Source organism: Flavobacterium sp. 1 (assembly GCF_002797935.1).
GTDB lineage: Bacteria > Bacteroidota > Bacteroidia > Flavobacteriales > Flavobacteriaceae > Flavobacterium.
Window position 1 is genome coordinate 4,210,006 of the sequence record NZ_PGER01000001.1, and the last position, 230,686, is coordinate 4,440,691.

Here is a 230,686-nt window from a genome sequence, read left to right on the forward strand (position 1 = left end):
TGGTTCATCCGCAAACAGAGGAATATTATGGAAACGTAAATACCATTGGACCAAGAGGAGTGTATGATGAAGCCAAGCGTTTTCAAGAATCGATTACCATGGCATACCATACTTTTCATGGTGTAGAAACTAGAATCGTTAGAATTTTTAACACGTATGGACCTAGAATGCGTCTGAATGACGGGCGTGTTATTCCCGCTTTTATAGGGCAGGCGATTCGAGGTGAGGATTTGACTATTTTTGGCGACGGAATGCAAACCCGTTCTTTTTGCTATGTAGATGATCAAGTGGAGGGAATTTTCAGATTATTACATTCGGATTATGTGTATCCTGTAAATATTGGAAATCCAGATGAAATTACAATCAAGGATTTTGCAGAAGAGATTATCAAATTGACTGGCACAAGCCAAAAAGTGGTTTATCATCCATTACCGATAAATGATCCTTTACAGCGCCAGCCGGATACAACCAAAGCAAAAGAATTATTAGGCTGGGAAGCTAAAGTAAATCGTGCCGAAGGAATGAAAATTACTTATGATTATTTCAAATCCTTATCCAAGGAAGAACTATCCAAGGAAGAACATAAGGATTTCTCTAAGTATATTAACTAGTGAAAGCCACCACCGGAATATATTCGGGTTATATTAGACCCTTTTCACGCATAATAGATTTGATTATTATCATTTTTTTTACTGCGTACTTTTCTGGTATGCCTGTTTTTCAAGATTATTATGCTTTTTTCATCAGCTGTGCTTGGTTTGTCATTGCGGCTAATTTAGGTTTCTACGAAGTCTATCGTTATACCAAAGTGATTGCAATTTTGAATTGTACTTTAAAGCAAGCTGCTATTTATACTGTTTGTTGTTTTGCCATCGCCTATTTTTATCACGAAAGATATAGTCTGATAGCGATATTACTTTTTACATCAGTATCGATAATAGTGATACTTGGATTTAAATTGTTTATTTATTTCTTTCTCCGAAAATTCAGAATTTTATTTGGCGGAAATTCCAGAAGAGTAGTTCTTATAGGAAAGCACGGAAGCGTAAAGCCTTTGAAATGTTTTTTCGAAGAAAATCCAGATTATGGATACAAATTGGTTGAGGCCTTTGATTTGAATTACCAAAAGACGGATTATTTCAAGACAATTTTTTCTTTTATTTTAGACAATAATATTGACGAAATTTACTGTTCTATGCATGATTTGTCCAGTAAACAAGTTGAAGAGTGCATTTTATTTGCTGACAATAATTTGAAAACACTTAAATTTATTCCTAGCAAAAAGCAATTACTGTCTTTAAATACTGTTTTTGAATATTATGATTATATTCCAGTAATTTCACAACGGAAAATTTCTCTTGATGATTCCCTTCACAAGGGAATCAAACGTGTTTTTGATATTGTTTTTTCATTAATAATCATATTAGGCATACTGTCGTGGTTAATTCCTATTTTGGGAATTATTATAAAACTTGATTCCAAAGGGCCGTTGTTTTTTGCGCAAAAAAGAAATGGTTTGAATAATAAGGAATTCATCTGTTTTAAATTTAGATCAATGGGAATAAATGAATTGGCACATGTTGACCAAGCGTCTAAAAACGACACTAGAATTACCAGAGTTGGTAAATTTATCCGCAAAACAAGTATTGATGAATTACCGCAATTTTTTAATGTTTTATTTGGAAATATGTCGGTAGTGGGGCCAAGACCGCATATGGTAAAACACACCAATATGTATGCAGAGCGGATAGATAAATTTATGGTGCGTCATTTAATAAAACCAGGTATAACAGGTTTGGCTCAGACTAAAGGTTTTCGAGGAGAAATTGAAACAGACAAAGACATTATCAATAGAGTGAGATATGATATTTTTTATATTGAAAAATGGTCTATATTGCTGGATCTTAAAATCATTTTCAATACTGTTTATAATGCTTTAAAAGGAGATCAAAAAGCTTATTAAAATGGAAACATCTTTAGTATCTATAATTACTCCTTCCTTTAATTCTGATAAATTCATTGCCGAAACTATTCAATCGGTACAAAATCAAACCTATCAAAATTGGGAAATGATTATTGTTGATGATTGTTCAATAGATACGACTATATCCATTATTGAACAATATGTTATAAATGACAACAGAATTCGTTTTTTTCAATTGGAAAAGAATTCAGGAGCAGGAATTGCCAGGGAGATGGCTTTGTCAAAAGCAATTGGAGATTATATTTCTTTTTTGGACGCAGATGATCTCTGGAAACCACTAAAACTCGAAAAACAGCTTCAATTTTTAAAAGAAAATAAAACACCTTTCACATTCTCTTTCTATGAATGTATTGATGAGGTTGGGAATTCGCTAAATAAAAGGGTAGAAGCGCCAAGAAATCTCTCGTATCGTCAATTGTTTTTTTGCAATTATGTTGGGAATCTTACAGGGATTTATGAGGTGAATTATTTTGGAAAAATAGCTATTTCATCTACTAGAAAGCGCCAAGATTGGATGGTATGGCTTACTATTTTAAAAAAAATAAGAAAGGCAAAACCCGTTCCTGAAAGTTTGGCTTTTTACCGCATTCGGAATAATTCATTATCGGCTTCCAAAGTTGATTTAGTGAAACATAATTTTGCGGTTTATAGAACGTTTCATGGTTTTAACTATGTCAGTTCCATGTTTATTATGATTGGATTTTTATTTACCCAATTGCTTATAAAACCGCGTTATATAAAGAAAATTTAGTTTAGAATTATTTTTTATATCCAATTTTGACTCTGTCATTTTTGTTCTCTTTTTTCTCGGTCAGTTCATCTAGGTAAGAGAAGACCAATTCGATATTCTTATCATGGTTTTTCAATTTTTTTTGAATCTGAAGAATATGATTTTAATTTCTGTTGTATCCAAAAGCATTTGCCTCACTTTTGTAAAAATGCGCATGATTTGGATATTCGTTTGAATGGCTTTGTCGCTTTTTAGAACACTTGACAACATTAAAACGCCATGTTCTGTGAATGCCATAGGTAAATGACGCAAACCCATCTTATCAGAATTGGAGATCACAAATTGTGACCTCCAATTTTCAAATTCTGATTTATTAAGTTCAAACATAAAGTCTTCTGGAAATCTTGATGTATTTCTTTTAACGGCTTGTTTTAAAACCCTAGTTTCGATCCCATAAAGTAAAGCTAAATCACGATCGAGCATAACTTTTTGGTTGCGAATAAAGTATATTTTGTTAGAAATAGTTTCTTCTGAAAGGAAAGATTCGTCGTTCATTTTTTTTGATTTTAACGACTAATATACGATTTTATTTACATTATAAAAGAGAAGTAAATTGCTTTAATTTTCCGCGATTGGTTCTTTCCAAGACTTTTTTCCGATTAAAAGTAAAGTTCAAATTAGGTTCTAAATACAAAGCGACAGCTTGATTTATTTTTTCTATTTGTTCTTCATTTAATTCAGAATCACTAACATATTCAACTTCAAAGTGGTCTATTTTGGTTTGTTTGATAATAAATTCTTTTACGTTTCCATCGTCTTCGATGATGCTTTTGGTTACATAATAAAAGGTGAGTCCAGGAGATTTTTTCCCGCTGGGCAAAATTGCCACATCATTTGTTCTGCCGATTAGTTTTTTAAGAATGGGTTTTTTCAAAGTGCTTTTTTCGTCCAAAATTCCAATGTCGCCAATGTCGTATCGGATAAACGGATGCGCTTTGTTGAAAAGGGAAGTAATGACAATTCTGCCCGAAGTTCCGTTTGGCACCGCCTGATTATTATCGTCCAAAATCTCTACAAACAACGTTTCCGAATTAACCTGCCATTGGTCGCCTGGATTTTGAAAAGCGATTAAATCCAATTCCGAAGCTCCATATTCATTGACTATCGGAATGCCAAATTGCTTTTCCAATAACTGTTTGTCTTCTTCAAAAAGCATTTCGGAGGTGACCATGCATACTTTTAACGTTGGACAGATTGCTGCTAAAACAATATTTTTTTTCTGTAAAAATTTGGCAAACAAAACTATCGATGAGGTATAGCCATTGATATAATCGAATTTTTTGGTTTTAAAGTCTTTCAAAAAAACTTCCAAAACTTCATCGGATAAATTGAATATCGAGAAACGATATCTATGACTCAAAAAATCCTTAAACCGTTCTTTTTTGTTTCCAATAAAATCCAGAGGAATTCCATAAAACCGAGCTTGGTAGGACGAATTGAAATCAATTCCGTACCAGCCAAAACGATATATATTGGATGCCCAAGTCAAGGCATGGCAAAATTTATCTTTAGCAAACACAAAAGGATGTCCGCTGGAACCAGATGTTTTATTAAGATATACGGATTTTTCACTATAACCCAAAGAAAGCCTTTCTGATAATGGTTTCTGTAGATTAGTTTTATTCAAAATAGGTAAATCAGACCAATTTTTAAAAGAATCTATTTGTGCTAATTCTTTATAAAAAGGATTGTTGTTTAAATGAAAGTTGACAATTTCTGTTTTTTTCTGTTCAATAAAATCACCAAAATTTTCTTCAGGAATGGCAATAATTTTTTGCAATTCAGTTTTGGCTTCCTTCATGGGGAAACCGTTTATTTGAAGTGTTAAGTCGAATATTTTGAACATCAGCAGGAATAAAATTTATTCAAAAATAATATTTAGCTACCACTATTAAGGATTAAACGGTAACTTTTTGGGATATAATTATTTTTTACGTTCAAAACGAATTATTTTTGCACCACAACTTTTATAAAACAACACCATGAATATTTTACTATTAGGATCTGGAGGAAGAGAACATGCTTTTGCGTGGAAAATGATTCAAAGTCCGCTTTGTGACACCCTTTTTGTAGCACCAGGAAATGCGGGTACTGCTCAAATTGCCAAAAACATTGACATCAGCGCCACTGATTTCGAAGCTATAAAAGCATTGGTTATCAAAGAAAATATAGAAATGGTAGTTGTAGGTCCAGAAGATCCTTTGGTAAAAGGGATTTATGATTTTTTCTTAAATGACGAAGATTTAAAAGAGATTCCAGTAATTGGTCCTTCAAAATTAGGTGCAACATTAGAAGGAAGTAAAGAGTTTGCCAAAGAATTTTTGATAAAACACAGAATTCCGACAGCGGCTTACGATAGTTTCACTGCTGAAACTGTTGAAAAAGGATGTAAGTTTCTAGAAACTTTACAGCCTCCTTATGTATTAAAAGCAGATGGTTTGGCCGCAGGAAAAGGCGTTTTGATTATTCAGGATTTGGCAGAAGCTCAGGCTGAGTTGAGAAACATGTTAGTTGGTCAAAAATTTGGCGCAGCAAGTTCCAAAGTAGTTATCGAAGAATTTCTTGACGGAATTGAATTAAGCTGTTTTGTGTTGACTGATGGTAAAAGCTACAAAATTTTGCCGACGGCCAAAGATTATAAACGTATTGGCGAAGGAGATACAGGTTTGAACACAGGCGGAATGGGAGCGGTTTCTCCAGTTCCTTATGTTGACGCTGTTTTGATGGAAAAAATTGAAACTCGTATTGTAAAACCTACCATTGAAGGTTTTCAAAAGGATGGAATTGCATACAAAGGTTTTGTCTTTATTGGGCTAATCAATGTTAATAATGAGCCAATTGTTATTGAATACAACGTGAGAATGGGAGACCCGGAAACTGAAGTGGTTGTTCCAAGATTAAAATCTGACTTAGTCGAATTATTTTTGGCTGTGGCCAATGAAAAACTAGACGAATTCAATCTGGAAGTGGATGAAAGAAGCGCGACGACAGTTATGATTGTTTCTGGCGGCTATCCTGAAGATTTTGAAAAAGGAAAAGTAATCACGGGACTTGAAAAAGTTACAGATTCTATCGTTTTTCATGCAGGAACAAAATTGGACAACGGTTATGTGGTAAGCAACGGGGGAAGAGTAATGGCTATTACTTCGTATGGTGATAACTTTCAGGAAGCTTTGAATAAATCATACAAAAATGTAGACCAGATACATTTTGACAAAATGAATTTTAGAAAAGATATTGGATTCGATTTAATCTAAAAATAAAAAAACACGAATTGAACTTATTATAATGTTCAATTCGTGTTTTAATTTTTATTTGGATTGATTATTTTTCGTCGCCCAAAAAAGAATGTGCTGTTGTATCTTGATACTCTTCACCATTTTCTTTGTGTAATTTTAATTGTTTAATCCAATAAACAATAGCAACTGCACAAATAATCATAAAGATCCAGTTGATAGTATTGGCACCAAACCAAGATTTAAGTTCTAATGAACGTAAAAAGTCTAAAGGAGCGAATAAAATGTTTACAAATAAATATTGTATTCCTTCAAAAAATGATGTCATAATGTATCTCTTTAATTTTTTATTATTTTATTTTCGGAATTTTGAACATCAAAAAACAGAATTCGTTTGAATCTTTTTTAATCTTGCCCAATTCCTTTTTAAACAAGTATTATATTTACAGTCACAAAAGTATAAAATATCCTTATGATAACAAGTGTTTTTAGAAAATCTACACCATTTAATTTTTCTTTGGTTGTTATTTTAATGCTGGTTTTCTTTTTTCTATATCAGATCCAAGATTCAGCTTGGACAAATTCTACTATTCTTATTCTTCAAAAAAGCGGTTTATTTCTGATTTTATTTGCAACGGTTTTTCTGAATAGTTTTATTTCCAAAAAAAACGGATTGAGCAGGGACAGTACTTACACAGCTTTTTTTACTTTTTTACTCCTAATTTTTTTCCCAGACTTATTCAACAATCCCAATTTAATTATATCCAATTTTTTTGTCCTGTTAGCCATTAGAAGACTTGTTTCTTTGCAGACTCTTAAAGAATCCAAAGAGAAACTTTTTGATGCCTCATTATGGATTTTTATGGCAGCTTTATTTCAGTTTTGGAGTATTTTATATATTCTTTTGGTATTTATATCGGTTATATTTCATGTTTCCAGAGATTATAGAAATTGGGTTATTCCATTTATTGCTCTTTTTGCAGTATCTATTTTGTTTGTTGCCTGCTCTTTAATTTTTGATATCCACAGTATTGCATTTTTAAAAGAAAGCAGTAAAATTGATTTAAGCCTTGATTATTTTACCAATAATTATCAAAACGCAACTTTTTCGATATACATTACGGTGGCATTATTTTTTGTAATCTCAACGTTTTCTACCTTGTCGAGCAGACCTCTGGTGTTGCTTTCTTCGTATAAAAAAATCATCGCTTCGTTTTTTATCGGAATCTTAGTTTTCGTTTTATCTGCCAATAAAAGCAATGAAACATTAGTATTTACTTTTGCACCATTGGCGATAATGGCAACAACTCACATCGAAATATCGCAGCCTAAACTAAAAGAAGAAATTGTGATATTTGTGCTTTTAGCATGCAGTTTATTTGCCTTTTTTTCGCAGTTATAATTTAGTGCCATAAGCCAAATCTCCAGCATCTCCAAGCCCTGGAACAATATAGCTTTTATCATTAAGTTTCTCATCAAGAGATGCAATCCAAAGATGGCAGGTATCGGGTAAATTTTGTTCCAGATACGCAACGCCTTCTGGAGCAGCAATAATTACTGCGATATGAATTTCTTTCGGAGTTCCTCTTTCCATTAGTTTATTAAAAACCGAAACTATAGATTGCCCTGTGGCTAGCATTGGGTCAACCAGCAGAATATTTTTCCCGTTAATGTCAGCAATAGCTTCATATTCAACACGAATATCAAAGTAATCATCATTATTAGGGTGATGTCTGTAAGCCGAAATAAAACCATTTTCTGCATTATCAAAATAGTTCAGGAATCCCTGATGCAAAGTCAACCCTGCCCTTAATATAGAACATACAACTAATCGATCTGCGATTTCAGTCGTTTTTTTAATGCCAAGAGGAGTTGTAATTTCAATTGTTTTGTAATGCAGAGACTGACTTAGTTCATACGCCATAATCTCGCCAATACGCTCAACATTTCTGCGAAAGCGCATACTGTCTTTTTGAATATCGATATTCCGAATTTGGCTTAAAAAGTGATTCAGTACACTATTTTTTTTCGATAAATAATGAATTTCCATGGATTTGCTATTATGAATTTAATTTGCAGCGTTTTTTTATACTATCAAAAGTATAAAAAGTATCTTTGTGTTTCTAAAATCATAAGATATGTTTTCAAAATTAGCTTATTCAGTATTTGAGCAAAGTATAAAAGATTATCATCAATTTGATAATGTGGACCAACCTATAAACAATCCTTTTCCAAAAGATAAATTTGAGCATTTGTTGTATTTGAAAAATTGGATTGACACCGTACAATGGCACTTTGAAGACATTATTCGTGACCCGAATATTGATCCTGTAGCTGCTTTGACGCTGAAAAGAAGAATCGATGCTTCTAATCAGGAACGTACTGATATGGTAGAATATATTGACAGCTATTTTCTTCAAAAATACAGCCATGTTGCGGTAAAGAACGATGCAAAAATCAATTCCGAAAGTCCAGCTTGGGCATTTGACCGATTGTCTATTTTAGCCTTAAAAATTTATCACATGAATGAAGAAGCCACTCGTGCCGAAGCTTCACAGGATCATAGAGATAAATGTCAGGCCAAATTGAACATTCTTTTGGAACAAAGAAGTGATTTGTCTGCAGCAATCGAAGATTTATTGACAGATATCGAAAATGGAGACAAATTCATGAAAGTGTACAAACAAATGAAAATGTACAACGATGATGAATTGAACCCAGTTTTGTATCAGAATAAAAAATAAGTAATATCATCTTAAACCATTAAGAGATTAAGAAAATTAAGAAAAACTTAATGAGCTTTAATTTCTTAATGGTTTTTATACAATTATTAATTGTCAAAAAAAACACAACATATAGCTGTTATAAGACTCTCTGCAATGGGAGATGTCGCTATTACAGTTCCTGTTTTGCGCGCTTTCGCGAATCAGTATCCCGAGGTAAAAATCACGGTGGTTTCCAGACCTTTTTTCAAACCTTTTTTTGACGGAATTCCCAATCTTTCTTTTTTTGCTTTTGATGAAAAAGAAAGACACAAAGGATTCTTTGGATTGTTGCGTTTGTTTCAAGATTTAAAAGCACTGCAGATTGATGCCTTTGCCGATTTGCACAATGTTTTGCGTTCTAAAGTAGTTCGGACACTTTTCATTTTGAGCGGAAAAAAAACTGCATCTGTTGATAAAGGAAGAGAAGAGAAAAAAGCCTTAATCCGTCCCGAAAATAAAATCTTCAAACCGTTGGCCACGATGTTTGAAAGACATGCCAAAGTGTTTCAAGAGCTTGGGTTTTCAGTGAATTTAGCTAATCCAATATTTCCTAAAAAAGCAATTTTAGATCAGGAAATAATTGATATAATTGGAAATAACAATCAAAAATTAATTGGAATAGCGCCTTTTGCTCAATACGATTCCAAAGTTTATCCTCTGGATTTAATGCAGGAGGTCATCAATCAATTAGCTTCAACTAAAAGTCAAAAAATCCTGCTTTTTGGTGGAGGGAAAAAAGAAATTCAGCTTTTAAATTCACTTTCAAAACACAAAGAAAATGTGATTGTGGCTGCTGGAAAAATTAAGTTTCCTCAGGAACTGCAGCTTATCAGCAATCTGGATGTGATGCTTTCTATGGATTCAGGGAATGCTCATATTGCTGCGATGCTGGGAGTGAAAGTAATCACGCTTTGGGGAGCTACACATCCGTATGCTGGTTTTTCTCCTTTTAATCAACCCTTGGAAAATGCTTTGGTTTCCGATAGAAATTTGTATCCAAAATTACCAACTTCCGTTTACGGGAATAAAAAAGTGGAAAGCTATGAAGATGCAATGCGAACGATTACTGTGGAGAAAGTAGTGTCCAGTGTTCAGTCTAAGTTTTCAGTTTCAACAAATGTAAATTAGACTAAAGCCAAATCTTTTCGTCCTCACAACGTTTTAAAATATATCTTTTTAGATTGGATATGGTTTCTTGGTAATCGGGAGCTTCAAAACCAAAACGGTCGTGCTCCATTTGTTCTTTTTCGATAGCATTACAGCCTTTAATGACTTCTTTAATCATATCTAGCATTGCCAATTCCTTATTGTTGGTTTTCTGAAATTTAAATTCTACGATTTCATCCTGTAACTGCTCACAATAGTCCAAAAGCTGCATTACCTCTGGTTCGTCAAGCAGGGAAGGGGTTTTTTTGAAAATTTCTCGAATGGATTTCATAAAATAAAAAATGTAATATATCGGTTTTAACTTAAAGCAGCTCGAGCCGGAAATAGCAACACAAAAAAAAGCAGTCTGAACTGCTTTTTATTTCATTTTTTTGGCTCGTTTTTATTGACGTAAGTAGAGTTTAGGCTACTAAATCATATTTTCCTTTTAAATCAAAATGCGAATAGCCAATTATTTTCTTTTTTATTCTGTCTACTACAATTACGACAAAACGGTTTTCTTTCCCAGAAGATAAAAAAATGTGTTCAAATTCTCCTGTTGAACTGCGGTAAACTTTATGTACGAGTTCGTAATCTTTAATTTTTTTAGATATGATTTTGGCCGATTTTAATTTACTTACATATGGCCAAATATTAAAATAAGGCATTTCTGCTATTGCTATTTCTTCCAATTTAGCAATCATTGTTGAGTTGTACTTTTTTTCCGAAAGCAATTTAGGTCCTTTTCGGTTTCTCATTATTTTAATTATAATAAGTAAGCAGAAAAAAGCAGTTATTATAAAAAGCGAAAAAAAATGTAGATGGATGTGGTGATGGATTGTCATGGTATCTAGTTTTTATTAAAGATGTTTCAGCTTCAATTTGGTAAATTAGATATTTATCACATATGCCTATCCAAAATTAAGGATGTAGAGATTATTCTAATTTATTTTACTAATATAATAAAAATGCATCACTTTTAAAAGAAAAAAAACTTCCCTTTTCAGAGAAGTTTTTAGATATCATTAATACAGTTTAAACTATTTAAACATCATCATAATCTACACGAATAGTCGGTGTGGTGGGGTGTGCTTGACATGTTAGAATTAAGCCTTCTTCAATTTCGCTGTCGGTAAGGATAGAATTTTTCTTCATTAATGCCGCTCCTGAAGTTACACGAGCCAAACAACTGCTGCAGATTCCTCCTTGACAGGAATAGGGCGCATCGATTCCTTGCTTAAGGGATGCTTCAAGAATGGTTTGTTTTTGTGACATTTCGAAAGTTGTCTCATCATCATCGACCAAAACGGTGATTTTAGAATGTCCAACTAAGGCTTCTTGAATGGTATTTTCATGTGATGAGGTCTTAAAAAGCTCAAATTTTATAGCCGAATCTCTCACATTTTTTTCTTTCAAAACACCCGAAACGGTATTGATCATATCTTCGGGTCCGCACAAATAGAATTTTTCAAAATCCAATGTGGCGTGTTTATTGTTTAAGACAAAATTTACCACGGATTTGTCAATTCTGCCGAACAAAGCATTTTCGACATTGACTTGACTATATACATAATGAATAAACAAGCGTCCTACATATTGCAATTGTAAATCGTGCAATTCTTGATGAAAAATAGTTTGTTCCAGTGTTTTGTTTCCATAAACCAAGACAAATGAACTTTTAGGTTCGCTTTTCAAAACCGATTTTATGATGGATAAAACAGGGGTAATTCCGCTGCCGGCTACAAAAGCAATATAATTTTTTTGGCGGTCAATTTCGGGTTCAAAAATAAATTTTCCTTCTGGTTTTCCTACTTCAAGCACATCACCAGCTTTTAATTTGCTGTTAGCAAATTGTGAAAAAGCACCATCTTTTACGGCTTTCACAGCAATCCGTAATTCTCCGCTTTCAGGAGCTGAGCAGATGGAATAGGCACGGCGGATTTCGGCATTATCCAATGTCAGACGTAAATTTATGTACTGACCAGCAATAAAAGTATAATTGGGTTTTAATTCTTCAGGGACATTAAAAAGTATCGAAACGGCATCTTTAGTTTCGCGTTTTACTTCTTTTACAATTAATTTAAGAAAATTTGGCATGAGACTGTTTTTTTGCAAAAGTAATAAAACTATTTAGGATTGAAAGAATTTGATATTATTCAAGATACTTTTCATTATTTTCTGTAACGTTTCCCTACTATAAACTACTTACTTACAAAACCAAACAAAAAACCATGATTGCAAAATTTATTTATCTGGAGTGGAAATCTTTTACGAGATCTGCTTCTTTCGCTTCGAATTTGGCATTGAAAATTCTAATGGGTTTTCTAGTTCTTTATTTTACTGCTCTTTTTTTAGCATTGGGCGTAGGAGCTTTTTATATTCTTAGAGAAATGAAACTGGATCCATTGGTTACCGTAAACAAGTTCCTGATCTATTATTTTGTAATGGATTTGATTGTCCGTCTTTTGCTGCAGGCAATACCGGTAATGAATATCCGTCCATTACTGATCATGCCTTTTAAGCGGCAAACAATTGTGCATTTCTCTTTAGGGAAAACAGCACTTTCTTTTTTTAATTTGGTTCACGCCTTTTTCTTTCTTCCTTTTTCTGCGGTTTTAATTTATGAGGGTTTCGATGTGCTTAGTGTGCTGTTATGGCTTACAGCTCTTTATTCCATTGTATTTGTCAATAATTTCCTAAATATTTTATTGAATAACAAGGACAGCTTATTGGGAATTTTTATTGCGGTAACAGCAGTATTGGCAGGCTGTCAATATTATAAACTCTTTGATATTACGGTTTATGTTTACCCGTTTTTTGAAGCCTTATTCCATACCAAATGGGCTTTTGCAATTCCAGTTTTGGTTTTGTCCGGACTTTACTATTGGACTTATAATTATCTAAAAGGAGATTTGTATTTGGATGCGGGATTATCTGTCAAAAACGATATTGCCAAAACGGAGAATCTTACTTGGTTAAACCAATTTGGAACTTTAGGAACATTCTTGAAAAATGATATTAAATTAATCAAAAGGAATAAGCGCTCCAAAACTACAGTTGGTATGAGTGTGATGTTTTTGTTTTATGGATTAATATTTTTTAACAGTCATTCGAATCAGCCTCCTGTGATGCAGATTTTTGCAGGAATATTTGTTTCGGGAGGGTTTTTATTCACATTTGGGCAGTTTGTTCCAAGTTGGGACAGTTCGTATTATCAGCTGATGATGACACAAAATATTCCATATAGGGGCTATTTGAATTCAAAATGGTGGCTAATTGTTATTGGTACAGTTATTTCGACCATTTTGGCTTCCTTTTATTTGTATTTTGGATGGTATATATATCTAACAATTGTGGCGGGAGCTATTTATAATATTGGCGTGAATTCACACTTAGTATTATTAGGCGGTGCTTTTACTAAAACACCAATTGATTTATCGATGACAAAAGGGGCTTTTGGAGACAAAAAATCATTTAATGTAAACACGATGCTGCTTTCATTGCCTAAATTACTTTTGCCTGTGTTTTTATATTGGCTGGGATCTTATATAATGAGTCCGAAACTAGGATTGGCTTTTGTTGCTCTTGCAGGTGTGTTAGGATTTATGTTTAGAAACACCGTTTTTTCGTTAATTGAAAAAATTTATAAAAAGGAGAAATACAAGACCATTGAAGCTTACAAGCAAAAAAGTTAATTTAACATATTGACCGAATCAACAAATCAACGATTAAACTTTATAAAATGATACAAGTAAATAACCTTTCCAAAGAATATAACGGAACTACCGTATTGAATATAGAATCATTAGAAATTCCAAAGGGGCAAAGCTTTGGTTTAGTGGGTAATAACGGAGCTGGAAAAACCACTTTTTTTAGTTTATTATTGGACTTAATTCATCCTACGACAGGAAGTATTTTAAACAACGGAATTCAGGTGAACGCAAGTGAGGGATGGAAACCTTTTACCGCTTCTTTTCTGGATGAAAGTTTTTTGATAGGGTATTTAACTCCTGAGGAATACTTCTATTTCATTGGAGATTTGAGAGGACAAAACAAAGCCGATGTTGATGCTTTATTGGTTCAGCATGAAGAATTTTTTAATGGCGAAATTCTAAAAAATAAAAAGTATTTACGTGATTTATCCAAAGGAAACCAAAAGAAGGTTGGAATTATCGCTACTTTAATAGGAAATCCCGAAGTCATTATTTTGGATGAGCCTTTTGCTAATTTGGATCCGACGACTGTAAACCGATTGAAAAAAATTATCAAAGAATTAGCAGGTAATCCAAATGTTACCGTATTGGTTTCCAGCCATGATTTGCTTCATACTGTTGAAGTTTGTGATAGAATTGTGGCGTTGAATAAAGGCGAATTGGTAAAAGATATGTATACATCCAAAGAAACCCTTCAAGAATTGGAATTGTTTTTTGCGGTTTAAATTTATATATTTCAAAAAGAAACGTATTTTTACAAGTCATTATACTAAAATACTTTTTAGAAAGTTTAATGATTTAAACGTTTTCCCTTGAACAGTAATATATCGAAATACATTTTAGCTTTAATTTTTATATCTTTCTTGATAGCCTGTTCTACCAAGAAGGATACTTTTTTGGCTAGAAATTCCCATGCTTTGAGTACGAAACTTAATATATTGTACAATGGGCAAATTGCTTTAGACAAAGGTGTTAAAGGAATAAATGACAACACCGCCGAAAATTTCTGGAAATGGCTGCCAGTCGAGAAAATGCAGATTAGGGATGATTTGCCGGCAGATGGGAAATCCAAAAATGCCGATTTTGAACTTGCTGAAGCAAAAGCTACAAAAGCCATTCAAAAACATTCGATGAATATTGGCGGGCACGAAAAAAATTATCAAATAGACGAGGCTTATTTATTGCTTGGAAAATCAAGATATTATGATCAGCGGTTTATTCCGGCATTAGACGCATTTAATTACATTCTTTATAAATATCCCAACAGCAGTAATATTTACGATGCCAAAATTTGGCGTGAAAAAACAAATGTCCGTTTAGGAAATGAAGCTGTAGCAATCAAGAACACTTCAAGGCTTATTAAGGATAATGAGTTAAGCAAACAGGAATTTGCTAATGCCAATGCTATTTTAGCCAGTGCTTTTTTGAATTTAGAAGAAAAAGACAGTGCTGTTGTAAAGCTAAAATTGGCTAATGAATATACCAAAATACACGAAGAAAAAGAACGTTATTCTTTTTTATTGGGGCAGATGTATGAAGAAGCAGGCAAAAAAGACAGCGCCATTTATTTCTATCAGACGGTTATCGACATGAATAGAAAGGCTGAAAGAAAATTTGTGATTCAAGCTTACGCCAAAAAAGCACAACTCTCCGATTATAAAGATGCCGACTACGATTTATTTGTCAAAAAATCTAAAAAGATTATGAAAGACAGAGAAAACAGACCGTACTTGGATGTGATTTATCATAGTATCGGAATCTTTTATGAGCATCATAATGAAAAAGATATGGCATTGGATTTTTATAATGCTTCTTTGGAAACCAAGTCTCCAGATGCTTATTTGAACGCTTCCAATTATAGAAATATCGGGAACTTATATTTTAAACACACTGAATATCTCAGCGCAGCCAAAAGCTATGACAAATGTTTGGAATTATTGGATCCTAAAACCAGAGAGTTTCTTCAGATTTCAAAAATCAGAAAAAATCTGGACGAAGCTATTATTAATGAAACAATCGCCAGCCGTAATGACAGTATTATTTATGTCGCTAATTTGAAAGAGCCTGAACAGGTTGTTTACTATGAGAACTATATTCAAAAATTAAAAAACAGTGACGAACTTAAAAAGCTGCTTGAAGAGAAACAAAAAAAGATAGAAAAAAATATTTTGTTAAATGGAGCAATGAGCAGTCCTGATGCTGCAATTACTAATCCAAACGGGCAATCACTAAATCCTCCTGTAGATATCCCAAAAGCTCCAAGTTCAATTGCCAATACATTCTATTTTTACAATCCCAACACAGTAGCTTATGGAAAATTAGAGTTCAGGAAAATTTGGGGAAACAGGATTCAAAACACTTATTGGAGATTTGCATCAGGAACAAATTCGGGAGCAAATTCAACAGCCAATGTTACAGGGGCAATTACTGATACCGCGCCAAATGATAAATTGGCAGCCCCTATAGCTGTGAATGAGAAATACACAACTGATTATTATCTGAAACAATTGCCAAAGTCGCAAAAAGCGATTGACAGTATCAGTAAAGAAAGAAACGCAGTTTATTATGAATTAGGAGTTATTTATAAAGAGAAATTCAAAGAATACGATTTGGCTTCCAATAGACTGGAACAGTTGCTATTGTACAAACCTGAAGAAAAATTAATTCTTCCTGCGAAATACAATTTGTATAAAATCTATGAAATCACCAATCCAGCAAAAGCAGAAGCGATTAAAAAGGAAATAATAAGTCAATATCCCAATTCTAGATATGCACAAATTATTTCAAATTCAAGCGAAGGGTCTGATATAGGAACTCCAGAGGGTGAGTATGATAATTTATACCGACAGTTTAAGCAAGAATATTTTACATTAGTTTTGCAGCGGGTTGATGGTTTAATCAGCAATTTTGCAGGTGAAGCCATTGTACCCAAATTTGAACTGCTAAAGGCAAATACTATTGGTAAGTTATATGGATTGACCGCTTATAAAAAAGCAATACAATATGTTGCTGATAATTATTCAAACAATGAAGAAGGAAAAGAAGCTATAGAAATTCTTAAAACCCAAATCCCGCTTTTGGAACAAATGAAATTTAGTACTGCAGATTCTAAAAACTGGAAAGTCGTTTTTAAAATTGACAAGAATGATACTAAAACTGAAACAGCTATTGAAAGCAAGGTGATTTTGTTTTTTGCCAATGAAAATGTAGAGAAGTTAAAATACACTTGTGATCCGTACACAGAAAAAGAAAGTTTTATTTCAATACAAGGCATACATTCAGAATCCTATGCCCAATTTGTTGCAGCACTTTTTGCAGAGAACGAGAAATACAAAATCAGCCAGCCAGGAATTATCATTTCAAATGAAAATTATAAAATAATCCAAATCAAGAAAAATTTCGAAGAATATCTTTCGTTAAAAAAACTGTAATTATGTTTGATAAAAAACCAAAATCGTACACAGAACTTTTAGGAAAGACTAATAGAATAGTTGAAGGAACAACCATACACGGAGATATTATTTCACCAGCCGATTTCAGGCTTGATGGTGAACTAATAGGAAATTTTACATCCAGCGGGAAATTGGTAATTGGTCCTGCAGGAATTGTCAAAGGCGATATCATTTGTAATACGGCAGACATAGAAGGAAAATTTGAAGGAAAAATTCAGATTGAGGATACTTTAAATATTAAAGAATCGGCCAATATTTTAGGAGAAGTTATTATTGGTAAATTATCTGTAGAGCCGGGTGCAATTTTCAATGCATCATGTGTTATGTTATCTAACAAAACTAAAGGGACAAAAAGTGGCGACGAATAACGATCCCAAAAAAAACAACTATAACAAATGGTTGGCCTTAATTAACATCCCGATACAAATGGGAGTTATTATTTTTTTATTTTCCTATTTAGGAAATTGGCTGGATGAGAATCACCCCAGCCCAAAAGTATATTATGTAAAAATAATGGCAATGGTCGGTGTTATTTTGGCTCTGTATAATGTTATCCGGCAAGTAAACGAAATCAGCAAAAATCAATAAAATCAAAAATATATAATGAACCTTAAAAAATTGTATCCATTTCTAGCTTTAATGGGTGTTGCATTCCTGCTATATGGAATTCATAAAATGGTTTTCTATGTTTTAAATATTAAACAAGAATCTTTTCATTATTCTTTGGAAATGCTTTATTTGTTTTTCTTTGTTTTATCAGCAATTATTTTCAAGATTTTATTAATAATAAAAGAAAGAAGCTTTGACAATGTCGGAATGTCTTTTCTTTTAGCAACTAGTGTAAAAATGATCTTTTGTTATTTGGTTTTAAGACCGTTATTACAGAAATCGCTTCCGGACTACCCCACCGAAAGAATAAATTTTTTTTTACTGTTTATTGTCTTTTTAACAATTGAGACCCTTTTTACTATACGGTTAGTAAACGAAAAGCAATAATCAATATCTTAAGTTGATCAAATTCTCAAAAAAATACTTTTATATGCTTTTGGGTATTAATAAAAAATGTACCTTTGCGCAAATTTTAGAATCGTTAAAAAATAAGATATTTAAGAGATATGGTGATTTCCAACAAAGCACTTAGATTTATTATAACAACTTACGTTATATGTCTTCCTTTTATTAGTTTTGCAAACCCTGAGTCAGCTACTGCAAATGCTGAAAATGTTGAGGTTCATGAAGGAGTAAAGTCAGCTCATGCAGAACCAACGGATGTAAAAACTGAAATTAAAGAGTTTATCAATCATCACCTTTTAGACGCTCACGATTTTAATTTCAATGCTAATAAGGAAACTGGAGAACATTATGGTTTTTCTTTGCCAATAATCCTATGGGATAAAGAGAGTGGATTACAAGTGTTTTCTTCTTCTGAATTTCACCACGGACCAGCAGAAGGTGTAGCGGCACATAATGGAAATTTTTACAAATTACATCACGAAAAAATTTATAAAACTGATGCTTCAGGAGAACTAACAGAAGAGCATGGTCACCCAACAAATGTTAGACCTTTAGATTTATCTATTACTAAAAGTGTATTTGGAATTTTATTAGTAGCAACAGTAATGTTTTTAGTATTTGCTGGTTTAGCAAAATCCTATGCTAAAAACGGTGGAATTTCTTCTGGAGTTGGTCGTTTCTTTGAGCCACTTGTTCTTTATGTGAGGGATGAAATTGCTATTCCAAACATTGGAGAAAAGCACTATAAAAAATATATGAGTTATTTGTTGACTATATTTTTCTTTATTCTCTTTTTGAATATATTAGGATTAGCTCCATTTGGATTCAATGTAACAGGGAATATTACAATTACTTTGTCTCTAGCAGTATTAACTTATTTGATTACCACTTTTACAGCTAACAAAAATTATTGGTCACATATGCTTTGGATGCCAGGAGTTCCAGTAATCTTAAGACCAGTATTGGCATTAATCGAATTATTAGGAACAATTATTAAACCGTTTTCATTAATGATTCGTTTGTATGCAAATATGATGGCGGGTCACGTAGTATTGATGAGTATTATTGGTTTAATGTTTATTTTTAAAAGCTGGTTAGGAAGTTCTTTATCATTTGTATTGGCATTTGCACTTTCTATTTTAGAAATATTAGTAGCTTTTTTACAAGCTTATATTTTCACCATGTTATCATCATTATATTTTGGAGCTGGTAACGAAGAGCATCATCACGAAGAAGCTCATCATTAAAATGTTGAATAGATAATTTGTTAAACCGTTTCAGTTTCAACGATTCAAAAAATTATCTATTCGACAACAAACAAAGAATGTTTAATTTTTAATTATATATATTATGCAAATTCCAGAAATTGTTGGAGCAGGATTAATTGTAATCGGAGCAGGTTTAGGTATTGGTAGAATTGGTGGTTCAGCAATGGACGCTATTGCTCGTCAGCCAGAAGCTTCAGGAAAAATCCAAACAGCTATGATTATCGCAGCTGCTCTTATTGAAGGTATTGGTTTCGCAGCTTTATTCGCGAAATAAAAACTAAAGACAATGGTTGCAACGGTTGGTTGCAACTATTGTTTTAAATTAAAACATTAAAATTAAATAATAGGTATAAAATGGATAAGTTAATAAATGATTTCTCGTTTGGTTTGTTTATTTGGCAAGTATTAATATTTGTTGGGTTAATTTTTTTATTGAAAAAATTCGCTTGGAAACCAATTCTTGATGCTGTAAATGATAGAGAAGAAGGAATTAAAAATGCATTACTTTCGGCAGCTAACGCTAAAATTGAAATGCAAAATTTACAAGCAGATAACCAGCGTATTTTACAAGAAGCAAGATTAGAGCGTGACAACATGCTTAAAGAAGCTCGTGAAATGAAAGATAAAATGGTTGACGATGCAAAAACTGAAGCTCAGGCTCAAGGTCAAAAAATGATCGATCAGGCTAAAGCTGCAATTGAAAGCGAGAAAAATGCAGCTATGGCTGAATTGAAATTACATGTTTCTACATTGTCTCTTAGCATTGCTGAAAAAATATTAAAAGAAGAATTGTCTAACAAAGAAGCTCAAACTAAATTGGTTGAGAAATTGTTAGGTGACGTAAAATTGAACTAATCATGGCAAGTACTAGAGCAGCAATTCGTTATGCAACGGCAATTTTAGATTTATCCGATTCAAAAGGAGTAACTGAAATTGTAAATAATGACATGAAATCTATTGCTTCGACGATAAAAGGTAATGAGGAGCTGAGTACATTTATTCAAAACCCAACCATTAAAGTAGAAGTGAAAGAGAAAGCACTTTTAGAAGTTTTTGCTATTGCGGATAATGTAACCAAAGGTTTGCTTCATTTGTTATTTGAAAACAAAAGATTCGAAATCCTAGATGTTATAGCTACAGAGTATAGCAGATTATTTGATATCAAGAATAATGTTGAAGTGGCCAAAGTAACAACTGCTGTTGCTATGGATGCAGCGCTTGAAGCTAAAGTTTTGGCTAAAATAGCAACACTTTCTGATAAAAAAATTACAATTGAAAATATAGTGGATCCTGCAATCATTGGAGGATTTATTTTAAGAATAGGCGACCAGCAGTATAATGCTTCTGTTGCCAACAGATTACAAGTATTAAAAAGAGAGTTAAGTAATTAGTTTTATTACACATTTAAGTGTCTAAATTATAAAAATTAAGATGGCGGAAATTAAACCTGCTGAAATATCAGCAATATTAAGAAAGCAAGTAGAAGGTTTTGAATCTGGTGCTACGCTAGAGGAAGTAGGGACAGTGCTTCAAGTTGGAGATGGTATTGCTCTTATTTATGGGCTTTCAAATGTTCAATACGGTGAGTTAGTTGAATTTGAAAACGGATTAGAGGCAATCGTTTTGAACCTTGAACAAGACAATGTTGGGGTGGTGCTTTTAGGACCTTCAACAGGAATCAAAGAAGGATCAACTGCAAAAAGAACACAACGTATTGCTTCTCTTAAAACTGGAGAAGGAATGGTAGGACGTGTAGTTAACACTCTTGGTTTTCCAATTGATGGAAAAGGACCAATCGGTGGTGAATTATTCGAAATGCCTTTGGAAAGAAAAGCTCCTGGAGTTATCTTCCGTCAACCAGTAACTGAGCCTTTGCAAACAGGAGTAAAAGCGGTTGATGCTATGATTCCAGTTGGCCGTGGACAACGTGAGCTTGTTATTGGTGACCGTCAAACAGGAAAATCTACTGTTTGTATTGATACCATCTTAAATCAAAAAGAATTTTATGATGCAGGAAAACCTGTATTTTGTATCTATGTGGCGATTGGTCAAAAAGCTTCTACTGTTGCAGGAATTGCAAAAACATTAGAAGAAAAAGGAGCAATGGCTTATACAGTGATCGTAGCAGCAAATGCTTCTGATCCAGCTCCAATGCAAGTTTATGCTCCTTTCGCAGGTGCTGCTATTGGAGAATATTTTAGAGATTCTGGTCGTCCAGCTTTAATTGTTTATGATGATTTATCTAAACAAGCTGTTGCTTACCGTGAGGTTTCTCTTTTATTAAGAAGACCACCGGGACGTGAAGCATATCCTGGAGACGTTTTCTACTTACACTCTCGTTTATTAGAGCGTGCTTGTAAAGTGATTGCTGATGATGGAATTGCAAAAGACATGAACGATTTACCAGATTCATTAAAAGGAATTGTAAAAGGTGGAGGTTCATTGACTGCATTGCCAATTATCGAAACACAAGCGGGTGACGTATCAGCATATATCCCAACAAACGTAATTTCGATTACAGATGGTCAGATTTTCTTGGATGGAGATTTGTTTAACTCTGGGGTTCGTCCAGCGATTAACGTAGGTATTTCTGTATCTCGTGTTGGAGGTAATGCTCAAATTAAATCAATGAAAAAAGTATCAGGTACATTAAAACTTGATCAAGCACAATTCCGTGAATTGGAAGCGTTTGCTAAATTCGGTTCTGATCTTGATGCTGTGACTTTGAACGTAATTGAAAAAGGAAAAAGAAACGTTGAAATCTTGAAACAAGGTTTGAATGATCCTTTTACAGTTGAAGACCAAGTTGCGATTATCTATGCTGGATCTAAAAATTTATTGAGAAATGTTCCTGTGAACAAAGTGAAAGAATTTGAGAAAGATTTCTTAGAATTCCTGAACAACAAACACAGAGCTACTCTTGATGCTTTGAAAGCAGGAAAATTAACAGATGAAATTACAGATGTACTTGAAACTGTTGCAAAAGAAATTTCAGCGAAATATAACTAAAAAGTACTAAGTAATGAGTATTAAGTATTAAGATTTTCTTGGTACTTAATACTTGATGCTTAAATCTTAATACTTACAAAACAATGGCAAATTTAAAGGAAATCCGTAATAGAATTACTTCCATTTCATCTACGATGCAAATTACATCGGCAATGAAAATGGTTTCTGCAGCAAAGCTAAAGAAAGCACAAGATGCGATCACGGCAATGCGCCCTTATGCCGAAAAATTAACGGAATTATTACAAAATCTTTCCGCTTCACTTGATGGTGATGTTGGAGGAGAATTTACTACACAGCGTGAAGTAAAGAAAGTTTTAATTGTTGCTATTACTTCTAACAGAGGTTTGTGTGGCGCTTTTAACACGAATGTAATTAAGGAAGCTAAAAACCGTTCTGAATATTATACAGGTAAACAAGTTGATATTTTTGCTATCGGTAAAAAAGGAAACGACATTTTATCTAAAACATCAAAAGTAGTTGATAATCAAAGTTCAATTTTTGATCATTTAACTTTTGACAATGTTGCTGTCATTGCAGAAACATTAACTCAGAAATTTGTTTCAGGCGAATACGATAGAATAGAATTGGTTTATAATCAGTTTAAAAATGCCGCTACTCAAATTGTACAAACAGAACAATTTTTGCCATTAGCACCTATTCAATCTGATAAACCAGTTTCAACAGGAGATTACATTTTTGAACCTGCTAAAGATGAAATCGTATTGACCTTGATTCCTAAAGCATTGAAAACGCAATTGTACAAAGGAATCCGTGATTCATTTGCTTCAGAACACGGGGCGCGTATGACTGCGATGCATAAAGCAACTGACAATGCAACAGATTTGAGAGACCAATTAAAATTGACTTACAACAAAGCGCGTCAAGCGGCTATTACAAACGAAATCCTTGAGATCGTTGGTGGAGCGGAAGCTTTGAAAGGATAATTTATAAAATGCATAAAAGTGAAAAAAGAGCCTATTGGCTCTTTTTTTGTGCTTGTTTTTAAAGGAACAAATAGCTTTATAATCCTTCTGCTCTATGTTTAAGGGTGAATCTTAGCTTTTCCCTGAGCTTGTTTTTTTAAGGGAACAATTAGCTTTATCAACCCTATGCTCTGTTTTTTTTTAAAGGCGAAACTTAGCTTTGCCCGTGCTCTGTTTTGTGGGGACCGTAGCTTTATGAAAACCCCTGTGCTCTGTTTTTTATGGGTGAAACTTAGCTTTGCCCATGCTCTGTTTTGTGGGGACAGATTAGCTTTATAAACCCCTTACTTAATTTTATTATACAAATATCATTCATTAAATGGATTCGTGCAATACCCACTTTTAGTGATATTTAAGTGAAATTTATTCGCTTTTTGAATAATTTTAGATAAATTTCGTACAATTATTTTACTGAGTTTAATTTATCCTGTTAACTATTGTTTTATTTTTGTTACTCTATTTTAAATTCTGCTCAATTGAAAATCGTCGAACTCACTACCGTTCCCGAAATGCTCGCTCAAATCAATGTGATGAGGCATTTGTATCCTAGCCTTAGTCTGGAAAAATATGAATCCTATTTACAGGAAATGACATTTCATAATTACAAGCAAGCCGCAGTTTTTGAAAACGAGGTTTGTGTTGGATTAACAGGTTTTTGGACTGCTATCAAACTTTGGACAGGGAAGTATATTGAGATTGACAATTTTATTGTGCACTCTGATTACAGATCCAAAGGAATTGGCAAATTGATGACTGATTATATTGATGCTAAAGCCAGTCCGAAGGTTGCAATGCTATTGTTTTGGATGCTTTCACAGGTAATTTTACCGCACACCGTTTTTATTATAATCAAGGATTTGAACCAAGGGGATTTCATTTTGTAAAAATGCTAAATGAAGAAGGATTGACCTAAAAGAGAATCACATTTAAACTTTATTCAACCGCAAAACACAAAAAATAACCAAAGAATTGGTTATTTTTGCTTTATAATAATTAACAGACAACTCATTTTGGGATTATATAAAAAGCTTCTTCAACAAACCGCCATCTACGGGCTTGCCACAGTAATACCAAGAATGTTCAGTTTCTTGTTAGTGCCGCTTTATACGGGATTATTGCCTCAAGCTGAGTACGGAAAGGTATCCATTATATTTGCTTGGATGATTTTTTTCAATGTCATTCTGGCTTACGGTATGGAAACGGCGTTCTTTAGATTTTATAATTCCGAAAAGAACAAAGACAGTGTTGTCGAGACTACAATTATCTCAATATTCTGGTCTACCATCCTTTTTATTTTTGTTGCGTTAATATTTCGAAATTCTTTAGCACATTGGTCTGGTGTTGATACACAATACATCACTTATTCTATTTGGATTTTAGCTTTAGATGCGTTAGTTATAGTACCTTTCTCTAAATTAAGAGCCAATCAAAAACCAAAACTTTATGCTGCAATCAAAATAGGAAATGTTGTTGTCAACCTTTGTTTGAATTTGTTTTTCTTAATGTATTTACCAAGTGTATCAGCATCACAGCCTGACAGTTTCTTAGGTTCTGTTTACATCGAAAACTTTCAGATAGGTTATATTTTTCTTGCGAATATCATTGCCAGTTTTCTAACATTTGTGGTTCTTTTTCCAGACTATTTTACCATAAAATGGAAATTTGATTATGAACTTTGGAAGCGGATGATGCGTTATGGATTACCTATAATGGTTGCAGGAATTGCATTTGCAATCAATGAACAATTTGACAAAATCCTTTTGGGTAAATTATTACCAGCCAATATAGCCGATGGACAAGTTGGAGTTTATTCTGCTTGTTATAAATTGGGACTTTTTATGGTATTATACCGAACGGCTTATACTTTAGGAATTGAGCCTTTCTTTTTTAGCCATGCTTCCAATGAAAACGCACAGCAGACTTATGCAACGGTTACCAAATATTTCGTCATTTTTGGCTCTTTTATTTTGTTGTCTGTAATCGTTTTTGCCGATATCTTAAAACAAATAATGATTCCAAACTCTTCCTATTGGGAAGCCATGAAAGTAGTTCCATTAATAATTTTAGCTAATTTTTTCTTGGGTATTTACACCAATCTTTCCGTTTGGTATAAACTTATTGATAAGACTTATGTCGGTGCTTATATTTCAATAGTCGGTGCGATAGTAACCTTGGTTTTAAATTATTTATTGATCCCAAAATACAGCTATTACGGTTCGGCAATTGCTACACTTGCAGCTTACGGAAGCATGATGTTTATTTCCTATTATTTCGGAAATAAGTATTATCCAATTCCGTATGACAAGAAAAAAATAGGTGCATACTTGTCGTTATCAATCGGTTTTTCATGCATTTCTTTCTATGGATTTAATCAAAATTATTACATAGGGGTTTTACTTTTGGCAGTGTTTATGGGCTTTATCTATTACAATGAAAAAGAGACACTTTTAAGGATTTTAAAACGTCCTGCTAAAAATTAGGAGCTGTTTCCTGCTATCCGTTACAATCTTTTTTTCGGCGAAAAGCCTCAAAAAAGGATTTCCACTGCTATCAGGGCTAGGGCATTCCGTAATCAACATATTTTATTTTAAAAATAATGACAATAAATATCATCAACAAATCACAGCATGCATTGCCAAATTATGAAACCATTGCTTCTGCAGGAATGGATTTAAGAGCAAATATAACCGAAGCTATAACCTTGCAGCCTTTAGAAAGAGCCATTGTAAAAACAGGTCTTTTTATAGAATTGCCAATAGGATATGAAGCGCAGGTGAGACCAAGAAGCGGATTGGCAGCCAAAAACGGAATCACCGTTTTAAACGCACCAGGAACAGTCGATGCCGATTACAGAGGCGAAATAGGAGTAATTTTAGTAAATTTATCCAATGTCCCATTTATTGTAGAAAATGGGGAACGCATTGCCCAGCTTATTATCGCCAAACACGAACGTGCCGAATGGATTGAAGTACAGGAATTAACCGAAACATCTAGAGGTGAAGGAGGTTTTGGAAGTACGGGAGTGAAGTAAGTAGTCTGTTTGTAATTATAAGCTGACATTACGTCCATAATTTCAAATAAAAATCCGTAGAGATCGGTTTAATCCGTTTAATCTGTGGCGAAAAAACAACATATTAAAATCTTCGTAAATTTTGCAAAATAACGTGAGCTTTACATTAAAATAACCAAAACAAAATGAAAATAATAGTACCAATGGCAGGACGCGGATCACGCCTTCGCCCACATACCTTAACCATTCCAAAACCTTTAATCCCAGTAGCAGGAAAACCAATTGTTCATAGATTAGTTGAAGACATTGCTGGAGTTTTAAATCAGCCTATCGAAGAAATTGCATTCGTAATCCACGAAAGTTTTGGAAAAAAAGTTGAAGAAGATTTAATTGCTATTGCACAAAAATTAGGAGCCAAAGGAACTATTTATTATCAAAATGAAGCTCTTGGAACTGGTCACGCCATTATGTGTGCCAAAGATTCTTTGAGCGGGCCAGCTGTTATTGCGTATGCCGATACTTTAATTCGTGCCAATTTTGATTTAGATGCAAATGCGGATAGTGTTATTTGGGTAAAACAAGTAGATCAGCCAGAAGCTTTTGGCGTGGTAAACTTAAACGAAGCTAATGAAATAATTGAATTGGTAGAAAAGCCAAAAGAGTTTGTTTCGGATCTTGCTGTTATCGGAATTTATTATTTCAAAGATGTTGCCGTTTTAAAAAACGAACTGCAGTCAGTATTGGATAATAAAATCATTCACGGAGGAGAATATCAAATTAATGACGGAATTAAGCAAATGATGGCAAAGGGAATGAAATTTGTTCCTGGAAAAGTAGATGAATGGATGGACTGCGGTAACAAAGATGTTACGGTAGAAACTAATTCCAGAATGCTCGGCTTCCTTCACAGCGACGGTATTCATTTGGTAGATCAAAATGTCAAATTAGAAAATTCAACTATAATTCCTCCTTGCTATATCGGAGAAAATGTAATTTTAATTAATGCAACTGTCGGGCCAAATGTTTCATTAGGAAATGGCTGTCATGTACAAAACAGTACAATACAAAACAGTTTGGTGCAAACACATTCACATATAAAAAATGCCAATCTGGATAATGCAATGATTGGAAATCATGCTAGTTTTGACGGCAATTTTACCAGTATAAGTATTGGCGACTATTCGGTTTTAGAATAATTAAAAAAAATATTAAAAAATAGCAAGCAGCATTATTTAAGTTTTTATTATGCTGCTTTGTTGTTTTTTTAATTTATTTTGCAATTGCTGATAAACACTTATCAATTTGTTTTCAAACAATTTTTTCAATGATAAAAAAATGGACTTTTATATTCGCTTTTTCTGTTTTGCTCTGCAATGCTTTTTCTGTATTGGCACAAACAGAACCAGAGGAAATTAAAGTAGAGGGAGACAAATTTCAAGATTTTTTTTATGAATCGATATTTCAAAAAAGCATCGAAAATTATGATAAATCTTTAGCAGCATTGGATCAATGTTTAAAATTGAAACCCAATGATGCCACTATTTATTTCGAAATGGGAAAAAATTATTTGGCTTCCAAAGATTATAAAAATGCATATTCGTCTTTTGAGCATGCTGCACAAATAGACGCTAATAATAAATGGTTTTGGGTAGGATTGTATGATGTATGTTATGCGACCAAAGATTTCAATCAGGCTATAATCATTGTCGATAAAATAATTCCTTTTGATGCTGAATATAAGGAAGATCTGGTTTCGCTTTATATGGTAACCAAACAATATGATAAAGCTTTGGCAGCTATCAATGAGCTGAATGAGAAAGTTGGAAAAACCGAAAGAAGAGAAATGTATAAAATGGAAATTTTATCGGCAGGGAAATTTCAAAATTCAGAGGTTAGTAATCTAAAAGATCTTATTGATAAAAACCCAAAGGAAGAATCTAATTATATCGCTTTAATTTTTTTATATTCGAATAATGACGAAGATGAAAAAGCACAGGAAGTTGCTAAAAAATTAGAAAAAGAAATACCAGAATCAGTTTGGGCACAAGTAAGTTTATTCAAGAGTTATATCGAAAAAAATGACGGAGCCAGTGCTGTGAAATCTATGAATACAGTTTTGTCAAGCCCTAAAGTTGATTCAAAAATAAAACACAGAATTTTGAATGAATTTTTGCTTTTCGCCAATGCAAATCCTCAATTTACAAGTGATTTAGATAAAGCAATTGGTTATTTTAAAAATGATAAAGAAGTAAATGTTGCCAAAGAAATAGGTAAATTTTACCACAATAAAAAACAATGGGACAAGGCAATTAAGTATTATGACATGTCAGAGAAAAATAATTCGGGAGCTGATTTGGAGACCAATCTGCTTTGGCTTCAAGCCAATACTGAACTCAAAGAGTTTGAATCTGTAGTTAAAAAAGCCATGACGATGATTGATACTTATCCAGCAGAACCTCAGTTTTATTATTATGCTGGATTGGCCAACAATCAGCTGCAGTTTTTTAAAAAAGCTAAAGATATTCTTGAAACGGGATTTGATTATGTTGTCGAAAATAAAGAGTTAGAAATCAATTTCAATATACAGCTCGGTGAAGCTTACAGCGGATTAGGAGATACAGCCAAGAAAGAATTATATTTTAACAAAACCAATCAATTATTAAAAGAGAAAAAATAATGAATAGATTTCTAGTAAGACTGCTTTTTGTTTGTATTATTTGCATGAGCAGTTCATCACTATTGGTGTCATGTAAAGCAAAGGGAAAAGTTGCGGAAGGCATTAAAAAAGAAGATTCGGATAAAATGTCATCTGACCGAATCCTGAAAAATCATTATGCTAATAAAAATGATTTCAAGACATTATACATAAAATCCAATGTAAAATATGATGACGAAAAACAATCTCAAAATTTATCTGCAGAAATTAAGATAAAAAGAGACGAACAGATTTTGGTAAGTATTCGTTTCCTTGGAATTACTATGGCTAAAGCATTAATAACACCGGCATCTGTAAGTTATTATGAGAAATTAAACGGCACTTTTTTTGAAGGAGATTTTAGTACATTGAGCAAATGGCTGGGAACGGATTTGGATTTTAATAAAGTCCAAAATTTACTGATCGGTCGGACTTTGGACGATTTAAACAAAGGGAAGTATCAGGATTCATTAGTCGATCAATCCTACCGACTGGAAGATCTTTCAAAAAACAGTACCAAAAAGTATTTCTTTTTTAATAAAGATTCATTTTTATTAAACAAGCAGGAGATTTCTCAAACAGCCGAAAATAGAAAGATTGAAGTTTTTTATTCGGATTTTAAAAAGTATAATGAAAACCAACTGCCATCGGATATCGACATAAAGGCAGCGCAGGATAAAGGAAAAACCGAAATTAATCTGGAATACAATACCATAACCGTAAACGAAGAACTTAATTTTCCATATAGTGTGCCAAATGGTTATAAAAGAATTTTAATTAAGTAAATTTGAACCAATATAATTGTAAAATGCGAAAATTTCTCTTAGCACTATTTTTTTTATGCACGGCCTCAGTAATTTGGGGACAAGAGTCGCAACAAGAAAAGTTAGAAAAACGTAAAGCCGAAATTCAACAGGAAATTTTGGACAATGAAAAATTATTGAAATCGGTAAAGAACAAAGAAAAATCTGCCGTTAATGTAATTATTTTACAAAGCAATAAAATTAAACTCAAAGAAAAACTAATTCGTACTACTGAGAAGCAAACTAAAATTCTTGGTAATGACATGTATATTAATCAGTTAAAGATAAACAAACTGAACAGAGAATTAGCTGTTCTCAAGGATGACTATGCCAAGATGATTGTCAAATCATACAAGAGCAGATCCGAACAGAGCCGAGCCATGTTTTTATTATCGTCGGAGAATTTCTTGCAGGCATATAAAAGAGCCCAGTATATGAAACAATATACGGGGTTTAGAAAAATGCAGGGTGAAGAAATCAAATCAAAAACAAGCGATCTTTTAGGTTATAATGAAAAGCTGAATATTCAAAAAATAGCTAAGAAAAAATTATTAGCCGAAAACAATAAAGAAAAACAATCCCTTGAAAAAGAAAAAAGGGAACAATTGAAATTGGTCAATTCGATTAAAAAAGACAAGAAAAAAATCACTGCCGAGATCAAAAGAAAGCAAACCGAGTCGAGAGCGATTGACCGTCAGATTGACCGTTTAATTCGGGAAGCAATTGCCGAGGCTAATAGAAAAGCTGCAAGTGAAAACCCAAATGCTCCCGTAGCGGCCTATACATCGTCCAGAATAGTATTGACAGCAGAATCCAAAATATTAGCAGATAATTTTAGAGCCAATAAGGGAAAATTACCTTGGCCTGTTGAGAAAGGTTTCGTGTCATTAGGCTATGGAGAACAGCCGCATCCAGTTTATCCAAACCTAGTAATCCACAACAGCGGTGTAGAAATTACAACAGAACAGGGATCAAATGCCAGAGCAGTTTTTGCAGGCGAAGTAACGAGTGTGATTGTTTTGTCACCTGTTAATAAAGCCGTAATGATACAGCATGGTGACTGTTTTACGGTATATCAAAATTTAAGTTCTGTTTTTGTGACCAAAGGAGAGAAAGTCAGCATTAAGCAAAGTTTAGGAAAAATAAGAACGAATGGAGAGGGGAAAACGATTTTAAAGTTCACAATTTCACAAAATACAACCTACAATAATCCAGCAAGCTGGCTGTATAATATGTAGCATTTCTCAAAAATTAAAACAGCACGATTTTAATTCTGAAAGAAGAATAGTGCTGTTTTTTAATTAACCATTCATTACATTCATTAAGTTTGCATTATATATAATCTGCGATGTTAAAATATTTTCTAAGTTTTATTTTTCTAACAACAACTGCTGTACTTTGGAGCCAAGACAATCAGCAAAAAAAATTAGAAGAACGTAAAGTTAAAATCCAGCAGGAGATTCTAGAAAACGAAACGAAACTCAAAACGGTAAAAAAGAAAGAAAAAACGGCAACCAAAGCTATTGTTCTGCAAAGCAATAAAATTAAGCTTAAAGAAGAATTAATTGCAACTACCGAAAAACAAAAGACACTTCTCAATAATTCAATTTCTGTTAATCAATCTCAAATTAATAAATTAGAAAAGGAACTCGAATTGCTCAAAGCAGATTATGCCAAGATGATTGTTCAATCCTACAAGAGCCGTTCTGAAGAAAGCCGTGCGATGTTTTTATTATCTTCAGAAAGTTTTTTGCAGGCTTATAAAAGAGCGCAGTATATGAAACAATATACAAACTTTAGGAGAATCCAAGGAAAAGAAATACAATCTAAAACATATTCATTATACACATTTAATGCTAAACTGGATGTGCAAAAAAGCGCCAAAGAACAGCTTATTGCCGAGAATGATAAAGAAAGACAGTCTTTAGAAAAAGAAAAACAGGAACAGGAAAAGCTTGTTGCTTCTTTGAAGAAAGATAAAAAACAAATTATAGCCGACATCAAGAAAAAACAGCAGGAAGCCAAATCGATTGACAAAAAAATTGACAAATTAATTCGCGCTGCCATTGCCGAAGCCAATAGAAAAGCTGCTATAGAAAAAGCAGCCAAAGAAAAAGCCAAAGCCGAAGCTATTGCCAAAGCGAATGCACTGGCAAAAGCCAAAGCTTTAGAAAAGAAAAAAGAAATCGAGAAGGCAAATGCATTAGCTGCTGCAAAAGCAAAGGCAGCATCTAAACCAGCTCCAAAACCAATTCCAGTTCCAAAGGAAGTAGAAAAAGCAATAGCAAAAGCAGAACCGGCATCTACACAAGTAAAAGCAGTTTCATCTACTAAAATCGATCTATCATCAGATGGAAAAGTAGATTCAGATAATTTCAAAGCCAACAGAGGAAAACTGCCGTGGCCAGTAGAAAGAGGATATGTTTCTTTAGGTTTTGGTGATCAGGCACATCCTGTTTACAGAGAACTGCAGATCCACAATAGCGGATTGGAATTCACTACTGATTCCGGAGCCAGTGCCAGAGCTGTTTTTGCTGGAGTGGTAACCAGCGTTATCATTATTTCGCCAGTGAATAAATTGGTAATGCTGCAGCATGGCGATTTTTTTACTATATACCAAAACCTTAGTTCTGTGAATGTGTCCAAAGGAGACAACGTGAGTATCAAGCAAAGTTTAGGTAAAATAAAAACGAACGGAGACGGAAAAACAATATTAAAATTTGCCATTACCCAAAACACGACTTACACAAATCCAAGAGCATGGCTGGCGGGTAAATAGCAGAAAAAAATTAATAAAATTTTAAATCATCTTATCAAATTATAAATTATATTTGGTAAAATTTAAATTGAAAAATCATGAATTCGAATAACCCTTTTTTAAATAACAAAACATTTTCAACAGCTGTTTCTAGAAAAGATGATACGTTCAAAGCAATCAGTATTGAGGAAAATCAAGACATGACTTTGTCGGGAACTATTAACAGAAGTTTAATCCTTTTTTTATTATTAATTGCTTCTGCAACTGTAATCTGGTGGGCTGCTTTTAATGGAATAAATCCAATAGTTCCAGCACTTGGCGGAGGAATCGTTGGATTAATTTTGGTAGTAATTGCTTCATTCAAACCAGAATATTCTCCTTATTTGGCTCCGGGTTATGCACTTTTTGAAGGATTGTTTATCGGCGGTGTTTCTGCTATTTTCGAGGTGCAGTACCCAGGAATTGTTACTCAGGCAGTAGGAGCAACTTTTGTTACTTTTGGAGTTTGTCTAGGATTGTATAAATACAAAATTGTCAAAGTAACGGAGCAGTTCAAATCGATTGTTATAGCGGCAACATTAGCTATTGCAACCTATTATTTATTTTCTTGGCTGTTCTCTATGTTTACAAGTTTTGTACCAGTACACTATGGCAATTCTATGATGAGTATCGGTATTAGCGTATTTGTGATTGTAATTGCTGCGTTAAACTTGTTCTTAGATTTTGACAGAATTGAAAAAGGAGTAGAACAAAAAATGCCTAAGTACATGGAATGGTATGGCGCAATGGGATTGATAATAACGCTAGTTTGGCTGTATATTGAATTTTTGAGATTGTTATCCAAATTGAACAAAAAATAAGAATCAACATTATTTATAAAAATGCCTTTCAGAAATGAAGGGCATTTTTTTGGACTCTAATAACCGGAGTTCGACCGCTGTATTTTTGAAGCAGAAAGATTAGGCAATTTAGGAAATATTGTCCCGCTATCCGCTTCAATCTTGTAAGCCGTCTCGTCTTTTGGGACGAGACGGCTTACAAGGATTTCCACTTCTATCGGGGCTAAAGGGAGAGATTTTGTTTTTTTGCCATTATTCCCAAAAAAAGTAAACAGTAATGATAATAGTGTAACTTTTAAAAAATATTTTATAACGGCATTAAAAGGATTGTAGCTGTCAAATCATTAAATTTGCATTCTTATTTAAAGACATGCTAGAAAAAGAAACAATAAATTTCGAAAAAACAGCCATTGTTGGTATTGTAACCCAAAACCAAAGTGAAGAAAAACTCAATGAATATCTTGATGAATTGGAGTTTTTGACATTTACCGCAGGCGGTGAAGTGGTGAAGCGTTTTTCGCAAAAAATGGAACGTCCGAATCCAAAAACTTTTGTTGGAACAGGAAAGTTGGAAGAGATTTGTCTTTTTGTAAAAGAGAACGATATATCGACTTTGGTATTTGATGATGAATTATCACCTTCGCAGCAAAAGAATATTTCTAAAATAATTGATTGTAAGATCCTAGACAGAACCCATCTTATCCTTGATATTTTTGCCCAAAGAGCTGAAACCTCTTATGCAAGAACTCAAGTAGAGCTGGCGCAATGCCAATATTTACTGCCAAGACTTTCCGGAATGTGGACACACTTGGAGCGTCAAAAAGGAGGTATCGGAATGCGTGGTCCTGGAGAAACAGAGATTGAAACTGACAGGCGTATTGTTCGTGATCGGATAGCATTACTTAAAGAAAAGATAAAAACTATTGATAAGCAAATGGGAGTACAGCGCAGCAATCGTGGCGCTATGGTTCGTGTTGCTTTAGTGGGTTATACCAATGTTGGAAAATCGACCTTGATGAATGCTGTAGGTAAAAGCGATGTCTTTGTAGAAAACAAACTTTTTGCGACACTTGACACGACAGTTAGAAAAGTAGTCATTAAAAATCTGCCATTCTTGCTTTCGGATACTGTAGGTTTTATTCGAAAACTGCCTACTCAATTGGTAGATTCATTTAAGAGTACACTAGATGAAGTTCGTGAAGCTGACTTGTTACTGCACGTTGTTGATATTTCGCATCCTGAATTTGAAGATCATATCGAGTCGGTAAACCAAACGTTGTTGGATATTAAAGCTCATGATAAGCCCGTTATTATGGTTTTCAATAAAATTGACACCTACAAACATTTGACGATTGACGAAGATGATTTGATGACGGAGAAGACACCAAGACATTTTACATTGGAAGAATGGAAACAGACCTGGATGCACCGATTAGGGGAACAGAATGCTTTGTTTATTTCGGCTACTCAAAAAGAAAATTTTGAAGAATTCAGGGAGCGTGTTTATGAAGCCGTTCGGCAAATACACATTACCCGTTTTCCATACAATAAATTTTTATATCCTGATTATAAAGATGCAGTGGAGAAAGAGGAAAAAGAAGATAATGAATAAACAAAAAGACCTTTTAGTAATTGTTAAAAGGTCTTTTGTTTTAAAAGTATTTTTTATTTTTTAGCTGCTTTGTATAACGGCACTGCCGAACAGGCTTCACCATACATTATGCTTCTGGCGTAAGGCTGCAGGCATTGTGCGGCAAAAACATAAGCACTCATAGGAACGGGTTTTTTGGAACAGCCTTTTATGATAACAGGTTTGTCCTGATAAGCTGTATAATCAAGTTTAGGAAGCAATTCTTCATATAAAGCTGAGTCTAAATCTTCCAAATAGCCATTTACAATTTTCTTTGCATAAGGAGCCAAATGCATAGTTACTAAAATAATAGCCCACTTCGGGACAATTGCATCCGTGCCACAAGAAACGGCAACATATTGATCTTGATATTGTGACCAATCCTGATTATTAAGCTGTTCTCTAAAATCTTTTTCCTTTAACAAAAAACCATCATGAAGCCACTGCGAAATATCAATCTGCGCGCGGACTCCAGTTGGATAATAGTCTTCAAGATCGAAAACTTCCAAAACGCTATTCGCTACTTTGTTGATTATTTCTTCCATTCGAAAAGTTTATGGTTTGCAGTTTATAGTTTGTAGTTCAAAACAACAAACTATAAACCAAAAACAAATTAACTGCTAAAGCATTCCCAATTCTAATTTTGCTTCTTCACTCATCAAATCTTTGCTCCAAGGCGGGTCAAAAGTGATTTCAACTTCTGCATCTTTTATGTGTTCGATGGATTTGACTTTTTCTTCCACTTCTCTTGGTAAACTCTCCGCTACTGGGCAGTTTGGAGAAGTAAGTGTCATTAATATTTTTACTTCATAATCGGTATTGACCATTACATCATATATCAATCCCAATTCGTAAATATCTACGGGAATCTCTGGATCGTAAATGGTTTTTAATTTTTTTACGATTGATTCTCCTAATTCTGCGGTGTTTATTTCTTCTGTCATAATTTTTTATTTTTTAAACCATATAAGACATTGAAGGTTATTTTTATTAATGTCTTTGATAAATATAAGTTCTAAAAAGTTAATCTTCTAGTATCCGATGATATTCATTAATTATCCTTTTATTGAATTAACTTATATGTTTTTAAATTATTTTTTAGCATCAAATGCCAAAGCATACATTTTAATATTTTTTATCATCGAAACTAAACCATTGGCTCTTGTTGGCGAAAGATGTTCTTTCAAACCTATTTCATCAATAAATTCTGTATCTGCGTTTAATATGTCAATGGCTTTTTGGTTTGAAAAAGCACGGATTAAAATGGCTATTATTCCTTTGGTCAAAATCGCATCACTGTCGGCAGTGAAGACAATTTTGTCGTCGTTTTGTTCGCCTTGTAACCAAACTTTCGACTGACATCCTTTAATCAGATTATTGTCTGTTTTGAATTCCTCTTTGATTAAGGGAAGGTTTTTGCCTAATTCAATAATGTATTCATAACGCTGCATCCAGTCATCAAACATGGAAAACTCGTCAATGATTTCGTTTTGTATTTCTTTTATTGTCATTCTTTTTCTTTTGAAAAGGATAGTATCTTATTTACTAAGTTCTTTATTTTTTCCGGAGGAAATCCATTGTCGAAAGTCTGGCTTTCGTAAGTTTTCCCTTTGTATGTTATTTTTAAATTGGCCATTGCAGCACCATCGTGAAAACGCTTTTGTGTAGGAGCGTTCAAACCCGGAATTTCTTCCAAATTTACTTTTTGAAATTCACTTATCAAAGCATTCCATTGCGTATCGGTGAGTGAACTTGTAACAGGTTTTCCGTCTCTTGTTTTCGTCACGGATACTGTTTTGTTTTCTACAACTGTGCTATTGTATAACCCTCTTGAATTGGCGGTGTACTCAATTTTAGCAGTGCTCAAATCCATATTGCTTTGGCTTTGGCAGTTTTTCCCAAGGATGAGCGTCAAAAATAAGAGTGATATAATCTTCATAATTTTAGTTTTAAGACAGCATCATTTGTGCTTTTTTAACCGCTTCGACTAATGAGTCAATTTCTTCTTTGGTATTATAGAAAGAAAAAGAAGCTCTTATTGTTCCTGGAATGCCAAAGAAATTCATAATTGGTTGTGCGCAATGATGGCCTGTTCTTACTGCGATTCCTAATTTGTCAATGATGGTTCCAATGTCATACGGGTGGATACCGTCAATGTTAAAAGAGACAACCGAAGTTTTTGCTTCAGAAGTACCAAAAATTCGCAGACCGTCAATTTCCAATAATCGTTTTGTGGCGTGATCCAACAATTCCAGCTCTTGTTTCTGAATGTTCTCAAAACCAATTTCATTCATATAATCAATGGCCGTTCCAAGAACAATTCCACCAGCAATGTTTGGCGTTCCCGCTTCAAATTTATGGGGTAATTCGGCATAAGTGGTTTTTTCGAAAGTAACCTCTTTGATCATTTCGCCGCCACCTTGATAGGGAGGCAATTTATTCAGCCAAGCTTCTTTTCCGTATAAAATTCCAGTTCCTGTTGGACCGCACATTTTATGTCCCGAAAAAGCATAAAAATCACAATCCAAAGCCTGAACATCGGGTTTTAAATGCGGTACTGCCTGTGCGCCGTCAATCAAAATGACAGCTCCAACTTCGTGCGCTTTGTCAATCATATATTTGATAGGATTAATTGTTCCCAACGCATTCGAAATATGATTTACCGTTACGATTTTGGTTTTTGGTGAAAGCAATTTATCGTATTCGCTGATTATCAATTCCCCCTTTTCATTCATCGGGATGACTTTGAGTGTGGCTCCTGTTTTTTCACAGAGCATCTGCCAAGGCACAATATTACTGTGGTGTTCCAATGAAGAAACCAATACTTCATCTCCTGGTTTTAGAATCGAGGCAAATCCATTGGCTACTAAATTGATGCCAAAAGTAGTTCCCGAGGTAAAAAGCACCTCGTGAGCAAATTTAGCATTAATATGATTTTGCACTTTTGTTCTAGAAACTTCATAAGCATCAGTTGCTAGTTGACTTAAGGTGTGAACACCTCTATGAATGTTGGCATTGATTTCTTGATAATAGTTGGAAATCGCATCAATAACCACTTGCGGTTTTTGTGAAGTGGCTCCGTTATCGAAATATACTAAAGGCTTTCCATTTACTTTTTGCGAAAGAATGGGAAAGGCTGCTCTTATTTTCTGAATATCTAACATATTTTATTTAGAATTTTTCTAAATACAAAAGTAATACAATAGATTTAGTTTTCTAAGAAACAATAGTTAATAATTGTGAAAACGGTTCAGAAGAAAACATTACTGTTGATGTAATTGAAATGGAATTTATCAGCCACTCTTTTTTGTATTCTTTTTTTTACTAAATTAGGATAAATATCTCCGCTATGAAAAAATATTTGAAAATAAGTGTCTTTCTGGTTCTTTTGTTTTCTGTTTATTTTGGCTTTACTACATATCCCAAACTAGAATTGATTTCTGGATTTTCGGTCAAAAGTATTGCTTCCAGCCATTTTTTGGCCAATCATTCACAAGAAAATATAGAGAGGAATGATAATAATTTTGGTGTTATTCGTTGGGCTGAGAATGAAATAAATGAGTCGGGGAAATTTGCAACAGCAACTGTTTTTGGTTTAAAAAAGCGAAAAGCAATTTATAGAATGGGGTTGGGAGCAATGTTAATCAATGATAATTTTGATGTCACGAAGCCGTATGAAATCCCCAAAAGAACGAAATCAGCCAATAAACTTCCTTTCCCTTATGGAGATGCAGAGCCCAAAGACACGGTTTTTACCAATGTAGATTATGTCAAATTGAATCGGGCAGTTGCCAATGCGTTTGATGCCAAAGGATATAATGATAAAAGAACGCGTTCGGTTTTGGTTATTTACAAAGACAAGATTCTTGCTGAGAAATACGCAGATGGTTTTACAAAAAACAGTGTTATTTTGGGCTGGTCGATGACTAAAAGCATTACCGGAACTCTTTTTGGAATACTTCAAAAGCAAGGACGATTTGACATATACAAACCCGCTCCTATTGTGGAATGGCAAAACGATAAGCGAAAAAATATTACGACCAATGATTTGCTTCACATGAATTCAGGCTTGGAGTGGGAAGAGTATTATGACAGAATCTGTGATGCCACCCAAATGCTTTTTAAGACAGAAGATATGACTCGGTCACAATTGCTAAAACCAGCCGTTTTTAAACCAAATACACATTGGAATTATTCTTCGGGAACGACAAATTTACTCTCGGGAATTTTACGGAAGCAGTTCAAGACGCATCAGGAATATTTAGATTTTTGGTATTCGGCATTAATTGATAAAATCGGGATGCATTCGATGCTTGTCGAAACCGATATGGCCGGGAATTATGTGGGTTCATCTTACGGCTGGGCAACGACAAGGGATTGGTCCAAATTAGGATTATTGTATCTGCATAAAGGCAATTGGAACGGAGAACAGATATTTGACTCCAGTTGGGCAAAGTATGTTTCTAATCCTACCAAGGGTTCAAATGGAGATTATGGCGCTCATTTTTGGCTAAATGTTGGAGGACATTATCCTGATGCACCTCGAGATTTGTATTCTGCTAATGGTTTTCAGGGACAAAAAGTATTTATCATTCCGTCAAAGGACTTAGTAATTGTGCGAATGGGATTGAGTGAAGAATTTGATTTTAATGGGTTGCTGCGTAGGATTGTGGGGAGTGTCAATCATTAATTATAGTATTTTTCACTATATTAATAATTAAAAGTGAATATAAATAATGGAACAAAAACAACTCATAATGGAGTTGAGCAAGTTTATGTTAAAATAATATTGTTCCTGCTTCTCTTCAAGATAGCTTGGAAAATGCTTTTGGAGGCACTCCAGTTACCATTCAATCTGAAATCACATTACAGCCTTATCAGTATATAGTGTTAAAAAATTAATGTTATAAACTGGTAGTTTACAAATAGTCTTATCAAATCTTGTTGCTTATATTTGTAACAGTACATGATACAGATTAGTCTTTGCTAAGGCTATTTGTAACACTCAGCATATTATTGTAAAGCCACAAAGACTGCTAAGATTTAATTCATATAACTTTTTGTTTAAATTAATTGTATGGCTGTTTAAATTTTTAATACTTCGAAACTATTTGTCTTTGTGTGCCTTTACAATATTCATTTTACTTCAAAAAATAAAAAAATGATTGATCCCCTAAAAGCACACACAACTCATTACATTCTCTTTAATGATTTGTCTTGCTCCATTTTTAATGCAGGCGCAGGAAAGAAATTCACCTAATAAGAATCTTGTTCTAAAATTTGAAATAAACTACCTCAGGGCAGAGTCCCAGAGGTAGTCATCAGTGTTAAAGAAGCAACTGATTCTGAAATGAAAGGATTAAAGAAAATTTAAAACAGCAACATATAATCTGTAACTTCAATTTCTGAAAATACAACCGCTGTAAGGGGAAATACTCGGGTTGAGTTGCAGTCGTTGCAACAGAAACAAAAAAAAAGCTTTTAAAAAGCTTCTTTTTTGTTTACAATTTTAACAATTTTACAAATTCATTCCTCCCGAAATTTCGATGCGTTGTCCATTTACCCATTTCGCATCATCGGTACACAAAAAGGCAACCACGCTTCCAATATCATCAGGCAAGCCTACTCTTCCCAAAGCGGTTACCGAAGAAATAAATTGGTTTAACTGCTCGTTATCACGAACAACACCACCGCCAAAATCAGTTTCTATAGCTCCCGGAGCAACAATATTGACTCTAATTTTTCTTGCGCCCAATTCTTTTGCCTGATATTTTGTCAATGTTTCCATTGCGCCTTTCATACTCGCATAAGCCGCATATCCTGGGAATGAAAAACGGGTCAATCCAGACGAAATGTTTACAATTCCGCCGCCATCGTTCATTAGTTCCAAAGATTTTTGCGCCAAGAAAAATGGTCCTTTGAATTGAATATTAACCAAATCATCAAATTGGGCTGTAGTTGTAGCCGCAAAACTTTCGTGAAGACCAATCCCAGCATTATTGATCAAAAAATCGATTTTATCAGTATTGAAAGTACTTTTTAAAGCCGTTGATACTTTTTGAAAAAATAAATCAAAAGTGCTTACATCAGCAACATTCAATTGAATGGCTGTTGCGTTTTGTCCCAATTTTTCAATTTCAGTTACAACTTCTTCGGCTTCCTCTTTTTTACTGTTGTAAGTCAATACAACGTCAAGTCCTTTTTTAGCAAGATTCAAAGCCATATCTTTTCCTAATCCACGGCTTCCTCCAGTCACTAATGCTATTTTACAGTTTTTATTTTCCATCTTTAATTTTGTTTTAAGTTGATGGGACAAAATTAGTACAGATATAAACCTTTAGAATTGTAAATATCAATCCAGAGTTTGCAAAATTCAAATCAGATTATTTAAACTCGAAAAGCTATAGGCGTTAATGCAGTTTGTTTTTTAAAAAAATTAGAAAAATGTGCCAACTCTTCAAAACCTAGTGAATAGGCAATTTCTGAAATGTTCCAGTCCGTTTCTTTTAATAAAATCTTGGCTTCATGAATCAATCGGTCGCTGATTAATTCGGTTGTAGTTTTTCCTGTGTTTTCTTTTAAAACTTTATTAAGATGATTGACATGAATCGACAAACGGCTGGCAAAATCTTTGGCCGATTTCAATTCCAATCGCTGGCGGGGCGATTCGATCGGGAATTGTCTTTCGAGTAATTCTACAAATAAAGAAGAAACTCTGGCCGCTGAATTATGCTTAGAATACAAGGCAGTTACGGGCTGCAGTTTTTGCCCAAAATGAATTAGCTCGGCAACATAGTTCCGAATCAAATCGTATTTATATACATAATCCGAATTGATTTCTTGATGTATCTTACTGAAAATTAAATCAATTGTAACAGTCTCTTCCTTCGTCAGCTGAAAAACGGGATAGCCGTCAGTTTGAAAAATAGGCAGTTTATCCAAATCGATTCCGCTCTTGTCCTTGGTCAAAAACTCAGTAGTAAAAACACAAAAATGTCCAGATTGCTGGCTCTCTAATGGAACATAATTATAAGGGATTTTTGGTGTGGCAAATAGGAGTGCATTCTCTTCAATCTCAATAACACGGTCGGCATACTCCACTCTGTTTTTCCCCCAGATCAAACTAATTTTATAATAAGCTCTTCGGTCATAAGGCATAAAAGATTTTTCCTTTAGCCTTTCATAAAGCTCTTTGATGTTGAAAACATTAAAATGCCCAATTTCTTTTTGAATGCCATTAGGCAATAATGAATTTGGTTCCGTACCAGAGTCTCCGGAAATTTCCTGATAGAACTCCTCTATTGATTTTGATTTCATGGGAATGAATTTGTAAAAATCAAATATACGGATTATTTACAATTTAAAATCTGGAGTGTTTTGAACTTGTAAAATCCATTTAACTTTTAATGCCATTTAGCGAATTGACTCATTGCTTCTTTATTACTTATTAATTGGTCATTATCTACTTCTTTTAGACCCATTTCTATTTCTTGTTTTTCTTCTGAACTTTAAATCATCAAACCAATCTTTTGGATTCGTTTTAACAATGATTTTGATGTTTTCTGGTAAAATTTCATCCATAGAATTGTTTTTATATTAAAGTTCAATTGCCTTTAAATTCATACTATTGATTTTCCTCAAAAAAACTTGCTTACACTCCATCAATTCTTGATCAAACATAACAATATTTTTTCCAGTTGGATGTAAAGAACTACTAAAACGAATTCCACTAGCCCCAGTGAAAATCCTAATAAATTCACAAATGAATTGAGTAGGTATATACTCAATTTCACTGTCATATCTTCTCATAGGTTTTGATAAATCTCTACTGATCTTATCTCTTAGTAGTTTTGATTTTATGGTTTGGTTTACATTTGTTGGCTGAAATAATGAAGTGTCTTCTGTAAAATCAACAATTTTTACTGAACTGAGTTCTTTTTTTAGTTGGAATAAACCAATACTCAATTCGTCTAAATATGATGCTCTAACTTCATATAATACTGTTTCAGGATTATCACTTAAATATAAATAAGGAATGCCAAGTGGATTAGCTCTTCCACCTCCAGCTAAATTAGATAGAGGACACATCATTTCTTCAGCTTCATAGGCTGCCATATTGCTTTTATGATGAACTCTTGCTCTAAATAATTCATCAGAACTATTAAGTTCAAATTGAGTATTAAAGAAACCATCCCATCCCAATTCTTCTAAATAACCAATATCAGAGATAAACCTGTTTGACCATTTTAATTTTTCTTTGAACTTTTCCCAATAAGAAAAATTTTCAATTATATCTTCTGTGTAATTTACTAAATCTTCTGAATTTTGAATACCTGTTGTAATTCTAGGTAATACTTCATTAAGAATTATAGATGCAACATTATGAGTTGAAAAAAAACTCCAATTACTTTGAATTTTTGACTTTAAAGGTTCTCCATCAGCGGAAGGTTTATAATTATCTATAAGCTCTTGAAAAAAATCAAGCAACTCTTCAATTGCTAATAAAGGAATGTTTTTAGAATTACAAACTTTACACAATCCTAAATTCGTAGATGAAGAAATATAACCTTTCAGTTCCTTATCAGCAAAACAATTTGGACAAACTTCCATATTAACTACCTATTTCTTAAATAATGGGACACTATCAATAAATGATTTTTTATTGATATTTTTTTTACAGTTCCTAACCCAGGATAGTGTTGCTCATCAAAATAATTTTCTAATTCTTGGATAGCAGAATTTGTAAGATGATTTAATCTACAATACTCTACTGCTTTTTGAGCTGCTTCTGCAAATTTTCCCTGGATATTAGCAATAGAATCATTGCTTTCGGAAGTAAAATGCCTAATCATTATTTGACTTTGTCCATTTATGTATGTTAAATGAATAACAACTGCTCTAGGTGTACTACCTCCATCAATAAACTCACTTGGCAATACTGTGTAATCTGAAAAACCATTGTAATGATCTTCAGCATAGTAAATATGTTCTTCTGAAAATCGATGTTCTTCAATACTTAAAAAATCGCTATTACGTGCTTGCTTTTCAAATAAATCATCTAATCTTACGTAAGTTTTTCCAAGTCCTTGTACAAATCTATGTAAAGCTCTATTTCTTGATGGATCTTCAATATTTATGACGGTTACTTGTTCTAATCGAGCTAAAACTTTAAAATCTTCATCGTTTTCACGAATATCATTTTTACAAATCAACATACATTGATTTAACCCATAATGATTTATACTTTGTGTAATATACTCGCTGTTATTCCTATAATGAAAAGCAGGCAAAACTATTTCATTATCTAGTCCATTTAAATAATCTAAATAATGATTATTATCCCCAATCAATTCACCAGATGCTGGATTTACTATAAGATATATATTTTGTTTATGCTCTTCAAAAACTTTATAAGCTAGATTTAAGTTATTAAATATTAATTTTACAGGTTCAAGGATTGGAACTATACAACCTTGTGTAGCACCTTCACTTGCTAATTCCCGTAAAGTTATAAGCTCAAACTGCCTTGCTCTTAAAAAGGGATAATACATAGTCTAATTTTTTATTGGTGATTTTAGATTCTTTATCATAATTTCCCTGTCTTTCTTATTTAACTTAAGTGCTAGGCTTATTTGATTAAATTCTTTATAATAACGGCTGGATAGAACATTTTCCAAATACCTGCTTTTCATTTTTTCAATGAATTTTTTATTTAATTCATTATTTGGAATTTTCTTTATAAGCTCATTACAAATATTATACTGATTAAAACTAGTCATAATAGGTAATTCTCCATAAATAGATTTTACAATCGATTTATATTCATTTGTATGAAGAACTTTCATTATCGTTTCAGAATCAACTTCTTCATTTGTAATTGCATCTCTTTGAAGAGTGAATCTTTCAGCTTTTTCATTGTTATTAAAAGATATCAATCCAATACTTTTATCAAATTTTGAATAAACCGATAATTTACTTTCTGGAACAATTAAAAAAGTTTGATTGAATGCTTTACTGTAATTTTCGATTTGTAAATTTAATCGTTTGGCAGAATCAAATTCTGTTTTAATTTCAAATACTTTTGATTTACCATTAAACATAACTAAATCAGCAACAGCATTACCAACTCTAAATTCATTAAAAACTTTGGTATTATTATGTCCAATTTCACTTATTAACCAATCATTCAAAAATGAATTTTTAAAAATATATTCGTTTTGGTAATTTTTTTCAAGGATTTGATAAACATATTTAAGATAATCTAAATAAGTAGCATTCGTTGAATTTTGCCATTTTACATCATAGCGCTCAATTTTATAATCAATTAAATCAAAGTTAGATTTCATCCAAAGTTCAGCAACACTTCTAGAAAATAAAGAAGAATAATCTCTTAATTGGTTTTGATTATATATGCTTTTATTAGACATTCCTGTTTTTTTTTACAAAGGTATATTGTTTTATCTCAATCCCAATATTACAATTGACTCATATTAAAGATAAAGCCAATTTATAAAATAAATTTTACAAACTCTCAAAAAGTAGAATTAAAATCCTACTCCCCACCCAACATCTCCATCAATTCCAATGCTCTCCTTGTGGATTTCACATTATCAAAAGTCAGCAACAGTCGCAACCCAGCTGGCGTTTGTTTTTCTTTCATTACGCAGATACTGCTATTTTTTTGCACAAACTGAATCACCTTATGGAAACGCACCGAATGATAATAATCAGATTGCTGGTCGGAAACAAAATAGCCAATCATCTTGCCTTTTTTCATCACCAGTTTTTCGATTCCCACTCTAGTTGCAATCCATTTGATGCGAATGCTGTTCATTAAAGCAAGCGCTCTTGGAGGCATTGGGCCAAAACGGTCAATTAATTTGTTTTGGAAAACAACCAGTTCTTCTTCGTTTTTCACATCGGCCAATTCGTTGTACAAACTCAATCGCTCCGTGACATTATTAATATATTCATCTGAAAACAACAGCTCAAAATCAGTGTCGATCTGCAGGTCTTTTACATATTCCTTGGTTTCTATATTGTTTTCTTCGGGGTATAAATCCTTGAATTCGTTTTCCTTCAATTCCTCTATGGCTTCGTTCATGATTTTTTGGTAGGTATCAAAACCAATGTCGTTGATGAAACCGCTTTGCTCTCCTCCCAATAGATCTCCTGCACCACGAATCTCAAGATCTTTCATGGCGATGTTCAAACCGCTTCCCAATTCGCTGAACTGTTCCAAAGCCTGAATTCGTTTCCTCGCATCTTCGGTCATGTGAGAATACGGTGGACAGATGAAATAACAAAATGCTTTCTTATTGCTTCGACCTACTCGACCCCGCATTTGATGTAAATCAGACAAGCCGAAATTGTTGGCATTATTAATGAAAATGGTATTCGCATTCGGAACGTCTAATCCGCTTTCAATAATAGTCGTTGCAACTAGAACATCGAATTCACCGTTCATAAAAGCAAGCATCAGTTCTTCGAGTTTTGCACCTTCCATTTGACCGTGACCAATTCCCACTCGGGCATTTGGTACTAATCGCTGAATCATTCCTGCAAATTCCTTGATATTTTCGATTCGGTTATTGATAAAGAAAACCTGTCCGTTACGCTGAATCTCATACGAAATCGCATCCCGAATTAACTCTTCATTAAAACTCACTACATTCGTTTCTATAGGATATCTGTTTGGTGGAGGTGTCGTAATTACTGATAAATCCCGTGCTGCCATTAATGAAAACTGCAACGTTCGTGGTATAGGAGTTGCCGTCAATGTCAGTGTATCGACATTGGCAGCAATTGTCTTAAGTTTGTCTTTTACGTTAACACCAAATTTCTGTTCCTCATCTACAATCAATAATCCCAAATCTTTGAAAACCACATTTTTGTTGACCAATTGGTGAGTTCCAATGACAATATCGAGTTTGCCTTCGGCCAATTGTTTTAACGTTTCCGCTTTTTGTTTGGCAGTTCTAAAACGGTTCAGATAACCGATAGAAACCGGCATATCTTTTAATCTTTCACTAAAAGTACGGTAATGCTGGTACGCCAAAATTGTCGTTGGAACTAGAATTGCAACTTGTTTTGAATTATCAACAGCCTTGAAAGCGGCACGAATGGCTACTTCGGTTTTACCAAAACCAACATCTCCGCAAACCAAACGATCCATAGGACGCTCGCTTTCCATATCGGCTTTGACTTCCTGCGTAGATTTGATTTGGTCGGGTGTGTCTTCATAGATAAACGAACTTTCCAACTCGTTCTGCAGATAACTGTCCGGTGCAAATTGAAATCCTTTTTCCAATCGGCGTTTGGCATACAGCTGAATCAGATTGAATGCAATATGCTTGACTCTTGCTTTGGTCTTTTGTTTTAAAACCTTCCAAGCATTCGATCCTAATTTATAAATTTTGGGTGGCGTTCCGTCTTTTCCGTTGTATTTCGAAATCTTGTGCAGCGAGTGAATGCTCACATACACGATGTCGTTATCGGCATAAACTAATTTAATTGCTTCCTGCGTTTTACCTTCGACCTGTATTTTTTGGAGTCCGCCAAACTTCCCGATTCCGTGGTCGATATGCGTTACATAATCGCCTACGGATAAAGTTGTGAGTTCTTTTAAGGTTAAATTTTGCTTTTTCGAATAGCCATTTTTGATGCTGAATTTATGATAGCGCTCAAAAATTTGATGGTCGGTATAACAGCAAATTTGGTTTTCCTGATCGATGAAACCTTGGTATAAAGGCAAAACAATCGTCTTGTACTGCTTGCGGATATTCTCGGAATTGGCTTCATCCAACGATTCGAATATATCGTGAAAACGTTTCGTCTGCGCTTCATTTGAACAGAACAGATAATTTTGATACCCGTTAAAATGGTTGTCACTCAAATTATTCAGCAGCAAATCAAACTGTTTATTGAACGACGGCTGTGGCTGAATATGAAATTCAAATTTCTTGGTAATTTTAAAAACCGGTTTCGAATTAAATTCCACCACCGAAAAATCCAACGCTCTTTTCACAAATGACTTTTGGTTCAGGAACAATTGTTCTGGAGTGGCGTGTTTGATATCTTTGGATAATTTTTCAAAAGCTTCTTCGGCTCTGGCAAATTGTTTATCCAATTCGTATAAAAGATTCTCTGTATTTTGAAAAAACAGAACCGTTCTTTCGGCTATATAATCCAGAAAACTTTCCCGGTTTTCCTGAAAAACTTTATTCTCGACATTCGGAATAATGGTGATTTTTTTCTGCTTTTCTAATGACAGCTGCGTGCCAACATCAAAACTACGGATGCTTTCGACTTCATTGCCAAAAAATTCTATTCGGTACGGATTATCATTCGAAAACGAAAACACATCTACAATTCCACCGCGAACGGAAAACTCTCCGGGTTCTGTAATAAAATCAACTCTTTTGAATTCATATTCAAATAAAACTTCGTTCAGGAAATCAATCGAAATTTTATCGCCAACAGTAACTTTCAAAGTGTTTTTATCCAAATTTTGTCTCGTAACAACTTTTTCAAAAAGTGCTTCTGGATACGTTACAATTACGGCTGGTTTTTTACGGGAATTAATTCTATTGAGTACTTCGGAACGAAGCAGCACATTGGCATTATCGGTTTCCTCAATTTGGTAAGGACGGCGGAAAGAACCCGGATAAAACAAAACATCCTGTTCGCCTATCATCTGTTCCAAATCGTTCAAATAATACGCCGCTTCTTCCTTATTGTTCAAAACGACCAAAAACGGAAGTTCCGATTTCTTGAAAACTGACTGAATCACAAAGGAAGTCGCCGATCCCAGCAAACCGTCCAATTGCATTTTTACCTGATTATTTTCCAGTAAACAGGCTACAATCTGAGCTGTTTTGGGAGAAGAATCATAAACTGAATATATAGAAGTGGCTTTACTCAAGGTCGTGTTCCGTTTGGATTTTTTTGATTCATTAAACTCCTTGGATTAACTGGAATCATTGGGGCTCCTTCAGAAGGAATTGCTCTTGTGGTATCCATAATCATCTGCAGCAATTCAGATTCTCCTGCCTCCATTGGTATCTTGCTTTTTTCTACAATTTTATCCATTTGCCTTTGTAAAGAAACCAGCTCAAGATTAATCTCTGCAACAAATTTTACTACTTTTTTTTCCGAAATATCAGTCAGGTTTATATACAAATCCAACATTCGGACTTGTGTAATCAAAGTAGCAATTCTGCTTCTTATCTGCGGTGTATCAAATTGGGTAGGAATATTGGAGTTCAAAGCCATTACTTTCGTTGACAGCGTTTTGGATTTCTTCTGGAAATCACCAATTGTTTTCTTTGGTTTTTTGGCCAATTCATCCATAAACTCACGCCATTGCGGCCATGTTTTTATAGTAGCTTCGGAAGTTTCATTGATTGGCGTGTCAAAAAAAATCCACCCTTTTTTTATAGTGGTAAAAATTAATTCTTTCTTTTTTGCATCCTTTAATTGATCAGCAAGACGTTTATCGCTATTATTATTACACGAAAACTGCATTAAAATCACCAAAAAAAGCAGCGCTAATTTATTGTTCATTTTTCAAATTATTTGAACTACAAAGTTACAAAGTAAATTTACAATACCGAATTTCAGCATCAGAATAACAATCTGATACTAATTACTCTATTTGTCTGAATTTAATCAACCAGAAATGATCAATCTTCGCTATTTTAAAAATAATTTTGTGATTTTTGTAACTTTATTTGTGAAATTGTTATATTTATCTAAATCGTTACCTTTGTAATTCAAAACCATCTGATATGAATCCAAAGATCTTAATAATAGGTGCTTGTGGTCAAATAGGCACCGAATTAACTCATCAGCTCCGCACCATCTATGGAATCGATAATGTAATCGCTTCTGATATTCGAAAGCTGAATAACGATGTGGTCAATTCTGGTCCATTTGAAGTGATCAATGCCTTAGATTTTAACCAAATTGAACATTTAGTCGAAATCCATCAAATTACCGATGTGTACTTGATGGCGGCTTTATTATCGGCAACTGCCGAAAAAAATCCAGCTTTTGCTTGGGATCTGAACATGAATTCATTATTTCACGTTTTGAATTTGGCGAAAGCAAAAAAAATAAAAAAGATTTTCTGGCCTTCCAGCATTGCCGTTTTTGGACCAACAACGCCTAAGGAAAACACGGCGCAATACACCATCATGGAACCTTCAACCGTATATGGCATCAGCAAACAGGCCGGTGAAAGATGGTGCGAATATTATCACAATCTTTTTGGAGTCGATGTTCGAAGCATCCGCTATCCCGGGTTAATCAGCTGGACTACGCTTCCCGGCGGCGGTACTACAGATTATGCCGTAGATATTTATCACAAAGCCCTAAGCGACGGCAAATATGAGTGTTTTTTAGCTGCAGAAACCAAAATGCCGATGATGTACATGGACGATGCCATTGCAGCCACGATCAGCATTATGAAAGCACCTGTTGAACAAATCAAAATCCGTTCTTCCTATAATCTGGCCGCAATGAGCTTTACTCCAACCGAAATTGCTGCCGAAATCAAAAAACACATTCCACAGCTCGAAGTAACATACGCACCCGACTTCCGCCAAAAAATTGCCGACAGCTGGCCTGCAAGTATAGACGATTCCCGAGCCAGAGAAGACTGGGGCTGGAATCACCAATTCGATCTCGAAACGATGACCGCCGAAATGCTGAAAAATCTTGCCCCGCAATACGACAAGAAATTATAATAACACACCGATAAATATTTTTTGGGCGTGCCCTCGTTAAGTAAATGGGCTTCTTAATAGTACCGTTTATATGCCCATTTTCTTAATGAGGTCGGGCTATTCGCGCTACTTCGGTAGCCAGCTTCTATCCCTCACGCATAATGTCATTAAGTTAAGGGGAAATGGAAAGAAATTAATACCTAACAGGTTAAAAAAAACCTGTTAGGTATTACAACTCTTAACTTAATGACATTGCCCTCACGCGGCATGTGCATCAAAGACAGTTTGATTTTAACGAAACTGATTTTCTTTTTTATGACTATCCATAACTAATACCAAGCAGATAGAATTAGCCACAGATTAAAAAGAGTTACACAGATTTTTTTAAAAGAGTGTAATGAAATCTGTGAGAATCTGTGTAATCAGTGGCAAAAAAAACATACACGGTACTCTTTGCGGACATTCATCTTCTTTTTTACACAAAATTTCAACCTAAAATATCATTCTTAGAAAGGTAATCTCCACAAAAAGCCTTTTATTGGTCTTAAAGACTAATGCTATTGGTTCTTCAAACCAATAATGCAGGTACTATAAACCAATACTATTGGTATTTCGAACCAATAATACAGGTACTAAAAACCAATATTATTGGTATTTAAAACCAATAACACAGGTATTAAAAACCAATACTAGTGGTACTTCAAACCAATAATAGAGGTATTAAACACTAATACTATGAATGTTTTTGTACCATTTATTAGCAATAAATAATTATATTTATAAAATAATACACATAAAACATGATAAGCAACGACAGGAAATACAAGAAAGATCTCGGAGAACAGTATCCTTTGGTAGGTAATTTTATTCATTACCATATTATTCAAAATAAAGTCAAGAAAGCCGATGTGGCTCGGTCCTTAGGCATCCTCCCTACAGGATTGAATGATTATTTCAAGAGAGATTCCCTGCAGTTTGCCATTTTATGGAAACTGAGCCTAGTGCTCAAACACAATTTTCTCGCCCAATTGGGAGAATACCTGCCCTATCGTTTTGAAACCATACACGAAAAAGCCCTCAAGGAACAACTGGCCGAAAAAGAAGCCTTAATACATAAAATGGAAATACAGCTAGAGGCATTTAGGGAAATAATCAGGAAATAATAGAGCTTCCAATTTTTATATACTACTAAAATAAACAGTATGTTTGTCAGACAAAGCCACCCAATTTAGGAGTGATATGTCGGACATCATCAGGCATATATACAAGTTACCAGTAATATTCATGACAAAAGTGCTAAAAAACAACAAAACTATTTCCGAAAATTACGCCCTCTTAGGCAAGTTGATTAATGAGCATTTAGATTTATTTCCTGATAAGAAAAAAACTCTTGAAATCTGTCACACAGGAAAATTTCTAATGTTCTTTGATAACTTAACGATTCTCGAAGTTACTGAAAAACCAGACTTCATTCTATTCGATGGAAATAACCAAATAGGACTTGAACATCAAATAATTGTTGAATCAAAATCGAAAGAAAGAGAAGGTTTTTTTGAAAATATTTTTTCGTTGGCCGAAATTGAATTGAAAGAAGATAGAGAATTACCAAACTTTCTTGCTAGCTGTTACATCGAACCTTACGCAAATTTTAAACTAAACGAAAAAGAGTATTTAATTGAAACGGTAAAAAAGGTTGTTAAAGAATATGTTCTTAATAACAACTTCATTGAAAACCCACTAATTGAAAGTCTATTTATTCAACCTCATACACAGAAAAACATTCATGCAAATATGGGTGCTTGGTGGCAAAAAAATATTACTTTAGAAGCTATTGAAAATGCAATCAAAAAGAAAAATGCTAAAATTTCAACTTATAAAGAAAAAGGAATAAATACTCAATGGTTATTGCTAGTAATAGGTAGCAGTGGAGATAGTTCGTTTGAAATGGACAAAAACTTGAAATTGGAAATGGAAACAGAGTTTGATAAAGTTTTCGTTTTAGAAGATTTAAGAAACGTATTATATGAATTGAAATAAAATACTACTGGTAACAGCTACAACGGATTTGGGCAATAGGCTTAATAGAAAGTTGGTTTTGTATTTGGGATGATTTACTTCGTCTATTCGCTATCGCTCGGGTGGCAAATCCGAAGAATGGGCTTAATTTAGTCCCAAACCCGCTGGAGTACCAAGACGTTGTACACAATTTATGGAATAACTTATGAATAAAACTATTTCAAACTTAATTGCTTTTATAACCATTTTGGTTTCAACATTATGTTATCTACAGATTTATATCGTAATGGTTGATTCTTCTCCAAGTTCAAAAGGTTTGGCTGAATATTTTACTTTTATCAGTTCAATCTTATTTATTATAAACGGACTCAGTTTGGCTTCGATTATTAACGAAATTGCAGGATTTAAAAAGTATATAATCTTGTCGCTATATTTACTTATTGGAATTATTCCTATGGCAATTCAAAATCAATTCTCGATTATACCAACTACCGTTTTTTCAATTATTGTAATGACAATTTCTATTTCATTAATAAGTAAGCTAAGATTAAGCATCTAATTTCCTTAAATGGATCATTACTTGTATTTAATGCTATTTGGGGGATATTGATGAGTAAAATGTAAACTGCGTACAACAGTTACAACGGATTTGGGCATTTGGCTTAATGGAAATTTGGTTTTGTATTTGGGATGATTTGGCAAATCAGAGAATAGGACTTAATTTAGTACCAAACTGCGTGTAGTGCGGGAAGTCAGCAGTAATAACATCGGAACTCAATTATGAAACAAATATTTTGCTTATTATTTATATTTCTCATTAGTTGCAAAAATTCAAATCAAATAAAAGAGATTGAAATACTTACCTTTTTCAATAACCCAAGAAATTTTAAAATTTATTCAACCATTGACAAAAACGGTTTTACTGAAACTTTGTTTCAATCTAAAACCTCAGAAAATGTCGACAACTACCAAACCAGAATACGTAAAAGTTTGATGGATTCAATTATGCACATATGTAAAAATACAAATAATGATAATTTTATCTTTAAACCTTCAAAGGGTATGTGGTATTGTGGAGATTGGCATAGTGTAAAAGTTACATACGAAAATGGGGAAAATTTAATCTTTACTTATCCATTTTCAAACAATCAAAACAAACAGTTTATTCCGTTTGAATCTTTGACAAGACAAATCCAAAATGATTCTTTACTTGCAACACGTTTGAATATTGGTCAATTAGGCCATCTATATATTAAACAAGGAGATTTATCTAATTTAATATTTATGTCAAATAATGAGAACAAGAGAAAATAAAATTACTACTGCCAACAGCTACAACGGATTTGGGCAATTGGCTTAATGGGAAAATGGTTTTGTATTTGGGATGATTTGGCAAATCCGAAAACAGGGCTTAATTTAGTCCCAAACCCGCTGTAGTGCCAAGACGTCAGGCTGTGAAAAAACCTCTTTTTTTCATTCCAACCTCTTTATTTTGCCCTCACAAAATTCAAATAAGGGCTTTTAACGAAGCCTCTTTTTTAGGAGGCTAATTTAGTTTCAAAGAAAAAGAAGTCTAATTTCGGTTTTAAATAACTCATTTTTAACAAAAACAAGACTTTTGCCTTGTAGGGTGAGTTCCATTTCTTGAGTTTGGCAATGAGCTCGGGAACTCCGAGTATATTGATGCTGCGTTTGATGTTATAGACCAGCATAATCAGGCTGTGTTCTCCATTTACTTTTTCCAATCCTGTTAAATTGGTGTGATTGTAGCCCCATTGCCGTTTGATAGTGCCAAAAATGTGTTCGTTGATTTCCTGCCGCTTGCGGTAGAGCTGTGCATTTGCGTGGTAGCGTTTGTTGTTTTCTTCTACGGCATCGGCATATTGGCTGCGGTCTATATCTCGACCGGCCATCCTACTGGTGCATAAATGTTTTACAGGACATTCTCTGCATTTGGGTGTTCGGTATCTCTTGAACTCATAACTGTCTCTGTCCGTGGTTTTCTTGTGCCAGTGGCCTGTAGTTTTAAGCGTTTCGCCCTGTGGGCAAGTGTAGGTGTCGGTGGTTTTATTGTATTGGAACTTAGAAACAAAATAATCCTTGGTTGTTCCGTTTTCCTTATTTTTTCCTTGTTCGGGTTGCGCTACAATTGTAGTGATATTGGCTTGCCTACAGGCTTCTATTTCTCGCCCGTTATGATAGCCTTTGTCCACCAAAGCCGTGTAGGTTTCTATTTCTAAATTCTCTTTGGCTTCTATGGCAATAGCCGATAAGGCGTTGCGGTCATTACGATTGATGGTGTGCGTGGCTACTACAAGATTGTGTTTGGCATCGACGGCTGCCTGCATATTAAATGAGATTTCAACCACCTGTCCCTGAACCAATAATGCTCTGGCATCGCTGTCGGTGGTGCTTATTTGGGGTTCTCCGCTTGCTTTTAGTTTTTCTTCCAGCAATTCGTAGCGGATTTTGTTTTGTTTGAGACACTCTATTTTTTGTTGGACATTTTTGATTTTTGGAGAGTTTTCTTTTGCATCATTTGCTTCCAGAGCATCAAGATATTCTTGGGTTTTGGTCTCAATGTATTCCAGGTGCTTGTCAATTTTCTTTTGGTTAAAATTGGCTTTTTTGCTGTTGTGAGCCCGGCTTTTGGTGCCGTCAATGGCAATGGTTTCACCGCCTATCAAGTCCGCATCTTTCAAGAATGAGACAAAAAGCTTGAAGAGTTTCTTCAAGGCAGCGGGATTGTTTTTTCTGAAATCTGAGATGCTGTGGTAATTGGGACGAATATCTTCCAATAGCCATTGCATTTCAATGTTTCTAAAACATTCCTTCTCTAATTTTCGCGAGCTTCTTATTCCGCCCAGATAACCGTATAAATAGATTTTAAGAAACACTTTGGTATCGTAGCTCGGGCGGCCTTCGGTTTTGATGGTTTGCACTGCAAAACCCAGCTTAGCAAGGTCTGTAAACGTCACAAATGCATCTATAAATCGCACTTGATTATCGGGAGCTATGGCGTCTTCTAAACTGGAAATACGCATCTGGTGGCGGGAAATTCCTATGATATGCTGCATCCCTAAAAATACGAAAATTCCTGTTTTAACACAAGTTTTTTGTTATATTTGTTCCTAAGCAAACGGAAGTTTTTTCACAGACTGACGTCAGGCTGTGAAAAAAACTTTTGAAGAGACCAAGGACGACTTACCGTACATTGGCAAACATCCTAACTTTGAGAGTGCTTATTTCGTTTTGGGCTTTGGCGGAAACGGCATTACTTTTTCGGTTATCGGAATGGACTTGGTCTCTAAAATGTTAAAAAACGAGAAACATCCGTTGCAGGAATACTTCAGATTTAGAAGATAATTTATCTAATAGATTGAAGATAGATTACCGTTTTTTCTCAATTCTGTAAATAAAAGAATAAAACAATTCATTAATAACTTTTCATTAATTATACCAGAGGATTTTTGCTAATTCTATAGGTATTTTTACGTGTGTTTTGTCTAAATTGCGACTAGAAACAAATTAGAATGGTATGCCACAAAACAATTCTGAAATCAACGCCGAAAAAACACGTTTACAGCTAAGAACGGATAATAAAGGCTGGAAAAAATGGGGTCCTTATTTAAGCGAAAGACAATGGGGAACCGTAAGGGAAGATTATTCTCAAAGCGGTTATGCCTGGGGCAGCACCACGCACGACATGGCACGTTCCAAAGCATACCGCTGGGGAGAAGAAGGTATTGGAGGGATTTCAGACAATAAACAGCATGTTTGTCTGGCTTTTGCTTTTTGGAACCATAAAGACCGCATTTTAAAAGAGCGTTTCTTTGGGCTAACTCCAGCTGAATCCAATCACGGAGAGGACGTAAAAGAAATTTATTATTACCAAGATTCGACCCCTACGCATTCGTATCAAAAAATGCTGTACAAATATCCCCATGCCGTTTTTCCGTATGAAAAATTAATTGAGGAGAGCAAAAAGCGCAGCCGCCTGGAACCAGAATATGAATTGCTGGACACAGGCGTTTTTGACAAAGACGAGTATTTTGATATCACCATAGAATATGCTAAAGCCGACGAGCAAGACATATTAATCAAGATAACGGTCGAAAATCGTTCCAAAATAATCGCTCCCATTACGGTATTGCCTACCATCTGGTTTAGGAATACCTGGAGTTGGGGCTATGAAAATTACAAACACAAACCTACTTTAACAGGAGTCGAAAAATCACATATAGAAGTCAATCACCGATTGGTAGGCCACTTCAATTTATATGCCGAAAATGCAAAAGATCTTTTATTTTGCGATAACAAAACCAATTATGAAAAGTTATATAAATCGCCGGCTCAATCTGCTTATGCCAAAGACGGAATAAACGATTATATTATCAATCAAAAACGGACTAGTATAAATCCAGACGCCATTGGTACCAAAGCATCAGTACATTATGATGATTACATTCCGGCACTTGGGAAAAAAGAATACCGCCTTCGCTTTACAAACGCTAGTCCGGATGCTCCCTTTGAAGATTTTGATGCTATTTTTAAACAAAGAATCGAGGAAGCCGACGAATTTTATGATCAGGTTCAAAAAGGAGTAAAAGACGAAAAATTAAAATCCATTCAGCGGCAAGCCTATGCAGGAATGCTTTGGACGAAACAATGGTATTACTATAATGTTTTTGAATGGCTAAGAGGCGATCCGTCAACACCCAGACCTGATGCCAATCGGAAAGAGGGGCGGAACAGTGCTTGGAAGCACATGTACACGTCAAACATTCTCTCAATGCCGGACAAGTGGGAATATCCTTGGTTTGCCGCATGGGATCTGGCTTTTCATACTTTGCCTTTGGCCAGATTGGATCCTGATTTTGCTAAAAGGCAATTATTGGTCATTCTGCGTGAATATTACATGCATCCAAACGGACAAATCCCGGCTTATGAATGGTCATTCTCGGATGTTAATCCGCCGGTTCATGCATGGGCTACTTGGAAAGTATATGAAATTGATAAAAAAGCCAACAATGGTGTTGGTGATACCGTTTTCTTGGAACGTATTTTTCACAAACTGCTGCTCAATTTTACGTGGTGGGTAAATTTAAAAGATGAAAATGGCAATAACATCTTTGGAGGAGGATTCCTCGGGATGGATAATATCGGGGTATTTGACCGCTCTGCTGATTTGCCTACTGGAGGTCATCTCGAACAAGCAGACGGTACGGGCTGGATGGCAATGTATTGTTTAAACATGCTGCGAATAGCCTGCGAAATATCACTAAAAAATCCCGTGTATCAAGATATGGCTTCCAAATTCTTTGAGCACTTTCTTCAAATTTCAGGAGCAATGCAGTCTTTGGGAGAAAACAAAGTAAGCCTTTGGGACGAAGACGATCAGTTCTATTATGACATGCTCCATAAAGAGAATGGAGATGCCGAACTGCTAAAAATACGCTCGATGGTGGGATTGATTCCTTTATTTGCTGTAGAAGTATTAACCCCCGATTTACTGGAAAAGCTCCCTATATTTAAACGACGTGTCGAATGGGTCTTAAAAAACCGTCCAGACTTAGCCAGTTTGGTTTCCAGCTGGTACAATCCCGGAAAAGGAGAAACGCGCTTGCTTTCCACTCTTAGAGGGCATCGTATGAAAATGATACTCAAGCGTATGTTTGACGAAAAGGAATTTTTGTCTGATTATGGAGTTCGTTCCTTGTCTAAATACCACAAAGAACATCCTTACAAATTCAAACATGATGGAGGAATTATTCAGGTCGATTATACACCAGCCGAAGCTACTGGAGATATGTTTGGCGGGAATTCCAATTGGAGAGGTCCAATCTGGTTCCCTATGAATTATTTAATTTTGGACTCACTGGAAAAATTCCATAGCTATTACGGCAAAGACTTCAAAGTAGAATTCCCGACCGAATCTGGTAAATTAGTCAATTTACAGGAAGCAGCCCAGGGTGTTGCCGAAAGATTATTAAAACTGTTTGTTCCAGATGCCAATAAAAAAATTCCGATGTACGGCGAATACAAAAAATTTCAAGAAGATCCTCTTTTCAATACAAATTATTTGTTTTTTGAATATTTTAATGGAGATAACGGTAAAGGTTTAGGTGCCAATCATCAAACTGGGTGGACAGGACTCATTGCCGAAATTATCAGGCATTTGCATGAGGAAACGGAATAGGTCATTTTTTTTGTGTCTTTATGAATACGTTTACAAAAACATACAATGTACTTTATTCCTACAAAAAGGAATTTATTGAAAATCTAAATTTCTAAGTTTACCTTAATGCCGTTATATCTGGGTGAGGGATAGAAGCAAGCTACCAAAGTAGCGCGGATAGCCCGACCCTGTTGAGCAAAGGGGCTGTATAAGCGATACTATAAAGAGCCCCTTTGTTCAACAGGGTCACCCCCGAATGGTTTTTACCCAAAAAAAAGCTCTTTTAAAACTTTACATTTTAAAAGAGCTTTTTATATTTTAAACCGAGAATTTACTTCAGTTCATAAACATTATTGCCTTGTTTGATATCGGCCATTAAACCGCTTGGGTCGATGGCGATTTTCTTTATAGCCGTTTTTGGTTTTGAAATGTTGAACTCAAAAGTAGGATATGCCCAAGCCCAATCATTGAGAATAGTTCTTGTAATGGCGGGAGTTGGGTTTTCTTTTTCGAAACTCATCATGCGCAGCGGGATGTAGAAACTTTCTTTGGTTCCGTCAGTATATTCTACCAATACATCAATAGGCATTGGCATTCTGCCGATTCTCTCTAAGGTTATGGTTGTTTTGTCTGTATTTTCTTTGACCTCTTTGATTCCGTAATCAATTGTATTTAAAGTTTCTGTCCAATCCACCAAGTACCAATCCAAATTTGCTCCCGAAACACGCTCGGCGGTTCTCTTGATATCGTTTGGCGATGGATGCTTGAATTTGAAATCCTGATAGTATTTTTTTAACGTTTTGTTCAAATTCTCCTGCCCGATTACATAACCCAATTGCGACAGGAAAATACTTCCTTTTACATAAGAAGAAATACTATACGGACGATTTTCGTCATAGCGGTCTCCATGTGTAGTCTGTGGCTGTTCCTTGCCAGATTCTACTAATTTATAATAACTGGCATAATTTCCCTTGAATGGGTTTTCTTCTTTTTTCTCTTTTAGCTCGTTCAGCGCCAAGTCTTCTATATAAGTAGTAAACCCTTCATCCATCCAAGGATGTTTTGACTCATTTGAAGCCAAAATATGCTGAAACCAAGAATGTCCCATTTCATGAGTTGCCGTCCCCAAAATTCCTTCTGGAGTTCCGTTGCCCAACATCAGCGTACACATGGCATACTCCATTCCGCCATCGCCTCCTTGAATAAACGAATATTGTTTGTATGGATAATCACCTACTTCTTTATTGTAAAAATCCATCACCTTTACCAACAGAGGTTCTACTTTTTTCCAGTTTTCAACTACTGATGGCGTGTTTTTGAAAAGGAAATGCAAATCGACATTATTTGGCCCTTTTACAATATCGTGCTGGTAATTTTTATCGGCAGCCCAAGCAAAATCATGAACCATCGGAGCTACAAAATGCCAAGTCAGGTTTTTTGTTTTTTTAGGATATACTACAGTAACTCCAGTGTCTTGATAACCATGGCCTATTTCGTTCGGGTTTTGCAGATAACCGGAACCGCCCAAAGTATAATCTTTATCAATTGTAATGTTTACATCAAAATTACCCCAAACACCGTGAAATTCTCTTGCTATATAAGGATCGGCATGCCAGCCCTCAAAGTCAAACTCGGCCATTTTTGGGTACCATTGTGCCATCGACAATTCAATTCCTTCCGAATTATTTCGGCCTGAGCGACGAATCTGTACTGGCACCTGACCATCAAAATCTAGTGTGAAAGTAGTTTTTGAATTTGGCAAAATTGGTTTAACCAAAACTACTTCAAGAATGGTTCCCACTTCTTTGGCAAGGGCAGTAACACCATCTTGTTTGAAATTTGAAATTTTCAAATATCCAATTTCATTCGGCTTAAGATTTTTGATTCGGCTCTCTTTTACTTCTATGCCGTCAACTTTTGTTTTGACAGCCATACGAGGATCTGGATCTTTGATAGACTGCACTCTGGCATCCATTTCGCTTCCTGGCTGAAAAGCGTTATTATACAAATGGTAATAGACTTTCTTCAGTGTGTCTGAAGAGTTATTGGTATAAATCAGTTCTTGTTTCCCTTTATACTGATAAGTTTTGACATCCATCGTGACGTCCATTTTGTAATCAACATGCTGTTGCCAATAACCTTGCTTTTGGGCGAATAGATTTACAGAAAAGAATAGGAATAAAATGAGTTGACGCATTGTATTAAAATGAAAAATGGAAGAGTCAAAGACCCTTCCATTGGATTAATAAAAATTAAAATTATTTTTTAGACATTTTTTCTGCCATCAAAAGTGCATTATAAGCATTTACCATTTTCGCAGATTTTGATGTTTTATCAGACTTAACATTTATATCTTGTTTTTCTCCCAAAACCACATCTGCCGGAAGCGGTGTACCCGAATCCATCAAGATTTGTTTTACCTGCTTGGCAGATAATTTTGGGTAATACGAACGGATCAAAGCTGCTACTCCGGCAGCATTTGGCGAAGCCATTGAAGTTCCTTGCAAATATTTGTATTTGTTGTTTGGAATAGTGGCGTAAATTTCGTCACCTGGTGCAAAAACATCTACATTGAAAGTTCCGTAATTTGAAAATGGAGCGATTACATTACTCCCGTATTGATTATTCAAAGCGCCTACAGTCAACACATTCGAAGCAAATTCTTTTGTATTGTCATCAGAGTCATTTGGATAATTTGTATTTTCCGGCAAATCAATATTATCTCCGTCATTTCCAGCCGCATGAACAAATAATACATCTTTCTTTTCGGCATATTTTATAGCATCAAAAACCCATTGTTTATGCGGAGAATAACTTTTTCCAAAACTGCCGTTAATTACTTTGGCACCATTATCTACTGCATAACGAATTGCTAATGCAATATCTTTGTCGTACTCATCTCCGTCTGGAACAGCTCTTACAGTCATAATAGCTACATTGTCTGCAACTCCGTCTCCGCCAATATTATTACCTCTTACCTGTGCAATGATTCCAGCTACGTGAGTTCCATGTAGTGCTTCTTCTTTGTCTGGTCCATAAACGGTGTTGTTACCGTATTTGGTGTTTTTAATATCTTCCGGGTTATCGCCAACGACTTTTCTGCCATCAAACTCTTTGTTCAGATTATATTTCAATTGCCCATCAACATAATCACTGTACTCTTTGATTTCATCTCTAAAAGTTGGTCCAGCATTGGTCAGAATACGAGTCATGATCATTTTACTTTTGGTCAAATCGGGATCAGTAGTTACGATTGCGTTTAAATCTTCAATAGTATAATTTTCTTTGCCTAAATGCGTTTGAATAGCTTTATCTGAACCCGTCAAAAAATCAACTTGTTTTTTGTCTTTTAAAGCTTTGTTGTTTTTTTCATCATAGGCCACCAAAGCGCTTTTGTAAGTTGCCGACCCATCATCTCCTTTTTTTACGATTCGAGTCATTTCAAGGGTTTCATGTACTGCATTTCCCAAGAAATTCCAGCCGTGAATATCATCTATAAAACCGTTTTTATCATCATCGATTCCGTTTCCGGCAATTTCTTTTTTATTCGTCCAAACAACTGATTTCAAATCTTCATGGTCAATGTCTACACCAGAATCTACAATTCCAACGATTACTTTAACCCCTTTTTTGCCTTTTAACAATTCGGCATAGGCTTTATCCACACTCATTCCAGGAACACTGTCTTTGGCTAAATCCAAATGTGACCATCTTTGAAGTTCAGCTTCGCTTAATTTTCCTTTTTTTCCAGTATAAGTGACTGCAGTTTGTGCATTTGCCGAAAGGCATACAGACAAAGCTGTCAATAATGTTAATGAAGTTAAGTTTATTTTTTTCATCTGTACGTTGTTTTTCGGTATTAGTAATCAACTCCAAAAATAGTGGAAGTAAATTAAAAATTACGCAATCATTAACGGTTTTTTATGATAAAATGCGTCTAAAAACAAATTTTGTTACAAAAATGAGAAAGGAAGAATTATCACTAAAAAAGGATGGGTAATTTTGAAATATTATTCTTTCAAAATATCACAATAAAAACAGCATTAATAACTTTAAAAAGTAATAAATAAAATGAAATGGTTTATTTTAATATTCTGAAAAAATGCTACAAAATATCCTCACAAGTAAAAACGGATGCCAGTCGAACTCCCTTTTCAGTTTGCTTCACTGTTATAACTTGATTATGCGCATCGTGTTCTAGAAACAAATAATAATTTTGATTTGCGGCAGCGTTTAAAAATTTTGATTTTTCAGGCATGGTCAACAACGGTCGGGTATCATATCCCATTACATAAGGCAGAGGCAAATGTCCCGCTGTTGGAATCAAATCAGCACAAAAAACAATCGTTTTATCTTGATACTGAATATGCGGAATCATCATTTTTTCGGTATGACCGTCAACATAATAAATTCCAAATCCCAACTCATTTGAAATCCCAAAATCGCCTTCGGGTTTAGTTACAAAATGCAGCTGTCCGCTTTCCTGCATAGGTAGAATATTCTCTGATAAAAAAGAAGCTTTCTCTCGAGCATTTGGTTTTGTTGCCCACTCCCAATGATTTTTATTTGTCCAGAATTTTGCGTTTTTGAAAGCAGGTTCATAACCGGTTTTATCTTTATTCCATTGCACGCTTCCGCCACAGTGGTCAAAATGCAGATGCGTCATAAAAACATCGGTAATGTCATCGCGGTGAAAGCCGTATTGAGCCAAAGATTTGTCCATAGAATGAGTTCCCCAAAGCGAGTAATAGCCAAAAAACTTGTCGGACTGTTTGTTCCCCATTCCTGTATCAATCAAAATCAGTCTGCTACCGTCTTCAATCAATAGACAGCGCGCTGCAATATCAATCAGATTATTTTCGTCGGCTGGATTGGTTTTGCTCCAAATGGTTTTAGGAACCACACCAAACATTGCTCCGCCATCGAGTTTAAAATTGCCAGTTTCTATTGGATAAAGTTTCATAGTTCTTAGAATTGAATTTATACCCAAATGTATGCGATTCAAGAACAATCTAAAACTATTTTGGAACGAATTAAAAAATCAAACCAATTAAAAAAGCCTGAATCCATTTTGAATTCAGGCTTAATTTAATTTTTAATGACCGAGAACAGCTTTTTTAATTTTAAATTGTCTTTAAACCGAAAAGGTTTCGTTTTAATCAATTCATTAATATCCTTAATTCTTTCCGTTGTAACAGGATGTGAACTTAAAAATTCAGGAATAGTGACAACTTCTTCATTCTGTAACCGTCTGAATAAATTAGACATCCCTTTTGGATTTATTTTATTCAAAGCAACAATTCCAAAGCCTTCCACATCTGCTTCATGTTCAAAATTCCTGGAATAAGAAAGCGATTGCAAATTATTTACATTATCTCCAATTGTTGCCATAATTCCATTGGCATCTCCTAAAATAGCCGATATAAATATGTAGCCGGATAAATTTCTGCACACCATTTTCATCGAATGCCGATGATTCACATGGGCTACTTCATGACCAATAAGTCCAACTAATTCATCGTAATTTTTCATGGTTTTAAGTATGCCTGAAAAAACAACAATATTCCCGTCTGGAAGTGCATAAGCATTCACAATTGGTGAATCCACAACCGTGAATTTTAATTTTTTTGTGTTTTTTAAATGCAGCTCATTTGCAAATAAATTCAATGCTTTTGTCTTTCCAGCATCAACATCGCTAAAAAGCATATTTTGTTCAAAGAAAGTTGTTCCCAACTTAGAATCATAATCTTCCGGAATGATTATCACCGCTTTTTCTGCTACCCATGGAATGGCATAAAAATAACCCAATCCAATAACCGCAAAAATGAAAACAGTAAAAAGGATATGGGCTTTGATTCCCATATCCATTAATTTATGATACCAGCTCAGATTTCCTTTCTTTTTTCTAAAATCTTGAAGTCTCTCCGTAAAATCACTGTTATTAATTTTGATGTTTTGAACAGGATCATTTCCATATTCAATATACATACTCTTTGATTTTGTTTGAAAATCAATTGCCTCTAGATTCCAAGAGTGCTGATTATTTTCGGTTTCAAAAACAAGAACATTCTTCTCAAAATCAAGAATTAATTCAATATCTTTCGGAATAGCTGATTCTCCGTCAAAGAAGACGGCATTAGTTTTTTCTTTCATCCTATTACATCACAAAATCCATGTCGAGGAAATCACCAATATCTTCACCAGTAGCATCCTTATAGTTCTCTTCGGTTTGCAGTAATGAATTCAAATCAATATTTCCATCCATTTCGATATTCTCAAAAATATATTTCATCGTTCTTGTAACAACCCACGCATAACCGATGCCAAGTGTACCAATGATTATTAATATATTTACAATTGCCAATTTAAAAAAGCCGCCACCAGTAACCGTTGAATTTAAGACAATTTCTTTATCCCCTTTATTCATGCTTAAATTATTAATGTAATATTCAAAAAGTTCTTGCTGCCACCAAAAAGCATATATCCCTAAAGTAAATACAGTCAAGAAATAGCCTTTCAGATTTAACATAAAATAATCCCCGCCATCACCATCACTGTTAAATTCAACATCGCCAAATCGGATATTCCCTAATATATAATTTCTCATATTAATAGACATCCATGAGCCGTATATTCCAAAAGTACAAATAGTAAAGAAAAGCCATTTAAAAAAATTTATACTAAACTCTTTACGGTCTCCTCTATATCCAAAACGGATACCTCTCCAAGAGGTTCTAGACATTCGGTATCTGTAAGAACCATGGATTGCAAATGGCAATAGAGCCAAAATACTTAAATAAAGTACACCAAGTCCCAAAAATGGTAATTTAAGGTAGATTAACAAAAAAACAAAGAATAGATAATTGCAATTATAAGCAGTACTTTTATAAAGCCCTTGAACATTTCCTTTCCAGTTCCATGAAATGAAAAAGAATCGCCATTCAAAGAAGTTTCACCATATAAAAATTGCAGTTTTCTTGCTTTGGCCCACGGGTAATAAAACCCTAAAGTAAGAACTGTCAATAGCCAATTGACAATAATAACGCTAAAAAATTCGCTTCCTTTTCCATTAAATTCAAGCTGGTAGTTTGTTGGGGTCTTTAATGTTTCTTCCATAATTATATAATACTATTTAGTTTGTTAATAGGTTATAAATATATCATTTTAATCATTAATTCTAGTCATTGATATAACAAATATCTATTTTGGCATTAGTTATATAAATGTTATCAGTTATTGAAAAAAGCATTTTATATAGTATCTTTGTAGTTAATTTAGACGAAATAAAGATAGTGCATAAAAGAGCTTTACAGAATTATGTTCTCTTTCTAGAGATTCATTTTAAGCCATTTATGTCCAAAACTTAAAACAAATATTACCAAAACATGATACAAGTTTCTGATACTGCCAAAAAGAAAATCATCGATTTGATGAAAGACGATGGTTTTGATGCCGCCGTAGACTACGTGAGAGTTGGTGTAAAAAGCGGTGGATGCTCCGGTTTGTCTTATGATTTAAAATTTGACAAAACCAAAGGCGAAGACGACAAAATATTCGTTGACAACGATATCACTATCGCTGTCGAAAAAAAATCATTCCTTTATTTAGCGGGAACTATATTGGAATTTTCAGGAGGATTAAACGGAAAAGGATTCGTTTTCAACAATCCAAATGCCAATAGAACTTGCGGTTGCGGGGAGAGCTTCTCACTATAAAAATGAAAAAAATATTTAAACCATTAAGAAATTAAGCTGATTAAGTCTTAATATATCTTAATTTCTTAATGGTTTTAAAAAACAAAAACATGTCAAAATACACCGAAGACGATTTAAAAATCGAATTAGAAACCAAAGAATACGAGTACGGATTTTACACCGAATTAGAATCGGAGACGTTTCCTATTGGTCTAAATGAAGATATTGTTCGCGCTATTTCTAAAAAGAAAGACGAACCGCAATGGATGACCGATTGGCGAATTGAAGCCTTTCGTGCTTGGGAAGAAATGATTGAGCCAGAATGGGCAAACGTTAAATACCAAAAACCGGACTTTCAAGCCATTTCTTATTACTCAGCTCCTAAAAAAGCAGATCCAAACAAAACTTTGGACGATGTAGATCCTGAACTTTTGGAAATGTACAAAAAACTAGGGATCTCTGTTGATGAGCAAAAAAAGATGAATAATGTTGCTATGGACATCGTAGTTGACTCCGTTTCTGTAGCTACAACATTCAAAAAAACATTGGGCGAAAAAGGAATTATCTTCATGAGCATTTCCGAAGCCATCAAGGAACACCCTGAATTGGTTCGTAAATATCTTGGAACTGTTGTTCCTCAAAGAGACAACTTTTATGCTGCCTTGAATTCGGCTGTTTTCTCAGACGGATCCTTCTGTTATATACCAAAAGGCGTTCGCTGTCCAATGGAACTATCCACTTATTTTAGAATCAATCAAGCTGGAACTGGACAATTCGAAAGAACATTATTGGTTGCTGATGAAGGTAGTTATGTTTCATACCTAGAAGGATGTACAGCTCCAACTCGTGACGAGAATCAATTGCATGCCGCTGTGGTAGAATTGATTGCCTTGGACGATGCCGAAATAAAATATTCAACAGTTCAAAATTGGTATCCTGGAAATAAAGAAGGTAAAGGCGGGGTTTTCAATTTTGTAACCAAAAGAGGATTCTGCGAGAAAAATGCTAAAATCTCTTGGACACAAGTAGAAACAGGATCGGCAATTACCTGGAAATATCCTTCTGTTATTTTAAAAGGAGATAACTCTATCGGAGAGTTTTATTCTATTGCTGTTACCAATAATTACCAACAGGCGGATACAGGAACCAAAATGATTCATTTGGGCAAAAACACCAAATCAACAATTATCTCCAAAGGTATCTCTGCAGGAAAATCGCAAAACAGCTATAGAGGTTTGGTTCAAATTGGAGCTAGAGCTGAGAACGCCAGAAACTTTTCGCAATGTGATTCGCTGTTAATGGGAAATCATTGTGGAGCTCATACTTTCCCTTATATTGAAAGCAAAAATCCAACTGCCAAAGTGGAACACGAAGCTACAACAAGTAAAATTGGTGAAGACCAAGTTTTCTATTGCAACCAGCGTGGAATCCCGACCGAAAAAGCAATTGCGCTTATCGTGAACGGTTTCAGTAAAGACGTGTTGAATAAATTACCGATGGAGTTTGCTGTAGAAGCACAAAAATTGTTGGAAATTTCATTGGAAGGTTCTGTGGGATAGTTTTCTGTTCCAAAAAAATACTTAATAATCTTAATGGTTTAAAATACAAAAACAATGTTAAGCATAAAAAATTTACATGCCTCAATAGGAGACAAAGAAATATTAAAAGGAATTAACCTTGAAGTAAAAGCAGGAGAAGTTCATGCTATAATGGGACCAAACGGTGCCGGGAAAAGTACGCTTTCGGCTGTTGTTGCCGGAAACGAAAATTACGAAGTAACCGATGGACAAATCTTTTTGGACGGTGAAGATCTTGCCGATCTTGCCCCAGAAGAAAGAGCGCACAAAGGTGTTTTCCTTTCATTCCAATATCCTGTGGAAATTCCTGGAGTTTCGGTAACCAACTTCATGAGAACGGCTATCAACGAAACGCGCAAAGCAAACGGCCAGGAAGAAATGCCGGCCAACGAAATGCTAAAAGTAATTCGTGAAAAATCAGAATTATTGGAAATCGACAGAAAGTTTCTTTCTCGTTCCCTTAATGAAGGTTTCTCTGGCGGTGAGAAAAAAAGAAATGAAATTTTTCAAATGGCAATGCTGGAACCAAAACTGGCTATCCTTGACGAAACCGATTCGGGTCTCGACATTGATGCATTAAGAATTGTTGCCAATGGCGTGAATAAATTGAAAAGCGATAAAAACGCTGTTATCGTAATTACGCACTACCAAAGATTATTGGATTATATTGTTCCGGATTTTGTTCACGTTCTTCACAACGGAAAAATTGTAAAATCAGGTGGAGCAGAATTAGCTCACGAACTGGAAGAAAAAGGATACGACTGGATTAAAGGAGAAAACTAAGATGGAACTAAAAGAAAAATTACTATCGTCTTTTATGGCTTTTGAAGAGCGTATCGATGTTCATTCCGAACTTCATGATGTGCGAACAGCGGCTATAAAAAACTTTGAAAATAAAGGCTTTCCAACCAAAAAAGAAGAAAGTTGGAAATACACTTCGTTAAACGCTATCCTAAAAAATGACTTTAGCGTTTTTCCTAAAACAGAAAATGCCATTCAATACAGCGAAGTAAAAAAATATTTTTTACACGAAATAGACACCTACAAAGTAGTTTTTGTTGACGGTGTTTTTAGTTCGCATTTGTCTTCAACTACCCACGACGGTATCGACGTCTGCTTAATGTCATCGGCATTGAACAAGCCAAAATACAAAATGGTTATCGACACTTACTTCAATAAAATTGCAAGTAAAGACGAGAGTTTGACTTCGTTGAATACGGCTTTCGCCAATGAAGGAGCCTATATCAATATCCCAAAAAGCAAAGTTGCCGACAAGCCTATCGAAATCATGTATTTCTCAACAGGTAGTGAAACAGCTCTTTTGGTTCAGCCAAGAAACTTGGTTATTGTTGGTGAAAATTCACACGTGCAAATCATAGAACGTCATCAAAGTTTGAACGAAAATCCCGTTTTAACGAATTCGGTTACCGAGATTTTTGCCCAAAAAAGAGCCATTGTGGATTATTACAAAATTCAAAATGACAATCTCGAAGCCAATTTAATTGACAATACGTATGTTTCCCAAAAACAGGAAAGTCACGTTTCGGTACACACTTTCTCTTTTGGAGGAAATTTAACCAGAAACAATTTGAATTTCTATCATTTTGGAGAACGTTTGACGAGTACTTTAAACGGAATCACAATTATTGGAGGAAATCAACACGTTGATCATTATACATTGGTAAACCACGCGACACCAAACTGCGAAAGTTTCCAAGATTATAAAGGGATTTTTTCCGACCGCTCTACTGGAGTTTTCAACGGAAAAGTATTTGTGGAAAGAGAAGCTCAAAAAACAAACGCTTTCCAAAAAAGCAATAACATTTTGTTGAGTGACAAAGCAACCATTAATGCAAAACCGCAACTGGAAATTTTTGCCGATGACGTAAAGTGTTCACACGGATGTACCATTGGGCAACTGGACGAAACTGCTATGTTTTACATGCAGCAGCGCGGAATTCCAAAAAAGGAAGCCAAAGCATTATTGATGTACGCTTTCTCGAATGCTGTTATCGAAAACATCAAAATACCAGAATTAAAACAAAGAATCACTAAAATTATCGCTAATAAATTAGGCGTTAAAATTGGATTTGATTTGTAGTTGAAATTATAATGAATGCCTAATCCTGATATTCATTACAAGCTTTTTGCACTACTATATTTTTCTAAAAACAAAAAAGAGCGACCAACGGAAGCTCTTTTTTGTTTATAAAAAATGCGCCATTGCTGTAAAAGGCTTTCCATTTCCATCAGGGGCAAAACACGATGCATCGATTAAAAAATTCAGTATCTTTGAATATTAAATTCAGTACACTATGGCAACCATTATAACCGACATAAACGATTTAGACTTAACTAAATCATATACTTACGCCGATTATCTAACTTGGAATTTTCAAGAACGGTTGGAAATTTTGAGAGGTAAAATTTTCAAGATGAGTCCTGCTCCAAGCAGAAAACATCAGGAGATTTCTTTTCAACTTTCTTTATTTTTTGGAAATTATTTCAAAAATACTCCTTGCAATGTTTACGTTGCGCCATTTGATGTACGCTTAATTAATTACAAAAAAAGCACTTCAAATAAAGAAATCTCAACTGTATTTCAACCTGATATTTGTGTGATTTGTGATAAAGAAAAATTAGACGATCGAGGATGTATTGGAGCTCCCGATTTAATTATAGAAATCCTTTCACCTGGGAATTCCAAAAAAGAAATGGATATTAAATTTGATTTATACGAAGAGAATGCCGTTAAAGAATATTGGATAGTAGAACCTTTTCAAAAATCAATATTAATATATACCCTCCAAAATGACAAATACATAGGACTAAAGCCAATTGCCGAAGAAGGGTTAGTACACAGCCCGCTGTTTCCCGAATTGAGTTTTAATGTGGAAGAAATTTTTAGAGATTAATTTTTTGTTGTAATGGTTCGATGCTTTTTATATGTATTCCAATGAAGCAATCGTCTTGACAATTATTTTCAACATATCCGCAGGTTGAGATTAGCCCATTGTTTTTGGTTTCAAAGTATATTTCGGCTTTATCTCTTTTTATTAGCCATTCTCGTTCAGCTTTATTATATATTTCGTCCAACGTTAGAGCAGTTGCGGCTATATTTTTATGCATGCCTATTTCACTTCGATTTTCAGTCCATTCTAATTCTTCTTTAGGAATATCATTTCTTAATCCTTGGGTATTAGTGTATTTAAATTGCCTTTGAATTACTTTTCCGTCAGAAACAATTATAGTAGTTTCCCAAGCTGGACCAACCCAAGTCACACCAGTTACTATGTATTTATAGGAGTTATTAGTTGATTTTTTGAAATCTAATAAAGCATTGCTGCTTTTCTGGAAATCATTTTGAAAGGTTGAATCTTCCGATTCACAAGAAGAAATTAAACTACTGATCAATACTAAAGCAATAAAGTAAATTCTATTTTTCATGGTTTCTACGTTTTATTAGTATAGATGTAATTTTAACAATTTAGTTGCTTATTAATTTGTTATATTTTTTAAACTATAAAAAAACCGCTGATTTCTCAACGGTTAGTTTTAATATTTTTTAACAAACAACAGTGTTTTTTAAGCTTCTGGTTTTTTATATTGCCAGCCTTCTTCAAGAAAATTTTGAACAATTACGCTATATGTGGCTCCATCTTTTTCAGAAAGAATATCTGTATTGATGATTATTTTTTCAACAATATAGTTTTTTATTAAAAATCCAGCAATTAAAACTATTAAAGCGGGTATAATTCCACCTTTGAAAGCATCTAAACTAAATGAAAACAGCAGAGGCATAATAAGCATTATACCAGTTGCAATAAAAATATATTTTTTAGCTTTTGTCTCAGACTCTTCATGTATTGATTTACAGTCTTCACATCTGGGAACTCCAATGGATACTTTGTTAAATTTCACATTGCGAAAAACAACATAATTTGACCTGTTTTGTTCAAGGTACAGCGTTTGAAAGAAGCAGCTGTTCATTAATGACATTTCTTTTTTTCGACAATAGCTGCATTTTTTTTCAAGGGGCTCAATCCTTTTTTCTATTTGATTTATGATGTATTTTTCTTCCATAAGACAATATTTATTTTATAGCAGGTCTGTTTATAATTAAAGCCTAAAATATAAAAAAATGTTTAATTTCAAGAAGTTAAATATGGTTAATTTTAAACTCAAAAAGAGATTACTTAACTATCTAGTCACCTCCTCAATCAGATAAAAAATGGATTTAAAATCAATACCGCTCATTTTTTCTAAACCAATTTCACAGGTTCGGCTGGTGGAAAAACCTTCTTTGCAATTGGCTGGAATTTGGGATTTTAAATCACGCAATCCGTGTTCGTTCAATTCCGGAATCAGGAAGCCTCTGTCTCCGGCAAAACCGCAGCAATTGCTGTCAATGATGGTAACGTTATTGGCACAAATTTGTGACAAAGCAAGAAGCTGTTCCATTTTTCCAATTTTTTTAACGGAGCAAACCGGGAAAACTGCTACAGTATCTTTTTTGTTTTTAACGGTTAAATTTGGCATCGCATAATCCAGCATAAATTCAATGGGATCTACAATTTTTAAGGCTTCCGAAAATGCTTCTTTCGAATGATAAAAGCAGGGACTCATGTCATATAAAACTGGATATTTTCCGTTTTCAGATGCTTTTAAAAGGGCAGTTTCCAATGCTTCGCATTGTGTATGATTGGCTTCTGCAAAACCTTTACTCGAAAAAGGCATTCCACAGCAATGGCTGTCTATTGATTTGGGATAAATTATTGTAAAACCAGCACGTACCAATAATTTATGGGTTAGTTCGGTCAATTGAAGATCGTCTGCACTTTGAAAACTATTTTTCCCCATGCTTCTATTGATGCAGGAAGGAAAGTAAACGACTTTTAAATCAGTGGTTGTATTCATTGCTTTTTAATTAAAGGGCTGACCGCAGATTCGCAGATTTATAAGTAAGCGTTTTTCAAATTTTTGATTAAAAATTAAAAAAATAATCAGCGAATCAGCGGTTAATTTTTTATGTTAATTTTATTGGCTCCTTTGGGCATTTCAGGAATCCATTTCGGGACTTTTCCAAAGCTTATAAAATGGAATCCATTAGATAGCGCCTTCATAATTTTAGTTCCAAATAAGGAATGAAAAAAGGAGACTGATTTTAATCCAATTCTCAAAATTGCTGTAGTTCCAGCCATGTGGGAACCAATATAAGCGGCAGTTTTTCTATCACTAGCATTTATTTGGTTGGCACGCCATTCTTTTACAAATTTTCCGGTATCGATATAAACGGGGCAGGCTAAGGCACAAAGTCCATCTGTAGCACAAGTTTCATCCAGTTGGTAGGTAACGTCTTTTCGAATATCGGTCAATCGTTGCGGATTTTCATTTGTTTCTTCCAAACGGCTGATTTCTCTGGCAATAACAATACGCTGTCTTGGCGACAAAGTCAAACCTTCGGAAACGCAATGCGGTTCACAAAATCCGCATTCCATACATTTATCAACGATGGCGTGGGATTCGGGCATTGGTTTTAAATTTTTAAGATGCGCTTTGGGATCGGGATTGATTAAAACATCAGGATTGATTTTATTATGAGGATCAAAAATATTTTTGATGCGTTTCATAATTTCGTAAGCTTTTGTTCCCCATTCTTTTTCGACAAATGGAGCCATATTACGGCCAGTTCCGTGTTCGGCTTTTAAGGAACCATCGAAACGATCCACAACCAAAATAGCTAATTCCGACATTAATTTTTCGTAACGATCAATTTCGGCTTGGTTTGAAAAGTCCTGAGAAAAAACAAAATGAAGGTTGCCTTCTAAAGCATGGCCAAATAAAACGGCATCATGATATTCATATTTTTTGAACAGATTTTTCAATGCTAAACATGCATCAGCGAGTTGTGATAATGGAAAAGCAACATCTTCAATAATAACAGAAGTTCCGTTTTTCCGCAGCCCTCCAACAGTCGGCAACAAACCTTTTCGAGCTTTCCAATTGAAATAATATTGTTTCGGATTTGAAGTGAATTCATAATCCGTATAGGTAGGAATGGACTGAATTTGAAATCTAATTTGTTCCTGCTTCTGATGTAAAACTATCAAATCATTATCCCGACATTCGACCAATAAAGCACAAGCTGATTCTGGTAATGTTTTGAAATATTTGGGAGCTTCAGGATCATTTTCAACAGACCGAATAGATTCACGATCTAATAATTCAACAGCAGCAACTGGTCTTGATTTTAATAAGATAGTCGCATTACAAGCATCCTGAATAGTATTGAAAATAAGTAAAGAACAGGATTTGTATTTTTCATCAATAATTGTTTGGAAAGTCACATTCGAAATAAAAGCCAAAGTTCCTTCTGAACCAACCATTAAATGTTTGATAATTTCAATCGGATCCTGATAATCGACAAAAGCATTGATGCTATAACCTGTGGTATTTTTTATCTTGAATTTATTTTTGATGAGATGATAAAGTATTTCGTCACTTTTGATAGCATCTCTTAGGGTTTCAATTTCTTGAATTAAACCGTTGTGATTATTTTTGAAAGAGGCAACACTCTCTAAATCTGCTGTGTCAAGAATAGTTCCGTCATTCAATATAATCCGAATATCGGCTATAGTTTGATAAGAGTTTTGAGCCGTCCCGCAACACATACCGCTGGCATTGTTGGCAACAATTCCTCCAACCATAGCAGCTCCAATGGACGCAGGATCAGGACCAATCTTTAAACCATGAGGTGCTAAAAAAGTATTAGCTCTAGCTCCTACAATTCCTGGTTCTAATTTTATTTTTTGATTGTTGTCTAAAAGTTCAAAATTCTTCCAGCCATGTGTGGCAACCACCAAAACCGAATCTGTAATGGCCTGACCAGACAAACTGGTTCCTGCTGCCCGAAAAGTCAAGGCTATGTCCAGTAATTTGGCCTGTTTTATAATTTCAATGACTTCCGTTTCGTTGTGAGCAAGAATTACAATTTTTGGTATGAGCCTATAAAAACTGGCATCTGTGCCATAAGCAAGAGTTTGAAGGGGATTGGTTAAAATACGTTTGGGATCAATAGATTTTGATAAAATGTCTTTTAACTTTTGATAGGATGGAGCCAACATAGCGATTGTATTTTATAAATAATTGCTTTTTTACCATTTAGAATTTAAATGCATTAAGTCTAAATTTTTCTAAATCTTAATGGTAAATTTAAAGCAAAGCGGTATAAAACCTCTTGTGATAAAAGTGTAAATTTAGGCATAAATAAAAAACGAAGCACTAGGCTTCGTTTTCAAATTTATAAAAAAACAATTCTTAATTTTTCAAATCTTTTATCACTTTGAAAGCAACATCCACTTCGTTTTCACTAACCATTATTGTAAATTCATTAGAAGTTGAAATTACTTCATTGATAATGATTCCTTCCCAGGCCAAACGTTGGAAAATGAAATAATAAATCCCAGGAACTACAATATTTTCTTTAGGCAGTTTAACGGTAATAGAAGCTAGGTTTTCTAGTTTTTGAATCAATTTTTCGGATGCAAAATGTTTCTCTACTAAGTGATTCACGCTATTGCTTACTACAATATTAGTTTCGTTTACTCCTTTGGATGAAGTATAAAAAATATCTGGTAATGAATTGATATCGGTGATTAAATCGGCTTGTTTGTTCAAAACAGTATCCGAAACGACATAAGTATAATCTGTTAAAGCTGAACGAACTGTGATTTCGCCTATGTTTTTTATGACTTTATTAATTTTGTGATTCAATCGAAAGTCTAATTCTTCCGTTAAACGTTTTAGAGCCATTACTACAGCTCCTTGTTTTACTTCTTTTCCAAATTCACTTTCCAACTCAGTCATAATATTTCGTGACAGAGAAGTCAAATTGATGATTCCAAGTGACAATGCATTTAATAAAAATGGTTTTGTTTTGATGTAATTTTCAACAATTGAGGAAACTGTTTTCATGATGTGTAGTGGTTTGTACGTAGTTAATACTTAGTTTTTGGATCTAAATTCTTTGCAAAGATACATAAAAAACAATTTGTTACAAATGTAACATTGTTAAATTTTTTCAAAAATGATAAAAAGCATCTATAAGGTGCTCAATTGCAAAGGATTTCCCATCTTTGTAGATGGCAATGATGTCAAAACGGATATTAATATCCAAATCTCTTTCAATTACGTATGCATCTACAGCTTTTACTAAAAGCTGTATTTTTTTTGGTTTCACAAAATCTTGAGGCAAACCGAATTCTAGAGATGATCGAGTTTTTACTTCTATAATGGCGAGTGTATTTTCTATTTTGGCAATAATGTCAATTTCGGCTTTTTGAAATGTCCAGTTGGTGTTTAGTATGGTGTATCCGTTTTTTTTAAGGTAATCTACAGCAAGATCCTCTCCCAATTTTCCCAGTTCGTTGTGTGCAGCCATTTTTGAAGTTAGAAATTAGAGGTTAAAAATAAGAGAAGAGAACATAGAAAATAGATTTAATATCTGAGTTTAAGAAATACAATCTATACTCTTTCATCTATTTTCTATATTCTTTTTTATTCAAAAACCACCGTATTGCAGTTTTCATTTACATCCATAGTCACGATATTTCCCATAATCAAGGCTCTGTTGTCGTGAACGTGTCCGGCAGGAAAATTATAAAGTATCGGAATGTTGTATTTTTTGGTCACATCCTGAACAATTTCATTGGCATTTTTTCCCCAAGGAATGTCGTTGTCTTTCATTTTGGTCATTCCGCCTACAATAATTCCTTTAATGCTTTCGAGACAGCCGTTACGTTTTAGGTTCATCATCATTCGGTCAATGTGATAGAGATATTCATCCAAATCTTCGATGAACAAAATTTTATCAGTACAGTCAATTGCCGATTTAGATCCCAATAAACTGTATAAAATAGACAGGTTTCCACCGACTAATTCTCCAGTGGCTTTCCCAAAACGATTCATTGGAAATGGATCAATTTGATAGGATAATTTTTGTCCAAACAAGGCTGTTTTCAAAGTTTCTATGGACTCAGGAGCTGTTTTTTCGACACTTATCGGCATAGTTCCGTGAATCGATTTGTAGCCCATTGTATTGAGATGATTGTGCAAAACCGTAACATCACTAAAGCCCACAATCCATTTTGGATGCTGTTTGAATTTGGTAAAATCCAATAAATCAATCATGCGTACCGTACCATATCCGCCTCGGGCACACCAAATTGCTTTGATGTTAGGGTTGTCCAGCTGTTGCTGAAAATCAACGGCGCGCTGTTCATCGGTTCCTGCCAATTGGTTCAAATCCAATCCAATAGTACTTCCAATTACGACTTCCAAGCCCCAGGAATGGAGTAAGTCAATAGTTGGTTTTAAATTGTCATCGACATTTTTTCTGGCGGTGGCAACAATAGCAATGGTGTCTCCTTTTTGTAAATAAGGTGGTGTGATCATAGTGGTTTGGGCTTGACTGTTTATAGACTGCAAAACAAAAATAAGCAATAGCATTGAATACAAAACAGATTGTTTTTGAATAAAAGAAAATGGATTGATATGCATACTGGCTTTTTGAAAAATGAATTGCTGTTAAGTATTCTGGGTTAAAGCAAAGATATGCATTTCCTGAAGACAATAAATAATTGTAATCGAATTACTATATTTACAAAATCAAACCCATTTTAGAAAACGTGTTAATGACCCGAAAGATTTGTTTTTATCTGATTCTGTTCTTTTTAATAACCAAAGGAAATGCACAAACGAAGGCTTTTTCGATTCATACCGTGGCTTTTTACAATTTTGAAAATCTTTTTGATACCATCAATGATCCGATTACCAATGACGAGGAATGGACGCCAACGGGAGACCAACATTGGAACTCTAAAAAATACCGTCAAAAACTGGAAAATTTAGCAAGGGTTTTATCCGAAATAGGAACTGGTGAAAATCCCAATTCCCCTACATTCATTGGTGGTGCCGAAATTGAAAATCAAAGCGTTCTTGAAGATTTAATCAAACAGCCTAAATTGATTGACAAAGATTATGGAATTATCCATTTTGATTCTCCTGACAAGAGAGGAATTGACGTTGCTTTATTGTATCAAAAAAAACAATTTCAGCCCACGAGTTATGTTAATATTCCGCTGTATGTCTATAGAGAAGTGCAGCCAATTAAAGAAATGCCGAAAGAAGATGCCACTGAGAATTTAGAAACCGAAGATGTTATTCAAATCAACATCAATAATCATCGCGTTTACACCAGAGACCAATTGCTGGTGACCGGTTTTTTGAATGGTGAAGAGATTCATATTATTGTCAATCACTGGCCGTCACGATCGGGAGGGGAGAAGAAATCGAGCCCATATCGGGAAGCTGCTGGAGCTTTGAACAGAAAAATAATTGATTCCTTGCAGCGCATCAATCCGAATGCGAAAGTCATAACCATGGGAGATTTGAACGACAGCCCTTTTAATAATAGTGTAAAAAAAGCTCTGGGAGCTAAAGGAAAAATACAAGATGTTAGCGCATTTGGGATTTATAACCCATTCGAAGAAATGGCCAATAAAGGATTGGGAACGATTGCTTTTCGGGATGCTTGGGATATTTTTGACCAAGTGATGGTTTCGGGTTCGCTGTTGCAAAAGGACTATACTTCGTTCCAATATTGGAAAGCTGGAATTTACAACAAACCTTTTTTAATCCAAAAAAGCGGTAAATACAAAGGTTATCCATTACGGCATTCACTCACCGAAATCGGTTTTAGTGACCACTTTCCCGTTTATGTTTATTTGATAAGGGAGAAAAAATGATATTGTTTTTAAATGCAAAGTTCGAAAAGAGTTGTGTATATTTATAAGCTATATGAAATTTCAAGTGCTAACAGGATAACTCACAATTTATGAAAAAAACTATTAACCCACATCCTTTATCATTTGTCACTATACCAGTCACTATGCATCTTAAAGAAACTAAAGCTTTATTATATTCTGGGACTTCTTTTATATATAATTTTAATGATAAGCATTACTTAATTACTAATTGGCACATTGTTACAGGATTAAATCCGACAGATAAAAAACCTATTATGAGTCATGGTGGAATCCCTGATATCATGGTTTTATCTTTTCTTTTGAATGATAAAAAGGTTAATTGGAAAACTTTTACTTTGGAAATTTATATTAATGGAAAAGCTGATTGGTTAATTCATCCTATCCATAAAGAAAAAGTAGACGTTATTGCTATTGAGATAGAAATTCCAGAAGATTTCAATTGTGTTGTTCGTCCTATAAATAATTATGAATTTCATGATTTTGATCTTGAAATTGCAGATGATGTTTTTGTTTTAGGATATCCTTATTCTTTCACAGGAGGAGGTAATTTCCCAATTTGGAAAAAAGGAAGTGTAGCTACAGAACCCGAAATTGACTATGAAGGCTTGCCGAAATTTTTCATTGATACAGCAAGTAAACCTGGAATGTCTGGTTCTCCTGTCATATTTAGACGTAATGGAATTCATCTAGGAAAAGAAGAAAAACTTACAAACAAAACGATGTTTGGAGAAATCAGAGATTTTGTTGGTGTCTATTCAGGACGAGTGATTGGAGAAAGTGATTTTGATGCACAATTAGGTGTTGTTTGGAAGAAGCATGTTATAGAAGAAATTATAAAAGGAAATATAAAAGAAGAAAGAAACTTTGTATAACACGGGTTTTTACATGAGGTGAATTGAAATGCAAAATTCAACGGCAGTTTTTCAATTGGACATTAGTAATAAATACAGTTTTTGCACTTCGATTTCCCGCCCGAATACAAAACTTCAAATCTTTGCGTAATTCTTTGAGGTTAATTTTCCCCCACTGGAATTAATTTTCTACAATTCAAATTTCCTTCCTTGTTCTGGAAATATAAAATCAACTCCTAAAGAGTTTTCTTTTTTCAATTGCTCTTTAATTTTTTGAATATTTTTTGTTGGCGGTTTTCTATGAGTGATGATAATTTTAAAATCCTGTAAGCTTCCTTTTCCGGCGAATTCCTCCAATTTACTGAGTTCTTTCATTAAATGATTCGGCGTTAAATGTCCATACAAAGCATTATCAGGCTGTTCATTTGGGAACGAAACCTCAATAAAAATTCCTTTTAGCTGTTTTTCTTTAATCAGAGGAGCAACAGCTTGCCATAATATTCGCAGATCATTGCTTTTTTCAATTTCATCAGGACCAGTATCGCCTAAATATAAAACATAATTTTCTTCGTTTTTGATTAAAAAAGCAGTGCTTTCAAAGGGATTCACATGGCTTAAAGGAAACGCTTTTACAGTCATTTCGGTATTGGTTAACGGGATTTCTTCACCAAGAGGAAGTGTTTGAAAATGATACTTTTTTATCAGAAAACCCACACCTTCATCACCAAAATTTGCCCAAGTTTCTCCATTAAAATAATGTTCTTCCATCATCTTCATGCATTTTTTTGCAGCATAAACTGTCTTGGAGGAATCAGCCGGAGAGTTAATAATCAAACCCGAAACATGGTCGAGGTGAGCATGAGAAATAAGATACCCTTTGATATATTTTCGTAAAATTTCATCAACCGAAACTGTGAATATATTATTTGCAATTGCTTTTTCAATTCCAGCATTTATTGTTCCAGCATCAAGACAGATAAAAGTATTGGTATTTTTAGGAGCAACTAAATAGGCCGAAAGATTGGTTTCGTCAACACCGCCTTTAACTCCCAAAGGAACTACATCAAAAACTTTTTTCTGAGCAAGCAATGGTGAAAAAATAAAAAACAAACCAATAAAATATAGCGAGATGGATTTCATGTTAAAACAGGATTATAAGTTTATTTTAGACTATAAAATTACTCTCTTCTTTTTTAATGGCTGTATTTTTTTATAAAAATTGGGAACAGCACATTAGAAAACTATAATTTTGCTGTTATAATTTAAAAAATAAAAAACATTTCGATTTGTTTCGTTAGTTTTTATCACTTCAATAGTATCCAAGTTTCTCTTTAAAATAATATCTTTACAAAAAAATATAACATTTTTAACTAAAAAAGTTACAATGACAACAATAACGAATCAATTTGGGATGAAAGAGGCATTAGCGCAATTGGGAGTTAAAGCCATAAACGAAGGGACTTCGACAGGGATTAATCATTTTTCAAACGGAGAAATTCTCGAGAGTTTTTCGCCAGTAGATGGCAAATTAATTGCTTCTGTAAAAATGACAACTCCGGCAGATTACGAAAAAGTAATGCAGACCGCTGCCGAAGCTTTCAAAACATTTCGATTGATGCCAGCACCACAGCGTGGAGAAATTGTACGTCAGTTTGGAGAAAAATTGCGCCAAAATAAAGAAGCTTTAGGCAAATTGGTTTCTTATGAAATGGGTAAATCATTGCAGGAAGGATATGGAGAAGTTCAGGAAATGATTGATATCTGTGATTTTGCAGTAGGATTATCTCGTCAGTTGCACGGATTAACCATGCACTCAGAGCGTCCAGGACACAGAATGTATGAGCAATACCATTCATTGGGAATTGTTGGAATCATTTCAGCGTTTAATTTTCCAGTTGCCGTTTGGTCTTGGAACACAGCACTGGCTTGGATTTGCGGTGATGTTTGCGTTTGGAAACCATCAGAGAAAACACCATTGTGCGGAATTGCATGCCAAAATATTATTGCAGAAGTTATCAGAGAAAACAACCTTCCGGAAGGGATTTCTTGTTTGATTAATGGAGATTATACAATTGGACAATTATTAACTGCCGATAAGCGCGTGCCTTTAGTTTCGGCTACAGGTTCTACCCGCATGGGTAAAATTGTGGCTCAAACAGTTGCCAGCCGTTTAGGAAAATCATTATTAGAATTAGGCGGGAATAATGCGATTATTGTTACTCCAGATGCTGATATAAAAATGACCGTTATCGGAGCTGTTTTTGGAGCAGTAGGAACAGCAGGACAAAGATGTACTTCGACTCGTCGTTTGATTATTCACGAAAGTATTTATGATAAAGTAAAAGACGCTGTAGTTTCGGCTTACGGGCAATTGAGAATTGGAAATCCATTGGACGAAAAAAATCACGTTGGACCATTAATTGACACTCAAGCGGTAGAAATGTATAATAATGCATTGACCAAAGTTGTTGCCGAAGGGGGTAAAATTTTAGTTGAAGGTGGCGTTCTTTCAGGAGAAGGATATGAAAGCGGCTGTTATGTAAAACCAGCCATTGCCGAAGCACAAAACTCATTCGAAATCGTTCAGCACGAAACTTTTGCCCCAGTTTTATATTTAATTAAATATTCTGGAACAGTTGAGAATGCAATCGATGTTCAAAACGGGGTAGCTCAAGGATTGTCTTCAGCGATTATGACAAATAACTTGCGTGAAGCAGAACATTTTTTGTCAGCTGTAGGTTCCGATTGCGGAATAGCCAATGTAAATATAGGAACTTCTGGAGCCGAAATTGGTGGTGCTTTTGGAGGAGAAAAAGAAACTGGTGGTGGCAGAGAATCTGGTTCTGATGCTTGGAAAATTTATATGAGAAGACAAACCAATACGATCAATTATACCACAAGTTTACCATTGGCACAAGGAATAAAATTTGATTTGTAATTAATTTTAAGGCATAAAAAAAGGGGCTTGTTTTAGTTAACAAGCTCCTTTTTCATTAGGATTTAATCTAAATTAAACGAAGCACCTATACTAAAAGTAACCTGATTGTTTAAATGATCAAATGCTTCTTTATCATCGCTGTATTTTGCAATTGGGAAGCCAAGTTCAGTAAAAACACCAAAACCTTCAGAAAAAAAGTAACGGCCGCCAAGATGACCGCCAAAATTGCGTAATCCTAAGCTCAAACCTGGATAGATATCTAATTGGTCTACACCAATTACACTGCTCAAATTTGCATTAACTCTAAATTTTGCATCAAAACGATCTTGAAATTCTGGTTTTATGTTTTCACCATTAATACCTGAAAACTCATCTACTCCTAATAAATAAGCGGCTACAAATCCATAAGAGAAATTTTCACCAAGACCAAAATCAGCAGATGCTTGAATTCCAGAACCTCCGTCTTGTATATTGGCTCCAATATTAATTTTTGCATCACCTTTACCTTTAAAGGCCTGTTGTGCATTTGTAATGCAAAAAGAAACTAAAAATAAAACTGTAATAATTTTTTTCATTTGTTGAAAATATAAATAATTAATTTTTGGCAAATATAGTGTTTAGATTCTATTTCGTCCTTTTTCTGTAGGATATAAACTAGGTAAAAGTTCGCTTTGCCAAAATTCTTTCGTATCGACATCCAGTATTGTCAGCGGTCCTTTGAAAGCAGCGCTAGTGTCAATATTCCAGACATTAGCCTTTTGTACAGGAATTATTTCTCCAATTCGGGAAACTGGGGTATGGCCAATGTAGATTTCGCTGTATAAGGTAAATCGTTTTGGATAATAGGGATGATCTGATTTCATTTTTGGGTCTAGTGCCAAAGCCGTTTCCCAAAGGGTTCTGTCCCAATAAAACAGCTTCGGAAAATATTCATAGTTCACACCATTCATATTGGTAAAACCAGCGTGTATGAACATTCTGTTTTGTTCATCTAAATAATAATCTTTTAGAGATTCTAAGAATTTCACATGCTTTTTTTTGGTTTCTTCATTTACACTTTCATAGGCCAAAACGGTAGCTTCGCCTCCATGCTGATGCCATTGCTCATTGTTTTTATTGTTTTGGAGCCATTCTCTTAACAGCTCATCATGATTACCGCGAATGCAAACGACATCATGAGTTTTTTGTAATGCGATTAAAAAATCAATTACCTGCGGGGATTGGCTCCAGCCATCTACATAATCTCCCAAAAAAATAAGTTTGTCTTCTGTGCTTACGTTTGCTCTTTCCAGAATTTGATGCAGGGCTCTTAAACCGCCATGTATATCTCCTACTACTAATGTTCTCATATTCTCAATTTGTTCTTTTACAAAAATAGCAGAAAAGTAGAATCGATGCATTTTTTTTAAAGATATAAAGCAGTTTATCTATAAGAAAGAAAATGGAGTGTAAAGAGTTTGAATTTTAGAGACAAAGTGATTTTGAAAAAAAATAAGAATTAAGCCTAAAATAAATTTAAGTTTTTATTAAGAATAAATCGGTTGAAAGGGTGCTTATAGTCGTTGAATTTCAATATAATAATAAACGTAGTATAGTAATTTTCAGTATTTTTGAAATTCAAAATATCATTATTTTTAGGGATTGTTTGGTATTAGGAATCATTGTAATTTTACTTAAAAATTTTTTAAAATGAATGCACTTCTCACCTTATTGCTTTTAATGACTAATTTTATTTGTCAAGTTATTATTGATGTGGTTACTTGGGTAGCGGGATTATTCAGCTAATATATGATAAATGGAATTGCAATAAGAAAATATCTTATTGTACATCATACTTCATTTTTCTTAAAATTCGTAAAGCTTCTTTGAACGAAAGATATACTTGCGTGAAAGGTTTCAATAACTCTTTGGCATCTATCAGCTTTTGTTTAGCATCTTCAAAACCATTAAGGTAACAAATCATGAAGGTGGAAGGCAAATGATTTAAATCCTTTTTTTCCCGCTCCGTTAATTTAATATTTTTTTCGAGTTTATGCAGCAAAGCAATGTTCGAATTGTAAATATGGAATAACATTTTCTTGTTGTATTCCGGCGGTTCAAAAAGTATTTTTCGGTCAATTTTATAATACCCGTTATCATGAAAATGAATTGTTTGCTGTTCAAGAGGATAGTAGCTGGTCTTGTCGTTCAATCCCAGCGGAACATATTCAATAATTGTAAAACTGTCTTCGTCGTAGTTAATTTCAACCACATCTTGAGCCGAATAGAATAATTTGATCTGTTCGTTAATCAGTTCAATATCAACTCGGGATAGATAGGTTATGTTTTTGGATTTTTTGACAATTCCTGCCCAGCAGATGACAAATAATTCTTTGAAGACGTTATATTTTGGAGCCATGTCTTTATGGCGGTAATTCATAAAATCAATCACGCCGTCTAGCGTATATTTGATACTGTTTCTTGAGTTATTTTCAATACCGATAACGGTTTCTGTATTTTGATGATTTTTTTCTACCTCACCTTCAATCGGCATCGTATTGCTTCCCCGTCGCACAAAAATAGTATTGGCAGGAATTGTATGTATGCCTTTTTTAAAAAAAGAAGTTTTGCTATTGGGTTTTATAGTAACAAGTCCAATTACTTTGTCTTTCGGCAAATTAGGAAAAGGGACGTTTTCATATTGAATTCTGGGCGGATTTTCAAGAAAAGCATTTACTAAATTCTGAATCCTGCTGTCATCAAAAAAATCATCGCCAACAATTTCATTGTTCTCATCCTCGACTCCAACTACTATATAAGAATTATTAGTCGGATTAGAATTGGACAAGGCACAAATGTGTTTCAAAAACTTTGCTTTGCCCTCTCTGGTATGTAGATTCAGCTGTCTTTTTTTATCATAAAAACTGCTCTCATCATTGTGAGCAAGAAGATTTTTGATAAGAAGCCGCTTGTTAATCATTGTTAATACTGGATAGTTTGAATAAAAAATATACTAAACTGACAATTTGGTACGTTCTAAATTTACTGATTTTATATCAATTAAATTAACTAAAAATGTAATTATCAAAGATTATGAAAACAATTAAGTCAAGTACATTAGTTTTTTTTGCAATGACAATGTTGAGTCTTGTTTTTATTGGATGTAATGAAAATGATGATTCTTCAAGTTCAGGTACGTCAAATGTCATCGTAAGATTGTCTGATGCTCCCGGAGATTATAAAGAGGTAAATCTTGAGGTTAAAGATGTTTTGATAAAAAACAGCTCAAGTACTGATGATCAAGGCTGGGTAAGTATTGGAAAAAATCCAGGGGTTTATAATTTACTGGATTTAACAGGAGGGGTAACTGTTTTAATAGCAGATAATGCTATTACTTCAGGATATTTGGGACAAATTCGAGTATTGCTTGGTGAAAATAATACAGTAGTGCTTAAAGATGGCACTACACATTCTTTGAAGACACCAAGTGCTCAACAATCTGGATTAAAATTACAAGTTAATCAGACGTTACTCGCGGATAAAACCTATGAATTCTTATTGGATTTCGATGTAGAGCATTCAATTGTTGTCCAAGCTGGAGCTTCTGGTAGTTATAATTTACATCCAGTTATCCGGGTTTCAACAAAGGAAACTTCGGGAAGTATTAAAGGAACTATTAGTCCGCTATTAGTTGACTATCAAGTTCTAGCCTCTGTTCAAGTAGGTACAACAACAGTATCTGCCTACGCTAATGATGCTGGAGTGTTTCAATTGGACGGACTGCCTGTTGGAATTTATACGGTTACTTTAACTCCAGATATAGCATCAGGTAAGGCGATAAAAACAATTCTGGAAGTAGCTGTTGTTAATGGAGCAGTAACGGATATAGGGAATATTGCATTATAAGATAAATTTGCATTATTTCATAAAACAAAAAACAGCTAATTATTTCAGCTGTTTTTTGTTTTTAATTAAGGAACATCATTTCCTGTGCTTGCTGTCCATAGAGAAAACCAATCTTCTACTTCCATTTCAAAAGTAGTGGACTGCATTAACTGACTTGGCTATGCAACAGCAGGAGGTCTGAATAATCGGTCTGCAAATGTTTCAGAAACTGTTCAGCTCAAGCAATGATGTAGTCTTTGGAATTGGAATAATGCTTGATTGTGTTATTTCTGTTTTCAGATATCATTTGGATGCTGCACTTCGAAATTAACTGAATATCACTGTGGTTTATTTTGCTTTCGCTGAAAGTTTTCCAAAATCTTTTTCGGTCGTGTAACCGCCATAAATATCCGCATGATCGAAGGTAGAAATGCCACTTTCGAGATATGAATGCATGAGGGCCTTCATTTGTTCGCTGGTGCAGTTTTTGACCTAAATTCGCCAAATCATAGTGGCGGCAATAATTTTGAAAAGGGAATTTTACTCATGGTTTATTTTTTTTTGTTCCCCCTTGATTATGGGGTTAATTTATTGAATTTGAAGTTTATTTTTTTTTGTTCTTAAAAATAGATAAATACAATCATAATTCGTCCTTAAAATTGGGGGATCTGTAGAAGTTTTAACCATTTTTTAACATCCTACTTCTAAAAAAAAATTCAATTTGCACCATCAAATTAAGGATACCAAAAACAAGAGGTTTAAATATAATAATATGGAACAAAATACAGCGACTTTAGACATTAGAGCAATCAATGAAAAAATCGAAAGAGAAAGTGCTTTTATAGACCTTCTCACAATGGAAATGAACAAAGTTATTGTGGGTCAGAAACATATGGTCGAAAGACTGTTAATTGGACTTTTGGGACAGGGACATATTCTTTTGGAAGGAGTTCCCGGACTGGCCAAAACATTAGCCATAAATACACTTTCACAAGCTATTCAAGGTTCTTTCAGCAGAATCCAGTTTACACCAGATTTATTGCCTGCCGATGTTATTGGAACTATGATTTACAATATTAAAGCCAATGAGTTTTCTATAAAAAAAGGACCAATCTTTGCTAATTTCGTTCTTGCCGATGAGATTAACCGTGCTCCCGCCAAAGTGCAGTCTGCATTATTGGAGGCGATGCAGGAAAAACAAGTTACTATTGGTGATACGACTTTCAAATTAGACAAACCGTTTTTAGTTTTGGCTACACAAAACCCTATTGAGCAAGAAGGAACTTATCAATTGCCGGAAGCGCAGGTTGACCGTTTTATGCTAAAAACCGTTATCGATTATCCAAAGATGGAAGATGAGCGTTTGGTAATTCGTCAAAATCTTAAAGGAAGTTATGAAAAAGTAAATCCTGTAGTTTCTGTAGAACAGATTTTGAGAGCTCAAGAAGCTGTCCGTGAAGTTTACATGGACGAAAAAATAGAGAAATACATACTGGATATTATTTTTGCGACTCGTTATCCAGAGAAATATAAATTGGCTGATTTGAAACCTTTAATCAGTTTTGGAGCTTCTCCCCGCGGAAGCATCAATCTTGCTACAGCTGCTAAATGTTATGCTTTTATCAAACGCCGTGGCTATGTAATTCCCGAAGATGTCCGCGCAGTAGTTCATGATATTTTGCGTCATAGAATTGGAGTTACTTATGAAGCGGAAGCCGAGAATATTACATCGGTAGATATTATCAATAAAATTATAAATGAAATTGAAGTACCCTAAAAAGTGAAAAGTAATAAGTGAAAAGTAATTAGCCTTGGTTGGTTACTATTCACTATTCACTAGTTACTAATTACTAAAGAAATGGATACAAAAGAGCTTTTAAAAAAAGTACGCAAAATAGAAATCAAAACCCGAAGATTGAGCGACCACATCTTTTCGGGCGAATACCATACATCGTTCAAAGGACGGGGGATGACGTTTAGCGAAGTGCGGCAATATCAATTTGGCGATGATATCCGTGCTATCGATTGGAATGTAACCGCTCGTTATAATGAAGCTCACGTTAAAGTTTTTGAAGAAGAAAGAGAATTAACCATGATGTTAATGGTTGATATTTCCGGTTCCGAAAGCTTTGGCTCTAAAAACCAATTTAAAAAAGAAATTGTTACCGAGATTGCCGCTACAATGGCATTTTCGGCTACTCAGAACAATGATAAAATTGGATTGATTTTATTTTCAGATCAAATCGAATTGTATATTCCGCCCAAAAAAGGGAGGTCTCATGTGTTGCGTATCATTCGGGAACTGATAGAATTTGAACCTAAAAGCTATAAAACGGATATTGCACAAGCCTTGAAATTTTTATCGGGTACTCAAAAAAAGAAAGCAATTGTGTTTGTCATTTCCGATTTTATGTCTGCAGAATATGAGCATACATTGAAGATAGCTTCAAAGAAACACGATATTACAGGTATCAGAGTGTATGACATTCGAGAAGAAAAAATGCCGAATCTAGGAATCGTTCCAATGACGGATGCTGAAACAGGCGAGACCAGATTAATTGATACAGGATCAAAATCAGTACGGACGAGTTATGAAAAACACTATCACGATAATGTGAATTATTTCAAAGAAACTTTTAGCAAATCAGGTTCGGGTGTTGTAAATACTAGAGTGGATGAAAGTTATGTTACCAAATTATTAGGCTATTTTAAATCGCGATAGTGATTGTTAATCTTCAATCAAAAATCAAAATTTCCCAAAATAAATGTTTAAAAAACTATTAATATTCCTACTGTTTTCGACTTCACTTTTTGCACAGCAAAAAGTAGTCACCAGTATCGATACTACAAAAAATAAAATTGGAGCTGAGTTTAAACTGACTTTAAAAACTTCGGTTGATACGCTGTCCACAGTGGTTTTTCCAAAGCTAAAAAACATAGGAGCGCTTGAGGTAATTCATTCCTATCCAATTGACACCATCAAAAAAGACGATCGTTACGAATTAATTAAAAAGTACGGTTTGACTCAATTTGATTCGGGCAGATATACCATTCCAAGCATTAAAATTCTGATAAACAATAAAGCATTTTTGAGTGACTCCATCAAAGTTGAGGTTGCCAATGTGCAGGTCGATACATTGAGACAAAAAATGTACGACATTAAAGAGATTGTAAAAGCCGAAGATTCTTCAGATTGGTGGAAATATTTTTTGGGAATAGTATTGATTTTGGGAATTGGAGCTTTTGTTTACTGGTACACCAAAATTCGTCAGAAGAAAAAAATTGAAGAAGAAGTTTATAAAACGCCAATTGAAAAAGCGACAAGTCTGCTTAATATATTAGAGAAGAAAGAGCTTTGGCAGCATGGAGAAGTCAAAGAATACTATAGTGAACTGACGGATATTGCCAGAAATTATATTGAAGAAGCAATAGAAATTCCTGCAATGGAAAGCACTACGTCTGAATTGATTGAAGGACTTAAAACGGCTTCGCTAAAAAAGAAAATGAAGCTTTCTCAGGAAACGATAGAAAATTTATTTGCCGTTTTGAAACAGGCCGATTTAGTAAAATTCGCCAAATCAAAACCGCTGGAATTTGAAATTACCGATGACCGAAACAAAATTCAAAAGGCGATTTTAACACTTGACGAAGCGATCCCGGTTGAGGTGCCAATTGAGGAAGACACTATTTTGAATGAAGCTCAAAAGCAAAAACAAATTCAGATTTTACTTAGAAAAAAGAGAAATCAGCGTATTGCAATATCGGTTGGATCTGTTTTTTTCTTACTTTTTGCAACTACGGCTTTCTTTATAGCTACTAAAGGATTTGACTATGTAAAAGATAATATACTGGGGCATCCAACTAAAGAATTACTGGAAGGCGATTGGGTTAAAAGCGAGTATGGGAACCCAGGCGTTATCGTTGAAACTCCAAAAGTTTTGAAGCGGATGGATTTGACAAAATCATTGCCAAAAGACGGAATGGCATTGATCAAAGAGATGCAGTCATTTGGATATGGAAGTCTGCTGGACAATTTTTATATTATGGTATCCACTATAAAATATAAACAGGAAGGAAAATTGGATCTGTCCAAAGCTATTGAAAGTTCTTTAAAAGTATTGGAAAGCCAAGGGGCGCAAAATATGATTGTTAAAGAAGAGGATTTCCAGACCAATAAAGGAATTACAGGCAAAAAAGGATTCGGAACTTTCTCAAGAATAGATGGTAACAGTCAAACGAGTTCCAAAATATATTATGAAATAGTGCTTTTTGGACAAGAAGGCGGATTACAGCAAATCATGATTCTTCACGAAGAAGGAGATCGCTATGCGACAGAATTATCAGACCGTATTCTGAATTCGGTAGAACTTAAAACTGCAGGTAACTAATGGAAAAAATAACCTTTTTAAATCCAGAATTTTTTTGGTTGTTCCTTCTAATTCCGATTGCAGGCGTTTGGCTGGTTTGGAAAAGGACTCAGAGGTCTGCTACCCTAAAGATGAGTTCGCTTCAAGGATTCAAAGGAACGGAATCTTTGCTAACGAAATTAAAACCGGCTTTAGATGTTTTACGTTTATTGGCATTGTCATCATTGATTGTGGCTATGGCCAGACCCAGAACAGTGGACATCAGCAATAAGACCAAAACAACAAAAGGGATTGATATTGTTGTGGCTGTCGATGTATCCGGAAGTATGCTTGCCAAAGATTTGAAGCCAAACAGAATGGAAGCCTTAAAAAGAGTAGCTGCCAAGTTTGTTGACGAAAGACCAAATGACAGAATAGGATTAGTAGTTTACGCTTCTGAAGCCTATACAAAATCACCGGTAACAAGTGATAAAGCGGTTATTCAAGAAGCCATTGCTAGCATTAAATACGATAATGTTTTACAAGACGGAACTGGAATCGGGATGGGATTGGCAACAGCTGTAAATCGTCTTAAAGATAGCAAAGCCAAAAGTAAAGTTGTTATTTTATTGACAGACGGGGTAAACAATGCAGGATTTATCGAACCCGAAACGGCATCAGACATTGCACAGCAATATGGAATAAAAGTATATACAGTAGGTATTGGAACTAATGGAATGGCTGAGTTTCCTTATGCAATTGCACCTAATGGACAATTTTTATTTCAAATGATGAAAGTGGAAATTGATGAAAAATTAATGCAGAATATTGCTGCAAAAACTGGTGGTAAATATTTTAGAGCAACCAGCAATGACAGATTAGAACAAATTTATAACGAGATCAATAAGCTGGAAACTACTGAAATCGAAGAATTGAAATTCTATGATTATGATGAAAAATTCAGGCCTTTTGTTTTACTGGCAGGTTTTTTATTGTTGGTTGAATTCATTTTGCGCAAAACAGTATACAGGAGTTTTATTTAGGTTTAAACACAAAGTACACGAAGGATGCGCCAAGACCACAAAGAGAAAGTTATAAAAAGTAAAAAATAAAGATGAGCGAAAATGATATATCAAAAATTGTTTTTGAAAGTGCATTAAAAGTTCATCAAGTTTTGGGTCCAGGTTTATTAGAAAGTGCTTATGAAGAATGCCTATTTTATGAGTTAAAAAAGCACAATTTAAAAATTGAAAAACAAAAACAATTGCCTCTAATTTATGAGGAAGTTAAGCTGGATGCGGGTTATAGAATAGATATTATTATTGAAGATAAATTTATAGTTGAAATTAAATCAGTTGAAGCTTTGAATGACGTGCATTTGGCGCAACTGTTAACATACTTAAGATTGTCAAATTGTAAATTAGGTTTGTTAATTAATTTCAATGTCAATTTATTGAAAAATGGTGTCAAAAGAGTAATAAACGGAACTTTATAAAAAAACAGTTTGCAATTAACTTTGTGGACTTAGTGAAAACTTAGTGACCTTAGCGGTTAAATAAAATGGAATTAGACGAACGCAATTATTTATACCTTCTTTTTATACTGCCAGTTTTGGTGGTACTTTTTCTGTTTAATTTATATTGGAAAAGAAAGAAACAGCGCGAATTTGGAGATTTGGAAGTCATCAAAAGACTAAGCCCTGAACGTTCCGTTTTTAAGCCGGCTTTAAAATTGGCAGTATTGCTTTTGGCATTACTGGCGCTGATTATAGGTTTGGTGAATCCAAAAATAGGCACCAAGGTAGAAACCGTAAAAAGAGAAGGAATAGACATTGTTTTTGCGATGGATGTATCCAAAAGTATGCTTTGCGAGGATGTAGCTCCAAGCCGTTTGGAAAAAAGCAAACAAATCGTATCACAGATTATCAATCAGCTGGGGAATGACAGGATAGGAATTGTGGCGTATGCCGGAAGTGCCTTTCCAGTACTGCCGATAACAACTGATTATGGTGTGGCCAAGATGTATCTGCAAAGCACGAATACCGATATGGTTTCTTCTGTAGGCACTTCTTTTGATGATGCCATCAAAATTTCATCTACTTTTTTTGACGATAAAAAAACCAGTAAATTGCTGATTATGATATCTGACGGAGAAGATCATTCTGAAGGAGCCGAAGCGGCAGCAGAAGAAGCAAATAAATTGGGAATCAAAATTATTACCATTGGAGTAGGTACAGAAAAAGGAGGAACTATTCCTTTGAAAAGAAATGGAGTTGTCGAAAGTTATAAAAGAGACAACAATGGAGAAATTGTTATCACAAAATTGGTTCCAAAAAACCTTGAAGCAATAGGGAAAGCGACAAAAGGTGGTTATGTAAACGGAAACAATACCAAAGAAGTGGTAGATTACATAAAAGCAGCATTGGATAAAATCCAAAAAACAGAATTTGAAGCAACCCAAATGGCCGACTTCCAATCGCAGTTTCAATGGTTTTTAGGATTTGGATTCGTATTATTATTTGCGGATATTTTCTTATTAGACAGAAAAACCAAATGGGTAAATAAATTGGATTTATTTGGAGAAAATAAATAAAGTACAAAAATCAAGCAAAACAGTTTTGAAAGGAATATTGAAATGAAAAATAGAATTATATACTTATTGCTGATGCTTTTAACTTTTGTGGCCAATGCCCAAGAGAAAGACAAAATTTTGCCTAAAGCAAATGAGGAATTTGCTGCTAAAAATTTTGTGGAAGCTGAAGCCGATTATAGAATTTCACACTCTAAATTTCCAAATAGAACTGTGGCTTCCTATAATTTAGGAAATGCAATTTACAGGCAAAATCAGTTTTCGGAATCCAAATCTGCGTATGCTAATGCACTGAAAAGCTTAAAAACTAGACCACAAAAACATAAGGCTTTTCATAATTTGGGAAATGTTTTTATGAAAGAGAAGGATTATACCCAAGCTGTTGAAGCGTATAAAAATGCATTGAGAAACAATCCTGAAGATGACGAAACGCGTTATAATTATGCTTTGGCTAAAAAAATGCTAAAAGATAATCCGCCTCCAAAAGACGATAAAAAGAAAGACAAGAATAAGGATAAGGACAAAAACAAGGATAAGAAAGACGACAAAAAAGACAAAGACAAAAAGGACGACAAGAAAGACGGCGATAAAGATAAAGACAAAAAGGGCGATAAGAAAGACGGAGACAAAAATAAAAAAGATGACGGTAAACCCAAAGATGATGGTCAGCCAAAACCAAAACCAGGCGGGATTCCAAAACAGCGAATGGAAAATCTTTTGGATGCTGTAAACAACGAAGAAAAGAAAATACAGGATAAAGTAAATGCCAATAAAGTAAAAGGGTCTCCTGTAAAAACAGAGAAAGACTGGTAAAATTCAAGTTTATTTGTTTAATCGTTTATTTGTTTATTTGGAACACTTAAACGATTAATCAGTTAATATTTAAACGTTTAAAAAAGTAATGAAAAGATTTTTAATTTTATTTCTATTATGTTTTCAAGGACTTTTGGCTCAAGTGCAATTTGAGGCAAGAGTGAGCAAAACGACGCTTGGACTCAATGAGAGACTTCGTATCGATTTTGTGATGAATATTGATGGCGATAATTTTGCGCAGCCTTCTTTTGAGGGTTTTAGAATTATTGCTGGACCAAGTCAGCAGGTTAGCCAATCTTGGATCAACGGAAAAACATCTTTCGAGAAAAGTTATTCTTATTTTTTATTGCCTACTCAAAAAGGCACTTTGACAATAAGACAAGCCGTTATTGAATTTAACGGCCAGATTTATAAAACACAGCCCATAAAAATAAATGTAACTGCCGCTACAGAACAGCCGAGAGATCCAAATGATTCTCAAATTTCTGCAGATGATAATCTCTATTTAGTTGCCGAAATTTCCAATACTAGTCCATACATCAATCAGCCGATTACGGCGGTTTATAAATTGTATTTCAGTTATAATATTGGAATTACAAAATGGGATGAACTTAGCAAACCCAAATACAATGATTTTTGGAGCCAAAATATTGACATCAAACAGTTAGTTGCAGAAGAGGGAATGTTTAAAGGCGAGAGATACCGTTATATTGTATTAAAGAAAGTAATCTTGTATCCACAAAAATCAGGAAAGCTGGTGATTCAACCTTTGGCAATGGATATTGATGTTCAGCTGCCTACCAACCGTAGAAATATGTATGGTCAAGTAGAAATCATTAATGGAAATAAACGCGTATCGGCAGGAGCCAAAACTATCAATGTAAGACCGTTGCCAGAAGCAGGAAAACCTGCAGATTTCACTGGAGCCGTAGGTAAATTTGATTTCCAAGCGATTCCTTCAAAAACCACTTTGAAAAGCGGAGAAAGCTTAGATCTTGTTTTGAGCGTTGCCGGGACAGGAAATCTAAAATTATTTACGCTGCCAAAACCCGAAGTGCCAAACGCATTAGAAATGTATGATGCCGTTCACAGCGAAAAAGTAAACATACCATTATCTGGTATGAATGGTAAAATATCCGATTCTTATACTATTGTACCGCAATATAAAGGGGATTATGTTATTAAACCGATGCGTTTTTCATATTTCGATTTAGGAACAGGTACTTATAAAACAATCAGTTCATCGGAGATAAAAATTAATGTCTTGGACGGACCGTCACAAACGGCAGCCACACATGACACCGCAAGCGCAGGTAAAAATAAAATTGAGCCTGTTGAGCAATTCAGATATATTGATTTAAGAACAGATCTTTTATCAAGTAAAGAACCAGCTTTTTTTGGTTCTAATAAATTCTATGGTTTATTGTTATTGCCATTTTTATTGCTTCCGATAATTGTATTATTCAGGAAGAAAAAAGAAGCGATCGATAGTGACGTTTTTGGAAACCGAATCAAAATGAACAATAAATTGGCTAAGAAATATCTGTCTGAAGCCAAAAAACAAATCAACAATAAAGAGCCATTTTATGTCGCGCTGGAAAAAGCGATGCATAATTTCTTGAAAGCAAAATTACATATTGAAACCTCTGAAATGAGCAAGGATAATATTCAAGAATTATTATTGTCCAAAAAAGCAAATCCTCAGGCAGTAAATGATTTTATTGCGCTGACCGAAAATTGCGAGATTGCGAGATATGCGCCATCATCAAGCGCAACAATACAGCACGATTTTGATAAAGCGGTAGCCATCATTTCTGAATTAGAAAAACAAATCTAAGCTACTAAGAAGCTAAGTTTCTAAGATGTTAAGAGTCTAAAAATCTAAGGAACTTAGACTCTTAGAAACTAAAAAAAAATTAAAATGAAAAATATCTTTTACTTATTATTATTGGTTTCACAAGTTTTCTTTGCCCAAACAGGCTTTGAAAGGGGAAATGATTTATATAAAAGCGGGAAGTACGAACTTGCAGTCAAAGAGTATGAATCCGTTTTGGAAACAAACAAAGAATCAGCTCAATTGTATTTTAACTTAGGGAACTGCTATTATAAACTGCAGCAAACTGCTCCGTCAATTTATAATTATGAGAAAGCTTTAGTTTTAGATCCAACAAACAAAGAGGCATTAAACAATATAAAATTTGCTCAAAAACGTACAATAGATGAAATTAAAGTAATGCCTAAAGTTGGTTTTGCAAAACTCCTTCGTGATTTTACTGGAATTTACCCATTCGATACTTGGGCCTATATCTCCATTGGCTTTGCATTTTTGTTTTTGGCTCTTTTTATAGGTTATTATTTTTCTCAAAGAGGAGTGATTAAAAGAGTTTTCTTCTCGGGAATGTTTATAGTTTTACTTTTTGTACTAATGAGTGTTGTGGCAGCTTTTTTTGAAAAAAGTCATTTTGACAACGAAAGACCAGCAATCGTTTTTGCCGAATCTGCTGATGTTAGAAGCGAACCTCAAAAGGCAAGCAACTCGATTTTTATGCTGCACGAAGGCACTAAAGTCTATGTAGAAGAAACATTAGACAACTGGAAAAAAATTCAGTTAACGGATGGAACTGAAGGCTGGATAGACAGTAAGGCAATAAAAGAAGTGAAGGATTAGTTTTCTGATTCCAATTAGCAGATTTCAGTCGGCAGTTTTTTCTGCTTTCTGCAGCCTGAAATCTGCCATCTTAAAAAAATTACTTCCTCGCTTTGTCATACCACTTCTCAATAGACGGAAATATAAATCCTGATATTTTTTGAATCGGGTTAAAGAAAATGGATTTGTCCAGCGTTTTTTTTTTGGCTAAATAATTATGGTAATTTATTTTTTCGAAAACCGTTAAAAATATGCTGATGATTAAAATGGTTTTCAACACTCTAAAAAAACCGCCTCCCAGACTGTTGATCCAGCCCAAAAAAGCAAAATCAGCTACATTGGTCAGGAATTTTCCAAGCATATAAATCCCAATAACAACGATGATAAAAGTTAAGATAAAAGCAAAAACCTGAATGGTATATGGATTCCAATGCAGCCAGCCTGATAATATGTTTTTTATAATATCCGAAAATTTTATGGCAATATAAATACCCAAAATAAGGGAAAAGAACGAAGCCATTTCCACAAAAAGCCCGTTTCGGATTCCTTTATACAATGAAAAACACAATAGTCCGCCTATAACAATATCAAAAAAACTCATTTTTTTATTTTAAAATTTGATGTTGCAAATATAAAAGAATTGTTCGGTAACCATTGTCAAATTTCAAGTTGTTATCTTTGCTTAAAATAATTTTAGATTTTAGAGTCCAGATTAAACAATTTAAACTCTAAACCATAAACTCTAAACCATAAACTCAAGATGTCAAGAGACACACAACTAAAAGAACGCTGGGAACGGCTTGTCGATATACTTTCCAATCAATTTTCACAAGGAGAAGATTTGGATTTGGATGCCATTATTTATCTAATAGGAGTACAGGAATTAGGAAAAGTGCACCGTGAGTTCAAGAAAGACGAGAAACTCAACTTGATGCATATCGCTATTTGCCGATTATTAGAACCTTACGGATTCTATGAATTCGACTATTTTGACGAAGAAGGCTGGCCTCATTATATAGTAAAAGAACAATTACCGCCTTTAAAAGCTGGAGAGCAATCCGTTTTGATGAAAGAAGCAATCGTCAATTATTTTCTGGAAAGGGAAGTTATTGATTAGTAAATAGTGAAAAGTAATTAGTGATTAGCAATATTGTTATTTTTTTTGGACTAATCATTAATTACTTTTCACTAATCACCAAAAAAAGCTAAATTTGCACTCTCAATTACGGAATGAAAATGATAGACAAGATAAAAGAATATATTGGTGAAGCTCAGGCGTTCTCCACACAAAACACAGCAGAGTTAGAAGCATTTAGAATAAAATTTTTGGGAACCAAAGGTTTGTTGAAAGATCTTTTTGCTGAATTCAAAAACGTGCCCAACGACCAAAAAAAGGAATTTGGACAAGTAATTAATTTACTTAAAACCTCTGCCGAAGATAAGGTAAAATCCATTCAGGAAACCTTAGCAAGCAAAGAAGAAGTTAAAGGATTTTACGGTGATTTAACCCGTACGGGAGAACCAACAATTATTGGTTCACGTCACCCTATTTCATTGGTGAAAAACCAAATTATCGATGTCTTTTCAAACATCGGATTTAACGTTTCCGAAGGTCCGGAAATCGAGGATGATTGGCACAATTTTACCGCATTAAACTTACCGGAATACCATCCGGCGCGTGATATGCAGGACACTTTTTTCATCCAGACAAATCCCGATATTCTGTTGCGTACGCACACTTCATCGGTGCAGGTGCGTTATATGGAGAATAACAAACCGCCTATCCGTACCATTTCTCCGGGAAGAGTTTTCCGTAATGAAGCTGTTTCGTCGCGCTCACACTGTATTTTCCATCAAATAGAAGGATTGTATATTGACAAAGATGTTTCTTTTGCTGATTTGAAACAAACCCTTTTGTATTTCACCAAAGAGATGTTTGGGAAATCAAAAATTCGTTTGAGACCTTCCTATTTCCCATTTACGGAACCTAGTGCCGAGGTTGATATTTATTGGGGTTTAAAAACTGAAACTGATTACCGTATCACCAAAGGAACCGGCTGGTTAGAAATTATGGGCTGCGGAATGGTAGATCCAAACGTTCTTAAAAACTGCGACATCAATCCGGACGAATACAATGGTTTTGCATTTGGAATGGGAATTGAGCGTATCGCGATGTTACTGTACCAAATTGGCGACATCCGTATGTTTTATGAAAATGACGTGCGTTTCTTGGAGCAATTCAAATCCAGTATATAAAAAAGCTACAAGTGAATAGTGATTAGTAATTAGTTCTGCTTCTTACTAATCACTATTCACTTTTTACTAATCACTATATTATGAAATCTGACATCACCATCCCCGAAGTAGAAAACGTATTCCTTGCTGCCGTTCAAGAATGGAGCGACGATTTTATGGAAAAAGTATGGTATGCTTATTTAATAAACGACAGTGATTTTCAGCTCGACAGCGTTATGGTGGTTTCCAAAGCCTTTGGAACAATCGACGGAGAAATGAAAAAAACCTCTCTTTTGCGCCACGCTTTTATAGAAGTTCCAGCTGTTTCTGTTGTAAAAATCGAAATGATAGAAAAAAGCGTATTGGCACTCAACAATGAATTTATGGTGACTTATTTCATTGGAAACACTTTATACGACAAAAAATTTATTTTCAAAGCCAACAGCATCAATGAAACGAATGTTGAAGAAGTACCGCTTTTGTTTGTAGATGGAGTGATGGTAAAATAAGTATTCAGTGATTATATCTGAGTGAATCAAACAAAAAAGGCATTTTCTCAAATTAGAAAATGCCTTTTTTATAATTGAAAATCTGCGTTCTCAAATTCGCAGACTGCAATCTAATCAAGTTCCTCAGTCAGTTTTTTAAATACTGCTTTAGCTTCTTTTCCTTCGTACAAAATAGCATAAACAGCATCAATAATTGGTGTGCTTGCACCATAACCTTGATTAAGCTTGTAGGCGCTTTTTACGGCATAATAACCTTCGGCAACCATACTCATTTCCATTTGTGCCGATTTTACGGTATATCCTTTTCCAATCATATTTCCGAACATTCTGTTTCTCGAAAAAACAGAATAACCCGTAACCAGTAAATCTCCTAAATAGGCCGAATCATTGATATTACGTTTCATTTTATGCACTTTCTTGATGAATTTTTTCATCTCCCGAATCGCATTACTCATAATAACCGACTGGAAATTATCGCCATAACCCAATCCGTGCGCAATACCGGCTGCAATAGAATAAATGTTTTTTAGCATTGCAGCATATTCAGTTCCTATAATATCATCTGAAATTTTTGCCTTGATATAATTTCCGGATAAATTTTTGGCAACGATACTAGCCTTTTCTTGATCGCCACAAGCAATGGTTAAGTATGAAAGTCTCTCTAAAGCAACTTCTTCGGCGTGGCAAGGGCCTGTAATTACGCCAATATTGTAATAAGGAATATCGTATTTGTAATGAAAATGTTCCCCAACGATTAAACTGGTTTCGGGAACGATTCCTTTTATGGCAGAAAAAATTATTTTGTCTTTCAGGGAAACTGTTAGTTTTTCCAACTCGCTGTTTAAAAAAGCAGAAGGAATTGCAAATATGATGTAATCTGCATAAGCGACAGCTTCGTTGATATCGTTGGTAAGTTTTAGTTTTGTATTGTCAAACTCTACAGAGCTTAAATAGTTGGGATTGTGCTTGTGGTTTTTAATGTGTTCTATGGCAGCATCATTACGCATATACCATGAAATCTCAGGAAGATTTACACACAACATTTTGGCAATGGCAGTAGCCCAGCTTCCGCCACCAATCACTGCAAATTTTAAATTATCGGCCATTTTTTTATTAAATTTCACCAAAAGTACTTAAAATTTCACCAATAACACAAATTAATTTTCGTTGCAGGTCTTGAATTTATTGGACTTCCCAATGTTTTTGCTAAAAAAATAGATTATTAATATTTTTTTCTGATTTTATACAATATAAACACAACACTTACGTTGTAAGTCATTATAAATAAATTGTTTAGAATTTAAATATGAAGATTGAGTTAGTTAGTTTTGTTTTAGTATTTTAAAAAGGCGTTCTTATTGGTTACATGAACGCCTTTTTTTATGTCTAGTTTGGTACAGACTTAATAACTTGCCAAAACAATTTGTTTTACTTTTTCCAAAGTAATATTTTGTTTTTCTCCCAATGCTTTCCAGCCTCTTTTTTCAAAACGGTCTGCAATGAAGTCGGCAGTTTTTTCAATATTTTCAGCGTTTTCGGAAAGTGCAGTTTTCATTCCCATGCTGTGAAAGAAAGCTATCGTTTTTTCAATGGCTGCTGTGGCAATTTCGTCTTCGGTTCCTGTTAATTGAAACATGCGTTTTCCGTATTGTGCCAATTTGCCTTTTTTGGTTTCAAACATTACTTTATACAGGTTTGGACCTATTATAGCCAATGTTCTGGCATGATCAATTCCGTAAAGAGCTGTCAGTTCATGACCAATCATGTGGGTAGCCCAATCGCTTGGAACTCCTTTTTGAATCAGTCCGTTCAAAGCCATGGTACAGCTCCACATAAAGTTGGAAGCTAAAGCATAATCTTCTGGATTTTCAACAACTTTTGGGCCTACTTCGAGTAAAGTTTGAAGGATTCCTTCCGCAATTCTATCTTGTAAAAAACCTTCGTGTACATACGTCAAGTATTGTTCCAGCACGTGAGTGTAGGCATCAACTACACCGTTTTGCAATTGTCTTTTTGGTAAAGATTGAATAACGGTTGGATCGCATATTGAAAATTGCGGAAATAATGCTGAGCCTCCAAAAGCCAATTTTTCTTGAGTAGCAGCAATTGTCACGACAGAACCAGAGTTCATTTCACTTCCAGTAGCAGGCAACGTTAAAATTGTTCCAAAAGGCATTGCATTTTCTTTAATCAAAATGTGTTTTTGAAGAATATCAATTGGATTTCCATCAAAATGTACTGCTGCCGAAATAAATTTCACTCCGTCAATTACTGAGCCGCCACCTACAGCCAGAATAAAATCGATATTTTCCTCCTTGATAATCGCAACAGCTTTCATCAACGTTTCGAAATGCGGATTGGCTTCAATTCCTCCAAATTCTACAATTTCAAATCCTTTAAGATTGTCAATCGTTTGTTGATGGATTCCGTTTTTAAAAATGCTTCCACCGCCATAAGCTAATAGTATTTTAGCACCTGCAGGAATTAATGTTTCTAGTTTTTCTATTTGTCCTTTTCCAAAAACTAATTTGGTAGGATTGTATAATTCAAAATTTAGCATAGTGTTTGTTTTTTAGTAAGATGCTAAGCTACTAAGTTTCTAAGATTCTGAGTTTTTTGAAAACACATATTTAAATCTTAGAAACTTAGCATCTCAGGATCTTAGAGTCTTTCTTCTTATTTTTTTGAATTCAATTGTGCTAATAATTTTTCGGCAACTAATTTAGATGAAGCTGGATTTTGACCTGTAATTAATAAGCCGTCTTCTACAGCATAAGGATTCCAATCAGCTCCTTTGGAATATACTGCTCCATTTTTTTGTAATTCATCTTCTAGTAAGAAAGGAACAATTTTGGTTAATCCAACCGCTTCTTCTTCGGTGTTGGCAAATCCGGTTACTTTTTTTCTTTAACCAAAAATTCTCCATTTGATTTTACATTTTTTAAAACAGCAGGAGCGTGACATACAAAAGCTACTGGTTTTTTATGGGTATAAAATGATTCAATTAATGCAATCGAATTTTTATCTTCAACCAAATCCCAAAGCGGACCGTGGCCTCCTGGGTAAAAAACAGCATCATAATCAGCTTGATTAACATCGGTTAATTTTTTGGTATTTTTTAGTTTTTCCAATAAAACGGCATCTGCATCAAAGCGTTTAGTGTCTTCTGTAGCTGATGATGGATCGGCACTTTTTGGGTCAATTGGGGGTTGTCCTCCCTTTGGTGTAGCGATGTCAATAATCACGCCTTTATCCAATAATGCATAATATGGTGCTGCCAATTCTTCGGTCCAAAATCCTGTTTTTTCACCTGTGTTACCCAATTGATCGTGGCTGGTAACTACGAATAATACTTTTTTCATCTTTTTATTATTTTGTTTTTGTGCAGTTGCCATAAAGCAGCTCACGGTTAATGCTAGAATAGTTAATACTGTAAATTTTCTCATGATTTAATTTTTAGTTCAGCAAATTTATGACGAATATGATATTAGTAAAAATAATTTAAATTATGTTTGTGATAAATATATTTATATCATGGTCAATCTTGAATGGTACCGAACGTTCAAATCGGTGTATAAAAACGGAAACTTTTCTTTGGCAGCTAAAGAATTATTTATCAGTCAGCCCGCTGTAAGTCAGCAGATAGTTATGTTGGAAGCACATGTGGGCTACAAGCTTTTTAATCGAAAGTCCAAAGGGGTTGAACCAACCGAGTACGCTAAGTTACTCAATAATTTAATTATTGATGCTTTAGATCGATTGGAAAATGTAGAGAACGGATTTCGAGCCAAAGCTTTTAACGCCAATCGATTACTGACAGTCGGTATATCCAGACATTTGATGAGCAGTATCGGCAGTGCATTGGTCGCTAAATTTGATTTTATCGATTTTACATTCCATAATAACGATGCGCTCTTTGATTTGGTGAATTCCAAAAAATTAGATTTTGCGATAGTAAATAAGAAATTCGACACTTTTGATACCATTCAAAAAAAGGTAGGTGAAATTAAGCAAGTAGTTGTCGGCTCTACTGATATTGATATTTCAATGATTAAGCAAAATATTAAAGCTAAAGATTTTAAGACCATCGAAAATTGGCTGAATGAGCAAAAATGGTACAGCCATGATGCTGGAATTCCGCATATTAAATTATTTTGGCTTCATGTTTTTGCTAAAAAAAGACCTTCGATTGTAGCCAATTATATCATTCCGTCAGAATATGAAATGCTGGAAATCCTCAGTAAAAATACTGGAGTTGCGGTTACTTGGAATCTTAATGCAAAAAATTTGATTCAGGAAAAGAAATTACAACTGATATGGAACAGCAAAGAAATGCCAAGTACTGATGTTTTTTTACTGTCAGGTAAAAATGAAAACTTGAGCCCAATTTTTCAGGATATAATGGTGGAGTTAAAGCTGGTTTTGGAGTAGTAATATTATAAATGATTATGAATGGTGAGTATTACTAAAATGTCGCTCTGTAAATTTGTTCTTCAAAACAAAGTTGTGATTTTCGTCAAGTGTTTTTGAATTGAAACTTTAGATTCAAAAACATAAGAAATATAAAACTATTTTTATATTTGTGTAAATCTTACGCATTTAGTATATGAGTGAAAATCAAAATATCAGAGTTGCTGTTGACGCTATAGTATTTGGTTACCAAAACAATCAGCTTTATGTGTTGTTAATTCAGCAAAAATTTGGAACGAAGGAATCCTATTGGGCATTGCCTGGCGGCTTAGTCCAAAATGAGGAATCTTTGGAAGATGCTGTGAAAAGAGAGTTGAAAGAAGAAACTAACATTAGCGTTAATTATTTTGAACAACTGTTTACCTTCGGAGATGATATATGTCGTGATCCTAGAAATCGAGTTATTTCGGTGGCTTATTTTGCCTTAGTGGATTCCTCAAAATTAATAGTCAAAGCCGATTCGGATGCCGAAAACGCCCAATGGTTTAAGATTGATGAAATTCCCGCTTTAGCTTTTGACCATACGATTATTTTGGGCAAGGCAATGGAGCGATTAAAAGCAAAACTTACCTATGAACCCATAGGATTTGATTTGTTGCCAAAAGAGTTCTTATTTTCTGAACTAGAAAATTTATACTGCACCATTCTGGAAAAAGAAATTGATCGTAGAAACTTTAGAAAAAAAATATTAAGCTTTGAAATTATTGAAGAAACAGATCGTTTTTCTCCTTTAAAAAGTGGAAGACCAGCAAAATTATTTAAGTTTAATAAACAGAAATACAATGCTTTATTAAAGAAAGGGTTTCACTTCGAAATAAAATTTGCGTAATTTTTACACAAAATAAATTGTTTATTAAAAAATACTATCTATATTTGCGTATAATTAACGCAAAATCAAAAACTATGATACTTAATTTAGACCCAAATTTCAAACCATTTGCTGCACAGCAAGAAGTTATTTTTCAAAATTTCACTTTTTCAGGGGGAGAACCTCACATCAAAATAGATCCCAATTTTGATGTAACACAAAAAATCACCATTACCCATCGATTAAATTCATTCAATGATTTAGGATTATTGTGTATTGCAGTTGATGCTTTGCGCAGAATGGATGTGAAAAACATGGAACTTTTCATTCCTTATTTCCCTGCTGCCAGACAAGACAGAGTGATGATTAAAGGAGAGCCATTATCGGTTAAAGTGTATGCCGATATCATTAATGGAATGCAATTCGACAAAGTGTTTGTTTTTGATGCGCATTCTGAAGTTACGCCAGCATTGGTAAATCATTGCGAAGTGATTTCGAATCATACTTTTATTGAAGCGGTTGTGAAAGCAATAGGAAACGACGTCAAGTTAATTTCTCCAGATGGGGGGGCCTTGAAGAAAATTTATAAAGTTTCAGAGTTCTTGGGCGGAGTTGAAGTAGTGGAATGCAGTAAAAGCCGAGATGTAAAAACTGGAAGATTATCTGGGTTTAAAGTGTATAATAACGATTTACAGGGAGCAGATTGTTTGATTGTAGATGACATTTGTGATGGTGGAGGAACTTTTGTAGGTCTTGCCGAAGAACTGAAAAACAAGAATGCTGGTAGGTTGTATTTGGCAGTAAGCCACGGGATTTTTAGTAAAGGATTTGCTGTTTTGAATTGTTTCGAAAAAATATTTACCACCAATTCATTCAAAGATTTTGAAGGAGAAAATGTGGAAGTGATTGGATTAAATCAATTGATATGAAATACGATATAAAAGATATAGCTCCCGAAAGTAAATTTTTGTTTTTCTGGGGACATCAACCTTCGAAAGATGGAATTATAACCAAAACCTGTTTCAGCCAATGGTGGATTAGTCCATTTGTGGTGGATGGCATTACCTATAAAACCGCGGAGCATTGGATGATGGCAAAAAAAGCAGAACTGTTCAATGATGATGAAGTTTTGGAAAAAATAATTCAAGCGAATTCTCCAGCTGAAGTTAAAAAATTAGGACGCGAAGTTAAAAACTATGATGATAATCTATGGCTGGCAAACCGGTATGAAATTGTAAAGCAAGGCAGTTTTCATAAGTTTAATCAAAATTCGGATTTAAAAGAGTTTCTTATGAATACTAAAGAAAGAGTTTTGGTAGAAGCGAGTCCAGTTGATGCTATTTGGGGAATTGGAATGGCAGGTGATCATAAAGACATTCATAATCCTGAGAAGTGGAGGGGATTAAATTTATTAGGTTTTGCATTGATGGAGGTTAGGGATGCATTAAGAGAAATAGAAAAATGAGTATTACAAAAAAAGAACAAAAGGTAATTAATAAGATTCAATCAAGACTAAGTAGCTGTGCTGATTGTGAATCTTGGGATGAAGGAGAACCCCTTTGGTTGTGGGGAGATGCAACTGATATATATAATTTATTAGCAGATTCTGAAATTGAAGATAATAGAAAAGAAGTTATTGCTTTTGAATTTAAGTGCCCAAATTGTAGCTGTGAATTAGAGTTAATGTCAAAAGTTAGTATTAAAAGAAAATATGAGTTAGAATTAGAAAAGCATATTTTTCAATCAATGAAAAAATATGGAAATTCGTTAAAGGACTTCGAAGCTTTAATTAGGGATTATCCTTTTTTGGCTTTAAATCATACTATTGGAAAGAAAATTTTTAGGGAAGTTTCAAAAAAGAAAATAGCACAAACAACTATTAAAGCGGATACGGTTTTATATAGATCTCGTTTGTGTGAAAGCTCAAAAATACTTGGTTCTAATGATTTATTTAATCCTCCTTTAGGAGTTCCTACTGAAGGAAGATTTAATCATAATGGGCAAAGCTATTTTTATTTATGTAATGAAGAAGAAGGTTCAATTTTAGAAATAAGCGAAAATGAATTAGTTTGGACGCAAACTTTTAAAATAGATGAAGAAATTGATAATATCTTAGATTTATCTTTTGACTATGAAGAGGTTTCTCTTTCAACAGATGCATTATTAATCTGTTTACATCTTTCTGAAATTTTTAAAAAGAATAGCACGAATAAAGGGAATTGGAAACCAGATTACTTCATTACAAGATTCGTAATGGATTGTGCGAAAAAATCTGGATATAGTGGAATTAAATATAATTCAATAAAAATGTATTCGTCCATGAATTATGTTTTATTTGATATTAAAAATAAGAATATTAAACCTTTAGACGAGCCAGAAGTTAAAAAATACTCGCAAAAAAATATTAGGGATAGAGATTTTTCTTTTTTAGATAGTTTAAAAGATATTTAACAGATGGAAAATGACAGAGCCATTATTTAAAAGTCATTAATTATAATGTTGAGTTTCTAGGTTATGATTTTTAAATCATAGAAATAAATCAAAAATCATGAACGAAAAAGCAGCAAAAGGCATCAGCAAATTTTTGAGTTTTGTACTTAGGCATTCGCCAGAAACAATCGGATTAGAATTAGACGAGAATGGCTGGGCAGATGTAGAAGATTTAATTTCAAAATGTCCCAAAGATGGAAGTATATTAAATCTGGAACTTTTGGAATTTGTTGTAGAAAACAATGATAAAAAACGTTTTGTTTTTAATGAAAATAAAACAAAAATCCGTGCAAGTCAGGGGCATTCTATTTCAGTTGAATTGAATTTAGTTGAAACAGAACCTCCGGAATTTTTATATCACGGCACCGTTGGAAAGTTTTTGGAAAATATTCGAAAAGAAGGTCTGCAGAAAATCAGCCGTCAGCATGTGCATCTTTCAAAAGATAAAGAAACTGCCGTAAAAGTTGGAAGCAGGAGAGGAATCCCTCAAATTTTGATTATTAAGAGCGGTATTATGCAGAGAGATGGATTTAAATTTTACTTGTCTGAGAACAATGTTTGGCTGACAGACAAAGTTCCAGAAACGTATATTCAATTTTAATAAATCGAATCAGATTATAAATTAGTTAAACATAAATAAAAAATTATGAACCCACTATTATTAACAGACGGTTACAAAGTTGACCACAAAAGACAATATCCAGACGGAACAACATTAGTATATTCTAATTGGACTCCAAGAAAATCAAGAATTGATGGTATTGATGAAGTTGTATTTTTTGGATTGCAATATTTCCTTAAAAAATATATCATTCAAGATTTTGATTTGCATTTTTTCAAACAGCCAAAAGAAGTAGTGGTGCAAAAATATGCCCGCAGAATCAATAATTATTTGGGCGAAAACCAAGTGGGAACAAAGCATATTGAAGACTTACACGATTTAGGGTATATCCCGATGGTGTTCAAAGCCTTGCCAGAAGGAGCCAGCGTGCCTATTCGCGTGCCTATGTTTACTATGTACAATACGATCCCTGAGTTTTTCTGGTTAACCAATTATTTTGAGACATTGCTTTCTGCGGTAATTTGGCTGCCTTGTAATTCGGCAACAATTGCAAAACAATACAGAAAAGTATTGGACAAATATGCCGAAGAAACGTCATCAATGCCAGAGTTTGTCGATTGGCAGGGACACGATTTCTCAATGCGGGGAATGGGCGGTATCGAAGCGGCGGTAACATCTGCAGCGGGACATTTATTGAGTTTTACAGGTTCGGATACAATTCCGGCAATTGATTTTTTTGAAGAATATTACAATGCCAATTCAGATACCGAATTAATAGCTGGTTCTGTTGCTGCAACTGAGCATTCTGTAATGTGTATGGGTACTACCGAAGGAGAATATGAAACTTTCAAAAGATTAATTTGCGAAGTGTATCCAAAAGGAATTGTTTCTATCGTGTCAGATACTTGGGATTTATGGAAAGTGCTTACTGATTATTTGCCTCGATTGAAAGATGAAATTGTTTCAAGAGAAGGAAAAGTAGTGGTGCGTCCAGATAGCGGAGACCCAGTTGATATTATTTGCGGTAATCCAAATGGCAAAACCGAACAAGAAAAGAAAGGGGTAATTGAACTGCTTTGGGATGTTTTTGGAGGTACTGTAAATGCAAAAGGATTTAAAGAATTAGTTCCTCAAATTGGCGCTATTTATGGAGACAGTATTACCGTAACTAGAGCAACTGCCATTTGTGAACGATTAAAAGCTAAAGGTTTTGCTTCTACTAATGTGGTTCTTGGAATTGGTTCATTTACGTACCAATACAATACAAGAGATACTTTTGGATTTGCAATGAAAGCGACTTATGGAGAAGTAAACGGAGAAGGAAGAGCCATTTTTAAAGACCCAATCACGGATGATGGTACCAAAAAATCTGCTAAAGGATTAATGAAAATAGAATTGGTTGATGGTCAATATACTTTAACAGATGAAGTGTCTTGGGAAGAAGAACAAAAAGGCGAATTGAAAGAAGTTTTTAGAGACGGAAAACTTTTAATAGACCGAAGTTTATCTGAGATTCGAAGTCAAGTCAAAAATAGTGTGCTGCAACTGAGTTTGTAAAAACAAAAAGCCTAAATGAATTTTCTCATTTAGGCTTTTTGTTTCAGCTTTTACTTCCTGTAAAAATTATTATGATCGATGTAATCCCAGACTTTATAGGGTAAAAGAGGCTGAACATTTTTCCCTTTCTTAATATTTTCTCGAATAAAAGTAGAAGATATTTCTACAACTGGAGCATCAATCAGATGGATTTTTGGATGGTTTTTTAGTTCCAAATTTTGCTTTGCCAGTTCGCTTTTCAAGCTCGTGTCAGTTTCTGACGAAATGCGGGGATAGACATAAATGTTATGATGTTCCAAAATCACTTCATAGTTTTTCCACTTGTGTAATGATTTTAAATTGTCTTCGCCCATGATTAGAGAAAACTTGTGACTAGGAAATTTTTCTTGTAAATGAACTAGTGTATTTACCGTGTAATTGGGCTGTGATAATTTGAACTCAATATCTGAAGGCTTTATTTTTAAAAAATCTTCAGTAGCAAGATGCACCATTTGCAAGCGGTGGTAATCGTCAAGTAAAGTGGTTTTCTTTTTGAACGGATTGTGTGGTGTTACGACCATCCAAACCTGATCTAAATCGGCATGCTCTGCCATGTGATTGGCAATGATCAAGTGTCCCACATGAATAGGATTATAAGTTCCAAAATAAAGTCCGATTTTCATTTAACTTAGTAACTAGTGATTAGTAAAAAGTAATTAGTTCTTGAGGGTTTTCGAAAAAGCATTAATCATTTTAGATTCTTCCTCAATTTGATTTAAAATTTCATTGAACAAAGTCTTATTTACTATAAAACCAAGTTCATTAGCAATTAGTAACTGAGTTTCAATTTCGAATAATGAGCCTCTTGAAATATCTAAAAAATGACTAAATGATTTATCTGTATTTCTTCCATAGCCTTCAGCAATATTAGAAGGAATAGATACTGAAGCTCTTTTTAATTGACTTGTTAGAGCATATAATTCTTCTTGAGGAAATGATTTTACTAACTGATAAACTAAACAGACTATCTTAATTCCTTTTTGCCAAATCAATAAATCTTTATATGATTTTATTTCACCCATTTCAAGCTAATTACTTTTTACTAATCACTAGTTACTATTTTTTTACAAAAGTCTTCACCAATTGATACGCTTCTTCAAGTGCAACAGGCAAATCATAGTTTTTGATAATCACGTCAAATTGCGGTGCAGTAGCCAATTCTACAGAAGCTTTTGCAATTCGCATATTGATTTTGTCTTCACTTTCGGTGGAGCGTTCTTTCAGTCTTCTTTTGAGTTCATCTACGCTTGGAGGTTTTACAAAAACAGCCAAAGTTTCCTCAGGAAATTTATGTTTAATACGCAAACCGCCCGCAACATCAATGTCAAAAATTACGTTTTTGCCGAGCGCCCAAATGCGTTCTACTTCGCTTTTTAGCGTTCCATAGAAATTGTCGCGATAGACTTCTTCCCATTCTACAAAATCTTCTGCTTTGATGTGATTTTTAAACTCTTTTAAGGACATAAAGTAATAATCCTTTCCGCTTATTTCTTCACCACGAGCTTCACGCGTTGCTGCTGATATGGAAAACTCCAGATTCAAATCTTCTTTTCCTAATAAATGTCTAACTATAGTGGTTTTCCCAGATCCCGATGGTGCTGAGAATACGATTAATTTTCCTTTTTTCATTGTATTGCACTATTTTATAAGTCTTATGGATTCAGTATCAATTGTGATGGTTTTACTAATTTCTTTATCGTCACTTGAATCTGTAATTTTATATTGGAGTATTTTTTTATTGTTTTCTTGTAAATTTTCTGAATTAATAAATCCTCTACAATTTTCTATTTCTATTTCTTCAAATTGAATTAACTCATTTTTATTATTAATTACTAAAATTATATAACCGAAATCTGTTGCTCCGCCACACATACCTTGAATGTTTGGATTTCCGGATTGTTCATATTTTAATAATAACCGTGTTTCTGAAGTAGATATTTTCTTTGAAATAATTTCTAAGTCCTTGTAATCTAAGTGATAATTTGAAAGGTTAATTATAGAACTGCCTATTTTTAAAAACTTAAAATCTTCGAAAACATAGATGTCTTCTAATTCATTATTAATAGTTATTTTTAGATTTTTGGCGTTGTTTGACCATGTATTATTCTCTTTAGGATTATTTGAAATAAAGATTTTTTCATTATAATTTTTGAAAGTTTCAATTTCATCTAATTTGTCCCAAACAACTCCTGAAAAATCAAAATTTAATATTTTTTTTTCAAAAATTTCATCTGTAGTATTAAATAATGTCAACCCTGTCATTGGGTTAAAAACACCAACTAGAGGAATATTTTTTTTACTTTATTATAGTAATACCATCCTTTAACTGAAAATACATATAAATGATCCTCTGAAAAATTTTCAACTTTTAAATAAATAGTAATATCATATTTATCATCAATCGAACCGTAAAAAATTCTATCATTAGTTCTGAAGCTTTCAATTGAAATGTTTTTTTGTTGTGAAAAACAAGTTAGTGTTGTTAGAAAAAAGAATAGTAAAATATTTTTTTTCATCCCAATAAATTTTAAATTACAAAACATTCAACACTTGTTCCTTAATTTTTTCCAATTCATCTTTCATCTGAACCACTAATTTTTGCATTTGAGCATGATTCGCTTTGGAACCCATAGTGTTGATTTCACGTCCCATTTCCTGAGTGATGAAACCTAGTTTTCTGCCGTTGGCTTCCGTTCCATTGATGGTTTCCAAGAAGTAATCCAAATGGTTGGTCAAACGCACTTTCTCTTCGGTGATGTCCAGTTTTTCGAGGTAATAGATTAATTCCTGCTCAAAACGATTTTCATCAACGTTTACTTTCAATTCTGCAATGGCAGTCTGCAGACGGTCTTTTATCGCCTGAACACGCTCTGGATCCAGTGCCAAAGCTTCATTCATGTATTGACGAATGTTCCCGATACGCAATTGAAATTCATTTTCGAGAGATTGTCCTTCGTCTCTACGAAAATTCAAAATATTTTGTAACGCTTCTTCGATGGCAGTTTGGATTTGAACCCAGTCATTTTCGTCGATTTCTTCGCGCTCTATTTTCATGGTGTCCGGCATACGCACGGCCATTTTCATCAATTCAGTTTCATCGGCATCGGCATAGACTTCTCTTAATTGTTTGATGTAGGCTTTCACGATAGGCACATTGACTTTGGTTGAAGTTTGTTCTGCGGTACTTTCGATAAAAATAGAAAAATCAACTTTGCCTCTCTCTAGTTTCAAAGCGATTTGGTTGCGTAAACCCAGTTCCATTTCGCGATAAAGAGAAGGCATTCGTACATTTAAATCTAAACCTTTACTGTTTAAAGATTTTACTTCCACTGTAATTTTTTTGGATGGTAATTGCAAAGTAGCTTTACCAAATCCAGTCATCGATTGTATCATATATTTTTCTAAAAGTGTTCAAAGATAATAAAAAAGCGTTCAGTGGTCAGCTTTTAGTATTCTGTGTCAAGGTTTAGGCAGTTTTTAATAATCCAGTTTTAGATTTTATCATTTTCAAAAGAATAATAATAAATATCTCATTAATGTTTTTGATATTAACCCAACGCTTTCATTACTTGAAGAATGTTTTGTTGTGTATTGCCAATGTATATTTTGTCATTGATAATAAAAACGGGACGGCTCAGGAAAGTATAATGTTCTAAGATGTATTTTTTATAATCATTTTCGGTGAGGGATTTGTTTTTTAAATCCATCGATTTATACAATTGCGCTTTTTTGCTGAACAAAGCTTCATAACTTCCAGAAAGTCGATACATTTCCTCAAGTTCTTCAACAGTAATAGGATTTTGCTTGATGTCATGAAAAGCCAAATCATGGTCTTCTGGAAGTGATTTTATTATTTTTCGGCAAGTGTCGCAAGTTGCGAGGTAGTATATTTTGTTCATTATTTTTCTATTTTCTAAATGCAAAGGAAATCATTTGACATTTAAAATGTTTATTTTTATGCAAAAATTAAAAACATGAAAGATACGTTTGAAGTTAACAGCACCAGCCGAAAAATGCTAAATGCTTATTTTGAAAATTACACATTAGAACAATTAAATAAAATTCCCGAAGGATTTGATAATAATTTAATTTGGAATATTGGGCATGTTGTTGTGACACAGCAAGTTTTAGTTTATAAATTATCAGGATTGCCAATGATGGTTTCGGATGAAATGGTGGAGAAATACAGAAAAGGAACGAAGCCAGAACAGGATGTAACCCAAGAAGAGGCAGATGAGATAAAAGAATTATTGTTTGATACGCTGCATAAATTGGAAGTAGATTACAACAATGGCATTTTTGTAAATTACCAAGAATATCCAACATCTACAGGATATATTTTGAAAAGTGCTGTAGGAGCTATAGAGTTCAATAATTTTCACGAAGGGCTTCATATTGGAATCATGATGAGCATCAGAAAGTTTGTATAAAGTTGATTATTAGTTAAATAAAAGCAAAGCGGTAATTTAGACAGAAGCAAAAAGAATCTAAAAAAGATAAAATGAAATTCAATACCAAAGTCATTCATGGAGGTCAGCATCATGATCCAAGTACAGGCGCAGTAATGCCTCCAGTTTACCAAACTTCTACATTTGTGCAGACAAGTCCAGGAAAACCTTTAAACCCAGATTATGAATACAGCAGAGCGGCAAATCCAACACGTACGGCTCTGGAAAATGCATTGGCTAGTATCGAGAATGGAACACGAGGATTGGCTTTTTCGTCAGGACTTGCAGCTACCGATTGTATTTTAAGGTCGTTTAAAGCAGGTGATGAAATCATTGCCATGGACGATTTATATGGCGGAACCTATCGGATGTTTACCCGTATTTATAAAGACAGCGGAATCGTATTTCATTTTGTAGACATGAATAATTTGGATAAATTCAAGTCGCTGATTAATGAAAAAACTAAATTGGTTTGGGTAGAAACGCCTACGAATCCTTTAATGAAATTGGCCGATATTCAGGAAATTGCCAAAATAACCAAAGCTAATAATATTCTTTTTGCTGTAGATAATACGTTTGCAACGCCTTATCTGCAAAAACCGCTGGATTTAGGAGCTGATATTGTAATGCATTCGGCCACCAAATATTTGGGAGGACATTCGGATGTAATTGCGGGCGCTTTAATCGTAAAAGACGAAGCTCTTGGTGATCAATTGTATTTTCAGCAATTTGCTACAGGAGCAACTCTTGGACCAATGGACAGTTTTTTGGTATTGAGAGGAATAAAAACGCTGTCTTTGCGTGTGCAGAGACATTGCGAAAATGGAACCAAAGTTGTCGAATTCTTGAACAATCATCCCAAAATAAAAACAGTTTATTATCCTGGTTTACCGAGTCATCCGTATCACGAAATTGCCAAAAAGCAGATGAGTGGTTTTGGCGGAATGGTTTCTTTCACTTTTGCTTCAGGCAAAAAAGAAGATGCAATCGATTTTCTTGAAAAGCTAAAAGTTTTTACCCTTGCAGAATCTTTAGGAGGCGTAGAATCATTAGCCAATCATCCAGCATTAATGACGCATGCATCCATTCCTGAGGGTAAACGAAAAGAAGTCGGAATCACTGATGATTTAGTTCGTCTGAGCGTAGGGATTGAAGACGCCGAAGATTTAATAGCCGACTTACAGCAGGCATTAGCATAAAACTAAAAAATCCAACTTGATTATAAAGTTGGATTTTTTTATGTAAAAAGTATTTCTCTTAATTGTTCAGATATAGAATATATCCAAATCCGATAAAAGTCAGCCAGTCATTATTTTTGTTTTCTGTAAACAATTCTCGATTAGGATTAAGACCGTCAACCCAATCCGAATTGAAATATTGAGCTCTAATGTCAAATACAAGATCAGACATTGGAGTCAGTTTATAGCGGGTTCCAATATTTAAAACTCCAGAAAAAACCATTTTACTTTCGTTAGAAAACCCATAAGGATGTCCGTCTGAAGGGACTAAATATTTTGGATGGGTGGTGTTTGTATTTCCAAGTTCACCTAATTCAGAAGTTGCAGTAGCAGTATAAAAATTGACTTGCGGACCCAAAGCTATATATGGCGCAAAACTTCCTATTGTTCTCTCAAAATCGTGAATATGTACAAAGCTGTATTCAAGCTGGAAACCCAAATTAACCAATTGAGTTGAACCCCGCATTGCTTTCAGCTGTTTCGATGGAATTGTGTTTTTTTCAGTCCATTTTCCATAATGCTGTAAATTGGTTTTACTATAGGAAAACTCATTTCTTATTTTGAAATGTTCTGCGAAATAGTCATTTACAAAGTCAGTATAGGAGAAATTCATATAGTCGACAAATGCAATTTGAAGCCCCATATTGTTTAAATTGGTTTGTGTATCGTTACGCTGTCCATAATCAGAACGAAATTCAATCCGTCCAGCTATTACACCTAACTCATGGCTGATTCCTGCTTGCGAAAAAGAATTAAATGGCAAGCCAATTAATAAGAGTAATGCAATTATTTTTAGTTTAGTCATAAGTTCGAGGCATTTTAGTGACTGAGCAAAGATATGAAAAGCACTAAGATAGAATTTATTAAATTTAAAAAATAAATAGCAATAAAATTAAATTTAAAATAAACAGCATATCTTTATAATCATTATCAATGCTATATCGATTTCGTAAAAACACTATCTCATGTATTGAATTTTTTATAAATGACTAATAAAAAGATAATTTTACTTAAATATGGTATAAAAAAAGTTAAAATATTTGAATAAGATGTATCTTTGCAAAACTAACGAAAGCGTTTATCAAACGCTTATAATTTATTAACCATGTCACAAACTATTACAGATTTTATAGAATTGGTTGCCAAAAAAAATCCGAACGAACCGGAATTTATGCAGGCTGTTACAGAAGTTGCAGAAACAGTAATCCCTTTCATCGAAGAAAATAAAAAATATCAAAACAAAATGATCTTGGAAAGAATGGTCGAGTCAGATCGTATCATTATGTTTCGGGTGGTTTGGACAGACGATAAAGGTGACACACAAGTAAATAGAGGATACCGTATTCAAATGAATTCGGCTATCGGGCCATATAAAGGAGGAATCCGTTTTCATCCTTCCGTAAATTTAAGTATTTTGAAGTTCTTGGCTTTTGAACAAACCTTCAAAAACAGTTTGACAACACTGCCAATGGGCGGCGGAAAAGGCGGAGCTGATTTTGATCCAAAAGGAAAATCAGATAACGAAGTAATGCGTTTTTGTCAAGCCTTCATGACTGAATTATCCAAGCATATTGGAGCTGATACCGATGTGCCTGCTGGAGATATTGGTGTTGGAGGAAGAGAAGTAGGATACATGTTTGGTCAGTTCAAAAGATTAAGAAACGAATTTACAGGAGTTTTAACAGGTAAAGGAATTTCTTTTGGAGGATCATTAATCCGTCCGGAAGCAACTGGATACGGAGATGTATATTTTGCACAAAGTATGCTGGCTACCAAAGGGGAAAGCTTTTCTGGGAAAACTGTTGTAATCTCTGGATCTGGAAACGTTGCACAATATGCAGCTGAAAAAGCAACTCAATTAGGAGGTAAAGTAGTAACGCTATCAGATTCCGCTGGATATATCTATGATGCAGACGGAATTGATGCTGAAAAATTAGCTCATGTAATGTATATTAAAAATGAGTTAAGAGGAAGAATCAGTGATTACACTGCTAAATATCCAAATGCTAAATTTGTAGCTGGTAAACGTCCTTGGGAAGTAAAATGTGATGTTGCCTTACCTTGTGCGACTCAAAATGAGCTGAACGAAGACGAAGCAAAAACACTTGTTGCTAACGGATGTATCTGTGTTGCCGAAGGAGCAAACATGCCTTCAACACCAGAAGCAGTTCACGTTTTCCAAAAAGCTAAAATTTTATTTGCACCAGGAAAAGCTTCCAATGCGGGCGGCGTTGCCACTTCAGGACTTGAAATGTCACAAAACTCATTGCGTTTAAGCTGGACTTCTGAAGAAGTGGACGAAAGATTAAAAATGATCATGAAAGATATCCACGCCTCCTGTGTAAAATATGGCACCGATGCTACAGGTTTTACAGACTACGTGAGAGGAGCCAACATCGCCGGATTTGTAAAAGTAGCCGATGCTATGCTTGCTCAAGGAGTGGTATAAAGATTTTAGATTTCTGATTAACGATTTCTGATTTCTGATTTTAAAGCAGGATTGACTAATCACCATTAAAATATAAAATGCCTTTTTTCTGTAAAGAGTAAAGGTGTTTTTTTTTGCTCATAGCGAACTGAATTCAAAAATCGTTAATCATAAATCTGCAGTCTAAAATCTAAAGTTTTCTGGGCGAAACCCCATTATGAAAAGGGGGCTGATTTTAGATAACGCTTATTCGCCCCCTTTCCATAATGCGGTCGGGCTATCTGGGCTACTTCGGTAGCTTCCGTCTATCCCTTTCGCAGACACAACAGCTTCACGGGAAAAGAGACATTTTTGTTTTTTCAAGACCAAAACCAGAATCACGCATTCAAAAAAACTTTCAGGAAATTGTAAGTATTATTCAATATATTTGGGAAGAATACAAGCAAGTTATCTAGTAGTCAGTGTTCATCCTGTTTTGGGTGAATTTGTTATACTTTGTAGCGTGTATATAGAAGTTAGTGGCAATTTAACACCAGAAAACCATAGAAATGACAGATAATAATGAAAAAAAGTACGGAAGAACTCTCTTTGATGTAATTGCAGAACATCCAAAGTGGACAGTTTATATTTTTGCAATCCTAGTTGTTACAATTATTCTATTAGCATTTTTAAGGGTTCCCATTAAAATTGGTGATTTTGAAGTTGGTCAAAATAAATCTGTTATACATGACACAATATTAAAGACTAAAGTAGACACACTTTTTGTCGAAAAAAAAACTATAGTAAACAAACCAAATTTTAACGTTCCTAAACTTCAAAAAGAAAAATCTAAAAATATTATGTCTAGTACACCAACAGGGCAAACAAATATTAATACAGGCACAAACAATGGAATTGTTGGTGACAATGGAACAATCAACAATAATGGCATTCAGCCTAGAAAAATAACAGAACAGGATTTTGAAATATTTAAAAGTAATTACCCTGACAAAACAATTCAAATAAATTTTAGAATTTATGGAATGGCTGATGCAGAAATATACAATGTTAAAAAACAGATAATAACATTATTAAAATCAAATGGTTATAACAAAATAGAAGAGCCTTTTCTTGTTGTTATTGGGGTTGATCCTCCAAGCAGAATAACTGTGAACAAGACTTCAAATGGTGTAATTTTCGAAATACCACCAGCACAACAATAGTTACACAATATAAACTGTCATTAACAGTTACAACGCATTTGGACAACCGGCTTAATGAAAAGTTGGTTTTTTGGAAAGTAAATGTTAGTAGCTTTTTAGCCAAAAAATAAAGAAAACAGAAATAATAAAGATTATGATTGCATTATACATAAACTGGGATTTTGACTCAGAAATAATTAATATTTTCGGATTCCCATTAAAATATTATGGACTTTTATTTGCTTGTGGTTTACTTTTATGCATGTACATTCTTAAAGGAATTTTTAAAGAAGAAAACTTAAAAGACAGTGCACACGAAGCATTATTTGTTTACGGAATAATTGGAATTTTTGTCGGAGCCAGATTAGGGCATTGTTTATTTTATGACTTTGATTATTACTCAAAAAATCTATTGGAAATTATTCTGCCCATTAAAAAATCTTTAAATGGAGATTATAAATTTATCGGATTTGCAGGCTTGGCAAGCCACGGCGGAACAGTTGGTCTGATTATTTCACTTTATCTATATTCGAAAAAATACAAAATAAAATATCTTAAAATCCTTGATTTAATTGCAATTGTTGCGCCGCTTGGAGCCACATTTATAAGACTTGCGAACTTAATGAACTCTGAAATGATTGGTAATCCAACAACAATGCCCTGGGCATTTATTTTTAAACGTATTGACAATATACCAAGACATCCAGCCCAGCTTTATGAAGCGGTCTCCTATTTTATAATTTTTATAATAATTTTCAGCATATACAAAACTAAAAACATAAAATTTGGAAATGGTTTTTACTTTGGTTTAGCAATAACTTTAATTTTCACAATGAGAATTTTAATTGAGTTTGTAAAAATAAATCAAGTAGAATTTGAAGAAGGAATGAAATTAAATATGGGGCAGATATTGAGTATTCCGTTTATAATAATTGGAATGTATTTTGTGTCAAAAAATCTAATAAAAAAAGAAGTAAACTAAAAATCCCAATGCCAGCTTTTAGCCCCGATAGAAGCAAAAATCCTTGTGGACCGGGGTTCGGTTCACAAGATTACTTCACTATACTTTCATTTTCATAGGAGTTCAGTGAACTTCGTTTGTAGCGGATAGCGGGACGATGCTCACTGAAAACACCTATTCTTTCTGCTCCAAAAATTAATAATCGAGTTCAGGTTTTAAACCAATTTTAATTCATTTATCCTGAGAATTCCCATTCAAGAATCCCTAATTCTTTCCTTTGTGTTATATTTGTGAACCAATTTGTTGTTCAATGCAAAAAAGACTTTTATACCTGCTTTTTTTATTCGTGGTTCAAATCACTTTTGCCCAAAGCAATTTGTCTTGGCAGGGATATTTCTCTTATACCCAAATCAAAGCCGTTTCCGAATCGCCAAAAGCAATTTACGCCGCTTCCGAAAACGCCTTGTTCTCTAAAGATAACAGCACCAACATTATAAAAACTACCACAACAGTCGATGGACTTGCTGGCGAAACCATTACCGCATTGTATTACAGCCCAACTTTCAACAAAACGATTGTTGGATATCAAAACGGTTTGTTAACCGTAATCAACGAAGCCGATGGATCGATGCTTAGAGTTGTGGATATTATCAATAAAAATTTACCGGCAAACATAAAACGAATCAATAATTTCATGGAGTACAACGGAATTGTTTATGTCTCCACCGATTTTGGAATCGTTCAATTCAATTTAACCACTTCACAATTTGGCGACACTTATTTTATTGGCGACAATGGTGCCGAAATCAAAGTTTCTCAAACAGCAATTCACAGCGGATTTATTTATGCAGCAACATCCAATGGCATTCGAAAAGGAAATATCGCCAATACCAATTTAATAGATTACGAACAATGGCAAGTAACCGCAACAGGCAATTGGTTTGGAGTTGCCTCTTTAGGAACTGAATTGTATGCTGTAAATGCAGCGGGCTATATTCATAAATACGATTCGGCATCCAATACGTTTAATGGCTTTTTGCAATTATCAGAGGCTACAGCTAATTTTCGATCCACCGCCGATTATTTGATTGTGACAACACCCAATTCAGTTTTGATTTACAATAAACAAATGGTACTGCAGCGTCAGATAAATAAAGATCAGATTCTGAAGATGAATTCAGCTTTCAGCTGTGCCACTATAATTGATGCTGTTATTTTTATGGGGACCACCGAAAACGGATTGATTACGACTTCACTTTCAGGTGCTTCAGCATTTGATAACATAACCCCAATTGGGCCATCCCGAAATAATATTTTTGCTCTGCAGGTTACACCAACACAGTTTTGGACAGTCTATGGGGATTATGATAATTTTTATAATCCATATCCATTGGACGATTTGGGAATTAGTAAATACACAACAGCTGGATGGTTAAATATTCCTTTTGATGAGGTGCTTGGTGCCAAATCCATGACCCGAATTGCAATCAATCCAGCCAACGAAAACGATGTGTATGCGAGTTCTTATTTTTCAGGTTTATTAAAAATACAAAGCGATAGTCCAACTATTTTATACAATCAAAGCAATAGCAGTTTAGAATCTTTAACTATTGATCCGCCGAATCCTAATTATATCGATATTAGAATCGGAGGGACGGCCTTTGATAAATCGGGGAATTTATGGATTAACAATTCTAGAGTAGCCAATGGTTTGAAAATGCTAAGTTCTGGCGGACAATGGAAGACTTATGCCATGGATAAAATTATAACGACACCTGGCAGTAATGATTTTGGGACTATGGTTATTGATAAGTATGGGACAAAATGGATGTCAACCAATATAAATGGCGTAATTGGTTTTAACGAAAGCAGTAATACATTCAAAAAAATGACTTTTGGCGCAGATCAGGGAAATTTGCCAATAAAAGATGTTCGGACTCTTGCCGTGGATACCAAAAATCAGCTTTGGATTGGAACTACAAAAGGATTGAGAGTTTTGTATAATGTGAACGCCTTTACAACCGAAAGCCAGTTAACAGCCGAAAGTATTATTATTATAGAAGATGGTCTTGCTCAAGAACTGCTTTACGAACAGTTTATAACTGACATCGAAGTAAATGGTGCTAATGAAAAATGGATTGCAACTGCAGATGCCGGCGTATTTTTGGTTTCTTCAAACGGACAAGAAACCAAGTATCATTTTACCACAGACAATTCTCCTTTGCCAAGTAATGTGATAAACGACATCAGCATCAATAAGAGTACTGGCGAAGTCTTTATAGCTACTTCCAAAGGTTTGATTTCTTTCAAGGGAATTGCTACATCGGCTAGCGATAATCTAAATAATGTATATGTGTACCCTAATCCCGTTCGTCCAGAATATGAAGGGACTGTAAAAATAAACGGACTGCTCAATAAAGCCAACGTAAAAATTACCGATGTTGCGGGAAATCTAGTATTCGAAGCCACTACTGAGGGCGGAACTTTAGAATGGGACACCACTGCTTTTGGGAAATACAAAGTGGCATCTGGGGTGTACATGATTTTTGTCTCTGCTCAAGACGGGAGTGAAACCAAGGTTAAGAAAGTGATGATTATAAGGTAGTCGAAAGTTAAAAAGTCAAAAATCTTAAATTCTAAGAAGTCCAATAATCTAACAATCCAATTTTGCAAGTCAAAACCAAAGCCATCGTTATATCTGCTTTAAAATTTCAAGAAAAAAGCTTGATTGTAAAGTGTTTTACTTTATCCAATGGATTGAAGTCGTACTTTGTGCGGGATGCTTTTTCGTCTCGAAAAGCAAGTCAAAAAATGGCTTATTTTCAGCCTTTGACAATTATCGAGATTGAAGCCGTTCATAAAAACAAAGGAACTTTGGAAAATTTCAAAGAAGTAAAAATATCGTCCCCTTTTCATTCGATACATTCGGATATTTTCAAAAGCACTATGGTTTTGTTTCTCTCCGAAATTCTGCATCATTCGATACATGAAGAAGAAAAAAACGAATCGTTGTTTACTTTTCTAGAAACCGCTTTACATTGGTTAGACCAGCACGATGAAATCTCCAATTTTCATTTAATTTTGATGTTGGAAACTACAAAATACCTTGGGTTTTATCCAGATACGTCAGATATCGACATGCCTTTTTTCGAAATGATTGAAGGTATTTTCACTCCTTTTCATGCCATTAGTTCACTCACAGAACATGAAACGCAATTGTTCAAAAAACTAATTCAGCTGAAATTTGATAACGATCAAAAAACGTTTCATGTCATTGAAAGACAATTGCTCTTGAAAATTTTAATCGATTACTACAGTTTTCATCTTGATGGGTTCAAAAGGCCAAAATCGTTGGATGTTTTAAAAGAAGTTTTTCTTGATGTTTAATTAATAGAGTTACATTTAAATATTCGAATACGTTTTCCATTTTTCATACTACTAATGATGCAATTGAAAAAAAGTCAATTTTGGATTGTTTAAAGTTTCGAATCCGGTTCATGACTGCGTTTCCGTTATGAGAACCATCGGAATTGGTATTCCCTTCGATAGTTTCGATTATATCACCATGAATCGCAGTTACAATTCCGGTATGAAACCAATCGTTTGGCGTTTTTTGAATCAAAAATATATCTGCAGGTTTTACCAGAGCAGGATTTGTTGTGGCTAGCTGATAACGAGTAAGTATTTTTTTTTGAATACCGGTTGTGCCAACAGTATCACAGTTATAGGTCAACGGCATTAAAGTTTTGAAGTTTTTACCTTGGATAGAAGCCGCTTGATCAATTATAGCTTGTACAAATCCCATGCACCAAAACCAGTCGGTTCCTTCATGTCCGTCCATATAACTTCGCACCCATGGACCAGAATTACTTTGATTGTTGATCACAAGTTCAAAAGGATTATTTTTAAGATGGTTTTTGGCTGTATTCAGAATTAATTCTCTTAAATTACTGCCAGATACGGGACTTTCAAAAGCTTTTTTGAGAGGTGATGTGAGTATATCGAATAGTTTTTGATCTACACTTCCAGTTTGGGGCAAGCTGTTGAACTTTTGAAAATTCAGTACTGCTTTCTCAGTTGCGGGACCAAAATCACCATCGATACCCGTTGCAGTTCCTGAGTTTGTATTTTGCATAGCAAATAAATTAAGCCACGACTGAATTTTTTCAATATCTTTTTTGTTATTATTTACTCCTTTTCTTTGTTGAGTGGCTTTAATAAGCAGCTCTTTTTGGTAGAATGTTTTTTGCATGACTTTATTGTTTTTAAATGTTTTTTCAAATTATCGCCTACAATCTCTTCAATTTTTTATTCTGTTTTCTAAATCAAAGCTGCCGTAATAAAAAGTTTTTCCTCTTTATTATATTCCAATTCAATTCCTTTCAAAATATGTTGAGAACTGATTACAGTAGTGTTTTCATCAAGTGTTTGTAAACAGGCAAAAGCCATTGCCGACACTATTTGTGCACCATTGAGTTCATAATTTTTGGCTGCTGTTTCGAGGATGTAATGATCTTTGAGTTTTGTTTTTTGGGGCATGCAATTCTCCCATAATTTCAAACGTTCTTCGGCTGTGGGTTTGTTAAAATGAATAATAGAATTAAATCTTCTTAAAAAAGCATCATCAATATTATTTTTAAAATTAGATGTCAGAATTACCAAGCCGTTAAAATTTTCGACCCTTTGCAATAAATAGCTGACTTCCTGATTAGCATATTTATCATTAGAAGATTTGGTCTGTGTTCGTTTTCCAAATAAGGCGTCGGCTTCGTCAAAAAGAAGAATCCAATCCTTATTCTCGGCTTGAATGAATATTTTTTCAAGGTTTTTTTCGGTCTCGCCAATGTATTTGGAAACGACTTGTGATAAATTAATGCGGTACACTTCTTTCGAAAATTCTTTCCCCAGCAAAGTAGCAGTAAGTGTTTTTCCAGTACCTGACGGGCCATAAAATAGACTTCGGTAGCCAGGTGCAATTTGTTTGGCCATTCCCCAATCGTGACGCAATTGATCTTGATGTTTCAGCCAAAGTTTAATTTGTTTGATGTGATCTTGAGTATTCTGATTTACGACCAAGTCTCCCCATTCCATCTTGGTGGTGACTTCTTGTGCTGGAAAGTTTGGACCAAATTTAGGTTTTAGTTTTTCGCCAAAAAATAACAGGTGAACCATTTCGGGTTGTAAAATAATGCGTCCGCTCATCAAAGGCTCGCCTTCTTTTACATCACCCAGAAATAAAATATTTTCTTTGAAAAACCAGTGATTAGGAGAGAATAAATCTTGAATTTCCAATCGGTAGTTGATATCCTCTTTAGCCAAAATATATTGTATGGTTTCCCCAGTAGGTAACATTCCTCTGTGATTATCTAACCGAATTCCTCCCAATTCTGAAATTTCACCACCCTCTGGAAATACATCTTTTATGATTGTGTCAAGAAAATTGGGCAGTACATGCGGGACTAAAGCCAATAATAGGATTACGGACTCAGCATGAGTTGTTTCTCTTTTTAATATTTCTGAAAAAGTGTTTTGGAAATTATAATTTGGCCCTATCTCATTTGAAAGGCTAGAAAAAATATAAGATTTTAGAGTTTGAAATAGCATAGTTTTTAATAATTTTATTTACATAATACATTTAACTCTAAAAAATCAGACAAAAACTGTTTTAGTTCTTCTCGGACCAGGGAATCTTACAACAAATGGAACATCATAAGCTTCTCTACTGGCTTCTAATCTACTCATTTTTATTGTTGCTAACATTTGTTCTAAAATTGCGCCACAGTCACCTGGACAAAAATCTATAGCATCTTTGACTTCAAAATTTAGAAATACTTCTATGGTAACCATTCTACTTCCTAACGGCAATTCTGTTATATTAAAAGAAACATTTCCCCATGTAATTCTCCTAGAATCGAGACCAGCATCACTACTTCCAATTCCTCCAGCTATGTTCCCTGGAATTGTATAAGCATTAGCAAAATTTGTTGAAAGTTGCTTCTCAGATTCGCTAATGAAATTTTCAATCCTTTGAGTTACATTTCCATAACCTCGACTAAGTCTGGTTGAAACTAAATCTAAGACATTGTCCACCTCATCAGATATATAATTGTTATTACTAAAAGACTCATAAATACTGTTTCCCGCAGTATCGAACACCCTTGGGCTTAAACTGTCTCCTGGTCTTCTTGATAAAAATGACCTCCATAAATCACCAACATCAGAACCGAAGTAACCCTCTAATATTGGAATAAAATAAGTTAACAGATAATTTCTAGCATCAATAATCTCAGTAGAAGTAGTATATGGAGTACAATATGCTGGATCACTACAGTCGTTTGTTCCTGTTGGTATTTCTGGAACTGGAGGTGTCTCTGTTTCTATAACTGGAGGCACTATATTTCCTGATTGAACAATTAGCACACTTCTATTTAAAGATGCAGAACCTACATTCTGGGGGCCATGACTATACACAATAATATTAAAATGAAATCCCTTTGAAATGGCAACATTTTCAATGATTTCTTTAGCTTTTATTGCTCTTGCACAAGACAAATTAACATTAAAATCAATAGGTCCTTCTTCACTAGATAACCCATGAATTTCAATAGTATCACCATTATTATAATGTTCGGCACTTATTCTTAAATCACGACCATTATCTCCTGAAAACTCATCACAATTAACATTAAATAAATATTTAAGGCCTTCTGGTAAATCTACACTTGTTTCGCCAGTACACCCTACTGGTATTCCTATTTCTGAAATTCCACAAGATTTTTGAATAATTTTTCTATTTATCTCATCTCCTTGCTGTACCGTATGCGTTAACTCATGCGCAAGCAAGTGTCTACCCGATTCTGAGTTCGGATTGTATTTTCCTTCATTAAAATAAACATCATTGCCTACTGTAAAGGCTTGTGCATTTAGTTCTCGACTCATTTGCACCGCTTGACTTCCCGTGTGTATGCGAACTCCTGAAAAATCAATCCCAAAACGGCTTTCCATGAATTTTTTTGTTCCGTTATCCATAGAAGAACCTCCTCCTTTTGAACTATTGATTTGATTTTCTACGTAATCTGATGCATGATTTCCATCTTCAGAATTTGATGAACGTTGAATTAAAGGTGTAATATTATCCGCTAAAAGTTTCTTTTGAATTTTCTCTTCTTCTTCGCAATGTGCACATTTTCTTTGTACTAATGAACCTGAATAAGATACAGTTCCCTGTTGAGATTCCTGCATCCGCATTACTTTATCAGCCATAATATCTGCTTCTACTTCATAAGTGTCATTGGCAGAACCTACACTCAGTTTTTTTTGAATGGCAGAACCAAAAAACGGGACATTGGGTTTTGCCGTTTTTGGTTTAGATTCTATATGGATTGGTGAGTGGTTCATTTATTAGCTTAAATATTTATTTTTTATGGACAATTTCCATTTCGAGGATCATTATAAAAATATAGAGTATTACCATTTACAACAGCTGTTCCGCCAGGAGTTAAATTGGTTGTTCTTTCCCGTATAGGCGGTATAGGTTGACCTCGTCTATATGTAGGTCGACATTGATAAACAAAACCACATTGTTGGGAACCAACGCACATATAATTCCCACCACCACTTAAATCAGTACCACCACTTGCAGCAACAATATTTGTCCAAGCTGCAATATCCCCGGAGCTGTCGCAGTACTACCATCTACACAATGACAGTTTCTTCTTGTACATACAGAACCAATACTTGCTTTTGCATCTGCTAATCCAGGCGGTGAAGAATGGTCACTTAAACTTGTTATTGCCCATGCCCTAATTTCTCCATAAGTGCACGAATTACTTTTCTGAATTTTCCTCCCAATTCTACCTCCCTGCTGCACGGTATGTGTCAACTCATGTGCCAACAAATGTTTCCCACTATCAGAATTAGGACTATATTTTCCTTCATTAAAATAAATATCATTGCCTACTGTAAATGCCTATGCATTTAGTTCTCTACTCATTTGAACCGCTTGGCTTCCGGTATGAATTCGAACCCCAGAAAAATCAATACCAAAACGATTTTCCATAAAGTTTTTTGTTCCGTTATCCATAGAAGAACCTTCACCTTTTGAATTATTAATTTGACTTTCTACTTGATCTGATGCATGCCCACCATCTTCAGAATTTGGCGAACGTTGAATTAAAGGTCTAATATTATCTGCTAAAGGTTTCTTTTGAATTTTCTCTTCATGCTCGCAATGAGTACATTTTCTTTGTACCAATGCGCCCATTTGAGATACATTTTGCTGTTGAGGTTCTTGTATTCGCATTACTTTATCAGCCCATAGCATTTGCTTCTAATTCATAAAAATCATTCGCAGCACCTACATTTATTTTTGAATGGATGCTTAAAAAAAGTACCCTAACTTTTAATCAGTGAGTGGATTTCTTTAAATTTGTTTGTTTTCATTTTTTTCGTATTAATTAAGAGAACGGGGAAGACTTCAAAATCTTTATTTTCTATTTTGAATATAATGTAACTTATAAACTGAGATTTTGTTTAATCCCAACCATCTGTCAATCAATTGATAGTTTGGAAGAGAATCATCTTTGTCCACGGGAGCGCCCATTAAAAAAGCAATATATTCATCTCCAGGCATAATATTAGTTTCTTCTAGTATTGATTCTCCATTATTACCACTTAAAAACTTATATCTGTTTGTTATCAATCTGATTTCTTTTTTGGGAATCAAATTTCCTTTAAGTGGGGTTTGAATTTCAGCTTTATAAATATATTGCATTATACCCTCCTCTAAAGAAAATGATAATTCCTCCAGTAATATAGTAAGTACAACAATTTCTTCAGACTCTTCTATTAACGTATCAAATAACATACTTTTATAGATTTAAAATTAATAGAAAAAACATTTTTATTTATATATGATTAAGACTTATGAAACCTGTTTGCGTTATGGGTCTAAAGATGGTAAGTGTCCTGTACCAATTACACTTCTACTGGCATTTACATCCCAAGTTCCAGAAACATTTTTAACTATCCATATCATTGAATGCCAGTTAAAGGCTCTTGTGTCATCATAAGTAGTATTGTTAGGTCTTGTAACACGAACAAACTCAATAAAATTTCCACTTAGGATTGCTTCTGTTGCAGAAGAATTAGCTATAGGATTTGCGCGGTTGTTAAAACCTGGTGCATCCATTGAATAAATATAAGGAAGGTAAGGCACTGTAATTTGAGATGTAAGGAATTCATCCCTATTATGAGAGTCATCATCATTACCCGGACCAAGATTTATGGGATTAGTCCAAGCTCCACTACTTTTTATCCAAACCTTACCGTGTTTAGTTCTTTTTATATCATATGAATGAGAAGTGTCGTCATTAAGGATAAATGCCTTTAGCTCAATTCCATTCTGAAATCCACTGGTTATGGAATTAACACCTAAATTTTTGGGACAAAGTCCACAGAGATTATCTGCTGATGTTGAACCAGAAAGTTTTTCTTGCCAAGCATTTATACTGGGATCACTACTAGGGCTTCTCTGAATCTTCATCCTTCCGATTGTTCCAGTTTGTTGTACCGTATGCGTCAACTCATGCGCTAATAAATGTTTCCCACTATCAGTATTAGGACTGTATTTGCCTTCATTAAAATAAACATCATTGCCCACTGTAAAGGCTTGTGCATTTAATTCACGACTCATTTGAACTGCCTGACTGCCCGTGTGTATGCGAACTCCTGAAAAATCAGCCCCAAAGCGGCTTTCCATAAAGTTTTTGGTGCCATGATCCATACTGTTTCCGCCACCCCTTGAATTATTGATTTGGTTTTCAATATGGTTTGAAGCTTGAGATTCGCCACTATTTTCTGTTGATGAACGTTGAATCAAAGGCGTGATATTTTCGGCTAAAGGTTTCTTTTGCAACTTTTCCTCCTGTTCGCAGGCAGTACATTTTCTTTGTACCAATGCGCCCGTATGAGAAACATTTTGTTGTTGAGGTTCCTGCATCCGCATCACTTTATTAGCCATTGCATCTGCTTCTACTTCATAAGTGTCATTAGCAGAACCGACACTCAATTTTTTTTGAATGGTTGGTTTAAAAAACGAACTACTTTTTGCAGTTTTTACTTTTTCTGGTTGTAACGTCATTTTGTCCATAACAATATTCTTTAGCATTAAATAATCAACTCCAATTGCAGATTAGATACTCTTCCATCCATGGGGTTTTGACCATCCCTATGCCCCAGGGAAGTTGTTCCAGTAGTATGTCAAACCCTTTTTCTTCCACCCATAATTCAAAACGGAACTCGCTTTGAATTACGATTTTACCATTTCTTTGCAAAAAGGATTCTTGCAAAGCTTCTACAGAGGATTTTTGCATTACTTTCCAATGTTCAGAAACGGCTTGTAACAAACTATAACATTTTTCTTTTTCTTTTTTTGTAATTTTCAATTGGGCGTTCACCACATTTTCCAGTAGAAATCCGCATAGAATTTTATTTAAAAACAATTCATTTTCAAAACTTTTTTCCTGACCTGTAATCATAAATTGGGTCAATAAAACAGCCTTGTGCTGATTCATTTTCGTGGTCCAAATATCATTTTTACACAAGTTCAATTGTTCAAATAATGATTGTAAAAATGGATGTAAAATAACCAAACCTGCATTAGTTATAAATTGCGTTTCGCTTATATTGATACTTTTTGATTTTGTAACTTCTGGGCTTTCATCAAAAGTATAATCATTTGATTTTTCTATTATTTCTATGAAATCATTCTTCAATGAATTTGGAGTATCACTTCTTTTTAAACTTTCGATAAAAAAACTCATTTCTTGAAAAACAGCTTTGTTGTCGGTTTTACTATTAGTGTTTATGATTTTAAAAATTGCTCTCATTTCATCCAATGAAATTGCCCAATGTTTTGAAGATAATTCAATGAAGTTTTTAAAAAGAATAGATTTCGAATTAGACTTTTTTTGAATGTAGTTTGTCCATTCTATTAATTCAAGCCATTGTAATACGAAAGCTTTGTTTGTTTTGAATAGCTGTTTAAATTGTTTTAATTCATACAAATTGCTTTCTTGATTTTGAAGAATTTCTTGGAAATGAGAAACTGAAATTAATTTGAAACCCAGTAAAGAATTAATACTCTTCTTTTTAAAAAAAACTGAGATAGAAAAAATCCATCGTTCAAAACAGATTATATCTTCAGTTAGATTTTTAATAAGTTCTTCTAGAAATTCATTTGTGATTTCTATTTTAGAAACAATTTCAGTTAGATTTTTAGAAATAGAATTTTCTGCCAAAACACCTGTTTTTAAAAAATGAAACAACAAAAAACTTAGATGTTGTTCTTTAGTAGTAAAACCTTTTTGTGCAATGTTATGATTGTTACGATTATTAATTTTAAAGAGGGAAGTATTGTTTTTTAGGTATTCTTCAATTTGCAGTAAAGAATGGTTGTTAGCATTATCAATCTCAAAAAGAGGAATGTTGTTCTTTAGGTATTCTTCGATTTGCAGTAAAGAATGATGCACCAGTTCATTTTTCCAATTTTTTCTCGACAAATCAGGCAGTTCAAGTGCAATTAAATCTGTGTTCCAAGTGTGCTTGTCAACGGCATATTTATCGAATAAAATTTCGAGTTTTGGATAAAATTGGTTCTCCAACAATGAACTCAATTGATTTTGTATTTCTTTTCCAAAACTTGGAGAAGAACACTGAATATCAAAGGTATGTTGTTGGAGTAAATGCATTTGCTATAATTTAATGTTAGGTTTTGGGCAATGAATTGCAATAGAAGTGAAAATCTGATCGCCATTAAAAAGGTTGTCATTGATTTCTTGGCTTTCGATTTTAATAGAAAATAAATCTTTTGTTATAAAAAAACTTAAACTCCCCACTCTAAATTTTTTGCCATCAGTTGAGCCAGTTTGTGTCTTTTTTATTTTTACTAAAAAATCCATTTGGTTGCTTTGGCCTGAATCAATGATAGAGTCTAGGGCTTTCATAATTTGTGGATTATCATTCGGGAATTTCAAATCATTCACGTTATTTTCTTTAATCTGTATTTTAAAAGTGATGTTTGCAAATGATCCTTCAATTCCTCTAATCGAATAATCAAGCAAAGCTCCATGTGGATCCGTTAAAGTCGTTTTGCTTTCAAAGGCAAAAGTGGAGGAGCCGGTTGTCCCTTGTTCGTTTAGTTCTACGCAGTCTAAAATATCTTTAAGTATGGTATTTGTATCGGTTGCTTTGATATCACCTCCCGTTTTAATAATAGTATCAATTTCTTGAATAATTACTGCTTTGTTTTTTGCTGCCATGATATTGCTTTTATTTGTTAGTATTGAAATCTTTTTCGTTAAAATCTGTAGCCCTGAAATCGCCAATCATTTTGACTATTATGGTCTGATTGTTTTCGCAAACCTCTCCCAATTGCTTGATTGAGACGGTAAACAGCTGTACTTTTTCATTAAATTTAAAGATGTGTGAAACTGTACTTTCTTTTGTCGTTATTTCTGCATCATCTCCAAAATCAAATTGATATTCGTGTGTATCATTCGGTATAGGATTGATAAATTGAAATTGGTTTGGATCTTTTTTATCTCTCTCAGCCGTCCATTTCAATGTTGAAGAAGCTAAAATTTCGAAATTGATAGTGTTGCTAAATTCTTCATCCAACTCGTATTGTAAAGTATGGGATTGCGATACTTTGATTGCAAGTAGATTTGGAACCAAATAGTATTTGTCACTTTTTTGAATCACGGCATTTTTTGCGGTTCCTGAGAATTTACCTCCTGATTTACCTTTAATTTTTATTTCGTATTCATCACTGTCATTGTTGCAATATTTAAGGATGTCTAATGAAATGAATAAAGGTTCGTTGACTTCTATTTTTACTTCGATTGTATTGCCATCGCCACAACAGGCATAGGGCAGGAAGAAATCGGCAATGATGAGCTGTTGAAATGTATTGCCTTTAGAAATTGGAATGATTTCATATTGTAAAGCATTTTTTATGTTTTCGAGAATAAAACCACTCATTTCAAGAGTATAGTTTTCATCCATATTGTATTTGGCTACCTCTAATAAGTTTGCTTTAATATTATCTGTTTCGGCTTTGCATTTGTCACCAATAATTGGTTTTGTTTTTATTTGGGATTTGTAATCGGTGAATTTTACGCTGTCTATTAATTCTTGTTTTACGCTATCTGCAATATTTATGCTGTTTCGATAAGAGGTTACTGCTGTGAGTAAGTTTGTGTATAGAAGTGGCGGAGCGGCAGCCTTAAAAATAGAGCTGTCAACATAAACCAAAACAAAAGTCCCTCCCTTGGTAACACCTGCTTTATGTTCGAGTCCAGGATGCTTTTTTATATAGGTAGAAAAAAATAAATCTTTATACGTTTTTTGCCATCTCAAGTTGGCCTCTTCATAGATTACGGTAAATGGATCGTCTAGGAACAATTCGTTGATGTCGTCCATACGGTCTATTAAATCTTCTGCAAGTGTAGATAAGGTGGTATTAAATAACTGAATGCACCATCTATGGAATAAAAAAACATAATTTAACTGTTTGAATATTTCATAAAATGATTTGTAATTGGGCAAAAATTCTTTTAAATCATTGGTCAAAAGGTTTTTCAATTGTGCCAAAATATTTTTGAAATTATCAATATTCTGTTTGGTAATAACCTTGTTTTGTTCCAAAGCATCTCTTCTCACATCCATCCATTTAATGACAAATTCGGTGATGTTGTAGATTCTTTTTCGAGCCAAATCATAATCAGTTTCCAGATCATCCCATCGTCCATCAAATTTTAGAATATCAACTTCTTTATTGAGAAAATCCACTGCGTTTAATGCTGTAATTTTAAAAGGAAGACTGTAACTGTCTTTTATTAGCGTAAGATCTTTGATCGCTTTTTTATAATTCATGCCAATATGGCCTTCAATTCTAAAAAAGTTGTACGGTTCCATTTCGAACAATAATGGTTTTTGTACTTCGATTTTATTCGAATAATTTGGAATGTCAGAGAGATAAGAAAGGATGGTGTCGTTTTTGGTTTTTAAGGTTAATTCCGGATTCCATTTTTGATTCAAATCAAGGATTTGGTTATAATAAAAAGGAATCGCTTTTTTGGATAAAAAATCAGAACCATAGGTGGAAGGAGTGATTTTTATTTTACCCACTTTTTGCATTTCAAAAGAATTGATTATGGAAGCCAATCGTTCAAAAAGGAGGATGATTTTTTTGAGTTTTAAAGCTTCTTTTTTGGTTGCATTCAACGATGGAGTAAAAGCGGTTCTATAAACACTGCTATTCGTAGCATTAGTACCCAAAACCACGTGAAATGGAAATAGGCTTTCGTTGACACAGCAAAAAGAAGGATTGATTTTTTTGAATTCTATAATTTCATTGTATGCCAGCGTTATGTCCGAAATCCAGTCCCAAAGATATTGCACACCCACATTCGATTTATGAATGTTCAGCATTTCATCCATTTTTGCTTTGCTGTTTTCGAATATTGTAAAACTGCTTTCATTGGGCAAAATATATTTGTGATCCGTATAAAGGTCTTTGATAGCGTTTGAAATAGTCAGGAGTTGAGTAACTTCAAACACTTTTTTGAATTCATCCAAAACAGATATGCCTGTAATTAAATTTTTATGGGGAACATTATATCTTGGGAACGTTAATTTTGAGTAATTATCTTCTAAATGTTGTTCTGGAAGTAAACTTTTTGTGAGTTCATTTATAGGAATAACCAAAGGTCTAATTATGAATTCCATTCGTTTTCCCTTGTCATCACAATTGGTTGTATTGCAGTTTTTTTGGTCAATTAGGGAAACTTCAAGAAAAAGTATAATAGCCTTATTGATAAAAAAATCTTTTGGAATAGGTTTTTTAGCGGGAACAGCGGAACTTGAAGGAAGCAGTTCAATACAATTTTTTATGGATTCATATTGAGAGACATATTTAAAAATGAAATCCAAATGCGGTTCTCTGGTATAATCTGGTTTCAGGAAAGTATCTGGCATATCAAAATCCTGATAATGGGTAAGTATTGTTTCTGACCAGTTCATTTGAAATCCGAGTGAGGTAACTGCTGTACCGCAACTAATTTTTACAGTATTATCGATTAGAAAAGAAAGGTCTAATCCACAAACAATCCCTAAACCAATTAGATTTTTTCTTGTAATACGATCTTGTTCTTCTAAGTGGCTTACTACCAGATTAAGCTCTTTTTGACTTAAGACCTGATCGGCTTCAAAAACTGGATAAATAGGTGTATTATATGCTTCCATGATATTGTTGTTATAAAGTTCCTAATGATGTATTTCCTAAAATAATTGGATTGATTGATTCACTTAATTGACAATCATAAAGATTCCCTTCTGGATAAATCGTGTTGAGCTCTTTTAGTGCCACGACAAGCTCATTTAACTCGATTTTGTATTTTGTTTCTTTGGCAGGTGTTAGTTTATTTCTACAAAAATCTAATCGATATTGTCGGTGGTTTTGAAGCCAGATTTTATATTTTCTTTGAAAAGCCAGCAAGTCTTTCTCATTGACCCAACATATCTTTAATAAAACATGGGCTGGAGCTTCCTGTCTGAATATTTTTTCGGCATATTTTCTAAAAGTTAAATTTTTGAAACGCGAAAGATAACCAGGCAATACAATGGTTGCCTTAAAGGAATAAGGGTCGTTGTTGGCAATATCATCACATTCATCATTCAGGCAAACGGACAATAAATCATCATCCAAAAAGGTTTTATTGTTAAAAGGTCTCAGCAAAATATGCTCTAGGCAATAGAAATTTTCATAGTACAGATTGAGCGTTTTTATCATTTTTTGTAGATATTCAAATGCTTTCGCTTCCGAAATAAATTTATGCTCAAGTCTGGCTATTTTTTTGTTATCATCTACTAAGTATAAGTAAAAATGAACCCCAACTTTGTAAATTTTATAAAGGTTTTGATCCAAAAAATGCAGTTGAGCCCAATCCCATTTTTCTTGCAGATTTGTCGCTGGGGTAATAATTTTAAATAGAAAATCTTCGTTTAGGGTTTCAACTGTCCATTGTGTTTGAGGCCCTTCCTCGGTTACAATATTCCTTAAGGGGATTTCGTTTATTCCTAATAGTTTGGCTACCCTTTTTTCGTAACCGCCTCTATGATCCGTTTTCCAAAAAGGATTAAAATGCAGTGTATTCGAAACAATGGCTGCATTCAAATAATCGATTCCCAAACCGCGATTACTGCTAATTTCGGGATACGCATTGATAAAATTTTGTTTGTCCAGTATTAAATCATCATAGTCAAACGAAAGGCTTCCCATACCCGATGTGTCACCGGAAACTTGGTACATCATAAAAACATAATCACTGAAACTTTCGGCAAAACGAGCCATCAAATGATCTAAAACTCTATTTTTTCGGTCATAAAAAAGGGTTTTGGACTCGTATAATGAAACATCATTTTCGGATTCGCCTTCCAATAGTATTTTTTTAAAACCCTCTTTATATAATTCTTTCGAATAAAAATCATTTCCAGTTTCATCGTCTTTGTCCAAATACGTAGGAAAATAGGACTTTTTGAGAGCATCAACATCTGTGTTAAACAATTCTTTTGCGTTGTAGAGCTGACTGAAAAAATCTGCTAAAATTTGCTCATAAAAGAACAAATATCCTTTGAGCTGTTTTGCCTGCGCTTTCCTAAGATCGGTTTCTTTATCTGAAAGATAATTTTTGCCCAAACCATACGTAACCGGAAATTCATCCTGTATGCTACTGTAACTATTAAGTGGATAGTAAGTACCGTTTTCTACCTCAAAATCATTGTTTGCCCCTTTTAATTTTTTTTGGTTGAAGAGCGTTTTAGACATAATCACTTTTTGCTCTACCAGCATTAATTGGTTTTCCGAAAGCAGAAAAGGAATGTTTTTTTGAAACAGCAACAACTTTGATTTTAGCGCATTGAAAACGGGTTTTACTTCTCCGTTAAGCGTCAAAACCCAGCTTTTATTTATAGCATTTGGAATAGGTTTTCCTAAAAGATTATAAGCAGTCATCAAAAGATTTTTGACCGATTTGACACCTTTTATCGCCATCAAAACGGCTATAATATCCGAAGTGTGAATCTCGTTTGTCAATTGTGCCTTCTCTATTTCCTCGTCTTTTAAAAAACCGTGTGTCAGCTTTGGACCTAAAAATATATCTTCAGAATGGTATCCTTCTTTTACTAATTGCGAAAGTGAATAGAAATTAATTTTTGGCGAAATAATGGAATCAATGGCGATTTGAATTTGACTCATCACGACGATGGCATCGGCACCAGGCTCAATTTCGATATCGGCACAAATTCCAATGTCAACTTTTTCAATGATTTGAGTGCATAAATAATCGTCGGTAAGGTTTCTGTTTTGATGCAGTCGTACCGAAATGGTCGAAAAAATCTCCTGAATTTTGTTTTTCTTTTTTGCGAATAAGGAAATAATTTCACAAACATTTTTTTCGGTTTTAAAATGACCCAAAACCAAATCAAGTTCATTTTTGTCTTCGGAGAATATTCTAAAGTGTAAAGATTCGCTAGGTTTAGAATATCGATTAACTGTTAGATAAACAATGTCTTGTGTTTTTTTTACGCTTTCGATTGTAATTTTTGACGGCGCATTCATTTTCTTAAATAAGTTGCTGTCTGGATGATCCCATTGCGTAAATTGAGGAACTATTTTAAGGTTAATCCAACGGGTTTTTTCCCAGAAGGAGAATTCTAATATCAAGGTGTTCAAATCGCCTAAAATGGGATCATCGTCCAATTCTACTTTTATTTTATTCAGACCTCTTAACTGCAATTTGCTTAAAGCGATATTTTTTTATTGGTGCTTTTTAAACTCAGTTTGTCTTCCAATTTGTTGATGTATAATTTCGCTTCACTTTCATTCGGCACGAAATAACCATAAGCGTCAACTTCTTTTTTGGTGGCCAATAACCAGGCATTTGCCACTCCTTCAATATCGATAAGTAGTTTTCTAAAATCTGTTTCGGTTAACGGAGCATTTGTAAAAATGTTTGATGCACTAAAGAACGTTTTGTTTTCTATTAGTCCTTTTTTATTGGTCAAAAGATCCTTTATGGCAAAATCTGATCGGTAACCTAAATCCGTAATGGCATAGCATAATACATCCAAAATTGTTATTCCCGGATCGTGAGCATTATAATCAGTCCAAAATTTAGAGCCTAATTTTTCAATATACCGCAAGCCTTCTTTCAACAAGAACTGAAAATCCTGGGAAGGAGGTAATACCCTATTTTTTTCTATATAATATTCAGATGGCATAGTTTACGTTTTAAATTGCTAGAATTTGGTGGGAATCATTTGGGATAAACAATGTGTAATCTGTTTGTGGCGAAATTTTATTCAGATTTTGAATCGCACTTCCCACGACTTCATTATTAGCATCAAGAATATATTGACTAACTTTGAAATCAATGAGATAATCAACATAACTCTGATTGTCAATTAATTGAATTAATGATGAAAATTCGATTTCATTAGCAAAATTTATTTCGGATGTTTCATAAGCCCAAGGGCTTAAATAGGTGTTAATGGTTTGTTTTAATTCAGTTATGTACAATCCGGAATTCATTCCTTCCTGCAAATGAAATTTCACTTTGAAAATGACTTCTACTTTTTCCTGTTTGGGAGCTTTAACATTAATTCTTACGTGAGGAGACGCAATTTTGGCCAGATGTTCTTTTATCAAGAGCATTTTATTCAAACTTAAAAGCGGTTTCCAATTGATGTTATCCGAAACTGATGATTTTGCAACTGGAATTAAAGTCACATATCCCGCTGAAACATTTGAAATCATAGTGTCAAATCTATAATGGTTTAATGCTTTTACTCTATAGACTTCGGGGAATTCCTGTAGCACAATTTTTTCGTAATCCCAAGTGGTTATGGCTCTGTTTTTGTGGCGCAGTCTCTCGCTGGTTCTGGTATATAAAGCACTATCTGGTTCTTTGATTCTTCCGCTAAAAGAGGAATAAGGCTGAATGATTTTTTTAACCTTATTTATTGGTGTGTAGATTTTGCTAATGGTTTCTTTTGGGGTATTTTCCAAAAAAACTGCTCCCGATTTTTCATAATCAGTTAAAACTGCTTTCAGAGCTTGAGCGTGAACTCCTACGAATTTGCATACGGCTTCGATATTTGATACTGAGATTTTGAGCCAAAAAAGATTCGATTCCAGTTCGGTATTCGATGTTGAATCAAATTCTGGAATAGTAATAGAAATAAGCCCAGATTGTGTGAGGGAAAAAGTTTCGTCCCCAATAGCATTAGAGTCTGATTTTTTCCAAGTGTTTTTGTCCAGATATTCATACGATACTTTTGCAGGCTCTAGTAACGGGTTTGCGGTTCCTTCTTCCAATTGTATTAAAAAACGGAGTCCGTCATTTGGGTTCGCTTTTTCAAATCCTAAAAAAAGGGTTCCTTCTAAAGGGTTCTTTTGTATAAAATGAAAAACTTCTTTGTTCATTATTTTGGCATAGCCAAAGGGTAATATGCTGTAAATATCTATTGGGTTATCTTCCCCACTTCGTGTGTTTAATTTAATGTTTTCGGTTACAGAATAATTAAAAGTAAATTCTTTAACCCTTGGCTTATAAGGTAAAGGTGTTGCAGGTTTCGTTGCAGCGACTATATATTTAAACATAAAAGCATCAGCATTGAATGCATTGTCGAATAATTCTATTCTAAACTTTCCGTTTGCAACAATTTGATTACTGGCTATTTCTTTATAATTGTATTCGGATAAAGGATATAAATTAGGAATTACAATCGTATTGGAACTAGACTCTGCAGTAAATTCATTGGAAGAACGAATCGGCAGGGCTTGATAAATTTGGAACTCATTAAGAAGTGATACATTATAATAATATGGAGATAAATTGGGTATTAAAATTGGCATTAAAAACGATGCTTCCTTTTTATATTCTTCATAAACACCATTAGTAAGAGTAAAGGGTTTTAAATTATAATGTTGTGTGTCTGATTTCAATATAATAGAGGCGATTGCATTTTTTTTCATAAAAAACTCATTGGAACTAATAATCATACCATTGCCTGTTTTTGGAATTTCACCAAAAGGGAAAAAGGCTTTTTCGGTATCGATTTTTCCAAAGTCGGAATCCAATACAAACGATTTGAATTGATTCACGTCCACTTGAATCGAAATAGTTTCGATAGCAGTTATAATATTTATGTTTTTAGGAACAATTTTCAAAACGGGAAATTCAGTTTGAATCAAAAACTCCGCGTGTAATTTTTTATCAAAGGGGATGATTTTTTTTTCGGTGGCTGGAATTTTCAATCGAATGTAATTCTTTCCGGTTTTGGATTCCTTTTCGTTATTGTCTTTTGATGTAATTTCAAAGGTTTTTTTCTCTCCCGTGATATAAAAATCAAAATCAGATGCTTTATAATCTTTATCATTAAATCGCAAAGAAATAATCCGTTCCCCACTTTGTAAATAAAAAATAGGACTGGCAATCATTATTCCTTCTTTATAGGATTGTTTTTCGGTTGTAAAGGCATTAAATCCTTTATTCTTGGTATTAAAAGCAAGTAAATCTGCCTTGAAATAGGAATCTTGCTGGCGATACATACTCAAAAAAGAATGCAGTTTGATCCCATTTACAGCTTGATCAGCTGTAGATTCATAAAATTTTTTCTGACCAATACTGTTTTTCTCTGCTATAAAAGCAGTTCCTTTTGGAATCAGGAAAGGCTTTGCATCAAAAGGTTCCACTGTTAAATGAACGTAATCCGGTTTTGCATTTTGATTCTCGGTGCGTAAAATATCTTTATAATAAAAGTCCAAATGATTTTTTGTGTATTCATTTAGCTTGGATTTGGCAATGTCCAATAACTTTAAAAAAGAAAGGAACAGCGTGTATTGAGGAGAATGTTTTGGATAACTGTTAAGTTGGAAATCGATAGCACTTTTGGTAAAATTTTTCCATGAAAGTAATAGACCGAAAAGTTGCTGTGTCGTTTTAATAAAGACATAATTTTTTAAAAGAGCAGAAATGTCTGCAGAACTGTTTATTTGATTTTTAATAAGCTCAAACTGATTTTTGATGGAATAAGCAGCAGCGACTAAATTTTCTTTTTCAATGATTTCATCGTCCAGTAATTTTGTTTTTTTCTCTAGTTTATCAAATTCGGTATATATCAAATTAAAATACTCTATTAATCTCGTTTTTTGTGTCGTAGGATCAACAATTAAGTAGATTTCATTTTTTTTAACTTCAAATGAGTTTGGAAGCAATTCGATATTCCAATGTGCAATTAATATAAGGATGGAAGTAGATTCCTTCTGAAAAAAAACCGACCAATTGCTTTCTGAAATATTATATTCGTTAAAGAAATTTACATATTCCGAAAGTTTTTGCACAAATAATATAAAGTCCTGTTCGTTTCTTTCGTCAAGAAGGAAAAAATCGGGTTGTAAAGCAGGTTTTACCCGATCATTTTGAGTAGTCCCCATTCCGTTGTGTATTGATAATATCGATTTGCAATTTTCCATTGTACACTTATTGTTTTACAAATGTTCCTTCTTCTAAATAATAAGGGAATACATAATTTTTTCTGGAATTGGTGGCTCTAATTCTATACGTAATTTCAATATTGATTAATCCATTATTGGTTTCAACCATAGCAAAATCTACATTCAGTAAATCCACACGCGGTTCATATAACAGTATGGCATTTTCGATGATAACCTTTATTTTGGTAAGCAGTGTAATGGTTATGTTTTCGTATAATAAAGCAGTCAAATCACAGCCAAAATCAGAACGCATCACTCTTTCTTTCAGTTGTGTAGAAAGCAAAATATGCAGGCTCTGAAAAATATCGGCCTCATCAGATACCATTTCCACAGTGCCGGTTAAGTTGTTAAAAGTGGGTGGGAATGACCATCCTGTTCCTAAAAATGAATCTGTTTTCATCAAGTTAATTTTATAATAATTATCCAATTTTAATTATCTGGGCGTGACCCGGTTGAGAGAAGGGGCTTACTTATAGAACCGCTCATACAGCCCCTTTCTCAACCGGGTCGGGCTATCACGAGCGCTTTGGCGCCTTGCTCTATCCCTCACGCGCTCTCGGGAATTCAAGACCATTTTATTTTTATCAATGAAAACCTACTAGGTATTTCTTTTTCGTTATTCAAAACTTCTTAAATCTGCAATCCGAAATCTGCAATCTTAAATCATTTTCAACCTCCTATAATAACAGTAGGACAACCCATAACAACAGTGCCTCCATGTGCGGTCGAATCTCCCATTCTCACGGCAGCTTTTCCCCCAATGAAAACAGAAGAAGATCCAGCTGTTAATGAATCGGGAGGGCCAGCACAAACACAATTGTCCCCCACAACCGAAGCTGGCATACCGCCTATTAAAACGGTTGAGTTACCTCCAGGCAGAATAGGTCCTCCCACGTGGGGCACTGGTCCAGGCTCTACCTTAGGACACACATGCATATCCGAAACTCTTGCTGCTAATCCCATTTAATTAATGTTTACTGTTCCTCCTTTTATGTCCGTTTTCGCACTGCCTTCTATGGCTATTTGAGTGCCTTCTATTTTTATGTTTCCACTGGCTTTTAGGTTCAAATCCTTACTGCTTTCAATTGTTATACCTTGATCGTCCAGAGTTATTTTATTGCTGTTTTCGTCTTCAATTGCAAATCCTTTCAGGTCATCACTTATAGTTAGTTTGTTTCCTTTCTTGGTGCTCAACTCTATGCTTTTTTTATCGTCATCGATAACTATTTTAGTTCCTTCTTTGGTCACAAAACCTTTAATGAAATTATCTTGTGTTATCGGAAAAGGCATTGCTCTTGTAGAACTATAAAGACTCCCAAGAATTATGGGTGTGTCTGGATTGTTCCCCAAACAACCCAATATAACCTCATCATTCACACTCGGAATAAAATAACTGCCCATCTCGTTTGCAGCATTCATTGTGGCTAACCGAGCCCAAACCCCTTCTCCATTTTCAGACAACATTGGAATACGAACCTTAATTCGGAATTGATTATTGGGATCTTCTTCAATTTGAGTCACGATTCCTATCAATAATCCGTTCACTGTATTTGATTGTCCTACCTGTGCATGCGCATTGTTAACACCCGTAGTGGTATTCTCCGTAAAGGATCTTTCGCTTTCCAAGCCATAAGTGAACTCTGTTTTCCAACAGCCATTGGAAATAAGATGTTCCTCAACACTAATTAATAAAGTTTCCTTATCTATTTCGGGGTTGACTTTATTAAATCCTATATATTCTCCAATCTTTGCTTTTAGATTTCCAAACGTGGTTACTTTCCCGCTAATGGACGCTATTTTGCTTTTGGCAATAATAGTATCTGCAATTCTTTGTAGAGTTGCAGGTTGCAGGTTGGTTTGGTCGATTCTTACGGTATGTATATTTTCGGTGGCCTCTTGCTGAGAAGTCACAGTATTAACCGCTTGATTTTCGATATCCCAATGCTGAATGGTAACCATAGACCTTCTTCTCTCAGGATCCACTCTACCGGTATAGGCAAAAACATTAATACCATTTTCGGCCACATAAGTGGCAGTAATTTCAGGATTAACAATGTCAATGCCTGTGAATTCTGTATTACGTAGCCCCACTAACATACCGATGGAATCCAAAAAACCAATCAAATAATCCCAAGGAACTGCAGTGTTATTTTGCGTAATATGCTCTTCGCTCCAACTTTGTCCAGATAAATTTTCGCTCAGCTGTAAATCATTTGTATAAGTAGTCAACCTTTCTCCAAAAGGTTGATTATTATTCTCTGCTTCAGATGAAGTTTGAGTCAATCGTAATGCAATATCTTTACACTCTATTTTAGCAACAACATTACAGTTTTCGTGTTCAATATCCAGCGATTTGATAACACCTTTAAAAAGTGTTTTCATTTCTTTTTCAAAAGAAATTTTCACTTCAATTGTTATGGGTACTGTTCCTTGGCCTCTATTCAACGATTGAATTGGAGAACCCTGAGCTTCTTTAAAATCATCTTCCGAGCAAGTAAACGTAAACTTTGCAAATGGAATTTTATTCAATTCAAAATGTACTTTTCCTTCTGTCAAAAAATTATCTAAACCTTTATTAACCCCATTAATGAGAAACTCCAGTTTTAGCAAAGTATCAGAGGGATAAAAAGGTTTTACATTTGGCATGATAATTATTTAATTGGTGGGAACTTTATTTTTTGCCCTAAGCTTACTTTTCTAAAACTTAATAATTTGTTATTCTTGGCAACATCGATATAAAATGAATTGTTATCATAAATGGATTCTGAGAGTAGGGCCAGATTATCATTCATTTTTATTATTCTTTCGTGTGTAAGATCCGGAGAGCTTTTATTTTCTTTTGCCACCATTATTTTATAGGAAACGGTTCCCTTAAAAGTGCATTTTACCTTAGCTCTTATAGGTCTTCCGTCTTTTCTGAAAAGAGTGTATTCAATATCCATGCTTTTTAGTCGGCAACTTAAGCTATAGCCTCCCCATAACAGTCTTAAATAAGCAGTTTGGTGGGTGTCACCATCATATCCCATTAGTAAATTCTTGAATTCCTCAACATCTTTTTCGACGGTTTCGACTTCACCAAACGGATTGACAATGGCTGGTTTTAGTGCATTGGCAATATCGCCTACAGCATCCAGAAATGTTTCTTCACCTTTACCGTCTTTTATTTTTCCAGGAGGGACTATACCTGAACTGTCAAAAAAGAAATCAAAAGTAACCTCTTCTCCTTCAATTCTATTAAAACTCAAATCACTGCCGGACGTTCCCGTTGCTTGACTTTCGCAAAAAACAACATTATGCTTCATCGTGTATTTTTCGGGATTCAATTGTACAATGATGGTCTTTTTTGGAGGCTCAATGTATTCTTTTGAAGGAAAAACTTCGATATGCATTTTGTCAATTATTCCTAATAATCCTTTTATCATCTTTCCATTTTTTCTTTAATTTTTTCCAATACTTTCGAAGTGCACTCCTTAACTATTTCCGATTTCAACTCATTCATTTTTAATGAATTTAATTGATAACTTGAATTGGAATTTGCATCCGGGGTTTCGACAATGTTTACTTTAATGTGTAATTCTTTAATTTCAATTGGCATAATTACTTTTTTTTTAAAAACTTGGAATTGGAATTTCTTTAAAAAAATTATATCTCAAAGTAATGGTTTCAATAACTATTTTATTTTCTTCGGCATTAAAATCACTAAACTCGTAACTCAAAGGAATGGCATGTGAGACATACCAAACCTTTATAGGATTCCCTTTTTCATTGAGCAGCGACACAATCAAATTAGCAGGATAAAAAATAAAACTTTCCAAAGCTTGACTACACCACATTGACAATCCAGACATATCCGTTGTTAAACCTCTTTTTAGAACTAAATCTTGGTAACCGGAACGAAGAGGAAAACTATGTTTAAATTTATTTTGCCCCCCCTCGGTATAAGATTCTGTTTCCATAGTGACTTTTAGTCCATTTACACTTTGAAATTTTGTATCAATTGAAAATTGAGGCACCAATTCAAATATCACCGAAAAGTGAAAGCCTGCTAAAGGGTCATTTGGCATGTGGGTTACGATTTATATTCAATAGTAAAACCATGATTAGCAATTTCTACGGTATCAATGGCAACCTCATTGGCATCTGCTTTCAAGTCAGTACATTTTAGAGATACTATGAAGCAGTCTTTCACGCTCCAAACTACTTTTGGCTCGTGGTTTTCGTCCAATAGCGATATGGTAACCGTTCTTTTTTGCACCGTATTTTGGGCTACGGTATTGTACCATTCAAAGAATTCATTGTCTCCCACAAATACACCCCGTTTGAGTGTGATGTTGCTTAGTTTTTGCATACCGGGCATTTTTCTTTTAAAGTACTCTGGGCTGGAACCAACACGATGTTCTAAAATATCCATCTCTTTGTTTAGGCCTGAAACTTCTGTAAAGGCAATTTTACTACCACCCCAGTCTACACTAAAATGGAACTTTGGTAACGGAAAATCAGTATTAGGCATATCGTTTTATTTTTAAGTTAAATAATTGAGTATTATGATCTTTGTTGCATTTGTTTGAATTCCAATATGATAAATTCAGCAGGTCTGGAAGGAGCATATCCAATCTTTACAATCATTCTGCCGTCCAAAATATCTTGTGCTGACATAGTTTCGTTTAGACCAACCTGAACAAAAAAAGCATGTTCCGCTTTGGCACCAGCCAATGCACCATCGTTCCAAAGTGTGGTTAGGTAATTGTCCAGCATTCCTTTTACGCTTGCCCATGTTTGGGCTACGTTTGGTTCAAAAACAAATTGATTGCAGGCTTTTTTTGCCGATTCTTCTATCATATTTGCCAATCGGCGAACATTGATATATTTCCAATCGTTGTTGTTTCCGGCTAGTGTTCTTCCCCCCCAAACTATAAATCCTTTGCCGGTGAATTTCCGAATGGCATTGATGGATTTTCCAGTTTCATGGATGTTCATATCTTCTTGATCGGTGTCATTAATATCAGCAGTTAATCCAATAATGCCACTAACACTAACATTTGCAGGAGATTTCCAAACGCCTCTAGAAGCATCTGTTTGAGCATAAATACCAACCATAGCTCCTGATGGAGGAACGGTATTCATAGTTTGAGAAAGTTTGGCTACTATTGCTGAATAAATAGGAATACTTGATGTTAAGCTGTTTTCGTCTTCAGCAACGTACTTTTCAGTTGATTGACTCAAGCCATCTATTGCTGTTATAATTGCTGTATGAAGTTTGTTCAATTGTGCTTTGATTTTTGCGTAATCAGCCGCAATATCCGTTGTGTCCGGATCTGAGGTTAATAACTTTAAATACAAATTAGTTTGTGCAGGAACTTTTGTTTCGGAAGGTTTGAAATCAACAGCGCCTTCTTTCCAAGGAATGTCATCAAAAGCATTCTTTATTCCAGGGGTACTATATTGTACTATATATGTTGCTGTAGTTACAAGATAACGGGATTCAAAATCAACTAATTTTTGCGCAAACGGGCGTAATAATATAGGAATAGAATTATTTAAATAGTTTTTCAATCCTGTGTTCCCTAATGTACTGGGTTTGCCGTAAATTTTTAGTAAGTTCCAAATATTTCCTACAAATGTGCCTACATGTCCAAGGGTTGTTACGGTATCAACCTTTAGATTGACAGTTTTAGCAACACTCCATTTTTTTAACAAACCTGTAGTATCATTATAGACATCATTGTATAAAGAGCTAAAGCCATCAATCAACGGTTTGATTTTGGCATCGGATGAGTATATTGTTCCAAAATCTACTTTGCCACTAGCTGTTCCGTTTATATCATTAAATCTATAAGTGTATGGAAAAGCAGTTTTCAAATAAGGGTAATAAGAAGATCCGTATTTCATGTTTTGATTGCCAACATTGTCTCTAAAAGCACTGCTGTCTGCAATAAGGCTTGTTTCTTGTTTGACATCCATAACTGTAAATCGATCCATTAATTTAGCACATTGAGCTAAAGCTTTTTGTTGTACTAATCCCAACAAAACAGCACTTAAATTCACAGCATCCGGAAATAATATCAAAGTTGGTTCATCGAATTTTTCTAATTTTTCTATACCAGTTTCAAAAACACCATTGCTGTTGATTGTTGCCGTATAATCGCCTATAGAAACGATATAGCAAACACCGCCTCCATTAGTGTAAAAAAGGCGAATGCTGTTATAGAGTTTAAAGAGACTTTCGGTAACAGTACTATTGTCTGTTGGAACTAAGTTTGAGTCTAATTCGACCACAACGGCTTTAGGCAACGGAGCTCCTCCAAAAATTTGTTGAAACTCCATAAAGGAAGAAATCCGAACAGGAACTGTGGGTCCTTTTTCTGTATAACCCACAAATGCAGGTATGGCAGTTGCTACTTGAGCAATTGAAGGCGGAAATGCATCAATCTCATTGATATATACTCCAGGTGTTTTAAGAGAACTTACATTCATGACATTTTTTTTTATGGTTATATATTATTGTTTTTTAGCTTAAATCGTTTCTATAAGGCCAATTGTGTTGTTTTTGTCATTTTCCCAAAGGTTAATTTTAACTTCTTTGATTACTTCATCCTTAATGATTGTATCTATCTGTACAGGGTACAATCTCATTTTAAATAAAATAGAAGGCATATATTTTGATCCCAGATAAGACCACATTTGATTTAACTGTTCCATAGTTAAGCTTGTGATTTCAAAAGTTATTTTGGAATAGTTCAGTTTCTCGGCTTCCGTTTTTGACATAAAACCTGGGTAATATATCAGTTCAGTATCATCACTTTTGTAATAAAAAGTGCTGTTTTGCTGGAAGTAGTTTATGAGTAAATTCAGTTTTTCAATACCCGCCAAATACAAATCGGATTCCTCAACATAAGAACTAAATAAGATTGAAAAAATAAGATGCTGCGTTGGGTTTTTATATCTCGAAATGTTGACTTTATGGTCTGCCTCTTTTAGATAAACAGATTGATTTTTAAGAGTTCTGTCTTCTTCAATATTTACTATTGATAAAATAAGTGGAGATTTTGTCAAATTTAATTTGGAAGTATCTTCCAGTGTAGCTATGTTGGCAATAGCAATATCCAAGGAATTTGAATTAGGCTCTGATTTTATTTTCAAGACTAGATTAGAAAAAATTTTGGATATATTCATGGTTTTAAAATTTGTAACTAATTGAAAAAGAGGATCAAACCTACAAATATTTTAAAAGTCAAGTGTGCGTAGAAATACCTGTTTTTTAAATGTAAATAACTAATTGCTAGTGATTTAAATATTTTTATTTTCTTTCCTTTTTGAAAGTAAATAATTGTCTTGGGTATTCAAATACAGTAAAATATAACTTTAACGGGCGCTCATTGCCTTTTTATTTTAAAATTTCTTACTTTCGCACCTCGATTAAGAAAAGGATAAAATGAGCACAAAATTTACTGAATACAAAGGACTTGACTTGCCAACAGTGGCGTCAGAAGTGCTGGATTTTTGGAAGAAAGAAAATATATTTGAAAAGAGCGTAACCACCCGCGAAGGAGCTGAACCGTTTGTGTTTTTTGAAGGGCCGCCTTCGGCAAATGGATTGCCTGGAATTCACCACGTAATGGCGCGTGCGATTAAAGATATTTTTTGCAGATATAAAACTCAAAAAGGATTTCAAGTAAAGCGTAAAGCAGGTTGGGATACGCATGGTTTGCCTGTTGAATTAGGTACTGAGAAAGAACTTGGAATTACCAAAGAAGATATAGGAAAAAAAATAACCGTAGAAGAGTATAACGAAGCGTGTAAGAAAACCGTAATGCGTTATACCGATGTATGGAACGACCTGACCGAAAAAATGGGATATTGGGTTGATATGGAAGATCCGTATGTGACTTATAAATCCAAATATATGGAATCGGTTTGGTGGCTGCTAAAACAAATCTACAACAAGGATTTGATGTACAAAGGCTATACCATTCAGCCGTATTCTCCAAAAGCTGGGACAGGTTTGAGTTCGCACGAAGTGAACCAGCCGGGAAGTTACAGAGACGTAACTGATACGACAGTTGTGGCTCAGTTCAAAGTATTAGAAGATCAAAAAGAATTGGTTTTTAACACTTTTTATGATTACATCAGTTCCAATAATTTGAAACATTATAAGTTAGAAAGACTGGATCTGGATGAAATTCATTTCTTGGCTTGGACGACTACGCCTTGGACTTTACCGAGTAATACTGCATTGACCGTTGGCCCTAGAATTGACTATGTTCTGGTAAAAACGTTCAATCAATATACTTTCCGTCCATCAAACGTGATTTTGGCAAAAAATCTCGTTGGTAAACAATTTGGAAAAGGATTTTTTGAAAGCAACGAATCATCGGATTTTGAAAATTTCAAAGAAGGAGACAAAAAAACACCATTTCACATACTTGCCGAATGTAAAGGAGCTGATTTAGTCGGAATCCGTTACGAGCAATTATTGCCATTTGCATTGCCATATCAAAATCCAGAAAATGCTTTTAGAGTAATTTCAGGAGATTTTGTGACAACTGAAGATGGAACAGGAATTGTGCATACAGCTCCTACTTTTGGTGCCGATGATGCCAAAGTTGCCAAAGAAGCTACTCCAGAGGTACCACCAATGTTAGTTTTAGATGAAAACGGAACTCCAGTTCCATTAGTAAATCTGCAGGGAAAATTTATTGACGGATTAGGAAGTTACTCTGGAAAATATGTTAAAAATGAATATTATACAGCTGTAGATGGAGATGCGCCTGAACGATCTGTTGATGTTGAAATCGCTATTCAATTAAAAGAAGAAAATAAAGCATTCAAAGTAGAGAAATATGTACACAGTTACCCACATTGCTGGAGAACTGATACGCCAATCTTATATTATCCTTTGGATTCGTGGTTTATAAAAATTACTGAGGTTAGAGATAGAATGTTCGATTTGAACGAAACCATCAATTGGAAACCAAAAGCAACCGGAGAAGGACGTTTCGGGAATTGGCTGAAAAATGCTAACGACTGGAATTTATCGCGCTCTCGTTTTTGGGGAATCCCATTGCCAATTTGGAGAAACGAAGAAGGAACAGAAGAAATACTGATAGGTTCTGTTGAAGAATTATACAACGAAATTGAAAAATCAATTGTTGCAGGTTTCCAAAAAGAAAATCCTTTCAAAGGTTTTGAAATTGGAAATATGGACGAATCAAACTATGATTTAATCGATTTGCATAAAAATGTAGTAGATCAGATTACTTTGGTTTCCGCTTCTGGAAAACCAATGAAACGCGAATCTGATTTGATAGACGTTTGGTTTGATTCTGGAGCAATGCCTTATGCACAATGGCATTATCCTTTTGAAAACAAAGATAAAATAGACGAAAACAAAGATTTTCCGGCAAATTTCATTGCCGAAGGAGTAGACCAGACACGTGGCTGGTTTTATACTTTGCACGCTATTGGAACTTTGGTTTTTGATAAAATAGCCTATAAAAATGTAGTGTCAAACGGTTTGGTCTTAGATAAAAATGGACAAAAAATGTCCAAGCGTTTGGGTAATGCAGCCGATCCTTTTGAAACTTTAAAAGAATATGGACCTGATGCTACACGCTGGTACATGATCTCAAACGCAAATCCTTGGGATAACTTAAAATTCGATTTAGAAGGAATTGCTGAGGTGCGCCGTAAGTTCTTCGGAACGTTATATAACACTTATTCGTTCTTTAGCTTATATGCTAATATTGATGGTTTTAAATACTCAGAAGCTGAAATTCCTATAAACGAAAGACCAGAAATCGACCAATGGATTATATCCGAATTGAATACATTAATTGCTGAAGTTGATGGATTCTATGATGATTATGAACCAACAAAAGCGGCCCGTGCGATATCTGAATTTGTACAGGAAAATCTAAGTAACTGGTACGTTCGTTTGTGCCGCCGCCGTTTCTGGAAGGGAGAATATGCACAAGATAAAATTGCAGCTTATCAAACGCTTTATACATGTTTATTAACAGTCAGTAAATTAAGTGCGCCTATAGCACCGTTCTTTATGGATGCCCTTTATAGAGACCTGACAAAAGCAGCAGAAACAGAAAATTTTGGGTCAGTACATTTAGCTCAGTTCCCTGTTTCAGTTGAAAAGTATGTTAATAAAATGTTAGAGAGCAAAATGCAGAAAGCGCAGACGATTTCTTCTCTTGTTTTATCATTACGCAAAAAAGAGATGATTAAGGTGCGTCAGCCGCTTCAAAAGGTAATGATTCCAGTACTTGACGAGAATCAGAGGCTTGAAATTGAAGCCGTTTCCGACCTGATAAAGGCAGAGGTAAACGTGAAAGAAATCGTACTTTTAGATGATGCTTCAGGTATTTTGATTAAACAGATTAAACCGAATTTCAAAGCTTTAGGTCCGCGTTTCGGAAAAGATATGGGATTGATTTCCAAAGAGATACAAAATTTGTCTGCAGAACAAATCTCACAATTTGATAAAGAAGGCACGCTATCGGTTGTAATTGCTGGAAATAGTGTAATTTTATCACTGGAAGATGTAGAAATATCGTCGCAGGACATCGAAGGATGGCTGGTTGCCAATTCAAACGGAATAACAGTTGCATTAGATATTATAATTTCTCCCGAGCTAAAACAAGAAGGAATTGCAAGGGAATTGGTGAACAGGATTCAAAATATCAGGAAAGATGCCGGATTTGAAGTGACAGATAAAATTAAAGTACATTTGCAAAAGAATGATACTTTGGAAACAGCAGCAAAAGCCAACGAAGACTATATCAAATCGGAAACTTTGACAGAAGTGCTTGTTTTTGAGGAAATTATAGAGAATGGCACGGAAATTGACTTTGATGGAATAACAACAAGTATAATAATTACAAAAAATTAGTATTATGGTAGATGAAGTTGCAAGATACTCTGACGCTGATTTAGCAGAGTTTAAGGAAATCATTCAGAATAAAATCGTAAAGGCTCAAGCCGATTTAGATTTGATTAAGAGCGCCTATATGAATGACCTTAACAACGGTACGGATGATACATCTCCCACGTTTAAAGCATTTGAAGAAGGCAGCGAAATCATGTCAAAAGAAGCAAACTCACAGCTTGCAATTCGTCAGGAAAAGTTTATACGAGATTTGAAGAGTGCATTATTTAGAGTAGAAAATAAAACGTACGGTGTTTGTAGAATTACCGGAAAATTAATTGGAAAAGAAAGACTAAAAATTGTTCCTCATGCCACAATGAGCATTGAGGCAAAAAATCTTCAGAGATAAAAGTCTTTATGCCACAATAATTAACGCTCCTTTAGGAGCGTTTTTTTTTCTTAATTTATTACTTTTACGCCGTTAAAAATTTTAGAGATGTCATTAGTCAAAGCATATTTTCTTATTGTTCTTATATTGTTGGTAGATCAGGTGTCTAAAATTTATGTAAAAACAAATTTTATTTTAGGAGAAGAGGTTCATGTATTCAATTGGTTTCAAATTCATTTTATCGAAAATGAAGGGATGGCCTGGGGAACAAAAATACCTGGAGAATACGGAAAATTAATCTTAACGGTTTTTAGACTTTTTGCCGTAACAGGAATTGGTTACTGGCTGTGGGATGCTGTAGAAAGAAAGAAAAGTTCCAATTATCTTATTGTTGCTATTGCCCTGATATTTGCAGGTGCATTAGGAAATATAATTGATTCTGTATTTTATGGAGTCATATTCGATAACAGCCACCAGCAGTTAGCCACTCTATTTTCAGATAACCCTTATGGAACCTGGCTAAACGGACAGGTAGTAGATATGTTTTACTTTCCTTTTGTAAGAGATTATCCAATGCCGGAATGGATTCCTTATTTTGGCGGACGCAATTTTACTTTTTTCAATGCCATTTTCAATATTGCCGATGTGGCTATTTCAACAGGTGTTGGAATTTTAATAGTATTTAATAAAAAAGCATTTCATAAGAATCATTAATATTTTGTCTCCATTTCTTTCAAAGAGGATTTGGGCAAGACCACATTAAAACAAGGGGCAAACTCAGCATATCGCTTAGTCGCCCCTTTTTTTAATGCGGTCGGGCTATACGCGCTACGTTGGTAGCTTGCTTCTATCTCTCTTGCGGTCGTAAATCATGATAATTAGTTTCAAAAGGTATTTTTTAACCTTGCAACCTGAGTTCGATTATTCAATAATTTGTTATTTATTGGATATCCTGCAAGGTTTTTTCAACCTTGTAGGTATGAATACTAATGATAAGATACCTACAAGGTCTCGAAAAAGACCTTGCAGGAACATTAACTGATATAATTTATTTGTAAACAAGTTTTGTGCTGTATTAATCGAACTCAGGTTTGCAGGATATTTTTTTAACTTGAGTCAGATTGTTTCTTTATTTTTAATAATAGAAAAATGACCAAATCTTTCTGCGCCAAAATTTATTTCACTTTTTTTGGAAAAAATTAAAAGAGGCAAACCCATTACAGACTGCCTCTTTTCGTTTTATTTATTATGGCCTGGAGCGTAATTTTTGGCGCTCTTTTGACCAGTTATTTTTTTAGCTTGTCCCGGAGGCAATGGTTTTGCTTTAGCAGTATTGTGACTTGTTCCAACGCTAACTGCACAGTTTGATAATGAAAGGCTGAATACTGCAGCTAAAAGGGTAGCCGTAAATCTTGGAGTTTTAAACATTTTCATGATTTAATTGTAGATTATATACAAGGCAAAAGTACTGTTTATAAATTAGAATTCATGAACTCCGCTCGGGCAAATGCAATAATCCAACAATACATCAGTTTCAAAAACATCCGAAATGAGTGCTTCGGGTTCAAAAAAAGACAGCCCAATTTTAATGGTATCGGGTTTGCATTGAGAGAGGAATTTATCATAAAAGCCTTTGCCGTAACCTACTCGGTTTCCTTTTTGGTCATAAGCCAAAAGCGGGATAAAAACGACTTCAATTTTTGTGGCAGGAACCTCAATGCCATCAACAGGTTCGGGAATGTTGTGTTCGTTTTTCTTTATTTTAGTATTGTCAGTCAAAAGAAAATGAGTCATGTTTAGGGTCAGAAAATCACTTTTTGAAATCACAATTTCTTTATCTTTTCCCGACAGGAGATGCAGTATAAACTCAGTATTGATTTCCTTTTGTTCTTCAATGGGCAAAAAAACATGAAAATAGGTCTTGTCCCAAATGGGAAGTTTCAGTATTTCATTGGCAATAGCTAGGCTTAAATTCTCAATTTCAGCAGTAGTAAGATTTTGTCTTAATACTTTATATTTCTGTCTTAATTCCTTTTTCAACATAAAGTGATTCCTTTTTTAGATCGGTTATAAAAGTACTTAAATGATCTACTTCTACATGATCCATAATCACAATTTTATACCATGAATTATCACCATTGTGTTTTTGGGGAACCAAATCGTATTTTTTGACTAAAGATTTTTTTATGAATTGCGACTGAATGGTGATAATATTCATAAACGGTTCTCTAAAATAGGCGATTTTTAATTCGTCTAATTGATCACATAGCCATTGGGCTCTCATTTGTAAAACCCGTATTTTTTCACACCAGCCAAATGGACCATAGGTGAATAAAATCATCCAAACTGCTACGGCATTAGATCCAGACCGGCTGCCACAAAGAGTTAGATCCATGCCTTCAATATATTCGGCTTCTTTAGTCAAAACATTTTCGATTAATCCTTTACGGCAAAGAAAAATTCCTGTGCCATAAGGAGCCTGCAGCATTTTGTGAGCATCAATAGTTATGGAGCTAATTTTTGGGTTCTCAAAATTCAGTTCACTTTCCTTATCACTAAAAGGATAAATAAAGCCTCCGTAAGCGGCGTCAATATGTATTTTATAAATGAGGTGGTGTTTTTCTAAAATTTGGACATAATCATTCGGATTGTCTATTGCGCCAAACATGGTAGTTCCCATATTTGAGATTACGATGAAATATTTTTTTCCTTTCTTTTTGGCCTTAATGATGATATTTTCCAATTGGAAAGTGTCTATTTCCCGAGTAAGGAAATCAACAGGAACTTTTAGCCAATCCAGCATCAGGATATTGGCTGCTTTTGGGATAGAGTAATGGGTGTCTTCGGATGCCAAAATAGCTATTTCATACGGATTCGCACCCAGTTTATAACTGAAATAATTGCGGTACATCCAAATGGCCTGAATATTGGCTTCGGTGCCGCCGGGAGAAATGTATCCATCATACGATTTAGGCTGTGCTTTAAAAACATCTACTGCGAGTACATCTAGAACTTCGCGCTCTATTTCTTGAGTACCTTTGAATGCTTTTTCAGAACTGCCTAAGGTGTGGCATCCGATGTGGTTGGGATTGGCAACATAAGTTTTTAATGTAGGCGCGTCGGCCAAGAAAGAAGCTTCTTCATAATATACTTTACTGTCCAGTTTTGAGGCGGGGTAGCCTAGAGAAGTGTCCAAAGTAAAGTTGACGTTTTCTTCTAATGCTTTTTCAATTCGGGCTTGTCTTTCTTTTTGGGATAACTTTTTCCAATACAGCATAATCTCTTATTTTTATTCAAAAATAAGAGTATTGATTGGCGAAAAATATGATAATTGTTAGGTTTTACTCACTGTCTTCTTCGGCAGTATTCGAAAGATGATAGATGGCATCTCCTTGATAAACAATGGGGGAGTGGTTGGCGTTGAGTACATATCCGTCATTTGGAGCTTTTATTTTTCGTTCAAATTTCCCAAAAGGATCTGTTATCATTCCTAATATTGTTCCTTTTTTTACAAACTGTCCTACCAGATTATTGTCAATTAATAAACCGGAACATTTGGCTCGCAACCAACCCGATTTTTCAATATAAATTGTCGGTTTCTTTTGTGGAGGAGCATAATGTTTCAGATCCAGCATGTCCAAATGTTTTAAAAGGCGTTTGACTCCATTAATGCCTTCCTGAGCCACTTCGTGATTAATATCTAAGGATTTTCCGCCCTCAAACAGCAGCATTTTTATGTTTAATTTTTCGCTGGAACTTCTAAAAGAACCTGCTATATTTTTTGAGTATAATGTGAAAGGCGCACTAAAGGCATCGGCCAGCAGTTTTGTATTTGGGTTATTTGGCGTAAGCCTGATCTGCGGGGCGTTAAATCTACTGGAGCCCCCAGCGTGAAAATCTACGGCATAATCGACAAGCGGCATGATTTCGGTTATGATATGATAGGCAAATCGACTGGCCAAGGATCCCTTTCTGCTTCCTGGAAATACCCGATTTAAATCTCTTCCATCTGGAAAATCTCTGGATCTATTAATAAATCCATAAATGTTTATGATAGGAATACAAATGATAGTGCCTTTTTTGGGTTTGTTTATTTTTTTGGAGATGAGCTGTCTTACGATTTCGATGCCATTAAATTCGTCTCCATGAATGCCCCCGGAAAAAAGGACAACGGGACCTTCAATCTTGGAACGTCTTATAATAATCGGAATTGTTAGTTTGGTAGTAGTGTGTAATCGGGCAATTTCCAGCTGAATCGTTTTACTTTCTCCAGGCAAAACGCTTTCGCCAAAAATGACTAATGGTTTTGAGTTTTTCATGTTTTAAAATAAAAATCTAAATATAGAAATTATTTAATTGGTATTAGAAAAATCATATTGGTTTGCTTGATTGTTATTTGTAAATTTGGAAAAATGAAGAATTGGGATTTTTTTGATATAAAAAATTAATTCTCAGAAGCTTTTAAAAAAATGACCAATCCAACTTTAGCCCTGCAAATACAAACCCTTCCTGATGGTCCCGGCGTATATCAATATTACGATAAGGAAGGGAAGATTTTATATGTGGGCAAAGCCAAGAATCTAAAAAAGAGAGTCTCTTCCTATTTTAATAAAATCCACGATACGGCAAAAACGAATGTGCTGGTTAAGAAAATAATAACCATCAAGCACATTGTTGTTCCGACAGAAACTGATGCTCTTTTATTGGAAAATAATCTGATAAAAACACTGCAGCCCAGATACAATGTGCTGTTGCGTGACGATAAAAGCTATCCTTGGCTGTGTATCAAAAAAGAACCTTTTTCTCGAATTTTTGCCACCCGCAGAATGGTCAAAGACGGGTCTGAATATTTTGGACCTTATACCAATTTCAAGACCGTACACACGATTTTGGATTTGATAAAAGAACTGTATCCGTTACGAACCTGCAATTACGATTTGAGCAAAAGCAATATTGACAGCGGAAAATTCAAACTGTGTTTGGAATATCATATTGGCAATTGCAAAGGGCCTTGTGAAGGATTCGAAACATTGGAACATTACCAAAAACAAGTGAATGCCATTCGTGAAATTTTGAAAGGAAACTTCAAAGAAAGCATGAAAGATTTTAAGCGTCTGATGACCAGTTACGCACAAGATATGAAGTATGAAGAGGCACAAAAAATAAAGGAGAAGATTGAAATTTTAGAAAATTACCAATCACGTTCTACCATTGTAAATCCAAAGATTACCAATATTGATGTCTTCTCTATAGTTTCAGATGAGAGCTCGGCTTTTGTCAATTTTCTGCAAATTTCGCATGGATCGATCATACGATCTCATACGATGGAAATTAAGAAGAAACTGGAGGAAACAGACGAAGAATTACTGGAATTGGCTATAATAGAATTAAGAGAGCGTTTTCAGTTATTGTCCAAGGAAGTGATTGTGCCATTTGAAGTAGATTTAGGCGAACAGATAAAAATTACCGTACCGCAATTAGGAGACAAAAAACAAATATTGGATTTGTCGATCCGCAATGCTAAGTTTTACAGAATTGAGCAGCTGAAACAATTGCAGATAGTGGATCCCGACCGTCATACCAATAGGATAATGGCTCAGATGAAGAGTGATTTACGCTTGCCGGTAGAACCCAGACATATAGAATGTTTTGATAATTCGAACATCCAAGGAACAAATCCCGTAGCCGCCTGCGTGGTTTTCAAGGACGGAAAAGCCAGTAAAAAAGACTACCGTCATTTTAATGTCAAAACTGTAGTGGGACCAGACGATTTTGCTTCGATGGAAGAAATTGTCTTTCGCCGTTACAAAAGATTATTGGACGAAAACGAACCTTTGCCTAATTTAATAATTATTGACGGAGGGAAAGGACAGTTATCATCAGCTTTAAAAAGTATAGATGCTTTAGGGCTGCGCGGTAAAATTGCGATTATAGGAATAGCCAAAAGACTCGAAGAGTTATTTTATCCAGGAGATTCTGTTCCTTTGTATTTGGATAAAAAGTCGGAAACTCTAAAAGTTATTCAGCAATTACGGAATGAAGCGCACCGTTTTGGAATTACGTTTCACCGGGACAAAAGAAGCAAATCGGCACTGAATTCTTCTATAGAAAACATTCCCGGAATTGGCGAAAAAACAATGCTCACATTAATTCAGCATTTTAAAAGTGTTAAAAGATTAAAGTTAGCTGCAGAAAAAGAAATTGCTGACGTTATTGGAGTATCAAAAGCGAAAAAAATTACCGACTTTTACAAAACGCAAAAATGATTTTTTTAAAGAAGTAAAAAAATCTAAAATCAAAGTAACTTGCTCCTTATGTATAGAATATTGTTTTTTATTCTTTTTTTAACTTGCTTGAATTCATTTTCACAAGATGCACCCCAAAAGGCTAAAATAGGCTTGGTGCTAAGTGGAGGCGGAGCCAAAGGATTTGCACATATTGGGGTTTTAAATGTACTGGAAGATGCTGGAATAAAAATAGACTGCATCGGCGGAACCAGTATGGGGGCAGTCATAGGAGGGCTTTATGCTATGGGATACAATGCTAAACAAATTGATTCTATTATTGATACAACCAATTTTAGTAACGTTATTAGTGATTTTATCCCCCGGTCTTCCAAAAATTTTTATGAAAAGCGAAATGATGAATTGTACGCTTTAATACTTCCATTCAATAAATTTAGTATTGGTACCCCCGAGGCATTGTCTAAAGGAATGTATAATTTCAATTTATTGAGCCGTTTGACATTCCCTGTTCGGCATGTTCGTGATTTTAACGAATTGCCTATCCCTTTTTTGTGTATAGGAACTAATATTGCGGCTGGAGAGCAAGTGGTTTTTAATAAAGGAATATTGGCGCAGGCCATAACTGGAAGTTCGTCTTTGCCTTCCATCTTTGCACCGATAATTATTGATAATAACCTCATTATCGATGGCGGAGTGATTAATAATTACCCTATAGACGAAGTTCGAAAAATGGGAGCCGACATAATAATTGGGGTCGATGTACAGTCTGGTCTGCTTAATAAAGACGAGTTAAGAAGTGCTTCGAGGGTTTTCTTTCAAATTACTAATCTGCAGATGATTGAAAGAATGAAAAAAAATGCAAATCTGACAGAAATTTACATAAAGCCCGATGTGAAAAATTACGGGGTAGTATCTTTTGAAAGAGCTGCCGAAATTATCAAAAAGGGAGAAGATGCCACTTTTTCCGTATATGAAAAAATAGATCTTTTAGTCGATAAAGCAAATCCGTATCATAAACCCAAACTTAAGGTTCAAACCGATAGCTTAAGCATTGTAGACATTAAAACAAATGAGCTCAAAAATTATTCGAGGGATTATATTATTGGTAAATTAAATTTTAAGCCGAAGTCTAAAATAAGTTTCAAAGATTTGGAAACAGGAATAAATAACCTTAATGCCACACAAAATTTTAGTAATGTGAGTTATTATTTTGATAAAAACGGAGAATATGATGATTTGGTTCTTACCCTAACAGAAAGTCCGGTAAAAACAAATTTAAAATTTGCTCTGCATTATGACGGATTGTATAAAAGTGCTGTTTTGGCCAATATTACCAATAAAAAAACGTTTTTTAAAAATGATTTTTTATCTGCTGATTTGGCACTGGGAGATAATGTAAGATATTATTTTGACTACTATATTGATAACGGATTTCAATTGAGTTATGGTTTCAAATCACAGCTGAACCAATTCAATAAGAATGTTCCTGTTAGTGTAATAACGTATAATATTAATGGAGTAAATTCTATAAATATCGATTATTTAAATTTGACAAATCAAGTTTACATTCAATCTTTATTTGCACAAAAATTTCTTATTGGTGTGGGAGCTGAGTTTGAATATCTGGACATTTCCTCAGAGACGCTTGAGTTAAATTCAAATATTACAAAGAGTAGTTATGGCAGTGTTTTCGGATACATTAAATATGACTCCTATGATAATAAATACTTTCCAAAAAAAGGGTGGTATTTCTCAGGGAATCCTCAGTTTTATATGTTTTCTTCAGAGAGTGATGCTAATTTCAAACCTTTTTTTATTGTAAAAGGGGAGGCCGGAATTGCCAAAACAGTTTTTAAAAATGCAACTATCAAATTTCAGATTGAGGCAGGAACATCTGTTGGTGATAAAAGTATGCCTTATTTTGATTTTATTTTGGGTGGATATGGATATTATAACACCAACAATTTCAAGTATTTTTATGGGTATGATTTCTTAAGCATTTCGGGAAACAGTTATTTGGAATCAACGTTCACATTCGACTATGAAGTTTTTAAAAAGAATCATATTAATTTTTCTGCCAATTATGCTAATCTAGGCGATAAACTCTACAATTCGTTAGATTGGGTTTCATTGCCTAAATATTCTGGTTATGCTTTGGGTTATGGATTAGAAACCGTAATTGGTCCCGTCGAAGTAAAATATTCCTGGTCGCCAGAAATCTCCAATTCTTATATTTGGTTTTCTGTTGGATTTATTTTTTAATTTGTATTTTTTGTTAAAAAAAATTACGATATTTGTAATTATGAAAACAAATTGGATAGGTTTATTAGAGTATCTTCAATTCTTAATCAAGAGAAATCCAGAGTGATTTTAAAGGATCATAAATCCTGTGTCTATTATCAAAGAATTGAATACTTGATTGTGTAATCAAAGTTTTGCTTTTTAAAAGTAATTCAATTTGACGCTGCGGTTTTTTAACGAATTGTATTATTATTATCTAATTTAAATTGTCATGCCAATATATCATAAACTAGGAAGTATTCCTCCCAAAAGACATACCCAGTTTGAAAATCCAAAAGGAGGTTTATATTATGAACAACTCTTTGGTACAGAGGGTTTTCATGGAAATTCCTCATTATCTTATCACATTCATCGACCGACTCAGGTCAAAGAAATCTTAAAATCATATTCAGTCGAACCCAAAATTGCGATCGGGAAAAACATAAAATCCTTATTGCTGAAAGGTTTCGAACTGAAACCCGAAGATGATTTTTTAGACAGCCGTAAAGCCATGCTGGTCAATAATGACTGCATCATAGGATTGGCAGCACCCAGAAAATCTTTGACTGCCTATTTCTATAAAAATGCCGATGCCGACGAAATGATTTTCATTCACAAAGGCAAAGGAAAACTCCGCACCATGCTTGGGAATATTCCTTTCGAGTATGGCGATTATCTGATCATCCCGCGGGGCATCATTTACCAAATCGAATTTGACTCAGAAGAGAATCGTTTGTTTTATGTAGAATCCCATTCTCCATTTTATACGCCCAAACGTTATAAAAACCAATCTGGACAACATTTGGAACATTCGCCGTTTTGTGAACGTGACTTCATATTGCCAAATGAATTGGAATCTCATGATGAAAAAGGAGATTTTGTCATTAAAATCAAGAAAGAAGGAGTGATGCATGAAGTAGTGTATGCAACGCATCCTTTTGATGTGGTGGGCTGGGACGGTTACAACTTTCCGTACGGTTTCAGCATTCACAATTTTGAACCTATAACTGGGCGTGTGCATCAGCCGCCGCCAGTACATCAAACATTTGAAACAGGAACTTTTGTGGTTTGTTCGTTTGTGCCAAGACTGTATGATTATCATCCAAAATCCATTCCGGCGCCATATAATCATAGCAATATTGACAGCGATGAGGTACTGTATTATGTAGACGGTGATTTCATGAGCCGCAACAATATCGAGCAGGGATATATTACACTTCACCCAAAAGGAATTCCGCACGGACCAGCTCCAGGAGCAATGGAACGAAGCATTGGTCACAAGGAAACTAAGGAATTGGCCGTAATGGTTGATACCTTTCACCCCCTTATGGTGACCGAAGCGGCTATGGGAATAGATGACGGACTGTACTATAAATCTTGGGTAGAGTAAGTCATTACGAGGAACGAAGTAATCTCACTTAGTATATCAATTTAAAACAATCACATTTAATAAATTAATAAGGAGCTATTTCCTGCTATCCGTTGCAATCTTTTATTTTTTAAAGAAAAAAATAAAAGGATTTCCACTGCTATCAGGGCTAGGGCTTTAGAACAATCAACAACATTTCGGTTTATGAAATTAACAATTAACCGATTAAACAAATAAACATCATGGCAAAAGAAATAAAATCAGTAGAATACGGATTAGAAAAAATATTCGAAGGAGCGCAGGATTTCCTTCCGCTTCTGGGAACCGATTATGTTGAATTCTATGTAGGGAACGCAAAACAATCGGCACATTATTATAAAACCGCTTTTGGTTATCAGTCATTGGCCTATGCCGGACTGGAAACAGGAGTAAAAGACAGAACTTCTTATGTATTAAAACAAGACAAAATCCGAATTGTTTTAACCACTCCATTAACGCAAGATTCTCCTCTTCACGATCATTTGAAAAAACACGGAGACGGAGTAAAAGTAGCCGCACTTTGGGTAGAAGATGCCAGAAGCGCATACGAAGAAACCATGAAACGTGGTGCGCGTTCTTTTATGGAACCAACGGTGGAGCAGGATGAATTTGGTGAAGTGATTCGTTCCGGAATCTATACGTATGGAGAAACGGTTCATATTTTTGTAGAAAGAAAGAATTACAACGGTGTTTTCTTGCCAGGATACAGAGAATGGAAATCCGATTACAATCCAGAACCAACAGGTCTTAAATATATAGATCACATGGTAGGGAATGTGGGTTGGAACGAAATGAACACTTGGGTGAAATTCTACGAAGATGTTATGGGATTTGTAAATTTTCTTTCTTTTGATGACAAACAAATCAATACCGAATATTCGGCTTTGATGAGTAAAGTGATGTCAAACGGAAACGGAAGAATTAAATTCCCAATCAACGAACCAGCCGAAGGAAAGAAAAAATCACAAATCGAAGAATACTTGGATTTCTATGGAGGACCAGGGATTCAGCACATCGCCATCGCTACAGACGATATTATAAAAACAGTTTCGGAGTTAAAATCAAGAGGTGTGGAGTTCTTATCGTCGCCACCGCATACCTATTATGAGGCGATTCCTGAAAGATTGGGAGTACACATGGATATGATGAAAGAAGATTTGAATGAAATAGAAAAACTGGCCATTATGGTAGATGCCGATGAAGACGGTTATTTATTGCAGATTTTTACCAAACCAGTTCAGGATCGTCCCACTTTATTTTTTGAAATTATTCAAAGAATGGGAGCCAAAGGTTTTGGTGCGGGGAACTTTAAAGCCCTGTTCGAGTCAATAGAGCGCGAACAAGAATTGCGAGGAACTTTGTAAAATTCAATTATTTTTACATTATCAAAAAAAATAATAGTTAAAGAACCCTTAAAGTTGCAAATGTTGTGTTAAACTTGAGTTTTTGCTAAAAAAACGTTGATTGATAGCATAACTTTGCACTCGCAAATGAGGAAGGGGTGGTTTCCTTCTTAGTTTCATATAAATTTTCATAATTTATAGTTTTTTGGTTAGTTAATAGCATAAAAACTCGGTCATTAATTTGACTGAGTTTTTTTGTTTTAATACATTTGAGTTTATCTTAAAATGAATCGAATCCGATGAAAAAAATTATAATTTTCTTGTTAGTGGTTATCACTTTAGGTTTCGATACGCAAAAAGAAGAAGCTTTTGCAGGAGGAGAATTTCTAAGGTTTAGATTGCATTATGGGTTATTGAATGCGGGTTATGCAACCATCGAAGTTAAAGACGAAACATTAAACAATCTGCCTGTTTATCACGTTATTGGTAAAGGGTATTCTACGGGCATGACCAAATTCTTTTTTAATGTTGAAGACATTTATGAAAGCTATATAGACAAGGACAACAGAAATCCATACCGTTTTGTTCGAAAAATTAATGAAGGAGGCTATACCAAAAATCAAGAGGGGTTTTTTAATCAGCGAACCAACAGGATATTGGTGAAAGATTATAAGCATAAAACAGAAAAAGCCTTCGACTTCCCTAAAAATGCACAGGATATTCTTTCCTCATTTTTTTATCTGCGCAATTATCCAAGTATCAATAAAATTAAAGAAGGTGAATCTGTTATTATTGATATGTTTTTTGACGGTGAGATTACAAAATTTAAGTTAAAATTCATAGGTAGAGAAGATATTAAAACTAAATTTGGAGTCGTTTCAACCATGATTTTTAGACCTTTGGTGCAGTCTGGCCGTATATTTAAAGAAGAGGAAAGTTTAACATTATGGATTTCAGACGACTACAATAAGATACCTGTTCGAATAAAAGCAACACTATTGGTAGGGTCTGTCAAAGCGGATTTGGAAGATTACAAAGGGTTAAATAATCCGTTTAAATTAAAAGCAAAATGACAATAAATGATACCACAGCATCAATTTTAGATGAAATTGATCAAAAATTCCAAAAGATTAATCAAAAAACAGAAACCCATCTTGAAGGATTGCTTTGGTCGAAACCAATAACATATTGGGATTACATTCAAACAGATGCGTTGTTGAATCTGCAGATTCAGAGAACAACATTGCCGGATGAAATGGTTTTTATCATGTATCATCAAGTCAATGAACTGCTTTTTAAAATGATACTTTGGGAAATGCATCAGATTTCATACGCTGAAAAACTGACAACTGTTTTTTTTGCTGAAAGGTTAATGAGAATTAGCCGTTATTTTGATATGCTTACTACTTCTTTTGATATTATGGGCGACGGTATGGAAGTTGAGCAATACATGAAGTTTAGAAATACGCTGACCCCTGCGAGCGGTTTTCAAAGCGCACAATACAGGATGATAGAGATTGCCTCGACTGATTTAATTAACCTTATCGATTACCGTTTTCGTGGAATTATTGACAGAAATACACCTTATGAACACGCCTTGGATCACATGTATTGGCAAGCTGCAGGAAAGGATCATCAAACAGGAGAGAAATCCTATTTGCTATTGGAATTTGAGCGAAAATATAAAGCGTCATTTATAGCGCAAATGAAAGAATACAACACGATAAACCTTTGGCAGAAATTCAAGCAATTGCCAGATGCTGACCGTGAAAACACCGAATTAGTTAAGGCGATGCGCCATTATGATCATACAGTAAATGTTACTTGGGTTATGGGACATTTGAATGCTGCCAGAAAATATATTGATAACGGTAAAGGAGACGGTGAGGCTACTGGCGGAAGTGATTGGAAAAAATATATGCATCCCAGATACCAAAGAAGGATTTTCTTTCCAGAGTTGTGGAGTGAGGAAGAATTGGCTAATTGGGGTGTAGAAAACTAAAGATAAAAAGAGATAGCTTGAAAAAAATAATTGTAATTATAGCAGTGCTTTTTTCCTTAATTTCTTGTAATAAGGATAAGGAAGTCGTAGAAAATCAAGTGATTCCAAAATCTAAAAAAAGTGATTTTGGATTTAAGTTTTCTGATTTTAATGTTGTTCAGGATTCTGTAAAATCTGGAGATACTTTTGGAAGTATTCTGCAAAATCAAAATATTGGGGATAAAAAAGTATTCGATATTGTAGCTCAGGTAAAAGATACTTTTGATGTTCGGACGATTAGAATAAATAAACCGTATACATTGCTTCGATCCAAGAATAAAACGAACACATTAAATGTTTTTATTTACCAGCCGGATGCATTGCATTATTATGTAATTGATTTGAGAGATTCAATTGCAAAAGCTTCTAAAAAAACAAAACCCTTAACATTAAAACGCAGAACAATTGGAGGTGTATTAAAAGGATCATTATCTGAAACTTTAGAGAATGCCAAAGTGGAAGGAGCATTGGCTAGTAGGATATCTAAGATTTTTGCATGGTCTATTGATTTCTTTAAGGTTAAAAAAGGAGACCGTTTTGGTTTGACTTTTACAGAGCGCTACATCAATGATTCTATTTATGATGGTGTTGACAGTCTGCAGGCGGCTTTTTTTGAATATAAAGGCAAAATCATTTATGCTTTTCCATTTGAGCAAAATCAAGGCTCAGGCAATATGGATTATTATGATGAAGATGGGAAAACGCTGAAGAATTTCTTTCTTAAAACGCCAATCAAGTTTAGCCACATTACCTCTCATTTTAGTTCTAATCGTTTTCATCCTGTGCAGCAGATCTGGAAAGCGCATAAAGGGACGGATTATGCCGCGCCTTATGGAACGCCAATCTCTACAACTGCAGCTGGAATTGTTGAGCAAACAGGCTATACGGCCGGTAATGGAAACTTTGTAAAAGTAAAACATAACAAAGTCTATTCGACTCAGTATTTACACATGTCCCGAATATTAGTAAGACGCGGACAGCATGTGACTCAAGGACAGACTATTGGTCTGGTAGGAAGTACAGGATTGGCAACTGGACCGCACGTATGTTATCGTTTTTGGAAGAACGGAGTTCAAGTTGATGCTTTGAGATTGAAACTGCCTAGTGGGGAACCGATGAACCCAAAAAATAAACAAAGATTTTTAAAGAAAATTGAACCTTTAAAATTTGAGCTGGACAGCGTTTCTAATTTGTAATAAAACAATATTTATTCTGTTTTTTGCTATAGCTGTAAATAATAGCAAAGAAATAATATGCTTGTCTTTAGCCTTGATCGAAGCAATATCTTTTTATTTTTCCTTTAAAAATAAAAAGATAAAGCGTAAAGTAGGTTTCATATTTCTGAAAATTCCTAATGTTTCTGCTTCAAAATTAAATTAGCACACTCTGTTTTTTGGGTTGCTTATCTATGTTAATTTATTTTATTTTTTGAAAATAGGTTGTGATATAATTGACTGATTTTAGTCCATTCAAACTTAATTCAGTAAATTTGCACAACATAAAAAATAAGAATAAAATGGCTTTAAATACAATAAACCCAACCGAAACTTCTGCTTGGAAAAAACTGCAGGCACACTATACTGGAATACAAAATGCTTCAATGGCAGCTATGTTTAAAGCTGACACATCGAGAACAGAAAAGTTTCATTTGAAATGGAATGATTTTCTGGTTGATTACTCTAAAAACAGAATTAGCCAAGAGACAATTGATTTGTTGCTTGAACTGGCAAATGAAACAGGTTTAAAAAATGCTATTGCTGATTATTTTGGAGGAGCAATTATCAACCAAACTGAGAATAGAGCTGTTCTGCATACTGCTTTGAGAGCCAAAGAATCGGCAGTAATCAATGTAGACGGCGTGAATGTAATGCCGGAAGTATATGAAGTAAAGAACAAAGTAAAATCATTTACAGAAGAAGTAACTTCAGGAAAAAGAACAGGATATACGGGAAAACCATTTACTGACATTGTAAATATAGGTATTGGTGGTTCAGATTTAGGTCCTGTTATGGCTGTTGAAGCATTACAATATTATAAGAATCATTTAAATGTACATTTTGCATCGAATGTTGATGGAGATCATGTAAATGAAATCATCAAAAAGCTAAATCCGGAAACTACCTTATTTGTAATTGTTTCTAAAACATTTACAACTCAAGAAACTTTAACTAATTCTGAAACCATTAAAGCTTGGTTTTTAAAATCGGCCAAACAAGAAGATGTTGCGAAACATTTTGTGGCGGTTTCAACGAATATTCAAAAAGTAACTGAGTTTGGAATCAATCCAGAAAACGTATTTCCAATGTGGGACTGGGTTGGAGGACGTTTTTCTCTATGGAGTGCTGTAGGTCTTTCTATAAGTTTAGCGGTTGGTTTTGAAAATTTTAATGATTTGTTGGCTGGTGCTAATGAAATGGATGAACATTTTAAAACAGCCGATTTTGACAAAAATATTCCGGTAACATTAGCATTGTTAAGCGTTTGGTACAATAATTTCTTTGGTGCAGAAAGTGAAGCTTTAATTCCGTATACTCAATATTTGCAAAAATTAGCTCCTTATTTACAGCAGGGAACAATGGAAAGTAATGGTAAAAGTGTTGGCCGTGACGGAAAACCGGTTAATTATGAAACGGGAACTATCATTTGGGGAGAACCGGGGACAAATGCACAGCACGCCTTTTTTCAGTTAATTCACCAAGGGACTAAATTGATTCCTTCTGATTTCATAGGATTCGTAAAACCGTTATATGGAGATGAAGATCATCATGATAAACTGATGTCAAACTTTTTTGCTCAGACAGAAGCTTTGATGAATGGAAAATCTCAAGAGCAGGTTCAGGCAGAATTTGATAAGCAAGGATTAAGCGCTGAGAAAGCAAGTGTTCTTTTGCCTTTTAAAGTGTTTTCTGGAAATAAGCCTACTAATACAATTTTGATTCAGAAATTGACGCCAAAATCTTTAGGTTCATTGATTGCTATGTATGAGCATAAAATTTTCGTGCAGGGTATAATTTGGAATATTTTTAGTTTTGACCAATGGGGAGTTGAACTAGGAAAGCAATTAGCCAATTCAATATTAGCCGAAATTAATTCTAAAGAAGTTAAAAATCACGATAGTTCAACACAATTTTTATTGAATCATTTTTTAGAAAACAAATAGAATTACTTTTAGTAGTTTAAAAAAATCGAAAAAGCCCAGATATTTGAAAATCTGGGCTTTTTTTGTGAATAAGAAAGTATGTTTTTTTAATTAATTCAAAACAAAAGTATTCTTTCTTAATTTTTAGTTGTTGTATTGTCAATAGTTGGGCAAAAATATTAATAAAAAATTAAAATATTAATTAATAAATATTAATATGCTTATTTAGTATGCGTGAATACTAAAATGTGCAATTTCTTAAAACATTGTTAACATTAATTCGTTGAAATGTTATAATTTTGCCAAAAATATTTAAACTAACAAGAATGAAAACAATGAAAAATTGGTTACTCTCTGGATTACTGTTTTTGATGGTATCAACTGTATTTTCACAAGGAAAAATTACAGGAGCTATTACAGATGGACAAAATCCGTTACCTGGAGCAAATGTTGCTATCAAAGGTACATCAGCTAGTGCTTCAACGGGTTTTGATGGTAAATTTACTATTGATTCTAACGTGAACTCTGGGCAATTGATTATTTCGTATATTGGTTTTGCAAGCCAAACTGTTGATTTTACTATTTCAAATGGTGTTGCTGATTTAGGGAATATTATTTTGGTATCTTCTAATGAATTAAGTGAAGTAGTGGTTAAAAGTGGGGTTATTGACTTAGCAAAAGACAGAAAAACACCAGTTGCTGTTTCGACAATTAATGCTACTGAGATTCAGGCAAAATTAGGTTCTCAAGAGTTTCCGGAGGTTTTAAAAAACACACCTTCTGTATATGCTTCAAAAGCAGGCGGAGGTTTTGGAGATTCAAGAATTGTTATTCGTGGGTTTGACCAAAAAAACATTGCTGTAATGATTAATGGGGTTCCTGTTAATGATATGGAGGGTGGTTCTGTATATTGGAGTAACTGGGCAGGTTTGTCTGATGTAACTTCTGCAATGCAGGTTCAAAGAGGTTTAGGAGCGTCTAAGCTTGCTATTTCTTCTGTTGGAGGGACTATCAATGTTATTACAAAAACGTCTGATATGAAAGAAGGCGGTTCAGTTTCGTCTAGTTTTGGTAATGATAAATATTTAAAAACACAGGCATCTTACAACACTGGTGTAATGAAAAATGGACTTTCTGCTTCGGTTTTATTCAGTAGAACTGCAGGAGATGGTTATGTTGACGGAACTAAATTTGAAGGCTACAATTATTTTATGGCTTTTGGTTATAAAATCAATGACAAAAACAGTATTCAATTTACTTTTACAGGAGCGCCTCAATGGCACAACCAAAGATCAACTTCTCCTTTGTTAACTGATTTCTTAAAATTTGGAAGTGACGGTAAAACACCAAACATTAAATACAACTCGGATTGGGGTTTAAGAAATGGAGAAGAGGCTAATTTGAAAACAAATTACTACCACAAACCGGTAATGAGCCTTAACTGGGATTATGATATTAACTCAACTACAAAATTTTCAACTGTTGTTTACGGTTCATGGGGTCGTGGTGGAGGATCAACTTCTAATGGTGGTATAAAAGGACAAAATCCATATTCTCCAAATAGTACATTGAGAACTGCAGATGGAATAATTAATTTTGATTTAATTGATGCATGGAACTCAGGACAAACTACTACATTAGGAACTAGAACTAAAATAGCTGATGGATCATACCAAAACAGTACTGATACAGGTAGTAATAAAGTAGGTACAGCTACAGTTATAAATACTACTTCGGGTATTACACAATACTCTTCTGTAAACTCACACAACTGGTATGGAACCGTCTTAAATTTGGATAAAAAATTATCTGATAGTTTTAATATAAACTTTGGAATTGAAGGAAGAACATACACAGCTGTTCACTACCAAACTCTTAATGATTTATTTGGTGCAACTAATTACCTTGATAAAACAAATAAAAGTGCTACTGGTGTTGCAGCTCCAACAGTCTTGTCTACTACTTACGCACCAAGACCAAACGGAAATCCATGGGTAAGTACCGATTATCAAGAGAGATTAGGTTATTCGTATGACAGTAAAGTTAATTACTATGGAGCTTTTTCTCAATTAGAGTATTCAAAAGATAATTTATCTGCTTTTATTCAAGCAGCTGTTTCATCACAAGGTTATAAGAGAGATGATCACTTTAGCTATGCTGCAACAAACCCTCTTTCAAGTACTGATTATGAAAATCTTACAGGAGGTGATGTAAAAGCTGGAGTTAATTATAACATTAACGAACAGCATAATGTTTTTGTTAATGGAGGATTTTATTCTAAACAACCTTTCTTTACATCTGTATATCCTAACTTTCTTTCCGTTGTTAATGATAAGTTAACAAATGAGAAAATTAAAGCTGTCGAACTTGGTTACGGTTTCCGTTCAAGAATTTTCACTGCTAATTTAAATGCATATTATACTACTTGGGATGATAGATTTACAACTGGTACAGATCCTGATGCAGCAACAAACCCTGGAGGACTATATACTTTTTCAGGTGTTAATGAAACACATACAGGGGTAGAATTAGACGTTACAGCTAGACTAATTGATAAGTTAAAACTAAACGGAATGATTTCTATTGGTGATTGGAAATATGATGGAAATGCTACTAGTAATCGTTTTGATAGTTCATATCAACCAGTTGCTGGAGGAACTGCTCAAACTTTATACCTTGATGGTGTAAAAGTTGGAAATGCTGCTCAAACGACAATGGCACTTGGTGCTGCTTACGAAATCTTAAAAGGTCTTAATGCTGATGCAAACCTTAACTATTCTGAAAAACTATACGGAAACATTACTCCGTCAAGTTTTACAAGCGCTACCAACAAAGGTGCTATGGAATTACCTGGTTTTGCGACAACTGACGCTGGTGTATCATACAAATGGGTATTAGGTGAAAAATTAGGAGCATTAAACTTCAGATTTAACGTAAACAACGTTTTTGACAAAATATTTATCAATGAGTCTTTCACAAATTTTTTTGCTGATGACATCAAAACAGCCGCAACAGGAACAACTCCTGCGGTAACTTATGCACAAGCAGGAGCTCTTTATAATGGAGTTGCTACAGTAAATAAAGTGTACTTCGGATATGGAAGAACTTGGAACTTTACTTTGCGTTACGAATTCTAATATAGAATCAATAACGTACAGAAAACCCCAATCGCTTTTTAGTAGATTGGGGTTTTTTTATGACTTTTTTGCTTATATTTGTTTAAATTAAAAAACCATTTATGTATACGATTTTACAAAAATTTCACTCAGGTTGGGCTTATATTGCATTGTTAGTTCTTGTTGTCGCAGTTATTAATGCCATAATAGGAATGTCTTCCAAAAAAGAATTTACTGCCAAAGACAGGAAAATTGCTTTGTTTGGATTAATTGGTATACATGTTCAATTACTGATTGGTTTAATTTTATATTTTGTATCTCCGTTAGGCTTGGCTTCTTTTGGGCAAATGTCTGACAAAGCATTGCGTTTAACTTCATTAGAACATCCCTTAATCAATCTTATCGCTATCGTTTTAATCACTATTGGCTGGTCAAAACATAAAAAAGTAACTACAAGTGAGTCAAAATTTAAAGGCTTCACAATATTTTACGGCTTAGGATTAGTGCTTATTTTGAGCAGAATTCCTTGGTCCTTGTGGTTCTAACCCATTTTTAAAAATCCTGAAAAGGATTTTTTTTTACCCATAATTTTTTTGCTTTCAAAGTTTCACCTAATAAACTATAAATGAAAAAAATAATCACACTTTTATTTTTACTGGCCAATATTGGGATAGTAAGCAGTCAAAGTACTATTATTAACAGCAAAAAATTTTCCATTAATAAAGACACTGTAAAAAAAACTGCTAAAACGGCAGAAAAAGTTGTTGAACCAGTTGCTATCGCCCCAGATACTGTAATTGTTGAAACTGGAAAGTTTGTATTATTTAAAAAAGATGCCCATGCCTCTTATTACCATGATAAATTTAATGGTAAAAAAACGGCTAGCGGAAAACGATTTGACAACAATAAGTTATCAGCCGCGCATCGAAAATTCCCTTTTGGAACTAAACTCCGAATTACCAATGAAGCCAATGGCAAATTTGTAATTGTAGAGGTAATCGACAGAGGTCCTTTTGCAAGAGGAAGAGAAATCGATTTAAGCAAGAAAGCTTTTATGGATATTACTTCCAATAAAAGGGGTGGAGCTGTGATTGTCAAAATCGAAGAGCTGCGAAAGTGATGGCTGTTAGTAATTAGTGAAGAGTGATTAGCTTTTGATTGTTGATGAAATTTAGTATAAAAAATTTCAACTCTACAGCATTTCAAAAAAAGTAAAATTCTATTTTTCTAAGTTACATTTTGCTAATCACCAATTAATCAAGTATTTACCAACTCTTAAACGAATTTTTGCTCAAATAAGCATTGTAATATCTTTTATCATTGGTTACTTCTGTACCAAGCCAAGCGGGTTTTTCGAAAGATTCTGTCTCCGACTGCAGTTCTATTTCAGCCATAATGAGCCCTTCATTTTCGCCATAAAACTCATCAATTTCCACAATATGACTGCCCGATTTGACTTCAAATCGGGTTTTGTCGATTACGCCTGTTTCGCATAAAAGCAATAATTTTTCGGCTTCGTCTAGAGGAATTTCTTTTTCCCATTCAAAACGGGACAAACCGGATTCGTTAGAAATTCCTTTTATGGTCAAAAAACCTTTTTCGCCTTTTATGCGTACTCGAACGGTTCTTTCGGGTACGGAACTCAAATAACCTTGCTTTATTCTGTTTTGATCAATAGCTTCTGCTTTGAATGCATCCGAAGTAACCAAAAATTTCCTTTCTATTTCTGTCATTACATGTGTTTTTAGGAGCTGTTTCCAGCTGTACACTATATTCCCGATTAACAAAAACTACGACAAAAAAGCCTTGTTTTTTTAAATCGGGAGATGCCGTTTCCATCTGGGCTAGTCAGTGCATCAAAGATATTCATTTATTTTTTAACAGTTTCGAGCTTTCATTTTTTTCAAAACGGTTTAAATTTGTAGTATGTCCGAACCGTTTCCACATAGAAAAATTATACACATCGACATGGATGCTTTCTATGCTTCGGTGGAGCAAATGGACAATCCCGAACTGCGCGGAAAACCCATTGCAGTTGGCGGTGCCGAAAATCGGGGAGTGGTTTCGGCAGCCAGTTATGAAGCCCGAAAATTTGGAGTCCGTTCTGCGATAAGCGGTGTTTTGGCCAAAAAAAACTGTCCTGAGCTTATTTTTGTCCGCCCGCGTTTTGATCGATACAAAGAAATCTCAAAAAAAATCCACAAAATATTCCGTGATTATACCGATTTGGTAGAGCCTTTATCCTTAGATGAAGCCTATCTGGATGTTACCAAAAACAAGAAAGGTAATCCCAGTGCCAGTTTATTGGCACAGGAAATAAGGGCTAGAATTTTTAATGAAGTTGGGTTAACGGCTTCGGCGGGAATTTCGGTCAATAAATTTGTGGCCAAAATTGCAAGTGATTACAATAAGCCAAACGGTCAAAAAACGGTTAATCCAGATGAAGTTATTGCTTTCTTAGAACAATTGCCCATTCAAAAATTTTATGGGGTGGGAAAAGTCACTGCCGAAAAAATGTTTCAGCTCGGTATATTTACCGGTATGGATTTGAAATTGAAATCGGTTGAATTTTTAGAAAAACATTTTGGCAAGTCGGGTGGTTTCTATTATAATGTTGTTCGTGGCATTCACAACAGCGAAGTAAAGTCCAACCGGATTACTAAATCAGTTGCTGCCGAACATACTTTTGACATCAATCTTTCTTCCGAAATATTTATGATCGAAAAACTCGAAAAAATAGCGCAGGAATTGGAACGCCGTTTAAAAAAACACCAAATTTCGGGTAAAACCATTACACTGAAAATAAAGTACAGTGATTTTACACAACAAACCCGCAGTAAAACCATGCCTTATTTTATTGCCGATAAATCATTAATTTTTGAAACAGCAAAAGAATTATTATACCAAGAAAGAATGAAAGATTCGGTGCGGCTATTAGGAATTTCATTAAGCAACTTGAATACAGAAATCAAGAAAACAATTGTGGTACAGCTCAAATTTGATTTTTGATTTTTTTTGAGTTACTGAGAGACTAAGTTGCTAAGAAGCTAAGTTTTTTCTTGATTGTGTTTATTTAGGGGCTTAAATTATGAAAAACTTAAACACCTAATATTTGTAGAATTTTTGAAACTGTTTTATTGTTGCTGCTGTTCAATATGGTTTATTTGCTCATTTATTTCTTGTGGCATTTCTTCCAGTTGAACATCATTCATCTCTTCATAATGACGGCCATCTTCATATCCTATAGAAACACTAACGGATAGTGTTTGTCTTGCCAGTCCCTTGAAAGTTCCTTTAATTAAAGTACAATCATAAAAATTTCGGCCAACAGATAGTTTCACGTGGTTGTCCATGGTCCAAATATTATTTGTTGGATCCAGTCCCTGCCAGCCTTGCGTTGGAGAATAAATTTCGACCCAGGCATGAGTGGCTCCTTCGCCTCTGAGCCCGCTTTCGTTAGGGCAGATGTAACCGCTTACATATCTGGAAGGAATACCGGCAGTTCTTAAAAACTGCAGTAAGACATGCGCAAAATCTTGGCAGACACCTTTTTTTAAGACCAAAATTTCATCAATTGTGGTGGCTATATTGGTGATTCCTTTGGTGTAGGTAAAATTGTTAAATATATAAGCATTGCATAATTGAGCAATGGTAATAATTGAGTTATTGGCTATATTAAAGGTTTTCAAAACAGCATCAATATCTTGTTGTTTTGTGATTGTTTCGGGATAGCTAAGTCTTAATAGCGTGATGTCATTATTTTTTTCTTCTTGTAACTCTTTTGCGGTAACATCTTCAAATTCGGGGATTTTTAACGAATGACTCACTCGAACCGTCATTCGAGATTCGATTGTCATTTCATTATGCGCTTCCAGATTATTGAAATTCGCTACACGATTTCCGTAATAATCCCGAAAATATTCTATTTCGGGATCATGCGAAATTAAGAGTTGGTGGTCAAGAACTTCTTGATCCTTAAAGTGATGAGGGAACAAGCGGATTTCGTTTATACTTTCTTTTATGGGCCAGGTGTATTGGTATTTAGTGATATGTATTATTTTAAATATTGCCATAAGATCTAAGTGTAGGAGAAAAATAATTTTGAAAAATCGACAGAAAATTGGTTAAGCTGTGTTTTTGTAGTTTCTAAAACCTCTTCTAATTGTTTGTTTGTCATGTGGTGGTAATCCGTATAGGCTATGTAGCTTTTTAATCTTCCAAATTGATTGTATAATGTTCGGGCTTCACTTAATTCATTGTCTTTTACAAGGCAATCTAAATATTTATTTATTAAGTCTAAAGTAAAGATTACGGAATGCGCAAAATCTTCATTAAAAATAACATGTTCAACGATTTTTCTATTATGCTTAATATTGCTGTAACTTTTGAGATACAATTCATAACCAGATAAGGAAAGCAAGAGCCTTTTCCAGTACATAACATCTTCGTTTCCGTCCAAATCGTAATTAATCGGAATATAATAGGCCTGTGTCATTGATATTGTCTGCAGGCATCGTTCTATTAGTTTGCCGATACTCGAAAAACTCCAGCCAAGTCCTCTTGGCATAGTAACATGCAAAATACCATTATAAAGCAGTAGTTCTTTATTGAGTTTGTTTACAACCTTTAGAGCATCGGAGCTTTCCAGTTTTCTGGGAAGTTCAGGCGAATTCATATAGTGGTAGAGCGAATTGATATGTTCCCAAAGTTCTTTGGTAATTTTATCTTGTGATCCTCTGGCATTTTCACGTGCTTTTACAACCAGATTTTTAACCGAATTATGATTTTGACTGTCGCAAATGATATATTTTAAAACAAAGGCGGTGTCGTTTTGCTTTTCTTCTATTTGATCGTATGTCAAATTAGTGTAATAGTTCAATAATGGCTTGTATCCTTGGCAATCATCGGTTTCTTTATCAAATGACAGAATATAGCTTGTGCTAAGAGTTAGTAACATCCCGTCTGTTCTTTCCATATATCTGTTGAGCCAGAACATCCCGTCTGCAACTCGGCTTAGCATGTTTGCTTTCATTTGAATCGATTTTTGAAATTGAGATAATAGCATTTGATTTTAAGAAATCGCATGATTGTATTTTCTTCTGATGCAGGTATCCAAATGGAATGCATCAGAAGAAATTAAAGGTTATACCAATTCTTTTTTCTAGCATTTGTAAATAATAGGTTCGACTATTGTTTCGAAAATAGATTCTATAATTGGAGCTTGAGAGTCCATTTTAATTGCTATTTCTTTTTTCGTTGAATGATTTGAAACGATTAAAGCTTCTGTGTTGAGTAAAAACATCCCGTTTGTAACTCGACTTGTCATAATTGTTTTCATAGATGCAAAATTCATTGGTTATTGATTATGTTGGAATATTGTCTTTGTTTATTGTTTTTTTAAGGCAATTTCATGGATATGGTTTAAAAATTTAAAAAGTTGAATTTGATTTTCTTTACAAATTGAATGATTTTATTTTCCGATGTCGTGTTTGTAGTTATTTCTAATTTGGGTACAGTCAGCGTTTCAGTAAATTTTATTTTTGCCTTTTTTATTTTTTTTGCTTTTTTTTTACTTGGTTTTATCTCGATATTTATTCCGTCGAAAGGATCTGCAAGCGGATCAAAAATTATATTTTGCGATAGTGTTACACTTGATGTTTCATCATTAGGAACAGCTTTAAATTCTTTAGGTTCAGAATGGTTTAAATGTTCTAAAACCATTTCTGGCAAAAAAGCAAATTTTGTGCTTCCGTTTTTTTCGGGGTTTGTTCTATTCTTTTCCATTTTGATTCATTTTAAAAATTAAAGCGAAATTACTTTATGATCCAAGTGTCTTTACTTCCTCCTCCTTGAGAAGAGTTTACGACCAATGAACCTTCGGTTAGTGCGACTCGAGTAAGACCTCCAGGCACAATTTCTACTCCATTGGGTCCGCATAAAGCATAAGGTCTTAGATCTACATGGCGTAATTTCAATTGGCCATCGATTAAACAAGGGACTGTGCTAAGCTGAATAATTGGTTGTGCTATAAAATTTCTAGGGTTGGCCAGTATGGCTGTTTTCCCGTTTTCAAGTTCTTCTTGGGTTGCTTTGTTTCCCATTATCATTCCGTATCCGCCACTACCATTGGTCTCTTTGATTACCATGTTTTCCATGTCGGCAAATACTAGTTCTCTTTCTTCTGGATTTTCCATTTGGTATGTTGGAACATTTTTAAGTATAGGTTCTTCGTTAAGGTAATATTTTATCATATCCGGAACATAAGCATAGACTGCTTTGTCATCGGCAACGCCATTTCCTACTGCGTTTACTAGAGCCACATTCCCGTGACGATAGGCGCTAATTAGTCCTGGAACACCCAGTGTGCTTTCTGGTTTAAAAACCAATGGATCAAGATAATCATCGTCCAGACGTCTGTAAATAACATCCACTTGCTGTAATCCTGAAGTGGTTTTCATATAGACTTTATTGTTGTTAACCACTAAATCTCTTCCTTCTACAAGCGGAATTCCCATTTGTCTTGCCAGAAAAGTATGCTCATAGTATGCCGAATTATAAACACCAGGCGTAAGCAGAACCACATTGGGCTTAGATACATTTCGGGGTGAAAGCGAAATCAATATGTTGTGAAATATATTTGGATAGTTCCCTACGGTATTTACTTTATTGGTGGCAAGCATATCCGGAAAAATACGTTTTGTGATTTCACGGTTTTCCAGCATATAGCTCACGCCGCTTGGGCATCTTAGATTGTCTTCCAGAACATAGAATTCTCCTTTAGCACCGCGTATTAAGTCGATTCCAGCAATATGCACATGTATATTATGCGGTACTTTTATTCCGTGAACTTCCTGTATATAGTGAGGGCATGAGGCTACCAATGAAGTGGGGATAATGCCGTCTTTTATAATGTGCTGTCCATTATATACATCCTCCAAAAATAAATTCAGCGCTTTTAACCGTTGTTTAATACCGGTTTCTACTTCGCTCCATTCTGCTTTAGTAATAATCCTGGGAATGATGTCAAAAGGAAAGATTCGTTCTATCCCCTGATTGTTATCGCTGTAAACAGTAAAGGTTATTCCCTGATTCATGAATAAATCCGAAGCTTGCAGTTGTTTGTCATTTAGGCTTTCAGGAGTTAAGCTTTGTAAGGTGTTCAGCACTTGAGCATAGGAATTTCTTACTCCTTCATTAGAGAACATTTCATCCCAACCTTTTGGGTTTAATTGTGGTGTCAGTTTAATCATGTTTCCCTAGTATTAAATAATCAACAATTTTGTGTAATAGGGTGTTTTTGATTGCTATTAATGCTAAGTTATTAAATTATTATCAGTAAAAACAATATTTTGATGATTATTTTTTAATTTATGCGATTTTGTTTTTTAACGTATCTTTTTTTAATGATTTTAAACTTTTTGAATGCATTTTTTTTTGATTTCGTATTGGCTAAATTACTAATAGTCTAAGATTGAGTTCTATTTGGATAAAGGCTGTAGAGTTTTGAGCAAAAAAAAGACCATCATTGCTGATAGTCTTTTTATTAAGCTTCGTGTCTGTCTTTTTCCTCACATAATAGCGCATAAAAACCTCTAGCGCCCAAATCCCTGATTACATCGCTTATAACAGCCACCTCAATCCCAAACATTTTATGGGAAGTAGCCTTGTGACCATGCTCGTTTTGTCCCAATAGATTCTTGTCGGCATATCAGGTTCATTTTTGGAAGTGTAATCAAATAGCGATGATTTTTACATATCATCCCATTTTTTATTAAAGAAACTCAGATGTTCAACTTTCACTTTTTTAAGTTCAATCCCTGTTTTTTTCCACTAATCCATGTGAGATGTGTCAATGAACCATCATACAGCTTCATAGCAATATTAGGATGCAGTCTAAATTTTCGTGAGCTTTTTTATTCTTTAAATAGGAGAACCTTATAATATTTTTCATTGTCTGTTTCTACCAACCAAATTCCTTCATTGGAAAAAATGGTTTGAAAATAAATTCTATCACTTTTTTGTGGAATATTTTTTAAATACGCTAAAAGTTTTGGATCTAAATCTATGTCAACAAATGAAAGAGGAGCAAATACTTTTCTTAGCAATTTTTTACTTTCATTTGTATTACTTATAAAAACATTTGTTTTTTCAAAACCAGTATTTATAATGGTTTGTCTCCTTTGGTGGTTGAGAAAGTGAATGAATTAATAGTTGAGAATTCTAAATGGTATTGCTTCATTTTTTTTAAATCAAAAAAACTTAATCCAACAACTTCTTACTCACTCTACTGCTTGCAATCAGCGAAGCAATAAAACCAAGCGTAATAATAGTTGTCATAACTATTATTACATTTTCAAAAGTAAAAACCACTGGATAAGCCAGCGTAGCGGTTATCATAATTAATTGATATTGCTGCTGTAACAACACTACTACAACACCTAATAATAGCCCAATAATTCCGCCAAAAACACTCAACAAAGTACCCTGAAGCAGAAATATATTGCGTAAATCTTTAATGTCAGTCCCGAGATTAAAAAGTGTTTTTAGGTTTCCTTTTTTATCCAAAATCATCATGATTAGCGCCCCAATCAAATTAAAAAGAGCCACAACAATTACCAGCGTAAATATCAAATACACTGCTATATTCTCGGTATTCAGCATTTTATACAAAGACTCATTAAGTTGTTCCTTATTTTTTACTGTAATTTTATTTTTGAAAAGCGACTGCAGTTTTTGAATTACCACACTTTCATCGGCATCTTTCTTTAATTTGATTTCAAGATGCGAAATCTGATTGGTCTTGTACTCCATTAATTCCTGTGCCAAACCTAAATCGGCAAACACATATTTAGAATCCAAATCTTCACTAATAGCATAAATACCAACCGGAAAAACATCAGTTTTATTAAAAGCCTGTTCAGGATTTTCAATTGCTCCTTTACCTGGTTTTGGAACAAAAACCTCAAAAGCATTATTATAGTCCAGCAAACCCATCGAGAACTTTTGAGCAATACCATAGCCCACCACCACTTGATAAGTATCAGATTTCAGCCATTGCCCATTATATAATTTTTTATTAAAATCGCTAACGGTATTAAAAGTAGAATCAACACCTTTCAGATAAGTAACCTCTTGTTTACCATTAAAAGTAAAGAGCACTCTTTCTTCAATAACTTTAGAATAGGAAGCAACACCTTCAATTGCCCCAATCTCTTTTTCCTGTTTTGGTACAATAAAAAAAGATTTTCCAAGTGTACTGCTCACTTTAAGATCAGGGTCAATATCACTAGTAAAAGAAAGACTAAATTCCTTTAGTCCCGTAAAAACCGAGAGTACCACAAACAGCGCCATTGCTCCCACAATAACTCCCATACTTGCAATACCATTAATAATATTGATAGCATTATTTTTACTTTTGCTAAAAATATATCGTTTGGCTATGTAAAGAGGAAAATTCAAATTTTATTGAAATCTGCGTTTGTCCAACAAATCTCTATTCTCAATCGGATTTTCTTGATTTTTCAAGGCATTATCAATCTTCTCGATATAATCCAAAGAATCATCAATAAAGAAAACCAAATTTGGCACTTTACGTAATTGCAAACGCACTCTCTGCGATAAATCGTGTTTAATTAAAGTCGAATTAGCCTTAATCCCCACCAACGTTTCCGCTGCTTTTTCTTGAGGAAAAATACTTAAATGCACCGTGGCCACAGACAAATCTGTAGTAACCACAACTTTGGATACTGAAATTATCAAATTAGTAATTCCGTTTTTTCTCACTTCACCCTGCAGAATATCAACCAAATCTTTTTGGATAACCCCGCCTATTTTTTTCTGTCTATTTGTTTCCATAGTGCAAAAATACTATTTTTTTGAGAGACCAACCCACAAAGTCATAAACTCATAAAGTTTTTTATATTTGTTTTATGCTTTAGAAGCAGAATTAGGAGCGAAAGATTAGGCTTTTTAAGGAGACAAAGTTCCTGCTGTCATTCCAATCTTTTTATTTTTGAAAAAAAATAAAAAGGATTTTCCCTTCCATCAGGGCTAGAGAGAAACAATGGTTCTTATTTGGAATTATTTATAAAAAAACAAACATCAAACAATGAAAAAAATAGAACACATAGGCATCGCCGTCAAAAATCTTGAAAAATCCAATTTGTTATTCGAAAAACTCTTTGGCGTCCCCGCTTACAAACAAGAAGAAGTCGCCAGCGAAAGCGTAAAAACTTCCTTCTTCATGAATGGCTCCAATAAAATAGAACTCCTCGAAGCAACCAATCCAGAAAGCCCAATCGCCAAGTTTCTTGAAAAAAAAGGAGAAGGCATCCATCACATCGCTTTTGATGTAGAAGACATCCTTTCAGAAATCGAACGCCTCAAAGCAGAAGGTTTCATCGTCCTAAATGAAACTCCAAAAAAAGGCGCAGACAATAAATTAGTCGCCTTTTTGCACCCAAAAAGCACAAATGGCGTTTTAATTGAATTATGTCAGGAAATAAAATAAAAATTAGTGAATTCATAATCAGTTCTTTCAAAACAGATTCTTCATATTAGCCAAATTATTCAAAAATCTACCCAAAAAATACTTGCGGTAATAAAATAATTGTAGTAATATTGCGAACTCTTAACCGGTCCTATAGCTCAGCTGGTTAGAGCACCTGACTCATAATCAGGTGGTCCCTGGTTCGAGCCCAGGTGGGACCACTAGTAAAATCAAGCCTTTGCAGAAATGTAAAGGCTTTTTTGTTTCTATCAGTACAACATTAGTACAACAAATTGTTGACCCCACAAAGATAGTAAACTTTTCATTCTGTTTCAATTAGCTTTATTTTTTAGTATTTTTACTATTCAATTAAAATAATTAGCATTATGGCAAAAATAATTGAAAAATCTTTTTTCTTTCTTCATCGACAGATACAAAAGATAAATTCTATAACAACCGCCAAGAAGTTTACACTTATTTTAGTTCCGCTATTACCGATCTTGGCAGTTATCATCAGTATTTTTCAGTTATACAATGGTAATTTTATTTTATTCTATTTAATAATTCTAATTTTAGGAGTTATCTTTTCATTTATACTTACCGTTGCATCAATATCTTTTTTAAAAAATGACAATATTTTTAATCGATATAATAGAGAAAAGTCAAATAGTAATTTATCTCAGTTCCAAAATCCATCAAGATCTTCTGAAACTATTTCTGAGAAAAAAATTGCTGATCTAATAGACTTAAATAAGGAGATCATTAATCATTATTATATTGAATTTAGAAAAATTGAACTATTTAGTGATGACGCATCATTAATAGACTTTCAAAGTTTGATTGCTAATTGCTTAAAAAAATCTAATAATAAACATGTTTTTAAATTAGAAATTAGCGCTAATGAAACGCACGGTTTTATCAATGATTTTATAATTCCTTTTCTTTTAAAATTAGATGCAAATAGCAAAACTAAAAAAAAAGACATAGTTCCGCTTCTACAATATAAGAAAGCAGGTAAATATATTTTTGTAAATGAAAAAGCATCATCAGATACAAAGAGAAGATCTACTACACTTAATCAAAGGAAAATATACGAAAGCCTTCAAAAAATGTGAATTCTCCGGATAGTAATTCTTAAGTTTATTGGATACGTTCCGTCACTTAACTCTGTCTTTTTTAGTATAATTTTTAAACTAGCTTTCATTCTTACATATTTTAAAAGTACAACATCCGTACAACAAATGCATGTATTATATGAAGTTGAATGAAACAAAAGTATTTTTTAAAAATTATAAATTATTGATAATCAGCAACTTTGAAGTTAAATGCAATTAATTGCAAAGGCTATTTATCTATCTCATAATCAGGTGGTCCCTGGTTCGAGCCCAGGTGGGACCACAGTTAATACTTAAAAAGCCTTATAAATAAATATTTTATAAGGCTTTTTTTCTTTCCAATGACAATTTTTTTAAAATAATGAATTACCCCGAGGCAAAGCCTCAAAGAATTCTACTGATTAAAGATAGAAATCAAAAAACCAATACTAAACAATAAATCTTTTTTTGTAGGTTTTTATGTAACAATACAGACGTATGATTGATTTGTCGTAAAATTTCGTATTTAATCGCAATTTATTTATTTCTAATATAAAAAAAAACATATTTTTGCACTAAAGGTTATTCAAAAAAAATCATAATACCACATCCCCAAAATGAAGACAATTTTAAATAAAGCTTTATATAAAGGAAGCATTTTGCTTTTTTGCCTTTACGGATATATTGCCCATGCAGAAACATGCTACGATGGTTCAGGTAACGTTGTTCCTTGTGATCCAGCACCACCAACAGAAGATACTCCAATAGACGGAAATATTACAATACTAATCATTATAGCTGTGCTATTTGGAATATACATTATATACAATTACAAAATAAACAAAAAAAGACCAATCTAGATTGGTCTTTTTTTGTTTATAGCATTTTCTGTTCTATTTATTAGCGTATAACCTAGACACATATTTCCCAATTACATCAAATTCCAAATTAACAGCAGTTCCAACTACAAACGAATGAAAATTAGTATGTTCATAAGTATAAGGTATGATAGCCACACTAAAATTATTCTTACCAGAATCCACCACTGTCAAACTAACTCCGTTTACTGTAATAGAACCTTTCTCTATAGTAATATTTTGTAAATCAGCATCATACTCAAAAGTATAAAACCAACTTCCGTTAGTTTCCTCAACTGCAATACAAGTCCCTGTTTGATCCACATGCCCTTGCACAATATGTCCGTCCAAACGGTCTCCCAGCTTCATAGCTCTTTCGAGATTGACATTATCTCCAACTTTCCAATTGGATATATTGGTTTTTTTGATAGTTTCCCCAATAGCTGTAACCGTGTAATGATTCCCAGCTACAGCAACAACCGTTAAGCATATTCCGTTATGAGCTACGCTTTGATCAATTTTTAATTCATTAGCCAATACCGAATCTATAGTAATATGAATATTATCCTGCTCTTTTTTAACTTCTTGGACTTTGCCAAGCGTTTCAATTATTCCTGTAAACATTTCTTATTTTATTTTACTAAATTTGCAGTTCAAAATTAGCAATAAATAACTAGAGGACATTATGAAAAAAGCAGAAAATATAATCGTAGGAATTTCGATAGGAGATTTAAACGGTATTGGAAGCGAAGTAATTCTAAAAACATTCGAAGATAACCGAATGCTTGAGTTATGCACTCCCGTTATTTTTGCCAATGTAAAAATTTTGTCATTCATCAGAAAAAATTTTGAATCAATAATTCCTTTACACGGTATAGACAATCTGAACCAAATTGTAATTGGGAAAGTCAATGTTTTGAACCTTTGGAAAGAAGGAGTTGATTTAAACCTTGGAACTAATGACGAAAAAATAGGGCAGTATGCTATCAAGTCATTTGTCGCTGCTACCAAAGCGTTAAAAGACGGTGAAATTGATGTACTGGTGACAGCTCCAATAAATAAGTACAATATCCAATCGGAAGATTTTAAATTCCCAGGACATACCGATTATTTAAATCAGGAATTAGAAGGCGATGCTTTAATGCTAATGGTACAAGACAACCTAAGAGTTGGCTTATTGACGGATCATATTCCAATTAATGAAGTAGCTTCGCATTTAACAGAAGAATTGATTTTCAAAAAAATTGAAACCATCAATAAAACTTTAATTCAGGATTTTAGCATTAACAAACCCAAAATTGCAGTACTCGGTCTAAATCCTCATTGTGGTGACGGAGGCGTTATAGGAAATGAAGACGACGCTATTTTAAAACCTGCCCTGAAAAAATTATTTGAAAAAGGGACTCTAGTTTTTGGTCCTTTTGCAGCAGATGGTTTCTTTGGGAGCAATCAATATGAAAATTATGATGCCGTTATAGCCACCTATCACGATCAGGGATTGATTCCATTTAAAACATTATCCTTTGGAAATGGCGTAAATTATACAGCGGGACTCAATAAAGTAAGAACTTCACCAGATCACGGAACTGCATACGACATAGCAGGGAAGAATAAAGCCAATTATAACTCTTTCAAAGAAGCTGTTTATCTGGCTATTGATGTTTATAATTCGAGAAATCAATACGCAGAAATCAGCCAAAAGCCTTTAAAAACAAAAGAAAAACAGTTATAAACAAAAAAAGGTGAATAACATTATTAGATTTCCATTTATTTTATATCTTTGCACTCCCGAAGTTTAGGGCAAATTGTTGTTGAAATGAGCAAGACAAAAGAATATACAATTCCTTTCGTAGGATTGAAGCTAGGGAAACACAAATTTGAGTATCAAATAAGTAATGCGTTCTTTGAAATCTTTGATTATAATGAATTTCAAAATTCAGATATCAAAGTAAATGTTGTTTTAGACAAACAAAGCAATTTGTTAGAGTTAAACTTCAAGCATGAAGGGACAATTAATGTTCCTTGTGATCTTACAAGTGAAGATTTTGATTTGTCAATTAAAGGAAAATTAAAATTAATTGTTCGATTTGGAGAAACCTTTAATAATGACAATGAAGAGTTGCTGATACTTCCTTTTGGAGAATTTGAAATAGACATCGCTCAATATATATATGAGATGATAATTCTTTCGATTCCATTAAAAAGGATACATCCTGGAATAAAGGATGGCAGTTTAAACACAGAAGCTTTGACTAAACTGAAAGAACTGACAATTAAAGAGCAAAAAAAAGAGAAGAAAGAAGAAGAAAATATAGACCCCCGCTGGGACAAATTAAAGCAACTATTAACGGATAAATAATATAGTAAAATGGCACATCCTAAGAGAAAAATCTCGAAAACTAGAAGAGACAAAAGAAGAACACATTACAAAGCTACTGTAGCTCAAATCGCTACATGTCCAATTACTGGAGAAGCACATTTATACCACAGAGCTTACTGGCATGAAGGAAAAATGTACTACAGAGGACAAGTTGTTATCGATAAATCTGTTGTAGCTCTTGCTTAATACGTTTTTGTAAACAATACTAGAACTCTCACCTCGTGAGAGTTTTTTTTGTTGCTTATAATTTACCTCCCCAAATAAGAAAAACTTAACACAATTAGTTTAGTTTTTTTATTGTAATTTTAGAGACTTTTAAAAATTTTGCAAATGGCAGCATTTGACAATAAATAATCGCATATAATGAGTACAATTACAGCCGCAATTACCGCAGTTGGTGGTTATGTTCCGGACTTTGTTCTTTCCAACAAAGTTTTAGAAACGATGGTCGACACAAATGATGAATGGATAACCACTCGCACAGGAATTAAAGAAAGAAGAATACTAAAAGATGCTGATAAAGGAACTTCTTTTCTTGCTATAAAAGCTGCACAAGATTTAATCGCTAAATCAAATATTGATCCTCTTGAAATAGATCTAGTTTTAATGGCAACTGCAACTGCAGATATGCCGGTAGCCGCAACTGGTGTTTATGTAGCCACAGCAATAGGTGCTACCAATGCATTCGCTTACGATTTACAGGCCGCATGTTCAAGTTTCCTTTACGGAATGTCAACTGCAGCGGCTTACATCCAATCTGGAAGATATAAAAAAGTACTCTTAATAGGTGCTGATAAAATGTCATCTATTGTTGATTACAAAGACCGATCTACCTGTATTATTTTTGGAGACGGAGCAGGCGCAGTATTGTTTGAGCCTAACTACGAAGGATACGGATTGCAGGACGAATACTTGAGAAGTGATGCTGTTGGCCGTGATTTCTTGAAAATACCTGCTGGCGGATCCATTCTGCCAACAAGTATAGACACCGTAAATGACAATAAGCACAATATCATTCAAGACGGAAAAACTGTTTTCAAATATGCCGTTACCAATATGGCTGATGCAAGCGAACTGATTTTGAAAAGAAACAATTTGACTAACGAAGATGTAAATTGGTTAGTTCCTCATCAGGCAAACAAACGCATTATTGACGCAACTGCTCACAGAATGAACTTGGAAGATGCCAAAGTATTGATGAATATTGAAAAATACGGAAATACAACTTCAGCAACATTACCTTTAGTATTATACGATTTTGAACACCTTTTGAAAAAAGGAGACACCATCATTTTTGCTGCTTTTGGCGGCGGATTTACTTGGGGATCTATTTACTTAACTTGGGCTTACGATAAAAAATAAATTAAACTAAAAAGAACTTAATTATGGATTTAAAAGAAATTCAAAATCTAATTAAATTTGTAGCAAATTCAGGTGTTGCAGAAGTAAAATTAGAAATGGACGATGTAAAAATCACCATCCGAACTACTTTAGAAGGAAACGTTACTGAAGCAACTTATGTTCAACAATTGCCTGCTCAAAACGCTCTTCCGCAAGCTGCCTCTCCACAGCAGATTGCTCCTGTAGCTGTTGCCCCTGTAGCCGAACCAGTTGAAAAAAACAATTACATTACTATAAAATCACCAATCATTGGTACTTTTTATAGGAAGCCTTCTCCAGACAAGCCAATGTTTGTTGAAGTTGGTAAGTCCATTGCTAAAGGAGATGTTCTTTGCGTAATTGAAGCTATGAAATTATTCAACGAAATTGAATCAGAAGTATCTGGTAAAATCGTAAAAATATTGGTAGACGATATGTCTCCTGTAGAATTTGACCAACCTTTATTCTTAGTAGATCCATCATAAGAAATTTTGAATGATGAATTTTGAATGATGAATTTATCTCATTCAAATAATTTAAAATTTATAATTTATAATTTACAATTTCAAGAAGATGTTTAAAAAATACTAATTGCAAATAGAGGAGAGATAGCGCTTCGTGTCATCCGAACTTGTAGAGAAATGGGTATCAAAACGGTAGCTGTTTATTCTACTGCAGATGCAGAAAGCCTACATGTGAAATTTGCTGACGAAGCCGTTTGTATAGGACCGCCTCCAAGTAACTTGTCTTATTTAAAGATGTCCAATATTATTGCTGCTGCCGAAATTACAAATGCAGATGCAATTCATCCTGGTTACGGTTTCTTATCTGAAAACGCAAAATTTTCTAAAATTTGCCAAGAGCACAACATAAAATTCATCGGTGCATCTCCTGAAATGATTGATAGGATGGGAGATAAAGCTTCAGCAAAAGCTACCATGATAGAAGCTGGAGTTCCATGTGTGCCAGGTTCCGTTGGGATTTTAGAATCCTTCGAGCAGGCTGCTGAATTAGCAAATCAATTTGGATATCCTGTAATGCTAAAAGCAACTGCTGGTGGTGGTGGAAAAGGAATGAGAGCTGTTTGGGCTCCCGAAGATTTACTAAAAGCTTGGGAAGGTGCTCGTCAGGAATCGGCGGCAGCTTTTGGAAATGACGGAATGTATCTTGAAAAATTAATTGAAGAGCCACGTCATATCGAAATTCAAGTTGTTGGTGATTCATACGGTAAAGCTTGTCACCTTTCCGAAAGAGACTGTTCTGTTCAGCGTCGTCACCAAAAATTGACTGAAGAAACTCCTTCTCCTTTTATGACTGATGAGTTACGTACTAAAATGGGAGAAGCCGCTGTAAAAGCAGCAGAATATATAAAATATGAAGGTGCTGGAACTGTTGAGTTTTTGGTTGACAAACACAGAAACTTTTATTTCATGGAAATGAACACTCGTATCCAAGTAGAGCACCCTATTACTGAACAAGTCGTAGATTATGACTTGATTCGTGAGCAAATTTTAGTAGCTGCCGGCGTGCCAATTTCAGGACGAAATTATCTGCCTCAACTGCATGCTATTGAATGCCGTATCAATGCTGAAGACCCGTTTAACGATTTCAGACCATCTCCAGGAAAAATAACTACATTACATATGCCAGGTGGTCACGGAGTACGTTTGGATACTCACGTTTATTCTGGTTATACTATTCCGCCAAATTATGATTCAATGATCGCTAAATTAATTACTACAGCCCAAACCCGTGAAGAAGCTATCAGTAAAATGAGAAGAGCATTAGACGAGTTCGTAATCGAAGGAATCAAAACGACTATTCCGTTTCATAGACAATTGATGGATGATCCTAAATATATTGAAGGCGATTATACCACTGCTTTCATGGATACTTTCAAAATGAATCCAATAGAATAATTTATAAAGGCTGTCAATTTATTTTGACAGCCTTTATTTTTATATAAATTAAACCCGATAGTTTTTAATAAGCTGTCGGGTTTCTTTTTTCTATAGACCTAACTCGATTATTAATTTTTGGAGCAGAAAGATTAGGCATTTTAAGCAAGTATCGTCCCACTTTCCGTTGCAATCTTATGTCCCTCTCGTCTTTTGGGATGAGACGGCTTATAAGATTTCCACTTCGATCAGAGCTAAATGATAAAAACAGTACAGTTCAGCCATTATCTGCAGTTACATCCAGCTCCTTTTTCATGAAGTCATTTAAATTAAGACTTCATGTTTAGCAATTTACACCTTCTATTTCACCACTTTTTTTTAAAACCAAAAAACAACAACTTATTGATTTATAAGTATTTATTTTGTAATTTTAAAAAAACAACCTACTTTTTATAAAAATTAAAATTTTCCGAACTGTAAAGCATATACTTTTACTTTTTCGAAATCGATTTATTTTAAATATCAAAAATCATCATCATCCGTCAATTTAAACAAGACTATTGATTTTAAAATAAATCGATTTTGTAAATTTTGAAATAATAAACAAACTTTATTTATATGAAACAGTTACTTTATACCGCTTTATTTTATTTTATGGCATTGCCTTATGCCAATTCACAGCAGCTGAAATCTCCCAACGGAAATTTCACTATGGAATTTGCATTGCAAAACGACGGAACTCCAAGCTATAGCCTAAACTACAAAAACAAAACAGTTATAAGGCCTAGTAAATTAGGGCTTGAACTTAAAAATGATAAAAAATCATTACTGAATGACTTTACCCTAATTGACACTAAAACGGCAGCTTTCGATGAAACTTGGAAACCAGTTTGGGGAGAAACTGAATCCATCCGAAATCAATACAACGAACTGGCTGTAACACTTAATCAAAAAGAAACCGATAGACAAATTATCATTCGTTTCCGATTGTTTAATGACGGATTAGGTTTTCGCTATGAATTTCCTGCTCAAAAAAACTTGGCTTATTTTATCATAAAAGAAGAGAGAACACAATTTGCATTGACAGGAGATCATACGGCTTTTTGGATTCCAGGAGATTATGACACACAGGAATATGATTATACCACTTCTAAACTATCTGAAATTAGAGGCCTAACCGAAAAGGCAAAAACCTCCAACTTATCACAAACTTCATTTTCCCCAACTGGTGTGCAGACATCACTTATGCTGAAATCAAATGATGGTTTGTACATCAATCTGCACGAAGCAGCGTTGATCAATTATTCCTGCATGCACTTGAATCTGGATGACAAAAACATGGTATTTGAATCATGGTTAACTCCAGATGAAAACGGAGATAAAGGATATATTCAAGCTCCTTCACATTCTCCTTGGCGTACGATTATTGTGAGTGATGATGCCAGAGAAATTTTAGCATCAAAAATGACTCTAAATTTAAATGATCCCTGCAAAATAGAAGATACTTCATGGATTAAGCCTGTTAAATATGTTGGTGTCTGGTGGGAAATGATTACCGGGAAAAGTTCGTGGTCATACACCGACGAATTCCCTTCTGTGCAATTAGGCGTCACTGATTTCTCTAAAGCAAAACCAAACGCAACACACGGTGCAAACAACGCTAATGTGAAAAAATATATTGATTTTGCTGCCACAAACGGTTTTGATGCCGTATTAGTTGAAGGCTGGAATGAAGGCTGGGAAGACTGGTTTGGCCACTCCAAAGACTATGTTTTTGATTTCGTAACTCCTTATCCTGATTTTGATGTAAAAGACCTGCACGAATATGCAAAATCCAAAGGCATAAAAATGATTATGCATCATGAAACATCCGGATCTGTTCGCAACTATGAGCGCCACATGGACAAAGCGTACCAATTCATGAAAGACAATGGATATGATGCTGTAAAAAGCGGTTACGTAGGCAGTATTATCTCCAATGGTGATAATCATTACAACCAATTTATGATAAATCACTATCAATACGCAATAGAAAAAGCAGCCGAATATAAAATTATGGTCAATGCACACGAAGCAGTCCGTCCAACAGGTATTTGCAGAACATATCCGAATTTAATCGGTAATGAAGCAGCAAGAGGAACAGAATACCAAGCCTTCGGAGGATCAAAACCAAACCATGTTACACTATTGCCTTTCACTCGATTAATTGGCGGGCCAATGGATTATACTCCAGGAATTTTTGAGATGGATTTGAGTAAATTTAGTCCAAACAATAAATCACATGTAAACAGCACTATTGCCAATCAACTGGCATTGTATGTAACACTTTATAGTCCGTTGCAAATGGCTGCCGATTTGCCTGAACACTACAATAAATTCCCGGATGCTTTTCAGTTTATCAAAGATGTAGCGATAGATTGGAGCGAAAGCAGTTATCTGGAAGCAGAACCAGGTCAATACATTACTGTAGCCCGAAAAGCAAAAGGAACTAACAACTGGTTTGTAGGGAATGTTAATGGATATGAACCGCGCACTTCGAACATCAGTTTTACATTTTTAGAGAAAGGAAAAAAATACACTGCAACAATTTATGCCGATGGAAAAGATGCCAATTACAAAACAAATCCACAAGCTTATACTATTCGAAAAATAGAAGTAACCAATAAATCCAAGCTTTCACAACTGAGTGCTGCGGGCGGCGGTTACGCGATAAGCATTATTGAAAATAAAAAATAATGACATGATTTAATCCTAACGGACTAAACAAATAAATAACCATTAAGAAATTAAGATTCATTTAGACTTAATGCTTAATAACCTTAATTTCTTAATGATTTAGAATTTTGTAAATTTATGTTTTAAAAAGAGCTGTAATTTTATCTTTTAGGGTGTATATTTTTATTTTCAGCCATTAGATTCCCTAAAAAAGTCTATTAAAATTATTTATGGTTTTCGTGTTCTTCCAAGTCTTTTTGCAGATCTAAAGTTCTAAATCCAGGTAATTTGATTCCAGTAAAAATCACTACCAATAGTGTCATGCTTCCGCCAAAAACAACTGCCGAAACTGCTCCCATTAATTTTGCTGTCAATCCGCTTTCAAAAGCTCCCAACTCGTTGGAAGAACCAACAAAAATCGAATTCACTGCCGAAACTCTGCCTCTCATGTGATCGGGTGTTTTGAGCTGTAAAATCGTTTGGCGGATCACTACCGAAATTCCATCGGCAACACCACTGAAAAACAGTGCAAATACAGACAGCCAAAACCAAGGCGAAAGGCCAAAAACAATAATACATACTCCAAAAGCAAAAATCGCCGACAGTAATTTGATTCCTGCATTTTTATAAAAAGGAAGATGTGCAGAAACAAACATTGTCAATAAAGCTCCAACAGCCGGTGCAGCACGTAAAATACCAAAACCTTCTGGTCCAACTTTTAAAATATCTTGCGCAAAAATAGGCAAAAGCGCCACTGCGCCCCCAAAAAGAACTGCCACCATATCGAGTGTTAAAGCTCCCAAAATAGATTTATTGGTAAACACAAATTTCACCCCTTCTTTTAGACTTTCCATTATAGGTTCCCCAATTTTTGGATTCAAAATGGGCTTGGCCGAAATTTGTGTCAAAGTTAATAATGCTAAAATGGAACAGGCAAAAATGGAACACATTGACCAGTGTACTCCTATCCAAGTGATAGAAAATCCAGCTACTGCAGGCCCTACAACTGCACCTATTTGCCAAACCGAACTACTCCAAGTCGCTGCATTGGGATATACTTTTTTGGGAACAATCAATGCTAAAAGAGAAAAGATAGTTGGTCCCAAAAAGGAACGAACCAATCCTCCTAAAAACACTAAAAAATAAATGGAATACAAAACAGTATTAGTAGACCAACTACTGACAATTCTTGGCCAAGTCAATAAAAACAAACCAAAACTAATTATTGAAAATCCTAAAATACATTTAAGAAGCATTCCCTTTTTTTCTTTCTGATCTACAATATGACCCGCAAACAGAGCCATTCCAATGGCTGGAATTACCTCCATTAATCCAATCATTCCTAATGAAAGTGCACTTTTAGTTAAGCTATACACTTCCCATTCTATGATGATAAATTGCATTGACCAAGCAAAAACCATAGCAAAACGCAATAATAAAAACACATTAAACTCTCTATAACGCAAGGCTGCATAAGGATCTTTTACTTTCTTACTCATAATCTTTTCTATTTAATATCTTTCAATCGTAATTGAATGCTCACTTTATCATTCCATTCGTTCTCATCGATGCAATATACGGCATCAAATTCTTTTTGATTGCACGTTAACTCTTTTTTGTTTCCTAATCCAAAGCCAATGGCAGTAAGGCCTTCGGAGTTATTTTGTTTTACAAACAGCTTTAAATGCTCATCCTCAGTTCCTAGTGTTTTGGCATAACCTGTATCTTTTATTTTTTTGGTCAAAAAAACTGGAGTCATATTTAATGGACCAAAGGGTTCAAATTGTTTCAGAATCCGAATTAGTTTTGGTGTTATATCCTCAAAATTAATTTCGGCATCAATCGATATTTCAGGAGTTAAATGGTCGGGATGAATGGTTTTCTCTACTACTTTTTCAAATGCATTTTTGAATGTCAAATAATTTTCTTCTTTTAAAGTCATTCCTGCAGCATACATATGCCCTCCAAATTGTTCCAAATGTTCAGAGCAGGCTTCGAGAGCGTTGTACACATCAAATCCTTTTACGGATCGCGCTGAAGCGGCATATTTATCTCCGCTTTTTGTAAAAACCAATGTGGGGCGATAATACGTTTCTATTAATCGGGATGCCACAATTCCAATAACTCCTTTGTGCCAATCTTCTTGAAAAACAACTGATGTAAAGTTTTTCTCTTCCTGATTTTGGGTTATTTGCTGGAGTGCTTCTTTGGTAATTTGTTTGTCTAAATCTTTTCGGTCAGAATTATATTGTTCAATTTCGGAAGCAAACTGCTGTGCTTGTTCAAAATCAAATTCGGTTAATAATTCGACGGCATGATTGCCGTGTTTGATTCGACCTGCTGCATTTATTCTTGGGGCAATTATAAAAACCACATCGGTAATATCGAGTGTTTTCTTTTTTATCTGATGTATTAATGCTTTAATTCCGGGTCTTGGTTCTGCATTAATAACCTGTAAGCCAAAATAAGCCAATACACGATTTTCACCAGTCATGGGTACAATGTCGGCTGCAATTGCCGTGGCTACCAAATCTAAATATAAAATCAAATTTTCAATAGTTTGGTTTCTGTTGATCCCTAAAGCCTGAATGAGCTTGAAACCTACGCCACAACCGCACAATTCATCATAAGGATAACTGCAATCTTCGCGTTTTGGGTCAAGAACCGCAATAGCTTCAGGTAAAACCGAACCAGGTCTGTGGTGATCACAAATGATGAAATCAATATTTCGCTCTTTTGCGTAAGCGACATGATCTATCGATTTTATACCGCAATCCAGAGCAATAATTAATGAAAAACCATTGTCATCGGCGAAATCAATTCCTTTGAAAGAAATTCCATAACCCTCATCATAACGGTCGGGAATATAAGTGGCAATGTTGGGATAATAGCTCTTCAAATAGGATGAAACTAATGAAACTGCCGTTGTTCCATCGACATCATAATCACCAAAAACAAGAATGTTCTCCTGGTTTGTAATAGCTTTTTCGATGCGTTCGACAGCTTTGTCCATGTCCTTCATTAAGTAAGGATCATGTAAATCGTCTAACGTTGGGCGAAAAAATTGTTTGGCTTGTTCAAAAGTTTCAATGCCTCTTTGTATTAATAAAGCAGCAACAAATTCTTCTATATTCAAAGCTTGGGCTAGGTGCTTTATTTTTTCTTCAACAGGTTTTGGCTTTAGGGTCCAACGCATTTTTTATTGAGGTTTGATAAATATTGGATATAAAATAAAGTCAAAAACTGACTGTAATTTTCAGAATACGAATTTAATTTTTTTAAATGAAAATGATATGACATTTGGTTTTTAATTTGTGATTAAAAATAATTTAGTTCCCAAAAATAATCGTAAATTTGTAACATATAAGATTCAATATGTGTTAATTTAATATATAATGGAACAAAAAAGCTACTATAAAAATTGGTATGCATTAACCGATAATGCTATTGTGGAGACTCTTTGCAAAAGCATAAAACAAATGCGTTTGAACAAGAATATCTCGCAAGAGGAACTTTCCGAAAAATCTGGGGTCAATAGAATCACGATTAGCAGGATGGAAACCGGAAAAGCAATCAATTTAATGACATTGATACAGTTGCTTCGTGCTTTGGAAAAATTAGAACTATTAAATTACTTGAACGAAGAACCCGAAATCAGCCCGATGATGGTTATGGAAGCTCAAAAAAAACTCCGCAAAAAAGCTTCACCGACCAATCGAAACTCAAACACTAACGAATATTAATTATGGTTGCAGTTGCCGATGTGAAAATTTGGAACCATAAAGTTGGGGTTGTTCTTTGGGATAAGCAAAGGAATTATGGTGTTTTTGAATACGACAAGCAGTTTTTTAAATTAGGACTTGATCTTTCTCCAATAATGATGCCCGTTGCCGATGCCCAGAGAGGCAGGAAGATTTTTTCGTTTCCTCAGTTAAATCCAGATACTTTTAAGGGATTGCCGGGTTTGCTGTCAGACAGTTTGCCGGATAAATTTGGAAATCAAATCATAGATGCCTGGCTGGTGCAGCAAGGTAAAAGCAGTAGTGACTTTAATCCGGTAGACCGTCTTTGTTATATTGGCAAGCGAGGAATGGGAGCTTTAGAATTTGAACCTGCAAGCAGCAGTCCTGCTGAAAAATCGAATCCTATTGAAATTCAGGAACTGGTAAAATTTGCCAAGGAAGTTTTGGATGTCCGTAGTGATTTTCATTCTGATATGGATTCCGAAAAAGGGTTTTCGGACATATTGCAGGTGGGAAGTTCGGCGGGCGGTGCAAGAGCCAAAGCGATTATTGCCTACAATAAAACTACGGGTAATGTGCGTTCTGGGCAGGTTGATGGATTGGAAGGTTTTGATTATTGGCTGATTAAATTTGACGGAGTTACCAATCATCAACTGGGAGATCCTAAAGGCTACGGAAACATTGAATATGCCTATTATTTGATGGCTGTTGATGCCGCAATCACAATGTCTGAAAGTAAATTAATGACCGAAAATAACCGTTCGCATTTTATGACCAAACGTTTTGACAGACAAAACAATCAAAAAATCCACATGCAAACGCTGTGCGGGATAGCACATTTTGACTACAATCAGCCAAGGGCTTATTCTTATGAACAAGCTTTTCAAATTATGCGTCAAATGAAATTGCCGTATTCGGATATGGAGGAATTGTACAGGAGAATGGTTTTTAATGTGATGTCCAGAAATCAGGATGACCACACCAAGAACATTTCGTTTTTAATGTTCCCGAATGGAGAATGGAAACTTTCACCAGCTTATGATGTTACGTATGCTTATAATCCTGATAATTTTTGGCTGAAAGCACACCAAATGAGTGTCAATGGGAAAAGAGAAAATATTTTATTGGAAGATCTTTTGGCAGTTGCCAAAAATATAAATCTTAAAAAGCCAAAGCCAATTATTGATTTGTGTAATCAAGTGCTTTCTGATTGGAGTGATTATGCTGTAAAATCTGGCATTGAAAGTGCTCAAATTGAGCAAATTGGCAAACAGCTTGTTTTGTATAAAATGTAGCTTTTATGATTCATTAAAGTGATTTAATTATAATAATGAATCAAAAAAGCTACAACAAATTAATTATTTAAGTTCTAATACTTCTCCTTCAAATTGGATTCCATCCCAACCTGTTTTCATGAAATTACGAATGTTTTGATGATTAGTTCCATTGGGATCTCCCAAAACTTCTTCAAAATAATAAGCTCCAAAACATGCTAAAGTTTCTCCTTGAGATAATTTTTGCAATAGCGCAAAAGCAAATAATTTGCAGGAACCGGAGTTTTCTCCGCTGGCATTGTGCTGTTCTCCGTTTTTAAAAGCTGTTGGTGTAAAATTGTAGTTTTCTTCTATTACTGCGATAGTTTCTGCAAATGTTATAGCGGTTGGAGTTTGTTTTAGTTTGTCTAAAAAGGTATTGATTGTCATCATGTTTAATTTATTCTTCTTCTTTTTGAAATTTATTTTTCTTGGCTTCTTTTACGATTTGTTTTCCTGCAACGACTACGACAATTTCACCGCGAGGGGCTGTTTTTTCAAAATGGGTAAGTACTTCGCGAGCCATTCCGCGTACATTTTCTTCGTGCAGTTTGGATAATTCTCTGCAGACACAAATCGTGCGGTCTTCGCCAAAATAGGTAATAAATTCGGCTAAGGTTTTAACTAATTTATGTGGGGAAACATACAAAATCATCGTGCGGGTTTCTTCGGCAAGTTCCAGATATCTCGTTTGCCTACCTTTTTTTTCAGGCAGGAAACCTTCAAAGACAAATTTGTCATTAGGTAAACCGCTATTGACAAGAGCAGGAACAAAAGCCGTTGCGCCAGGCAAACATTCTACTGCAATTCCGTTTTCGATACAGGCACGGGTCAGCAAAAAACCCGGATCGGAAATCGCCGGAGTTCCTGCATCTGAAATTAGCGCAATGTTTTCACCGGCTTTCAATCTGGAAATTACATTTTCGATTGTTTTGTGTTCGTTGTGCATGTGATGGCTGTGCATGTGCGTGCCAATCTCAAAATGCTTGAGCAGTTTACCGCTGGTTCTGGTGTCTTCGGCTAGAATTAAATCTACTTCTTTAAGAATCCTAATGGCTCGAAAAGTCATGTCTTCGAGGTTGCCTATAGGAGTTGGTACGATATATAATTTTGACATTTTTCTTGCTTAAAGAAAGGATTTAATAAAATATAATAACTGATTTAATTCTTTTAAAACGACAAGAATTTTTTCTCTATGATTTCCATAAAACGCTGTTCGTAATCTTCTTTTCCTTCCCAGTTATTGTAATCCGGTTTCACTAATTCGTCGATGAAAGCTTTAGTTTCCATAAAAGTATCAAATGTTATCAATTGGTTGAGAACACGGTTATAATCCTCATTACTTCCACCAAATAAATGTTTGACAAATGCGATTCGGTCATTCAGTCCAATGTTGATTTCTTTTACCAGTTTGTCATTCAAAGTAATTGATTTGGGCTCTTCTTTTTCAAAACTGGCTTGAGGAGTGTCTAAAACCGGCTCTTTTTGAAAGTCGAAAGAAGGAGTTGGCTGGATGGGTTCTGAGTTTTGTTTTTTATCAGAAACTTTTACAAAATCAGGGTCAGTATATTTACCGCCAAGAAGATCATCAAAAGAAATTTGAACAATATCTTTTTTCTTTGGTGTTTCTTCTGGTTTTACAGACTCTATTGATTCGGCAATTGGTTCAATTTCTGTTTCTTCTAAAATAAACAATGGTTTTTCAATTGGCGTCTCTGCTTCTGATTTTTCAGTAATAATCTTTCCTGATTCTTCTGCCACTGCTAAAGGTTCAGGAATTATTGAAATAGGAAGTTCCTCAGTTGCAGTAAGGACTGCTTCTGGTTCAATTTTGTTTTCTCCTACTTTTACTTCTTCTTCAATAGTTTCAATTACAGGAGTTTCATCTATCGCTGTGTTAATAATTACCGCAGGCTTTTGAAATTCAGGAACGGCTATGCTCTCAAAAAACTCTTTCATTCTCTCTACAACTTCAGCTTGACCAATAGTAGGTTTGGGTTCTCCAAAATACTCTTCAACAAATCGTAAAACAGCTAATTTTTCATATAATTTTTGTGTTTCCAAATAAAGTTGATTAATGTCAGATTTATTTTTAAGTTGTAAAATTCTATGAGCAATGCTGATTAAATCGGCTTCTAGTTTTTTTTGCATAACTTTTGAAATTATAATGAATATGTGGCTTTATATAAAATTGTTCTTTGTTGGCAATGGATGAAGCGGATTAAATTTCTTTTTCAATTTTATTATTGAAATAAGACCTCTCAAATTTTCGAATTGATAAAAATTATCTACTTTTGAAACGAGGTAAAATAGAAGTTTACCCCAATTGATTTATTACCGTTACAAAGTAATAAAAACTATTCATTTTTTAAGGCAGAAAAATACAAAATGTTTCTCGAAAACACAGTAAATCATAAAGAGCAGTTTGGATGGATTGAGGTAATCTGCGGATCCATGTTTTCGGGAAAGACCGAAGAACTCATCCGTAGATTGAAGCGGGCTCAATTTGCTAAGCAAAAAGTAGAGATTTTTAAACCCGCTATAGATACCCGTTATCATGACGAAATGGTCGTGTCCCACGATAGCAACGAGATTCGTTCTACACCCGTTCCGGCAGCTGCTAATATTGCAATTTTAGCACTAGGCTGTGATGTAGTCGGGATTGACGAAGCACAGTTTTTTGATGACGAAATCGTAACCGTTTGCAATGATCTTGCCAATCAGGGGATTCGTGTAATTGTGGCAGGTTTGGATATGGATTTCAAAGGCAATCCTTTCGGTCCTATGCCAGCTCTTATGGCTACAGCTGAGTATGTTACCAAAGTGCATGCGGTTTGTACTCGAACAGGAAATTTAGCTCATTATAGTTTTCGTAAAACCGATAATGATAAGCTCGTAATGCTTGGTGAAACCGAGGAATACGAACCATTAAGCCGTGCAGCTTATTATCATGCGATGAGGAAAGATGAAGAACAGAAATAAAAAAATAAACCCTTTCAAATGTTTAAATATTGAAAGGGTTTATTTTTTAATTAAAAATAGACTCTAATTTAAAATCTAATTCGGGGAATAATTTACTTTGTATGTTGTCTTCTTCAATCAATGGGTGCATTCCTATAAACTGATTTTCTTTTAAAATATAGATAAACACCGTTTTGTCTGCAGGGTTTACAATCCAATATTCTAAAACTCCAGCTTCTTCATATAAATCAAATTTATACTTCATTTCTTTATTGGAATTTCCAGGAGATAGAATTTCTATAACCAAATCTGGAGCTCCAATTGCACCTCGTTCGTCTATTTTATTTTCATCACAAATAACACACAAATCGGGTTGTATTACGGTATAAATCTCTTGGTCTAATTTAGATTTTTTCTTATCCAACAATCGAACATCAAACGGAGCAATAAATAATTCACAAGAATGTTTTTTGAAAGTATTAATCATAATGCCTGTCAGTTTTCTAGATATTCTTTGATGAGTGGTACTTGGTGCAGGACTCATTTTAAAAATCTTTCCTTTTATTAATTCCAGTTTTTCCTGAAATTGCCAAGTCAAATAATCGGCATAAGAATATTTTTTATCTAAATCCAATAAATTGATGTCCGTTATCATAACTATTACTTTTTGACAAAGTTAATAAAAAATAAAACCTCTTTTAGTTAGATAAAAAGGGTTTAGTATATGTTTTTAAACACGAATTTTATCTAAATTGAAATTAGCCTCCATTGAGATTGATGATTTTTAACTTTCAATTAAGTTCGTTCCTAATTTATTATTCTTTCAACCTTTTAAAATCCTCGATATACAACCCTTTGGCAGTATTTGTAGGGTTGAATGCAGTAAGGTCGCTAATTTTTAAAGACAAAGGGAGGTCGGTGGTTTTTGCTGTAGTTCGCATAGTTTGACCCGTAATTAATTCGATGGCTTTCTTTAAACAAGGATCTTTTACGTTTCCAAATTCAACCAGATTTAAGAAAATGCTATAAGGATTAATTTCGTAATCAGGTGTAATTTTCGCTGGATTTACATCTTTATCTTTGTTATAATATGAAAAGGTAATGGGCTGCAATTGCCATTTGTGTTTGGTGCTTCGATTGGCATAGGACGTATAACCATAAGCAGGAGAATCGTATAGTGTGTTAGAGCCTACAAATTTGCCAACTGTTTCTTCACCTATTGTTATTACACTAATGTATTTTTTTAGGCATTGTATGGTAAGCTCACTCGCAGAAGCGGTTTGAAAACTTACCAACACATATATTTTTGTCAAAGCAAGGCTGTTTATACTTTCTTCTCTCTGAAAAGTTGGCTCGTTATCAACTAAGTTGAAAATTTTTACTTTTTCTGAAAGGTTTTCATAGCCATCTTCACCATTGTGTTTGTCATTGAAGTCTAAATAAATATACGGTTTATTAGTAAAACTGCCGTTAATCATTTGCGCCAAAGCAACTGCCGTTTCTAATGAGCCACCTCCATTGTATCTTAAATCTAAAACCAATTCGTTAATTCCATCCGATTTCATTTTAGCGAAAGCCAAATTGAGTTCGTCATTATAATCTGATTTGAAACCATTAAAAACCAGATAACCAATGTTCTTCCCTCCATATACTTTCTTTTCGTAATAAGCAACTGGGTTTTCGTCAATTTCAGCTTTTGTTATAGTCACAGTTCCTGCTTTGTCTGTGGTTACTAAACTACTGCTTGTAAATTGCACGCTTGCTGCCAAAGTAATTGTGAGTTGTGTGTTTTCTAGTTGGTCATAATTACTTGAAGTAAGCTGGCTTCCATTTATTTTTGTAATAACGTCGCCTCTTTTCAATCCTGCTAAAGCTGATGGTGAGCCAGGTACAATGTAGTTAATTAAGGCTACCATATTTATATTGGATGCGTCTTTAGGATAAATTGCATAACTAAAACCACCTTTTTTTTCGACTTCTGCAATTTTTGAAGCATACACTATCTCATTACTATTTTCAATCCAAGAAAATCTATCAACAGTTCCTCTTTGATATAGGAGTGAATAAAAAAGCGCATCGGGAGTTTTTCCGTTAATAAAATTGTTATAGACTGTGGTAGAAGCGATTTTGCTATCAGACAAATCGGGAACGTTGGGTTGCCAGTAGTACCAAGAATTCATAGCTTTCCAAACAAAATTATTAATCTCGTCTGGCTTGGTAGTTGTGGTTTCATTAGAGTCAGAATCAGAATCCTTGCTGCAGGCTGTAAAGGCCAATCCTAGAAACAATGTTATAATAATATATTTTAATTTCATTATTTTTTCAATCGTTTAATTTAAGTTAGATTTGTGTGTATAAAACTCTAAAAGTATGAAGAATAGTATTCCAAAAGCCGTCTTTTTATTATTTTCTTTCGGAATTTTTTTTCTTTTTTCCTGTTCCAGACAACTTTTAGATATTAAAAACCAAACGTATAAAAGTTATAACAGAAATAGTGAGAGAGGATATGTAGTTAGTTTTGAATTAAATAATACTGCTTTTATTCCTAAATCGGTTGTGATTAATGGTATTGTTCAGAATATATTCAAAGAAAATAAAATTGGAGATACTTACCAAGTAAATGTTATCGCACAAACTACCCTAATTTATAATTATCAAGTAAAATTAGATAAAAAAGAAAATGGAATTTATTTTGAGAAAAATTCCAATATATTTTTTCAACCTGTAAAATTTAAATTAATCACCGATTAATTCTCTTTTTTAATGAAAATCAAAAGGAGTAAAAAATCTAAAATTCTGGTAATGATTCCAAAGGGATTCTTAACTTTAATAAAACTGTAAAATAAGCACTATTCCATTGCTGTTTTTTATAACTTTGATATTCGATATAAATATACAGTCATGGATTTACAGACTAGAAAAATAGCATTTGTTCAAGAATTTCTTTCTATTGAAAGTGAGGAAATAGTTTCTCGTTTGGAAAAACTACTAAACTACTAAACTACTAAACTAATTATCTCAATTATTTAATTTTCTATTTTTCAAATTTAAAATGAATTTATCCCTAAAAAAAATCACTTCAATTCTGAATGCTAAAGAAATTGGAAATACCAATGATTTAGAAATCGACACCATTTCAATCGACAGTCGTTCTCTGCAAAACAACGAAAAAACACTCTTTTTTGCATTAACTGGAGCTAATAACGATGCACATATATACCTTAAAGATTTAATTAACAAAGGCGTTCATAATTTTGTAGTTACGCATATTCCTGAAGAACTTAAGGGGAAAGCCAATTTTTTAATTGTAGAGAATACTCTTGAGGCTTTACAGAAAACGGCATCTTATTACCGCAGTCTTTTTTCTTTTCCGATTATTGGAGTGACAGGAAGCAATGGCAAAACAATCGTAAAAGAATGGCTCAATTTCTTGTTGAGTCCCGACTATAATATTATCAGAAGCCCAAAAAGTTACAACTCACAGGTTGGTGTTCCTTTGTCGGTGCTTGCGATTAATGAACAGCATAATCTGGGAATTTTTGAAGCTGGAATTTCGACTATTTCAGAAATGGACAAACTCGAAAAAATCATTCAGCCAACTATTGGAATCTTAACGAATATAGGTTCTGCTCACGATGAAGGTTTTGAAAATCTTGTAGAAAAAGCGAAAGAGAAAATGTTGCTTTTCAAAGATTCGGAAGCAGTGATTTATCAAAAAAATAATAGCTCAGAACAATTTATTAGTACCAAAACAAAAGCTTTTTCATGGTCTTTTACAGATTCGACGGCTACTGTTTTTGTTGCCAAAAAAGAACACACACACGATCACACACTTATTGAATATACGTATAAAGGAAATGTTTCAACTTTGAAAATTCCTTTTGTGGATGATGCTTCGGTCGAAAATGTGATTTCCTGTCTGTTGGTTTTATTATATTTGGAATACGACAGCAAAACTATTCAAAACCGAATCGAATTGTTGTATCCCATAGAAATGCGTCTGCAGGTAAAAAAAGGAATCAATAATTGCAGTTTGATTGATGACAGTTACAGTTCCGATTTTCAGTCTTTAAAAATTGCTTTAGATTTTCTCGAAAGTCAAAAACAGCATCAGAATAAAACAGTAATTCTTTCGGATATTTTTCAAAGCGGATTGTCCAATGAAGTTTTATATTCTAAAGTGGCGGAGCTGATCATTTCTAATGATATTAGCCGTTTTATCGGAATTGGAGAAACGATTTCCACATTGGAAACAAAAATTTCTAATGCTTTGTTTTTCAAAGATATCGATGAATTTTTATTGCAGTTGGAGCATCTGAATTTTGAAAATGAAACCATTCTGATAAAAGGGGCGAGATCGTTTCAGTTTGAGGAAATTGTGTCGGCATTGGCTGAGAAAACACACGAAACGGTTCTTGAAATCAATCTGAATGCGATAAGCCATAACTTCAATTTCTTTAAATCAAAGCTGAAACCCGATACCAAAATGATGGCGATGGTAAAAGCTTTTGGTTATGGAAACGGTGGATTTGAAATTGCAAAATTACTGGAACATCACAAAGTAGATTATTTAGGTGTGGCTTTCGCCGATGAAGGAATCTCGTTAAAAACAGCAGGAATCAATTTGCCGATTATGGTTTTGAATCCCGAAAACTCAAGCTTTCCTGCTATAATTCAACATCAATTAGAGCCTGAGATTTATAGTTTAAAAGGGCTGAATGCTTTTTTGAAAATCGCTGAACAAAAGAAATTAAAAGACTTTCCTATACATATTAAGTTAGATACAGGAATGCATCGTTTGGGTTTTGAGGCAAATACAATTGATGATTTGATAGCCACTTTAAAAGGAAACCAAACCGTTAAAGTGAAAAGTATTTTGTCTCATTTAGCCACAAGTGATGATTTTCAGCACAAAGATTTTGTGCAGTATCAACTCGATTTATTCGAAAAATTATCTTCGAAATTAATGGACGAATTGCAGATTACTCCCATTCGTCATATCTTGAATACTTCAGGGATCAGTAATTTTCCGCAGGCACAATATGATATGGTTCGTTTAGGGATTGGTCTTTATGGAGTTTCCAATGACCCAGACGAGCAAAAATATCTTGAAAACGTGGGGACTTTAAAATCCATTATATCTCAAATCAGAACCATTCAATTAGACGAAAGCGTTGGTTACGGCAGACGATTTATTGCTAATAGAGAATCAAGAATCGCCACAATTCCTATTGGTTATGCAGACGGAATTGCCCGTAGTTGGGGAAATGGCGTGGGATTTGTAACGATTAAGAATAAAAAAGCCAGTATTCTTGGGAGCGTTTGTATGGATATGCTAATGGTTGATGTAACCGAGATTGACTGCAAAGAAGGAGATTCGGTAGTGATTTTTGGCGAAAGCCCGACGGTGACTTATATGGCGGAACAATTGAAAACCATTCCGTATGAAATCCTTACAAGTATTTCGCAACGGGTGAAACGTGTTTTTTATAGAGAATAATAGTGTTTTATTTTCCTAAATTGAGTATATTCGTTATATTATAAACTAACTAAAATCAACACATTATGGGATTTGTAAGTGATTTTAAAGCCTTTTTGATGAAAGGCGAGATAGTAAATTTGGCAACAGCGGTAATCGTTGGCGGTGCTTTTGGTAAAATTGTAACTTCATTCACAAATGACGTTTTAATGCCTCCAATAGGCTTATTGTTAGGGAAAGTGGATTTCAAAAATCTAAAGCTTGTTCTTCAGGACGGTGTTCCTGCCGTTATGGAAAATGGTGCAGAAAAAGTGCCGGCAGTTGCAGAAGTTGCCTTAAATTACGGTGCTTTTATTCAAACTGTTTTCGATTTTGTAATCATTGGCTTTTGTATTTTTATGGTGCTCAAAGCTTATGAAAAAACCAAAAAACAGGAAGTGGTCGCTGAAGCTCCACCAGCTGGACCAACACAGGAAGAATTGCTTACTCAAATCAGAGATTTGCTGAAAAAATAGACTCTAAGCGACTAAGTTGCTAAGATTCTAAGTAAAAAAGATGGAGTTATTTCTTTTATAAAATGGACAACTAAAATCTTAGCAACTTAAAATCTAAGAATCTCAGTAATTTTAAAAATAACATACCGCGTTACACTATATATTCTAACTAAACCACTCTGTGAAAGGGTGGTTCTTCTTTATTGTTTGATTTGTAACATTTTGTTAATTTTTGTGAACACGCTTGTTGTTTTTTTAAGATTGCTTACTTTTGTACTTCAAAATAGAAATACACAATTAAAATATATAGAATGAAAATAGCAGTTGTAGGAGCTACCGGAATGGTTGGCGAAATCATGTTGAAAGTATTGGAAGAAAGAAATTTTCCATATACAGAATTAATACTAGTTGCATCTGAAAGATCAGTAGGTAAAGTAATCGAATTTAAAGGGCAAAAACATACCGTAGTAGGATTGCAGACGGCTGTGGATATGAAAGCTGATATTGCTTTATTCTCTGCAGGAGGACAAACTTCATTAGACTGGGCTCCAAAATTTGCGGAAGCAGGAACTACAGTTATTGATAATTCATCGGCTTGGAGAATGGATCCAACTAAAAAATTAGTGGTTCCGGAAATCAATGCTAGTCAATTAACAAAAGAAGATAAAATCATTGCTAATCCAAACTGCTCAACTATTCAAATGGTTTTGGCATTGGCACCATTACACAAAAAATACAACGTAAAACGTGTTATCGTTTCTACTTATCAATCAATCACTGGAACTGGTGTGAAAGCGGTGCAGCAATTCGAAAATGAAGTAGCCGGAATTGAAGGCGATATGGTTTACAAATATAAAATCAACAGAAACTGTATCCCGCAATGCGATAGTTTTGAAGATAACGGATATACTAAAGAAGAGATGAAATTGGTTAAAGAAACCAAAAAAATCTTAAGCGATGACAGTATTAAAGTTACTGCTACTGCTGTTCGTGTACCAGTTGTTGGTGGACATAGCGAGGCTGTAAACGTTGAGTTCAGCAATGATTTCGATGTAAATGAAGTAAGAACTATTTTGAGTCAAACTCCTGGAATCGTAGTTCAGGATAATTTAGATACTTTTACCTATCCAATGCCAAGATATGCTGAAGGTAAAAATGATGTTTTCGTAGGACGTATTCGTCGTGACGAAAGCCAAGACAACACCTTGAATATGTGGATTGTTGCTGATAATTTAAGAAAAGGTGCAGCGACAAATACCATTCAAATTGCAGAATATTTAATTGCCGCAAAATTGGTATAATCCTTTTTCAAATTTAATAATCACAAAAACTACAGCTTTAAACGGCTGTAGTTTTTTTGTTTTATTACCTTTGCATCGATGAAAAGAAAACAGCTCATACTTAATTTTTCTTTGGCTATTGCGGTATTGTTCTCAATACTGTTTCAGTCTATTGATAGTATTGGGCACTTACAGGAAAAATTTTCTGAAAAAAAATGTCATCACGCCTATAATTCAAGCGAAGAGTTTACCCATCAGCATCACAGTTTTGACCATTGTTATGTTTGTCAATTTGGCTTTAGCAGTTTTACAACTCCAATAAAATATTCCTATGTATTCAACGCTGGGAATTATAATATACCTTATTTCTTTGCAGCTGCCGAATCTATTTTTTCGTTTTCAGGCAGTTTGTATTCCCACCGCGGTCCCCCAAATTGTATTTAAACATCCCAGTTTATTCAACATCAGATAATATAGTTCACGCCCAAAAATTATTTGGAGCGAAAGAATAGGATTTGTCAGGAAATATTGATTCCTGCTGTCCGCTATATTTCCCTATTAACAAAAACTACGGCAAAAAAGCCTTGTTTTTTTTAAATCGGGAGATGTCGCTTCCATCAGGGCTAAAAAGCCAGCAATGGTTTATTTTGGATTGACAGCCTAATGTTATTTTCTCGATTTTGGCTAAACCCAAAGTCTGAGATAAATTCAACATCTGTGTTAATCCGTTAAATCTGTGTCGTCTGTGTGCCATTGTGCAATCTGGGTTAAAGGCAATTTTATTTAAAAAATTTGCCAACAGTTCAAGTAATCACAAAAAAGTTCCAATCTTAATTTACTTTTTCAAAGTGCTTTGATTGGAAACAATACAATTATTCAAATGAAAAGATATATAGTGGCTCTATTGCTAGGGCTTAGCAGTTTTATACAAGCACAAAATTCAATATCCGGAAAAGTAACCGATTCTAAAAACAATCCTTTAGCAGGAGTTGCTGTTTATGCCACGGAATTACATAAATCGACCAAGACCGATGAAAACGGAGTTTATACTTTAACCGAGTTTCCTAATGGGGATGAAACTCTTGTGTTTTCATACGTAGGTTTTGCAACTCAAAATAAAAAAATTGCAAAAATGCAGAATACCCAAACGCTCGATATCGTTATGGATGAAATGGCTTTTCAAATGGATGAGGTTATTGTCTCGACTCCTTTTTCAAAACTGCAATCCCAAAACGTAATGAAAGTGGATCGCGAAAGTATCAAATCGATGCAGGAAAAAGGGAGTGCTACTTTGATAGAAGGATTAGCGACGATTCCAGGTGTATCTCAGGTTTCTACGGGAACTTCAATTGGGAAACCCGTAATCCGAGGATTAAGCGGCAATAGAGTTTTGGTTTACAGTCAAGGAATCCGATTGGAAAATCAGCAATTTGGTGATGAACACGGTTTGGGATTAAATGATGCCGGAGTCGAAAATGTTGAGGTGATAAAAGGACCGGCTTCTTTGCTGTATGGCTCGGATGCATTGGGAGGCGTTTTGTTTTTTAATCCAGAAAAATTTGCATTGGCGAATACTTTTCAAGGAGATTTTGAACAAAGATTTTTTTCAAATACTCTTGGGAGCAACACAACTTTGGGCTTAAAAGCTTCTACAGATAATTGGAAATACTTGATACGTGGTGCTTACAATACACAATCTGATTATAAAATTCCAGATGGCGATCGTGTGACCAATACGCGTTTTCAGGAAATGGATTTTAAAGCAGCAATTGGATACAGCAATGCGAAGTTTTCCAGTGTGTTGAGATACAATTATAATAATTTGGATCTTGGAATTCCAGAAGAAGGTATCACAGATCAAACAACCACAAAAAAAACAGCTTTTCCTAAACAAGGAGTTTATAATAACTTGCTGTCTTTGAATAACACTTTGTTTTTTAATAATTCAAAATTAGATATGAATCTGGGTTATATCAGGAATGACCGTAATGAGTTTGAAGACAGCAATGTTGCGGTTCTGCACATGATTTTGAACACTTTCGATTATAATATCAAATACTATTTGCCTGCAATAGGCAAAGTAGAAACGATTGTTGGTGTTCAGGGAATGTCTCAGGATAATAACAATCTTGGTGAAGAATATTTGATTCCAAATGCCGTAACCAATGATTTCGGGGTTTTTGCTACAGCGATGTATGGCTGGGGTTCTAATTCTTTGCAGGCAGGAATTCGGTTCGATAATAGACATTTAGTTTCTGATGAACATGGAATTACTGATGAAGAAGGGTACTTTGAAGCACTTGATAAAAAATATGACAGTTTCAATGCCTCATTGGGATATAAAACCAATTTTGCTAAGGATTTGATTTTTCGTCTGAATGCAGCAACAGGTTTTAGAGCTCCAACTTTGGCTGAGTTATCATCTAATGGAGTTCATGAAGGAACTTTTCGATATGAAATAGGAAATTCCAATTTAAAAACTGAGCAAAACCTGCAGACCGATTTGGATTTGGAATATAAAAGCACCCATTTTGAGTTTAGCGTCAGCGGATTTTACAATCACATAAACGATTATATTTATTCGTCACCAAGCGGTGCTGAAATTGATGGTTTTAAAGTTTATAATTACATTCAGAACAATGCCAATTTGTATGGAGGAGAAGCCATTCTGCACATTCATCCACATCCTTTGGATTGGCTTCACATCGAAACGAGTTTTGAAACCGTTACCGGAAAACTGCAGGACGGCGGTTATTTACCTCAAATTCCAGCAAACAATTGGAATAATACCATAAAGACAGATTTTTCAATAGGCAAATGGCTGGAAGAAAGTTTTGCAACATTCAATGTTTCTACCACTTTCAGTCAAAACAATGTTAGCGGATATGATATTTCTTCAGATGGGTACACATTGTTGAATGTGGGTTTTGGAGGAAAAGTAAAGTTTGGGAAAACTGCTTTTGATGTAAACCTGAACGGGAATAATTTATTAAACAAAACCTATATCCCGCATTTGTCCCGTTTGGCAACGGCAGGAATTCCAAATATTGGAATCAATGGTGTTCTGGGAATTGCTTTTAAATTCTAAAGTTAAATTTTAAAAATAATAAACCCCAATAGCTGCTGGTTATTGGGGTTTGTTTTTAATATTCAATCTTTCCGATATGCCTCATAATCCGAACAATTTTTGTTTTTCTATTATTGATGTAGGATGAGGAACTGGTTGCTTTATATTTTCTGGGATTGGGCAAAATAGCAGCGATTCCAGCTGCCTGCTGCATGGTTAAGCTCGAAGCATCTCTTCGATACCAATGCTCGGTTGCGGCATAAGCTCCGTAAACGCCATCGCCCATTTCGATACTGTTGAGGTACACTTCCATGATGCGTTTTTTCCCCCAAATAAGTTCTATTAAAACCGTAAAATAGGCTTCCAGGCCTTTTCGGACGTAGCTGCGGCCTTGCCAAAGGAAAACGTTTTTGGCGGTCTGTTGCGATATAGTGCTTCCTCCTCTTACTTTTCGGCCTCTTTCGTTGCTTTTATAGGCTTTTTGCATCGCAATAAAATCAAAACCATTATGGGTCAAAAAGGTTCCGTCTTCGCTTGCAATTACTGCTTTTTGCAAATTCATGGAGATTTTGTCGATGGATTCCCAATTGTGGCTGAAATGATTTTCTTTATCAGCGGCATTGTTTTCGAAGTAACGGATCACCATTAAAGGAGTAAATGGAACGGGCACAAATTTAAAAAGTACAACAGAAGCTATTGAGAGTCCAAAAAACCACAATAACACTTTCAACAAGAACCATTTTACTTTGGATATAAAGCCTCCCTGTTTTTTTTTAGCAGGTTTCTTAGCTGCTGTTTTTTTTGGTGTTATTTTGGTTGCCATTTTTTATACTAAATCTGCTAATTCGATTCCTATTAAACTTCCTATTGCTACTCCCATGCCACCAAGTCGAACGCCACAATACACGTTTTCAGACAGTTGTTCGATAATCGGGTTTTTGCTGTTGCCAATTCCCATAATGCCGCTCCAGCGGTGTTCAATCTGAACTTCTTGGTTAGGCAAAATTACTTTTTTTAATAAGTCTTCCAATTTTTTTTGCACAATTTCTGTCTGGCCAAATTCGGTTGTATTTTCTGTTTCAAAATCCAGATTTCGGCCTCCGCCAAGGAGTATCCGATCACCAATATTTCTAAAATAATAATAGCCTCTGTCTAAATGAAAAGTCCCTTTTATGTCAAGATTTGGAATTGGTTCTGTAATAAGAACCTGAGCTCTGGCTGGTTTTACAGCGCCTTTGGTCAATGTATTGGCAAAACCGTTAGTAGCAAATAATAATTTTTTGTGGTGAAACTAAAATCGCCTAAAGCAACTTCAACACTGTTTTCGTTATCTATATAGGAAGTGAGTGTTTGCTGGTTCAGAATCAAAATATCTTGCGAAATGGCTTTTTTTAATAAGGCCTGCATCATATTTCCGGTATCGATTTGAGCTTCAAAAGGATTGAAAATTAAATACTCGTGGATGTTTCCAAAACCAAAACGATCCACTTCTTTTGCAAAAACATCGGCTTTGAAAAGAGGTTTTAAAATTTCGTTTATAAAAGGCAATTTATTGGAACATTCAGAAAAACTGCTTTCATCTTCTTTTAAAAACAATTCATAACCGCCATAAGGCTTGAAGTCTATTGCTGTGTCACCAAGATTTTTTCTTAATAATTGAAGTCCGCTCCATCTTTTTTGAATAAGCTGAATGACTTCTTCTTCGGTATGTGATTTTAAATCGTCTATAATTTCAGAAATACTTCCAAAACAGGCAAAACCAGCATTTTTAGTGCTTGCGCCTTGTGGCAGCATTCCTTTTTCTATAATTAATATTTTGCTGGCTGGGTACTTTTCGCGTAAGCGCAATGCCGTATGTAATCCTACAATGCCACTGCCAATAATAGTGTAATCTATCTGGCTAAACCAATTTTTTAATTCCCAATAGCTTAGCTGCATTTGTTTTTTTTATAAAATTAAATAAATTTTTTAGTCTTTGAATGTTCTCCATTTAATATCCTTGGAAGTTACTGCTTTTTGAAATGTATTATTATTTCAAATAAGCGTTGATTTGGCATTATAATTGTGACGTAAAAGTGGTTTGCAAAAGGATTTTTATTTGAAGAAATCCTAAAGAACTGAAATAAAAATTGAATTAAAATAATTTGTTATGTTTGACAATATTGATGAGCTCATAGAAGTAAATATGAAGCTGTTATATACATCGAAATCCCAATATATGATGCGGATTAATTTCAAGGACGAATATGGTTTTAATTTGAAAAACTCTAAAGCCTTTGCCGATATTTTAGTTAAGAAAGGGCTTGTATTATTGGAAAGCAGTCAAGGTTTTCGATGTGATTTAACCGATTTGGGCAGACAGATTTATCAGAATGGCGGATGGATGAGGTATTTGCAGACTTCTGAGCCATTTTCAGAAATTAATACTGAGGTTATAACTGATTCTCAAACGGAAAAAATTGAAAAATCATTTTTAAAAAAAATATTGATTGCCAGCATAATTATACTAGTATTATGTTTTTTTATCTCCCTAATCACTGTTCAAATATTACATAAGCAGTAGTTTTTTAGGTTCTTTTTGAGCATTAAAACGTATCCAATTCTTTTAAGTTATTTTTAAGTATAGCCACTTGTTCTAGTTGATGATTATATTGCTATATTTGAAAACTGAACATATATTTTCAAGAATTATGAAAAAAATACTCTTTTTAATGCTAACAATGATGAGTTTAACAGCAAGTGCCCAAAATGTAATGACTCCCGAATTACTTTGGAAATTAGGACGAATTACTCCTTTAGGAATTTCAAAAGACGGCAAGAATGTTGTCTATAAAGTGTCGACTCCTTCAGTCGATGAAAATAAATCGAGCTCGAAGTATTATACAGTTGCAATTAATGGTGGAGCAACTGCAGAAATCAACGATACAAAAGATGTTTTGGCTGATAAAAATAGCTCTCCAGACGGAAAATATTTGGTTTACAATCAAGAAGTAAAAATTGATAAAGTATTAGGGAAAGACTATTATCCTGATTTGGACAAATCCAATGTTCAAATCTATAATGGCTTAGATTATCGCCATTGGGATACTTGGAACGAAGGGAAATTCAACCACGTTTTTTACAAAGAGAATGCAGCAGGTTCAGAAGAAATTGATATCCTAAAGGGTGAAAATTTCGACAGCCCGCAAAAACCTTTTGGCGGTGATGAAGATTATATTTGGTCTCCGGACAGCAAAAGTATTCTATATGTGTGCAAGAAAAAAGCGGGAACTGAATATGCGCTTTCTACTGATACCAATATATATGAGTACAATCTTGAATCTGGTAAAACAGTTAATAGATCCGAGGGGAATTTGGGTTATGATACTGCCCCGCAATTTTCTCCCTCTGGTGATTTGACTTGGCTGCAGATGAAACGTGACGGATATGAATCAGATAAAAATGATTTAATTGTTAGTTTCAAAGGGATGAAAATGAATCTAACGGCCAACTGGGATGGGACAGTAGATAGTTTCAAGTGGAGCGCTGACGGGAAAAAGATATATTTTATAGCGCCAATTGACGGAACATTACAAGTTTTTGAGGTTAATTTTCCTGGCATGACTAAAATTGCGATTACTGTAAAACAAGTTACAAATGGTGATTTTGATGTGCATGATTTAATTGGATTTTCAGGAGATGATTTAATTGTCACAAGAAACGACATGAATCATGCTCCAGAAATTTTTTCTTATAATTTAAAGAAAAAAACTTGGAAACAATTGTCTAATGTGAATACAGCTACTTATTCGACATTGGCAATGAGCAAAACCGAAAGACGTTATGTAACAACTACTGACGGGAAAAAAATGTTGGTGTGGGTAATTTTGCCTCCTAATTTTGATGCTTCCAAAAAATACCCTACGCTTTTATTTTGCCAAGGCGGACCACAAGCGCCTTTGACTCAATCATACTCTTTCAGATGGAATTTTCAATTAATGGCTGCTAATGGATATGTTGTAGTAGCACCAAATCGTCGCGGTATGCAGGGTCATGGAGTAGAATGGAATGAACAAATAAGTAAAGACTGGGGCGGACAAGTAATGAACGATTATCTGTCGGCTATTGATGATGTTGTCAAAGAAAGTTACGTAGACAAAACCCGTTTGGGCTGTGTTGGTGCCAGTTACGGAGGATATTCTGTGTTTTATTTGGCAGGAATCCATAATAACCGATTCAAAACATTTATTGCTCACGACGGGGTTTTTAACACACAGAGTATGTTTGGAACCACCGAGGAAGTTTTCTTCAATAATTGGGATTTTGGCGGACCTTACTGGGAAAAGGACAATGCTGTAGCTCAAAAAGCATATACACAGTTTAACCCTATAAATTATGTTCAAAATTGGAACACGCCTATTTTGATTATCCAAGGAGGAATTGATTTTAGAGTACCGATAGGGCAAGGGCAAGAAGCTTTTCAGGCAGCTCAAATGAGAGGAATTAAAAGCAGATTGCTTTATTTTCCAGAAGAAAATCACTGGGTTTTGCATCCTCAAAATGCTCAAATCTGGCAAAAAGAATTTTACAAATGGCTTAAGGAAACCTTGTAATATTCAAAATTAATTAATAATTCAGCAACAGTTTTGTAACAATATTGCGTTTTTTGTTACATATTGTAAACTTAACCTATTTAAAAATGTATAAATTATCCATTAAATCGTTTTTTATTGCAACAGCTTTAGTCGTTGGAATGAATACTGTGACCGCTCAAGACGGATTGGTCAACTCATTGAAAGTAAATGCTAGCGCAAAAAGCGCTGAAAGTTTTAATTTCACTGATGTGATTAATTTAGAAAATACTTCTATTAAAAATCAAGGTTCTTCAGGAACTTGCTGGAGTTATTCGACTAATTCTTTTTTAGAATCAGAAATGATCAGAATTGGGAAACAGCCAGTTGAATTATCCCAGGTTTTCTCAGCTCGTAATGCTTATGTTGAAAAAGGGAAAAACTATGTGCGTATGCATGGAGCTGTAACTTTAGGCGATGGAGGAGAATTGCATGATGTAATCAATATGTACAAAAAATACGGAGCAGTACCTCAATCAGTATATACAGGCTTAAACTACGGAACTTCTAAAAATAAGTTTGCCGAAATGGCTTCATTGACGGAGGCAGTATTGGTCGCAGTTGTAAAAAATCCAAATGGAGAATTAACTCCAAACTGGGAAAAAGCCTATGCTGCTGTAATTGATTCTTATTTGGGACAAGTACCTGAAAACTTCACTTACAAAGGTAAAAGCTACACGCCGCAAACTTTTGCAAAAGAGGTTGTAGGGATTAATCCCGACGAATATGTCGAATTTGCATCTTATGCAAATGAGCCATATTATACCAAAACAATGATGATGGTTCCAGATAACTGGTCATTTGATTTGGTGTACAACATCAAAATGAATGACATGACGGCTATCATTGACAACGCTTTAAAAAACGGTTATACTGTAGCTTGGGCATCAGATGTGAGCGAGAAAAGCTTTAGCTGGAAAAATGGTGTGGCGTATGTCCCAACCAAAAAATTTGACGAAATGACCGCCGAAGAAAAAGAAAACATGTTCAACGGTCCAAAACAAGAATTAGAAATCACCGAAGAAATTCGTCAAAAAGCATTCGATAATTACCAAACTACCGATGATCACGCCATGCATATCGTTGGTATTGCCAAAGACCAAATGGGCAAAGAATATTATATTGTAAAGAATTCTTGGGGAACTACAAATGATTACAAAGGGTATTTGTATGTGAGCAAGAATTTTGTAAAATACAAAACAACTTCATTTTTGGTTAATAAAGGAGGAGTTCCAACAGATATCGTTAAGAAAATTGGCGCTTAATAAAACAAAAATCTATAATACTGCAGAAGCCGTCTCAATTGAGACGGCTTCTTTTTTTGATATAAATCTAAAATCCTTACTTTTCTTATTTATATTTAGGAGCAGGCATGATTAGGTGTTTTTGGTTATATGGTTCCTGCTCTTCACTATATTTCGATTAACAAAAACTACGGCAAAAAAGCCTTGTTTTTCTAAGTCGGAAGATGCCGTTTCGATCAGGGCTAAAGGGAAATATTTTGCTTTTTTGTCATCATTCAAAAAAACAATTTAAGATTTAACTACAGTCAACGGATTCAATCATTGGAGATAATAATAATCGAGCTCAGGCTATAAAGTAAACAATATTTATGTATACTTTTTACACACCTATTCATGAAATTACACACTTTTCCTTTTTTTAAATTTTAGCTTATTTTAAAAGAAACCTTTAAAAATAGGGCTTTAGGACTTTGGCACACTTCTTTTCTTTAATGGCATAATATTTTCATTATCTAAAGCGTAAACAAACAATTTAATAATTAAAATATCTATTATGAAAAATTTATTTCTATCAGCCGCAATCGTTTTGGGAGGTTTAACTTCATTCGCATCGACTTCTCCAATTTCAAGTACAATCGTAAAAACTATTTCTATAGGAGATGAATACACTGAAATAAAATTAGAGGAAGTTCCTGTTGCAATAACTGATGCCCTTAAAAAAGCATATCCAGACGGAGTACTTTCTAAAGCATACAAAAATGAAAAATCAGAATACAAATTAGAGGTTACCATTGGTGACAAAGTAGGTGCTCTATATGCAAATGCAGACGGAACTTGGATTAAAAAATAATCCCAACAATCTTTTCAAACACAAATAAGTAACAATATTAAATAAACAAATCATGAAAAATTTATTTTTATCAGCCACAATAGTTTTAGGAGGTTTGACTTCATTCGCTTCGACATCTCCAATTACAAACACAATTGTAAAAACCATTTCAGTTCAGGAAGAATATACTGAAATCAAATTGGAAGAAGTCCCAGTTGCGGTGACCGATGCTCTTAAAAAAGCATATCCGGACGGAGTTCTTTCTAAAGCATACAAAAATGCAAAATCAGAATACAAATTAGAAGTTACCATTGGTGACAAAGTAGGTTCACTGTATGCAAATGCTGATGGAACTTGGATTAAAAAATAATTAAAATTTATATTATGAAAAAGCTAATTTTATCCGCAGCAATCATTCTGGGAGCTATATCGGCTCAGGCAGCGATTGCCACAAATTCAGTTTCGATAATTCAGTCTGTGAATATACAAGATGAATTTACCGAAATAAGTGCAGATGCTATCCCTGCAGCTGTAAAATCAACCATTGAAAAATCTTTTCCAGGTACAAAATTAGAGAAAGCGTACAAAAACGAAAAAAATGAGTACAAGCTGGAAATTACTAAAGATGATAAAAAGTATACTGTCTTTACAGATGCTTCGGGAAATATCATTAAAAAGTAAAATAAGCATCATGAAAATGCTAATCTTAACAGCAGCTATTGTTTTAGGGTGGACAGCAATTTACTCGAATAGGCATGCAAAAACAGAATCGGATATTCAGCCAGAATACAGAGAAGTTAACGTCAATGCCGTTCCTGCAACAATAAAAGCTGCTTTAGAAACAGCATACTCAGGGACAAAGCTTGTAAAAGCTTATGTAAATGAGAAAAAAGAGTACAAACTCGAATTATCAGTTAACAACCAGAAAGCTACTGTTTACACAGATGCCAACGGGAACTGGTAGATAATAATTGGGGGATTATTTATGTTTTTGACTAAAAAGAGACTGTTTATAACAGTCTCTTTTTTTTGCATAATTTTATGACAATACAAGTTTATTAGTGTTATTTTAGCATAAAAGGGTCAAAAAATAGATGTCAAAGATATTACTTATAGAAGATGATATTTCGTTCTGCAAATTATTAGAAAAGTTTCTAATAAAGAAAGCATTCGGGGTGACCATTGCTTTTTCTGCTGCCGAAGCTAGATTAGCCATCAAAAAAGAATCCTTCAATCTGATTCTGATGGATATCCGTTTGCCGGATGCAGACGGAATTGGGCTAATGGCCGAATTTAAAAATTCAAATCCAGAAATACCGGTTATACTCATGACAGGATATTCGGATGTGAATACTGCCGTGAAAGCTATTAAAAACGGTGCAGCCGACTATATTTCGAAACCTTTTAATCCTGACGAAGTTTTACTGGTAATTACTAATGCAATGCAGATTCCTCAAGATGAGGTTCCTGTTAAAGAAAAGAAAGCTACAGAAAGGCAAACAGCTTCAGAAAATGAATTTGTAAAAGGGATTTCTGTGGCTTCAAAAAAATTATTGGAGCATATTCAATTGGTAAGCCCAACCGATATGTCAGTTTTAATTATTGGAGAAAGCGGTACAGGAAAAGAAATTATAGCAAAAAGCATCCACCACCAAAGCAATAGAAAGAACAATAATTTTATAGCTGTTGATTGCGGAGCAATACCAAAAGAATTAGCTGCGAGTGAATTTTTCGGGCATTTAAAAGGATCTTTTACAGGTGCAATCAATGATAAAATAGGCTATTTTGAAGCTGCTAACGGAGGAACGCTTTTTTTGGACGAAATAGGAAATCTATCTTATGAAAATCAGATACAATTGCTTAGAGCTCTTCAGGAGCGAAAAATAAAACCCGTTGGAAGCAACAAAGAAATTAATGTCGATATCCGAATCGTTACCGCAACTAATGAAGATTTACGCGAAGCAGTTAAAAATGGTGATTTTAGAGAAGATTTATACCATAGAATCAATGAGTTTTCCATACTCTCCCCATCATTAACCGACAGAGAAGAAGATTTAATGATTTTTGCTGATTATTTTCTTGAAAAAGCCAATCTGCAACTGAATAAAGAAGTTGTCGGATTTTCACCCGAAGTTATTGCCATTTTTCAAAAATACAATTGGCCGGGAAATTTGCGTGAACTGCAGAATTGTGTAAAACGGGCTACGCTTCTGACACGTGGCAATTATATTGAAAGCGATGTTTTGCCTGCTGAATTTTTTCAAACACAAATAAAACAGCATTCTGCCGATACTTTTTCTTTATCAGAAAATGAAAAAGGCGCAATTATTAATGCTTTATCAAGAACTCAGAATAACAAATCTGAAGCGGCAAAACTGCTGAAAATTACCAGAAAAACACTTTATAATAAATTGAAGCAGTATAATATAGATTAGTCTATTTCTTCGTTTATAGCTATGAAAAGCAAATCAATTTTTGTTTTTAAAGAATTCATAAGATTTTCCAAATCAGAATTTTTCAAATCCTCTTTCTCTAATGATTTTAGGATTTCGCCTATTTCATGCGCTTCAATTTGCATAAACATGGGGGCGATTCTGTGTGCAACAGCATTAATTTCGTGAATATTTTTCTCTTTTACAGCGTTTTCTAACAAAGTCAGATTATCTTCACTGCTTTGAATAAACTGCCTTAGAAAAACATATAAAGCTTTATTGTCATTTACTAAAAACTGTTTTAAAGTTTCTAATGAGTATAATTTTGCAGCTATTATTTCCTCTGTTTTATTCATCTCAACTTCGGGTAAATCCTTATTTTCTAAAATATGCTGAATCGTTTCCAGCAATACTTTTGGCGAATATGGTTTCTTGATTACGGTTGTAAATCCAGCTTGGATACAAACAGAATAATCCAAATCGGCACGGCCTGTAAGCGCAATTATTGGCTGGTTTTTATAGGCTGAATTTTTTTGAGTTTTTAATTTTTCAACAAACGAAAATCCATCCATTACCGGCATTTGAATATCGGTAATTATAAAATCAAAATTAGTATTTTCAATAGCTTCCAAAGCTTTGACAGCATTATCAAAAGACAGAACGTGATGCTTTTCCTGTTTTAAAACACCGCTGGTTAAATTCAGTAAATTGCTATCATCATCAATTACAATAAAAGTATATTTTTTAGTATTTAAAATTACTGGTTTTTCAGCTTCGGGAACAGTATTTGTTCTCGTATCATAGAATAATGGCAGCTCGATTGTAAAAGTGCTTCCTTTGCCAAACTCGCTTTCCAATTTTAAATTCCCTCCTAAAATGGAGATAATCTTTTGACAAATAGACAATCCTAAACCTGTCCCGCCGTATTTTTTTTCGATACTTTCGTTCGCCTGAGTAAATTCTTCGAAGACAAATTTTTGATTTTGCTTTTCAATCCCAATTCCTGAATCTTGAATAGAAATAATAAAAAAGGCATCTCCAGTTTTTCTATACGCATTGATTTTAATGAATCCTTCTTCAGTAAATTTGTAGGCATTCCCGATAATATTGCTCAAAATCTGTTTGAGGCGAAACGGATCGCCAACTATTCTGTTATGCAGTTTCTCATCGATATTAATAATGAGATCAATATTTTTTTCTTTATAAACAGTCTGAATATTTTTGGCCACTTCGTCAATAGCTTCTGTCAATAAAAAAGGGACTTTTTCGACTGTAATTTTTCCAGCCTCAATTTGAGAAAAATCCAATAAATCCTGAACCAGTTGCGTAATATATTTGGAAGAATCCTTGATGTTTTTGACAAAATAAGACTGTTTTGTGCTGACATCAGAATTGCCCAAAAGTTCCGTATAGCCAACAATTGTGCTCAACGGCGTTTTTAAATCATGACTTACAGTCGAGATAAGCTGTTCCCGGCTCTTCAGCAGATTTTTGGTTTTGAAATTGGCGATTTCCAGCTGTTTTTTATACAATTGCGATTTAGAATAATCACTCACGATCAAAATCGAAAAAACCAAAGTCAATATCAAACCAATAATTGCTGAAGCCATAACAACTTCGTTGACTTTTTTAAGTGATTTTTCTTTTAGTGTATTGTTTTTTATCGAGTTGATAATGATTTCGCGTTCAATGATCCGAAGTACTTTTCGAAGCTGTTCCGAGATTGCAATTTCATTTTTAAGGAGTTTGTTTTCCTCAAAATTTAATGATTCTTTTTTCTTTTCTGCTTTAACTTTTACGGAGGTTAAAAGCTTTTTCGAATTGGCCAAAATAGAATCGGAAGCTTCTTTGCTAAGTGTATTTGTGCTGTCGTCCGGAATGTTCTGATTGAGATAATCAACGTACTTTCGGAGTACATTTCGCTGATAACTTCCTAATTGTTCTGGATTCTTGGCAAAATCCTTAAGAACAAGTTTTCGGAGTTTAAACTCCATTCGGGTAATTTCATTAATCGCATTATCTACCGACACTTCATCTTCAGCTTTGTTTTTTATGCCTTTTAATTGTTGGATGTTTTTAGTTTTTTCGGACAATAAATACGTTACACTATCCAATAAAGTTTTTTGATATTGCGTGGTGACAATTTGTTTCAGCGTATCAATCCTTGATTTTAGGGAATCCGTTTCGACAAGATAGCTTTTGAAATCTTTTTCAGAATTCGTCTGAATTGTTTTGCGGGCTAAGCTTTCTGTTTTGTAAATATTTGAGAAAAGTTTGCTGACTTTTAAAATCTTGGTTTTTTCGAAAGCAATTTTATCTTCCAGTTTACTGTAAACAACATTTTCAGAATATAAAACCCATCCTACAGTAACAACTAATGCTAGCAATGCAAGATAACCTATAAGTACTTTAATGGGCGTATAACTTTTTTTGTTTTCCATAAATTATATAACGCTGTTTTGGGAATTTTAGTCCTTGATAATTGCTGCAATTTATTTTCAACTTTGAGTTTGACTACAATCGTAAATCATAACAAATAAGCCCTGTTTTTATCATTTAGCCCTGATCGAAGTGATATCCTTTGTGGTTTTCCTTTAAAACCACAAAGATTTAACGAAGAGCAGGAACCATATAACCAAAAATGCCCAATGTCTCTGCTTCAAAAAAGAATCGATTTAGATGAACGTGTTATTTACTATTTGTCCCAATCTGCATTACTCTTTCTTCAAATTCATCTCGAGGACCAGCCGATTTGTTTTTGAGCTGGGAACGGTAATTGTATATAGTCGAAATCGAGTAACGAAGAAAAACAGCGATTTTGGCACTGTCTTTTATACCCAAGCGGATGAGTGCAAAAATTCGTAACTCAGTATTGAGCTGTTCGCCTTCTTTTGGATGGATTTTTTCATTTGGAATGAGCAAATCATTGAACTCACGAATAAAATCTGGGAATAACTGCAAAAAGGTTTTGTCAAAATTGGCATAAAACTCTTTTAATTCATTTTCGATATAATCTTTTGATTTTACCGTATTGACAAGGTCGTTTATTTTTCCTGTTGTAGCCAATACATTAAGTTTCCGCTGGTATTCATCCAGTTTTCCTAAATAATCGGAACTTTGATCCATATAACGGCCAATATAAATTTCCTTTAAAAAGTTGGCTTCGGATAAGGTGTTGTTCGATAGATTTAATTTTTCATTAAAAGTGTTTAACTCGGAATTCAATTCAGAAAGTTTATCATTGGACAAACTCAATTCTTTTTTTGCAGTAGCTAATTTTTTCATTTGCTTAAAAAGTAAAAACAAAAGCGCTAATAAAACAAGTACCAAGAAACCGGCACTAATTAAAAAAATAACTAATTGAAACTTGTTGGTTTCATTTTGCTGCTGATAGGATTCACTGATGATTGGGAGCATTTTTGATATTTCATAAGTTCTCAAACGTGCGTTGCACAAAACTGCATCATCCAGCGAACGCTTGATATAGGTATAAGCCCGCTCTATGTCGCCATCTTCATAAAGCAAAAATGCTAATGAACGGAGTGAAATATATTCTTTTTTGGATAAATGCAAGTCGGATAAGGCAGAGATGCTCAGCCATTTTTTTTCTTTTAATCTGTCATTTTTTTGTTTGTAGGCTTGTGAAATAATATAGGATATAATCGGCCGATTAGAATTGCTGTGATGGATTTTTGGAAAATAGGGAAGTAATAAACGCAGCGTTTCATCAGGTTTTTTATGGTCTAAATTCCAATCGGCTTTAGCTATAATATACGATACAGAATTAGTTGGGTAATAGGCGACACAGGAATCCCGGTATTTTTTTGAAAGCAGAAGATATTTTTCTTTTTCCTGCTGAGAAGAAGCGTTATCGGCCATTTGTCCATAAATTGTTTTGCTGACACCGTAAAAAGCTCCTTTTAGAGAAGAATTTGGTGATATAGTAATGGAATTTAGAATATCGATAGCTTCTTTGTACATGCCTAATGTTCCCATTATAGACACGAGATTTATTTCGGACTGATTTAATTTATCAGATTCTTTAACGATTTTTGCGGCCTGAAGATTTTTTCTGGCATAAGCTAAAGCTGAGTCAGATTGATAGGAACTGTAATTAATGTACAGTTTTTGCGTAATCTCGTATCTGGAAATTGGAATGCTGTTTTTTCTTAAAAGCGATTTAAGCTGAGTAATTTCCTTTTCTTTATTTTTGGTGTAAAAGGAATTGTTTTCAATAGTTTGGTCTATTTCAGATAATAAAGCATCTGAATTTTTTTGGGCTAATGAACTGCAAGGCAACAGCAAAATAGTGACAAACAGTAAAAAATGATTCATTTAGCTGGGATTTATTTCTGTAAAAATAATTAAAATTTTAAATGAAAAAACCGTCTTGAATTTTTAAAGATTCAAGACGGTCTAATATATTTGATGAACTAAAAGTTATTCTATTTCAGAAATTCTTAAGGTATTCACCATTCCTTTTTCTGTAATTGGCATCGCAGCCAAGTTGATTAAGAAATCTCCTTTTTTCACAAATCCTTTTTCTTTTACAATATTATTTACGTCAGTAACGGTATCATCCGTACTTACTGATTTTTCATAATAAAAAGATTTTACTCCCCATAATAAATTAAGTTGGGTTAAAATTCTTTTGTTTGATGTAAATACTAAAATATGTGCAGATGGTCTCCAAGCTGAAATTTGGAATGCCGTATAACCGCTGTTTGTTAAAGTACAAATAGCTTTAGCTTTGATTACATTAGCCATTGTAGCAGCATGCTGGCAAACTGTTTTAGTGATAAAACGGTTTGTTCTTACTTGTGGAGAGTTTTGAGGAACTTGAATAAGCGGTGAATCTTCAACTGCTTCAAGAATTTGGGTCATTTTTTGAATTACCTGTACTGGGTAATTTCCAGTAGCAGTTTCACCTGATAGCATTACAGCATCAGCTCCATCCATAACAGAGTTTGCTACGTCATTTACTTCAGCACGAGTTGGAGTCAAGCTGGTAATCATAGTCTCCATCATTTGAGTAGCTACAATTACTGGGATTCTAGCCGTTTTAGCTCTGTGGATTAATTCTTTTTGAACTAAAGGCACTTCGTGAGCAGGTAATTCAACACCTAAGTCACCTCTGGCAACCATTAATGCATCACAATAAGCTACAATTCTGTCCATATTTTCTAATGCCTCTGGCATTTCGATTTTGGCTATAATTGGAATTTTATAGTCTGAGTGTTTTGCAATTAATTCTTGTAAATCTTGTAAGTCTCTAGGAGTTTTAACAAATGAAAGTGCAATCCAGTCTAATTTTTGTTCTATTGCAAAAATGGCATCAGCAATGTCTTTTTCAGTCAATGCAGGTAATGAAATTTTAGTGTTTGGTAAATTTACCCCTTTCTTTGATTTCAATTCACCTCCTTGTATAACACGGGCAACAACCTCAGTTTTTTTATCTGTTGAAACAATTTCAAAAATTAATTTTCCATCGTCAAGTAGTATTCTTTCTCCAGGATTAACATCATTTGGGAAATTTTGGTATTTCATGAATACCTTTTTTGAAGTACCTAGTATGTCTTCAGCTGTTGTGAAAGTGATTAAATCACCATCGTTGACAACAACTCCATCTTCCATAACTCCAACACGAAGTTTAGGGCCTTGTAAATCTCCAAGAATTCCAGTAGTGTATCCAAACTCTTCGTTTATACCGCGTATAATGTTGATTTTATTTTTAACATCTTCGTAATCAGCATGAGAAAAATTTACTCTAAATACATTTACACCTGCCTCAATCATATCCTTAATGATTTCTCGTGTACTACATGCAGGCCCAAGTGTGGCTACAATTTTGGTTTTTTTGTTCGTAAGCATTTTTTTTAAAAAATTAAATTGTTTTTAGATTTTATCTTATTTATGTCAACAATATAGTTAGCAGCTATTTGATCAATTGAATTCAGCTCACTTTGAATTTCCAAAAGATTGGTGTTGTCTTCGCTGTTTTCTATTTTCAAAAAGTAGTTTACTTTTTTAAATTCAGGAATCATATACACTTTTTTTGCTACTTCTAAGTCAAAATTTGTAAACAAACCTTGATTGTCTTCTTTTTTTTGTTGAATGACTTCGTTTATATTTTGTATCAAATCCCAAGAGATATCTTTTTTCTTTTCATAATAATGAAATCTAGAAAAATGAACTTCTCCTTCCTTATCAGTAATTTGAATTTCTTTGATAGATTTATTCAGGTTTACATGAAGTCTTTGATTGATAAAATAAGCCAATCGGTAATCTTCTAATGTGGTGTGAATAGCGATAAGATTATAATCTATCTCGTTAAATTCACCAAAATCCAATTTATGAATTGCCATGGTCATTAAAAAATAAGCTGTAAATATAATATTTCTAAATTAGTAAAAGGTTGCTTACTGACTAGGATTATGATATTTTATTAACGAAAACGATGTAGCATCGATAATCATTTAGCTATTTTCTTTCAATTTTCTCTTGAAAAGCAAAGTAAGCGCGTTGCGAGGCTTTTTCTTCAGCCTTCTTTTTTGAAGTAGCCCTGGCTTTTGCAATAACCTTATCATCAATACTTAGTTTAACACCAAACAGACGCTGTCCATCAATTGCATTATCTTCAAAAATATCATAATGAAATTGTTTTTTCTCTTTTTGGCACCACTCAATAACAAGACTTTTATAGCTAATTACTTTTCCTTCTAATCTAGCAATGTCAACATAAGGAATTATAACTCTTTTTTGTATAAATTTTTCGCAGTATTCATATCCTTTGTCTAAGTAGATTGCACCAATTAAAGATTCGAATATATTGCCATGTATGTTTTCTCCAAAATGATGCACAGGTACTTTACTTTCAACAAACTCTATTAAGTTCAAATCTTTGCCCAGTTCATTCAAATGCTCTCTACTTACTATTTTTGAACGCATTTTTGTTAAATAGCCTTCATCTCCTAACGGAGCTTCATTAAATAAGTAGGCCGCAATAACCGAACTTAGCATAGCATCACCCAAAAACTCAAGTCTCTCGTAGTTAACGGGATTACCTTTCAAATCGATACGGTTTGAGGAGCGGTGTGTAAAAGCTTTCTTGTAAAACTCTAGAGTAATTGGTTCAAATCCAAGTATAATCTGAATTGAATTAAAAAAAATCCCGTCTTCTTGAGAACGGGATTTTGAGAATATTTTTTTTAGAAAATGCATTTTATGCTTTGTAATCTAATTTTTTAACCAAAACACAAGCATTGTGACCGCCAAATCCAAATGTATTACTCATAATAACGTTCATTTCTCTTTTTTGAGCAACGTTAAAGGTAAAGTTTAATTTTGGGTCAATATTTTCATCATCTGTAAAATGATTTATGGTTGGAGGTACAATTCCGTATTTTAATGAAAGAATACATGATATTGCTTCAATTGCTCCAGTAGCACCAAGTAAATGGCCTGTCATTGATTTAGTAGAATTCAAATTCATCGTATAAGCATGTTCTCCAAAAACATGTAGAATTGCTTTAGATTCTCCAATATCACCAAGCGGGGTTGAAGTCCCGTGCATGTTTACACCGTCTACATCTGCTGGTTCTAGACCTGCATCTCTTAAACAGTTTAACATTACATTTTTAGCTCCTAATCCCTCAGGGTGCGGTGCTGTAATGTGATAAGCATCTGCAGACATTCCGCCACCTCCAATTTCGCAATATATTGTTGCGCCACGTGCTACAGCGTGCTCGTATTCTTCTAGAATTAATGCTCCAGCACCTTCTCCTAGTACAAATCCGTCTCTATCTTTATCCATAGGTCTGGAAGCTGTTTTTGGATCATCATTTCTGGTGGATAAGGCATGCATAGCATTAAAACCTCCCATTCCTGCAATTGTTACAGCAGCTTCTGAGCCACCAGTTACCATTACGTCAGCATGCCCCAGACGAATGTAATTGAAGGCATCAATGATAGCATTTGTTGATGATGCACAAGCGGAAACTGTGGTGAAATTTGGACCTCTAAATCCATGTTTCATTGAAATAAGACCACCAGCTATATCAGCAATCATTTTTGGTATGAAGAAAGGATTGAATTTTGGAGTGCCATCACCTGCTGAAAAATTAAGAACTTCTATTTGAAAAGTTTCTAATCCTCCAATTCCTGAACCCCAAATGACACCTACTCTATCTTTATCTAATTTGTCATAATCAAAATTAGCATCATTTACAGCTTGGTCAGATGCAACCATAGCGTATTGTGCGTAACGGTCCATTTTTCTGGCTTCTTTTCTGTCAATAAAATCTTCGACATTGAAGTTTTTTACTTCACAGGCAAATTTTGTTCTAAATTTTGATGCATCAAAATACGTTATTGGTGCAGCACCACTAACGCCATTAATTAAGCCATTCCAAAATTCTTCAATAGTATTACCAATGGGAGTAAGAGCACCAAGGCCTGTTACAACAACTCTTCTTAAAACCATAACGTTTTTATTTTTGTTATCTTTTAACAAATAAAGCCCATGCTTTCTATACTATAAAAAGTAAATAAAAGGATCATGGGTGTTTAATGTAAATATAATTTGATTGAATTTCAATCGAAAATTTAATTTATTCAAATAATAACACCCGATTAAAAATTATAGAATTTTAGTAATCGGGTGTATAATTATTATTTTTTAGCTTCCTCGATGTAAGAGATAGCTTGACCTACAGTAGCAATGTTTTCTGCTTGATCGTCTGGAATCTGAATGTCAAATTCTTTTTCGAATTCCATAATAAGCTCAACAGTGTCTAATGAGTCAGCTCCCAAATCATTAGTGAAGCTTGCTTCTGTTACAACTTCGTTTTCGTCAACACCTAATTTGTCTACGATAATCGCTTTTACTCTTGATGCAATGTCTGACATAATCTTTTAATTTTAGAATTTAATTTGTTGGCAAAAATAAAACAACTTTATTTTAAAACAACTATTTAGTGAATAAATGTGTGTACTAATTTATAAAATTTATTCCAACAAAGATTTCGTAAACCTATTTATTTTCGTTTTTTATTCCTTTTTTTGCATAAAATTTAAAAACAGAATTATGAAAAGAATACTGATATTTGCTTCTGGATCGGGGTCTAACGCTGAAAATATTATAAAATATTTCGAAAGCAGATCTGTTGGAACTGTAGTAGCGGTTTTCTCAAATAATTCTAATGCGGGGGTTCTTGGTAAAGCAAAAAAATTAGATGTTCCTGCTGTAATTTTTTCAAAAGATGATTTAAATTCAGGAAAAGTATTACAAATCGTGAATAAATTTCAGCCCGATTTGATAGTTTTAGCTGGTTTTCTGTTAAAATTTCCTGATGATTTGATTGGAGCTTATCCAAATGCCGTCATAAATATACATCCTGCCTTATTGCCAAAATTTGGCGGAAAAGGAATGTATGGAATCAATATTCATAAAGCTGTTGTAGAAAATAAAGAAAAAGAAACGGGCATAACTATTCATTATGTAAATGAAAACTATGATGAAGGGAATATTATATTTCAGCAGAATGTCAGTCTTTCTGAAAGTGATACACCAGAATCTGTTGCTGTAAAAATTCATGAACTGGAACAAAAACATTTTCCAGAGGTTATCGAAAAACTTCTAATTTCTAACTTCTAATTTCATACTTTGGAATACGACGTACACATATATACTGACGGAGCGGCTAAAGGGAATCCTGGTAATGGAGGATATGGAGTTGTGATGGAATGGGTAGGGAAACCTTATAAGAAAGAATTCTATGAGGGTTTCAGGCATACCACAAATAACAGAATGGAATTATTAGCTGTTATTGTAGGTTTGGAAAAACTTAAAAAGGAGAATACTGCAGTCTTAGTTATTT

General features: G+C 34.3%; 211 protein-coding genes, 1 tRNA gene and 4 pseudogenes (2 of these 216 running past the window's edge). 116 read left to right on the forward strand and 100 right to left on the reverse strand.

Going from position 1 to position 230,686, the window contains the following annotated elements; genetic code table 11:
* The 3 genes in view from CLU83_RS16920 to CLU83_RS16930 are tightly spaced (at most 1 nt apart) and all read left to right on the forward strand, a layout consistent with a single transcriptional unit that may run on beyond the window.
* Nucleotides 1-611 carry the 3' portion of a UDP-glucuronic acid decarboxylase family protein gene (locus CLU83_RS16920; protein WP_100432695.1) on the forward strand. The gene continues 373 nt to the left of window position 1, outside the view, so the window shows 611 of its 984 coding nt (coding positions 374-984); its start codon lies beyond the left edge, outside the window; its stop codon occupies nucleotides 609-611.
* On the forward strand, nucleotides 611-1,963 hold the full coding sequence (locus CLU83_RS16925) for an exopolysaccharide biosynthesis polyprenyl glycosylphosphotransferase (protein WP_100432696.1): 1,353 nt from the start codon (nucleotides 611-613) through the stop codon (nucleotides 1,961-1,963). The genes CLU83_RS16920 and CLU83_RS16925 overlap by 1 nt, the downstream gene beginning before the upstream one ends.
* Before the next feature lies 1 nt (nucleotide 1,964).
* Nucleotides 1,965-2,735 carry a glycosyltransferase family 2 protein gene (locus CLU83_RS16930; RefSeq protein WP_100432697.1) on the forward strand — a complete coding sequence of 257 codons (771 nt, stop codon included), beginning with the start codon at nucleotides 1,965-1,967 and terminating at the stop codon, nucleotides 2,733-2,735.
* A 111-nt stretch (nucleotides 2,736-2,846) separates the two neighbouring features.
* On the opposite strand, the gene CLU83_RS16935 is transcribed toward CLU83_RS16930, so the two are convergent.
* Nucleotides 2,847-3,269, reverse strand: a complete 423-nt coding sequence (locus CLU83_RS16935) for an ORF6N domain-containing protein (RefSeq protein WP_232727156.1) — start codon at nucleotides 3,267-3,269, stop codon at nucleotides 2,847-2,849.
* A gap of 40 nt (nucleotides 3,270-3,309) precedes the next feature.
* Nucleotides 3,310-4,620, reverse strand: a complete 1,311-nt coding sequence (locus tag CLU83_RS16940; RefSeq protein ID WP_100432698.1) for a phenylacetate--CoA ligase family protein — start codon at nucleotides 4,618-4,620, stop codon at nucleotides 3,310-3,312.
* Nucleotides 4,621-4,756: 136 nt separating this feature from the next.
* Between CLU83_RS16940 and purD the strand changes: the two genes are divergently transcribed.
* Nucleotides 4,757-6,031: a phosphoribosylamine--glycine ligase gene (purD, locus tag CLU83_RS16945; protein ID WP_100432699.1), complete on the forward strand. Its 1,275-nt coding sequence runs from the start codon at nucleotides 4,757-4,759 to the stop codon at nucleotides 6,029-6,031.
* 67 nt (nucleotides 6,032-6,098) lie between these two features.
* Here purD and CLU83_RS16950 read toward each other — a convergent pair whose 3' ends face one another.
* Nucleotides 6,099-6,338, reverse strand: a complete 240-nt coding sequence (locus CLU83_RS16950) for a uracil phosphoribosyltransferase (RefSeq protein WP_100432700.1) — start codon at nucleotides 6,336-6,338, stop codon at nucleotides 6,099-6,101.
* 144 nt (nucleotides 6,339-6,482) lie between these two features.
* Between CLU83_RS16950 and CLU83_RS16955 the strand changes: the two genes are divergently transcribed.
* Nucleotides 6,483-7,412: a DUF6427 family protein gene (locus tag CLU83_RS16955; RefSeq protein ID WP_100432701.1), complete on the forward strand. Its 930-nt coding sequence runs from the start codon at nucleotides 6,483-6,485 to the stop codon at nucleotides 7,410-7,412.
* Here the strand turns inward: CLU83_RS16955 and upp are convergent.
* A complete protein-coding gene (gene upp, locus CLU83_RS16960; protein ID WP_100432702.1) occupies nucleotides 7,407-8,060 on the reverse strand; it encodes a uracil phosphoribosyltransferase in 654 nt (217 codons plus the stop codon). The genes CLU83_RS16955 and upp overlap by 6 nt on opposite strands.
* Before the next feature lie 88 nt (nucleotides 8,061-8,148).
* Here upp and CLU83_RS16965 point away from each other — a divergent pair, with 88 nt between their 5' ends.
* Nucleotides 8,149-8,754: a DUF4254 domain-containing protein gene (locus CLU83_RS16965; protein WP_100432703.1), complete on the forward strand. Its 606-nt coding sequence runs from the start codon at nucleotides 8,149-8,151 to the stop codon at nucleotides 8,752-8,754.
* 135 nt (nucleotides 8,755-8,889) lie between these two features.
* Nucleotides 8,890-9,903: a glycosyltransferase family 9 protein gene (locus CLU83_RS16970; RefSeq protein WP_100432704.1), complete on the forward strand. Its 1,014-nt coding sequence runs from the start codon at nucleotides 8,890-8,892 to the stop codon at nucleotides 9,901-9,903.
* A gap of 1 nt (nucleotide 9,904) precedes the next feature.
* On the opposite strand, the gene CLU83_RS16975 is transcribed toward CLU83_RS16970, so the two are convergent.
* The 3 genes from CLU83_RS16975 to CLU83_RS16985 form a co-directional block, all read right to left on the reverse strand.
* A complete protein-coding gene (locus CLU83_RS16975; protein WP_100432705.1) occupies nucleotides 9,905-10,213 on the reverse strand; it encodes a hypothetical protein in 309 nt (102 codons plus the stop codon).
* 130 nt (nucleotides 10,214-10,343) lie between these two features.
* The gene (locus CLU83_RS16980) at nucleotides 10,344-10,679 is read right to left on the reverse strand and encodes a hypothetical protein (protein ID WP_232727157.1); all 336 of its coding nucleotides are present in this window, start codon (nucleotides 10,677-10,679) and stop codon (nucleotides 10,344-10,346) included.
* Between the two features lie 286 nt (nucleotides 10,680-10,965).
* Nucleotides 10,966-12,018 carry a ferredoxin--NADP reductase gene (locus tag CLU83_RS16985; protein ID WP_100432707.1) on the reverse strand — a complete coding sequence of 351 codons (1,053 nt, stop codon included), beginning with the start codon at nucleotides 12,016-12,018 and terminating at the stop codon, nucleotides 10,966-10,968.
* Between the two features lie 134 nt (nucleotides 12,019-12,152).
* On the opposite strand from CLU83_RS16985, the gene CLU83_RS16990 reads away from it, so the two are divergent.
* The 21 genes from CLU83_RS16990 to hflX all read left to right on the forward strand — a co-directional run bounded on the left by CLU83_RS16990 (nucleotide 12,153) and on the right by hflX (nucleotide 35,077).
* Nucleotides 12,153-13,616, forward strand: a complete 1,464-nt coding sequence (locus CLU83_RS16990; protein ID WP_100432708.1) for a DUF5687 family protein — start codon at nucleotides 12,153-12,155, stop codon at nucleotides 13,614-13,616.
* A 47-nt stretch (nucleotides 13,617-13,663) separates the two neighbouring features.
* Nucleotides 13,664-14,359 carry an ABC transporter ATP-binding protein gene (locus CLU83_RS16995; protein WP_100432709.1) on the forward strand — a complete coding sequence of 232 codons (696 nt, stop codon included), beginning with the start codon at nucleotides 13,664-13,666 and terminating at the stop codon, nucleotides 14,357-14,359.
* 192 nt (nucleotides 14,360-14,551) lie between these two features.
* Nucleotides 14,552-17,065, forward strand: coding sequence for a tetratricopeptide repeat protein (locus CLU83_RS17000; protein ID WP_232727159.1), 2,514 nt, complete (start codon nucleotides 14,552-14,554; stop codon nucleotides 17,063-17,065).
* 2 nt (nucleotides 17,066-17,067) lie between these two features.
* A complete protein-coding gene (locus CLU83_RS17005) occupies nucleotides 17,068-17,454 on the forward strand; it encodes a polymer-forming cytoskeletal protein (RefSeq protein ID WP_100432711.1) in 387 nt (128 codons plus the stop codon).
* Nucleotides 17,441-17,674 (forward strand): AtpZ/AtpI family protein, encoded by a 234-nt coding sequence (locus CLU83_RS22565; protein WP_255411006.1) that lies wholly within the window; start codon nucleotides 17,441-17,443, stop codon nucleotides 17,672-17,674. Before CLU83_RS17005 ends, CLU83_RS22565 begins: the two co-directional genes overlap by 14 nt.
* A 527-nt stretch (nucleotides 17,675-18,201) precedes the next feature.
* A complete protein-coding gene (atpB, locus tag CLU83_RS17020; RefSeq protein WP_100432714.1) occupies nucleotides 18,202-19,347 on the forward strand; it encodes a F0F1 ATP synthase subunit A in 1,146 nt (381 codons plus the stop codon).
* A gap of 103 nt (nucleotides 19,348-19,450) precedes the next feature.
* Nucleotides 19,451-19,642, forward strand: a complete 192-nt coding sequence (atpE, locus tag CLU83_RS17025; protein ID WP_167357301.1) for an ATP synthase F0 subunit C — start codon at nucleotides 19,451-19,453, stop codon at nucleotides 19,640-19,642.
* Nucleotides 19,643-19,722: 80 nt separating this feature from the next.
* On the forward strand, nucleotides 19,723-20,223 hold the full coding sequence (locus tag CLU83_RS17030) for a F0F1 ATP synthase subunit B (protein WP_100432715.1): 501 nt from the start codon (nucleotides 19,723-19,725) through the stop codon (nucleotides 20,221-20,223).
* A gap of 2 nt (nucleotides 20,224-20,225) precedes the next feature.
* On the forward strand, nucleotides 20,226-20,759 hold the full coding sequence (gene atpH, locus CLU83_RS17035) for an ATP synthase F1 subunit delta (RefSeq protein ID WP_100432716.1): 534 nt from the start codon (nucleotides 20,226-20,228) through the stop codon (nucleotides 20,757-20,759).
* Nucleotides 20,760-20,799: 40 nt separating this feature from the next.
* Nucleotides 20,800-22,377: a F0F1 ATP synthase subunit alpha gene (gene atpA, locus CLU83_RS17040; RefSeq protein ID WP_100432717.1), complete on the forward strand. Its 1,578-nt coding sequence runs from the start codon at nucleotides 20,800-20,802 to the stop codon at nucleotides 22,375-22,377.
* 83 nt (nucleotides 22,378-22,460) lie between these two features.
* Complete coding sequence (atpG, locus tag CLU83_RS17045; RefSeq protein WP_100432718.1) at nucleotides 22,461-23,321, forward strand: ATP synthase F1 subunit gamma; 861 nt, start codon at nucleotides 22,461-22,463, stop codon at nucleotides 23,319-23,321.
* Nucleotides 23,322-23,836: 515 nt separating this feature from the next.
* The gene (locus CLU83_RS17050) at nucleotides 23,837-24,244 is read left to right on the forward strand and encodes a GNAT family N-acetyltransferase (RefSeq protein WP_369828780.1); all 408 of its coding nucleotides are present in this window, start codon (nucleotides 23,837-23,839) and stop codon (nucleotides 24,242-24,244) included.
* 126 nt (nucleotides 24,245-24,370) lie between these two features.
* On the forward strand, nucleotides 24,371-25,840 hold the full coding sequence (locus CLU83_RS17055; protein ID WP_100432719.1) for a lipopolysaccharide biosynthesis protein: 1,470 nt from the start codon (nucleotides 24,371-24,373) through the stop codon (nucleotides 25,838-25,840).
* 116 nt (nucleotides 25,841-25,956) lie between these two features.
* The gene (dut, locus tag CLU83_RS17060) at nucleotides 25,957-26,391 is read left to right on the forward strand and encodes a dUTP diphosphatase (protein WP_100432720.1); all 435 of its coding nucleotides are present in this window, start codon (nucleotides 25,957-25,959) and stop codon (nucleotides 26,389-26,391) included.
* A 164-nt stretch (nucleotides 26,392-26,555) separates the two neighbouring features.
* On the forward strand, nucleotides 26,556-27,566 hold the full coding sequence (locus CLU83_RS17065; protein ID WP_100432721.1) for a sugar phosphate nucleotidyltransferase: 1,011 nt from the start codon (nucleotides 26,556-26,558) through the stop codon (nucleotides 27,564-27,566).
* A 128-nt stretch (nucleotides 27,567-27,694) separates the two neighbouring features.
* Nucleotides 27,695-29,047: a lipopolysaccharide assembly protein LapB gene (locus tag CLU83_RS17070; RefSeq protein ID WP_100432722.1), complete on the forward strand. Its 1,353-nt coding sequence runs from the start codon at nucleotides 27,695-27,697 to the stop codon at nucleotides 29,045-29,047.
* Complete coding sequence (locus CLU83_RS17075) at nucleotides 29,047-29,850, forward strand: DUF4292 domain-containing protein (protein WP_100432723.1); 804 nt, start codon at nucleotides 29,047-29,049, stop codon at nucleotides 29,848-29,850. Before CLU83_RS17070 ends, CLU83_RS17075 begins: the two co-directional genes overlap by 1 nt.
* 23 nt (nucleotides 29,851-29,873) lie before the next feature.
* Nucleotides 29,874-31,106: a murein hydrolase activator EnvC gene (locus tag CLU83_RS17080; RefSeq protein ID WP_100432724.1), complete on the forward strand. Its 1,233-nt coding sequence runs from the start codon at nucleotides 29,874-29,876 to the stop codon at nucleotides 31,104-31,106.
* Nucleotides 31,107-31,216: 110 nt separating this feature from the next.
* Nucleotides 31,217-32,647: a murein hydrolase activator EnvC gene (locus tag CLU83_RS17085; protein ID WP_100432725.1), complete on the forward strand. Its 1,431-nt coding sequence runs from the start codon at nucleotides 31,217-31,219 to the stop codon at nucleotides 32,645-32,647.
* A gap of 77 nt (nucleotides 32,648-32,724) precedes the next feature.
* The gene (locus CLU83_RS17090; protein ID WP_100432726.1) at nucleotides 32,725-33,486 is read left to right on the forward strand and encodes a Bax inhibitor-1/YccA family protein; all 762 of its coding nucleotides are present in this window, start codon (nucleotides 32,725-32,727) and stop codon (nucleotides 33,484-33,486) included.
* A 349-nt stretch (nucleotides 33,487-33,835) separates the two neighbouring features.
* Nucleotides 33,836-35,077, forward strand: a complete 1,242-nt coding sequence (hflX, locus tag CLU83_RS17095) for a GTPase HflX (protein WP_100432727.1) — start codon at nucleotides 33,836-33,838, stop codon at nucleotides 35,075-35,077.
* A gap of 53 nt (nucleotides 35,078-35,130) precedes the next feature.
* Here hflX and CLU83_RS17100 read toward each other — a convergent pair whose 3' ends face one another.
* The 5 genes from CLU83_RS17100 to CLU83_RS17120 all read right to left on the reverse strand — a co-directional run bounded on the left by CLU83_RS17100 (nucleotide 35,131) and on the right by CLU83_RS17120 (nucleotide 38,259).
* The gene (locus CLU83_RS17100) at nucleotides 35,131-35,640 is read right to left on the reverse strand and encodes a DUF2480 family protein (protein ID WP_100432728.1); all 510 of its coding nucleotides are present in this window, start codon (nucleotides 35,638-35,640) and stop codon (nucleotides 35,131-35,133) included.
* 75 nt (nucleotides 35,641-35,715) lie between these two features.
* On the reverse strand, nucleotides 35,716-36,039 hold the full coding sequence (locus CLU83_RS17105) for an SUF system Fe-S cluster assembly protein (protein WP_077374862.1): 324 nt from the start codon (nucleotides 36,037-36,039) through the stop codon (nucleotides 35,716-35,718).
* Between the two features lie 147 nt (nucleotides 36,040-36,186).
* Nucleotides 36,187-36,606 (reverse strand): SufE family protein, encoded by a 420-nt coding sequence (locus CLU83_RS17110; RefSeq protein WP_100432729.1) that lies wholly within the window; start codon nucleotides 36,604-36,606, stop codon nucleotides 36,187-36,189.
* Complete coding sequence (locus tag CLU83_RS17115; protein WP_100432730.1) at nucleotides 36,603-37,034, reverse strand: hypothetical protein; 432 nt, start codon at nucleotides 37,032-37,034, stop codon at nucleotides 36,603-36,605. Before CLU83_RS17115 ends, CLU83_RS17110 begins: the two co-directional genes overlap by 4 nt.
* Before the next feature lie 10 nt (nucleotides 37,035-37,044).
* On the reverse strand, nucleotides 37,045-38,259 hold the full coding sequence (locus tag CLU83_RS17120) for an aminotransferase class V-fold PLP-dependent enzyme (protein ID WP_100432731.1): 1,215 nt from the start codon (nucleotides 38,257-38,259) through the stop codon (nucleotides 37,045-37,047).
* 185 nt (nucleotides 38,260-38,444) lie between these two features.
* Between CLU83_RS17120 and CLU83_RS17125 the strand changes: the two genes are divergently transcribed.
* The gene (locus tag CLU83_RS17125) at nucleotides 38,445-39,785 is read left to right on the forward strand and encodes a serine hydrolase (protein ID WP_100432732.1); all 1,341 of its coding nucleotides are present in this window, start codon (nucleotides 38,445-38,447) and stop codon (nucleotides 39,783-39,785) included.
* A gap of 828 nt (nucleotides 39,786-40,613) precedes the next feature.
* On the opposite strand, the gene CLU83_RS17130 is transcribed toward CLU83_RS17125, so the two are convergent.
* The 8 genes from CLU83_RS17130 to CLU83_RS17160 form a co-directional block, all read right to left on the reverse strand.
* Nucleotides 40,614-41,381: an SDR family NAD(P)-dependent oxidoreductase gene (locus CLU83_RS17130; protein WP_100432733.1), complete on the reverse strand. Its 768-nt coding sequence runs from the start codon at nucleotides 41,379-41,381 to the stop codon at nucleotides 40,614-40,616.
* A 101-nt stretch (nucleotides 41,382-41,482) separates the two neighbouring features.
* On the reverse strand, nucleotides 41,483-42,412 hold the full coding sequence (locus CLU83_RS17135; RefSeq protein WP_100432734.1) for an AraC family transcriptional regulator: 930 nt from the start codon (nucleotides 42,410-42,412) through the stop codon (nucleotides 41,483-41,485).
* A 141-nt stretch (nucleotides 42,413-42,553) separates the two neighbouring features.
* A complete protein-coding gene (locus CLU83_RS22690) occupies nucleotides 42,554-42,676 on the reverse strand; it encodes a hypothetical protein (RefSeq protein WP_255411008.1) in 123 nt (40 codons plus the stop codon).
* Nucleotides 42,677-42,691: 15 nt separating this feature from the next.
* A complete protein-coding gene (locus tag CLU83_RS17140; RefSeq protein WP_100432735.1) occupies nucleotides 42,692-43,705 on the reverse strand; it encodes an RES family NAD+ phosphorylase in 1,014 nt (337 codons plus the stop codon).
* Nucleotides 43,706-43,710: 5 nt separating this feature from the next.
* On the reverse strand, nucleotides 43,711-44,646 hold the full coding sequence (locus CLU83_RS17145) for a sce7725 family protein (RefSeq protein ID WP_100432736.1): 936 nt from the start codon (nucleotides 44,644-44,646) through the stop codon (nucleotides 43,711-43,713).
* Between the two features lie 3 nt (nucleotides 44,647-44,649).
* Nucleotides 44,650-45,522, reverse strand: a complete 873-nt coding sequence (locus tag CLU83_RS17150) for a sce7726 family protein (RefSeq protein ID WP_100432737.1) — start codon at nucleotides 45,520-45,522, stop codon at nucleotides 44,650-44,652.
* 125 nt (nucleotides 45,523-45,647) lie between these two features.
* Nucleotides 45,648-48,926 carry a transcription-repair coupling factor gene (gene mfd / locus CLU83_RS17155; RefSeq protein ID WP_369828809.1) on the reverse strand — a complete coding sequence of 1,093 codons (3,279 nt, stop codon included), beginning with the start codon at nucleotides 48,924-48,926 and terminating at the stop codon, nucleotides 45,648-45,650.
* Nucleotides 48,927-49,015: 89 nt separating this feature from the next.
* Nucleotides 49,016-49,660, reverse strand: coding sequence for a hypothetical protein (locus tag CLU83_RS17160; RefSeq protein WP_232727161.1), 645 nt, complete (start codon nucleotides 49,658-49,660; stop codon nucleotides 49,016-49,018).
* Between the two features lie 224 nt (nucleotides 49,661-49,884).
* Here CLU83_RS17160 and CLU83_RS17165 point away from each other — a divergent pair, with 224 nt between their 5' ends.
* The 5 genes from CLU83_RS17165 to CLU83_RS17185 all read left to right on the forward strand — a co-directional run bounded on the left by CLU83_RS17165 (nucleotide 49,885) and on the right by CLU83_RS17185 (nucleotide 54,153).
* Nucleotides 49,885-50,844: an L-threonine 3-dehydrogenase gene (locus CLU83_RS17165; RefSeq protein ID WP_100432739.1), complete on the forward strand. Its 960-nt coding sequence runs from the start codon at nucleotides 49,885-49,887 to the stop codon at nucleotides 50,842-50,844.
* A 779-nt stretch (nucleotides 50,845-51,623) separates the two neighbouring features.
* Nucleotides 51,624-51,986, forward strand: a complete 363-nt coding sequence (locus CLU83_RS17170; RefSeq protein ID WP_100432740.1) for a transcriptional regulator — start codon at nucleotides 51,624-51,626, stop codon at nucleotides 51,984-51,986.
* A gap of 43 nt (nucleotides 51,987-52,029) precedes the next feature.
* Nucleotides 52,030-52,860 (forward strand): hypothetical protein, encoded by an 831-nt coding sequence (locus tag CLU83_RS17175; RefSeq protein ID WP_157802132.1) that lies wholly within the window; start codon nucleotides 52,030-52,032, stop codon nucleotides 52,858-52,860.
* 184 nt (nucleotides 52,861-53,044) lie between these two features.
* Nucleotides 53,045-53,398 carry a hypothetical protein gene (locus tag CLU83_RS17180; protein ID WP_100432742.1) on the forward strand — a complete coding sequence of 118 codons (354 nt, stop codon included), beginning with the start codon at nucleotides 53,045-53,047 and terminating at the stop codon, nucleotides 53,396-53,398.
* 221 nt (nucleotides 53,399-53,619) lie between these two features.
* Entirely contained in the window at nucleotides 53,620-54,153 is a 534-nt protein-coding gene (locus tag CLU83_RS17185; protein WP_100432743.1) for a hypothetical protein, read from the forward strand.
* 224 nt (nucleotides 54,154-54,377) lie between these two features.
* Here CLU83_RS17185 and CLU83_RS17190 read toward each other — a convergent pair whose 3' ends face one another.
* Nucleotides 54,378-55,916, reverse strand: coding sequence for an IS1182 family transposase (locus CLU83_RS17190; RefSeq protein ID WP_232726934.1), 1,539 nt, complete (start codon nucleotides 55,914-55,916; stop codon nucleotides 54,378-54,380).
* Between the two features lie 94 nt (nucleotides 55,917-56,010).
* Between CLU83_RS17190 and CLU83_RS17195 the strand changes: the two genes are divergently transcribed.
* Nucleotides 56,011-56,205 carry an FAD-binding oxidoreductase gene (locus CLU83_RS17195; protein ID WP_198512308.1) on the forward strand — a complete coding sequence of 65 codons (195 nt, stop codon included), beginning with the start codon at nucleotides 56,011-56,013 and terminating at the stop codon, nucleotides 56,203-56,205.
* Nucleotides 56,206-56,377: 172 nt separating this feature from the next.
* Nucleotides 56,378-59,038, forward strand: coding sequence for a glucosidase (locus tag CLU83_RS17200; RefSeq protein ID WP_100432744.1), 2,661 nt, complete (start codon nucleotides 56,378-56,380; stop codon nucleotides 59,036-59,038).
* Between the two features lie 310 nt (nucleotides 59,039-59,348).
* On the opposite strand, the gene CLU83_RS17205 is transcribed toward CLU83_RS17200, so the two are convergent.
* The 6 genes from CLU83_RS17205 to CLU83_RS22570 all read right to left on the reverse strand — a co-directional run bounded on the left by CLU83_RS17205 (nucleotide 59,349) and on the right by CLU83_RS22570 (nucleotide 66,133).
* Nucleotides 59,349-61,214, reverse strand: coding sequence for a M1 family metallopeptidase (locus CLU83_RS17205; RefSeq protein WP_100432745.1), 1,866 nt, complete (start codon nucleotides 61,212-61,214; stop codon nucleotides 59,349-59,351).
* A 61-nt stretch (nucleotides 61,215-61,275) separates the two neighbouring features.
* On the reverse strand, nucleotides 61,276-62,856 hold the full coding sequence (locus CLU83_RS17210) for a S8 family peptidase (RefSeq protein WP_100432746.1): 1,581 nt from the start codon (nucleotides 62,854-62,856) through the stop codon (nucleotides 61,276-61,278).
* A gap of 266 nt (nucleotides 62,857-63,122) precedes the next feature.
* Nucleotides 63,123-63,980 carry an MBL fold metallo-hydrolase gene (locus CLU83_RS17215; protein WP_100432747.1) on the reverse strand — a complete coding sequence of 286 codons (858 nt, stop codon included), beginning with the start codon at nucleotides 63,978-63,980 and terminating at the stop codon, nucleotides 63,123-63,125.
* A 125-nt stretch (nucleotides 63,981-64,105) separates the two neighbouring features.
* Entirely contained in the window at nucleotides 64,106-65,170 is a 1,065-nt protein-coding gene (locus CLU83_RS17220; protein WP_100432748.1) for a M48 family metallopeptidase, read from the reverse strand.
* A gap of 4 nt (nucleotides 65,171-65,174) precedes the next feature.
* Nucleotides 65,175-65,834: a DUF898 domain-containing protein gene (locus CLU83_RS17225; protein WP_232727163.1), complete on the reverse strand. Its 660-nt coding sequence runs from the start codon at nucleotides 65,832-65,834 to the stop codon at nucleotides 65,175-65,177.
* 20 nt (nucleotides 65,835-65,854) lie between these two features.
* Nucleotides 65,855-66,133, reverse strand: a complete 279-nt coding sequence (locus tag CLU83_RS22570) for a DUF898 domain-containing protein (RefSeq protein ID WP_232727166.1) — start codon at nucleotides 66,131-66,133, stop codon at nucleotides 65,855-65,857.
* Nucleotides 66,134-66,402: 269 nt separating this feature from the next.
* On the opposite strand from CLU83_RS22570, the gene CLU83_RS17230 reads away from it, so the two are divergent.
* From CLU83_RS17230 to CLU83_RS17250, 5 genes are all read left to right on the forward strand, one after another.
* Entirely contained in the window at nucleotides 66,403-66,732 is a 330-nt protein-coding gene (locus CLU83_RS17230) for an iron-sulfur cluster assembly accessory protein (RefSeq protein ID WP_077374886.1), read from the forward strand.
* An 89-nt stretch (nucleotides 66,733-66,821) separates the two neighbouring features.
* Nucleotides 66,822-68,270, forward strand: a complete 1,449-nt coding sequence (gene sufB, locus CLU83_RS17235; protein WP_100433785.1) for a Fe-S cluster assembly protein SufB — start codon at nucleotides 66,822-66,824, stop codon at nucleotides 68,268-68,270.
* A 54-nt stretch (nucleotides 68,271-68,324) separates the two neighbouring features.
* On the forward strand, nucleotides 68,325-69,071 hold the full coding sequence (sufC, locus tag CLU83_RS17240; protein WP_100432749.1) for a Fe-S cluster assembly ATPase SufC: 747 nt from the start codon (nucleotides 68,325-68,327) through the stop codon (nucleotides 69,069-69,071).
* 1 nt (nucleotide 69,072) lies between these two features.
* Complete coding sequence (sufD, locus tag CLU83_RS17245) at nucleotides 69,073-70,389, forward strand: Fe-S cluster assembly protein SufD (protein ID WP_100432750.1); 1,317 nt, start codon at nucleotides 69,073-69,075, stop codon at nucleotides 70,387-70,389.
* Nucleotides 70,390-70,603: 214 nt separating this feature from the next.
* Nucleotides 70,604-71,203 carry a Uma2 family endonuclease gene (locus tag CLU83_RS17250; RefSeq protein ID WP_100432751.1) on the forward strand — a complete coding sequence of 200 codons (600 nt, stop codon included), beginning with the start codon at nucleotides 70,604-70,606 and terminating at the stop codon, nucleotides 71,201-71,203.
* Here the strand turns inward: CLU83_RS17250 and CLU83_RS17255 are convergent.
* The 7 genes from CLU83_RS17255 to CLU83_RS17285 all read right to left on the reverse strand — a co-directional run bounded on the left by CLU83_RS17255 (nucleotide 71,193) and on the right by CLU83_RS17285 (nucleotide 77,741).
* The gene (locus CLU83_RS17255) at nucleotides 71,193-71,735 is read right to left on the reverse strand and encodes a hypothetical protein (RefSeq protein WP_100432752.1); all 543 of its coding nucleotides are present in this window, start codon (nucleotides 71,733-71,735) and stop codon (nucleotides 71,193-71,195) included. The two genes, CLU83_RS17250 and CLU83_RS17255, sit on opposite strands and share 11 nt — an antisense overlap.
* A gap of 138 nt (nucleotides 71,736-71,873) precedes the next feature.
* Entirely contained in the window at nucleotides 71,874-72,371 is a 498-nt protein-coding gene (locus CLU83_RS17260) for a hypothetical protein (protein ID WP_100432753.1), read from the reverse strand.
* A gap of 117 nt (nucleotides 72,372-72,488) precedes the next feature.
* The gene (locus CLU83_RS17265; protein WP_100432754.1) at nucleotides 72,489-73,205 is read right to left on the reverse strand and encodes a (Fe-S)-binding protein; all 717 of its coding nucleotides are present in this window, start codon (nucleotides 73,203-73,205) and stop codon (nucleotides 72,489-72,491) included.
* Between the two features lie 101 nt (nucleotides 73,206-73,306).
* Nucleotides 73,307-75,412, reverse strand: coding sequence for an FAD-binding and (Fe-S)-binding domain-containing protein (locus CLU83_RS17270; protein ID WP_100432755.1), 2,106 nt, complete (start codon nucleotides 75,410-75,412; stop codon nucleotides 73,307-73,309).
* A gap of 193 nt (nucleotides 75,413-75,605) precedes the next feature.
* On the reverse strand, nucleotides 75,606-76,262 hold the full coding sequence (locus CLU83_RS17275) for an aspartate kinase (RefSeq protein ID WP_100432756.1): 657 nt from the start codon (nucleotides 76,260-76,262) through the stop codon (nucleotides 75,606-75,608).
* A 106-nt stretch (nucleotides 76,263-76,368) separates the two neighbouring features.
* Nucleotides 76,369-76,728, reverse strand: a complete 360-nt coding sequence (locus tag CLU83_RS17280) for a YraN family protein (protein ID WP_100432757.1) — start codon at nucleotides 76,726-76,728, stop codon at nucleotides 76,369-76,371.
* A gap of 116 nt (nucleotides 76,729-76,844) precedes the next feature.
* Entirely contained in the window at nucleotides 76,845-77,741 is an 897-nt protein-coding gene (locus tag CLU83_RS17285) for an LD-carboxypeptidase (RefSeq protein WP_100433786.1), read from the reverse strand.
* A gap of 239 nt (nucleotides 77,742-77,980) precedes the next feature.
* Here CLU83_RS17285 and CLU83_RS17290 point away from each other — a divergent pair, with 239 nt between their 5' ends.
* Both CLU83_RS17290 and CLU83_RS17295 read left to right on the forward strand, forming a co-directional pair.
* Nucleotides 77,981-79,093 (forward strand): endonuclease, encoded by a 1,113-nt coding sequence (locus CLU83_RS17290; RefSeq protein ID WP_100432758.1) that lies wholly within the window; start codon nucleotides 77,981-77,983, stop codon nucleotides 79,091-79,093.
* Nucleotides 79,094-79,182: 89 nt separating this feature from the next.
* Nucleotides 79,183-79,986 (forward strand): trypsin-like peptidase domain-containing protein, encoded by an 804-nt coding sequence (locus tag CLU83_RS17295; RefSeq protein WP_157802133.1) that lies wholly within the window; start codon nucleotides 79,183-79,185, stop codon nucleotides 79,984-79,986.
* A 168-nt stretch (nucleotides 79,987-80,154) separates the two neighbouring features.
* Here the strand turns inward: CLU83_RS17295 and CLU83_RS17300 are convergent, their stop codons facing one another.
* Nucleotides 80,155-81,105, reverse strand: a complete 951-nt coding sequence (locus tag CLU83_RS17300) for an MBL fold metallo-hydrolase (protein WP_100432760.1) — start codon at nucleotides 81,103-81,105, stop codon at nucleotides 80,155-80,157.
* 244 nt (nucleotides 81,106-81,349) lie between these two features.
* On the opposite strand from CLU83_RS17300, the gene CLU83_RS17305 reads away from it, so the two are divergent.
* Entirely contained in the window at nucleotides 81,350-82,903 is a 1,554-nt protein-coding gene (locus tag CLU83_RS17305; RefSeq protein WP_100432761.1) for an aldehyde dehydrogenase family protein, read from the forward strand.
* Between the two features lie 62 nt (nucleotides 82,904-82,965).
* On the opposite strand, the gene CLU83_RS17310 is transcribed toward CLU83_RS17305, so the two are convergent.
* From CLU83_RS17310 to CLU83_RS17320, 3 genes are all read right to left on the reverse strand, one after another.
* A complete protein-coding gene (locus CLU83_RS17310; protein ID WP_100432762.1) occupies nucleotides 82,966-83,478 on the reverse strand; it encodes a DUF6646 family protein in 513 nt (170 codons plus the stop codon).
* Nucleotides 83,479-83,520: 42 nt separating this feature from the next.
* Nucleotides 83,521-84,252: a metallophosphoesterase family protein gene (locus tag CLU83_RS17315; RefSeq protein WP_100432763.1), complete on the reverse strand. Its 732-nt coding sequence runs from the start codon at nucleotides 84,250-84,252 to the stop codon at nucleotides 83,521-83,523.
* Between the two features lie 470 nt (nucleotides 84,253-84,722).
* On the reverse strand, nucleotides 84,723-85,862 hold the full coding sequence (locus tag CLU83_RS17320) for an ATP-binding protein (RefSeq protein ID WP_100432764.1): 1,140 nt from the start codon (nucleotides 85,860-85,862) through the stop codon (nucleotides 84,723-84,725).
* 113 nt (nucleotides 85,863-85,975) lie between these two features.
* On the opposite strand from CLU83_RS17320, the gene CLU83_RS17325 reads away from it, so the two are divergent.
* From CLU83_RS17325 to CLU83_RS17370, 10 genes are all read left to right on the forward strand, one after another.
* Entirely contained in the window at nucleotides 85,976-86,788 is an 813-nt protein-coding gene (locus tag CLU83_RS17325; RefSeq protein ID WP_100432765.1) for a DUF4382 domain-containing protein, read from the forward strand.
* 751 nt (nucleotides 86,789-87,539) lie between these two features.
* The gene (locus CLU83_RS17330) at nucleotides 87,540-88,544 is read left to right on the forward strand and encodes a MoxR family ATPase (protein WP_100432766.1); all 1,005 of its coding nucleotides are present in this window, start codon (nucleotides 87,540-87,542) and stop codon (nucleotides 88,542-88,544) included.
* Nucleotides 88,545-88,625: 81 nt separating this feature from the next.
* Entirely contained in the window at nucleotides 88,626-89,489 is an 864-nt protein-coding gene (locus CLU83_RS17335) for a DUF58 domain-containing protein (protein ID WP_100432767.1), read from the forward strand.
* A 43-nt stretch (nucleotides 89,490-89,532) separates the two neighbouring features.
* Nucleotides 89,533-91,155 carry a hypothetical protein gene (locus tag CLU83_RS17340; RefSeq protein ID WP_100432768.1) on the forward strand — a complete coding sequence of 541 codons (1,623 nt, stop codon included), beginning with the start codon at nucleotides 89,533-89,535 and terminating at the stop codon, nucleotides 91,153-91,155.
* The gene (locus CLU83_RS17345) at nucleotides 91,155-92,156 is read left to right on the forward strand and encodes a VWA domain-containing protein (RefSeq protein ID WP_100432769.1); all 1,002 of its coding nucleotides are present in this window, start codon (nucleotides 91,155-91,157) and stop codon (nucleotides 92,154-92,156) included. Before CLU83_RS17340 ends, CLU83_RS17345 begins: the two co-directional genes overlap by 1 nt.
* A gap of 71 nt (nucleotides 92,157-92,227) precedes the next feature.
* Complete coding sequence (locus CLU83_RS17350; protein WP_100432770.1) at nucleotides 92,228-92,608, forward strand: GxxExxY protein; 381 nt, start codon at nucleotides 92,228-92,230, stop codon at nucleotides 92,606-92,608.
* 65 nt (nucleotides 92,609-92,673) lie between these two features.
* Nucleotides 92,674-93,705, forward strand: a complete 1,032-nt coding sequence (locus CLU83_RS17355) for a VWA domain-containing protein (RefSeq protein ID WP_100432771.1) — start codon at nucleotides 92,674-92,676, stop codon at nucleotides 93,703-93,705.
* A 42-nt stretch (nucleotides 93,706-93,747) separates the two neighbouring features.
* The gene (locus CLU83_RS17360; protein ID WP_100432772.1) at nucleotides 93,748-94,515 is read left to right on the forward strand and encodes a tetratricopeptide repeat protein; all 768 of its coding nucleotides are present in this window, start codon (nucleotides 93,748-93,750) and stop codon (nucleotides 94,513-94,515) included.
* An 88-nt stretch (nucleotides 94,516-94,603) separates the two neighbouring features.
* Nucleotides 94,604-96,352 carry a BatD family protein gene (locus CLU83_RS17365; RefSeq protein ID WP_100432773.1) on the forward strand — a complete coding sequence of 583 codons (1,749 nt, stop codon included), beginning with the start codon at nucleotides 94,604-94,606 and terminating at the stop codon, nucleotides 96,350-96,352.
* Between the two features lie 84 nt (nucleotides 96,353-96,436).
* Nucleotides 96,437-97,183 carry a tetratricopeptide repeat protein gene (locus tag CLU83_RS17370; protein ID WP_100432774.1) on the forward strand — a complete coding sequence of 249 codons (747 nt, stop codon included), beginning with the start codon at nucleotides 96,437-96,439 and terminating at the stop codon, nucleotides 97,181-97,183.
* Nucleotides 97,184-97,262: 79 nt separating this feature from the next.
* Here the strand turns inward: CLU83_RS17370 and CLU83_RS17375 are convergent, their stop codons facing one another.
* On the reverse strand, nucleotides 97,263-97,763 hold the full coding sequence (locus tag CLU83_RS17375) for a CvpA family protein (protein WP_100432775.1): 501 nt from the start codon (nucleotides 97,761-97,763) through the stop codon (nucleotides 97,263-97,265).
* A gap of 159 nt (nucleotides 97,764-97,922) precedes the next feature.
* On the opposite strand from CLU83_RS17375, the gene CLU83_RS17380 reads away from it, so the two are divergent.
* The 3 genes from CLU83_RS17380 (at nucleotide 97,923) to CLU83_RS17390 (ending at nucleotide 99,906) form a co-directional block, all read left to right on the forward strand.
* A complete protein-coding gene (locus tag CLU83_RS17380; RefSeq protein ID WP_100432776.1) occupies nucleotides 97,923-98,279 on the forward strand; it encodes a hypothetical protein in 357 nt (118 codons plus the stop codon).
* Between the two features lie 119 nt (nucleotides 98,280-98,398).
* Nucleotides 98,399-99,418 carry a phenylalanine--tRNA ligase subunit alpha gene (pheS, locus tag CLU83_RS17385; RefSeq protein WP_100432777.1) on the forward strand — a complete coding sequence of 340 codons (1,020 nt, stop codon included), beginning with the start codon at nucleotides 98,399-98,401 and terminating at the stop codon, nucleotides 99,416-99,418.
* Between the two features lie 80 nt (nucleotides 99,419-99,498).
* Complete coding sequence (locus tag CLU83_RS17390; RefSeq protein ID WP_100432778.1) at nucleotides 99,499-99,906, forward strand: hypothetical protein; 408 nt, start codon at nucleotides 99,499-99,501, stop codon at nucleotides 99,904-99,906.
* A 110-nt stretch (nucleotides 99,907-100,016) separates the two neighbouring features.
* Here CLU83_RS17390 and CLU83_RS17395 read toward each other — a convergent pair whose 3' ends face one another.
* The 3 genes and pseudogenes from CLU83_RS17395 to CLU83_RS17405 form a co-directional block, all read right to left on the reverse strand.
* A complete protein-coding gene (locus tag CLU83_RS17395; RefSeq protein WP_100433787.1) occupies nucleotides 100,017-101,012 on the reverse strand; it encodes an NAD(P)H-dependent glycerol-3-phosphate dehydrogenase in 996 nt (331 codons plus the stop codon).
* Nucleotides 101,013-101,308: 296 nt separating this feature from the next.
* Nucleotides 101,309-102,466 carry an iron-containing alcohol dehydrogenase gene (locus CLU83_RS17400; protein WP_100432779.1) on the reverse strand — a complete coding sequence of 386 codons (1,158 nt, stop codon included), beginning with the start codon at nucleotides 102,464-102,466 and terminating at the stop codon, nucleotides 101,309-101,311.
* Nucleotides 102,467-102,582: 116 nt separating this feature from the next.
* Nucleotides 102,583-103,352 (reverse strand): annotated as a pseudogene (locus CLU83_RS17405) (type 1 glutamine amidotransferase domain-containing protein).
* Between the two features lie 88 nt (nucleotides 103,353-103,440).
* Between CLU83_RS17405 and CLU83_RS17410 the strand changes: the two are divergent.
* The 7 genes from CLU83_RS17410 (at nucleotide 103,441) to CLU83_RS17440 (ending at nucleotide 109,793) form a co-directional block, all read left to right on the forward strand.
* The gene (locus tag CLU83_RS17410) at nucleotides 103,441-104,337 is read left to right on the forward strand and encodes a LysR family transcriptional regulator (protein WP_100432780.1); all 897 of its coding nucleotides are present in this window, start codon (nucleotides 103,441-103,443) and stop codon (nucleotides 104,335-104,337) included.
* 175 nt (nucleotides 104,338-104,512) lie between these two features.
* Complete coding sequence (locus CLU83_RS17415; RefSeq protein WP_100432781.1) at nucleotides 104,513-105,205, forward strand: NUDIX domain-containing protein; 693 nt, start codon at nucleotides 104,513-104,515, stop codon at nucleotides 105,203-105,205.
* Between the two features lie 74 nt (nucleotides 105,206-105,279).
* Nucleotides 105,280-106,113: a ribose-phosphate diphosphokinase gene (gene prs / locus CLU83_RS17420; RefSeq protein WP_100432782.1), complete on the forward strand. Its 834-nt coding sequence runs from the start codon at nucleotides 105,280-105,282 to the stop codon at nucleotides 106,111-106,113.
* Complete coding sequence (locus CLU83_RS17425) at nucleotides 106,110-106,649, forward strand: NADAR family protein (RefSeq protein ID WP_100432783.1); 540 nt, start codon at nucleotides 106,110-106,112, stop codon at nucleotides 106,647-106,649. The genes prs and CLU83_RS17425 overlap by 4 nt, the downstream gene beginning before the upstream one ends.
* Nucleotides 106,646-107,635: an RES family NAD+ phosphorylase gene (locus tag CLU83_RS17430; protein WP_100432784.1), complete on the forward strand. Its 990-nt coding sequence runs from the start codon at nucleotides 106,646-106,648 to the stop codon at nucleotides 107,633-107,635. The genes CLU83_RS17425 and CLU83_RS17430 overlap by 4 nt, the downstream gene beginning before the upstream one ends.
* A 97-nt stretch (nucleotides 107,636-107,732) precedes the next feature.
* A complete protein-coding gene (locus CLU83_RS17435; RefSeq protein WP_100432785.1) occupies nucleotides 107,733-108,275 on the forward strand; it encodes an RNA 2'-phosphotransferase in 543 nt (180 codons plus the stop codon).
* Nucleotides 108,276-108,320: 45 nt separating this feature from the next.
* Nucleotides 108,321-109,793: a nicotinate phosphoribosyltransferase gene (locus CLU83_RS17440; protein WP_100432786.1), complete on the forward strand. Its 1,473-nt coding sequence runs from the start codon at nucleotides 108,321-108,323 to the stop codon at nucleotides 109,791-109,793.
* A 50-nt stretch (nucleotides 109,794-109,843) separates the two neighbouring features.
* Here CLU83_RS17440 and nadD read toward each other — a convergent pair whose 3' ends face one another.
* The 7 genes from nadD to CLU83_RS17475 all read right to left on the reverse strand — a co-directional run bounded on the left by nadD (nucleotide 109,844) and on the right by CLU83_RS17475 (nucleotide 113,731).
* Nucleotides 109,844-110,455, reverse strand: coding sequence for a nicotinate (nicotinamide) nucleotide adenylyltransferase (gene nadD / locus CLU83_RS17445; protein ID WP_100432787.1), 612 nt, complete (start codon nucleotides 110,453-110,455; stop codon nucleotides 109,844-109,846).
* Nucleotides 110,456-110,488: 33 nt separating this feature from the next.
* Nucleotides 110,489-110,854: a four helix bundle protein gene (locus CLU83_RS17450; RefSeq protein ID WP_100432788.1), complete on the reverse strand. Its 366-nt coding sequence runs from the start codon at nucleotides 110,852-110,854 to the stop codon at nucleotides 110,489-110,491.
* Nucleotides 110,855-110,888: 34 nt separating this feature from the next.
* Entirely contained in the window at nucleotides 110,889-111,461 is a 573-nt protein-coding gene (gene gmk / locus CLU83_RS17455; RefSeq protein WP_100432789.1) for a guanylate kinase, read from the reverse strand.
* Nucleotides 111,462-111,470: 9 nt separating this feature from the next.
* A complete protein-coding gene (locus tag CLU83_RS17460; RefSeq protein WP_100432790.1) occupies nucleotides 111,471-112,094 on the reverse strand; it encodes a hypothetical protein in 624 nt (207 codons plus the stop codon).
* A gap of 17 nt (nucleotides 112,095-112,111) precedes the next feature.
* Nucleotides 112,112-112,348 (reverse strand): hypothetical protein, encoded by a 237-nt coding sequence (locus CLU83_RS17465; protein WP_157802134.1) that lies wholly within the window; start codon nucleotides 112,346-112,348, stop codon nucleotides 112,112-112,114.
* Nucleotides 112,349-112,364: 16 nt separating this feature from the next.
* The gene (locus CLU83_RS17470) at nucleotides 112,365-113,225 is read right to left on the reverse strand and encodes a YicC/YloC family endoribonuclease (RefSeq protein WP_100432792.1); all 861 of its coding nucleotides are present in this window, start codon (nucleotides 113,223-113,225) and stop codon (nucleotides 112,365-112,367) included.
* Nucleotides 113,226-113,380: 155 nt separating this feature from the next.
* Nucleotides 113,381-113,731 (reverse strand): arsenate reductase family protein, encoded by a 351-nt coding sequence (locus tag CLU83_RS17475; RefSeq protein ID WP_100432793.1) that lies wholly within the window; start codon nucleotides 113,729-113,731, stop codon nucleotides 113,381-113,383.
* Between the two features lie 75 nt (nucleotides 113,732-113,806).
* On the opposite strand from CLU83_RS17475, the gene CLU83_RS17480 reads away from it, so the two are divergent.
* Nucleotides 113,807-114,262: a DinB family protein gene (locus tag CLU83_RS17480; RefSeq protein WP_100432794.1), complete on the forward strand. Its 456-nt coding sequence runs from the start codon at nucleotides 113,807-113,809 to the stop codon at nucleotides 114,260-114,262.
* A gap of 59 nt (nucleotides 114,263-114,321) precedes the next feature.
* Nucleotides 114,322-115,479, forward strand: a pseudogene (locus CLU83_RS17485) (cystathionine gamma-synthase); the annotation flags it as partial.
* Nucleotides 115,480-115,537: 58 nt separating this feature from the next.
* On the opposite strand, the gene CLU83_RS17490 reads toward CLU83_RS17485, so the two are convergent.
* Nucleotides 115,538-116,323, reverse strand: a complete 786-nt coding sequence (locus tag CLU83_RS17490) for a glutamate dehydrogenase (protein ID WP_100432796.1) — start codon at nucleotides 116,321-116,323, stop codon at nucleotides 115,538-115,540.
* A gap of 300 nt (nucleotides 116,324-116,623) precedes the next feature.
* Here CLU83_RS17490 and gdhA point away from each other — a divergent pair, with 300 nt between their 5' ends.
* The 5 genes from gdhA (at nucleotide 116,624) to recO (ending at nucleotide 123,475) form a co-directional block, all read left to right on the forward strand.
* Nucleotides 116,624-117,967, forward strand: coding sequence for an NADP-specific glutamate dehydrogenase (gdhA, locus tag CLU83_RS17495; RefSeq protein WP_100432797.1), 1,344 nt, complete (start codon nucleotides 116,624-116,626; stop codon nucleotides 117,965-117,967).
* 527 nt (nucleotides 117,968-118,494) lie between these two features.
* Nucleotides 118,495-119,148 (forward strand): hypothetical protein, encoded by a 654-nt coding sequence (locus tag CLU83_RS17500; RefSeq protein ID WP_100432798.1) that lies wholly within the window; start codon nucleotides 118,495-118,497, stop codon nucleotides 119,146-119,148.
* A 133-nt stretch (nucleotides 119,149-119,281) separates the two neighbouring features.
* On the forward strand, nucleotides 119,282-120,109 hold the full coding sequence (gene lgt / locus CLU83_RS17505) for a prolipoprotein diacylglyceryl transferase (RefSeq protein WP_100432799.1): 828 nt from the start codon (nucleotides 119,282-119,284) through the stop codon (nucleotides 120,107-120,109).
* A gap of 289 nt (nucleotides 120,110-120,398) precedes the next feature.
* Complete coding sequence (locus tag CLU83_RS17510) at nucleotides 120,399-122,693, forward strand: T9SS type A sorting domain-containing protein (RefSeq protein ID WP_100432800.1); 2,295 nt, start codon at nucleotides 120,399-120,401, stop codon at nucleotides 122,691-122,693.
* A gap of 62 nt (nucleotides 122,694-122,755) precedes the next feature.
* Nucleotides 122,756-123,475 (forward strand): DNA repair protein RecO, encoded by a 720-nt coding sequence (gene recO / locus CLU83_RS17515; RefSeq protein ID WP_100432801.1) that lies wholly within the window; start codon nucleotides 122,756-122,758, stop codon nucleotides 123,473-123,475.
* 43 nt (nucleotides 123,476-123,518) lie between these two features.
* Here the strand turns inward: recO and CLU83_RS17520 are convergent, their stop codons facing one another.
* From CLU83_RS17520 to CLU83_RS17615, 21 genes and pseudogenes are all read right to left on the reverse strand, one after another.
* A complete protein-coding gene (locus CLU83_RS17520; protein ID WP_100432802.1) occupies nucleotides 123,519-124,340 on the reverse strand; it encodes a peptidoglycan-binding protein in 822 nt (273 codons plus the stop codon).
* Nucleotides 124,341-124,408: 68 nt separating this feature from the next.
* Nucleotides 124,409-125,692 (reverse strand): ATP-binding protein, encoded by a 1,284-nt coding sequence (locus CLU83_RS17525; RefSeq protein ID WP_100432803.1) that lies wholly within the window; start codon nucleotides 125,690-125,692, stop codon nucleotides 124,409-124,411.
* A gap of 45 nt (nucleotides 125,693-125,737) precedes the next feature.
* Complete coding sequence (locus CLU83_RS17530) at nucleotides 125,738-127,486, reverse strand: DUF4157 domain-containing protein (RefSeq protein ID WP_100432804.1); 1,749 nt, start codon at nucleotides 127,484-127,486, stop codon at nucleotides 125,738-125,740.
* Nucleotides 127,487-127,706: 220 nt separating this feature from the next.
* Nucleotides 127,707-128,411, reverse strand: a pseudogene (locus CLU83_RS22695) (DUF4157 domain-containing protein).
* A 162-nt stretch (nucleotides 128,412-128,573) separates the two neighbouring features.
* Nucleotides 128,574-128,954 carry a hypothetical protein gene (locus CLU83_RS17540; RefSeq protein ID WP_100432805.1) on the reverse strand — a complete coding sequence of 127 codons (381 nt, stop codon included), beginning with the start codon at nucleotides 128,952-128,954 and terminating at the stop codon, nucleotides 128,574-128,576.
* Nucleotides 128,955-129,029: 75 nt separating this feature from the next.
* A complete protein-coding gene (locus CLU83_RS17545; protein WP_157802135.1) occupies nucleotides 129,030-130,238 on the reverse strand; it encodes a DUF4157 domain-containing protein in 1,209 nt (402 codons plus the stop codon).
* A gap of 25 nt (nucleotides 130,239-130,263) precedes the next feature.
* Complete coding sequence (locus tag CLU83_RS17550) at nucleotides 130,264-131,838, reverse strand: contractile injection system tape measure protein (protein ID WP_100432807.1); 1,575 nt, start codon at nucleotides 131,836-131,838, stop codon at nucleotides 130,264-130,266.
* A 3-nt stretch (nucleotides 131,839-131,841) separates the two neighbouring features.
* On the reverse strand, nucleotides 131,842-132,408 hold the full coding sequence (locus CLU83_RS17555) for a hypothetical protein (RefSeq protein WP_157802136.1): 567 nt from the start codon (nucleotides 132,406-132,408) through the stop codon (nucleotides 131,842-131,844).
* Nucleotides 132,409-132,418: 10 nt separating this feature from the next.
* On the reverse strand, nucleotides 132,419-135,394 hold the full coding sequence (locus CLU83_RS17560; RefSeq protein ID WP_100432809.1) for a hypothetical protein: 2,976 nt from the start codon (nucleotides 135,392-135,394) through the stop codon (nucleotides 132,419-132,421).
* 10 nt (nucleotides 135,395-135,404) lie between these two features.
* A complete protein-coding gene (locus CLU83_RS17565) occupies nucleotides 135,405-137,945 on the reverse strand; it encodes a hypothetical protein (RefSeq protein WP_100432810.1) in 2,541 nt (846 codons plus the stop codon).
* A gap of 5 nt (nucleotides 137,946-137,950) precedes the next feature.
* Nucleotides 137,951-138,430: a hypothetical protein gene (locus CLU83_RS17570; RefSeq protein ID WP_100432811.1), complete on the reverse strand. Its 480-nt coding sequence runs from the start codon at nucleotides 138,428-138,430 to the stop codon at nucleotides 137,951-137,953.
* A gap of 10 nt (nucleotides 138,431-138,440) precedes the next feature.
* Nucleotides 138,441-141,686: a baseplate J/gp47 family protein gene (locus tag CLU83_RS17575; protein WP_100432812.1), complete on the reverse strand. Its 3,246-nt coding sequence runs from the start codon at nucleotides 141,684-141,686 to the stop codon at nucleotides 138,441-138,443.
* A gap of 7 nt (nucleotides 141,687-141,693) precedes the next feature.
* Nucleotides 141,694-142,107, reverse strand: a complete 414-nt coding sequence (locus CLU83_RS17580) for a GPW/gp25 family protein (RefSeq protein ID WP_100432813.1) — start codon at nucleotides 142,105-142,107, stop codon at nucleotides 141,694-141,696.
* A gap of 269 nt (nucleotides 142,108-142,376) precedes the next feature.
* Complete coding sequence (locus tag CLU83_RS17585) at nucleotides 142,377-142,670, reverse strand: PAAR domain-containing protein (RefSeq protein WP_100432814.1); 294 nt, start codon at nucleotides 142,668-142,670, stop codon at nucleotides 142,377-142,379.
* A complete protein-coding gene (locus CLU83_RS17590) occupies nucleotides 142,671-144,353 on the reverse strand; it encodes a phage baseplate assembly protein V (protein WP_100432815.1) in 1,683 nt (560 codons plus the stop codon). It lies immediately after the preceding gene.
* A gap of 5 nt (nucleotides 144,354-144,358) precedes the next feature.
* Nucleotides 144,359-145,129, reverse strand: coding sequence for a hypothetical protein (locus CLU83_RS17595; RefSeq protein ID WP_100432816.1), 771 nt, complete (start codon nucleotides 145,127-145,129; stop codon nucleotides 144,359-144,361).
* Entirely contained in the window at nucleotides 145,126-145,302 is a 177-nt protein-coding gene (locus CLU83_RS22185) for a DUF5908 family protein (protein ID WP_157802137.1), read from the reverse strand. Before CLU83_RS22185 ends, CLU83_RS17595 begins: the two co-directional genes overlap by 4 nt.
* 13 nt (nucleotides 145,303-145,315) lie before the next feature.
* Nucleotides 145,316-145,771, reverse strand: a complete 456-nt coding sequence (locus CLU83_RS17600) for a phage tail protein (protein ID WP_100432817.1) — start codon at nucleotides 145,769-145,771, stop codon at nucleotides 145,316-145,318.
* 5 nt (nucleotides 145,772-145,776) lie between these two features.
* Nucleotides 145,777-146,217 (reverse strand): phage tail protein, encoded by a 441-nt coding sequence (locus CLU83_RS17605; protein WP_100432818.1) that lies wholly within the window; start codon nucleotides 146,215-146,217, stop codon nucleotides 145,777-145,779.
* Between the two features lie 32 nt (nucleotides 146,218-146,249).
* Entirely contained in the window at nucleotides 146,250-148,181 is a 1,932-nt protein-coding gene (locus tag CLU83_RS17610) for a phage tail sheath C-terminal domain-containing protein (protein ID WP_100432819.1), read from the reverse strand.
* Between the two features lie 39 nt (nucleotides 148,182-148,220).
* A complete protein-coding gene (locus CLU83_RS17615) occupies nucleotides 148,221-148,880 on the reverse strand; it encodes a Pvc16 family protein (protein WP_100432820.1) in 660 nt (219 codons plus the stop codon).
* Between the two features lie 259 nt (nucleotides 148,881-149,139).
* Between CLU83_RS17615 and ileS the strand changes: the two genes are divergently transcribed.
* From ileS to CLU83_RS17630, 3 genes are all read left to right on the forward strand, one after another.
* Nucleotides 149,140-152,607: an isoleucine--tRNA ligase gene (gene ileS, locus CLU83_RS17620; protein ID WP_100432821.1), complete on the forward strand. Its 3,468-nt coding sequence runs from the start codon at nucleotides 149,140-149,142 to the stop codon at nucleotides 152,605-152,607.
* A 4-nt stretch (nucleotides 152,608-152,611) separates the two neighbouring features.
* Nucleotides 152,612-152,992 (forward strand): TraR/DksA C4-type zinc finger protein, encoded by a 381-nt coding sequence (locus CLU83_RS17625; protein ID WP_100432822.1) that lies wholly within the window; start codon nucleotides 152,612-152,614, stop codon nucleotides 152,990-152,992.
* An 87-nt stretch (nucleotides 152,993-153,079) separates the two neighbouring features.
* Entirely contained in the window at nucleotides 153,080-153,685 is a 606-nt protein-coding gene (locus CLU83_RS17630) for a lipoprotein signal peptidase (protein ID WP_100432823.1), read from the forward strand.
* 525 nt (nucleotides 153,686-154,210) lie between these two features.
* Here CLU83_RS17630 and CLU83_RS17635 read toward each other — a convergent pair.
* The 4 genes from CLU83_RS17635 to CLU83_RS17650 all read right to left on the reverse strand — a co-directional run bounded on the left by CLU83_RS17635 (nucleotide 154,211) and on the right by CLU83_RS17650 (nucleotide 157,290).
* Entirely contained in the window at nucleotides 154,211-154,405 is a 195-nt protein-coding gene (locus CLU83_RS17635) for a hypothetical protein (RefSeq protein WP_198512311.1), read from the reverse strand.
* A 45-nt stretch (nucleotides 154,406-154,450) separates the two neighbouring features.
* Nucleotides 154,451-155,014 carry a 5-formyltetrahydrofolate cyclo-ligase gene (locus CLU83_RS17640; protein WP_100432824.1) on the reverse strand — a complete coding sequence of 188 codons (564 nt, stop codon included), beginning with the start codon at nucleotides 155,012-155,014 and terminating at the stop codon, nucleotides 154,451-154,453.
* On the reverse strand, nucleotides 154,983-156,248 hold the full coding sequence (locus tag CLU83_RS17645; RefSeq protein ID WP_100432825.1) for a pyridoxal-dependent decarboxylase: 1,266 nt from the start codon (nucleotides 156,246-156,248) through the stop codon (nucleotides 154,983-154,985). Before CLU83_RS17645 ends, CLU83_RS17640 begins: the two co-directional genes overlap by 32 nt.
* 64 nt (nucleotides 156,249-156,312) lie before the next feature.
* Nucleotides 156,313-157,290: a succinylglutamate desuccinylase/aspartoacylase family protein gene (locus CLU83_RS17650; RefSeq protein WP_100432826.1), complete on the reverse strand. Its 978-nt coding sequence runs from the start codon at nucleotides 157,288-157,290 to the stop codon at nucleotides 156,313-156,315.
* A gap of 150 nt (nucleotides 157,291-157,440) precedes the next feature.
* On the opposite strand from CLU83_RS17650, the gene uvrC reads away from it, so the two are divergent.
* The 11 genes from uvrC (at nucleotide 157,441) to CLU83_RS17705 (ending at nucleotide 173,663) form a co-directional block, all read left to right on the forward strand.
* Nucleotides 157,441-159,237, forward strand: coding sequence for an excinuclease ABC subunit UvrC (gene uvrC / locus CLU83_RS17655; RefSeq protein ID WP_100432827.1), 1,797 nt, complete (start codon nucleotides 157,441-157,443; stop codon nucleotides 159,235-159,237).
* Nucleotides 159,238-159,324: 87 nt separating this feature from the next.
* On the forward strand, nucleotides 159,325-161,478 hold the full coding sequence (locus CLU83_RS17660) for a patatin-like phospholipase family protein (RefSeq protein WP_369828781.1): 2,154 nt from the start codon (nucleotides 159,325-159,327) through the stop codon (nucleotides 161,476-161,478).
* A gap of 250 nt (nucleotides 161,479-161,728) precedes the next feature.
* On the forward strand, nucleotides 161,729-162,886 hold the full coding sequence (locus CLU83_RS17665; RefSeq protein ID WP_100432829.1) for a homogentisate 1,2-dioxygenase: 1,158 nt from the start codon (nucleotides 161,729-161,731) through the stop codon (nucleotides 162,884-162,886).
* A 221-nt stretch (nucleotides 162,887-163,107) separates the two neighbouring features.
* Nucleotides 163,108-164,268: a 4-hydroxyphenylpyruvate dioxygenase gene (hppD, locus tag CLU83_RS17670; RefSeq protein ID WP_100432830.1), complete on the forward strand. Its 1,161-nt coding sequence runs from the start codon at nucleotides 163,108-163,110 to the stop codon at nucleotides 164,266-164,268.
* A 278-nt stretch (nucleotides 164,269-164,546) separates the two neighbouring features.
* Nucleotides 164,547-165,320, forward strand: a complete 774-nt coding sequence (locus CLU83_RS17675) for a DUF3108 domain-containing protein (protein ID WP_100432831.1) — start codon at nucleotides 164,547-164,549, stop codon at nucleotides 165,318-165,320.
* Entirely contained in the window at nucleotides 165,317-166,249 is a 933-nt protein-coding gene (locus tag CLU83_RS17680) for a tryptophan 2,3-dioxygenase family protein (RefSeq protein WP_100432832.1), read from the forward strand. The genes CLU83_RS17675 and CLU83_RS17680 overlap by 4 nt, the downstream gene beginning before the upstream one ends.
* Nucleotides 166,250-166,266: 17 nt before the next feature.
* The gene (locus tag CLU83_RS17685; protein WP_100432833.1) at nucleotides 166,267-167,484 is read left to right on the forward strand and encodes a peptidoglycan DD-metalloendopeptidase family protein; all 1,218 of its coding nucleotides are present in this window, start codon (nucleotides 166,267-166,269) and stop codon (nucleotides 167,482-167,484) included.
* Nucleotides 167,485-167,804: 320 nt separating this feature from the next.
* On the forward strand, nucleotides 167,805-169,448 hold the full coding sequence (pgi, locus tag CLU83_RS17690) for a glucose-6-phosphate isomerase (protein ID WP_100432834.1): 1,644 nt from the start codon (nucleotides 167,805-167,807) through the stop codon (nucleotides 169,446-169,448).
* 305 nt (nucleotides 169,449-169,753) lie between these two features.
* Nucleotides 169,754-172,564 carry a TonB-dependent receptor gene (locus CLU83_RS17695; protein ID WP_100432835.1) on the forward strand — a complete coding sequence of 937 codons (2,811 nt, stop codon included), beginning with the start codon at nucleotides 169,754-169,756 and terminating at the stop codon, nucleotides 172,562-172,564.
* 101 nt (nucleotides 172,565-172,665) lie between these two features.
* The gene (locus tag CLU83_RS17700; protein ID WP_100432836.1) at nucleotides 172,666-173,088 is read left to right on the forward strand and encodes a hypothetical protein; all 423 of its coding nucleotides are present in this window, start codon (nucleotides 172,666-172,668) and stop codon (nucleotides 173,086-173,088) included.
* 80 nt (nucleotides 173,089-173,168) lie between these two features.
* Nucleotides 173,169-173,663: a septal ring lytic transglycosylase RlpA family protein gene (locus CLU83_RS17705; protein ID WP_100432837.1), complete on the forward strand. Its 495-nt coding sequence runs from the start codon at nucleotides 173,169-173,171 to the stop codon at nucleotides 173,661-173,663.
* A 145-nt stretch (nucleotides 173,664-173,808) separates the two neighbouring features.
* Here CLU83_RS17705 and CLU83_RS17710 read toward each other — a convergent pair whose 3' ends face one another.
* The gene (locus CLU83_RS17710) at nucleotides 173,809-174,276 is read right to left on the reverse strand and encodes a CYTH domain-containing protein (protein WP_100433789.1); all 468 of its coding nucleotides are present in this window, start codon (nucleotides 174,274-174,276) and stop codon (nucleotides 173,809-173,811) included.
* A 193-nt stretch (nucleotides 174,277-174,469) separates the two neighbouring features.
* On the opposite strand from CLU83_RS17710, the gene dinB reads away from it, so the two are divergent.
* Complete coding sequence (gene dinB / locus CLU83_RS17715; protein ID WP_100432838.1) at nucleotides 174,470-175,552, forward strand: DNA polymerase IV; 1,083 nt, start codon at nucleotides 174,470-174,472, stop codon at nucleotides 175,550-175,552.
* 125 nt (nucleotides 175,553-175,677) lie between these two features.
* Here the strand turns inward: dinB and CLU83_RS17720 are convergent, their stop codons facing one another.
* From CLU83_RS17720 to rbfA, 7 genes are all read right to left on the reverse strand, one after another.
* On the reverse strand, nucleotides 175,678-176,616 hold the full coding sequence (locus tag CLU83_RS17720; protein ID WP_100432839.1) for a transglutaminase family protein: 939 nt from the start codon (nucleotides 176,614-176,616) through the stop codon (nucleotides 175,678-175,680).
* Nucleotides 176,617-176,621: 5 nt separating this feature from the next.
* Nucleotides 176,622-177,575, reverse strand: coding sequence for an alpha-E domain-containing protein (locus CLU83_RS17725; protein WP_100432840.1), 954 nt, complete (start codon nucleotides 177,573-177,575; stop codon nucleotides 176,622-176,624).
* Between the two features lie 389 nt (nucleotides 177,576-177,964).
* Nucleotides 177,965-178,327 carry a hypothetical protein gene (locus tag CLU83_RS17730; protein ID WP_100432841.1) on the reverse strand — a complete coding sequence of 121 codons (363 nt, stop codon included), beginning with the start codon at nucleotides 178,325-178,327 and terminating at the stop codon, nucleotides 177,965-177,967.
* Between the two features lie 29 nt (nucleotides 178,328-178,356).
* Nucleotides 178,357-179,793 (reverse strand): circularly permuted type 2 ATP-grasp protein, encoded by a 1,437-nt coding sequence (locus CLU83_RS17735; RefSeq protein WP_100432842.1) that lies wholly within the window; start codon nucleotides 179,791-179,793, stop codon nucleotides 178,357-178,359.
* Between the two features lie 663 nt (nucleotides 179,794-180,456).
* Nucleotides 180,457-180,648 (reverse strand): hypothetical protein, encoded by a 192-nt coding sequence (locus CLU83_RS17740; protein ID WP_100432843.1) that lies wholly within the window; start codon nucleotides 180,646-180,648, stop codon nucleotides 180,457-180,459.
* Nucleotides 180,649-180,802: 154 nt separating this feature from the next.
* Nucleotides 180,803-182,002 (reverse strand): FtsX-like permease family protein, encoded by a 1,200-nt coding sequence (locus CLU83_RS17745; protein ID WP_100432844.1) that lies wholly within the window; start codon nucleotides 182,000-182,002, stop codon nucleotides 180,803-180,805.
* Nucleotides 182,003-182,005: 3 nt separating this feature from the next.
* A complete protein-coding gene (rbfA, locus tag CLU83_RS17750; RefSeq protein ID WP_100432845.1) occupies nucleotides 182,006-182,398 on the reverse strand; it encodes a 30S ribosome-binding factor RbfA in 393 nt (130 codons plus the stop codon).
* A gap of 253 nt (nucleotides 182,399-182,651) precedes the next feature.
* On the opposite strand from rbfA, the gene mce reads away from it, so the two are divergent.
* The 4 genes from mce to CLU83_RS17770 all read left to right on the forward strand — a co-directional run bounded on the left by mce (nucleotide 182,652) and on the right by CLU83_RS17770 (nucleotide 184,986).
* Entirely contained in the window at nucleotides 182,652-183,053 is a 402-nt protein-coding gene (gene mce / locus CLU83_RS17755) for a methylmalonyl-CoA epimerase (protein ID WP_100432846.1), read from the forward strand.
* A 126-nt stretch (nucleotides 183,054-183,179) separates the two neighbouring features.
* Nucleotides 183,180-183,253 (forward strand) — tRNA-Ile (locus CLU83_RS17760).
* Nucleotides 183,254-183,418: 165 nt separating this feature from the next.
* Entirely contained in the window at nucleotides 183,419-184,147 is a 729-nt protein-coding gene (locus CLU83_RS17765) for a hypothetical protein (RefSeq protein WP_100432847.1), read from the forward strand.
* 596 nt (nucleotides 184,148-184,743) lie between these two features.
* Nucleotides 184,744-184,986 carry a hypothetical protein gene (locus CLU83_RS17770; RefSeq protein ID WP_100432848.1) on the forward strand — a complete coding sequence of 81 codons (243 nt, stop codon included), beginning with the start codon at nucleotides 184,744-184,746 and terminating at the stop codon, nucleotides 184,984-184,986.
* Between the two features lie 33 nt (nucleotides 184,987-185,019).
* On the opposite strand, the gene CLU83_RS17775 is transcribed toward CLU83_RS17770, so the two are convergent.
* Nucleotides 185,020-185,607, reverse strand: a complete 588-nt coding sequence (locus tag CLU83_RS17775; RefSeq protein ID WP_100432849.1) for a riboflavin synthase — start codon at nucleotides 185,605-185,607, stop codon at nucleotides 185,020-185,022.
* A gap of 58 nt (nucleotides 185,608-185,665) precedes the next feature.
* Here CLU83_RS17775 and pdxA point away from each other — a divergent pair, with 58 nt between their 5' ends.
* The 7 genes from pdxA to CLU83_RS17810 all read left to right on the forward strand — a co-directional run bounded on the left by pdxA (nucleotide 185,666) and on the right by CLU83_RS17810 (nucleotide 193,377).
* On the forward strand, nucleotides 185,666-186,715 hold the full coding sequence (gene pdxA / locus CLU83_RS17780; RefSeq protein WP_100432850.1) for a 4-hydroxythreonine-4-phosphate dehydrogenase PdxA: 1,050 nt from the start codon (nucleotides 185,666-185,668) through the stop codon (nucleotides 186,713-186,715).
* Nucleotides 186,716-186,799: 84 nt separating this feature from the next.
* Nucleotides 186,800-187,342, forward strand: coding sequence for a DUF177 domain-containing protein (locus tag CLU83_RS17785; RefSeq protein ID WP_100432851.1), 543 nt, complete (start codon nucleotides 186,800-186,802; stop codon nucleotides 187,340-187,342).
* A 9-nt stretch (nucleotides 187,343-187,351) separates the two neighbouring features.
* A complete protein-coding gene (gene rpmF / locus CLU83_RS17790; protein WP_100432852.1) occupies nucleotides 187,352-187,549 on the forward strand; it encodes a 50S ribosomal protein L32 in 198 nt (65 codons plus the stop codon).
* 177 nt (nucleotides 187,550-187,726) lie between these two features.
* Nucleotides 187,727-188,725, forward strand: a complete 999-nt coding sequence (locus CLU83_RS17795) for a beta-ketoacyl-ACP synthase III (RefSeq protein WP_100432853.1) — start codon at nucleotides 187,727-187,729, stop codon at nucleotides 188,723-188,725.
* A 23-nt stretch (nucleotides 188,726-188,748) separates the two neighbouring features.
* Nucleotides 188,749-189,228 carry an acetyl-CoA carboxylase biotin carboxyl carrier protein gene (gene accB, locus CLU83_RS17800; RefSeq protein WP_100432854.1) on the forward strand — a complete coding sequence of 160 codons (480 nt, stop codon included), beginning with the start codon at nucleotides 188,749-188,751 and terminating at the stop codon, nucleotides 189,226-189,228.
* A gap of 99 nt (nucleotides 189,229-189,327) precedes the next feature.
* Nucleotides 189,328-190,662 carry an acetyl-CoA carboxylase biotin carboxylase subunit gene (gene accC / locus CLU83_RS17805; protein WP_100432855.1) on the forward strand — a complete coding sequence of 445 codons (1,335 nt, stop codon included), beginning with the start codon at nucleotides 189,328-189,330 and terminating at the stop codon, nucleotides 190,660-190,662.
* Nucleotides 190,663-191,259: 597 nt separating this feature from the next.
* The gene (locus tag CLU83_RS17810; protein ID WP_100432856.1) at nucleotides 191,260-193,377 is read left to right on the forward strand and encodes a glycoside hydrolase family 97 protein; all 2,118 of its coding nucleotides are present in this window, start codon (nucleotides 191,260-191,262) and stop codon (nucleotides 193,375-193,377) included.
* Nucleotides 193,378-193,580: 203 nt separating this feature from the next.
* Here the strand turns inward: CLU83_RS17810 and CLU83_RS17815 are convergent, their stop codons facing one another.
* Nucleotides 193,581-194,855: an MFS transporter gene (locus tag CLU83_RS17815; protein WP_100432857.1), complete on the reverse strand. Its 1,275-nt coding sequence runs from the start codon at nucleotides 194,853-194,855 to the stop codon at nucleotides 193,581-193,583.
* Nucleotides 194,856-194,863: 8 nt separating this feature from the next.
* A complete protein-coding gene (gene recJ / locus CLU83_RS17820) occupies nucleotides 194,864-196,552 on the reverse strand; it encodes a single-stranded-DNA-specific exonuclease RecJ (RefSeq protein ID WP_100432858.1) in 1,689 nt (562 codons plus the stop codon).
* A 199-nt stretch (nucleotides 196,553-196,751) separates the two neighbouring features.
* Here recJ and CLU83_RS17825 point away from each other — a divergent pair, with 199 nt between their 5' ends.
* On the forward strand, nucleotides 196,752-197,099 hold the full coding sequence (locus CLU83_RS17825; protein WP_100432859.1) for a helix-turn-helix domain-containing protein: 348 nt from the start codon (nucleotides 196,752-196,754) through the stop codon (nucleotides 197,097-197,099).
* Nucleotides 197,100-197,101: 2 nt separating this feature from the next.
* The gene (locus CLU83_RS17830) at nucleotides 197,102-198,394 is read left to right on the forward strand and encodes a type II toxin-antitoxin system HipA family toxin (RefSeq protein WP_100432860.1); all 1,293 of its coding nucleotides are present in this window, start codon (nucleotides 197,102-197,104) and stop codon (nucleotides 198,392-198,394) included.
* A gap of 63 nt (nucleotides 198,395-198,457) precedes the next feature.
* Here CLU83_RS17830 and CLU83_RS17835 read toward each other — a convergent pair whose 3' ends face one another.
* The 3 genes from CLU83_RS17835 to CLU83_RS17845 are packed head-to-tail and all read right to left on the reverse strand — an operon-like array spanning nucleotide 198,458 to nucleotide 200,563.
* Nucleotides 198,458-198,802, reverse strand: a complete 345-nt coding sequence (locus tag CLU83_RS17835; RefSeq protein ID WP_100432861.1) for a HopJ type III effector protein — start codon at nucleotides 198,800-198,802, stop codon at nucleotides 198,458-198,460.
* A gap of 10 nt (nucleotides 198,803-198,812) precedes the next feature.
* Nucleotides 198,813-199,529, reverse strand: coding sequence for a 16S rRNA (cytidine(1402)-2'-O)-methyltransferase (gene rsmI / locus CLU83_RS17840; RefSeq protein ID WP_100432862.1), 717 nt, complete (start codon nucleotides 199,527-199,529; stop codon nucleotides 198,813-198,815).
* A gap of 53 nt (nucleotides 199,530-199,582) precedes the next feature.
* The gene (locus CLU83_RS17845; protein ID WP_100432863.1) at nucleotides 199,583-200,563 is read right to left on the reverse strand and encodes a hypothetical protein; all 981 of its coding nucleotides are present in this window, start codon (nucleotides 200,561-200,563) and stop codon (nucleotides 199,583-199,585) included.
* 237 nt (nucleotides 200,564-200,800) lie between these two features.
* Here CLU83_RS17845 and CLU83_RS17850 point away from each other — a divergent pair, with 237 nt between their 5' ends.
* Nucleotides 200,801-201,394, forward strand: coding sequence for a thymidine kinase (locus CLU83_RS17850; protein ID WP_100432864.1), 594 nt, complete (start codon nucleotides 200,801-200,803; stop codon nucleotides 201,392-201,394).
* A gap of 46 nt (nucleotides 201,395-201,440) precedes the next feature.
* Here CLU83_RS17850 and CLU83_RS17855 read toward each other — a convergent pair whose 3' ends face one another.
* A complete protein-coding gene (locus tag CLU83_RS17855) occupies nucleotides 201,441-202,028 on the reverse strand; it encodes a Uma2 family endonuclease (RefSeq protein ID WP_100432865.1) in 588 nt (195 codons plus the stop codon).
* A 160-nt stretch (nucleotides 202,029-202,188) separates the two neighbouring features.
* Nucleotides 202,189-203,688: a S41 family peptidase gene (locus CLU83_RS17860; protein ID WP_100432866.1), complete on the reverse strand. Its 1,500-nt coding sequence runs from the start codon at nucleotides 203,686-203,688 to the stop codon at nucleotides 202,189-202,191.
* Nucleotides 203,689-203,743: 55 nt separating this feature from the next.
* On the opposite strand from CLU83_RS17860, the gene CLU83_RS17865 reads away from it, so the two are divergent.
* From CLU83_RS17865 to CLU83_RS17895, 6 genes are all read left to right on the forward strand, one after another.
* Nucleotides 203,744-204,124, forward strand: a complete 381-nt coding sequence (locus CLU83_RS17865; protein WP_100432867.1) for a hypothetical protein — start codon at nucleotides 203,744-203,746, stop codon at nucleotides 204,122-204,124.
* 301 nt (nucleotides 204,125-204,425) lie between these two features.
* The gene (locus tag CLU83_RS17870; RefSeq protein WP_100432868.1) at nucleotides 204,426-206,873 is read left to right on the forward strand and encodes a bifunctional UDP-N-acetylmuramoyl-tripeptide:D-alanyl-D-alanine ligase/alanine racemase; all 2,448 of its coding nucleotides are present in this window, start codon (nucleotides 204,426-204,428) and stop codon (nucleotides 206,871-206,873) included.
* Between the two features lie 65 nt (nucleotides 206,874-206,938).
* The gene (gene mscL, locus CLU83_RS17875) at nucleotides 206,939-207,367 is read left to right on the forward strand and encodes a large-conductance mechanosensitive channel protein MscL (protein ID WP_100432869.1); all 429 of its coding nucleotides are present in this window, start codon (nucleotides 206,939-206,941) and stop codon (nucleotides 207,365-207,367) included.
* A 290-nt stretch (nucleotides 207,368-207,657) separates the two neighbouring features.
* Nucleotides 207,658-208,647 (forward strand): aspartate-semialdehyde dehydrogenase, encoded by a 990-nt coding sequence (locus CLU83_RS17880; RefSeq protein WP_100432870.1) that lies wholly within the window; start codon nucleotides 207,658-207,660, stop codon nucleotides 208,645-208,647.
* A 78-nt stretch (nucleotides 208,648-208,725) separates the two neighbouring features.
* Complete coding sequence (locus CLU83_RS17885; RefSeq protein WP_100432871.1) at nucleotides 208,726-209,070, forward strand: hypothetical protein; 345 nt, start codon at nucleotides 208,726-208,728, stop codon at nucleotides 209,068-209,070.
* Nucleotides 209,071-209,506: 436 nt separating this feature from the next.
* Entirely contained in the window at nucleotides 209,507-211,714 is a 2,208-nt protein-coding gene (locus CLU83_RS17895) for a TonB-dependent receptor (RefSeq protein ID WP_100432873.1), read from the forward strand.
* Between the two features lie 55 nt (nucleotides 211,715-211,769).
* Here the strand turns inward: CLU83_RS17895 and mtgA are convergent, their stop codons facing one another.
* A complete protein-coding gene (gene mtgA / locus CLU83_RS17900; protein ID WP_100432874.1) occupies nucleotides 211,770-212,516 on the reverse strand; it encodes a monofunctional biosynthetic peptidoglycan transglycosylase in 747 nt (248 codons plus the stop codon).
* A gap of 3 nt (nucleotides 212,517-212,519) precedes the next feature.
* Nucleotides 212,520-213,631, reverse strand: a pseudogene (locus tag CLU83_RS17905) (NAD(P)/FAD-dependent oxidoreductase).
* Nucleotides 213,632-213,842: 211 nt separating this feature from the next.
* Here CLU83_RS17905 and CLU83_RS17910 point away from each other — a divergent pair.
* The 8 genes from CLU83_RS17910 (at nucleotide 213,843) to CLU83_RS17945 (ending at nucleotide 220,811) form a co-directional block, all read left to right on the forward strand.
* Nucleotides 213,843-214,256 (forward strand): hypothetical protein, encoded by a 414-nt coding sequence (locus CLU83_RS17910; RefSeq protein ID WP_100432875.1) that lies wholly within the window; start codon nucleotides 213,843-213,845, stop codon nucleotides 214,254-214,256.
* 127 nt (nucleotides 214,257-214,383) lie between these two features.
* Nucleotides 214,384-216,285, forward strand: coding sequence for a S9 family peptidase (locus CLU83_RS17915; protein ID WP_100432876.1), 1,902 nt, complete (start codon nucleotides 214,384-214,386; stop codon nucleotides 216,283-216,285).
* 86 nt (nucleotides 216,286-216,371) lie between these two features.
* Entirely contained in the window at nucleotides 216,372-217,568 is a 1,197-nt protein-coding gene (locus CLU83_RS17920) for an aminopeptidase C (protein WP_100432877.1), read from the forward strand.
* A gap of 532 nt (nucleotides 217,569-218,100) precedes the next feature.
* Nucleotides 218,101-218,397, forward strand: a complete 297-nt coding sequence (locus tag CLU83_RS17925; protein WP_100432878.1) for a hypothetical protein — start codon at nucleotides 218,101-218,103, stop codon at nucleotides 218,395-218,397.
* Nucleotides 218,398-218,449: 52 nt separating this feature from the next.
* Nucleotides 218,450-218,746, forward strand: coding sequence for a hypothetical protein (locus CLU83_RS17930; protein ID WP_100432879.1), 297 nt, complete (start codon nucleotides 218,450-218,452; stop codon nucleotides 218,744-218,746).
* 14 nt (nucleotides 218,747-218,760) lie between these two features.
* Nucleotides 218,761-219,057 carry a PepSY-like domain-containing protein gene (locus CLU83_RS17935; RefSeq protein ID WP_100432880.1) on the forward strand — a complete coding sequence of 99 codons (297 nt, stop codon included), beginning with the start codon at nucleotides 218,761-218,763 and terminating at the stop codon, nucleotides 219,055-219,057.
* Nucleotides 219,058-219,067: 10 nt separating this feature from the next.
* Complete coding sequence (locus CLU83_RS17940) at nucleotides 219,068-219,340, forward strand: hypothetical protein (RefSeq protein ID WP_100432881.1); 273 nt, start codon at nucleotides 219,068-219,070, stop codon at nucleotides 219,338-219,340.
* 130 nt (nucleotides 219,341-219,470) lie between these two features.
* Nucleotides 219,471-220,811, forward strand: a complete 1,341-nt coding sequence (locus CLU83_RS17945; protein ID WP_100432882.1) for a sigma-54 dependent transcriptional regulator — start codon at nucleotides 219,471-219,473, stop codon at nucleotides 220,809-220,811.
* Here the strand turns inward: CLU83_RS17945 and CLU83_RS17950 are convergent.
* The 7 genes from CLU83_RS17950 to CLU83_RS17980 form a co-directional block, all read right to left on the reverse strand.
* A complete protein-coding gene (locus tag CLU83_RS17950; RefSeq protein WP_100432883.1) occupies nucleotides 220,808-223,249 on the reverse strand; it encodes a hybrid sensor histidine kinase/response regulator in 2,442 nt (813 codons plus the stop codon). The genes CLU83_RS17945 and CLU83_RS17950 overlap by 4 nt on opposite strands.
* A gap of 247 nt (nucleotides 223,250-223,496) precedes the next feature.
* Nucleotides 223,497-225,143, reverse strand: coding sequence for a DUF6377 domain-containing protein (locus CLU83_RS17955; protein WP_100432884.1), 1,647 nt, complete (start codon nucleotides 225,141-225,143; stop codon nucleotides 223,497-223,499).
* Nucleotides 225,144-225,248: 105 nt separating this feature from the next.
* The gene (gene pyk, locus CLU83_RS17960; RefSeq protein WP_100432885.1) at nucleotides 225,249-226,679 is read right to left on the reverse strand and encodes a pyruvate kinase; all 1,431 of its coding nucleotides are present in this window, start codon (nucleotides 226,677-226,679) and stop codon (nucleotides 225,249-225,251) included.
* A gap of 5 nt (nucleotides 226,680-226,684) precedes the next feature.
* Nucleotides 226,685-227,173 carry an IPExxxVDY family protein gene (locus CLU83_RS17965; RefSeq protein ID WP_100432886.1) on the reverse strand — a complete coding sequence of 163 codons (489 nt, stop codon included), beginning with the start codon at nucleotides 227,171-227,173 and terminating at the stop codon, nucleotides 226,685-226,687.
* Nucleotides 227,174-227,288: 115 nt separating this feature from the next.
* A complete protein-coding gene (rnc, locus tag CLU83_RS17970) occupies nucleotides 227,289-228,029 on the reverse strand; it encodes a ribonuclease III (RefSeq protein WP_100432887.1) in 741 nt (246 codons plus the stop codon).
* A gap of 1 nt (nucleotide 228,030) precedes the next feature.
* The gene (gene fabF, locus CLU83_RS17975) at nucleotides 228,031-229,290 is read right to left on the reverse strand and encodes a beta-ketoacyl-ACP synthase II (RefSeq protein ID WP_100433790.1); all 1,260 of its coding nucleotides are present in this window, start codon (nucleotides 229,288-229,290) and stop codon (nucleotides 228,031-228,033) included.
* A gap of 188 nt (nucleotides 229,291-229,478) precedes the next feature.
* Nucleotides 229,479-229,715: an acyl carrier protein gene (locus CLU83_RS17980; protein WP_007137004.1), complete on the reverse strand. Its 237-nt coding sequence runs from the start codon at nucleotides 229,713-229,715 to the stop codon at nucleotides 229,479-229,481.
* Nucleotides 229,716-229,893: 178 nt separating this feature from the next.
* On the opposite strand from CLU83_RS17980, the gene CLU83_RS17985 reads away from it, so the two are divergent.
* Nucleotides 229,894-230,463 (forward strand): phosphoribosylglycinamide formyltransferase, encoded by a 570-nt coding sequence (locus CLU83_RS17985; protein ID WP_100432888.1) that lies wholly within the window; start codon nucleotides 229,894-229,896, stop codon nucleotides 230,461-230,463.
* A 9-nt stretch (nucleotides 230,464-230,472) separates the two neighbouring features.
* On the forward strand, nucleotides 230,473-230,686 hold the beginning of the coding sequence (gene rnhA, locus CLU83_RS17990) for a ribonuclease HI (protein WP_100432889.1). 266 nt of this gene lie beyond the right edge of the window; 214 of the gene's 480 nt are visible here — the first part of the coding sequence; the start codon lies at nucleotides 230,473-230,475; the stop codon falls past the right edge of the window.

What these genes read in the sequence shown, in the direction of transcription:
- rbfA (WP_100432845.1), bottom strand. Translation starts at nt 182,398, where the DNA reads ATGGAAACAAATAGACAGAAAAAAATAGGCGGGGTTATCCAAAAAGAT.
- CLU83_RS17130 (WP_100432733.1), bottom strand. Translation starts at nt 41,381, where the DNA reads ATGGAAAATAAAAACTGTAAAATAGCATTAGTGACTGGAGGAAGCCGT.
- CLU83_RS17265 (WP_100432754.1), bottom strand. Translation starts at nt 73,205, where the DNA reads ATGAATACAACCACTGATTTAAAAGTCGTTTACTTTCCTTCCTGCATC.
- CLU83_RS17170 (WP_100432740.1), top strand. Translation starts at nt 51,624, where the DNA reads ATGATAAGCAACGACAGGAAATACAAGAAAGATCTCGGAGAACAGTAT.
- CLU83_RS17560 (WP_100432809.1), bottom strand. Translation starts at nt 135,394, where the DNA reads ATGGAAGCATATAATACACCTATTTATCCAGTTTTTGAAGCCGATCAG.
- CLU83_RS17310 (WP_100432762.1), bottom strand. Translation starts at nt 83,478, where the DNA reads ATGAAAAAAATTATTACAGTTTTATTTTTAGTTTCTTTTTGCATTACA.
- recJ (WP_100432858.1), bottom strand. Translation starts at nt 196,552, where the DNA reads ATGCGTTGGACCCTAAAGCCAAAACCTGTTGAAGAAAAAATAAAGCAC.
- accB (WP_100432854.1), top strand. Translation starts at nt 188,749, where the DNA reads ATGGATTTAAAAGAAATTCAAAATCTAATTAAATTTGTAGCAAATTCA.
- CLU83_RS17150 (WP_100432737.1), bottom strand. Translation starts at nt 45,522, where the DNA reads ATGTCTAATAAAAGCATATATAATCAAAACCAATTAAGAGATTATTCT.
- dut (WP_100432720.1), top strand. Translation starts at nt 25,957, where the DNA reads ATGACAATAAATATCATCAACAAATCACAGCATGCATTGCCAAATTAT.
- CLU83_RS17695 (WP_100432835.1), top strand. Translation starts at nt 169,754, where the DNA reads ATGAAAACAATGAAAAATTGGTTACTCTCTGGATTACTGTTTTTGATG.
- CLU83_RS17675 (WP_100432831.1), top strand. Translation starts at nt 164,547, where the DNA reads ATGAAAAAAATTATAATTTTCTTGTTAGTGGTTATCACTTTAGGTTTC.
- CLU83_RS17395 (WP_100433787.1), bottom strand. Translation starts at nt 101,012, where the DNA reads ATGGCCGATAATTTAAAATTTGCAGTGATTGGTGGCGGAAGCTGGGCT.
- pyk (WP_100432885.1), bottom strand. Translation starts at nt 226,679, where the DNA reads ATGCTTACGAACAAAAAAACCAAAATTGTAGCCACACTTGGGCCTGCA.
- CLU83_RS16940 (WP_100432698.1), bottom strand. Translation starts at nt 4,620, where the DNA reads ATGTTCAAAATATTCGACTTAACACTTCAAATAAACGGTTTCCCCATG.
- atpG (WP_100432718.1), top strand. Translation starts at nt 22,461, where the DNA reads ATGGCAAATTTAAAGGAAATCCGTAATAGAATTACTTCCATTTCATCT.
- hflX (WP_100432727.1), top strand. Translation starts at nt 33,836, where the DNA reads ATGCTAGAAAAAGAAACAATAAATTTCGAAAAAACAGCCATTGTTGGT.
- CLU83_RS17075 (WP_100432723.1), top strand. Translation starts at nt 29,047, where the DNA reads ATGAATAGATTTCTAGTAAGACTGCTTTTTGTTTGTATTATTTGCATG.
- CLU83_RS17940 (WP_100432881.1), top strand. Translation starts at nt 219,068, where the DNA reads ATGAAAATGCTAATCTTAACAGCAGCTATTGTTTTAGGGTGGACAGCA.
- CLU83_RS17470 (WP_100432792.1), bottom strand. Translation starts at nt 113,225, where the DNA reads ATGATACAATCGATGACTGGATTTGGTAAAGCTACTTTGCAATTACCA.
- CLU83_RS17260 (WP_100432753.1), bottom strand. Translation starts at nt 72,371, where the DNA reads ATGGAAGAAAAATACATCATAAATCAAATAGAAAAAAGGATTGAGCCC.
- CLU83_RS17950 (WP_100432883.1), bottom strand. Translation starts at nt 223,249, where the DNA reads ATGGAAAACAAAAAAAGTTATACGCCCATTAAAGTACTTATAGGTTAT.
- CLU83_RS17415 (WP_100432781.1), top strand. Translation starts at nt 104,513, where the DNA reads ATGAGTGAAAATCAAAATATCAGAGTTGCTGTTGACGCTATAGTATTT.
- pheS (WP_100432777.1), top strand. Translation starts at nt 98,399, where the DNA reads ATGATAGACAAGATAAAAGAATATATTGGTGAAGCTCAGGCGTTCTCC.
- CLU83_RS17065 (WP_100432721.1), top strand. Translation starts at nt 26,556, where the DNA reads ATGAAAATAATAGTACCAATGGCAGGACGCGGATCACGCCTTCGCCCA.
- CLU83_RS17510 (WP_100432800.1), top strand. Translation starts at nt 120,399, where the DNA reads ATGCAAAAAAGACTTTTATACCTGCTTTTTTTATTCGTGGTTCAAATC.
- ileS (WP_100432821.1), top strand. Translation starts at nt 149,140, where the DNA reads ATGAGCACAAAATTTACTGAATACAAAGGACTTGACTTGCCAACAGTG.
- lgt (WP_100432799.1), top strand. Translation starts at nt 119,282, where the DNA reads ATGATTGCATTATACATAAACTGGGATTTTGACTCAGAAATAATTAAT.
- CLU83_RS17830 (WP_100432860.1), top strand. Translation starts at nt 197,102, where the DNA reads ATGGTTGCAGTTGCCGATGTGAAAATTTGGAACCATAAAGTTGGGGTT.
- CLU83_RS22690 (WP_255411008.1), bottom strand. Translation starts at nt 42,676, where the DNA reads ATGGATGAAATTTTACCAGAAAACATCAAAATCATTGTTAAAACGAAT.
- CLU83_RS17280 (WP_100432757.1), bottom strand. Translation starts at nt 76,728, where the DNA reads ATGGCTGCACACAACGAACTGGGAAAATTGGGAGAGGATCTTGCTGTA.
- CLU83_RS17215 (WP_100432747.1), bottom strand. Translation starts at nt 63,980, where the DNA reads ATGAAACTTTATCCAATAGAAACTGGCAATTTTAAACTCGATGGCGGA.
- CLU83_RS17355 (WP_100432771.1), top strand. Translation starts at nt 92,674, where the DNA reads ATGGAATTAGACGAACGCAATTATTTATACCTTCTTTTTATACTGCCA.
- CLU83_RS17105 (WP_077374862.1), bottom strand. Translation starts at nt 36,039, where the DNA reads ATGACAGAAGAAATAAACACCGCAGAATTAGGAGAATCAATCGTAAAA.
- CLU83_RS17720 (WP_100432839.1), bottom strand. Translation starts at nt 176,616, where the DNA reads ATGGCAATATTTAAAATAATACATATCACTAAATACCAATACACCTGG.
- CLU83_RS17730 (WP_100432841.1), bottom strand. Translation starts at nt 178,327, where the DNA reads ATGGAAAAGAATAGAACAAACCCCGAAAAAAACGGAAGCACAAAATTT.
- CLU83_RS17540 (WP_100432805.1), bottom strand. Translation starts at nt 128,954, where the DNA reads ATGTTATTTGATACGTTAATAGAAGAGTCTGAAGAAATTGTTGTACTT.
- CLU83_RS16930 (WP_100432697.1), top strand. Translation starts at nt 1,965, where the DNA reads ATGGAAACATCTTTAGTATCTATAATTACTCCTTCCTTTAATTCTGAT.
- CLU83_RS17125 (WP_100432732.1), top strand. Translation starts at nt 38,445, where the DNA reads ATGAAAAAATATTTGAAAATAAGTGTCTTTCTGGTTCTTTTGTTTTCT.
- CLU83_RS17645 (WP_100432825.1), bottom strand. Translation starts at nt 156,248, where the DNA reads ATGCTGTATTGGAAAAAGTTATCCCAAAAAGAAAGACAAGCCCGAATT.
- mtgA (WP_100432874.1), bottom strand. Translation starts at nt 212,516, where the DNA reads ATGGCAACCAAAATAACACCAAAAAAAACAGCAGCTAAGAAACCTGCT.
- CLU83_RS17640 (WP_100432824.1), bottom strand. Translation starts at nt 155,014, where the DNA reads ATGTTGAAAAAGGAATTAAGACAGAAATATAAAGTATTAAGACAAAAT.
- CLU83_RS17165 (WP_100432739.1), top strand. Translation starts at nt 49,885, where the DNA reads ATGAATCCAAAGATCTTAATAATAGGTGCTTGTGGTCAAATAGGCACC.
- rsmI (WP_100432862.1), bottom strand. Translation starts at nt 199,529, where the DNA reads ATGTCAAAATTATATATCGTACCAACTCCTATAGGCAACCTCGAAGAC.
- CLU83_RS17860 (WP_100432866.1), bottom strand. Translation starts at nt 203,688, where the DNA reads ATGAAATTAAAATATATTATTATAACATTGTTTCTAGGATTGGCCTTT.
- CLU83_RS17450 (WP_100432788.1), bottom strand. Translation starts at nt 110,854, where the DNA reads ATGGGTGAAATAAAATCATATAAAGATTTATTGATTTGGCAAAAAGGA.
- CLU83_RS17360 (WP_100432772.1), top strand. Translation starts at nt 93,748, where the DNA reads ATGAAAAATAGAATTATATACTTATTGCTGATGCTTTTAACTTTTGTG.
- CLU83_RS17595 (WP_100432816.1), bottom strand. Translation starts at nt 145,129, where the DNA reads ATGATAAAAGGATTATTAGGAATAATTGACAAAATGCATATCGAAGTT.
- sufC (WP_100432749.1), top strand. Translation starts at nt 68,325, where the DNA reads ATGTTAAGCATAAAAAATTTACATGCCTCAATAGGAGACAAAGAAATA.
- CLU83_RS17375 (WP_100432775.1), bottom strand. Translation starts at nt 97,763, where the DNA reads ATGAGTTTTTTTGATATTGTTATAGGCGGACTATTGTGTTTTTCATTG.
- CLU83_RS16990 (WP_100432708.1), top strand. Translation starts at nt 12,153, where the DNA reads ATGATTGCAAAATTTATTTATCTGGAGTGGAAATCTTTTACGAGATCT.
- rnc (WP_100432887.1), bottom strand. Translation starts at nt 228,029, where the DNA reads ATGCATTTTCTAAAAAAAATATTCTCAAAATCCCGTTCTCAAGAAGAC.
- CLU83_RS16985 (WP_100432707.1), bottom strand. Translation starts at nt 12,018, where the DNA reads ATGCCAAATTTTCTTAAATTAATTGTAAAAGAAGTAAAACGCGAAACT.
- CLU83_RS17775 (WP_100432849.1), bottom strand. Translation starts at nt 185,607, where the DNA reads ATGTTTACAGGAATAATTGAAACGCTTGGCAAAGTCCAAGAAGTTAAA.
- CLU83_RS22185 (WP_157802137.1), bottom strand. Translation starts at nt 145,302, where the DNA reads ATGCCAATTGAAATTAAAGAATTACACATTAAAGTAAACATTGTCGAA.
- purD (WP_100432699.1), top strand. Translation starts at nt 4,757, where the DNA reads ATGAATATTTTACTATTAGGATCTGGAGGAAGAGAACATGCTTTTGCG.
- CLU83_RS17550 (WP_100432807.1), bottom strand. Translation starts at nt 131,838, where the DNA reads ATGCATTTACTCCAACAACATACCTTTGATATTCAGTGTTCTTCTCCA.
- CLU83_RS17115 (WP_100432730.1), bottom strand. Translation starts at nt 37,034, where the DNA reads ATGAAGATTATATCACTCTTATTTTTGACGCTCATCCTTGGGAAAAAC.
- CLU83_RS17430 (WP_100432784.1), top strand. Translation starts at nt 106,646, where the DNA reads ATGAGTATTACAAAAAAAGAACAAAAGGTAATTAATAAGATTCAATCA.
- CLU83_RS17425 (WP_100432783.1), top strand. Translation starts at nt 106,110, where the DNA reads ATGAAATACGATATAAAAGATATAGCTCCCGAAAGTAAATTTTTGTTT.
- CLU83_RS17570 (WP_100432811.1), bottom strand. Translation starts at nt 138,430, where the DNA reads ATGCCATCTGAATATTATATAGAAAAAAATAGGGTATTACCTCCTTCC.
- fabF (WP_100433790.1), bottom strand. Translation starts at nt 229,290, where the DNA reads ATGGTTTTAAGAAGAGTTGTTGTAACAGGCCTTGGTGCTCTTACTCCC.
- CLU83_RS22570 (WP_232727166.1), bottom strand. Translation starts at nt 66,133, where the DNA reads ATGGAAGAAACATTAAAGACCCCAACAAACTACCAGCTTGAATTTAAT.
- CLU83_RS17635 (WP_198512311.1), bottom strand. Translation starts at nt 154,405, where the DNA reads ATGAAAATGTTTAAAACTCCAAGATTTACGGCTACCCTTTTAGCTGCA.
- CLU83_RS17665 (WP_100432829.1), top strand. Translation starts at nt 161,729, where the DNA reads ATGCCAATATATCATAAACTAGGAAGTATTCCTCCCAAAAGACATACC.
- CLU83_RS16980 (WP_232727157.1), bottom strand. Translation starts at nt 10,679, where the DNA reads ATGAGAAACCGAAAAGGACCTAAATTGCTTTCGGAAAAAAAGTACAAC.
- CLU83_RS17915 (WP_100432876.1), top strand. Translation starts at nt 214,384, where the DNA reads ATGAAAAAAATACTCTTTTTAATGCTAACAATGATGAGTTTAACAGCA.
- CLU83_RS17520 (WP_100432802.1), bottom strand. Translation starts at nt 124,340, where the DNA reads ATGCAAAAAACATTCTACCAAAAAGAGCTGCTTATTAAAGCCACTCAA.
- CLU83_RS17120 (WP_100432731.1), bottom strand. Translation starts at nt 38,259, where the DNA reads ATGTTAGATATTCAGAAAATAAGAGCAGCCTTTCCCATTCTTTCGCAA.
- CLU83_RS17255 (WP_100432752.1), bottom strand. Translation starts at nt 71,735, where the DNA reads ATGAAAAATAGAATTTACTTTATTGCTTTAGTATTGATCAGTAGTTTA.
- atpA (WP_100432717.1), top strand. Translation starts at nt 20,800, where the DNA reads ATGGCGGAAATTAAACCTGCTGAAATATCAGCAATATTAAGAAAGCAA.
- CLU83_RS17490 (WP_100432796.1), bottom strand. Translation starts at nt 116,323, where the DNA reads ATGACTAAACTAAAAATAATTGCATTACTCTTATTAATTGGCTTGCCA.
- mfd (WP_369828809.1), bottom strand. Translation starts at nt 48,926, where the DNA reads ATGCAATTGGACGGTTTGCTGGGATCGGCGACTTCCTTTGTGATTCAG.
- CLU83_RS17410 (WP_100432780.1), top strand. Translation starts at nt 103,441, where the DNA reads ATGGTCAATCTTGAATGGTACCGAACGTTCAAATCGGTGTATAAAAAC.
- CLU83_RS17575 (WP_100432812.1), bottom strand. Translation starts at nt 141,686, where the DNA reads ATGGAAAATTGCAAATCGATATTATCAATACACAACGGAATGGGGACT.
- CLU83_RS17345 (WP_100432769.1), top strand. Translation starts at nt 91,155, where the DNA reads ATGGAAAAAATAACCTTTTTAAATCCAGAATTTTTTTGGTTGTTCCTT.
- CLU83_RS17285 (WP_100433786.1), bottom strand. Translation starts at nt 77,741, where the DNA reads ATGATCACACCACCTTATTTACAAAAAGGAGACACCATTGCTATTGTT.
- CLU83_RS17725 (WP_100432840.1), bottom strand. Translation starts at nt 177,575, where the DNA reads ATGAAAGCAAACATGCTAAGCCGAGTTGCAGACGGGATGTTCTGGCTC.
- CLU83_RS17350 (WP_100432770.1), top strand. Translation starts at nt 92,228, where the DNA reads ATGAGCGAAAATGATATATCAAAAATTGTTTTTGAAAGTGCATTAAAA.
- CLU83_RS17090 (WP_100432726.1), top strand. Translation starts at nt 32,725, where the DNA reads ATGAATTCGAATAACCCTTTTTTAAATAACAAAACATTTTCAACAGCT.
- CLU83_RS17220 (WP_100432748.1), bottom strand. Translation starts at nt 65,170, where the DNA reads ATGAAAGAAAAAACTAATGCCGTCTTCTTTGACGGAGAATCAGCTATT.
- nadD (WP_100432787.1), bottom strand. Translation starts at nt 110,455, where the DNA reads ATGAAAATCGGACTTTATTTTGGAACTTATAATCCTATTCATGTGGGA.
- CLU83_RS17185 (WP_100432743.1), top strand. Translation starts at nt 53,620, where the DNA reads ATGAAACAAATATTTTGCTTATTATTTATATTTCTCATTAGTTGCAAA.
- CLU83_RS17110 (WP_100432729.1), bottom strand. Translation starts at nt 36,606, where the DNA reads ATGACAATAAAAGAAATACAAAACGAAATCATTGACGAGTTTTCCATG.
- uvrC (WP_100432827.1), top strand. Translation starts at nt 157,441, where the DNA reads ATGACCAATCCAACTTTAGCCCTGCAAATACAAACCCTTCCTGATGGT.
- CLU83_RS17555 (WP_157802136.1), bottom strand. Translation starts at nt 132,408, where the DNA reads ATGGCAGCAAAAAACAAAGCAGTAATTATTCAAGAAATTGATACTATT.
- CLU83_RS17590 (WP_100432815.1), bottom strand. Translation starts at nt 144,353, where the DNA reads ATGCCAAATGTAAAACCTTTTTATCCCTCTGATACTTTGCTAAAACTG.
- hppD (WP_100432830.1), top strand. Translation starts at nt 163,108, where the DNA reads ATGGCAAAAGAAATAAAATCAGTAGAATACGGATTAGAAAAAATATTC.
- CLU83_RS17190 (WP_232726934.1), bottom strand. Translation starts at nt 55,916, where the DNA reads ATGCAGCATATCATAGGAATTTCCCGCCACCAGATGCGTATTTCCAGT.
- pgi (WP_100432834.1), top strand. Translation starts at nt 167,805, where the DNA reads ATGGCTTTAAATACAATAAACCCAACCGAAACTTCTGCTTGGAAAAAA.
- CLU83_RS17205 (WP_100432745.1), bottom strand. Translation starts at nt 61,214, where the DNA reads ATGCGTCAACTCATTTTATTCCTATTCTTTTCTGTAAATCTATTCGCC.
- CLU83_RS16995 (WP_100432709.1), top strand. Translation starts at nt 13,664, where the DNA reads ATGATACAAGTAAATAACCTTTCCAAAGAATATAACGGAACTACCGTA.
- CLU83_RS17865 (WP_100432867.1), top strand. Translation starts at nt 203,744, where the DNA reads ATGAAGAATAGTATTCCAAAAGCCGTCTTTTTATTATTTTCTTTCGGA.
- CLU83_RS17230 (WP_077374886.1), top strand. Translation starts at nt 66,403, where the DNA reads ATGATACAAGTTTCTGATACTGCCAAAAAGAAAATCATCGATTTGATG.
- CLU83_RS17785 (WP_100432851.1), top strand. Translation starts at nt 186,800, where the DNA reads ATGAGCAAGACAAAAGAATATACAATTCCTTTCGTAGGATTGAAGCTA.
- CLU83_RS17525 (WP_100432803.1), bottom strand. Translation starts at nt 125,692, where the DNA reads ATGCTATTTCAAACTCTAAAATCTTATATTTTTTCTAGCCTTTCAAAT.
- mce (WP_100432846.1), top strand. Translation starts at nt 182,652, where the DNA reads ATGAAAAAAATAGAACACATAGGCATCGCCGTCAAAAATCTTGAAAAA.
- CLU83_RS17795 (WP_100432853.1), top strand. Translation starts at nt 187,727, where the DNA reads ATGAGTACAATTACAGCCGCAATTACCGCAGTTGGTGGTTATGTTCCG.
- CLU83_RS17615 (WP_100432820.1), bottom strand. Translation starts at nt 148,880, where the DNA reads ATGAATATATCCAAAATTTTTTCTAATCTAGTCTTGAAAATAAAATCA.
- sufD (WP_100432750.1), top strand. Translation starts at nt 69,073, where the DNA reads ATGGAACTAAAAGAAAAATTACTATCGTCTTTTATGGCTTTTGAAGAG.
- CLU83_RS17390 (WP_100432778.1), top strand. Translation starts at nt 99,499, where the DNA reads ATGAAATCTGACATCACCATCCCCGAAGTAGAAAACGTATTCCTTGCT.
- CLU83_RS16955 (WP_100432701.1), top strand. Translation starts at nt 6,483, where the DNA reads ATGATAACAAGTGTTTTTAGAAAATCTACACCATTTAATTTTTCTTTG.
- CLU83_RS17135 (WP_100432734.1), bottom strand. Translation starts at nt 42,412, where the DNA reads ATGAAATCAAAATCAATAGAGGAGTTCTATCAGGAAATTTCCGGAGAC.
- upp (WP_100432702.1), bottom strand. Translation starts at nt 8,060, where the DNA reads ATGGAAATTCATTATTTATCGAAAAAAAATAGTGTACTGAATCACTTT.
- CLU83_RS17825 (WP_100432859.1), top strand. Translation starts at nt 196,752, where the DNA reads ATGGAACAAAAAAGCTACTATAAAAATTGGTATGCATTAACCGATAAT.
- CLU83_RS17835 (WP_100432861.1), bottom strand. Translation starts at nt 198,802, where the DNA reads ATGACAATCAATACCTTTTTAGACAAACTAAAACAAACTCCAACCGCT.
- CLU83_RS17945 (WP_100432882.1), top strand. Translation starts at nt 219,471, where the DNA reads ATGTCAAAGATATTACTTATAGAAGATGATATTTCGTTCTGCAAATTA.
- CLU83_RS17500 (WP_100432798.1), top strand. Translation starts at nt 118,495, where the DNA reads ATGACAGATAATAATGAAAAAAAGTACGGAAGAACTCTCTTTGATGTA.
- CLU83_RS17440 (WP_100432786.1), top strand. Translation starts at nt 108,321, where the DNA reads ATGAACCCACTATTATTAACAGACGGTTACAAAGTTGACCACAAAAGA.
- CLU83_RS17710 (WP_100433789.1), bottom strand. Translation starts at nt 174,276, where the DNA reads ATGACAGAAATAGAAAGGAAATTTTTGGTTACTTCGGATGCATTCAAA.
- CLU83_RS17885 (WP_100432871.1), top strand. Translation starts at nt 208,726, where the DNA reads ATGAAAAGAAAACAGCTCATACTTAATTTTTCTTTGGCTATTGCGGTA.
- CLU83_RS17200 (WP_100432744.1), top strand. Translation starts at nt 56,378, where the DNA reads ATGCCACAAAACAATTCTGAAATCAACGCCGAAAAAACACGTTTACAG.
- CLU83_RS17985 (WP_100432888.1), top strand. Translation starts at nt 229,894, where the DNA reads ATGAAAAGAATACTGATATTTGCTTCTGGATCGGGGTCTAACGCTGAA.
- CLU83_RS17545 (WP_157802135.1), bottom strand. Translation starts at nt 130,238, where the DNA reads ATGGACAAAATGACGTTACAACCAGAAAAAGTAAAAACTGCAAAAAGT.
- CLU83_RS17005 (WP_100432711.1), top strand. Translation starts at nt 17,068, where the DNA reads ATGTTTGATAAAAAACCAAAATCGTACACAGAACTTTTAGGAAAGACT.
- CLU83_RS17925 (WP_100432878.1), top strand. Translation starts at nt 218,101, where the DNA reads ATGAAAAATTTATTTCTATCAGCCGCAATCGTTTTGGGAGGTTTAACT.
- CLU83_RS16950 (WP_100432700.1), bottom strand. Translation starts at nt 6,338, where the DNA reads ATGACATCATTTTTTGAAGGAATACAATATTTATTTGTAAACATTTTA.
- CLU83_RS17700 (WP_100432836.1), top strand. Translation starts at nt 172,666, where the DNA reads ATGTATACGATTTTACAAAAATTTCACTCAGGTTGGGCTTATATTGCA.
- CLU83_RS17625 (WP_100432822.1), top strand. Translation starts at nt 152,612, where the DNA reads ATGGTAGATGAAGTTGCAAGATACTCTGACGCTGATTTAGCAGAGTTT.
- CLU83_RS17100 (WP_100432728.1), bottom strand. Translation starts at nt 35,640, where the DNA reads ATGGAAGAAATAATCAACAAAGTAGCGAATAGCGTTTTGGAAGTTTTC.
- CLU83_RS17335 (WP_100432767.1), top strand. Translation starts at nt 88,626, where the DNA reads ATGGATACAAAAGAGCTTTTAAAAAAAGTACGCAAAATAGAAATCAAA.
- atpH (WP_100432716.1), top strand. Translation starts at nt 20,226, where the DNA reads ATGGCAAGTACTAGAGCAGCAATTCGTTATGCAACGGCAATTTTAGAT.
- CLU83_RS17920 (WP_100432877.1), top strand. Translation starts at nt 216,372, where the DNA reads ATGTATAAATTATCCATTAAATCGTTTTTTATTGCAACAGCTTTAGTC.
- CLU83_RS17370 (WP_100432774.1), top strand. Translation starts at nt 96,437, where the DNA reads ATGAAAAATATCTTTTACTTATTATTATTGGTTTCACAAGTTTTCTTT.
- CLU83_RS17340 (WP_100432768.1), top strand. Translation starts at nt 89,533, where the DNA reads ATGTTTAAAAAACTATTAATATTCCTACTGTTTTCGACTTCACTTTTT.
- CLU83_RS17600 (WP_100432817.1), bottom strand. Translation starts at nt 145,771, where the DNA reads ATGCCAAATGACCCTTTAGCAGGCTTTCACTTTTCGGTGATATTTGAA.
- CLU83_RS16965 (WP_100432703.1), top strand. Translation starts at nt 8,149, where the DNA reads ATGTTTTCAAAATTAGCTTATTCAGTATTTGAGCAAAGTATAAAAGAT.
- CLU83_RS17680 (WP_100432832.1), top strand. Translation starts at nt 165,317, where the DNA reads ATGACAATAAATGATACCACAGCATCAATTTTAGATGAAATTGATCAA.
- CLU83_RS17965 (WP_100432886.1), bottom strand. Translation starts at nt 227,173, where the DNA reads ATGGCAATTCATAAATTGGATTTTGGTGAATTTAACGAGATAGATTAT.
- CLU83_RS17630 (WP_100432823.1), top strand. Translation starts at nt 153,080, where the DNA reads ATGTCATTAGTCAAAGCATATTTTCTTATTGTTCTTATATTGTTGGTA.
- atpE (WP_167357301.1), top strand. Translation starts at nt 19,451, where the DNA reads ATGCAAATTCCAGAAATTGTTGGAGCAGGATTAATTGTAATCGGAGCA.
- CLU83_RS17210 (WP_100432746.1), bottom strand. Translation starts at nt 62,856, where the DNA reads ATGAAAAAAATAAACTTAACTTCATTAACATTATTGACAGCTTTGTCT.
- CLU83_RS17480 (WP_100432794.1), top strand. Translation starts at nt 113,807, where the DNA reads ATGAAAGATACGTTTGAAGTTAACAGCACCAGCCGAAAAATGCTAAAT.
- CLU83_RS17605 (WP_100432818.1), bottom strand. Translation starts at nt 146,217, where the DNA reads ATGCCTAATACTGATTTTCCGTTACCAAAGTTCCATTTTAGTGTAGAC.
- CLU83_RS17330 (WP_100432766.1), top strand. Translation starts at nt 87,540, where the DNA reads ATGGAACAAAATACAGCGACTTTAGACATTAGAGCAATCAATGAAAAA.
- dinB (WP_100432838.1), top strand. Translation starts at nt 174,470, where the DNA reads ATGTCCGAACCGTTTCCACATAGAAAAATTATACACATCGACATGGAT.
- CLU83_RS17530 (WP_100432804.1), bottom strand. Translation starts at nt 127,486, where the DNA reads ATGAACCACTCACCAATCCATATAGAATCTAAACCAAAAACGGCAAAA.
- CLU83_RS17070 (WP_100432722.1), top strand. Translation starts at nt 27,695, where the DNA reads ATGATAAAAAAATGGACTTTTATATTCGCTTTTTCTGTTTTGCTCTGC.
- CLU83_RS17380 (WP_100432776.1), top strand. Translation starts at nt 97,923, where the DNA reads ATGTCAAGAGACACACAACTAAAAGAACGCTGGGAACGGCTTGTCGAT.
- CLU83_RS17735 (WP_100432842.1), bottom strand. Translation starts at nt 179,793, where the DNA reads ATGATTAAACTGACACCACAATTAAACCCAAAAGGTTGGGATGAAATG.
- CLU83_RS17895 (WP_100432873.1), top strand. Translation starts at nt 209,507, where the DNA reads ATGAAAAGATATATAGTGGCTCTATTGCTAGGGCTTAGCAGTTTTATA.
- CLU83_RS17770 (WP_100432848.1), top strand. Translation starts at nt 184,744, where the DNA reads ATGAAGACAATTTTAAATAAAGCTTTATATAAAGGAAGCATTTTGCTT.
- gmk (WP_100432789.1), bottom strand. Translation starts at nt 111,461, where the DNA reads ATGAAAAAAGGAAAATTAATCGTATTCTCAGCACCATCGGGATCTGGG.
- gdhA (WP_100432797.1), top strand. Translation starts at nt 116,624, where the DNA reads ATGTCACAAACTATTACAGATTTTATAGAATTGGTTGCCAAAAAAAAT.
- CLU83_RS17610 (WP_100432819.1), bottom strand. Translation starts at nt 148,181, where the DNA reads ATGAATGTAAGTTCTCTTAAAACACCTGGAGTATATATCAATGAGATT.
- CLU83_RS17910 (WP_100432875.1), top strand. Translation starts at nt 213,843, where the DNA reads ATGTTTGACAATATTGATGAGCTCATAGAAGTAAATATGAAGCTGTTA.
- CLU83_RS17250 (WP_100432751.1), top strand. Translation starts at nt 70,604, where the DNA reads ATGGCAACCATTATAACCGACATAAACGATTTAGACTTAACTAAATCA.
- CLU83_RS17305 (WP_100432761.1), top strand. Translation starts at nt 81,350, where the DNA reads ATGACAACAATAACGAATCAATTTGGGATGAAAGAGGCATTAGCGCAA.
- CLU83_RS16970 (WP_100432704.1), top strand. Translation starts at nt 8,890, where the DNA reads ATGGGAGATGTCGCTATTACAGTTCCTGTTTTGCGCGCTTTCGCGAAT.
- CLU83_RS17275 (WP_100432756.1), bottom strand. Translation starts at nt 76,262, where the DNA reads ATGAAAACAGTTTCCTCAATTGTTGAAAATTACATCAAAACAAAACCA.
- CLU83_RS17650 (WP_100432826.1), bottom strand. Translation starts at nt 157,290, where the DNA reads ATGAAAAACTCAAAACCATTAGTCATTTTTGGCGAAAGCGTTTTGCCT.
- CLU83_RS16935 (WP_232727156.1), bottom strand. Translation starts at nt 3,269, where the DNA reads ATGAACGACGAATCTTTCCTTTCAGAAGAAACTATTTCTAACAAAATA.
- CLU83_RS17300 (WP_100432760.1), bottom strand. Translation starts at nt 81,105, where the DNA reads ATGAAATCCATCTCGCTATATTTTATTGGTTTGTTTTTTATTTTTTCA.
- CLU83_RS17145 (WP_100432736.1), bottom strand. Translation starts at nt 44,646, where the DNA reads ATGTATTATCCCTTTTTAAGAGCAAGGCAGTTTGAGCTTATAACTTTA.
- CLU83_RS17160 (WP_232727161.1), bottom strand. Translation starts at nt 49,660, where the DNA reads ATGAACAATAAATTAGCGCTGCTTTTTTTGGTGATTTTAATGCAGTTT.
- CLU83_RS17365 (WP_100432773.1), top strand. Translation starts at nt 94,604, where the DNA reads ATGAAAAGATTTTTAATTTTATTTCTATTATGTTTTCAAGGACTTTTG.
- CLU83_RS17270 (WP_100432755.1), bottom strand. Translation starts at nt 75,412, where the DNA reads ATGTTGGCTCCATCCTATCAAAAGTTAAAAGACATTTTATCAAAATCT.
- CLU83_RS17295 (WP_157802133.1), top strand. Translation starts at nt 79,183, where the DNA reads ATGAAAAAAACTATTAACCCACATCCTTTATCATTTGTCACTATACCA.
- rpmF (WP_100432852.1), top strand. Translation starts at nt 187,352, where the DNA reads ATGGCACATCCTAAGAGAAAAATCTCGAAAACTAGAAGAGACAAAAGA.
- atpB (WP_100432714.1), top strand. Translation starts at nt 18,202, where the DNA reads ATGGTGATTTCCAACAAAGCACTTAGATTTATTATAACAACTTACGTT.
- CLU83_RS17980 (WP_007137004.1), bottom strand. Translation starts at nt 229,715, where the DNA reads ATGTCAGACATTGCATCAAGAGTAAAAGCGATTATCGTAGACAAATTA.
- mscL (WP_100432869.1), top strand. Translation starts at nt 206,939, where the DNA reads ATGGGATTTGTAAGTGATTTTAAAGCCTTTTTGATGAAAGGCGAGATA.
- CLU83_RS17930 (WP_100432879.1), top strand. Translation starts at nt 218,450, where the DNA reads ATGAAAAATTTATTTTTATCAGCCACAATAGTTTTAGGAGGTTTGACT.
- CLU83_RS17855 (WP_100432865.1), bottom strand. Translation starts at nt 202,028, where the DNA reads ATGATAACGGACATCAATTTATTGGATTTAGATAAAAAATATTCTTAT.
- CLU83_RS17955 (WP_100432884.1), bottom strand. Translation starts at nt 225,143, where the DNA reads ATGAATCATTTTTTACTGTTTGTCACTATTTTGCTGTTGCCTTGCAGT.
- CLU83_RS17435 (WP_100432785.1), top strand. Translation starts at nt 107,733, where the DNA reads ATGAACGAAAAAGCAGCAAAAGGCATCAGCAAATTTTTGAGTTTTGTA.
- CLU83_RS17810 (WP_100432856.1), top strand. Translation starts at nt 191,260, where the DNA reads ATGAAACAGTTACTTTATACCGCTTTATTTTATTTTATGGCATTGCCT.
- CLU83_RS17080 (WP_100432724.1), top strand. Translation starts at nt 29,874, where the DNA reads ATGCGAAAATTTCTCTTAGCACTATTTTTTTTATGCACGGCCTCAGTA.
- CLU83_RS17475 (WP_100432793.1), bottom strand. Translation starts at nt 113,731, where the DNA reads ATGAACAAAATATACTACCTCGCAACTTGCGACACTTGCCGAAAAATA.
- CLU83_RS17315 (WP_100432763.1), bottom strand. Translation starts at nt 84,252, where the DNA reads ATGAGAACATTAGTAGTAGGAGATATACATGGCGGTTTAAGAGCCCTG.
- CLU83_RS17460 (WP_100432790.1), bottom strand. Translation starts at nt 112,094, where the DNA reads ATGACAGGGTTGACATTATTTAATACTACAGATGAAATTTTTGAAAAA.
- CLU83_RS17870 (WP_100432868.1), top strand. Translation starts at nt 204,426, where the DNA reads ATGAATTTATCCCTAAAAAAAATCACTTCAATTCTGAATGCTAAAGAA.
- CLU83_RS17935 (WP_100432880.1), top strand. Translation starts at nt 218,761, where the DNA reads ATGAAAAAGCTAATTTTATCCGCAGCAATCATTCTGGGAGCTATATCG.
- CLU83_RS17085 (WP_100432725.1), top strand. Translation starts at nt 31,217, where the DNA reads ATGTTAAAATATTTTCTAAGTTTTATTTTTCTAACAACAACTGCTGTA.
- CLU83_RS17850 (WP_100432864.1), top strand. Translation starts at nt 200,801, where the DNA reads ATGTTTCTCGAAAACACAGTAAATCATAAAGAGCAGTTTGGATGGATT.
- sufB (WP_100433785.1), top strand. Translation starts at nt 66,822, where the DNA reads ATGTCAAAATACACCGAAGACGATTTAAAAATCGAATTAGAAACCAAA.
- CLU83_RS17585 (WP_100432814.1), bottom strand. Translation starts at nt 142,670, where the DNA reads ATGGGATTAGCAGCAAGAGTTTCGGATATGCATGTGTGTCCTAAGGTA.
- CLU83_RS17815 (WP_100432857.1), bottom strand. Translation starts at nt 194,855, where the DNA reads ATGAGTAAGAAAGTAAAAGATCCTTATGCAGCCTTGCGTTATAGAGAG.
- CLU83_RS17140 (WP_100432735.1), bottom strand. Translation starts at nt 43,705, where the DNA reads ATGGAAGTTTGTCCAAATTGTTTTGCTGATAAGGAACTGAAAGGTTAT.
- CLU83_RS17030 (WP_100432715.1), top strand. Translation starts at nt 19,723, where the DNA reads ATGGATAAGTTAATAAATGATTTCTCGTTTGGTTTGTTTATTTGGCAA.
- CLU83_RS17580 (WP_100432813.1), bottom strand. Translation starts at nt 142,107, where the DNA reads ATGAAAACAGATTCATTTTTAGGAACAGGATGGTCATTCCCACCCACT.
- CLU83_RS17765 (WP_100432847.1), top strand. Translation starts at nt 183,419, where the DNA reads ATGGCAAAAATAATTGAAAAATCTTTTTTCTTTCTTCATCGACAGATA.
- CLU83_RS16975 (WP_100432705.1), bottom strand. Translation starts at nt 10,213, where the DNA reads ATGAAATCCATTCGAGAAATTTTCAAAAAAACCCCTTCCCTGCTTGAC.
- CLU83_RS17705 (WP_100432837.1), top strand. Translation starts at nt 173,169, where the DNA reads ATGAAAAAAATAATCACACTTTTATTTTTACTGGCCAATATTGGGATA.
- CLU83_RS17400 (WP_100432779.1), bottom strand. Translation starts at nt 102,466, where the DNA reads ATGCTAAATTTTGAATTATACAATCCTACCAAATTAGTTTTTGGAAAA.
- CLU83_RS17880 (WP_100432870.1), top strand. Translation starts at nt 207,658, where the DNA reads ATGAAAATAGCAGTTGTAGGAGCTACCGGAATGGTTGGCGAAATCATG.
- CLU83_RS17325 (WP_100432765.1), top strand. Translation starts at nt 85,976, where the DNA reads ATGAAAACAATTAAGTCAAGTACATTAGTTTTTTTTGCAATGACAATG.
- CLU83_RS17320 (WP_100432764.1), bottom strand. Translation starts at nt 85,862, where the DNA reads ATGATTAACAAGCGGCTTCTTATCAAAAATCTTCTTGCTCACAATGAT.
- CLU83_RS17180 (WP_100432742.1), top strand. Translation starts at nt 53,045, where the DNA reads ATGAATAAAACTATTTCAAACTTAATTGCTTTTATAACCATTTTGGTT.
- prs (WP_100432782.1), top strand. Translation starts at nt 105,280, where the DNA reads ATGATACTTAATTTAGACCCAAATTTCAAACCATTTGCTGCACAGCAA.
- CLU83_RS17845 (WP_100432863.1), bottom strand. Translation starts at nt 200,563, where the DNA reads ATGCAAAAAAAACTAGAAGCCGATTTAATCAGCATTGCTCATAGAATT.
- CLU83_RS17465 (WP_157802134.1), bottom strand. Translation starts at nt 112,348, where the DNA reads ATGAAAAAAAATATTTTACTATTCTTTTTTCTAACAACACTAACTTGT.
- CLU83_RS17290 (WP_100432758.1), top strand. Translation starts at nt 77,981, where the DNA reads ATGACCCGAAAGATTTGTTTTTATCTGATTCTGTTCTTTTTAATAACC.